The organism is Novosphingobium sp. Gsoil 351, from assembly GCF_009707465.1.
GTDB lineage: Bacteria > Pseudomonadota > Alphaproteobacteria > Sphingomonadales > Sphingomonadaceae > Novosphingobium.
In genome coordinates, this window is sequence record NZ_CP046120.1 from 2,815,548 (window position 1) to 3,041,072 (window position 225,525).

Sequence of the window (225,525 nt, forward strand, 5' to 3'; positions counted from 1 at the left end):
GATCGGGCTGGCGACCGACGCGCACCGCTTCGATGCCGCCACCGACTTGTGGGAGCAGGTCACCGCGGCCCACGGGATGAAGCCACTGGCTTGCGTCCTGGTCGACGAGGCGCAGTTCCTCACGCACGCGCAAGTCTGGCAGCTCGCCCGTTTGGCGGACGAGGCGGGCATTCCGGTGCTCTGCTACGGCTTGCGCACCGATTTCAAGGGCGAGCTGTTTCCCGGATCGGCCACATTGCTTGGGATCGCCGATGCGCTGATCGAGCTCAAGGCGGTCTGTTACTGTGGACGCAAGGCTACAATGAACCTGCGGGTCGACGCGGGGGGAGGCGCGGTCCTTGAAGGCGCGCAGACCGAGATCGGCGGAAACGATCGCTATGTCGCGCTATGTCGGCGACATTTCAGCGAGGCATTGCGCTGAACCGACTGCATTCGCGATGAGCCGGGGAACGCCGGTCCGTTGGCAACTGCTCGCCGAGCTCGGTTATCCGCTTGCCCAAATGCCCCTTGCGTCCCATCTCGACGGAGGTTTCGAGAAGGACGTGGCTTGAGCGATACGATTTATCAGGCGGCGGCGCTGATCCTGCCGCTTATCGTTGCCATCGTCTTCCACGAAGTTGCTCACGGCTGGGTTGCCAACGCGCTCGGCGATCCGACCGCGAAAGAGCGTCGGCGGTTGAGCCTCAATCCTTTTCGTCATGTAGATCCGATCGGGACCGTGGTGCTTCCTGGGTTGCTGGCGCTGGTCAAGGCGCCGGTGTTCGGCTGGGCAAAGCCGGTGCCGGTGATCAAGCAACGGCTGCGCAACCCGCGCTTCGGGATGATGGCAGTGGCCGCCGCCGGGCCGGGCAGCAACCTGTTGCTCGCCGCGATCGGCGCGGTGGTGCTGGGGCTCCTGGTGCGCGGCGTGGGCGATGCGCAACCGGCCGAGCCGCTTCGCTTCATTGCGCTCAACCTTGGCAATTTTCTGACGATCAACATCTTCTTGGCCCTGTTCAACCTTCTGCCGATCCCGCCGTTCGACGGTTCGCACATTGTCGAGGGCCTGCTTCCGCCGCGCGCCGCCGCGACATACGACAAGCTGCGACCGCTGGGGTTTCCGCTGGTGTTCGTGCTTCTGATCGGGTTGCCGTACCTGATCCCAGGGTTCGATCTGGTCAGCCGGATCGTGCTGCCGCCGGTCCAGTGGCTGGGCAACCACTACTATGCACTGGCGCAGGCGGTGGCGGGGCAGTGACGCAGCCCAACGGCTGGCTGATCCTCGACAAGCCGGTGGGCCTCGGCTCGACTCAGGCGGTCGGCGCGGTCAAGCGCAACTTGCGCGAGGCCGGGTACGGCAAGGTCAAGACCGGGCACGGCGGGACACTCGATCCACTGGCCAGCGGCGTGCTGCCGATCGCGCTGGGCGAGGCGACCAAGCTGGCCGGGCGGATGCTCGACGGCGACAAGGTCTATGAGTTCACGGTTCACTTCGGGGCGGAGACCGACACGCTCGACCTCGAGGGGACGGTTGTCGCGCAAAGCGACATTCGCCCGACATTGGCGGCGGTCGACGCGGTGATGGCGCGGTTTACCGGCGCGATCGAACAGGTACCGCCCGCGTTCTCGGCGCTGATGGTCGAGGGGCGGCGGGCATACGATCTGGCGCGGGCAGGGGAGGAAGTGGCGCTTCCGGCCAGAGCCGTCACCATCCATTCCCTCACCGCTGGTGTCGAGCGAAGTCGAGACACCGGCGCCGGCACCTCTACTTCGCTCGACACCAGCGGGTATTTGAGTTGCTTGTCGCTCACCGCTCACGTCTCGAAGGGCACCTACATCCGCAGTCTTGCGCGCGACTTCGCCCGCGCCCTCGGCACGGTGGGTCACGTTACCTATCTGCGCCGCATCAGGGCAGGGCCGTTCGGGCTGGACGCCGCGATTTCGCTGGACATGCTGGAAGAAATCGGCAAGGGCGCGCGCCTTGAGAACTCTCTCTTGCCGCTGGAGGCGGGGCTGGACGGTATCCCGGCTCTCGACCTCGGCCCGGAACAGGCAAGGGCGGTCCACCAGGGCCGCGTTCTGACCGGGCTGGCCTTTCAGGATGGGGTCTGCTGGGCGCGATACGGCGATAGGCCGCTCGCGCTGCTGCAGGTCGCTGGCGGCAACGCCACCGTGCTGCGAGGCTTCAACCTTCCCGATACCGCGGAGTAACGAGTATGTCGGTTTCCGCCGAACAGAAGACGAGCATCATCCAGGACAACGCCCGCAACCCGGGCGATACCGGTTCTCCCGAAGTCCAGGTCGCGATCCTGACAACGCGGATCAACAATCTGCAGGGCCACTTCAAGACCAATCACAAGGACAACCATTCGCGCCGCGGCCTGCTGACGATGGTCAACAAGCGCCGTTCGCTGCTCGACTATCTGAAGAAGAAGGATGTCGCGCGCTACAACGCGCTCATCGCCAAGCTCGGGCTTCGCAAGTAACGAATTCGCGGGCGGCTCCCCTCGGGAGCCGTTTGCTTTTGGGCGATTGCTCCGCAATTCGGCGGGGCCAGCCATTGGGGCCGACAGCGCCCCGCACCGGACCGGGACGGAACTGCCCGGCACAAGAGGCCCCGCGCCGCAATAGGGCGCCCGCGGGATCACAAGGAAAAATCGAATGTTCGACACCAAAACCGTATCCATGGAGTGGGGCGGCAAGACCCTCACGCTGGAAACTGGGCGCATCGCGCGCCAGGCCAATGGCGCCGTGCTGGCGACCTATGGCGAAACCGTGGTGCTGTGCGCCGTGACGGCCGCCAAATCCGTGAAGGAAGGGCAGGATTTCTTCCCGCTCACCGTCCACTACCAGGAAAAGTTCTCCGCCGCCGGGCGCATCCCAGGTGGCTTCTTCAAGCGTGAGCGCGGCGCCACCGAAAAGGAAACGCTGACCAGCCGCCTGATCGACCGTCCCGTCCGTCCGCTGTTCCCTGAAGGGTTCTACAACGAAATCAACGTGATCGCGCAGGTCCTGTCGTATGACGGCGAGACCGAGCCCGATGTCGTGGCGATGATCGCGGCCTCGGCGGCGCTGACCATCTCCGGCCTGCCCTTCATGGGCCCGATCGCCGCCGCGCGCGTCGGATACGAAGACGGCGAATACACCCTCAACCCCAAGCAGGAAACCGCCGCCGCGGGCGCGCTCGACCTCGTCGTCGCCGCCACCGGCAATGCGGTGATGATGGTCGAATCCGAAGCCAAGGAGCTTTCGGAAGAAGTCATGCTCGGCGCGGTGATCTTCGCCCACGACGAGATCAAAAAGGTCGTCAACCTGATTATCGACCTCGCCGAAAAGGCCGCCAAGGAGCCTTGGGACGTCGCGGTCAGCGACAACTCAGGAATCAAGGCGAAGCTCAAGGAGCTGATCGGCGCGGACATCGCAGCGGCCTACAAGCTGACCGACAAGTCGGCCCGCTCGGACGCGCTCAACGCGGCGCGCGACAAGGCCAAGGCGGCATTCGCCGACCAGGACGGCCAGACCCAGATGGCCGCGATCAAGTCGGTCAAGAAGGTCGAGGCGGATATCGTCCGCGGCGCGATCATCAAGGGCGAGAAGCGCATCGATGGCCGCACCAACACTCAGGTCCGTCCGATCGAGGCGATCGTCGGCTTCCTGCCGCGCACCCACGGTTCGGCGCTGTTCACCCGGGGCGAGACCCAGGCGATCTGCACCACCACGCTCGGCACCCGCGAAAGCGAGCAGATGATCGACGGGTTGGAGGGGCTGACCTACTCCAACTTCATGCTCCATTATAACTTCCCGCCGTATTCGGTGGGCGAAGTCGGCCGCTTCGGCGCGCCGAGCCGCCGCGACACCGGCCACGGCAAGCTGGCCTGGCGCGCGCTACGCGCGGTGCTGCCGAGCAAGGAAGACTTCCCCTACACGATCCGCGTGTTGTCGGACATCACCGAGTCCAACGGTTCGTCGTCGATGGCGACGGTCTGCGGCGGTTCGCTGTCGATGATGGACGCGGGCGTGCCGATCACGCGGCCCGTGTCCGGCATCGCGATGGGCCTGATCCTTGAAGGGACCGAGTTCACCGTGCTCAGCGACATCCTCGGCGACGAGGATCACCTCGGCGACATGGACTTCAAGGTCGCCGGCACGTCCGAGGGCATCACCACGATGCAGATGGACATCAAGGTCGCCGGGATCACCCGCGAGATCTTCGAGGCCGCGCTCAACCAGGCCAAGGCCGGGCGCGCGCATATCCTGGGCGAAATGACCAAGGCGCTGGGCTCTGCCCGCACCGAGCTGTCCGACTATGCGCCGCGGATCGAGACGATGCAGATCGACAAGTCGAAGATCCGCGAAGTCATCGGCACCGGCGGCAAGGTGATCCGCGAGATCGTTGCCGAAACCGGCGCCAAGGTCGACATCGACGACGAAGGTCTGATCAAGCTCTCCTCGTCCGATCCGGCGCAGATCGAAGCGGCGCGCAAGTGGATCCTCGGCATCGTCGAGGAAGCCGAAGTCGGCAAGATCTACGACGGAAAGGTCGTCACGATCGTCGATTTCGGGGCGTTCGTGAACTTCATGGGCGGCAAGGACGGCCTCGTCCACGTGTCTGAAATGCGCAACGAGCGGGTCGAAAAGCCCACCGACGTCGTGTCCGAAGGCCAAGCGGTCAAGGTCAAGGTCCTCGAGATCGATCCGCGCGGCAAAGTTCGCCTGTCGATGCGCGTCGTCGATCAGGAAACCGGCGAAGAACTGCCCGACACCCGTCCGCCGCGCGAACCGCGCGGCGATCGTCCGGGCGGTGATCGTCGCCCGGGCGGCGGCGGTCGCGACCGTGACCGGGGGCCGCGCCGTGATGGCGGCGGCGACCGCGGACCGCGCCGTGACGGCGGCGGCGATCGTGACCGGGGGCCGCGTCGCGAGCGCTCGGAAGGCGGCGCCGAAGGCTCCGGGGCGGGAGGCAACGCCGACCACATGCCGGCGTTCCTGAAGCAGGAAGACTGATCCTTCGGTAAACCGAGGTAAGGGGGGCCGCGGGAGCAATCCCGCGGCCCCCTTTGTTTGATAGGACCGGCCCATGATCGCCCGCCAGCATCTCGCGACCGCATTCGTCCCCGGCGGCGAGGAGTTGCGGTTGTATTCGCATGACCGCGACTTCATGATCCTGCTCAAACGCGACGAACTGATGAGCACCCGCATGCGAGGCTCGGAAGAGGCGCTGGCGGTCCAGACGATCGCGCGGCTCGGGGGCAAGCCCGCTCCGCGGCTGCTGATTGGCGGATACGGCATGGGATTCACCCTGCGCGCGGCCCTTGCCGCTCTCGATGACACAGCGCAGGTGACGGTTGCCGAACTGGTTCCCGAAATCGTCGATTGGGCGCGGGGGCCAATGGCCGAGCTGTCCGCGGGCTGCCTTGACGATCCGCGGGTGCGGCTCGAGTTTGGGGATGTCGCCGACGCCATAGGCGCGACCATTGCGAGTTGGGACGCGATCCTGCTCGACGTCGACAACGGACCGGACGGGCTGGTCCGCCCGGCCAACGACCGGATCTATTCGCCGGTCGGACTGGCCGCTGCGAAGCGTGCGTTGCGGCCCGGCGGTGTCCTCGCGGTGTGGTCCGCCGCGCCGGACGCGGGCTTCACCCGGCGGCTTCGCTCGGCCGGATTCCAGGTCGAGGACGTCTCGATCTCGGCCCGCGCCAACGGCAAGGGTCCGCGACATGTGATTTGGTTCGCGCGGCGCCCGTCGTGAATAGCTATTTTTCCCATACCCGCTTGAACGCCTGCCACTTCACCCGCGCGTTGCGCCGTTCATCGGACATCGCTTCAAGGAATTCGGCGAGCCGCTGCGATTTGGCGGCGGTGTAGAAGGTCAGAACCGCGGCAGGGACCAGCACCGCCATCAGATAGCCCGCCTTTTCGAGCAGCGAGACCCGCGTAAGGTCGATGAGGTTCATGCCCAGGAATCCCGTGGCGACGGTGCCGATCAGGCCGAAGAACGTGACCACGGTCAGCCGCACCACGGTGTTGGCCTGGCGGCGCAGCCCGTCGCTGTCGAGGTAGTCCATCATGTCCTGCACTTCCTCGCGGACTTCGGCGAACAAGTGTTCGGTGCCCAAGTGCGCGAGCCACAGCATGAACAACTCCTGCGCGACCGGCTGGGCGGACACCTCCTGGAACCAGTAGCGATGGGTGAAGCGCAGGAAGTTCTCGTGGGTCAGCCGGATTGCGCGCTTGAAGCGTTTCACGGTCTCCGCGGAATAGTCCCGCAGGCCTCCGATCGCTCCGACCAGGCCATCGCGGAAGACCAGCAGTGCGGCCCGGTGGAAATGCGCGATCAGCGCGATCAGGAAATACTGGTGACGGAACTGGGCGAGAATTCCGGTGTCGAGATCGGTGTAGGTCCGGCTCGACGCCTCACCAACCATGACGAAGGTCTGGCCAGTGCAGATGATCCGGGTAACGGTCTGCTGATCGCGGCGCGCACCGCTCCAGAAGCGGTCGTAACAATGCCGTTTCTCGAAATCGTCGAAGAACTCCGATGTGTAGGGCGTATCGGGAGCGGCGGCGAGCCCCAGCCGCACCCAGTCCTCGCGTGCGATGGCGAAGGGATCGTCGACCGCGAGATAGGCGAGAAGCGGAATGCGCTGGTGGTCGAGGAGAATGTATCGGATCCCGCCCGGCTTGGCCCCGTGGTGGGGGATCAGCGGGTCGAGCAGGAATGCCCAGTGTGCCGCAAGCCGTGGCGCGCGGTGGGCGCAGACGTGGGTGAGGTATTCGCCTTTCCGCTCATAATCAGAGCGCGCGAGGATCGAGCCATCGGCCGCCAAGAGGTTCACGGCGGCGCAGCAATGCGCGCCGTCGCCGCCCACGTTCCACCCCTTGGGATAAGCGCGGCCGAAGCGAAACAGCAACTGCTGGGCCTGTGGGAGGGTAAGGTCGCGGCCGACGACTTCGATCGCCAGGATCGCCTCGTCGATGTCGTAGAAGAAATAAAGTTCGGCGCGCGCGACTTCGAGCCGGAGCGGGTTCTCGCCGCGCCGCAGGGTGACCGCTGCGTGGGTGACGTCGCGGCGGCGAAAAACCCGCAATGCGGCCGGTTCGCGGCCGTCCGCCGCGGTCCCCATGCGTTCGCCATACAGGAACCGCTGGACGTCGGGCATGAAGGCCACGAACTCGCAGTAGTGGCGTTCCTGGAAATCTCCCGGATCGTCGGCAAACTCGTTGCGGACTACTTCCCACGGGCTGTCGCTGGCTGCCAGCCGCTCCCAGTGCGTGGGTGGCCCGGGGGTGCCGTAAAGCGGCGCCAACTGCAGCGGCCAAATCAGAATCTGGCGAAATTCGCGAACCGTCGCCGCCGCGCCAGCGACGGCCTGGCCGGCCCCCATCATGGTGGTTTCGTTCTGCCCCATGGCGTCCCCCAAGACTGCCGCGCCTGGGGCGAAAGGTCGGTCAATTGCGCGCGCGGCGCAAGCGGCGAACGTCGCCGCGCCCGCATTGCGATCAGCCGACGATCCAGCGCAGAATCAACGCGACGATTGCCAGCACGGCGACGCCGCCCGCCCAATAGACCGCCAGCCAGCACAGCCGCCGCCACAGCGGCTCGGGCGTTGCAGGCGTCTCCAGCCGCGGTTCAATGATAGCCATCGGTGCCGACCTTGCCGCGGAACACCCAATAGGCCCAGCCCGTATAACCCAGGATCAGAGGCAGGATCAGCGCGACACCGACGATCATGAATTCCTGGCTGCGGCGCGGGGCGGCCGCGTCCCAGATCGTGAGCGAGGGAGGGACGATGTGCGGGTACATCGAGACGCCCAACCCGATCATCCCCAACGCGAAGATCCCCAGCGCGCACAGGAATGCGCGCCACGGGCGCTGCGCGGCGAGCGCGTTGAGGAGGGTGAGGAAGGCGATCCCGGTCAGCACCGGAACCGGCGCGACGAACCAGATCAGCGGCGAGGCGAACCAGCGCTGATAATATTCGGGAAACAGGAACGGGGTCGCCGCGCTCACCCCCACCATCAGCGCGCCGGTGGCGAAGGTGGCGAGGCGGGCAAAGCGATAGCCGTGCACCTCGGCCTTGCCCTCGGTTTTGATCGCCAGCCAGCAGGCGCCGAGCAGGACGTAGCCGACCACCGTTCCCAGCCCGGTCAGCAGCGAATACGGGCTCAGCCAGTCGGTCCAGCCCCCGGCATAGGCGCGCCCGGAGACTTTCACTCCCTGGATCAGCGCGCCCAGGATGATCCCCTGCGAAAGCGCCGCGACGAGCGACCCCGCGGTGATCGCGAAGTCCCAGAACCGGCGGTGCGCGGGATCGCGCCAGCGGAATTCGAACCCGGTGCCGCGAAACACCAGCCCCAGCAGCATCGCGATGATCAACGGATAAGTCGCAGGCATGACGATTGCGTAGGCCAGCGGAAAGGCGGCGAACAACCCGCCTCCGCCCAGGACCAGCCAGGTCTCATTACCGTCCCAAACCGGCGCGACCGAATTGAGCGCCTGGTCGCGCTCTTCGCCATTGTCGAGCACGGGCAGGAGCATGCCGATGCCCAGGTCGAACCCGTCCATTACCACGTACATGAATACAGCGAAGGCGATCACCGCAGCCCACAGCGTGGTCAGGTCGAAGACGATGTTCATCCGCTCAGGCCCCCTGCCTAGCTGGCTTCTGAGCGGGGCCCGGCGTGATTCCGGCGGTGCGCATCGGGGCATCGGCCTCGACGTTGACGAGATCGGGCTCGTGCGGATGGGGCGCCGCCGACATCAGGCGCAGGATGTACCAGATGCCGATGCCGAATACCGCGAAGTACACCACCGCGAACGCGGCGAGCGAGGCCGCTACCGCAGGCGCCCCCAGCGGGCTGACGCTGTCGGCGGTACGCAGCAGCCCGGTGACGGTCCATGGCTGGCGCCCGACTTCGGTCGTCACCCACCCTGCGATCACCGCCACGAACCCTGCCGGACCGAGCAAAAGGCCTGCCCAATGCAGCGCGCGCCAGTCGTAGAGCCGACCCGCGCGCGCGCGAACAGACTCCACAACCCCAGCCCGAAGATCGCGAAACCCAGCCCGACCATGATCCGGAACGACCAGAAGACGATTCCCACCGGCGGCTGGTCCCGGCGCGGCACGGTGTCCAGACCGCTAAGCGGCGCATCGGGATCGTGCTTGAGGATCAGCGATGAGGCCTTGGGAACCTCGATCGCATAGCGAACTTCCTGCGCATCCTGATCGGGCCAGCCGAACAGGATCAACGGCGCGCCCGCGGGATGGCTCTGGAAGTGGCCCTCCATCGCCATGATCTTGACCGGCTGGTGCTGCAACGTGTTGAGCCCGTGCATGTCGCCGATAAAGATCTGCACTGGCGCGACCAGCGCGGCCATCCACATCGCCATCGAGAACATCCGCCGCACCTGCGGGGTATCGTTGCGCTTGAGCAGGTGCCACGCGCCGACCCCTCCCACTACCAGCGCAGTGGTCAGATAGGCAGCGGTCACGGTGTGGGCGAAGCGGAACGGGAAGCTGGGGTTGAAGATGATCGCCAGCCAGCTCGGCCCGGGCAGGAACTGGCCGCCGGGGCCGACCACGTATCCGGTCGGCGTCTGCATCCAGCTGTTGGCGCTCAGAATCCAGAACGCCGAAATCGCGGTGCCCACCGAAACCATGCAAGTAGCGGCGAAGTGCAGGCCCTTGCCCACGCGCTTCATCCCGAACAGCATCACCCCCAGGAACCCGGCCTCGAGGAAGAACGCGGTCAGCACCTCGTAGGCCATCAACGGCCCGATCACCCCGCCCGCCTTGTCCGAGAACACCGCCCAGTTTGCCCCGAACTCGTAGCTCATCACCACGCCCGAAACGACGCCCATCGCGAACGCGACCGCGAAGATCCGCAGCCAGTAGCGATAGAGATCGAGGTACAACTCCTTGCCGGTCCTGAGCCAGAGTCCCTCGAGCACCGCGAGGAAGCTGGCGAGACCGATCGAGAACGCCGGGAAGATGAAGTGGAAGCTCACCGTAAAGGCGAACTGGGCGCGGGCCAGCAGCAGCGCGGTGGGATCGGTCATCGGCATAACCCCGGACAACGGACAAGCCGTCAGCCAAGACGATTAAGCTATATCCCTGCGCTTGGCCCGTGAATTGTACGCAACCCGGGTTGCACGAGGCGTCAGTGTCAGCGCACCCGCGGGCCGCCGAACGGCAACGGCGGCGGAGGGCGGCGATGACCGCGCGGCAGCTGCGCCTGATAGGCCCGCCCGCAATGCTCCACGCAATAGGGAAAGCCGGGGTTCACCTTCACGCCGCAGAAATGGAAGTCCGGCTCGCCAGGATGGCCCATCGGCCAGCGGCAGATGCGCTCGTTGAGATCGAGCAGGCCCGTTTTGGTAGCCATTTCCGCGCTCGGCTTGGCGGGGACCAGGCGGCGGGGCGGGGCCGGAGGGATCGGTGCCTGCTGGTCGCCCGGACCCTGGCGGAGGAACCCGCCCGGCCCCACCGAGACTACCCGCTGGCCGCTGGGCGGGGGCACGGGGACCGAAGGCGTCGCGTATGTCGGGGTCGGCCCGGCCGGAGTCGAAAGCGCCGGATCGGACGAGAAATTGACCGTGGAGGTCGATGACCGCGGTGCCCCGGCGGGCGCAGCCGCGGGCTTGGTCGCCGGTTTGGGCGCGGTGGGCGTAGGTTTGGCGACGGGGGCATCGCTCTTGTCGTTGGGCTTGACCGGGGACGGGCGCGCCTTCAGCCCCAGGCGGTGTGCCTTGCCGATCACGGCGTTGCGGCTGACTCCCCCCAGATCGTCGGCGATCTGGCTGGCGGTCGCGCCGCCTTCCCACATCTTGGTCAGCTTGGCGATGCGTTCGTCGGTCCAGCTCATAACGTTTCCAGAAATCCTATGCGCGCGAGAGGGTGCATGCCGCCACCTTGTCAGCAGCCGATCCCCTCGATAGGCGATCAGCCATGGACGAACCTGCAACCGCTCCGCAAGAACAAAGCCTCGTTCCGATGGCTTCCCAGCGGCGAAGTTTCCCCCCGCAAGGCGTTCCCCGGATCGGCGGCATCAACCGCCTTGGGCTGTGGACCCTCTATATGAAAGAGGTCAGGCGGTTCTTCAAGGTCCAGACCCAGACGATCTGGGCTCCGGCGATGACGACGTTGCTCTATCTGATGATTTTCACCGTCGCGCTCGGCCGCGGTGGCCGTGAAGTGCTTGGTGTGCCGTTCGCCAGCTTCATCGCCCCGGGGCTGATCATCATGGGGATGATCAACAACGCGTTCGCCAACGCCAGCTTCTCGCTGCTGGTGGGCAAGATCCAGGGCACGATCGTCGACTACCTTATGCCGCCGCTGTCGACCGGCGAACTGATGCTGGCGATGATCGGCGCGGCGGTGACCCGCGCGGTCCTGGTTGGCTTGGCGGTGACGCTGGCGATGCTGCTGTGGCCGGGCGTGCATCTGACCGCCGCGCACCCCTGGGCGATCGTATGGTTCGGGCTGATGGGCTCCACCCTGCTCGCGCTGATCGGGCTGGCCAGCTCGATCTGGGCCGAGAAATTCGATCACAACGCCGCGGTGACCAATTTCGTGATCACTCCGCTGACGATGCTGTCGGGCACGTTCTACGTGATCGACAACCTCGCTCCGTCGTTTCGCGCCGTCAGCTATGCAAACCCGTTCTTCTACGTGATCTCGGGTTTCCGCTTCGGCTTCCTGGGGCAGAGCGACATCGGTAGCACCAACCAAGCGGTGTGGCACGCCGCGGTGGGGCTGGGGGCGCTCAATCTGACGCTGGCCGCCATCACCTACGCACTGCTGCGTTCGGGTTGGCGGATCAGGAGTTAGGTTTTTCGGGCCAGGCGCAGGCCGGAAACAGATCACCCGCCTCGTGTGATGTCGTCGTAGGCCTTGCGGAATTCCTTCGCGAACATGTCCATGAAGGCCTCGTCGGAATCGAATGCGACCCCGCTGAATTCGCGCTCATAGGCCTTCCACAGCGCCGCATCGCGCGCGCCGGGGAGGATTTTCTCGAGCATCCCGCGGGTTTCGGCGCGGCTGCGGATCGATTTGGGGCTGAACCGCTCGAGCGTCGAGCGCAGCGCGCCCTGCATTGCCTTGAGCGTCGCGAGCTGGTGGGCCTGCAGATCGCGCCAGCCATCCTCGACCGCCAGATCCGCGCCCATGAACCCGCGCTCGGCCGGGTTGAGAATGTGACGCAACGCCTGATCCGGGTTGCGCGCGAATTTGAGCGGGTTGTTGCCGGAAATCTCCAGCCCGGTGCCCTGCGCGCCCATCTGGCTTTTGGCGCGGGCACGCGCTTCGAGCATCATAACCATCCCGGCGACAAGTCCGCGTAGCAGCATTCCGGCCTGATGGAGGGCCGCGGCCGGGTCTTGTTGCACGGTATCGGGCGGGACCCCCGCGCCGGCGAGAAAGGCTTCCAGCGCAAGCTCTGCGGCCGGCGCTTGTGCCATTGCGGCAGGAGCTTCGGATTGCGCCAGCGGAGCGGGAGCCGGAGCGGGAGCCGGTGACGGCGGGGCGGGTGACGGCTGCGAAGCCGCCACTGGGGACGCGGCAACCGGGTCCGGCCAGGCGGCCGGTGGCGGTGCGGGCGCCGCCGCACCGAAGCCGCCGCGTTTCCAGTCGATCGAGTTGCTGGCCGCGAACTTGTTCCAGATGTCGTCGTCGCCGGGCGGCATCGGCGGTGCCTGGACCGGCGTTGGTGGGATTACAGCCACCGGCGGCGTGGTTGGATCGCGCGGCACGGCGCCGGGCGGCGGACCCAGCCTGGCGACGACCTCGTACTTGCCGATCCGGATAAGATCGCCGTCACGCAGCGGATGTGGCCCGCTCAGCCGCCGCTTGTCGTCGTTGACAAACGTCCCGTTGGTCGAGTTATCGACCAGTTCGTAGCCGCCGTTGCGGAACAGGATGTCGCAGTGGCGTCCGGAAATGTGCAGCTCGGGATCGGGGAGCGACCAGTCGGTGCTGCCTGCACGCCCGATCGTCGCACTACGGCGATCGAGCACCACGCTCAGCGGGCCGCCGTTGGCAAGCTGGGTCATGTTGCGCACCTGAAGGGTCAACGCGAGGGGGCGATCGACGCTCATTCGCCGCGAGCCATCCCGCACCGAAGTTGCTTTTGCCCGGTATCATTCTGAATTCGCTTCAAAATGGCCCCATCCCCAAAAGCACCCGCATCGTTATTGATCATTGAAGCAATCGTGCCAATACGAAACCGGCATTTTTTCGACGCTGTGACGCGCGGCATTGCGGGAATCGACGATTGCCCGCAAGGCGCTAATCGCGTATAAAACATTAGAAGCGGGGTCGCTCCAGGCTGTTGTTATCGAAGTTCAGGAGTTTGTCATGACCGTTAAGTTGTTGCTCGCAGCGAGCGCACTTTTTGCATCCACTTCGGCCTGGGCGCAGTCCGGACCTGCGGTGGAACAGTCGGCAGATGACCTGGTTTGCCAGCTTTCGGGCGATTGTGGTGGGTTGGATCAGCTTGAGGCTACCCAGGACAAGCCCGAATCGCGCGGCTTCAAGCTGGCGCGCAAGGCGACCGCGACCGATCCTTCGCAGGCTTCGTCACCCTCGATCAACGCGCGCACCCGGGTCAAGGTTTCCGCCGAAGCGACTAGCCCCGCGGCGATCTCCGGCAAGCCTGGCCGCAATCGCACGATTACCGCAACCGCCCCGCGCCCCGCGGCCGGTCGCGCCGATCTACGGGTCACTTTCGTGACCGGGTCGGCCGAACTGACCGATGCCGGCCGTCGGGAAGCCGAAAAGTTCATGACCGCGCTCGCGGCACCGTCGCTGGCGGCCAAGAAGTTCCGCATCGAAGGCCACACCGACTCGGTCGGATCGCGGGAATTCAACCTCGACCTATCCAAGCGCCGGGCGCAAGCGGTAGTCGAATACCTCGCCGCCAAGGGTGCCGATCGCACGCGGTTCAGCGTCGTCGGCTATGGCTTCGACAAGCCGATTGCTGGGCTCGCCAAGGATGCCGGAGCCAACCGCCGGGTCGAGGTGGTCCTGGTTAAGTAAGCCCCGGTCGCTGCTCCTCGCGGGAGCGGCGCTGGCGACAACGAAGGGGCTCGGAGCGATCCGGGCCGCTTCGTTTTTTGGTGCCGAGTTAAGGTTTAATTCGGCGAAGATGTGATGGAATTCATTGCGCGGCGGACAAACCTTAGCGATTCGGTTACCTGTTGCGGCGCCAAATGGCGCTTGCGGCGATTCCGCGTAGAAGCGGAGTGCTGCGCGAAGGGTGACAGGAGAGACCGAATGACCGTCAGGATAATCATCGCCGCAGGCGCCTTACTGGCCTCGACTTCGGCGTGGGCCCAGGCTGCTCCGGGAGCCGACCAGACGACCGAAGACCTCGTCTGCCAGCTTTCCGACAAGTGCGCGGATGCCGTGCCGAGCCCGGCCGATCAGGCCGATCCCGCCGCCGCCGGCCCCGCCGATCGCGCCGCGCCTCGCATATCCGCCACTCGCGGCTTCAAGATCGCCCGCAAGGTAGAGGCGCCTGCCGCGTCGAGTTCCTCCGGTTACACCGCCGTCCGCCCCGCGACCCCGGGCAAGGCTCCCTCGCGGATAGCCTATGATTCAGGCAAGAAGGTCAGCGCGCCCGCCGCGGGCAAGTCCCGGCCTATGATCGCCGCCAACAACAAAGTCATTCCCAAGGGCCGCGCCGACTTGCGCGTCACGTTCGTCACTGGCTCTGCCGAGTTGACCGAAGCCGGTCAACGCGAGGCGCAGAAGTTCGCCGCGGCGCTGTCGTCGCCGCTGCTCCAGGGTATGCGCTTCACCATCGAAGGCCACACCGATTCGGTCGGATCGCGCGCGGCGAACCAGGAGCTGTCGCGCCGCCGCGCCGCAGCAGTGGTCGATTATCTGGTCGGCAAGGGCGCCGATCGCGCGCGGTTCGATGCCGTCGGCTACGGCGCGGATCGCCCGCTCGACGGCATCAGTCCCACCGCTGCGCTCAATCGGCGGGTCGAGGTCGTCAGGAACAAATAGCCAGGCCCGCCGACGATCGCGGTCGGCTCGTCGCAAACCGCTAGTTTGGTTAGCGGCCGCAGCTTGACAGCGCGCGGACGATGGGCAGTGTCGCAGGCAACCGGCAAGTGACGGTCGGCCTTTTCCTGACACGGGCCCTTCGGGTCGCAAGTCTCGGCAGGAAATAGGGGGCGGGAGCGGTTTGGCCTCGAGCGTTACGCTCTTGGCCCAGGCGCTCCCGTCAACTCCACGATCCCGGCCGCTATCCTTTGCGCGCGGTCGCTTCGAGCAGCGCAGGGGTCAGCACCTGCGGCAGGATCGTCGCCTCCGCCGATCCCGGCGTATACCACAAGTACAGCGGCACCCCGGCCGCGCCATGCGTTTCGAGGACCCGGGTGATCACCGGGTCGCGCGTGGTCCAATCGCCGCGTAGGACTTGCACGTTCGCTTTGGCGAAAGCATCGCGCGTGCTCTCGCGGTCGATCGCGGCGGCCTCGTTGACTTTGCAGGTAAGGCACCAGTCGGCGGTGAAATAGACGAACACCGGCCTGCCCGAGGCTCGCGCGGCGGTTAGCGCGGCTAGCGAGAACGGCTTGGCGCCAAGCAGGTCGGCGGCCGCGGCGGCGGGTGGTGCACCGGCCACTTGTGGGAGGAGGACGGCCCCCACCAATGCGAGACCGGCCAAGGCCGGCGCGGCGCGCGAAGTGGCCGAGACGCCGCCGTGCTGGGCACGTCCGATCATCGCGAGCACCGCGACGAGGCCCATGGCGATAGCGCCGCAAGCGATCGCGAACCCCGCCCCGCCCAGCCGCCACGCCAGCCACAACAACGCCAGTGCGGTCAGCGCCATCGGCAACGCCATCGCCTTGCGGAATCGCTCCATCCATGGCCCGGGCCGGGGCAGCAGGCGGCGCAGCGCAGGGCTGAACCCCAGCGCGAGGAACGGCAGCGCCAGCCCCAGCCCGAGCGCGGCAAACACCGTCAGCGCCAGCAGCGGCGGCAGGATCAATGCCGCGCCCATCGCAGCGGCCATGAACGGCCCGGTGCACGGCGTGGCGACGAACGCGGCGAGCAGCCCGGTGCCGAACGCGCCGCGCTCGCCGATCCGGCCTGCACTGCCCCCGTTTCCGCCAAGCGAGGGCAGTTCGAAAAGCCCGGCGAAGTTCGCGGTGATTGCCACCGCCAAGGCGAGCAGCGCCGCGATCACCAGCGGCTCCTGCAACTGGAAGGCCCAGCCGATCTCGTTGCCCGCGGCGCGCAAGGCAAGCATCGTTCCGCCCAGGGCGAGACACGCGAGTATGACCCCCGCGGTATAGGCGAGGCCGTCGGCGCGCGCCTTGCCCGGCGCGGCGTTGGCTTGGGCGAGCGACAGCGCCTTGAGGCTGAGGATGGGAAACACACAGGGCATGATGTTGAGGATCAGCCCACCCAGCAGCGCTCCCCCGAGCACGCCGAGGAAGGCGGCGAGGTCGAACGCGAGCGCTGTACCCACCAAGGGCGTCCCACCCGACGCCACTGCGCCCGGCGTCGCCTTGATTTGCAGCCCTTCGCCAGAGCCATAGCGCAGGACGGCGTCGATCCGGCCCGGCCCGTCGCCCGGCGCGCCCGCGGGGCGCCCCAGTTCGGCCAGCAGCAAGTCGCCCTTGCGCCAGAAACGCTGCGGCGCGGCATAGGCGGTGACGCCGTCGGTGCGGACGAACAGGTGCGGTGCGCCGAGATCGAGCGCGGCGGGGATCGGGATCGCCAGGCGCAGCGTCTTGGCTTGCGTTGCGAAATGCACCGTTTCGGGGAGCGGGGCGGGCAGCTTGGCCAGCCAACCATCGAACCGAGCGTCGCGCGGCGCAGGCGGGCCGACGCGCACCGTTGTCGCCAGCCGCCCGTGCTCCGGCACGCAAATCTCTTCGGTGCAGACCAGCCAGTCCGCCTCGGCGGAAATCGCCAGCGTATCGCCTTCGTGCGCGCTCGCGGGCAACGTGAACGCAACCAGCAGTGCGTAGTCGTGCTCGTAAACGTGGTTCATCAAGCCGTTGATCAGGAGCGTTTGCGGCACCGGATAGCGCGGCTCGGCTACTTTGGCCCCGGCTGGGAGCGCCCACTTGAACTGCATCGCGAATCCGGCGTCGCCGCCGTTCAACCAATAGCCGTGCCATCCCTTGTCGGGCTTCATCGACACCGCCAGCTGAATTGTCTGACCCGGCGCGGCAACGGCGCGCTCGGCGATCAGTTCGGTCGCCATGTGCGTCGGAGCGATTTGCGCCAGCGCGGGCTGGGCGGCGGTCACCGTCACCAAGCCGCACAGCACCGCGATGGCCAGTACAAGGGTGGCTAAGACGCGCACATTCGCTCCCGTCGAGCCCGCCGGGCATTGCCGCGAACCGCCCACGGCCTTATGCCGTCTGGCGTCGCGCTGTCCAGCCGCGCGGCGCTTCACGCTCCCTCGGAAAGCTCGCCAGCATGCCATTACGACCGTTGCCGTTGTTCGCCCTCGGCCTGCTGATCGCAAGCGCGGCGTCGGCCCAGAACGCCCCGCCTCCGCCGCCCAAACTGATCGTGGCGATTGCGGTCGACCAGTTCTCCGCCGATCTTTTCGCCGAATACCGCAACCGCTACGCCTATGGGCTCAAGCGGCTGCAGCAAGGCGCAGTGTTTCCGGCCGGTTACCAGGGCCACGCCGCGACCGAGACCTGTCCTGGCCACTCGACGATCCTGACCGGCGTCCATCCGGCGCGCACCGGGATCGTCGCCAACAACTGGTTCGATCTGGGCGCCAAGCGCGAGAAGAAGCTGATCTACTGCGCCGAAGACGAGACCCAGGCGACCGCCGATTCCAAGGACTATGTCGCCTCGGCGGTGCACCTGCTCGTACCCACGCTCGGCGACCGGCTCAAGGCGGCCAATTCCGCCACCCGCAACGTCGCGGTATCCGCCAAGGACCGCGGCGCGCTGATGATGGGCGGGCACGCCATCGACCAGGTATACTGGTGGAAGAGCGCGGGCTTCGCCACGCTGGCCGGACGCCAGTTGGGACCTTCGGCGGTGGCCGAGAACGCCGCCGTCGCCGCAGCGCTGGCCACGGACCGTGCCGCGCTCGACCTGCCCGCCGACTGCGCGCGAGCCGACCGTGCGATCCAGGCGGGCAGCCAGACCGTCGGCACCGGGCGGTTCGAACGCGCCAAGGGCGATGCCACCCGTTTCCGTATCTCGCCGGAAATGGACGCCGCCACCGCCGACCTCGCCGAAAAGCTGGTCGCCGAAATGGACCTCGGCCAGGGCCCCGCCACCGATGTGCTCTCGGTGAGCTTTTCCGCCACCGACTACGTCGGCCATGCGTTCGGCACGGAGGGTGCCGAGATGTGCCTCCAGATGCACGCGCTGGACAAGACCATCGGTGGCCTGCTCGATTTCCTCGACGCGCGCGGGATCGACTATGCGGTGGTGCTGACCGCCGATCACGGCGGGTTCGACGTCCCCGAGCGACTGGCCCAGCAGGGCTTGCCCCAAGCCGCGCGAGTCGATCCGGCGCTGGCGCCAGAACCGCTCGGCAAGGCGATCGCCGCCAGGCTCAAGATCGAGCGCATCGAGCCGCTGCTTTATGCCGACGGCCCGTTCGGCGACTTCTGGCTCAACCGCGCGCTCAAGCCCAAGCAGCGCAAGGCGGTGTTGGGCGAGCTCAAGGCGCTGGTGACACATCCCCAGGTCGCCGCGGTGTTCACCGCCGAGGAGTTGGTCAAGGCCCCCGCACCTGCCGGATCGCCCGAAACCTGGACCCTGCTCGACCGCGCCCGCGCCTCGTTCAACCCGCGGCGTTCGGGCGATGTCGTGGTGCTGCTCGATCGCGCGATCGTTCCGATACCCAAGCCCGCGCCGGGCTATACCGCCACCCACGGCTCGCCCTGGGACTACGACCGCCGCGTGCCAATGCTGTTCTGGCGCAAGGGGATGACGGGGTTCGAGCAGCCCAGCCCGGTCGAAACCGTAGACATCGCGCCGACCCTGGCGGCGCTGGTCGGACTGGCGGTGCCGGAAGCGGAATTCGACGGCAGGTGCCTCGATCTTGATGCCGGGCCGGGCAATACGTGCGGGGAACGTACTCGCTAACCAACCCCGCTCGTGTCGAGCGAAGTCGAGACACCTCGCGCTCCGGTGGCCTGTTGCGCGGCATCCCTCGACTTCGCTCGACATGAGCGGGTAAGGAGCCACGATGGCCGATCTTTCCCAAACCCGCGACGTCCTGATCCTCGGCGGTGGACTGGTCGGGATGACCCTGGCGATCGGACTGGCGCGCGCGGGGGCGACTGTCCATGTCGCCGATCGCGACGATCCCGCGACGCAGACCGCCGCCGGCTTCGACGGCCGCGCCTCGGCGATCTCGACCGCAAGCTGGAACCTGTTCACGCATCTGGGCCTGGCGCCCACGCTGGAGCCCAAGGGCAGTCCGATCGAAGCGATCGCGGTCAACGATGCGCTGCGTCCGGGCAAGATCGATTTCCGTCCCGAGCCTGCCGAAGGCTCGCTCGGACGGATGTTCGCCAACCGCGAACTTCGCCTCGCGCTGTTCGAAGCCGCGGCCAAGGAACCCAATATCGCGTGGCATCCGTCGAGCACCGTGGTCGCGCGCGAGCGCGGCCAGCATGGCGTCTCGGCCACTCTCGCCGACGGCGCCGTGCTCAAGGCGCGGCTGCTGGTCGGGGCGGAGGGGCGCCAGTCGCCGACTCGCGAAGAGGCGGGGATTGCCGTGGCCAAGTGGGACTATCGCCACCGCGCGATCATCGCCGGGCTGGCGCATGCGAAACCCCACGGCGGCGTCGCGTGGGAGATCTTCTATCCCGCCGGTCCGTTCGCGTTGCTGCCGATGCTCGACGACGAGACCGGACGCCACCGCAGTGCGCTGGTCTGGACCGTGGCCGAGGACGATGCCGCGGGCGTGCTGCGGATGTCCGACACCGCATTCCTCGCCGAAGTCCGCAAGAACATGGGCGGGGTGCTGGGGGACATCGAACTCGCCTCGCCGCGCTCCAGCTATCCGCTGGGCTTCCACCACACCGCGCGGATCGTGGCCGATCGGCTGGCGCTGGTCGGCGATGCCGCGCACGGCATCCACCCCATCGCCGGGCAGGGGCTCAACTTGGGCCTGCGCGACGCCGCCGCGCTGATCGAGTGCGTCAGCGAAGGCATGCGCCTGGGGCTGGACCCCGGGGACGCCCAGATTCTCGCGCGCTACGAGCGCTGGCGGGCGAGCGACGCGCTGATGGTCGCGCTGGCGACCGATGGGCTCACCCGGCTGTTCGGCGTGCCCGGACGCGCCGCTTCGTTGGTCCGCCGGATTGGCATGTCCGGGGTCCAGCGGATGGCCCCGCTCAAACGCTGGTTCATGGACGAGGCGCGCGGGGTTTCTGGACAGCTGCCGAAGCTGCTGGAGCCGGTTTAGGGCGAGGCGCAAATTTTCTGAGTAGTGCAGCTTCAAAATTAAAATGCTTCAGCCCGCGCGCCGCGCCCTTTGGCGGATCAGCCGCAGATAGGTGTCGGCCACCACCTTGTTGATTGCATCCCAGCTGAACTCCGCCGCGCGCGCCTCGCCTGCCGCGCCGTGACGGGCCCGCAGCGCCGGATCGGCGATGTATCCACGCAGCGCCTCGGCGAAGGCGTGGATCGCGCCAGGCGCGATCAGACGGCCGTTGCCGTGATCGTCGACCAAGCTTTGGCTCCCGGTCGCCGCTGCGGCGACCACCGGCACTCCGCAGGCCATGGCTTCCAGGGTGACGTTGCCGAAGGTCTCGGTGACGCTGGGGTTGAACAGCAGGTCCATGCTCGCCACCGCGCGGGCGAGATCGGGACCCGTCTGGAAGCCCGCGAAGACGGCGTTCGGTAGCCGCGCTTCGAACCATTCGCGCGCCGGGCCTTCGCCGACGACCAGCACCTTGTGGGCGATGCCGCGGCGGGCCAGGTCGTCGATCGAATCGGCGAAAACGTCGAGGCCCTTTTCCATCACAAGCCGCCCGAGAAAGCCGATCGCGACCGCGTCGTCGGCGATTCCCAGCCCGCGCCGCCATTCCAGATCGCGCCGCCCCGGGTTGAACACCGCGCGATCGACCCCGCGTGACCAGATGCCGATGTCGTAGTTCATCCGCTGCGCGCGCAGCACCTGGGCCATCGACTCGCTCGGTGCGACCAGCGCGTCGCAGCGGCGGTAGAAGCGCCGCAGGATGGCTTCGAGCAGCGGCTCGGCCCAGGCCATGTTGTAATAGCGCGGGTAGGTCTCGAACCGGGTGTGGACCGAGGCGAGCACCGGTGTTCCCCCCTCCGGGTCCTCGCCGCCTCCGTGCCCAGCTTACCGCACGGTGGCCGACGAGGTCGGGCGACGAGACGTGGACCACTTGCGGATCGAAGTCGCGCAAGTCGCGGCGGATGCGCGGGGATAGCGCCAGCGGGAAACGATACTCGCCGCGGCCGGGGAAGGGAATCGAGGGGACCCCGACCAGCTTGCCCATCGAGGCGAAGGCCGGGTTGGCGACCTTGGGTGCGTAGACCCGAACCGTCGCGCCCTCGCGCTGGAGATAGCCGACCAGCCGGTTGAGCGCCTGGTTGGCGCCATCGCGGACGTAGTTGTAGTTGCCGCTGAACAGCGCGACCCTAAGGCCGTCGAGGTTTTGCGCTTCGCCCATGGACGCCGCGCCTTACGCGGTGCGCGGCGCGTGGTCCATGGGCGGGCGCCGATCAGCCCTGGAAAGGGTCAGTCGTCCCAGCGATCGTGGTTGCGATGCCAGCGGCGGTGCTTGCGCTCGTAGCGATAGTAATCGCGATAGCGACGGTCGTAATTATCGTAATTGTTGTAATAGTACCCGTTATACCTTGGATAGCTGTTGTAGTAATAGCTATCGCGATAGCGTGGGTAGTAGTAGCTGTCGCGGTAATAGCGGTTGTTGTAACGCCCGCCATTGTCCGAGATCGCGGCACCGATCGCGAGGCCCGCGATACCCGCGGCGATCGCGATTGCGGCATCGTCGCCGCTGTGGTGACGGCCCCAGCGGTCGCGCGCCTCGGCGGGCGATGCCGCCATCGTCGCAGTCGCGGCGAGCGCGAGGCCCAGCGCGGCCTTGCGAATCAGGTTGGTCATTCCAATGTCCCTTCATCCAGCCCCACGCGACGGCAGCCGCGCAGGAGTTCACCCGTGCCCGGCGAGTGGAGCAAAGCCCCCGTGAACGGATACTTAATGCCGCTGAAAGGAACGGGTTGCGGCTGGAGAAGTGAGCTTTGCGGTGCTGGAGTCCGCCTTGGGTTTCAAGCCGCTTCCTTCTTGCGCCCCGCCTTCTTGCGCTCATGCGGGTCGAGCAGGGCCTTCCTGAGGCGGATGCTCTTGGGCGTCACCTCGACCATTTCGTCATCGTCGATATAGGCGATCGCCTGTTCCAGGGTCATGATCCGCGGCGGGGTCAGGCGGATGGCGTCGTCCTTGCCGGTGCTACGGAAGTTGGTCAGCTGCTTGGACTTCATCGGGTTGACTTCGAGGTCGTCGGGCTTGGCGTTCTCGCCGATGACCATCCCCTCGTAGACCTTGTCCTGCGGGCGCACGAACAGGCTGCCGCGCTCTTCCAGCATGTTGAGTGCGTAGCCGACCGCCTCGCCGGTGCCGTTGGAGATCAGCACTCCGTTCTGGCGGCCTTCGATCGGGCCGCGATAGGGGCCGTACTTTTCGAACAGGCGGTTCATGATCCCGGTGCCGCGGGTGTCGCTCAGGAACTCGCCGTGATAGCCGATCAGGCCGCGGCTGGGGGCGCTGAAGGTGATCCGGGTCTTCCCGCCGCCGCTGGGGCGCATGTCGGTCATCTCGCCCTTGCGGCCGGCCATCTTCTCGACGACCGTCCCGGCGTATTCGTCGTCCACGTCGATCACGACGGTCTCGTACGGCTCGGTGCGCTTGCCGTCCTCCTCGCCGAACAGCACGCGCGGGCGGCTGATGCCCAGCTCGAAGCCTTCGCGACGCATCGTCTCGATCAGCACGCCGAGCTGGAGTTCGCCGCGCCCCGCAACCTCGAAGCTGTCTCGGTCGGCGGATTCGCTGACGCGGATGGCGACGTTGCTTTCGGCCTCGCGCAGCAGGCGGTCGCGGATCATGCGGCTGGTGACCTTGGTGCCCTCGCGCCCGGCGAACGGGCTGTCGTTGACCGCAAAACGCATCGACAGCGTCGGCGGATCGATCGGCTGGGCGTGAAGCGGTTCGCTGACCGAAGGGTCGGCGATGGTGTTGGCGACGGTCGCGGTGGTCAGGCCGGCGATGCTGATGATGTCGCCCGCGCGCGCCTCGTCCACCGGCACGCGCTCGAGGCCACGGAACGCCATGAGCTTGGAGGCGCGGCCGGTCTCGATCACTTTGCCGTCGTTGTCGAGCGCGTGGATCGGGCTGTTGACCTTGATCGTTCCCGACTGGACCTTGCCGGTCAGGATGCGGCCGAGGAAGTTGTCGCGATCGAGCAGAGTGACGAGGAACTTGAACGGCCCGTCGAAATCGGCGGCGGGCGGCGGGACGTGCTCGACGATCTTGGCGAACAGCGGGGTCAGGTCGCCCTCGCGCGCGTCCATGTCCTCGCTGGCGTAGCCGTTGCGGCCGCTGGCGTAGAGCACGGGGAAATCGAGCTGCTCGTCGTTGGCGTCGAGGCTGACGAACAGGTCGAACACCTCGTCGAGAACTTCGGCGGCGCGGCCGTCGGCGCGGTCGATCTTGTTGACCACGACGATCGGCCTCAGCCCCAGCGCCAGCGCTTTGCCGGTGACGAACTTGGTCTGAGGCATCGCCCCTTCGGAACTGTCGACCAGCAGGATCACCCCGTCGACCATCGACAGGATACGCTCGACCTCGCCGCCGAAATCGGCGTGGCCGGGGGTGTCGACGATGTTGATGTGGGTGGTGGTGCCGTGGTGGTCGTCCCACTCGACGCTGGTGCACTTGGCGAGGATGGTGATCCCGCGCTCTTTTTCGAGGTCGTTCGAATCCATCGCCCGCTCTTCCACGCGCTGGTTGTCGCGGAAGGTGCCGGACTGGCGGAACAGCTGGTCGACCAGCGTGGTCTTGCCATGGTCGACGTGGGCGATGATCGCGATATTGCGCAGCGGCGCGGACATAGAACGTTCCAATAATGCGGGAGCAGGGCGAGGCGCACCCCGCGATTGCCGCGCGCCCCTAGCCGCTATCGCATCAAGTCGCAAGGTTGCGGGAGCACGGAGGCTCGCTTAGTGGGCGCGCCATGAGGCACACCATCACCGCGACGCTGTTCGCTTCCGCCACCCTCCTCGTCTCGCCCGCCCGCGCTCAGGACGCGGCGCCCGCTGCCGAAGCCGCCGAGGAGGAGGTCGCCACCCCCGCCACCGATCCGGTCGAGAGCGGCGACCAGGGCAACGACATCATCGTCACCGCGACCAAGCGCGAGCAGACGCTCCAGGAAATCCCGGTCGCGGTCAGCGTCACCACCGCCGAGACGATCGAACGCGCCCAGATCCGCGATCTCAAGGACCTGTCGAGCGTGGTCCCATCGCTGCGGGTCAACCAGCAGGCGTCGGCGACCAACACCAACTTCATCATCCGCGGCTTCGGCAACGGCGCCAACAATCCGGGGATCGAGCCCAGCGTCGGCGTGTTCGTCGACGGGGTCTATCGCAGCCGCTCGGCCGCGCAGATCGGCGACCTGCCCGACATCCAGCGGGTCGAAGTGCTGCGCGGGCCGCAATCGACGCTGTTCGGCAAGAACGCATCGGCCGGCGTGATCTCGATCGTCACCCGCGAGCCCAAGTTCACCTTTGGCGGCAATGTCGAGGCGAGCTATGGCAACTACAATGCGATCGTGGTCAAGGGCGTGGTCACCGGGCCGCTGAGCGACACCATCGCGGCGAGCATCGCCGGCGGCTACAACAAGCGCGACGGCTATGTCCGCGATCTCGGCCCCGCGGGCGGCCGGGTCAACGCGCGGGATCGCTGGTTCGCGCGCGGCCAGGTGCTGTTCCAGCCCGACGACGCGTTCACGTTCCGGGTGATCGCCGACTATTCCAAGATCGACGAAGTGTGCTGCGCCGCGGTCAACCTCCAGCGTTCGGCGGCGACCACGCTGCTCGAAGCGCTGGGCGGCAAGGTCAACGACTTCCGCACGCCGTTCGCCGATGTCGTCTACAACAACGCGCCCTCGACCAACGACATCGCCAACTACGGCATCTCGGGCCAGGCCGACTACGCCTATGGCCCGTTCAAGCTGACCTCGATCACCGCCTATCGCCGGGTCAAGGCGCTCAATGGGCAGGATTCGGACTTTTCCAGCGCCGACCTGATCGGCAACAACTTCCAGAACGTCAGGCTCGATACCTTCACCCAGGAACTGCGTCTGGCGACCGACCTCAACGGCCCGGTCAACGCGCTGATCGGGGCGTTCTATTTCAAGGAAAAGGTCAAGCAGTTCAACGCCATCCCCTATGGCACGCAGTTCCGGCCCTATGCCAACCTGCTGATCCAGGGCGCGAGCGGCGGGGCGCTGAGCGTACCGGTGCTCGAGCAGACCTTCGGCGCGCTCGAGGGCAACCCGGCCAAGTACCTCGGCCAGTTCTTCGCCGCGGGGCAGGGCTTCACCGAAAACTACCGCCTCAACAACGACGCGTTCTCAATCTTCGGCCAGATCGATTTCGAGATCGCCGACGGGCTGACGCTGACCGGCGGGCTCAACTACACCCACGACAAGAAGCGCTACCGCACCAACGTCGTCTCGACCGACGTGTTCTCGGGGCTCGATCTCGACGATCCGCGCTACGCCCCGTTCCGCAACCAGTTGCTGCTGGGCGGCGCGCTGGCGCAAGGCGTGCCGTTCGCCGCGGCGCAGGCCTTCGCCAACGCCAACCAGAACAACCCCGCCGCCAACCCGCTGGCGGGTTTCCGCGGCTTCCAGTTCCTCCCGCCGTTCCAGAACGTGCCCAACGCGGTCGAGCCGGGCAAGACCAACGACAGCGACTTCAGCTACACCGCGCGGCTCGCCTATGACGTCAACGCTCACGTCAACGTCTATGCGAGCTACGCCACCGGCTTCAAGGCGAGCTCGATCAACCTTTCGCGCGACAGCCGCCCGACGCCTGCGGATTTCGCGGCGATCAAGGCAGGGGGGTTCGCGGTGACCAACCTGACCTCGGGGACGCGCTCGGCCGGGCCGGAGAACTCGACCGTCTACGAGCTGGGGCTCAAGGCCAACTGGGGCGTGGTCTCGCTCAATTTCGCGGCGTTCAAGGAGATCATCAGCGGCTTCCAGTCGAACGTCTTCACCGGCACCGGCTTCGTTCTCGCCAACGCGGGCAAGGAATCGGTCAAGGGCTTCGAATTCGAAAGCCAGGTGCGGCCGATCGATCCGCTGACCCTGACCTTCGCGCTGACCTACCTCGACCCTACGTACGACAGCTTCAAGCAGTCCGCGCTGGGCGACATCAGCGGGTCCACGCCCGCCAGCATCCCGCCGCTTTCGGTGACTTTCGGGGCGAGCTACGACCACGAGTTTGCGGGCGGCGATCATTTGATCCTGCGCGGCGACTTCCACCACGAAAGCGACGTCGCGATCGCCGAGGGCCTGCCCGGCTTCCGTTCGCTAGGCACCGCCGCCGCGGTCGCCGCCGCGCGTCCGTTCCGCCGCCAGGTCGACGATCTCAACGCCTCGCTGACGTACGCGATGGACAACGGGCTGGAGCTTTCGGTCTGGGGCCGCAACCTGCTCGACGACCGCACCATCGGCACGATCTTCGATTCGGTCGGCCAGCAGTTCTCGATCTCCGGCTACCCCAACCAGCCGCGCACCTACGGCGTGAGCGCGCGCTACCGGTTCTGACGTTTTGATCCTCCCCGTCGCTGCGCGACAGGGAGGATCGGCACCCTCCGCGCTATGCGCAAAAGCACTTGTCGTTTGAAATCGCCGGGATAGCTTCGCCCCGCTCGCGAGAGCTTTGAAGGGGGACTATCGATGGAATGGATGCTGATGCCGCTGCGGCGCTATGCCGAATTCACCGGCCGTTCGCGGCGCATGGAATTCTGGATGTTCGCGTTGCTGATGGTCATCGTCGAACTCGTCTGCTTCGCGCTGATGCTAGGGGGAGGGTTCTCGCTCGCCTCGATCGAGGATCCGACCGCGACGCCAGCCATGCCGGGTCCGGTGTTCTGGCTGGGCGCCGGGATGCTCGGAATATTCGCGCTGGCGATCATCGTCCCGGCGATCGCGGTCACGGTTCGCCGTCTCCATGATCGCGACATGTCGGGCTGGTGGTACCTGGGGTTCGTGGTTCTCTCGATGGTCCCGGTCGTAGGTTTTATCGCGAGCATCGCGTTCTTGGTGATCATGTGCCTGCCCGGCACCCCCGGTCCCAACCGCTTCGGTCCCGACCCGCTCGACCCGACCAGCGCCGAGGTCTTCGCGTAACCTCACTTGCCCCGCTCATGTCGAGCGAAGTCGAAATCCGCAGCGCTAGGCTGGGCGTAGCGCGTCATCCCTCGACTTCGCTCGGAATGAGCGGAACCTGGGTTACAATTCCCGCAGCGCCTGCGCCGGTTTCGCGCGCAGCAGCGGCAGCGAGCCGGCCAGCGCGAAGATCAGGATCGTGGCGATGCCGATGCCGAGCACGCCCAGCACGCGCGGCCAGTCGGGCAGCCACTCGAATTCGAACAACTGGACGATCACCAGCCACGCGCCGAAGCTGCCCAACCCCAGCGCGATAGCGGCGAGCAGCAGCGTCAGCAGCCCGTATTCGGCCAGTTGCAGCCCGAGCAACTGGCCCCGGCTCGCACCCAGCACGCGCAGGATCACGTTGTCGTAGAGGCGGCTGGCGCGGACCGCGGCGATGGCCCCGACCAGCACCGCCAGCCCGGCGAGGATCGCGACGCTCGCGGCCGCGAGGATCGCGGTCGACATCTGGCTGAGGATGTCGCGCGCGCGGCTGACCACCGGGCCGATCTCGATCACCGAACTGGCGGGCAGGGCGCGGACAAGGTTGGACAGCAGCGCGCGGCTGTCCGCCCGGCCGCCCAGCTCGACCGTGGCGGCCAGGTTGTGCGGGGCGTCCTGAATCGCGTTGGGGCTGAACACGAGGACGTAGTTGAACCCCAGCGAATCCCAGTCGATCCGCCGGAAGCTGGCGATGGTCGCGGTGCGCTCGACCCCGAGCAGGCCGATGGTCAGCTTGTCGCCGAGCTTGAGACCGATGGCATCGGCGAGATCGGCGTCGACCGAAACCAGCGGTTCGCCGGAGTAGCCCTTCGGCCACCACTTGCCCGCGGTCAGGACGTTGCCGGGGGGCAGCGCATCGGCATAAGTCAGCCCGCGCTCGCCCCTCAGCGGCCAGGCGCCGTCGGGGATGGTGGCGAGATCGGCGACGCGCGTCATCGCGTTCGCCGGGCCATAGGCGAGGATCGCGCCGCGCAGCGCGGGCACCGTGCGGATCGTCGCTTGCGGGGCGGCGGCGCGTACGATCCGAGCGAATTCGCCCGCCTTGGCCGGGGGCAGGTCGAGCACGAAATAATCGGGCGCGCGCGCCGGGACGCGGCTGGCGATGTTGGCGTCGAGGCTGGTCTCGACCCCGGCGAGCAGCACGAACGCGCTCAGCCCGAAGCCCAGCGCGGTGACCAGCGCCCCAGTCTGCGCGCCGGGGCGGTGAAGGTTGGCCAGCGCGATCCGCAGCAGCGGCGCGCGCGGGCGGGGCAGCGCGGCGGCGAGGCGACGCAGGCCCCAGCCGAGCGCGGCGAGCGCGCCGAACAGCACCGCGGCTCCGCCGAGGAACCCGGCGCTCAGCAGCGGTTGGTCGGCGCGCAGCAGGATCAGCGCGGCGAGCAGCGCGAGGCCTCCGCCGACCGGCAGCGCCAGCGCGCGCCAGTTCGGGTTCGGCGGCGAGACCCGCGCGCGCATCAGCGCCATCGCCGGAAACTCGCGCGCGCGGATCAGCGGCGCGGCCGCAAAAATGGCGGCGATCAGCAGCCCCGCGGTGGCGGCGAAGGCCAACGAGGGCACATCGATCACCAGCCCCGGCGCGACCGGCAGCAGGCTGCCCAGCGCCGCGCCGAGCAGCGGCGTCACCGCCACCCCCGCAACCAGCCCCGCGCCGATCCCGACCAGCGCCGCGACCCCGATCTCCAGCGCGTGGATCCGCGCGATGTCGCCGCTGGTCGCGCCCAGCACCTTGAGCGTGGCGATCCCGGGCCGCCGCGCCTCGAGCCAGCTTCCGACGCCGTTGGCGATGCCGATCCCGGCGATCGCCAGCGCGGCGAGCGCGACCAGCGCCAGAAACTGACCCATCCGGCCGACGAAGCGATCCAGCCCCGGACTGGCGCGGCTGCGGTCGCGCAGCTCCCACCCGGCGTCGGGGAAGTCCTGCTTGAGCCGCGCGGCGGCGGCTAACGGGTCGGCGGTCGCGGCCATCTTCACGCGGGTCTTCGAGCGGTACATGCTGCCCGGCTGGATCAGGCCGCTGGCCGTCAGCGCGGTGTCGCTGGCGATCACCACTGGGCCCAGGGTGAAGCCTTCGCCCAGCCGATCGGGCTCGTCGGCGATGATCCCGCCCACGGTCAGCGCGACCGCGCCGATCTTGAAGCGGTCGCCGATCTTCAGGCCCATGCGGTCGGCGACGCCGGGCGCGATCCATGCGGTGAGGCCAGACGGCGCGCCGACCCTGCGTCCGCCAACCAGTTTGAGCGTTCCGTAGAGCGGCCAGGCGGCATCGACCGCCTTGAATTCGACCGGTACGGCGGTGGTGGCATCGGCCGCCGGAACCGCCATCGCCTGAAGCCGCGCTCCGGTCGAAACGGTGCCGAGCGCCTCGAGCCCGGCCATCTCGTCGGGCGAGGGCGACCGCTGCCACAGCGCCACCTCGATGTCCCCGCCGAGCAGGGCCTGTCCGCGCCCCGCCAACTCGCGTTCGATCGCCCCGGTCAGGCTGCCGATCGCCGCCAGCGCCATCGTCCCCAGGAACAGGCAGGCGAGCAGCAGCCGCAGCCCGCGCAGCGAATGCGCCAGATCGCGCCGCGCGATGCGCCACGCCGCGCGGAAGGAGAGGCTTTCAGCCACGAGTGTCGCTGGCGATCCGCCCGTCGGCCATCGTCACCACCCGGCCGCAGCGGGCGGCGAGCGCGGGGTCGTGGGTGATCACCAGCAGCGTCGCCGCGTTCTCCGCCGCCCGCGCGAAGAGCTGGTCCATGATCGCCGATCCGGTGGCGGTATCGAGGTTGCCGGTCGGCTCGTCGGCGAACAGCAGCGGCGGGCGGGCGACGGTGGCGCGGGCGATGGCGACGCGCTGCTGCTCGCCGCCCGAAAGCTGGGCGGGATAGTGGTTAAGCCGGTGGCCCAGCCCCACCGCCTCCAGCTCGGCGCGCGCGCGCGCGGTCGCATCGGCTTCGTCGCCCGCCAGTTCGAGCGGTACCGCGACGTTCTCCAGCGCGGTCATCGTCGGCAGCAGGTGGAAGGCCTGGAGCACGATCCCGATCCGGCCGCGGCGGGCGCGAGCCAGCGCATCCTCGTCCAATGTCGAGAACGCGGCCCCGGCGACCTCGACCGTGCCCGAGCTCGCCCGCTCCAGACCCGAGAGCACCGCCATCAACGAACTCTTGCCCGACCCCGACGGACCGAGGAGCGCGACGGTCTCGCCGGGCATGATCGTCAGGTCGATGCCCCGCAGCACCTCGACCGCGGCGTCGCCCACGCCGAAGCGAAGGGTCAGGCCACTCGCGGCGATGACCGGGCCGGAGACGATCGGGGAAGGGGGAGACGCCGTTGCGGCGGTCTGGCTTGTCACGCGCACCGGATGGCATAGATTGGTTGCATGCCGCAACCCAAACACCTTCCGTCCGTGTCGCAACTTGCCGCGATTTTCGCCGCTTTTGCACTGTCCTGCTGCAACAAACCAGCAACTGGGGGACCATGGCCCACGACGGCAACAGCAACCGCGCAAGCGCCGCGGCCGCCCGCCGGTCCCAAGCGGCTGATCGTCGCGTTCGGCGACAGTCTCTACGCGGGATACGGTCTGAAGCCGGGCGAAAGCTGGCCGGCCAAGCTCGAAAAAGCGTTGTGGGCCAAGGGGATTAACGCGAAAGTCGTCAACGCCGGGGTTTCGGGCGACACCACCGCCGCCGCCCGCGCTCGCCTGGCGTTCGTGCTCGACGCCCAGCCGCGAGCACCAGATCTGGTAGCCGTCGGGCTGGGCGGCAACGACATGCTGCGCGGCCTCGCCCCGGCCGAGGCCCGCGCCAATATCGACGCGATCCTGACCGAGCTCGACCGCCGCAAGATCCCCGCGCTCCTCACCGGGATGCTCGCCGCGCCCAATCTGGGGGCGGATTATGCCAAGGATTTCAACCCGATATTCCCGGCATTGGCCAACAAGCACAAGGCCGCGCTCGTTCCGTTCCTGCTCCAGCCGGTGGTCGGCAGGCCCGAACTGATTCAGCCCGATCACGTCCACCCGACCGCCAAGGGCATCGACCTGATCGTCGCCGACACGGTGGACGACGTCGCAAAGGCGCTGCCCGCTAAACCCGGCTGACCGCCCCCTCGCGCACCTCCCAAACCGCAGCTTCGCCCAGTATTTCCGCGAACGGCGCGGTCTCGGTGCCGGTCAGCCAGTACTGCCCAGGTACCGCGCGCAGCCGCTCGAACAGCGCGGCGCGGCGGACCGGATCGAGGTGCGCGGCGACCTCGTCGAGCAGCAGCACCCGCGGGCGCGCGGGATCGAGCAGTGCCGCGTGGGCCAGCACGATCGCGATCAGCATCGCCTTCTGCTCGCCGGTCGAGCAGTCCGCAGCGGCGCGGCGCTTGGCGGCGAGGGTGACCGCCAGGTCATCGCGATGCGGCCCGCTCAGCGTGCGTCCCGCGGCGCGGTCGCGGCGGCGCCCGGTGTGGAGCGCGGCGGCGAGATCGGCGCCGGTCTCCGAGGCATATGACAGCGAGGGCCGGGCGAAGGGTTGGGCAGGGGTCGCCGTCAGCGCCTGGTCCAAGGCGATCACCACCCGCAACCGCGCCGCCACCAGCGCCTCGCCGCTCTCCGCCAATTGCGCTTCGATGCCATCCAGCCATAGCGGATCAGGGTCGGCTTCGCCCGCCAGCAGCCGGTTGCGTTCACGCAAGGCCGCGTCATAGCGCGCGGCGAGCGCCGCATGGCCGGGCTCGAGAGCCAGCACCAGCCGGTCGAGAAACCGCCGCCGCGCGCCTGCGCTATCGGCGAACAGGCGGTCCATCGCCGGGGTCAGCCAGGCGACGCTCAGCCACTCGCCCAGCCGCACCGCGGGGATGTCCGCGCCGTTGCCGTGGACCACGCGGCGGCCCGGTTGGGTCGAGCGCATCGCGGTGCCCAGCGCGGTGTCGTCACCAAGCCGCGCGCTGACCGCGAAACCCCCGGTGCCATCGCCGCGGGCCATCTCGCCCAGCGCTGCCCGGCGCAGGCCTCGCCCGGGGGCGAGCAGCGACAGAGCCTCGAGCACGTTGGTCTTGCCCGCGCCGTTGTCCCCCACCAGCAGGTTGAACCGCGCGGTACCCTCGATCGCGGTGGTCGCGTGGTTGCGGAAATCTTCGAGGAGGATGCGATCGAGCATGGGCTGGCGTTAGCGGGACGCGCCGGGCGAAGCGAAATCTTTCGTTCGCGCCAAAGTTCCGATCCCAACTCTCGGTGAATTTTCCCAAACCGTGGTATTCACCGTGTGTTCACGCTCGCAGACTCGCGCCGTCGGACCCGATGAACCCGCAGAAATACGTCATTTCCGCAAATTGGCACGCCCTCTGCAATACCTGTTTCATCCGGCGGATAGCCCGCCCGGCACCAGACAAAGGACCAAGAAAATGACTGCCATTCGTTCGTTCGCCAGCCACGCCATCGCCGCCACGACCGCCCTCGCGCTGTCGCTGGTGCTGATCAGCGGCACCGTCACCACCCCCGCCGCCAAGACCTCGGCGACCTCGGTTCAGGAGATCCTGGCATGAGCGACCTGCGCTTCGAAGACACCGCCATCCGCGATGTCACCTCCGCCCGCCGCGGCTTCCACCTCGACAAGGTCAACGCCAAGTTCATGGGTGTGTGCAGCGGAATCGCCGACAGCTTCGGCTGGGACGTTACCCTGGTTCGCGTCGGCTTCGTCGCCGGCACCCTCATCGGGTTCGGCTCTCTGATCGTTGTCTACCTCGCCATCGGCCTCCTGGCCGATTGAGCGAGCCGGGAGGCCCCGCTCCGAAGGGTGGCGGGGCCTACCCACCCTAGTGCTCCCAAGTGCCCTGAGCTTGCCGGAGGGCGGTCCCATCGTCCCGGCCCCACCCCCCGCCGCTTCCTGCGAGGAACGGTCCTTCGGCAAGCTCAGCGCATTTTCAATCGGCGAGTGTCAGCTCTTGGCGAACGGCGAGAAGTCGGTCGCAGTGTCGAACACTTCGACCCCCTCGCGCCGCTTGAGCCAGCCGACCACCGCATAAGTCACGGGGGTCAGCAAGGCTTCCCACGCCACCTTCAGGCCCCAGTTGGTCACCATTACCGTCAGTACGTCGCTCGTTTCCCATACCCCGAGGAAGGCGAGGGGATAAAAGATCGCGCTGTCGACCGCCTGGCCGAACACCGTGGAACCGATCGTCCGGCTCCACAGATGCTTGCCCGCGGTCAGCACCTTCATCTTGGCCAGGACGAACGAGTTGACGAATTCGCCCGCCCAGAACGCGACGAGCGAGGCGAGCACGATCCGCCAGGTGCTGCCGAACACCGATTCGTAGGTGGTTTGGCAAACCGCCCCGCTCGACGTCCGCGCGACCACTTCGGCGAACAGCGGATCGCTGCTCGAGGCGCAACCCCAGCCCGGCGAAGGCGGCATCGCCACAACGACGAAGCTCATGAACGCCATGAACAGCAGCGCGAAGAAGCCTACCCATACACAGCGCCGGGCATGCGCATACCCGTACACCTCGGTCATCACGTCGCCGATCACGTAGGATATCGGGAAGAACAGGATGCCCGCGCCGAAGGTCACGCCTTGGACGGTCGCCAGCTTGGCCGCACCGATCAGATTCGATAGCAGCAGGATGGTGACGAACGCCGCCATCACGTAGTCGAAGTAGCGGAACTGCCGCGGCCCGGCGGCTGCTCCCTCGATGCGTTGCAGACCCTGATTCATGGCTTGCGTGCTATCGCGGTTTGCACGCCGCGCAAAGCGCCCTTATCGCACACGCGGCGCGCGCCCGTAGCTCATCTGGATAGAGCGCGAGACTTCTAATCTTGAGGTAGCAGGTTCGAGTCCTGCCGGGCGCACCACCTAGTCAAGTCTCTGGCGTCATTGAGGAAATCTGGATTCAACGGCTGGCATTTTGGCCCGGAATTGGCGGATTTCCGCCATGCGTCAGAGTCCCTCCTGTATTGAGAGACGGGGCATGATTCGGAACCGGGGAGGCAAATCGCCCGCCGGTCTCTGCCGCGGAAGCTGCTGATACAGATGGAGTTTCAGGCGAACCCGAGAAGAACGCGCTGCTCGGCCCAATCGAGCGGGAGATCGGTGCGCATGAGTAAAGTGCTCGAAAGCCCGATCGGTTGACGCCCTTCTAGGATGGCGGTGACGATGTCCGGGGCCAGGCATGCCAGCGCCAGCACGCGATTGAGCCGGACGCGGTCGCACCGGGCGTCGCGGGCGATGGCCGAGATGGACTTGCCGGCGTTGGCGATGACCAGTTCGCGTGCAGCATGCACTTCGGCCACCAGGCGAACGAGGTTGGGATCGCGGTGCCGAAAGCCGGTTGCGGCGAGGGGCCCCGGGATCACCAACCGCAACTGTCGCCCATGCCAGACTTTGGTTGCTGCGCAGGTGAGGGTGATGGGTGCGGCATCCGCATCTGGGATGGCATCGAAGCCCAGCGCCGTGAGCAACCGAGCGGCGCTGGTGTGAATGGCAATGCAGTCCGACCGCAGTTCGACACGTTCGATCAGCTTGGCCAGAAGCGGAACGCGGCTCGAGGGATACCCGCCGCGCAGGACGCTGGCGATGCGACCGGAAGCGAGGATCACCACCGAGGTCTCACGAGCCGAGAACGCATGGCTCTCGATGTGCGTGCCGAGCGCGAGCTGATCTTCGAACAGCCGCGCCAATCGCTCACAGACCATGGCCTCAAGGTCGTGCGCGGATACGCGCCAGGCTGGGCTGCCATCGATCAGATCGGGACGGGTGCTGTAGTAGCGGTAGCGCACCTTGTTCTTGAGCGTGTGACTGGGAGCCATGGCACGACCTTCGCCGTCACTAAGCAGGCCAACCAGCAAGCTCGGATTCTTGGCATTCAACCGACGTGAGTGACCTTGGGTACGGCCGGTCATAGTTGCTTGGACTTGGGTCCACAGCTCCTCATCGACGATCGCTTCGTGCTCGCCGAAATAGACCTTGTCCTTGTGAACGATCATCCCGCGGTAGACCGGGTTGGTCAGCAGCCGGAACAGCATGCCCCGGCTATAGAGGGCCCCGCCGCTGGTGCTGCCGTTGACGCTGGTCTTGATCTCGGTGCGGTAGCCCTCACGGTTCAGCTCGTCGACCAGCTCGACCACCGAGCCAACCGCAAGGTAGCGCAGCATGATGTGGCGGACTATCTCGGCCTGCGGTTCGTTGATCAGCAGCTTGCGGTTGTGGACGCGGTACCCGACCGGCACCGAACCACCCATCCAGATTCCGCGGCGCTTCGACGCCGCAATCTTGTCGCGGATGCGTTCTCCGGTGACCTCGCGCTCGAACTGGGCGAAGCTGAGCAACATGTTGAGGGTGAGCCGACCCATCGAGGTCGTGGTGTTGAAGCTTTGGGTGATGCTGACGAAGCTGGCACCAGCCTTGTCGAGGACCTCGACGATTTTGGCGAAGTCGGCGAGGGAGCGGGTCAACCGGTCGATCTTATAAAGCAAGATGATATCGACCCTGCCCGCCGCGACCTCGGCGAGCAGCCGCTTCAGGCCAGGCCGCTCCATGTTGCCGCCCGAAAATCCGCCGTCGTCGTAGCGCTCGGGTGAGAGCACCCATCCTTCATGGCGCTGGCTGACCGCGTAGGCAGCGCAGGCTTCATATTGCGCATCGAGACTATTGAACTCCTGCTCGAGCCCATCCTCGGTCGATTTGCGGGTGTAGACCGCGCAGCGCAGCGTCTTCTTCTTCTCAGCCACGTTGGATCAACCCGAAGAAGCGCGGGCCCGACCAGTGGGTGCCGGTGACCTCGCCGGCGATCTCGCTGAGCGAACGCCAGGTCTGTTCTCGCCACCAGAACCCGTCGACGCGGACCTCAACGCTGATGGTCTGGCCGTTCCATTCGCGGACCAACCGCGCCCCTGGCGTCAGGGGTACGGATCGGCGCGACGATGGTTGAGGGTTACCCTGAGCGGCACGCTCAAGTTCGCGCACGACGGTTGCCGACAAACTGCCGAACTTCCGCTCCTGCAGGCGGTAGGCGAGCAGGCGGCAGACGAGCGGCGCGGGCAGGGCCGGGACGACCGGACCCACTACCTCGACCCAACGCTCCTTGAGCTGCGCCGGCGTCATCGTCGTCAGCGCAGCCAGGTCCTTGGCGATGCGACTCACGGTTGCACCGCCGCCTCGATCGCGTAGCGGGTCACCCGATCGAGCTTGTCCTTGACGATGGTGTGGCCTTTCTTGCGCAGGCCGGTCAGGGCCGCACGAATGGTGTGCGGCTGCCAGCCGGTGGCCTCGACAAGCTGCGCCAGCGTGGCGCCATGCTCGCTGCGCAACATCGCCAGGACCAGCGCTTGCTTGGTCTGGCGGCTGGGCTCATTCGGCGGTTCGGGCACTTCAGGGGTATCGACCAGCTTTGTGATGGTGAAGCCGCCGGCCTCGGTCGTCGTGGTCCGAGGGCGCGCGAAGCGGCGGGCGGGCTTGAGGGATTTGTCGGTCATGGTGGGTCTCCGGTGGGAGCAGCGCCATTGCTGCTCCCACCACCCACACCCCCGCCGTTCGACCGGTCGGAGGTACCTGGCCGCCATCCGCGGCCGTGATCGCCCCAACACCAATGCTCAGCGTTCGCGCACAGTCCAGTGGATTGTGGCGCTCAGCTCAAAAGCTGGGGATGGACTTCGCAACACCGTCGCGGCTTCGTGTCGGCGCAAGAGGTGGCCGATGGATGACGAGCAGCGACAAGAGCGAGCCGAGCTAATTTCACGAATGTTTGCGCTGCTGACAGCCAAGCTCGAAGACGGGGCGGGAATTGGAGGCGAGGCTCAGGAACGGGACCTGCAATCAGAGCAGGTTCAAGACGCAGCCAGCCGACTCATCGACCTGGGCCAGGAAATCACCGCCGTCGCCCAAGCCATCGAACAGCTCAACCTGGGTCGCGAGTCCAACTAGACCACTTCATCGAGCAGCTCTCCCGGCCGTATGCCCAAGGCCGGAGCGGTCGCTCAAAAACGTGCTTGGTCGCGCGCGGGCCATCGATCCGACCTGGTCGATCAGGGCCGGAAGGACGGTCGGCACAGAATATCGAACGTACCAGAAAGACCGCTAAGCGCTCTCATCCCGGTCATTCACGTTTCATCCCAGTCACCCAAAACTGGTCGCTTAGCTAGCATTCGCATCGGTCTGGCTTGGGGAGCGACTGCATGGTGCAATTCGCGGTCATTGGACGATCCCCAGTTCGCGGCCGACCCGCGTGAACGCATCAACGGCGGTGTCGATGTGATGGTGTTCGAGCGCAGCGCTCATCTGCGTGCGAATCCGCGCCTTGCCGCGTGGGACGACCGGGAACGAGAAAGAGGTGACGTAAACGCCTTCCTCGAGCAGGCGCGCTGCGAAGCGCTGGGCAAGCGCGGCGTCCCGTAGCATGACCGGAACGATCGGGTGCGCACCGGGCAGAAGTTCGAAACCGGCAGCTGTCATCGCCTCGCGGAACCGTTTGGCGTTGTCGGCGAGCTTGGCTCGCAAGCGGTCGCCCTCATCGCTAGCCGCAATCTCGATCGCCGCGAGAGATGCACCGCAGACTGCGGGAGCCAATGCGTTCGAGAACAAATACGGACGTGCCTTCTGGCGCAGCAGGTCGACCACGGGCTTCTTCGCCGCCACGAAGCCGCCCATTGCTCCGCCCAGTGCTTTGCCGAATGTGCCCGTGAGGATGTCGATCCGCCCTTCGACCTGACACGCCGCGGCGGTGCCCCTACCGCGCGGCCCGACCACGCCGGTCGAATGGCAATCGTCGACCAGTGTCAGGGCGCCGAACCGCTCGGCCAACGACGTCAAATCGGCGAGCGGCGCTAGATAGCCGTCCATCGAGAACACGCCATCGGTCGCGATCAGGACGTGGCGAGCGCCTGCCTCGCGCGCAGCGATCAGCTGACACTCGAGGTCGGCCATGTCGCCGTTTGCGAACCGGTAGCGCCGCGCCTTGCAAAGGCGGATTCCGTCGATGATCGACGCGTGGTTGAGGGAGTCCGACACGATCGCGTCATTTTCGTCGAGTAGCGGCTCGAACACACCGCCATTGGCATCGAACGCCGCCGGAAAGAGGATCGCGTCCGTAAAGCCGGTGTAATCAGCGATCGCGCGCTCGAGGTCCTTATGGATCGTCTGGGTGCCGCAAATGAACCGAACTGAGGCCAGCCCGGTTCCCCATGCGTCGATCGCATCTCGTGCAGCGGCCTTGACGCGAGGGTCGTTCGCCAGACCGAGATAGTTGTTCGCGCACAGGTTGATTGCGGGGCCGGAGCCGGTCGCAATCTGTCCGCCTTGCGCTGTTGTAAGGACGCGCTCAGGCTTCGTCAGGCCTTCTTCGTCAATGGCCCGCAGCTGAGCCTCAACCTGCGCGTAGAATGCTTCCGGTATGATCACCGCCTCCTATAGAACACAGACGACGGCAGAAGTTCTTCCCCTGATCTCAACTTACCAGACCGTCTAAACTGGCTCGTTAAGCCATCGAATGCCTTGGCTAAGAGCCGCAAAAACCGCGGTGCCATGTGTTTCGTTCGGCAGAATCTGGGCCTTCGCGCGAACCCTAGCCGCGCCGGAGAGGATCGAAGCCATATGGAAGGTATCGCCCACGATGTCCGGGAAACCACCCATGATGCGTAGATACTCCTGCCACTCGGTCTTATCGCGATGCGGCTCCCATTCCCTCTTGAGTGCCACCGCACTTTCGAGCTCGCCTGCCGCGAGATAAACCGAGATGTCGCGCGGGGTAGGATCGGCCGTGAACTGCTCGGCACGGTCGAACAGCAGCGGCTTGTGCCACCAGAACGACGAGCCGACCGCGAAATACCGTCGGAACGCCCCGGGCGCCGCGAACAAGCTGTCCACGGCGAACAGTCCGCCGAGCGAATGGCCGCCCAAAGTCCATTCGCTCGGATCGACACCAGCTTCGGCTTCCACCGCTGGTCTCACCTCGTCGATAAGAAATCGGCGGAACACTTTGGAGTGGCCCGACGGGGGGCAATCCAGACCCAGCACCTTGCCGTACGAGGCGTCCCACTCGGGCCAGCTTGTGGGCGTCAGATCTCGGTTGCGCGCGACGATGGAAGGGTACGAATTGTCCTCGGGATAGCCCACGGTGACCACCACGGTGGGCGGAGCGAGCTGTCCCAGTTCGAGGAAGTAAGTCAGCTGCGCTGCCGTGCCCACGACGTGGTTTCCGTCGGTCAACAGCAATCCGTGCGGCTTATCCGTCGGGCTAAGCGGCCTAGTGATTGTCAGCCGATAGACTTGCTCGCTGGATGATGGCCGGACGGTCCATAGCTCGGTCCGCTCGATAGTGTTGCTGGGTTTGCGCGCGAGTATCTCCATGGCCGCGTGTCTCCCGTTACGCCGCCCCGAGGATCATTTGTTCCAGGGCCGCCTGCGGCAGCCAACGGCCGTTGGTCACCACCCCCGTCTGCCGGCGAAGCGCGGTGATGTCGTCCAGCGGGTCGGCCTTGAGGAGAACCAGATCGGCCCGCGCACCCGTTTGGATGCGTCCTTCGCCCGGTTCGCCGAGGAAAGCCGCGGCGTTGACCGTGGCCGTGCGCAGCGCGCGCCACGGCGACAGGCCGGCCTCGACCATCAGCTCGATCTCGCGAACCAGCGACCGTCCGGGGACGAGACGGCAGCCGGGGCAATCGCTTCCAGCGAGGACGCCCGCGCCCACCCGGTCCAGCGCCGCGACCATCGCGCTGCGGGCGGCCCGGCCGTCCTTCAGCACCTGCCGCTGCTCGGAAGAGAACAGCGCGCCCAAGTCAGACAGCTCTATCTCGCTCGCCATCCATTCGGGAAGGAACGCCGGCAGCGGCTCCGCTTCCTCGGCCATTTCATCGTCCGCGCGGATGCTATGCTCGACCACGCTGGTGGGCGCGTTGCACACGCCGGCCTCGGCGGTCTGCTCGGCCAGCTCGTCGATGCGCAGCGGGGTCGCGTAGAGCCACCCCTTGTAGCGTTCCCACGGGACATCACCGGTTCGCGTATCGACCGCGAAGTCGTAGGATCGGAGGTGCTCGATCGAATCCTGCCGCGCCTGCAGCGCCCCGTGGAGACCCTTCTGGAACGCCACGTGGCCGACGACCCGAATGCCGACCTCGCGCGCGGTCGCGATGATGGCGTCGTAGATGTCGGCCTCGATGTCGTTGTAGACCTTGATGAAGTCGAAGCCCGCGGCGGCCTGCTGGCGCACGGCGGCGCGGGCCTCCTCCGCCGTGGTCACCAGTTCGCCGAACTCGGCCATCTCGGGAAAGGTGAAGCGCGTCTCGAGGATCGGGCCGCAGGTGAATATGCGCGGGCCGACGACCCGCCCCGCTTCCACCGCCTCGCGCAATTTCAGGTGCAACGGCGTGCCGGCCATGTTGCGCACCGTCGTCACGCCCGCCGTGAGGAACACCTGGATGTAGGTTGCAGCGCGATCGAGCGCGGCGTGTGCGTCCTCTGCCCCGGCGGGGTTCGCCGGCGAGATGTGCACGTGCATGTCGTAAAGACCTGGGATCAGCGTCTTGCCGGTGCCATCGAGGCGGAGGGCGTCATCCGGAGGAACGACATCCTGTGTCGGTCCCACGCTCTCGATACGCCGATCGCGGATCACCACGGTCTGCGCGGGGACGGTTTTGCCCGCCGCCATATCGACCACCGCGACATTGGTGATCGCAAGGGCGCTCATTGGGAGCCTCCCCGCTGCGCAGGCTTGGCGGCGATCACCTCCACCTCGACGAGGAATTCGGGCGTGGCAAGGTTGCTGACGTAGACCAGAGTGGATGAGGGCGCGACCTCGCCCAGCAGTTCGCGCCGCACCTCTCCGAGCTGCCCCAGTTCGAGCGGCTCCACCGCGTAGGTGTTGATCCGAACGATATCGTCGGGACCGCACCCTTCGCTGGCGAGGATCGTCATGACGTTGCGCAAGGCCCGGACGAACTGCGCGACCGCTCCTTCGGCAACGGTGCCGTCGGCATGCGTCCCCACCTGGCCCGCGAGGAACAGAAGTTCGCGATCCGCCGGCACCCGCGTCAGATGGCTGTAGCGCCCGATCGGGGGCGCCACGCCGGCGGGATTGGAGCGGCTGATCATCGATTGAGTCCTCTTGCGAGCTGGGCCGCCTGCGGCTTCAGCGCCGCGCGATCCACCTTGTGAGTTCCTCCCACGGGGAGGGCATCGAGGAAGGCAATTGCCCTTGGGTGGGCGTAGGCCGGCCCATGGGACAGCGCGAATTGCTTGAGCTCGTGCTCGTCGACTGTTGCATCTTGCGATCGCACCACAAACGCGATCGGGATCTGCCCCTTGATCTCGTCCTCGGCCGAGAGGACCGCGGCTTGGAGTACGCCAGGGTGGCGTTCGAGGAGCTTTTCGACCTCGCCGGGATAGATGTTCTCCCCCCGCAAACGAACATGTCGTCCGCCCGGCCGACGAAGTAGAAGAACCCGTCCTCGTCATACCGCACGATGTCGCCGGTATCGTACCAGCCATCATTGAGCCGTTCAGCGTTAACCTCGGGAAGATTAAGATAGCCCCGCATTACCGCGGGAGTTCGGGTGAGCAGCTTGCCCTGGCTCGGCGTGCCGTCCACCAGCCGCCATTCGACCCCCGGGTAAGGGTAACCCAGCGCAAGGGGCGGACGCTCCAGGCCATCGGGGTGCGGTCCGAACATCGCGGGGCCGGATTCGGTCGTGCCGTAGCTGTTGCGTACGGCGGCATTGGGGAAGATCGAGCGCACCCGGTCGATCAGCGCCTGGGTCAATGGGGCCGAGCCGATGGTCACCGCCTCCACCGACCTCAAATCCAGCTCGTCCACCAGGTCGGTCTGGCGAGCCATCATCGCGAACATCGTGGGAATGCCGCTCAACAAGGTGAGGCGTTCGGCGGCCACCAGCTCGAGGAACGCGCGCGGATCAAACGCCGGCATCGAGAACGTGCGCCACCCGAGCGCCAGGGCGACGGTCGTGAAGAACAGGCCGTTCATGTGATAAGCCGGGGCGACGATAACGGTCGACTGGGGGTCGGTGCCGGTGGCCTCAACGAACAGGTTGAGCGCCCACAACTGGCCGGCGTGATCGAGTGGCACTCCTTTGGGCCGCCCGGTCGAGCCGGAGGTGTAGAGGATCTCGCACAGTTCGCCTGGCGCGGCGCGGACGGGGTCGAGCGGCTCGCCGCTCGAGAGTTCGGCGAACTCCGCACCCCCGAAGTCGATCGCCTGTACCGACGCGGGAAGCAACTCAGCGAACGGTGCGTCGATCAGCGCGGCCTCCGACTGGCTGTCCTCCAGAATGTAGCCGATCGTGTCCGCCGGTAGGCGGTGGCTGACCGGCACCGCGACCAGTCCGGCCCGCATGAGCGCGAGATACGACAGGATCAAGGGCGTGCCATTGCGGGCGAGGATGGCGACCCGCGTGCCACGGGAGAATTGCTGAGCGAAGCCGCCCGCCAGGCGCGCGGCGGCGGTGTCCAGCTCGGGCATCGTGAGCGATCGGCCCGTGGCGGTGTCGATGTAGGCGCCGTCCGCCTGCGGCGCGCGCGCGATGATGTCGCCGAGGTTTCCGGTTGGAAAGCGTGTGCTCATGGACGGATCAGCACTTTGCCGACCACTTCACGATTCTCGAGCATGCGTTCGGCCTCAGCCGTCTCCTCCAGCGGTAGGATCTTGTCGATCACCGGATCGAGCCTGCTTTCGGCGATGAGGTCGAGGAGCGCGACCAGATCGGCCCTGCTCCATCCGTTGGAGCCGATCATGCGGTGCTCGAAGGTCCACAGGAACCGCATGTCGATACCCACGTCGTATCCCGCGGTCGCGCCGCAGGTCAGCAGCCGGCCGCCCAGGGTGAGGCAGCGCTGCGATTCCTTCATCGTGTCACCGCCGGTGAAGTTCACGAGGACATCGACCCCGCCACCCCCGTAGACGGCCGGCTTGCCGTACTGGCGTTTGACCCACTCGAGTATGCTCTCGGACGCGTAGTTAATCCCATGATCGGCGCCGAGGGCCTTCAACCGCGCAAGCTTTGCCTCGCTGCTGGCGCATGCAATCACCTCGCACCCGGCCATCTTGGCAAGCTGGACACAGGCCGCGCCCACGCCGCCGCTGGCCCCCATCACCAGCACCTTCTCGGCGGCCTGAATCCGGCCCTGGGTGATCATCATCCGGTGCGCCGTGCCGTAGGCGAGCGGCAGGGAGGCCGCTTGCTCAAGCGTGACGTTGTAGGGCACGCGGATCAGGTGGCCGGTGCCGACGGCTATCCGTTCAGCCCGCCCGCCGTCCGCTGTCTCCCCCAACATGCCGGGCTTGCCGTCGTGCGAGATCGGATCGATCAGCACGCGGTCGCCGACCGCCCAGCCCTCGCCTCCGGCGCCAACCACGCTGATCGTTCCGGCAATGTCCGAGCCGACCACCACCGGCAGCGGGATCTTGATTCCGGGCATACCGCGCCGGGTGAAGATGTCGTGGAAGTTGACCGCGCACGCGGCCACTGAGACCACCACCTGGCCCTCTCCCGCGACCGGCTCCGCCCAGTCGTCTACCAGCCTAATCTGGTCACGATCCCCATGGGCCTGAGTAATAGCTGCGCGCATTTCTATCCTTTCGGCCTCAGGCCGCGCTCACTTCGACGCACCGTCCGGTGGCCACGAGCTTGCCGTCCGATTCCACTTCGACATCTACCAGGGCGAGTGTACGCCCCCTGCGAATGACCCGCGCCTTCGCCACCAGGAGTGTGCCCCCCGCTGGCCGCAGGTAATCGACCCGGATGCTGGAGGTCGGGACGCCGCGGCCCAGCATGGCCGCGCAGGCGAACGTGGCCGCGCTGTCGATCAGTGTGGCGATGGCCCCGCCGTGCGCCTGGCCGGCGCCTTCGTAGCGCGACGAGTTGCCGCCTGCGGGGCAGGTCATCGTCAGCGTGCCCGCCGCCCGATCGACTTCGGTGATCTCGAACCCGAGCCAGCGATGGATCGGCGTAGTGCCCAGGGTGGAGCGTAAGCCTTCCAGACTGGTAAAGTCGCCGTCGCTCATGTCCTCGCCCATTACTGCCGCTCGTCGACGGTCATTCTGCCGCATCAAACCTCTTCCGCAATCACGGCGCTCCGGGTGCATCCGATTGCGCAAGAGTTACTTCGCATCGCATCTGTTTGGGCAAGCGGCAGGCGGATGATATGCAGATCGCCATGACATCGGCGATGCAGTTACCCCACTCGACCATGGACGGCTCGATTGCCGATCTGATGGCGTATATCGATAAGAAGTATCCGGATGGGGGCAAGGCGGACCGCTATTCGGCGCTCATCCCGGTGACACGCGGAGAGGGAACGGGTCATTGGACCCTGTACAAACTTTCGCCGCACTTGCTGATCCTCATCGCCAACATCGAATACCATTCGGACAAGCGCATCCTCGTGCCGAGCGACACCATGGCCAAGGTGCGGGTGCTGTTGGCTGGTGGTTTGCGCTCCTCCAACGGCACCGTCGAGCTCGATGGAACTGGGGCATTCGTCGAATCCTATCCGGGATCGAACGGGTCCAGTTACGTCGTGCGCGGCGGTGATCGTACGCGTCTAGTAATTCTCAATTGCGACCGCGCGTTCTTCGAGGAGGAGCTCGGACTGCCCGAGGGGTACCTGCCTTATCCGATCAGCTACTTGTTCGATCGGCAGGCCGAGGATCCTAAGGGCAGCGTGGTCGCTCTCGGGCCTGACGTGTTGCGCGCGGCGAACGAGATCATGCGGGCAGAGACCCGCTTCGAGCAGCCCGTGATCTTCCCCTACCTGGCGGCCAAGGCCAAGGAATTGGCCTGCGCCATGATCGCCGAGCTCAACGCCGCGCGCGAGCGGCCGGTGACGAACTTGCGCTCATCGGTTCGCGACGTTTCGCGGATCAACGAGGCGCGCGATATCATCCTCGATCAGTTCCAGCGCCCCCCGACCATCCCCCAGCTCGCGCGCAGCGTTGGGGTCAACCAGACCAAACTCAAGGCGCTGTTCAAGAACACGTTCGGCCTCACGATCCACGAGTTCACGCAGAAGTGCCGCATGGACCGCGCGGCAGAGCTTCTGACCACGACCGACGTCGGCATCGCCGAGATCGCCTACGCCGTCGGCTACGATCACGCGGCCAGCTTTACGCATGCGTTCAAGGGTCATTTTGGCCATGCGCCCAGCCAGGTGCGCCGCGCGAACATGAAGGCCGACGGCTCGCCAAGGGCGCCAGAAGCCTCCTCTGTCAGCACGGCCTGAGCGCTATCGCTTTCAGAAGTTATAGTTGCGCGCAAAGACGCAACCCGTTCGCCCATCTATTCTGCGCCGTCGAGGTCTGTCAGCCTTTCGTCCAATGAAAAAATTGGATGAGAGGAACCCGCCCATGCGCCACGCGACAGCACTTGTTGCCACCTCGGCTATGGTCCCGCTTTGCCTGCTAAGCACTCCTGCCCTGGCGCAAGACGGCACGGCCGCTGCGGCTACGGAAGATGGTGCCAATGGCGAGATCGTCGTCACCGCGACGAAGCGCGAGGAATCGATCCTCGACGTTCCGATCGCGGTCTCGGTGGTGGGCGCCGAGGAGCTCGAGCTCAAGAACTCCAGCGGGTTTGCGGACTACCTGCCGAGCATCCCTGGCGTTCAGTTCAATCCAGGCGGCGGCATCTTCCAAAACAACATCGCCATGCGCGGCGTCAGCGATGGAACCGTCAGCTTCCTGACCCAGCAAACGACCGCCCTGTATCTCGACGATACCGCGCTGACCTTGTCGCAGGGCGCGATCAACCTCGATTACTCCGTGTTCGCGGTCGACCAGATCAACGTTATCAAGGGGCCGAACAGCACGCTCTACGGCGCTGCCGCTTTGGGCGGGACCGTCAAGGTGATCACCCGGGCGCCGTCGCTCACCGAAACGCGCGGTTCGGTCAAGGCGACGGTCTCTCAGATCAGGAGGGGCGATCTCGGTTACAGCGCAGCGGCGTCCATCTCGACACCATTGTCCCAGGGCAAGGCGGCGGTCGAAGTGACGGGGTATTACAATCGTCGCGGCGGGTATCTCGACGACGTTACCGTTGGAGGCCTGGGGACGGCCGAGGAAAACGCTAACGGCACTGAAACCTATGGTGCCCGCCTGGCCCTACGGTTCGCTCCGAGCGATGCCATGACTGTCGATCTCAAAGGCTACTATCAGAAGTACACTGCGGACGGGTTCGATTTGTACAATCCCACCGGGGTTGGCGATCTGAAGGGTGGGCCGAAACTCATCGATGAATTTCAAATCGACGAGTTCGCCTTGGGCACCCTGTCGATCAATTATGATCTCGGATTCGCCGACCTGGTCAGCGTGAGTTCCTATTACGATCGCACGGCCGAAACCCAGCAGGACCTGAGCTTCTCGTTCTTGAATTTCTTTCCAGGCCAGCCCCAGGGGACGTTCATCGTCGCCCCGGCCGAAGTATTCTCGCAAGAGGTGCGCCTGGTATCCAGCGGCGATTCGCCGCTGAAGTGGCTGCTTGGCGGTTATTACAGCAAGGAAAACTACAGTGAGACAGGGGGTTTAACCGCCGGCCCACCCGGACTGTTCGATAGCGACTCGAAATATAAGTACACGACCTACGCAGCGTTCGCCGAACTGGGCTACGATATTACGCCCGAGCTGAATTTCACTGTCGGCGGGCGTTATACGAGTTACAAGACGCGCGCCGACCTGGATAGCAGCATCTTCTTCATTCCCGGAGTCCTCGTCCGCGAGGATAAGGAGAATGACTTCAGCCCGCGGATCGCGCTCAATTATAACTACGGCAATGGTTCCCTCTATGCCCAGGCGAGCCGCGGCTTCCGCCTCGGTCAGATAAATATTCCGATCCCCACTCTGCCGGGCGAATCCTACCCGCCGTTCTTCGGCGCCGACAGCCTGTGGAACTACGAGGTCGGCGCGAAGACCCGGTGGCTGGACGACGCGCTGTCGGCCAATCTGGCGATCTATCAGATCGACTGGAAAGACATCCAGGTGACCCGCACCGGCGGGCTCGGCTTCACCTTCATCGACAACGCAGGCAAGGCCCGCATCCGTGGGTTCGAGCTGGAAACGGTTGCGAGGCTGTCGCCGACGACAACGTGGACCGGCAACGTGGGGCACATCGACGCGCAGATCGTCGAGCCAGTTCCGGGTGTAGCGCTTCTTGGTGCGCAGCTGCCGGGGTCGCCGCGCTGGACCGTCAGCACCAGCATGCAGCAAGACTTCGACCTTGGTGGCAACGACGCCTACGTCCGCGGTGATCTACTCTACTATGGTGAATACGACGACGCCTTTGCCCTCGTCGGCCGCCCGGCCGAGAACGGCGATTACGTCAAGATCGATCTGCGCGCCGGGGTTACCCTTGGAAAGGTGGACGTAGGCGTCTTCGCGACAAACCTGACGGACACGCGCCCGATCATCACTCGAAACGGCTTCTTGCCAGGTTACGTTTCCACGATTCAGCCGCGCACCATCGGCGCGAGCCTCGGCTTCACCTTCTAAGGGGGCGCCGGTCTGCGGGCGCTCGTCCTCGGCGCCCGCGGACCGAGTGCCGGCACGTCACGATGAAAGCCCTCACCTCCCCCGCCGGCGCGCTGATACGGATCGACGGACGCGAAATCCTCAGCTTTGCTGGGTGCAGCTACCTAGGGCTGGGCGGCCGCCCCGAACTGCTCCAGGCCGGCGGCGCAGCGCTGCTCGAGCAAGGGGCGACGGCGCAAATCGCGCGCCATTACGGCGTCCAGTCGCCGGCCAACATCGACGCCGAGGCCGAGGCCCGGCGGTTCTTCGGCACCACCGGCGCGATGTATTTCGGCGCCGGTTACATGTTTGCCCTCATCGCCCTCGCCGGGCTTGCAGCTGATTACGACGTCGCGCTGCTCGACGAGACCGCTCACTTCTGTTTGTTCGACGGCGCGAAGGCGGCCGGGAAAGAAATCCGCACGTTCCGTCACTGCGATCCGCAATCGCTCGCGCAGGCTTGCGACGCGCTGGCGGCTGAGGGGCGCCGCTTCCTCGTCGCGACCGACGGGATGTTCCCCACCTTCGGGCGGGTCGCTCTGCTGGCCGAATACGCGCAAATACTCGCGCCCCATAATGCTTGGCTGGTGGTCGATGAGTCCCACAGCTTCGGCGCGGTCGGCGCCACGGGACGCGGTTCGGCCGAACTATACGGCGTTCTCAACACGAAGATCGTGATCGGAGGATCGCTGAGCAAGGGCTATGGTGCCTTTGGCGGGATCGCCGTTGGCGAGGCTGAGACCATCGAGCGGTTGTGGAAATCGCCGGTCGCGCGTGGCGCGGCCGCCGGCATGTCGTCCGGCGCGGCAATGACCGCCGAAGCCCTGCGCTATCTGCGGGCGCACCCCGAAGTGCTCGACCGCCGCGATGCCAACCGGCAACGGCTTCACGACACCTTGCAAGCCATGGGTGTCGCGTTCGAGTCCACGCCTAGTCCTGTCGTGGCATTTGCGCATGGAAGCGCGGATCGTATGCGCTGCGCGCAGCAGGCGCTGCTCGAGGACGGCATCTACATCCTCTACTCGAACTACGTCGGCGCGGGTGCGGACGGTGTCCTCCGCATCGCCGCCTTCGCCGACCACGAGCCCGAGCATTTCGCGCGGCTGGCCGAAGGGCTCGAACGCCATCTCCTCTCCCACACCTAGCAGGATGCCTGATCCCATGACCGCCAAGACGACCCGTTCGCTCGACCACTTTGTGATCAGCGTGGGCGACATCGAGATCGCCTCCGAGATGTATCGCCGACTCGGCTTCCGCGTGATGCCGACTATGGAGCACATGCACATCGGGACCTCGAACTCGATCGTCCAGTTTCACGACACCTATCTCGAGCTGATCGGCGAGTTCGAACTCGCCAATAGCGAACTGCTGTCGAAGGGCATGGAGCCATGGACCTCGCAGGGCGACGTCTTCTGGCAGACCTCGTTCACCTCGAGCCGGCTCGACGACGAGATCGAGCGGTGGGCCGCGGCTGGCCTCAAGATGGAGGCGATCACCAGCGCCGCGCGGCGGGTGCGCCTGCCCAACCGCGGCTACATCAACACCGCCAGCCGCTCTTCGTACATTTGGAACCCCCAGGACAAGCTCGCCTCGCTGTTCATCTCAGACCACCCGGTGCCCGAAGCGATCTGGATCCCCGAGTACCAGTGCCATCCCAACAGCTGCATCCGCGTCGCGGGTTTCCGTTACCTGATGGCAGACCCCGCCAAGCACGTGGATTACTTCTCGAAAGTCACCGGCGGGGAGCCGGCCAAGCGCTCCAATGAAGGCGTACGGTTCGAGACGCCGCGCGGGGAGTTTGTCGAGCTGCTGACACCCAGCGCGCTCCACGCGCGGTACCCCGAGGCGCCCCAGCTGTCGCCCGGCACCGAAACGCGCGGCGCGGTCTTTACGATCGTAGTGGAGTCGCTCGAGCGGTGCCGCTGGGCCTTGCGCGACGGGGGCGTTCCGCATCGCATAACCGATGGCGCTATCGTCACCGGCGCGGCCTACGGCTGCGGCGTCGCCTACGAATTCGTCGAAGGGAAATAGGCGATGGCCGTCACACTTGAAGTCTCGCCGTCGGAGGCGCTGTTCACGACGCGGATAAGGATCTTCGTCTCGGGTCTCGAGGCGGGCCAAAAGGTGGTGCTTGCCTCGTCCCTAGTGGACGATGCCGGCCTCCGCTGGTCGGCCCAGGGGCACTATCGCGCCGATGCTTCTGGGCGGATCGACGTTGCCGAGGCGCCGAGCACGGCGGGTTCCTACAGCGGTATCGACGAAGCCGGATTGTTCTGGTCGATGGCCCCCGAAGGGATCGAGGACCTCGCCAAGTTTCAGCTGGAGGCGACCGACAAGCCGCACAAGCACGGTCAGCCCCTGCAGGACCCGCTGGCGCCCCGCGTGGTCCAAATCTCGGTCTTGAGCGGAAGCGACACGATCGCCGAAGCGACCGTAGCCCTGGTCCGGCTGGCCGAGGGCATCGAGACGATCGAGGTGCGCGACGGCAACTTGCGCGGCATGGCGTTCCGTTGGCGGGACCGCACCCGGACGCGCGGGGCCATCATGAGCCTGACCGGCTCGGGCGGCGGGATCGAACTGAACTACGCGCCGCTGCTCGCCTCGCTCGGCTACGACGTGTTCAGCCTGGCCTATTTCGCTTACGAGGATTTGCCCCCGGCGATCATCAACATCCCGCTCGAATACTTCGCCGAAGGGTTCGAGTGGATGAAGCGCAATTTCGCTTGCGACAAAATCGCCATCCAGGGCGCCTCGCGCGGGGGCGAACTGTCGACGCTGCTGGCGGCGACCTTCCCGGATTACGTGAAGGGGGCGATGCCGATCGTGCCGATGTATGCCTGCAGCCCGGGTTGGAACCCCAGCGAGGGCGTCGAGGGGCCGAGCTGGACATATCGCGGCGAGGAAATCCCATACCCGCCCTCGATGCCGGGCAACACCAGCGAGGAGATGATCGAGATCGGCCAGCGCGAGCCCAACGGATACGAGCTGACACCGTGGTACCGCGCGCTGATGGAGCAGCCCGAGGCGCGCGCCAACTGCACCATTCCAATCGAGAACGCGGGCGGGCCGATCCTGCTGGTGTCCGGGGTGGAGGACGCGATGTGGCCGAGCGACTGGGGCGCCGACATGATTGTCGACCGCTTGCGCGCGAAAGGGTTCCAGCACCCTTATCGCCACCTGGCATTGCGCGAGACCGGGCACCTGACCCCGCTGCCCAACCAGATCACCACGTTCGACAGGGCGATCGTCCACTCGCTGGCCCCGATGCGGCTCGCGTGCGGCGGCAATCCCCAAGGCTCGGCGAAGCGCAGCCGCCTGTTCTGGGATGCGCTGGTCGACCACTACCGCGCCGTGTTCGGCCATTGAGCGGCGCGATGAGCACACCCGCCTATCGGAAGCGCTCGATCGGGAGTCACGCCCTCCAGCCCTCCACGCTGATGATGGGATACGGTTACGATCCGGCGTTGTCGGAAGGGGCAATCAAGCCCCCGCTGTTCCAAACCTCGACCTTTCTCTTTTCCTCGGCCGAAGAGGGCAAGGCGTTCTTCGAGATCGCCTATGGCCTGCGCGAGAAGCGCGAAGGCGAAGAGCTGGGGCTGATTTACAGCCGCATCAACAATCCCAATCTCGAGGTGCTGGAGGACCGCCTGGCGGTGCTCGACCGCGCTGAGGCTTCGGCAAGTTTCGCCTCGGGCATGGCGGCGATCTCGACCGCGCTTTGGGCGTTCAATCGGCCGGGCGATGTCATCCTTTATTCGGAGCCCGTCTATGGCGGGACCGAGTATCTGCTGAAGCACATCCTGCCCCAGTTCGGCATCCGCACCGTGGGGTTCGCTGCCGAAGGCGGGTGCGAGGCAATGCACGCCGTCGCGCGCGAAGCCGCTGCGCTGGGGCCGGTCACCAGCATCTACATCGAAACCCCCGCCAACCCGACGGGCGGGCTGGTCGACATTGCCGAAGCGCGCAAGCTGTCGGAGTCGCTCGCGAAGGGTGACAAGCGGCCGCCGGTTCTGGTCGACAACACTATGCTCGGGCCGCTGTGCCAGTTTCCGCTCGACCTCGGCGCCGACCTCAGCATCATGTCGCTGACCAAGTATGTCGGCGGGCATTCGGACGTGATCGGCGGCTCGGTCTCGGCCAGCGGCGAATGGCTCGCGCCGGTCAAGGTCATGCGCACGATCCTGGGCACCATGCCGGATCCGCACACCTGTTGGCTGATCATGCGGTCGCTCGAAACGCTTCACCTGCGGATGCGCGAGTGTGTCAGCAACGCTCGCCGCGTGGCTGCCTTCCTCGCCGAGCACCCGATGGTCGCCAGCGTGTGGTATTTGGAGCATCTGCCGGCGGACCATCCCGACCGCGCCGTGTACGAGAAGCAGTGCCTGTCCGCGGGGTCTACTTTCGCGTTCGAAGTCGTCGGCGGCGAAGCGGAGGCCTTCCGCGTGCTGAACGCGCTCCAGCACATCAAGCTGGCCGTCTCGCTGGGCGGGACGGAGACGCTGGCCAGCCACCCGAGTTCGATGACCCACTCGGATTTCGCGTCAGAGGACAAACGCCGGCTCAGTATCTCGGACGCACTTATTCGTGTCGCGGTTGGGGTCGAGGACGCCGACGACCTCATCGCCGATCTGGCGCAAGCGCTGGCCGGGTTGTCGAGCCTTTGAAGGAGTGAACGCAATGCGACGCAAGGTAGCCGCCTGCTTCTGCCCCGCGCATGTCGCCGCGATGTGGCCCGGCGGCTTCGCGGCCGGAGCGCCGGCGGGCGAGCTCGGCGCGGCGCCTTCGTTCTCCGACAGCACGCCCAAGGAGCGCAGCCGGTTCTGCACCGCCGATCGCTCGGCCACCGAGGGGCTCTACGAGATGCTGTGCCCTGGGCAGGCTCTGGTTTTCCGCGGCTGCGACGCACTGACCATGCATGGACCGGCGCTCGAGCAACGCCGCGACGTGGTCGTGCGGGATGGCGTGATCGAGGCCGTACGGCCCACCGGGCTGCCGCTCCCCTCCGACGCCGTGGTCGTCGCGGCCGAGGGCAAAGTGCTCATCCCCGGTCTTTCCGATATTCACGCCCACCCGTTTCTCGCGACCTGGGCCAAGGCCTACGCCCCGATGCTGGCGGGGACCGAGGACGGCAGCGAATTTCTGGTTCCTTACGACCTGCAGATGTTCCAGCTGCTCGCGGCCGGCATCACCCGGATCGAAGTCCTGGCCGGCTGCCCTGACGCGCTGTGGCTGCGTGACACGGTGCGTGATGGGAGCATGGTGGGTCCGCGCATGCGGGTGGGCAGTCCGCTGATCGATGGCGCCCCGGCCATGCACTCGGTGCTGGTCAGCTACCTCGTGGGCGATCACGCGGGCGGAGAGAGCGCGCTCGACGTGATCGCCGAGCAGGGCTTCGACTTCGCCAAGACCTACAGCCGGCTTCCCGCCGAAGGCTTCGAAGGGGTGATGCGCGGCTGCGAGAAGCATGGCATCGAGGTCATGGGCCACATCCCCGCCGCGGTGGACGTCGAAGCGGCGCTCGCGCGCGGCCAGCACGGCGTCGCCCATGCGTCCGAACTGTTTTACAACCTCGAAGAACCGGACCGCACCGATCTTGTCCGGACCGAGCGGATCGCTCGTCAGATGGCAGACGCCGGTACCTGGCTGCAGGCGACGCTGATCGTCACCGAGCGGACCGGTTGGACCAGCGGCGAGCGCCCGCTCAACGCGCCCGACATCGCCTGGATGCACCCCCTGCATCGCACGCTGTGGCGCGAGGACGGCGCCTTCGTCGCGATGATCCGCCAGCGTGAAGACCTGCGGCAAATGTTCCACCAGTCCTTCGATCTGTCGGCTCGGGCCACGGCGCTGGTCCACCAGGCCGGGGGCCGCGTTCTGACCGGGACCGACTATCCCAACCCCTATGTCGTCGAGGGACTCTCTCTCCATGAGGAACTTGAACATCTCGTCGGCCAGAGCGGGTTGACGCCCTACGAGGCGATCTTCGCCAGCACCCGACGCGCAGCGGAGTACCACCGGGACGGGCCCGCCGACGGAACGATCCGAGAGGGGGCGATCGCCGACCTGGTGCTGCTCGATGCTGACCCGCTCGAAGACATCGCCAACACCCGCGCCATCGATACGGTGCTGTGTGGATCAGCGATCGTTCGGAAAGACAGCATCCATGAGGGGATGGCCCGCATCCGCCGCCGCTTCGAGGCGATGCCGGTGCCACGCGTCGATCTCAGCAATGGCTCCGACTACGCCCCCGATCGATGAGGACCGCGATGAATCATTATCACCACGCCGCCTGCACCAATCCCCGCCTCTGCTGCCCTCAGCACGCTATGCTGGCCTTCGGCGCGCGCATGGCCATCGGCGAAACCCAGCCGGCCCCGGAGGGACCGCAGCCGAGCTTCCGTGAAGGGCCCGATCCAAACCTGTCCTCCTTCGCGGCCGGCGACGACCGCAACACCCGCGATCTGTTCGAGGTGGCGGAGAAAGAGCGACCGGTGGTCGTGACCGGCGGCACGGTTCTGCCCATGACCAGCGCGGAGACCCTGCCGGGTCATGACGTTCTCATTCGCGATGGGCGGATCGAGGGGGTTCAGGCAACTGGGGGCGCGCTCCCCGACGGGGCGCTGAGCATCAATGCGAGCGGGCGCTTCGTTATCCCCGGCCTCACCAACATACACCAGCACCCGCCGCTGCGGCACATCGTTGGCGTTTACGCCAACATGCTCGGAGAAGGGGTCTCGGGCGAGGAGGTGACCCTGCCGTACGACCTGATGATGTTCCAGTATCTGGCCGCTGGGATTACACGCATCCAGGTCATGGCGGGCTCGCCGGAGGACCTAGCCAACCGTGAAAACGTGCGCAGTGGTCGCTACCGCGGACCACATATGCGCGTAGGCTCGCCGGTGATCGATAGCCCAGAAGCAATATGGGCGAGCGCCATCACTTGGTACGTCAACGACGCTGACGGCGGCCGCAGGGCGGCGCGTGCGATCTTCGAACAGGGGTACGACTTCGCCAAACCCTACACCATGCTCGGGCGCGACGGTTATTTCGGGCTGGTGGAGGAGTGCAGGGCGCTGGGCATCGAGATCATGGGGCATATCCCTCAGTCGGTTAGGCCGGAAGAGGCGTTCGAGGCGGGCCAGACGGGTGTGGCGCACTGCTTCGAGTACTTTCTGCACGGGCGCGGTGCGGATCGGTTTGATCCGGATACGATTGCCAAGCGGGTGAAGCTGAGCGTCAACAACGGCGTCACCTTGCAGACCACGCTCGAGATTGCCCGCGTTTACGAATACGACTGTGGGTTCATCCCGGCGAGCGAGATGCGCTTCGAGGACACGCTTGATCCCGTGATCCGCTGGTTAATGCGCGAGGATTCGCCGTTCTTGCAGGGCTGGCGCGCAAACCCGGTGCTGATGGCGGGCGGTGAGAACGTGCTCGATTACTCCACCCGTATTTGCCAGGCGCTCTATGCCGAGGGCGTTCGCTTGCTGCCCGGGACTGACATGTCGGCAAGCTCCATTACTGGCGAGATGAGCTCGCATCACGAGATCCGGAGCATGGTTGAACGAATCGGTATGAGCCCCTTCGAGGCTTTGCGCGCGGCGACGGTGCAATCGGCTGAATACCAGGGCGAGGGTCGTGTCGCGGGCACGATCGAGCGCGGCAAGCGAGCTGACCTGGTGATCCTAGACGCCAACCCGCTCGAAGCTATCGGCAACACGACGGCGATTGACACCGTGGTGATGGGCGACGCAATCCTCCGCAGGGGCGCCCGCGAGCGCGGATTGGCCCGGCTCAAGGCGCGGTACGACGCGATGCCCGTCCCCGCCTAGTCAGGCTTCCGGAATGGGCAGTTCGTTCGTTGACTTAATCTCGGACAGCGCGACGGTCGAGTTGATCTCCTGGATGCCAGGAAGCTTGCTGAGCTGATCAAAGAAGAACCGTTCGTAGGCTTGGATGTCCTTGGCGACGATGCGCAGCATGAAGTCGGTGGTCCCCATCAGCACGTACGCATCGAGCACCTCGGGAAAGCCGCGGATCGCCTTGCTGAACTCGTCGAGGTTGGCGCGGCCGTGCGCGTTCAGCTTCACTTGAGCGAAGATATGGGCCGTGAGGCCCACCGCCTTGCGGTCGATGACGGCCACGCGGCCGCGGATCACCCCCGAGCGCTCGAGCCGGTCGATACGCCGCCAGCATGGCGAGACCGACAGGCCAACCCGATCCGCGATCTGCGCGGTCGTCTGGCTGGCGTCACGCTGCAGTTCGCGAACGATCTTCCGCTCATATGGATCGAGTGAGGTCATATTTTCCTGTTAATATCGAAAGTCGGAAATAGACAACCGTTCTTTTCAATCCCGATGCCAAATGAGACCAATTCTGCCCCCACGAGAATGGGTATCTTTCGCGTCACAACAGGAGGAACCGATGCAATTTGATGATGCGGGTGCCACTGTGGAACTGGTGGTGCTGCGCGAGCCGGAGGCGCAGCTCGAAGGGGTCATCGCGATCCACTCGACCGCGCTCGGCCCGGCCGCCGGGGGATGCCGCTTCACTACGTACCCGGATTTCTCGCGGTGCGTAGAAGACGCGCACCGCCTCGCCCGCGGCATGACTTTCAAGAACGCCATGGCCGGCCTGCCCCTGGGCGGCGGAAAGGCCGTAATCCGGCGCCCTGAGGGGCCGTTCGACCGCGCGGCACTGTTTGAGGCGTTCGGCCATGCCGTCGGACGGCTCAAGGGCCGCTACCTGACTGCCGAGGATGTCGGGACCACCGTGGCAGACATGGAAGCCGTAGCGCGCTCCACCCGGCATGTCGCCGGCCTGCCGCGCGCTTCGGGCCATCCCGGTGGCGATCCATCCCCTTGGACTGCCCGTGGGGTGTTCGTCTCGATGCAGCATGCAGCGTCACGCGTGCTGGGCAAGCCGCTATCCGAGGTCAGCGTCGCCATTCAGGGGGTCGGCAACGTCGGTGAGGCCCTGGCGCGCCAATTGCATGACGCCGGCGCTCGGCTGGTGATCGCTGATGTCGATTCCGAGCGGGTGGCCAAAGTCGCTGCCTCGACGGGCGCGTTCGTCGCTTCGACGGCTGATGTGCTCAAGGCCGATGTAGATGTGATTGCTCCATGCGCGCTCGGCGGGGCGATCGATCATCGGCTACTGGGGAGCGTGCGGGCACGCATAATTTGCGGCGGAGCCAACAACCAACTGGCCGAGCGAGGCTTGGGCCCAAGGCTGGCAGCGGCTGGGATCACTTACTGTCCAGACTACATCGCCAACGCCGGCGGCATCATCAGCGTCGCCGGAGAGCACTTGGGATGGAGCGCCGCCGACGTTGCCCAGAGGGTCGAGAACACCGCAGACCGACTGGCCGGCGTCCTGGATGTCGCGGTATCTCTCGGCCTGTCGCCCGCTGATGCAGCCGATCGGCTGGCGATTGAGAAGCTGAAGAAGGTTGGACGCCGGCCCATTGCCGCCTAATGCGATGGGCAGCTTCGTTCTATCGATCACGGGCCCCGCGTCCCTGCAGATGGTCCTGCGCGTCCTCGACATGGTGGCGCTGTTCGGGATCGATCCTGAAGGCATCGAGCTCGAACGCGACGAGGACTGCTACATCTTGACCATCGCTGGCACAACTTCGTCATCGGAGCGGTTGTCGGCATTGACCGCCAAGCTGATGTCGATCGTCGTTGTCACCGACGTCGTCCAGCGTGGTGCGCAGCTGCAGCCTTGCGGTTAGGCCGCGTCATTCATGCGGATGCTATCACCACTCGACAACGTTGGCGGCGAGACCGCCCTGCGCCGTCAACCCAAGATCGCCTTCGATAAGGTCGGCTACGGCACCCCGGTGATGGTGCTCGTCCGGTTGGAGGCCCGAAGCAAACAGTCTTTTGTCACCTTTGAAAGCGCCGTGGCCGAGTGCCCTTCGGTGGTGAGCTGCCACCTTCTGTCGGGTGGTGAGGACTATCTGATCACTTTGCGGGCCCGCGATCTCAGTGATTTCGAACGGATCCACTGCGAAGAATTGGCTGAGCTCCCTGGTGTCACCCGGATGCAATCTCTCTTTGCGCTGCGCGAGGTCATCTCACGCGCATTCCCTCCCTCGCTACGTCATCGAGGAATTAATCAGCGCCCGTCCCTCCTGCTCTATGAAGGGATTTCGACACCGGGATACGACCACTCCCGATGTTTCCTGTCGATTCAACGATAGAAACCGGGGCTCGGTAGAGTCCGCTGTTCAGGGGTTGATCCTAAGAAGCCGTCGGTCAGCTATCGGCCCCGTTTCGGACGCTTCTAAGTTGTCAGCTATTGACGACACGGAGAGCATGCGTACCCAATCCGCTTAACATAACGCCTGTTCCCAGCGCAGCGATGCGGCCGACGGCCCTTTTTACCCTCAAGCATTCCTAGCTCGCGCTTATGATCGCTGGCTGTGTTGCGGTTTTGTGGAGCGCTCAGCGACAAGCGGCGCGTCGGAGACCCGCTGTGATACAGTCAGGCAGGCCGGTAAGGACGGGCTCCACTTAGACCCGAAGTCCCGCCCGCCATTGCTGGCTCGCTGAGTGTGCGCGTGCTTCCGACAATTGCCAATGAGAATGTACGCAAAGAAGACCCGCCGAAGCGGCGGCGGTATGCCATGGATAGTTGTGGCCAATTGCGACGAGGCAATTGCCTCCGCAGTGACTCACCTGAGGCTGTGACCGGGCGAGGAGTTGCGAGCAATATCGCCAAGCGGTCGGACTTGCTTAGGCCGAAGCAGTAGGGACGCGGCTCGTGGATGGCGTGTACGTGTCGCGGCGTGCCAAATCGACCCCGGTGTTAGGACGTTGAGCGGCTGAGCTTGGAAGTAGCTCGGCGCGCAGCTCTTCTGCCTGAAGCCTGTTTCGATACATCTTCACGAGCGATCGATGAACGTGACGAACGCTGGGGTCAGTTTCGGATGCAGCACGTCGAGACTCTTCTTCGATGCGCTTGCGGTAATATTCAATGTTGCTGATCGACATCGGAGTAACTCCCGATCGCGCGCGGAAGCGACTCGAAGCTTGGGTGGGAAGCATTCGCGACTCGCCTCCGCGTGATAAGAAACTATCGCTAAAACGTCCTTTTCTCGTCAATATCATTTGAAACTAACGGCCCTTGGAGCAGGCCATCCATCGCCACGCGGGATCGAGACCCAACGAAAGCAGCTCCAACAAGCCTCAAACCAATTTCTGCTCGACTCAGAGGGGCGACTTTTGGCAAAATGCGGTTGCGACCCAAGGGCTTGAAAGCCCGACTCAGCCACCGCCTCGGCGGTGGCTTTCTTTTGCGATTGCCCGTTCAGCAAATTGGGGACTTTCGTAACCACACGAGCAGCCGAATTTGCTGCCGTACTCGCCTTGCAGCTGCCGTGACGAACAAGCTAAAGGTGTAGCACTGTGGCGGGCCCTGCTGCGGCACTATGGTTACGCGGATCATCGGCAATGAGCCGAGGGGGCGAATGCTGCTAGACCCGTTTGGGACGAGCAGGGCGTATCGCTCGCAAGGGCGAGCTCAGCCGAGCACTCGTCTCAACCAACAGCGTTCACCCGGAATCGGTGGCGTTTGTCCAGCGATCTGGAACAAGTAATTTCCAAGGACAGCCGCTTGGTTTTTGGTCAGCATGATCGTCGTGCGGTCAATGTCGTCGGGCGTCCCTACCTGCTTTATCGTCTGGAGATTCAGGACGAGTTTCTGCCCCAATTCCTGGTGAGTCCATCCGACCAGGACACCATGGTTATCCATCGCCTTCTCCCCCCGGTGGCCCGAGCTACGTGTTGACGGCCTGTGAGCTTGTCCGCTTCACCCATGGCACCGAGGTCTGCTCCTTCACCATCAAGTCGGGGTAGGGGCGGCAGAGCATCGCGGCATCGTCGGGCGCGCCGTCTAGCCAGTCTCTCCAGTCTTGCGGACGGAGGATCACGGGCATGCGGTCGTGAACGTCGGCGACGTGGATGCACGCCTCGGTCATCACCATGCTGTAGGCCGGGCCCCACTCCGGCGTGTCGCGCCAAATGCCGGCGACGGCGAACACGTCTTGGTCGGGTAGCCGAAACCAGGTCCGGGTCTTGGCCCCCTTTTCGCCTTCCGCCTCGGCAAACTCACTGACCGGGATCAGGCACCGCCGCTCGAGAAAGCTGAAGCGCCACATAAAGCTGTCGAGCTTGTCGGCGCGCGCGTTGTTGACCGGCTTGGGCTTGGAGCCAGGTCGGGCGCCCTTGAGCTTGAGCGGGAAGCCCCAGGTCATCGAGCGCAGTGCGCGTGCTCCGTTCTCCTGGGTGACCACCATCCCGGGATAGCCGGGAAAGACTTCACCCGGGCCAGCGTTGAAGGCGGCCGGCTTGTGTGCGCGGAACGCGTCGGCGATCTCGTCGGCGCTCGCCTTGGTGGTGTAGAGGTTGCAGATGGCTAGCCTCGCGCGAAAAGGTCTCCCACAGCCGCCTTAGCCTGTGGCCCGCGCACGGTGAAGCTTCCTTCCGGAAACGACGTCAGGATGTCCTCCTTCGGCTTGGTCGCCATCAACCAGTCGTACCACTGCTCGGGGCGCACGACCGCCACATGGCGATCCTTGTAAGGCGCCAGGTCTGGATAGGCCTCCACCGTGAACACCGCGAACGACCCAGGCCAGTATTCGGTCTTGGGGCGCCATAGGCCCGCAAGGCAGAAGAACGCCTCGCTGGTGCGAAGGGACGCGCGGTAGCTGACCGCGCCATCGACCTTGAGCCCGAATTCGTTGGCGATCACCAGACAAGGGTTGCGCACCGCCCAGCGCTCCGACTGGAGCAGGCTCACCACCCGGCCGCCCGGCTCTAGCGGCTCGAACCCCCACTTGAGTTGGATCTGCTCGGAAGCGCCGTTGCGCCAGATCATGACCTTGGCCAGCTTGCCGGGCCCATCGACAGCAGGATCAAACGACATCGCCAGGCTCCCGTTTACCGGAAGCGCGACAGCGCGCGCTTCCATGCCCGCGGCTCCGGCTCGGGCAACACAATCTCGCCCGGTCCTTCGCGCACCACTTCGATCCGTTGCGGCCTGATCCGATGGCCCGCCCTTTCACTACAGCTCCGGCACCGGAAGCGCGCGAGCGCCTGGCCGAACTCATCGTTCCAGCCGCATCGATGAAACCTCCACCACAGGCCGGGAGCCCAGTAGCGCGCGCGGCGTCCGCAGCCGCAGGTGACGAGCACCGCGCGGGACTGGATCGCCGCCTCGAGGATCGTCGTTGCCTCGAGCATCCCGGAGGCCGACCAGCGCGCCACATTACACGGCCAGCCCGAGTTGCGCCGGATTGGGCGCGGCGCGATCGTCGCCAATCTCATCGATGATCACGCGGGCGAGTTCCTGCGCCGCCTGGTGCCGCATCCCTGGATCGGGAGCGGTCAGGCCGACGCGAGCCCAGCCCGGCGACTTGAGAAGAAGGGTGTCGGCGAGAATGTCAGGATCGATTCGCATGCCATGATGAGAACATAAACAGAACATCGAGGCAAGGCGTTACATAGGCAACTTTGGTGTCGAGTCCGCCCAGAAGCTGCGGGATCGCGCTAGCTAGCTGGGCCGATCGCGTCCTCGCGCTCTGTCGAACGCAGAGTGGCGTGGATGGGCTGGTTGAGCCACTCCCACCATAGCTGGCGCAGATCGTCGCGATATCGTTCCACACCCGGCTTGTTCCTGAGCCGCAAGGCCCATTCCAGTCGCAACAGCTTCACGGGAATCCTTTCGGCGATGTCGGCTCGATCGGGCGGGCCGCCTGCGCAACGCAAGTGAGACAGTTCGCCGTGGATGGCGCCAAGCGCACCAGGCGGCAGGGCGTCGCCCACCCCAACAGCGCACAACGCTTGATATATCCGCGCCTGAGCCTGCCCCTCGATCATGCCAGGTCCGTTAGCTGAACATGGTTAATGAACGGCAAATTGCCCCTCTGGGCGGACAGGAATTGCAGCTACGCGGCCGGTTGAGGAATTTCGGTTCTGGTGACCAATTCCGGGAATGCGAACATTCACAGGCATCGCAGCCATAAATCGCTGCGAGGCGTTATCCTCCTATGACCATGCACCACACGCGCTCGGGCCGCGGTAAACCCCTCCTGCTCATTCACGGTCTGGGAGGAAGCCACCGCTCTTGGGACACAATCATGACGGCTCTTGCGAAAGAGCGGGACGTGATTGCCCTTGACCTGCCCGGCCACGGGCAAACCCCTGCAGAGGCCGACAGCGGCACGTTTAACGGGTTGGCGCGCAGCGTGGAGGACTGGTTGGTGAGCGAGAATCTCGAAGCCATTGATATGGTCGGCAGCTCCATGGGTGCTCGCCTCGTGCTCGAGATGGCACGCCGCGGTCGCGCCGGTGCGGTCGTCGCCCTCGATCCGGGTGGGTTCTGGCAAGGGTGGGAACGCACGTTCTTCAAGACCACCATCACGGCGTCGCTTGCAGCGGTAAGGGCGATGCAACCAGCGCTTCCCGCCATCACCAAGAATGTCGCCGGTCGCAGCGCCCTCATGCTTCAGCTTTCTGCAAAGCCGTGGGCGCTGGATCCCTCTCTGGTTCTGAACGAACTGCGGTCGTTCGCTGGTACGTCTACCTTCAACTCGCTGGTGACGGACCTCGCTACGGGGCCGATGCAGGACGGCCCTGCGGCCACCGATGCATCGGTCGTCATCGGTTGGGGCCGCAAGGATCGACTATGTCTTCCAAGGCAAGCGAACAGAGCGATGGCCGCCTTTCCAAAGGCAAAAATGCACTGGTTCGCGGAGAGCGGTCATTTCCCGATGTGGGATCAACCAATCGATACAATCCAAGTGATCCTCGACGCCACGGGTCGGTCGGCATCCGCATGATGCTCCAGCAGGTCGTCGGATGCCTGATAGCAAAGAGCAAGCTTACCGAGGCGTCGGCATTTGGGGCGTATCCCGCCTGACCGGTCTTGCGCCCAAATTGGCGCCAAGATGCCATTCTGCGGCCCGGACTGCCGATAGCAGCACCGCAAACTCGGCGCCTAACATCAACCCGAGGCGAGGTCAGTACTCCGAGAATCCGCGCCCCGATCGGCACCAAATACTCTGACGGCAGACCGGCTCCCTAAAATCATCATTAAAAGATTTTATCTGGATTCATTATCCCCATCGGATCAAGCTGAGACTTTATCTGCAGCATTGTTTGGACCGCTGTCGCATGTTCCTCGCGAAGTAAAGTCTTGCGGCATGACCCAACTCCGTGCTCTCCACTCGCAGTGCCACCACGCCTGATCGCAACGCGGGCGATGTCGCAGCCCAGTCTATCGGCCGCTTCCCTGCTCTGCGCGTCGTGCAGAATCATTACATGAAAGTTGCCATCTCCCACATGCCCGACGATCGGGCACACGAAGCCGCTATGCGCAGCGAGCGTCTTTACTTCGGCAATGGTATCAGCAAGGTCCGAAATGGGAACGCAGGCATCTGTAGTGACCGCGTCGTATCCAGGACACAGTGACTTTGCCGCCCAATAAGCATTGTGGCGAGCGGTCCATAACCGCGAGCGATCCTCGGTGCGCAAAGCCCATTGGATATTTGCGCAATCCGAGCTGGCGAAAACGTCTCGTATCTGGTCCTGCTGATCCGCCACCGAAACGGCGCTGCCGTGTAATTCCACGAACAGGGTGGGCTTTGCTAATAGCTCCGTCAACTTCGACCAACGAATGCAGGCGCCCATTTGCACTTCGTCAAGAAACTCAAGCCGAGCGACTGGCACACCCATTTGCAGCACGGCGATCACCGCGAGGATTGCCTCCCCTGCGCTCTGAAACTGAGCGACGCCTGCGGCAATCACTTCTGGAATGCCAAAAAGCCGAAGGTGAAGCGAAGTAATGACTCCGAGCGTCCCTTCGGAGCCGACATAGAGACGGGTGAGATCATACCCCATGCTCGATTTCCGAGCGCGGCCACCGGTCTCGATGACAACGCCCTGCGGCGTGACGACGGTCAGCCCGAGTGTGACATCCTTCATCGTCCCATAGCGAACCGCATTGGTCCCGCTGGCTCGTGTGGCCGCCATCCCGCCAAGCGTGGCATTGGCGCCAGGGTCCAACGGAAAGAACAGGCCGGAATCACGCAGGTGTCCGTTGAGCGCCTCGCGAGTGACGCCAGCTTCGACGTGAACATCGAGATCGGAGGCGTTGACGGCGAGGATGCGGTCCATAAGCGACATGTCGAAGGTCACACCGCCCCTCAAGGCGTGGACGTGACCTTCGAGCGAGGTGCCGGCACCATAGGGGATGATCGCCACTCGATGCGCTGCGCATATTTGAACCCCATCGGAAACATCGCGCACGCTGGTCGGGAACAAAACCGCGTCGGGCGGTCGCGAGGCTGCAGGCCCCTCACCGGAGGCGTGCTGGTTGCAGATGGCGTGTCCGGTCCGAAGCGCCTCACCAAACCGCTCAGCAAGAGCCTCGAGACAAGCTCCCAATTCCGGCAACAAACCGTCCGCCATTGCGCTAGTCCAACGCCCGGATCAGCTCGTCGGGCGCATAGCGGGTCCCTGACTTGAACGTATAGCGAACCCGACGGATATCCGAGATGTTGCGAATGGGATCGCCGTCAACGAGAACCAGGTCGGCGTCTTTGCCCAATTCAATCAAACCCGTTGTGGCGTCGCGCCGCATGATGCGCGCCGCGCCAAAGGTAGCGATCCGCAGGACCTCAGCCGGGGGCAACCCCGCAGCTGCCATGAGTTCCAGCTCACGAGGTAAAGTGAGGCCGCCAAGCGCCGGCGTGTCGGTCCCCGCCACTAGGGGAACGCCACGCTCATAGAGAACGCGCATCAGCGCCTGCACCTTGGCCATAGTGCCCTGGAACTGAGCGAGCGTCAGGTCGGGTGGAGTCGGCAGCGCGCCGCCGGTCATTTGGCGCCGAGCAGCATCGGGCAACGCGGCTGAAAGCAGCTCGCTGCCGGGCGGCGGCTTGCCCGCCTGAGCGAGGAGCAGCGGCTCGTAGACCGACAAGGTAAAGTCGAGCGCGACCTGGTGGCGGTGCAGGAGATGGGCGAACGCGGCAACCCGGGCACTTGCCGGGTCGATCGTCTGGGCGGCGCGCGCGGCGTTAAAGGTAAGCGGCGTCTTCGCCGGCTGGCCGGCCAGGCTGAGGAGCGGGTAGATAAGGTGCTGGACCTCGTCGTAACCCGACGCGACCATCTGTTGTACCGTGGCCCCAAACGGAACGTGTCCGCTTAATCGCATTCCGCGAGCGTGGGCGCGGATTGCAATTGCGGGCACCCATTCGGGCTTCACCTGGTTGTACAGCTTGATCTGGGAGTAACCAGCATCGGCGTAGGCATCTACCGCCGCCAGCGCCTCGCCCTCGCTCGAGACGAGCGTACCGTTGTAGGTGGCAGCCGGGCCGGCCGCGTCGATGAATCCTGCCTTGACGATCGCCGGCCCGGGAAGCCGACGCTCGCGCAGCCGCCGCTCCAACCGCACCATCGCTGCTGTAATGTTGCCCATATCGCGCACGGTTGTGACGCCGCTCGCCAGGAAGCGGAGCGGATCGCGCGGGCGCAGGTGCACGTGCATGTCCCATAGCCCGGGAAGCAGCGTCGCGCCGCGGCCGTCTATCACGGTAACGCCCTTGGCCACTGCGAGCCGCGAACTAGGCGCGATCCGGACGATCTTGCCTCCCCGAAGCAGAACCGAACGATGCGTAAGAATCTTCGCGCGCCGGGCATCGAAGAGGGCGACATCCCGGATCAGCGTCGGAACCGGCGGCCGTCTGAGCCCGACCACGGCAGCGGACTTTTCGACGGCGCTCTCATCGGCCTCTGCCACAGCGGCAGTCAACGCGGTTTCAAGGCCGCGCCATCCGCGACGGATCACCCCGTCGCCGGCAAAGAAGCGGTCGCGCTCGTCGAGCCAGAGATAGATGGGATCGAGCGACGTACCCTTGATCGCAACGAGGCGCAGAAGCATTGTCTCGCCGTGATCGGAGTAGCTTTCCTCGCGCACGACGCGGGCAAAGGCGTGACCGACGGGCAGCAGGTCGAGGCCGCTTTCGCCGGCTCTGAGCAGTGCTGAGGCGAGCAGGCCAAGTTCGTAGGCAGCGCCATCGCGTGCCAGTCCGCCACCGTAGGTTAGCCCAAACGGCACATAGTAGCGCCCGGCTGCGTCGGCCGATCCGCGCTCGATGCGATTGCGCCATGTTGCGCGGCCGCCGGCGACTTCGAAGGCCTCATCGATTGGCTGGAACGCAAAAGCCTCCCCGGCGCGCGTCATGGCCGTCGGCAATCCGGCTCGGTCAATGACGACGTCAGCGGCAAAGGCACGCACCTTGTCCTGCTGCTGATAGCGGTTCTCGATATGGACGCGTCCGCCCGCGCGGATGTCGGCGGTCATTTCGCCATTTACCACGCCGTTGGTGACGATGTCGTAGGCGAGCGTCTCGGCCCTCGCCGGTGCGGCGAGCCCGAGACCCAGCGACGCCGCCAGCACGATCCGGCGCAAAAAAGGACGCATCATCGGTTCATCCCCAAAGATCCGGAAGGTGTGGACGCGCGACGGTGCCGCGCTGGAAGGTGAAGCCGGGCTGGTTGTCCGCCAGCTGGAACAGCGGGGCGTCGAGATCGACCCAGCGACAGCGCTGGGCGAGCACCATCCCGGGCGCCATGACCAGCGATGGACCACCCATGCATCCGATCATCAAGTCGAAGCCACGCGCTTGCGCGGCGTCGGCCAGGCGCAGCGCCGCCGTCAAGCCGCCGGCTTTATCGAGCTTGATATTGATCGCCGCGAACCGCCCGGCGGCTTTGTCGAGGTCGGCAATGTCGTCGACCAGTTCGTCGGCACATAGCGGGATCGGCGAGACCCACCCATCGAGCTCGCCTTCCGCACCGACCGGGATCGGCTGCTCGATCAGTTCCACGCCGAGATCGGATAACTGCGGGGCAAGCTGCTTGAGCTGCGCGGGCGACCAACTTTGGTTCGGATCGACAATCAGACTCGCCTCGGGCGCGCCACGCCGCGCGCCGGCGATCATCGCCAGCGGATCATCCGCTCCCACCTTCAGCTTGAGCGCGTGTGCGCGTTCGGCTCGGGCGGACTGCTCGAATTGGTCGGGTGAGCGAATCCCCAGCGTGCGGGCGCTCATGACAGGGTTCGCCGCAACGCCGTTGCGCGCAAACGGATCGCCCTCGCCGCGTTTAGCCTCGAGGTCCCACAGCGCCGCGTCGATTGCGGAGCGGGCTCCGCCCGCAGGCATGAGGATCAAAAGATCCTCGCGTGTCGCGCCGGCTTCCACCGCTTCTCGCGCGGCCTCGACATCGCGGCTCATCGTCGCCAACGTCTCGCCGGCATAGGGGACGCCGTGGGCACCGCCGCGGCCGGTGAGTCCGCTAGTGTCGCTCACCGCGACCTCGATCGTGTCGCACGTGGTTATCGTCGCCCGCGAGATCACGAATGGTTCACGGAATTCCCAGCGCGCGGTGGCGAGCGACAGCCGCAGCGGACCGCCCGCCCCCATTGTCAGCGCGTGTACGGGCGGGGCTTCAGCCCGGTCTGCACGGCGGCGAACGACCACAGATCGGTAAACTCGTCGACCAGCTGCCCTACCGCCTTGCCCTCGCCGTGACCGGCGTCCTGCTCGATGCGCAGCAGCCTGGGTCGCGGACCGAGGTCGGCGGCCTGCAGCGCCGCAACGTACTTGAAGCTGTGCATGGGCACGACCCGGTCATCGCCAAGCGCCGTGTTGACCAGGACCGCGGGATAGCGCCGGCCCGCCGCGATGTTGTGCAGGGGCGACCAGCGCAGCAGCCCGGTGAGTTCTCGGGCATCGGCGGGGTCGCCCATTTCCGGAATCCACGTGCGGCCCGAGGTGAACTGCGTAAAGCGTACAAGGTCGGTCACTGGCACGCGGGGGATAGCTGCGCCGAACAGCTCGGGATAGGAGTTGATCGTGGCGGCGGCCATCATCCCACCGTTCGATGAGCCGTAGGCGATTGTCTGGGCAGGCGTCGTCACACCAGTCGCCTGGAGCAAACGTGCGGCAGCGGCGTAGTCCTCGATGCCCTTGAGGTGGCCCTCCTTGATCGCGGCGCGATGCCATTCCTCGCCCAACTCACCGCCACCGCGGATATGCGCGATCGCGAAAGTGCCGCCGAGCTGCATCCACGCGAACCGGGTCTCGGTGAAGGCGACGTCGACGCTGAGCCCCCAGCCGCCATAGACCATCAGCATTGTCGGGGCCGGGCGCTTCCCGGCGTCCTTGCGATAAGCAAGCGTGACCGGGATCATCGTGCCATCGGACGACTTGGCCTGGACTTGCCGCAAGACGAAGTTGCCCGGGTTCCAGTCTGCCTTGGGCCGCGCCACGACAGTCGAAGCCTTGCTCGCCAAATCAAAGCGATAGAGCGTGGGCGGCATGATAAGCGACGATAGGCTGTAGAAGATGGCCGGTTGGCCGGCGCGGCCTTCGAGCGCCGAGACCACAGTCAACGGCGGCAACGCGATCTCGCCGCGGTCGCTAACGTCGAGCCCGTAGCGATGGAGGTGAGAGCGGAGTCCTTCAAGCGAGCGGACAATGACCTCCTCGCTGGCCAGCACGGCTTGCTGGATGCTGCCAGGGCCGCTTGGCGCGACGGTGACAGGAACCTGCTTGGAGCCGCCGGCGGGATCGAGCGCGACGACACGCCCTCGGGGCGCACCTTCGCTGGTCACGAAGTACACGCGTCCGTTCCGCGAGCCAATGTAGCGCCAGCTCGCCTTCAGGCCGGTGACGAGCGGGACCGGTCGGGCACCGCGATCGTCGAGATCGATCGCAGAAACGTCGCTACGCGATCCATCGGTTGTGCCGAATTCGATGATTAGCCATCGGCCGTCAGTCGGCCGAGGCCAGAGAATGAGTTCGCCGCCACTTGGGTCGTCGAACAGGCGCGCGTCCTCGCTCTGCGGTGTTCCAAGGCGATGCGCGTAAATCGAAGAGTTAGCTGGGGCAGCCATGTCGCCGGCCGTCGTTGGATAACGCGTGTAGAAGATCGTTCTACCATCAGCTGACCAGTCGAAGGCGGGGGTGCGGATGCCGTCGAGCGGCAGCTCGCTGTCGAGGCCGCTGGCTATGTCGATTACATGGAGGCGACGTCGGTCCCCGCCGTTCGCCTGTACGGCGAAGAGCAGTTTGGTGCCGTCGGGTGATGGTTTCCAGTCGTGGACAACCGCGCTGCCGTTGGCCGAGAGCGCGTTCGGATCGACCAGCACACGCTCGCCGCGCCCATCGCGCATAACAATCACGTTTTGGTTCTGGAGGCCGCTATTGCGCTCGTAGAAGCTGCGGTTCCCTCGCACCCGCGATGGTGACCGCTTCTCGAAATCCCATGCTCGAACAATTGCGCGACGCACGATATCGCGGTTGGGCAATCCGTCCAAATAGCGCCGCGTAAACGCATTTTGCTCGGCGACCCACGCCGCGACTGAAGCGTCCTTGCGGGGGTCGGCCTCGAGCCAGCGGTACGGGTCGGCGACCTTGCGCTCGAAATGGTCGTCAACCACCGCCACGCGGCGCGTAAGCGGGTACCCAAACGTTTGCGCGGCCAGCGGCGCGGCGGCGAGCGCCGCCCCCAGAACCAGAAGCGCTCGCCTAACCCCCATCGCTGCGGGACCTCAAAAGTTGCCGGTAAACTTGATGCCGATCTCACGCGGGCGGATCAGCCCGGTTTGGGCGGGGATGGTTCCGCCCAGCGCCGACTGGCCGGCATAGTAGAAGGTGATGCCGCGCTTGTCGGTAAGGTTCTTACCGTACAGCATAACTCCGAACGGCCCGCTCTTTACGCCGATCTGTGCGGCAAAGGTGTCGTAGCCCGGAAACGGCAGATGGCTGATCGTTGGCGTCAGGGCGTAGCTGTTAAACTGGCTGCTGACATGACTCCAGCTGCCGTTGACGCTAGCCGTCATGTCGTCCGAAAGATCGAATTCGTAAGTGGCCGAGACCGTGGTGTTGAGCTTGGGCACGTAGGGCAGCCGGTCACCGTCCGCGGCGCCGATGCCTGGCGCGTCGCGGGAGAACTTGGCGTCGGTATAGCTACCCAGTGCCGTCAGATTGAGCCCGCGCACTGGCCGCAGCGAGAAGGTCCATTCGAGACCCTTACTGACGGCACGACCGACATTGCCGGTGACGTTGTAAGCGACGCCCCCGCTCGGAAAAGCGACCGTGATCTGAACGTCGCGCCAGTCGATGTAGAACGCAGCGATATCGACCGACAGGAGTCGGTCGAGGAATGTCCCCTTGAGGCCCAGCTCGTAGCTGATGGTCTTGTCGGAGTCGAACTGGCTAGGAAGACCTGCTGGTGCGTTGGGAATGAACGACTGCGGGCCGCCGGGGCGGTAACCTGAGGCGACACGTCCATAGATCATCGCGTCCTGGCTGAAGTGGAAGCGTGGCGCGACCGAGAAAGTCCAACTGGTCTCGCCCGACTTCAGGCGAGGGACGATCTGGCCGAGGGGAACACCGAGGAACGGCCCGCCTTGAATTCCGTCCTGGTGCTGTTTGTTTTCGAACACACGGGCGCCAGCTTCTATGTCGAAGCGCGGCGAGAAGAAATAGGTCAGGTCGGCATAGCCGGCGATCTCGCGATACCGCGAGAATTGGTTGGCCTGGAGCACCAGCGCACCGCTGGCGCCGCCGAAGGGTGTCGCTACATTCGCGCCGGTGACCGCGTCCTTGGTGTAATAGTTGGTGAGCGCATCGGTTTTCTCGCGGGTGTAGAAGCCACCCAGTTGCCACTGCAGGCCGCCCTCTTCCTTGGCGTTCCTGGTGGAGTAGAGCCGGAATTCCTGGCTGATCTTGCTCAGGTCGGTATCGATTATGTAAAACAGCGTGGTATTTGGCCGTCCAAACAGCAGCCCGCCGAACACCTGGCCGTAGAGCGGCACGTCATTGGTGCGGAAGTTGTCGAGCTTGCCGTAGCTGGTGATCGACTGAATCCCGACACCGCCGAAGTCGTATGTCAGGTTGCCGATGTAGAGCTGCGCTTTGACCCGCCCGGGCTGGGGTAGGAAGGTGTCGAGGTTGTAGCCCTTGAGCGGCGCGAACTGATTGCTGGGCTGCGTCAGGCCATTGACCTCGATCGCGTCGAAGCCATCGGTCTTGAGGTCCTGGTAAATCGCGGTCAGGCGGATGCTGAGATTGTCGGCAGGCGTTACCAGCAGCGAGGCACGGCCGCCATAACGGGTGAAGCCGTTAGCGTCCTGGCGGCGGCCGAGCTGGTTGTCGATCCAGCCAGGGGCGTACTGATAGTAGCCCGAAACGCGCAGCGCCGCGACGTCGGAGGCAACGGGCACGTTGACATAGCCGCGTCCCACCGCGCCCATATCGCCGTGGGCGATGTCGAACATACCAAAATCGAACCCGGCGGCGAGACGCGCGGGGTTCGGCGCTTGGGTCACATACTTGATCAAGCCGCCCTGCGCGGTCGCCCCGTAAAGCGAACCCTGCGGTCCGCGCAGCACTTCCACCCGATCGAGGTCCCACGGCTCGAAATCGGTGGCGAAGCTTGCGTTGCCGACCGAGAAGCTGAGCGGCGCCTCATCCACCACGCTGGCGACGGTCGCCGCGCCGCTGCCGGTGTTGAGGCCGCGGATGATGATCTGGTTGCCGGCGCCGGCGATGCTCCCGGCCCGGATGAAGCTGATCCCGGGAACGGTACGGGCAAGATCCTGGATGTCCTGCACCTGTTGGCGCTCGAGCTCGTCGCCTGCGACCGCGGAGATGCTCAGCGCGACGTCCTGGATGCGCTCTTCGTACTTGTTGGCGGTGACGATTATCTCGCCCGGTTGCGCATCGTCATCGCCGGCGGGCTGTTCGGCTTGGGCCAGCGCCATGGTGGGCAAGCCCGCACACAGAGCTGCTCCGGTCAACAGAAGTATCTTCGCGCCACGCATGCTCGGCCTCCCACACTGCGCCACGCCGGTCGCGACGGCCCGCTGGCGTTTCGGCACAGCTTAGTCATGTTTTTCGTTATAACAAGTGGCAAAGTGCTTGTGCGGCTCCGGATGGGGTGGCAGCGTTGCAGCAAGAGTGGGAGAGGTACGTGCGCAAAAACATCTGGATGGGGGTCATCGTGGCTTGCTTGGTCTGCGCATCGGCACAAGCGCAGGTCGTCGAACCGAACGCGCCGCCATCACTTCCTCCGCCGCAAGCCATCGTCGAATGGCTCGCAGCCAACGCCGCGCCAATTGACGTGAAGCAGCATTTGCCCGCAGGCCCCGAGGCGGCGGCAATCGATAGCATCACCTCCGGTGCGCGAGTGATCGGCCTGGGCGAAAGCAACCATGGCAACCGCGAGCCGCTGGCCTACCGCAATCGCCTGATCCGCTACCTCGTCGAGCGCCGCGAACTGACCGCTGTCGCGCTCGAGAGCGGCTTCGCCGAGTCGCGCCAGCTCTATGACTACGTGCTCGGCGGGCCAGGTGATCCGGCGGCGCTGCTCGACACCGGGCTTACGCACGGCTTTGGCAACTTGCGCGAAAACCTCGAGCTGATCACATGGCTGCGGGCGTGGAACGCACAGCACTCCGGGCGTCCGGTGCGGCTCTATGGGATCGACCGCTCGACGATCCAGTCGGCACCGCCCGGAGTCAGGCGGCGCTCGGTGGTGCTCGACCACGTCGCACGCTATCTCGAGCGCACAATCCCGCGAGCCTCGGCCCCCGCTCGCATCGAGCTCATGCGTTTTGCCGACCGCTTCACAGAGAACGATTATCAAGGCTATGCGGCCGAAGACCGGACCTTGCTCGACCGCACGCTGGCTACCATCCAAGCGATGTTCGTGACGCACCGTTCGGAGATGATCCGGCGAAGCGGCGCCGACGACTTTGCCTGGGCGCAGCGCGAGGCCTACGATGCGGCGCGTTTGCCCGAGCTGTTCCGCATCTGGAACGTCGATGGCAGTGATCTCGGCAAGCTGATCCAGGTCATCGAAGTCAGGGACCAGGCGATGGCCGATCACGTCTTGTGGGCGCTGCGACGCGAGGGGCCGCGCGGGCGCGTGCTCCTGTTTCAAGCCAACGGTCATGTCACCAAGGCTCCGATGATCGGCAGCGTGATGCGCAACTTCGCGCGCCAGCCGATCCTTACCGGGATCGCCTTGCGCCGTGCGCTGGGCGGCAAATATCGGACCATCGCCACGGTCTCGAGCCGCGGCCGCGAGGCAAGCGACGATGCATCGGGCAGCCTCGATCGCGCCTTCGCCGCTGCCCGTCGCTCGCCGAGTCTGCTCAGCCTCCGCCAGGGTCGGCCATCTGGTTGGTGGCGCAAGGTACAATCGGCCTCGCAGGGTGACACCCGGCTCGACGACTTTGCCCCGGCGCGGGCCTTCGACGGGCTGCTGTATTTTGACCGTTTGACGCCGGTGACCCCGCTGCGTCCACGGACCACGCCATGATCGCCGCCTCGGCCACGGCGCTCATCGGTCGGACTCCGCTGGTCGCGCTCGATCGCATTCACCGCGGGTCCGGCCGCATCGTGGCCAAGGCCGAGTTCATGCAGCCTGGTGGCAGCGTCAAGGATCGCGCGGCGCTTGCGATCGTGGAGGCGGCGCGCAGCGATGGCCGCCTGCCGCCGGGCCGGACCGTGGTCGAGATGACCAGCGGCAACATGGGGGCTGGGCTGGCGGTGGCCTGCGCCGCGCTCGGTCATCCGCTGGTGGTCACGATGTCGGCCGGCAACAGCGAAGCGCGCGCGCGGATGCTTGAAGGACTGGGGGCCGAGGTCGTGCTCATAAGCCAGGTCGATGGTGTTCCGGGCCGCGTAACGGGTGCCGACATCGCGGCTGCCGCTGCGGCTGCGCGGCGGATAGCGGCCGAGCGGGGCGCGTTCTATGTCGACCAGTTCAACGCGGCCGAGCCCATTCATGCGCACCAGTTCGGCACCGGTCGCGAGATCCTCGATCAGGCCGGATGCCCGATTGACGGCTGGGCGGCGGCGGTGGGCACCGGGGCCACCTTCATGGGGGTGGCGCGGGCGCTGAAAGCGGCGTCGGCCGCCACCTGGTGCGTTGCGGTGGAGCCGCAGGGCTCGGCGCCGCTCGGGGGAGGCCGGGTCAGTAAACCCGGCCACATCCTCCAGGGCACCGGCTATGGGGCTGTGCCCCCGCACTGGGATGCACCGCTGATGGACGAAAGCATGGAGGTTAGCGACACCGAGGCGAGCGACTGGCGCCATCGCCTGGCCGCCGAGGAAGGGTTCTACGTTGGCTTCTCGGCGGCGGCGAACGTTTGCGCGGCTGTTCGTCTGCTCGAATCCGGCCGCCTCCGTCGCGATGCGGTGGTGGCAACGGTGTTGTGCGACACTGGTCTCAAGTATTGAAGCGGCCTGGACCGAATTGCGGAAGGTCAAGCGACGAAAGTTCGCCAATCGAGAGCGCGGCGGCGGCCTCGCCGACCGCCGCGGCGTGCTTGAACCCATGGCCCGAGCAGGCCGAGACCACCGTCGCGCCCTCCTCGCTGCTGATCAGGAAATCGGTATCGGGGGTGACCGCGTAAGGACATACCGCGGACTTGGATGGCAGGGCTGCGAGGCCCGCAAGATGCCGGGTTACGTGGCGCGCCGCCATCGCCGGACCCTCGTCGAAATCCGCCTCGCGCGATGCCTGCTCGATGTCGAAGTCGCCAGCGTCATCCTCGCGCGCCACTTTCACGAGGCCGTCGATTGGCGGGAAGCCATAAAACTGCTCCGCGCTGTCGAGACCGTGGGTCCAGATGAAACTCGGCGTGAGCCCGGCCCGGTAGGCCGAAATGTCGTGCACCGGAAACCAGTGGAGAACCTGACGACGGATCGCGACATGGCGTCCGATTTCCGGCTTGGCGAGTTGCGGCAGCCACGGTCCGGTCGCGACGATCGCATGACGCGCGACGACCTCCTCGCGCTCGGTGCGTATGCGCACCTGGTCCGCGCCGCGCTCGATCGCACAGACCCGCATTCCGGTTACAATCCTCGCGCCTGCTCGTCGCGCTTCGGACAACGACGCCGCGATGCAGCGTTCTGGGCGGAGGTACCCGCCACCCGGCTCGTAATAACCGGTCTCGTCTCCCGCGAGGCCGATGAACTGGGGGAAGCGCGCCCCGATCTCCGCCGCGTCGAGGACCTCATGGTCAATCTTGAAGCGCTCGGCGGCATCGCGGGTCCGCCGCAGGAAACCGGCGTGGCCATGATGGCTGGTGCCGGCATCGTCGCGGGTCATGAACAGGAAGCCGCAGCGCTCGAGCAACCTTTCGCCGGTGACGCTCTCGAGCTCCTCCCAAATCGCGTTCGAGCGCAGGACCAGCGGCACATACGCTTCGCCTTCGCCGATCGCCTGGCGCGTGATCCGGCTTTCCCCGTGGCTCGAGCCACGATCGTGCGGCGGCGCGAACCGGTCGATACCGACGGCCTCGATTCCACGCTTGGCCAACTGGTAAAGCGCCGAGGATCCCACCGCGCCAAGCCCGATCACCGCGACATCGCAGACCCGACCCATAGCGTTCAGCCGTGGACGGCGACGTCGCCGTCGCGATAAGGCCGGTAGACGTCGGTCGAGTCCTCGAGATCGGCGGCGAGAGCGGCGCGCGCACCGTCGGCGTCGCGGGCTTTCAACGCGCGGACCAGCTCTTGATGATGCGCAAGGTCCACGATCTCCGACAAGTCCGACTCGCGCATCGAATCGACCAGCGCGCCAAGATGGGGACCCACCTGCAGCCACAATTTCTCGATGATCGACTGGAGTAGATCGCTGTGCGCAGCGGCATAGACTGCGAAATGGAACTCTTGGTTGGCGACGAGGAAGCGCTCGATCTTGTTGCTTCGATAAGCCTTTTCGGCGCGCGCGGAGGCCTGCTCGATCGCCAGCAGATCGTCGTCGCTGGCGCGCGCGGCGGCCAGCGCCGCCGCTTCGCTTTCAAGGAGTATGCGGTAGCGCTCGACATCGCGCAGCTCTTCGAGTGCGAGCAGCGGGACGCGCACGCTGCGGCGGTGATTTTCCAAAGCGCGTTCAGTCACCAGACGCAGCACTGCATCGCGCGCGGGGATGACGCTGGTGCCAAGCGCCGCCGCCAGCGGCCGCAGGGTCAGCGTCTCGCCGGGACGGAACTTGCCCGACATGATGGCCTGGCGCATCTGCATGTAGACGCGCTGGTGGACGTTGTCGGTGTTGACCGGGGCCAGCTGAGCGATGCCCCCCTTATTGGATGCCATGCCGACTGCTCTTTCGCGTGATGTCGTCACTGTTATAACGAGTGAACGAAGTCGCGCTAGGCCGCGCGGATCATTTCCACACCGCTCGCGCGATCCGCATGTAGTTGCCGCCAAGAATGCCGGCGATCGCGGCATCGCCATACCCCGCGCTCGTCATCTTTTCGACCACGTCCCAGACGTCCTCGGGTGGCAGGTAGGCAATTGTGTCGTAACCGCCAGTGGCGGCCGGGGGCCACTCGTCGGGGCGCTCGGCGAAAATCCGCAAGACCTTCTCGGAGTCGGCGACATAGTCGGTGCCAAGACCGACATGATCGGGGCCGATCGCCTGCACGAAGTGATCAATGTGCGCGAACACGCCCGCGGCAAGATCATCCCAATCGCCAAGGTAGGCGGTGGAACCGGAAATCCCGACCAACCCGCCCGAGGCCGCGCAGGCGCGCGCCTGTTGGTCAGAAACGTTGCGATAGTGGTCGTAGAGTGCCCGCGCGTTGGAATGGGTGAAGACGACGGGCTGCCCGATCCGCTCGATCGCCTCGAGCGACGACCGCTCGCCGGTATGGCTACCGTCGAGCAGCATGCCAAGGTCGCCCATGCGATCGACGACGCGGCGCCCGAACCGGCTGAGTCCGGGGTCGACGAGATCGGCGCACCCCCCAGCGGCCGAATTGTTCTGGTTGAAGGCGAGGATCGCATGACGAACACCCAGCGCATACATCGCGTCGAGCACGTCCAGATCACGCTCGAGGCATTCAGTTCCTTCCAGATGCAATCCCACCGCAAGTCGATCCTCGGCTCGCGCCGCTTCGATCTCGCTGAGCGATGTCGCAAGGCGCAAGCTGTCGCTTCGCTCGGCGATTGCCCTCCGCGCCTGGGCGAGACGGTGAATGGCTTCTCCCAGCCCGCAATCGTCACCGGCAATGGTGAGCGAGACGAAGCTGTGACCGGCGCGGCGGAACCGCTCGACAAGCGCCCAGTCGTTGCCCACCGCGGGAGCTAGCGGCAGCACCATGTCCCAGAGCAACGGCGCGCCGTTCGACTTCACGCGGTCGGCTCCAACTCGAGTTCGATGGCGGGCGCGATCGCAAGCGAGGTAACCACTGGCGATGCGCCTGCGGCTTGGTCTACAAGCTTGCCGAGAACGTTTGCGGGTTCCGACGAACGCATCCGCAAACCGATACGCAGATCCCGAATGCCGCCCCGCGCCTCTCCGCCGAATTCAAAAAATGCGGCTGGGTCCATCCACGCCGAGATCCGCATGTCCAGACCTTCGATACGCAACCCGCGCAGCGCCGCATGGGCGGTGATCGTGACCGAGAGGCTCGCGCCCACCGCCGCGAGCAGCAGCTCTGCCGGGTCGGCCGCATCGCCCTCGCCTCCGAAGTCCGCCGGCTCGTCGATACGCACGAGATGCCCGCTGCCCGTACGGCCATGATTAACGAACCCGCGCTCGCGCGAAAGCTCGACGAAAACCCGTTCGGGCGGGGCTTCGCCAGCAGCGACGCGGACTTGATAGTCCGCCACTGCCCGCGCGAGGTGCTTCGGCGTGGAATGCGCAGCAGGCGAAGAGACCATTCGCCTAGTGTAGTTTTGTTATAACAGATGGCAAGTGGGTTGTGCGACTAGAGGTCAAATCGGGCGAACATCCGCCGTCCAAGCAACAGCGCGCCCCCGGCCAGCGAGGTGGCCAGCGCGATCATTCCCATGACCGACGCCTTGTCGCCTTCGAACGCGACTGCGCCCAGCTGACCGCTCAGCCATGCGCCGAGCCCGATCGCCGCGCCTTGCGAGCCGATCGCCAGCGTCGCGTAGCGCGCCGGCGCGAGGCGGGTCGATGCGGCCATTCCGGCGGGCGAATAAAGCAGCTCGCTCGCCGCGATCGCCATGATGCTCGCCGCTACCCATAGCGGGCTGGCAAGACCCTTCTCCGCAGTGGTTCGAGCGGCGGCAACCAGCGGGAGGAAGCCTATGGCCATGAGCAGCAACGCTGCGGCGATATGCTGAACGGTCGACCAGCTGCTTCCCGGTCCGCCCCGCTTCCACCAGCGCAGCAGCAGCGGCGTCAGGATCATGATCGTAATCGGGTTGAGCGCCGTGAACCAGGCGGGCGGTATTACAAAACCCGATACGTCGCGCGCCACGAACCGAGCGGTGAACAGGCTGACAAAGCCATAGGACTGGAAGGAGAAGGTCGAGCAGAGCACGAGCAGCGCCAGTAGCAGCGCGACCGAGATCACGAACGGTTTGTCATCAGCGCTAGGATCTCGCGTGTCGTCGTGAGCCATGCCGCCGCGCTCGGTAAAGGGGCTGATATACCTGTCATTTAGAGCCAATGCGGTGACGATGGCGATGGCCATTCCCATGGCCGACCCGGCAAAGGCCCAAGCCCAACCATAGTTCTGCGCCAGCCAGCCCCCGAGCAGAACCGAAAGCAGCCCACCGATGTTGATGTAGAGAAAGAAGGTCGTGAAGGCAGCGGTTCGCGCAGCCGCGTCGGGGTGGGGCAGACGCCCGACGATGACCGTCAGGATCGGCTTGAACAGACCATTGCCGAGCGCGATGGCGGCGACCCCGAGGTAGAAGCACATCGACAGCAGGAGATAGCGCGTCGCAGCCGCGCCCTTAAGCCCCGCCGGATCAAACGTCGCCATCGTCAACCCGGCGCCAGCTACGTGATCGAGCAGCCGGAAGCCGTCGCCCAGCACAAGCCAGGGCAGCGTTGCCGCGACCGCCAGCAGGCTATGGCCGGCCACCAACGCCGCGGCGCCAAGACGCAACGACCGCCCCATGCCGATCACCCGATCCGCCGCCCAACCCCCGACGATCGGGGTCACCTGCACGGCGAGTAGGTAGACGCCAAAGAAGCGCAGCGACTGTGGCGCGCTCCACCCTAACCCGCCGCTTGCGACCGGCGCGGAGGCGAACAGCGCGAGCAGCGTGAAGGTGGTGTAGTAGCTGTAGCGCTCCCAGAATTCGATCGCCGACAGCCGCACCACTGCGGTGCGGGCGAAGGTGGCCGCATCGCTCACGCAGCGCACGCCGGCAGGATCAGGGCCGATGCGCAGGCGCCGCCGAGATGGACCGCATTTCTCGCGGTGCGCCATTCGGTGCCCGTAAAGTTGTCGCCGCCGGTGTTGAGGTTGCGGTCAAACACCGGAAAATAGCTCGAACTCAGCGACAGCCGAAGCGCATTGCCTGCCGGAACCTCGATCGCGGCATGCCACAGATCGATCGTCACGCGGTAAATTTCGCCCGGTTTCATCATCTCCGGGCAATCCAGCCCGGTACGGTAGCGCATTCGAGCGACCCCGTGAGTCACATTGATCGAGCAGCCTTTGCTGTCGACCTCGCTCAGAACGGCGACGAAGTCCGTGTCCGGCGCCGAGGACGAAACATAGAGCTCGAGCTCGATTGCTCCGGCCAGTGCCAACGATGCCTCGAGCGGGGGCATGGTGAAGGAGATGACATCGTCGCGGACCTCGATCGCGGAACGATCGGCGTAGCCCCCGCCGAGGAGATCGACCGGGGTCTCGGGGGGCTCGGACGGGGTCGGATCGTCGGGATCGTAAAGGTATTCGACGGACGCCTCGGCGACTGGCTTGTCCCAAACAAGCGCTCCCTCTCCGGCCAAGTAAAGCCGGCGAGCAACTACCCCGTGCGGTGGCCAGGATTGCGCCTCCTGCCAGACGTTTCGGCCGGCGAGGAAATAGCGCACTCGCGGCCAGGCTTCGATCTCGGCTCCGTGGTCCAGCAGCCAGTGCGTAAACCAGCCCACCAGATCGCGATAGTATGGGTGCCGGGTGTCCCCGAAGTGCCGCGCACCGAAACGCGTATCCGCTTCGCACTCGGCGTAGCCGCTGTGCGCGGCAGGTGTGAACCAGAGATACTGGTGTCTGGCGACCTCGGCGCTGTCGGCGTTGGCCTGAAACAGCCGGAAGTTGTCGAAGCTGCTGCCGCCCCGCTCGAGCGGACCGGTAACAAAGAGGTGCGGTGCGGCGAAACGATCCGCTTCGGTGAGGAAACCTTGGTCGGCGAAGTACTGAGAACACGGCTCAGCCGAGGCGCGCATCTGCGCCGCGAACTCGCTCGGCGCCGCCCCGCTGCGGTCGAGCAGGGTATCGACCGGCAGGGTCTTCAGGTGACTGTCGTAATCGACCGGCGGTTGGCGGACCGGTTGCGTCTCGTAGGCGTCAGCCCAACGCGCCTGGTACCAGGCCTCGCGATCGATCCCGGCCGGCGGCGCAAACGAGACTTTGGGTACGAAGTCGCGGTACCATCCAAACATCATCCGCAGCAGCGAGACGCCGCCCTGCAGATAGGCGCCGTTGCGCGTCTGGCCGCCGCCATAGCTGCCGTCGAACATGATCACGCCGCAGCGATGCGCGGGATGGCGCATTGCCGCGATCTTGGCGGCGGTTTCGCCGGTATAGGACGAGCCGAGTGTCCCGACACGGCCGTTGCACCATGTCTGACTTGCGATCCATTCCACCGTATCTAAGCCGTCGAGCCGGTCGATGCCCGAACAGGCGACGAATTCGCCTTCGGATTCGTGACGCCCGCGCACGTCCTGGATCGCGTAGACGATGCCTTGCTCGGGCAACAGCGCGGGCATCGCGGTGGGAGCGTTGTTCTTGTTGTACGGGGTGCGGACAAGCACGACCGGCAACGGCAGGTCCGCGCCCAGCGGAATGTGGAAGTCGGTCGAGAGGCGCACGCCGTCGCGCATCGGGATGAACACGCTGCGCACACGGCGCGTCGCAAAGCGCGGCGCGAGGCCCTCGAATAGGAACGGCCGCTCAGGATCGAAGCGCGCGCTGCGCGGCTGTAGCGCATCCTCGGCACCAGCCACGAAACTCTCCGCTCGAAGACTCATCAGTTGCGTATCAATCTCACGGATCGATCTTGCCGTGTTATTACATATGACGCAAGATGGGGTATGCGACGAGCTAAAGGCGCCTCTGGCAAGGTACAAAAACAGGGCACGAGCGGCACGCTCGAGATACCAACTGTCACTTTGCCGGAGCTTGAGCGCGCCGCACGGTTGATGCGCAATCACCCCGACACCGCGATCCGCAACGCGCGGGTAGTCCCCCGCTGGACTCGGGACGGCGCGAGTTTCTGGTACGTCCGCGAGACCGACCGGGGCCACGATCATGTGCGGGTCGATGCGCGCACCGGAAGCAAGACGATCGCCTTCGATCACCGCGCGCTGGCGGAGGCCCTAGGGCGCGCCGGAGTGCCGGACGCTTCGCCCGACACGCTTGCCATTGCCGTGATCGAAAACAAAACAGTGCTCGTCGTCGCGGACGAGCGAACCTATCGATGGACGCCGGGCGAGCCTTGCGTGGTCGAGCCGGATCCTCCCGTCGGTGAGATCCCCTCCCCTGACGGCAGGTTGGTGGTGTTCCGGCACACCGGGAACCTCTGGCTGCGCGACCTCGGCACCGGTATCGAACGCCCGCTGACTTGCGACGGACAGCTCCACTTCGGCTATGGCTTGCCGTCCGATCGCTATGGCCAGGATAAGCTGGTCCGCGAGCGTGAGGGAATGCCAATTCCTCCAGTTCAGACCTGGTGGTCTCCTGATGGCAGCCACATCGTCAGCGCACGACTGGATCAGCGTCACCTCGCGCCATACTACTTTCTCGAAAACGCACCGCGCGACGGAAGCTTTCGCCCCAAGCTCCACGAGGTTCGGCTGCCGCTGATGGGGGAGCCGGGCGGCAGGCTCGACTGGTGGGTGATTGACGTCGCCACCGGTGCAAAGCGCCCGATCCCCTTCCCGACCGAGCGGATGATCGCCGCCAACAACGGGATCGACGATCTCAAGATCGCCTGGGGCGACGACGGGCGGACGCTACTCGCCATATCCGGCCTGACCGGCCTTGTCGGTGCCGAAGCGTTCGCTGTCGATCTCGCCAGTGGCGAAGTCCGCACCATCCTGACGGATCGCTCCACGCCCGGGCACCCCCTAGTGGCCGGCGGCTATGGAGACCCGGTAGCGCGCTTCATCCGCGGAGGGAGTGAACTATTGTGGTATGCCGAGCATGACGGTTGGGGTCACATTGACCGCTACGACGTCGCCAGCGGTGATCTGCTCAATCGGATAACCCAGGGCGCGTGGCTTGTTCGCGACATAGTCGCCGTCGATGAGGCGCGAGGGCTGATGTGGTTCACCGCGATGGGCCGCGAACCCGGCAGCCCGTACGACCGCTACCTCTATCGCACCCGACTCGATGGTGCCGGGCTCGAACTTATGTCTCCCGAGCCAGGCGATCACTTAATCATCGATCCTACCGGCAGCGCGCTGGTCTTCGACGGTGCAGGTCCGACCGAGACCGTCGCGCCCGACTTCGCGAGCTATGCTTACGACATCTCAAGCGTATCGATCCCGACGCGTTCAGTCCTCCGACGCTCGTCCGATGGAGCCGTGATCGCGGAGTTCGAGCATGCCGACGACTCGGGGCTACGCGCCGCCGGTTACCGCCCGCCCGAGGAAATGGTGGTGCCCAGCGCCGACGGTCGTCATGACCTGTGGGGCCTGGTTTACCGCCCGTCCAACTTTGATCCGGCGCGCACGTATCCGGTCGTCGATGTCCAGTATGCCAACCCCGCGGTCGCGCGCACTCCGCGAAACCATGCTATGGCGGCGACCTACGTGGGCACCGCGGCCACCCCCGCCGCACTGGCAGAACTGGGTTTTATCGTCGTGTGCGTGGACGGGTGCGGCACGCCCTATCGCTCCGCGGCGTTCTCACGCGCGCCCGAGGGCTTCCTTGCCACCATGGGACTTGAGGATCACATCGCGTTCATCCACGGCGTCGCCGCTCGCGACGCCTCGCTCGATCTGTCGCGGGTCGGCATCGCCGGCCAGTCCTACGGGGGCTATGCTGTGCTGCGAGCGCTGATAGAATTTCCCGACTTTTTCAAGGTTGGCGTTGCCGGAGCGCCGCAGACCGGCTTCCACAATATGGCAGCCGAAGCCGTTCTTCACGCTTACGAGGGCCCACCCGACTACGGGGGCGGCGCGACGCTTCGGCCTTTCCCCGCCGCAATGCCAACCAACTTCATGGCATTCGATTGCGCAGCACAGCTCGACCGGATCCAGGCACCGCTGCTGATCTTTGCTGGCGAGCAGGACGAGAATGTGTATCCCGGCAGCATCGTGCAGTTCATGGACGCAGCTATTCGCCAAAACCGCAACATTGAGTGGGTGTGGATGCCCAACAACGCGCATGACGGGCTGTATACGCCCTACGCCCTGCGGCGCAGCCTCGAATTTCTGACGCGGCACCTCCAGGGTCGGCTTCTGCCCGACCGCCTCCCTCCGTTTCCTCCGCCCGCACGATGAGCGCGCGCAGCCTTTATCGGGTCGAGCCCTATGCTTGCGGAATGCTCGCGGTTGGACAGGGGCACGAGCTCTATTGGGAGCGCTGCGGAACGCCGGGAGGCAAGCCGGCGGTGTTCCTTCACGGGGGCCCCGGTTCCGGTTCCTCGATTGAGTCACGCGGACTCTTCGATCCGGATCGCTACGATCTCCTGCTGTTCGATCAACGCGGCGCGGGCCGGTCGACCCCCCATGCCAACCTGGTCGCCAACACCACCTGGGACCTGGTCGAGGACATCGAGCGCCTGCGCCGCCACGCGGGTGTCGAAGAGTGGCTCGTGTTCGGCGGCTCCTGGGGCTCGACCCTTGCGCTCGCCTACGCCGAAGCACATCCGGCGCGCGTGACCGAGCTGGTCTTGCGTGGCGTTTTCACCGGGCGCCAAGCCGAACTCGACTGGATCTATCGCGGCGGCGCGGACCGGCTCTTTCCCGAAGCTTGGCGTAATTTCATCGAAATCCTCACCCCGGAGGAGCGCGCTGACCCGTGCGCTGGCTACTACGGACGGCTGACAGCCGCCGATCAGACAATACAGCTGGCTGCGGCACGCCGCTGGAGCGAGTGGGAAGCGCGCATCGTGCAACTCGAACCCGACGCGGCCCTCGTCGAAAGCTATACCGAAGAAGAGTTCGCTGTAGCCCTGGCGCGGATCGAGGCCCACTACATGGTCAATCGGCTGTGGCTTACGGAAGGCCAACTGCTGCGTGAAGCTGGCAGGCTCTGCGAAATCTCCGGCATTGTCGTCCAAGGCCGCTACGATGCCTGCACTCCCCCGCGCACAGCATACGATCTGTGCCAGGTCTGGCCCCGGGCGCGTCTGGAAATTGTTACCGCAGGCCATCGCTTCGACGAGCCCCCAATTCTCAACGCTTTGATTTCGGCGACCGATGAATTTGCTGAGTAGCGACGGAATTTCGCGAAAGGTGCGCGCGCGTCTGGCCTCGCGACGACTCAAAGATTGGCTGTCGAGGGGCTGTAAGCTGCCCGGCTGCTTTTCGACTGGAAATCTAACAAAGCGGACGCAGCAGTCCGGCAAGCTTCAGCCCGACGAGTTATCGAGCATTTGTCCGAGAACCTGACTCCATCCGCTCGAGTTGAACGCCGAGCGTGTTCAGCACCATCGACATCATCGTGTAGTGACCCACCGCGAAGATCAGGTCCATCAGTTGCTGGATGGTGAAGCGCTCAGCCAGGCGACCCCACAGCGGGTCTGAGATGAAAGCGTTGGCAACGAGGTCATCGACTGCCCTCAGCAGGTCAGAGTCCTCGGGCGAGAGGCCGGGGGTTTCCGGTCCGGTCTTGATCGCCGCGATGTCAGCATCGCTCAGCCCAGCCTGCTCGAGCGCGATCTCCACGTGATGCGCGAACTCGTACTCGGCTCGCGCGAGCCACCCGGCGCGCAGGATGACCATCTCGCGCTCGCGCGGCGGCAGCGACGACTTGAACAGCACGTGGTTGCCCCAGGGCGCCAGCCGCCGCATCGCCGCCGGGTAGTGCGCCAGCGTCTTGAAGACGTTGAACACCGGCTGGTCGCCATCCCCGAACTCTGGAGGGCGGCCCCGCGTCAACAGCTCGCCGACCGCCGGGTCCCACTGGTGGGGCTCGAGCGGTGGGACACGGGGCTGCGCGAGGCGGGGCGTCAGTTTGTCCTGGGCCCGATTGGCTCCCGTGGCCATCAGAAGCGGTACCGGATCTCAGCACCGTAGGTCCGCGGCGGCCCGTACAGCACAATGGTCCCGTTATTGATCCCGGAGACGGTGATCGTCTGCTCGTAGGTCTCATTGGTCAGGTTGCGGCCGAAAATCGCGGCCTCCCACCGATCGCCCGGCGCACTGTAGGAGAGCCGCGCGTTGATCAGGTCGAACTGACCGCCGCGCGCGTAGTCGGTGTTGAACGGAGTGAAATAGAGCTTCGAGCGGTGCGAGTACTCGCCGCGAAGCCCGATCTCGGCGCCGCTCGCCAGTGGGATGTCGTACTGCGCGGCGACGCTGCCCGTGAACTTCGGCGAGCGCGGCAGCTGGTTGCCGCTGAGGTCGATGTCGCCCAGCGCGGGGCGGAAGCTGTCGCGCGTGACGAAGTCCTTGAAGGTCGCGTCGAGGTAGGCGAGCGAGGCGTTGATCGTGAAGTTGTCGATCGGGCGGGCGGTGATCTCGGCCTCGATGCCCTTGCCCTTGGCCGAGGCGGCGTTGGCGATGAAGGTCTGGCCAACGGCGAACTGGTTCACCTGCAGATCAGTGTAGGTATAGTAGAACGCTGCGATGTTGGTCTGCAGCCGGTCATCGAGGAAGCGGCTCTTCAAGCCGAGCTCGTAGTTCCAGACGTATTCCGGATCGTAGGCGTTGGCTTGGAGGCTGGCGGTGTTGAGCCCGCCCGCCTTGAAGCCGCGCGCGGCCGAGGCATAGATCATCGTGTTGGGGTTGGCTTGGTATTCCAGGACGAAGCGCGGGGTCAGCGCCGACCAGCTATCGCGCACCCGCACCGAACGGGCGCCGAAGAGGTTCTGGATCGTCGAACCCCGCTTGTTGTCGACCGAATAGCGCAGGCCCACCGTCGCCTTGAGCTGATCGGTGATCTGGTAGGCCGCCTGTCCGAACGCCGCCATGGCGCGGGTCTTCTGGACGGCGTCAAAGCTGATCGTGGTCTTGAGAATGGGGATCGGGAATGCGTAATTGAGCGTGCCATTCTCCTGGAAATAATAGAGGCCGCCGATCCACTGCAGCGGGCTATCGTAGGCCGAGCTGAACTGAAGCTCTTGGCTGAACTGCTTGCCGGTCTCGCGCAGGTCCTGGTTGATCAGGAAAAAGTCGGTTCCGTCCAGGTCACTCTGCAGCCGAAAGTGGTTGTTGCGGTACCCGGTCAGCGACATCACCTTGATGGCGTCCCCGTCGATCTCGAGGCGCGCGCTGGTGCCCCAGGCGCGGATCTTCTGGTCGAAGGGACCGTCCGCGTAGAAGCGGCGCGGGCTGGGGTCCAGCCGGCCGCCGAGCGCCGCCGCGGTCCCCGGGATCGAGCCGGGCTGAAACGCCGGGCCATCGTCGCTCTCGCGCATATAGTCGCCGCTGAGCGTAAGCGTCGCTTTGTCGGTGAAGTCATAGGCTAGCTGGGCGCGGGCCGAGCGGGTCTTACTGTCGTCGACCCGGTCGCTGTTGACGAGGTTCTTCAGGAACCCATCGCGTTGGTCGGCGACCGCGCTCAAACGGCCGCGCAGGCGCCCCTCGCCGTCGAGCGGTCCGCTGATCACGAACTGCCCGCGCTTGCGATCGTAGTTGCCATAGGTGAAGGCGACCTGCCCTTCGAGGCTGCGCGTGGGCTGGTTGGCGATCAGGTTGACCGAGCCGCCGGTGGCGTTGCGGCCATAGAGCGTCCCTTGGGGGCCGCGGAGGACCTCGACGCGGGCAAGGTCGGAGAAGATCGCGTCCCCGACAAATGGCCTCGCGACGTAAACGCCGTCGATGTGGAGCGCGACGCCCGGCTCGCCGCCGAGGTTGATCTGTTCGAGCCCGATCCCGCGGATGTTGAGCTGAACGAAGTTCGACACCTTGTTGTAGCTGAGGCCAGGGGCATACTGGGCAACATCCTGGACGTCGCGGATGTTGCTCTTCTCCAGGAACTCCTCGCCGAACGCCGAGATCGCGAGCGGAGTGCGCTGGAGCGACGATTCGCGCCGCTCCGCGGTGACGATGATGTCGCCGATCTTGCCGTCGTCCGGCTGTGAGGTGTCGTCCGCCGCGTCCGCGGGCTCGGTATTGGGGGCGGGTGCCTGCGCAAAGGCAGGACCGCTGATCGGGGCCAGCGCGGAGGCCGCGGCCAGCCAATAGCTCGATTTCATGTCTCTCTCCTCCAGGTGCGGCCAAGCCGCGCTGTCGATGGCACCCTCTCGTGGAGTGCTCGCTGGGCAGATTTCAGTAGGCGGCCTCGCCCTGGCGCTTGGCGGGCTCTCCCGCCTCGAGCCGGCGCTTCAGCTCGGTCGCACCCACGCTGGCGGCCAGGTGCTCGTCGGGCTGGCCAAGGAACTTGCCGAACGGGTCGGTGTCGATCTCCTCGAGCTCGATTTCGCGGGCCAGCACCTTGGCCTTCCACTCGGCGTGTTCGGGCTCGCGCTCGTGGAACTCCGGCATGACGTCGCGGGCGAACAGCTCGAGACTGGCGCAGATGTCCTCGTGGGTGGTCTTCCCCGCCTGGTTGAGCAGGATGACCTGGTCGACACCGGTCTTCTCGTAGGCCCGCAGCTTGTCGCGGATGGTCGCGGGTGAGCCGATGAGCCCGGTACCCAGCGCCTCGACGGCCTTCGGCGTCTTGCGCCACTCCTGGTACTCGTCCCACATGTTGAGCTTGCCCGGCTCCGAGTAGCCGTGTTTGGACAGGTACTGCAGGCAGAAGATGAAGAACGTCCAGCCGGCCGCCTTCTCCATCGCCTCCTCGTCGGTCTCGGCGCACATGAACCCGCAGACCATCGCGATGTTGGGGTTCGGCTGATAATCCGCGAGCCGTTCCGGGCGCTTGATGAAGTTGTTGTAATAGCAGTTTACCCAAGCCGTCGCCGCCTCGGGCGAGACGAACTGGAAGCCGAGCGCGCCCATGCCGCGGCGACCCGCCATCTCGATCGTCTTGAGGTTCGAGCAGGCGACCCACAGCGGCGGGTGCGGCTTCTGGTACGGCTTGGGCAGCACGTTGCGCAGCGGGAATTTGATGTACTCGCCGTCGAACTCGCAACCTTGCTGTGTGAACATCGGGATCAGCGCCTTGATCGCCTCTTCCCAGATCTCGCGCTTGTCGCGGTAGCGGATGTGGAAGGGATGGATCTCGGTAGTGGTCGATCCCTCTCCGGTGCCGAGCTCGACGCGGCCGTGGCTCAGCAGGTCGAGGGTCGAAACGCGTTCGGCGACGCGGCTGATGTGGTTGGTGGGGAGCTGGATGACGCCGTGACCCAGCCGGATGCGCTTGGTGCGCTGGCTGGCGGCCGCCAGGAACACTTCGGGCGCAGAGGAGTGGGAATACTCCTCGGTGAAATGGTGCTCGACTTCCCAGGCGTAATCGTACCCGAGCTGGTCGGCCATTTCGAGCTGCGCCAGCGAGTTCTGCAAGAGGTCGTACTCGCTGCGCTCGTGCCAGGGCCGCGGCAGCTGGTGCTCGTAGAACAAGCCGAACTTCATGGCGGCATCTCCCTTCCCGGTCCGTCGTGCGGTATTTTGCTGTTTGTATAAGTTGCAAACTTGGAGTCAAGTGCTTTAGAGCAGAGGCCTGAAGGTGTAAGGGGTCGCGGCCGACGTCCTGCCGTGGAAGTAAGGAACAGCATGCCAAGAGCACCGCTTGCCGCGAAGAAGCCGAAGCTGCGGGAGGTGCAGCAGGGGGATCGGAGGACGACGATCCTGCGAGCGCTTTACAAATGTATCAAGCAGCAGGGGTACTCCAAGACCTCCCTGACGGACATCTCGATGGCCGCGGGAATGTCGCCAAGTCACATTCGCTACTATTTCGGCGGGAAGGAAGCCGTGCTCGAAGAGTACTTCAGGCAAGCTTGCGAGGCGATTCTCGAAGGCATCCGGCGGATTCCTGAGGACGATCCGGAGCGGTGGTTCCAGGAGTTCGTCGACTACTTCATCTCCAACCCCTGGATCACCCGCCAGCGGCTGAGCGTCATGGTCGAAATCTTCGGGATCGCGGTGCACGACCCGGTGTTGCGCGAGATCAAGGCGCGCTACGATCGCGAGATCCGGACTATCCTCCAGCGTTATTTCGAGCGGGTCGGCTGCGCCGAGGGCGTATCGCCCTCGGTTGCTGCGGAGGTGGCGCAAAGCCTCGAAGCCGGCATGAAATATAGCGCGATCTTCCAGGACGAATACAGCGGCGAGCGCGCGCGCGAGGTCTTCCAAGGCGGGATCGCACACCTGATCGCCGGCAACGCTTAGTTCCGCGCGTAGAGCTGAAAGGTATGGCCGGCCGGGTCGCGCAGCGCCGCGGTCCGGCCGTGCGATCCCATGTCACGAGTCGAAAGCAGCACCGCGCCCGCCTCTTCGAGGAGCGCGATCGCCGGCTCGAGGGTCGCGATGTCGAAGACCAGCGCCACCCGGGTATCCGGAGTCGCGGCCTCTTCAACAGAGCTCAAGGCAAGGCGGCACCCGCCCGTACGGAACTCGGCCCAGCGGCCCCCATCACGCAGCGAAGGCTCAGCTCCAAGCAGCGTCGTGTAAAACGCGACCGCGGCGTCCATGTCCTCGACGACGAGGTAAGCGGTCCGGAGCTCACCGGTCATGCGAGAGTCAGCGTCAGGAAGGCGCCGATGCGCTCAATCGCGGCATCGGCTTCGGCAAGCCGGGGCGCGAAGGCTTGATAGACGTGGAACAGCCCCGCCGCGACCTCCAGGTCCACGGCGCAGCCGGCGGCGCGCAGTTTGCTCGCCAGCCGCTCCGAGTCCTCCAGCAGCACCTCGTCGGACCCGACCTGGATCAAAGTCGGGGGAAATCCGGCGAACGCATGCTCGAGAGGAGCGAAGCGCGATGCCGCCGCTTCGCTCTGCATCCGCTCGCCAAGCCAGCGCAGCAAGGGAATCGTGATCGTCGGATCGCGCGCCTCGAGCTCCTTCGCGCGCCGGCCCGATACTGAGACGTCGAGCCAGGGGCTCAGGAGGACAAGCGCGGCAGGCGTGGCCTCGTTGCGCTCGAGCAGGCGCTGAACCAGCGCGACCGCCAGCCCCCCACCCGCCGAGTCGCCGATCACGGCCATTTTCCGAGGCGAAGTGCCCTGATCGATCAGGAAGGCCCAAGCGGCCGCAGCGTCCTCGAGCGACGCGGGGTAGCGCACCTCAGGGGCCAGCCGGTAGTCGGGGAGCAGCAAGAGACGCCCGCTCTGCGCAGCGATGCGGCTGGCCAGCGGCCGGTGCGATGTGGGGCAGCCCGCAACAAAGCCGCCACCGTGCAAATACAGCAAGGCCCCCGTCCCCGCGCTGTCGTCAGCGGGCTCGTGCAGTTCCGCGGAGACTCCATTCGCGTCGATCGCACGGAACGCCACGCCGGCGGCCGTCGGCGCCGCGCCGGCAGCGTCGAGCCCGCGGCGCATCGCGGTGAGGTCTGGGGGGAAGCTGCCCCGCCGCTCCTGTAGCCAAGCGCTCGCCTGCTCGACGGTGAGCATGGTCAGGCGGCCACGCGGCAGTCGCCGATACCTGCATCGCAAGTCCAGGGAGCGATTTCAATGCAGTCGAGGCCCAGCCGCGCCGCGAGGCCGCAGCACTCAGCCGCGGAGGCAACGTCTCCGGCGTCGTTGAGCACGTCGCACCACAAAAGCGTGTTGAAGCGGCCCTCCCTCAATAATGCGCTGAGGGCCACTTCCGGCAGCGTCGCCCCCGCGCGATCGGGGTTGCGGACAAGCAGCGGGATCATGTGCCCCGGCGTGACGATCGCCTCGGCAGACGCCTCGCCTGCGCTCGCCACCTTTGCAGTCAGCGCCCGCTCCGCGGCGGATATGCCGGTTTCCGTGCAGGCCTTGGCCTCGAACGAGCTCAGGTATTCGCAGGCGTCCCCGGAAATGAGGCTACGGGCCATCGGCCGCAGACCCAGGCGTATGGCTTTGTCCGGCAGCATCGCAAGGCTGATCAGCCCACGGGCGTGGCGGGCCATCAGGCTGATAGCCGCCGCAGTCGAGTGTTCGCCGGCGACCGCGATGATTCCGCGGCCCGGATGGTAGCCGTCACGGAGATCGACCATCATCGCGAGCGAATTAGGGTGCGCCGGCATTCTGTCCTCCTCAGGCGGCGATGAGCTGAATGAACATCTTCTCGTAGTCGCCGGGCTCAACCGGGCGCAGGTTGGTCCGGTGGCAGAGGTCAATCATCGAGTACGACACCAGTTCGGGAATGGCGGCCTCGGTGATGCCCAGCGGCGCCAGGCTGTCGGGTATGCCGATGCGGCTATTGAGCGCCTCGATCGCCTCGGCGACGTCGGCGCCGGCCGGCAATCCCATGGCCGCCCGCAAACGCACGAACTTGTCCTCAGCCGCCGGCGCGCAGAACCGCAACACCGGCGGCAGGAAGATCGCGTTGAGCAGCCCGTGATTGAGGCTGAGGCCGGGCAAGCGGCTCGCCGCATGGCTCATCGCATGGGCCGAGCCGAGCGGCTTGGTGAAGGCGATCGCGCCCTCTTGCGCGGCCATCATCATCTGCCACCGCGCGTCTGGGTTCGTACCATCCGCGACCGCGCGTTCCAGCCATCCGTCGCCGATCGCTCGCTTCACGCCGTCGAGCGCAACCGCATCGGCGGGCGGATTGACGACGGACGACAGGAACCCCTCGATGCAGTGGGTCACGGCGTCCATGCCGGTGGCCGCAGTGTAAGTGGAGGGCAGACCCAGCGTGAGATCGGGGTCGCAGATCGCCGCCGATGGGATCAGCTTGGCCGACGCGAGCACCGACTTGCGCCCGTCGCGGGTCATCAGCGGGCAGCCCATCGACGATTCCGCGCCCGTGCCCGCGGTGGTCGGGATTGCGATGTGAGGCGGCAACTCGCCGATGCGCCGGGGCTTCGCGACCGACCAGGAATACTCGACCAGCGGGCCTTCGTGGCGCAGGCGAACGCCGACACCCTTGGCAAGGTCGATCGCCGAGCCTCCGCCGACGCTGATCAGCCCGTCGCAGCCTTGCTCCCGGAACTGTGCCGCCGCCTCGTCGACCGCCACTTCGGTGGGATTGGGCGGTGTGGCGTCGAACACGGGGTAGTCGCCGCCGCCCTTCGGCAGGACAGCGCGCACCGTGTCAAGGATGCCTGCATTTACCACGCCGCGGTCCGTGCAGATCAACGGCCGCTCGATCCGGTTCTGCCCCATCAGCTTGGCGAGTCGCTGGATCGCTCCGTGTCCGAAAGTCACCGGATTGACGAAGTTTTGCGTGTGGATCGACATGCGGCATCCCTTGCTGGCGATGGCGACATCCTAGTTGACATTTGTCTTTTATACAAACTACAAAACAGCGCATGGGAAGTGGTATGCAAGAGAGCCTTCAAGACCGGTCCGGGAACTCCTCCGCAATCGGGCTGGTGGCGATCAAGGGGATTTGCGAGCCAGCCTTTGCCCGCGTTCGCGAGGCATTCGCGGCCAATTTCGATCCTTCGCTCGCCACGCCCGAAGTGGGGGCCAGCTTCACCCTGATGCGCGGCGAGGATGTCGTAGTCGATTTGTGGGGCGGATACAGCGATTCGGCGCGCACTCGGCCGTGGACCGCCGATACGATCGTCAACACCTACTCGACCACCAAGGGTATTGCCGCTGCCTGCCTCGCCGTGGCGGAGAGCCGCGGTCTTATCGAATACGGTGCGCCCGTTGCGCGCTATTGGCCCGAGTTCGGGGCGAACGGCAAATCATTGGTCACGGTCGAGACCCTGCTGTCGCACCAAGCCGGTCTTTCCGGTCTGCGCGAGCCGCTGACCATTGAGGACCTGTTCGACTGGGACGCCATGGTCGCGCGGCTGGCCGCGGCTGAGCCGCTGTGGGAACCCGGCACAAAGGCGGGCTATCACGCGCTCACTTGGGGATTTCTCGCGGGCGAACTGATCCACCGTACCGACGGGCGCAGCCTCGGCCGCTTCCTCGCCGAAGAGGTCGCCGGCCCACTCGGAGCCGAGTTCTACATCGGCGTTCCCGAGGCGGTGGACCCGCGCGTCGCCGAGATGATCGCCCCTCTGGGGGAGCCGACGCAGTCGCTCGCCGAGATGAGTGAAGTCCTCAAGCTCACTCTCCTCAACCCTTACGTCGATCCGTGCGTTCCCAACCGCCGGGACTTCCGCGCGGCGGAGCTCCCGGCGCTGAACGGCACCGGAAACGCCAACGGCATCGCGCGGATCTACGCCCCGTTCGCCAACGGGGGATCGTTCCAGGGCGTCCAGGTGCTCTCACGGGACGCGATCCAGCGAGCCACGCGGCTTCGGTTCCAAGGCACCGACATCAACACCGGCGTCGAGGCCCGTTGGAGCGCCGGCTTCTTCGGCAACAACGCCAAGCAGTGGTACGGGCCGAACCCGGATGCGTTCGGCCACAGCGGCTGGGGCGGGTCGATGGGTTACGCCGACCCCGTTGCAGGGATCAGTCTCGGCTATGCACCCAACCAGATGGACGCCAATCTCAACGGCGATCCCCGCGGGCTGCGGCTGGTCGAGGCAGTCTACGCCTGCCTGGCGGACAGCTGAGCCATGCCATTCGCAACCGTTGAAGGCGGCGCCCTTTACTATGAGGACATGGGGGAGGGCACGCCCATCCTCGCGATCCACGGGTTTTCGGAGACCGCGGAATACTGGCTAGCGGGCGGCGTCGGCCAGGCGCTGGCGGAGCGGTTCCGCTTCGTGCCCATGGACATGCGAGGCCATGGCCGCAGCACGATCGTGGACGGCTTCGACGTGGTCGCGGTCGCGGCAGACATCGACCGGCTCGCCGATCACCTGAATCTCTCTCGCTTTCACTTGCTCGGCCATGCCACCGGCAGCGTCGCGGCGTTGCGCTACGCGATGCAGCGGCCCCCGCGGCTCGCGTCTCTCGCGGTCACCAGCGCGGCCTCTGCGACGGCGATGATCCCCCCCGGCGACGAGGGCGCGGGCGACTTCTTCGCCAACATGGCGCGGTTCTACGCTATGCGCGCTTGGGACGAGATCCTTCCCCGCATCCGCCTCAAGCCGTGGCCGTTCCTGCACCAACTCGACCGCCACCCTGAGCGCGAGGCGCTGTGGAGCCGGATCGAAACGGTGTTCACCGCTAACGATCCGCGCCGGCTCAGCCGCTTCGTCGAGCAGTTCTACACCGATCCCGACCCGCGGGTCAAAGGCCTGCGATCGATTGCCTGCCCGGTGCTCGTCGTCAGTGCCGAACACGACGATCTGATGCGCGAACCTGAGGCCCTGGTCGTCCGGGAGACCCCGGGCGCCCGCTTCGCCGATTTCGCCGGTGTCGGCCACATGACCGCGCTGGAGGCGCCCGACCGCCTCTCCGAAATGCTGCTCGACTTCTTCGCTGCGGTCGAACCCGACCGACAGCCCACCCCACCGCAAAAGGCACAGGCATGATCGTTCGCGAGGCGCACTACATCGACGGAGAATGGCGCCGGGCCGAGCGAGCGGTCGGGATCGAGGTCGTCGATCCGTTCACCGAAGAGATCATCGGCAAAGTACCGCAAGCGACTGAGGCCGAGATCGATGGGGCGGTCCAGGCCGCGGCCCGGGCTCTTCCGGTCTGGCAGGAGACGCCGGTGGCCGAGCGCGCCGCTGCGCTACGCGCCATTGCCGCCGGGTTGAAATCGCGTCGCGATGAGATCGCCAAGGTCATCCGCGCCGAGCTCGGCATGCCGATCAAGCAGTGCCGCGACATCCAGCTCGGCATGCCGATCGCCATCCTCACGACCACCGCCGACGCGCTCGAAGGTTACGCGTTCGAGGAAACGGTCGGCAATGCCAAGGTGGTGCGCGAGCCGGTAGGCGTCGTCGGCTGCATCGCGCCGTGGAACTATCCGCTCCACCAGATCGCCGCCAAGATCGCCCCGGCGCTCGCCGCCGGCTGCACGGTCGTGGTGAAGCCCAGCGAAGTGACGCCGCTGAGCGGCCTGCTGCTGGCGGAGGTGATCGATGCGTGCGGGCTTCCTGCGGGCGTCTTCAACCTTGTGAGCGGCGATGGCCCGACCACCGGTGAAGCGATCGTCCGGCACCCGCAGGTAGACATGGTAAGTTTCACCGGCTCCACCGCCGCCGGCAAGCGCGTCGCCGCGCTCGCGGCGGAGTCGGTCAAGCGGGCCGCACTTGAGCTGGGCGGCAAGTCGGCGACGATCGTCCTCGACGATGCTGATCTCGACAAGGCGATCAAAGTCAGCCTTGGCGCCGCCTTCCTGAACTCGGGCCAGACTTGCGCCGCCCAGACACGCCTCCTCGTTCCTGAGCACCGCTACGACGAGGTCAAGGCGATCGCCGCGGCCGCCATCCAGCGCTGGACAGTCGGCGATCCGCGCGAAGAGACCACCCGCCTCGGCCCGCTGGTATCGCGGCGCCAGCAGGAGCGGGTGCGACGCTACATCGAGGAAGGCCTGGCCAGCGGCGCGGACGTGATCCGCGGCGACAACGACGACAGCGGGCAAATGGGATGTTCGGTGCCGCCGGTTATCTTCGGCCGGGTCGACCCAGCCTCTCGCCTTGCGCAGGAGGAGGTGTTCGGCCCGGTGCTTGCGATCCTGACCTACCGCGACGAGGACGATGCGGTGCGCATCGCCAACGACAGTGTCTACGGATTGTCGGGCGGGGTGTGGAGCGGCGATCCGGAGAGGGCGGAACGCGTCGCCCGCCGCATTCGCACAGGGCAGGTCGCGATCAACGGCGGCGCTTTCAACATCGCGGCGCCGTTCGGCGGGTATAAGCAATCCGGCATCGGCCGGGAGAACGGCCGCTTCGGGCTCGAGGAGTTCCTCGAGACCAAGGCGCTGCTCCTTTGACCCGCGAGCCAATCTGAGGGAACATTCCATGACCTTCGACGATTCGAGCACCGCCGCCCAAGTCGTCGCCGGGCACGATCTCTCTGGCAAGAAGGCGATCGTCACCGGTGCCGGCTCAGGCCTTGGCATCGAGACCGCGAAGGCGCTGGCACTCGCCGGAGCCCACATTGTCCTGGCGGTGCGCGACCGCGCCGCCGGGGAGCGCGTGGCCGCGGCCATCCGCGAGCAGCGGCCGGATGCGCGGGTGGAGGTCGGTATCCTCGACTTGTCCCGCTCGGCTTCAATCCGCGCCTTCGCTGCCGCTCATGCGAGCGAACCGCTCGCGATCCTAATCAACAACGCCGGGGTCATGGTGACCCCTCTCGGGTGGACCGAGGATGGCCTCGAAACCCAGATCGGCATCAATCACTTCGGCCACTTCCTGCTCGCGCGCGAGCTCGCGGGCGCGCTCGAGCGCGCTGCGCCGGCCCGCGTGGTCTCGCTGAGCTCCATCGGCCACGTGCAGTCGCCGGTTGTCTTCGAAGACATCCACTACCGCCACCGCCCTTACGAGAAATGGCAGGCCTACGCTCAGTCGAAAACCGCCAACGTCCTGTTCGCGGTCGAGCTGACCCGCCGCTGGGGCGGCCGCGGGGTCACCGCCAACGCGGTGATGCCGGGCGGCATCATGACCAATCTCCAGCGTGAGATGAGCCGCAAGGAGATGATCGCGATGCAATTCATCGACGAGAATGACACACCCCACCCGATGTTCAAGACCCCCGAACAGGGCGCCGCGACGTCGGTCTGGGCGGCCACCGCGCCCGAACTCGACAGAGTGGGAGGTCTCTACCTGGAAGACTGCGCCATTGCCGCGCCGTGGAGCGAGGACCAGCCATATCGCGGCTTTGCGCCGCACGCAGTCGACAGTGACGCCTCAGCTCGGCTCTGGGAAATTTCCGAGGACTTCGCCGCCCGCGGAGATCAGCCGTGATCCAGCTCCGCGGGATCGATGCTGGGTTCCTCTAATCGGAGAGTCCGACGGTCTACGGCCACATCGGATCGGTCTACTTCCTCGGGTGATCGCCGACCGGCTCAGCCGACGCACGAGCGACTGGAACCGCTTCGAACCGCCGGCGGTCACGCATTGGTCCTTCCCGTCCAGCTATCAACCCCGAGCCAGGAACGCGGGCATGAGCGACACCCACAACGACGTCATCGAAACCCTTCGGCAACAGCAGGTCGACGCCATCGAAGGCCAAAGCAAAGCGGCCATGAGCGCCCTCGCGGAATGGCAGAAAGGCGTCGCAGCGTTCGTTGCCAGCGCGGCGCCGGCAGGAAAGACCCCCGAGGGACTGCCGGAACCGCAGTCGATGCTCACCGACTACTTCCGGTTCGCCGAGCAGGTGCTTGCCAGCCAGTACGAGTTCGCGCTGGCGCTGCTGAAACCCCAAAGCGCCGGCTCCGGGGCGGGAAGATCCTAGCCGCGGGGGGCCACCGAGGGCGGTCCGGCTGCGAACGTCGGCCCGACCTCTTTCCCTTCAACGGATCGGTATGGCTGGCCATGGGCTTGTTCCTGGTCGCCGTTCTCCCGGCGTTTGTAGACCGTCAAATCGTCGTCCTGGTCGTCGAGCCGCTGCGCGGGGACCTGCCGCTCAGCGACACCCAGATCGGTACAGGGACAGCGTTCGCGGCTTGTATGCTCTGGCAGCAATGCCGCTGGGCGTGCTGGTCGATCGTCACAACCCCCGCAACATCGTCTTCATCCGGGGCGGCTGGTCTCTGCTCCCGCTAGCGGGGTTGGGAATCGCAACCACGGGTTCGCTGGTCCAGGCTGGCCTTGCTTGGCTGCCGGCCATATTGGCGCGGGAGCACGGCGTCCGTGTTGGCAGTGCAGGCGCTTCGCTGGGGCTCGCGTCCGGGCTCGCCAGTTTCGGCGGGTGGGGTTGGCGTAGCCGGACTGCCCAGGCTGACGGGCGTCTGCTTTCGCGAACTTCCGGCCATCCCGTTTGCGGCTATTTTGCCGGCGCTGAGCGGCCGGTCTGTTCTTCTACCCATTGCTATCGCACGTAGTTGGAGCAAGCTGCGCTGATGGAGCAGGCGAGCCCAGACTCGTTGGCATTTCGCGAGCGATTTGTTGCGTGGCTGATCCACGAGGGCGCGCGTGCTCGCACGATCCCGGACCTCCTCGACGGCTGGTGCAGCCTACTCAACCGCGAAGGCTTCGAAATCTATCGCTGCAATCTGGCGACTGAAGCTGTCCATCCTCTAGTCACCAACACCCGGCACGTGTGGTTTCCTCACTCGGCCGACCCGGGGGCGATCAATCCCGCCGTCATCATCGCGCGCCGCCAGTTTCAACTCGGCGAAGCTATGGTCGATGAGATCCTGTTCAACACCGGCTCGCAGCGCAACCCCCAGTACCTGGCGAGCCCGTTCGCCAAAGTGGAGGAGGTTGGTGAGCTCTACGAGCTGGTCCGGCCTGAGGGTGAACCTCAGCCTTATCCCTTGTTCGACGATCTCGCGATGGCTGGCTGCAGCGCGTACTATGGGCGTCGTCTGACGAGCTTTGCTGGTTTGCTGCAAAAGATCGGTCTGTCGACCATGCGTGCCGGCGGGCTAGACCCGGCAAGGCTCGCCGACCTGCGCTGGAGCCTCGACCTCGTCACGCTTCGCCTCGACACTGTGATGGAGAACATCGCCAAGGAGACACTGGCGCGATGCTATGTCGGCGTCGATCCGGGAAGGCGGGTCTGCGACGGGATGATCTCACGCGGTGCCATCGTTTCCGACGAGGCGGTCGTATGGTTTTCGGACCTGCGCGGGTTCACCACCATTGGCGAAACGCTTAATGAAGCGGGTCTGGTGACCTCGCTCAACGACTACTTCGACGCGGTTGTCCCCGCCATCTATGCCCAAGGCGGCGAGGTCCTGAAATACATCGGCGACGCGGTTCTGGCGGTGTTTCCCTATCGAGCCTACCCCGACCCAGGTAGCGCCTGCCGGGCTGCCCTCGAAGCTGCGCGCAATGGTACGCAGATGTTGAAACGGATCAATGCCCGCCGAAGCGATGCCGGTCAGCCGCTTCTCCGCCACGGGGTGGGTCTGGCGAGCGGAACCTTCTCCTATGGCAATATCGGTGCGCGCGAGCGGCTCGATTTCACGGCGATCGGCCCGACGGTAAATCTTGCGTCGCGGATCGAGGGGCTGACCAAGGACGCTGGCCGGACCGTCCTATGCACTCGCGAAATCGGCCGGCAATCAGGCCTCGAAATGACTTCAGTGGGCAGCTTTGCGCTTAAGGGCATCGCCCAGCCTGTCGAGCTGTTCACACCTGCATGAGCCCTCGGCACAGGCGGCGAACGCCGGCAAAAACTGACGCGAAGATTGGTGCAGGAATCACTTGAATTCCGCCACACCGCGACCATAGTCATTGGTGTGAGTGGATAGTGTCGCATCGACATGACCGCAGATCCCGACATCGCTGATCAATAGGTCGCCGCAGGCGCTCGCGTGCTGGTGGCCGCCGGTCGGGTGCTGGCGCTGCCCACGTTGCCAAAGCAGAAAGGAGCGCCATGCGCGCGTTTTACGTCGACCTCGTTCGAGGGGCATGGCTGGACTTTATTGCAGGACCGTTCGGGAGCGAGGAGATCGCACGAAAGTACCAGCAAGCCGCGGTCGGCAAGCAAGTCGAGCTCGACCCATGGGCCCCGTTCGATGATTTTGGGGTCAGCGCCGTCAGCGGCGGATTTTGCCAGCCAGGACGATTGAACGACCAGATCGAGATCGACCCGGGGGACCTGTTGAACTGACAGCGTCTGCGTGGTCGAGTCGTCCAGAAGCTAAAAAAGGCGGAGTGGAGCGGGGTCAAGGCTCTGGAAACGCAGTGATTTCCAAGCCCCGAGTCGTCTGCACGGTTCGGGCGACGCCAATCGACCAATTTATGCCGCCAGACGACTCGGCCCGCGCTTGAACCGCCGACAAAGTCCGACCCCTGATGAGCGAGCGATAGCGCTTATAGAGATTGCGAAACGCAGGAGCCCGGGGGTTAGGACTAACATCGGTCAGGGCTATGGCGTGACAGCGGGAGCATTTTCGCACAGCAAGCGCGCGCCCCTGGCTGATTTGCGATGAAGGTGAGGGGCCGGCGGACACGGCAGTGCCCATTGCCAACGCTGCGGTGAGCCCCAGGGAAACGGCTAGCTTAGAGGCAAGCATCTTGGGCCTTCGAAACATGGTGGTCTGAATTGGCGTGCGGCAAACGGGGCGCCGCCTTCCTTCAAACGTTTAGCTGGACCGCATGAGATGCGAGGTTTCCCCGAGGCCGCGACCAATCAGGCGCTGAACTGCCTCGGCGCGAAGAACACCCCAGACGCTCGCCCAGTGATCGATACCGGCAAGTTGGGACGGCAGGAGTTCCAAAGCGATGGTGGGCCGCTCGGACAGCGTAGGAGTCGATGGGCGGACCTTCTGTGCGACACCCCGGTTCCGAAACACATATCCAGATATTTGGTCGTCGAGCGGCGCAAATGGGTTGCTATAGCCATCCACCTCGCGTCCGGGCTTCGCCCCGGCAGCGCGGATCATGGTGACTTGTTCGTCGTGCAATAGCTGGTTCAACGGCATGAACGTTCCCCTTGGTGCGGGGGCTCGTCGTATCCCTCAGTCAACGCCGGCAGGTTGGCGGATGATGATTGGCCATAACACGGATAGCGGTTCTAGCGGCCATCAATTCGCCCGGTGGGCTCTCAGAGGACGACCAGCCGCCGATCTGCACGGGCGCGCTCTGGCTTATTGCAGGTGAAGGGGAACAACCCTGCCTGCCAACCATATCTTCCATGTGCCGGACATGACTGGCTCAATCCGACAGCAAAGCGAAAGCGCATGACCTCACAGCAGCAAGGCACATCGCCGGGCTCAATCCTACCGTGGGCGACGACGCCTTGAACGTAGCGGATATCTATCGTTCGAAGCTGACAACGCCCACGCAGGCGGTTGAAGCCATCTTGTCCGGGTCCTGCCTAGCGATGGGCATGGCGACGGCAGAGCCCCCCGCGCTGCTCACTGCGCTTGCCGATCGAGTGGAAGGCGGCCTGCTTTCGGACCTAAGGCTCTGGTATTTCCATTCAATGGACCATGCGGCGAAGACGATCCTGCGCAAGGATCTCTTGGACCGGGTCCGGCCTCACTGCATGTTTTTGAGCAGCGTCGAGCGAGATCTGCTCAGGCAGCTTGATGGGCGAGAAAGTATTCCCATCGAGTTCGTGCCGACGGCCTTCAGCGAGTCCTCGCGCCTTCTTTCAGAGCGGGTGAAGCCGAACACGTTTATCACCACAGTCTCGCCGATGGACCGCCACGGCTATTTCACATTTGGGACCAGCAACGACTACGGTTCCACTGTCGCTCGCTCGGCCCAGCATCTTATCGTCGAGGTGAACCGGTACATGCCGCGGGTGTTCGGCGACTCGCTGCTCCACGTCTCGGAAGTTGATGCCATCGTCGAGTACAATACACCCTTGCCCGAGGTTGCTTTCAAGAGGCCCGCTGCCGAGGACGAGACCATCGCGCGAACGATTGCCGCAATGATCGATGACGGCGCATGTCTGCAAATGGGTATTGGTTCGCTTCCAAACGCGGTCTGCGCAATGCTCAGCGGCCACCGCGATCTGGGCATCCATACCGAGCTGATGACACCCGGCCTTGCCAACCTCATCAAGTGCGGTGCCGTCACCAATCGCCTCAAAAAGACCTATGCCGGCCGGAGCGTCTTCACGTTCGCCATGGGCGATCGCGGCTTCTACGACTTCCTCGATGACAATCCTTCGATGCACAGCTTGCCTGTGCAGATCGTCAACGACCCCCGCCTGATCGCCAAGAACGACGATGTCGTCTCGGTGAATGCGACGCTCCAGGTGGACCTCGGCGGAGCCTGCAACTCCGAGCACATGCTCGGCAAGCAGTACAGCGGAGCCGGGGGCCAACTCGATTTTGTCCGCGGCGCGGCAGCTTCGCTTCGAGGTAAGTCGATCATCGCCTGTCATTCAACCGCCAAAGGTGGGACGGTTTCGCGCATCGTCACCGCCCTCGACGGCCCGGTTACGACGCCCCGAAACGACAGCGACATTATCGTGACCGAATTTGGAGCGGTCGAGTTGAAGGGCAAGTCGCTCTCCGAACGCGCGCAAGCGTTAATCAGAATCGCCCATCCAAAGTTTCACGAACAGCTGGAAGCGAGCTGCCACTAAGTCCCAGCTCGGATCCAGCCTTCATACAGACTGCGCCGCTTTCACTAGGAAATCAGGTCGCGCGCAAAATTTCCCCTCCGCACGAGCGCTGGGCAACCCGTATCGGAGATCAGCATGTCACTCATGAAAGCAGCCATATTCGTGGAGCCAGGCAGGATCGTTCTGGACGATAAGCGGATACCCGAAGTCGGTCCGACCGACGCGTTGATGAAGATCACCACGACCACGATCTGCGGCACCGACGTTCATATCCTTAAAGGCGAGTATCCGGTCGCCAAGGGGCTCACTATCGGCCACGAGCCGGTCGGGATTATCGAGAAGCTCGGCTCCGGCGTAACCGGCTATGCCGAAGGCCAACGCGTGATCGCCGGCGCTATTACCCCAAGCGGCCACAGCTACGCTTCGCTGTGCGGCTGTCATTCCCAGGATGGACCGGGCACGGCTTCGGGCTTCAAGGCAGCGGGCGGCTGGCGCTTCGGCAATACCATCGACGGATGCCAGGCGGAATATGTACTCGTTCCCGACGCCATGGCCAATCTTAGCCCAGTACCCGCCAACTTGACTGACGAGCAGGTGCTGATGTGCCCCGACATCATGTCGACCGGCTTTGCCGGGGCCGAAAAGGGCAAGGTCAGGATCGGCGATATCGTGGCGGTGTTTGCTTTAGGTCCGATCGGACTTTGTGCTGTGGCGGGCGCAAGCCTGATGGGCGCGACGACAATCATCGGCGTCGATACGGTGCCGACGCGCCTTGAAGCTGCGCGCAAGCTCGGCGCGGATCGCGTGATCGATTTCGCGGCGGGCGATCCGGTCGCTGAGATCATGCGGCTGACCGGAGGCCGAGGCGTAGATGTGGCGATCGAGGCGCTCGGCACCCAAGCCACCTTTGCATCCGCGTTGCGTGTTCTACGCCCCGGCGGGACGCTTTCGAGCCTGGGCGTCTACTCGGGCGACCTCACCATTCCGGCCGATGCGTTCTCCGCAGGGCTTGGCGATAACAGCATCGTCACCTCGCTCTGCCCGGGCGGCAAGGACCGAATGAGGAGGCTGATGGAGGTTATCGCTTCCAACCGCGTCGATCTCAGTTCGATGGTGACCCACAGCTTCTCTCTGGACCGTATCGAGGACGCATATGAGCTGTTCGCCAATCAACGCGACGGGGTCCTCAAGGTGGCAATCAAGCCATGACTGAGAGATTGGTTATGCCGCGCGGATGGGAGAAGCGGAAATCCATACCAAAGCGGACCGCGTGCGAGTCTCTCTCGTGATTCCGGCCGACGACGAGAAACGCCCAGGCGAGATAGCTTCAGAGCGAGGTGGCCGGGTGCGGCTGGCGGGACGACGCTACGTCACCATCGCCATCGTGCTGATTGCGCTGTGGATCATCCAAAGTTTCCTAGTCCCATTGGCTTGGGCCGCGGTCCTCGCGGTCACCTTCTGGCCGCTTTATTCGCGCGCGTCGGCACGGGTGAAACAGCACTGGGCGGTGCCGCTGCTTTTTACTGCTGCCACCGCGGTAGTCTTGATGATCCCGCTGTTCGTCGCTGGAATCGAGGCCGCACGGGACAGCAAGGCTGCACTGGCGTGGTTGGCGCGATCCCAGCAGACCGGCATCGCTCCTCCCACCTGGCTTCACAGCCTTCCTGTTGTCGGCCGCAACCTTGCCCACTTCTGGCTCGACCAGGTCGGCACACCCGAAGCCGCTCGAGACTTTCTGGGTAACCTGAACGCAAGTGCCGTGTTTAGCTTCACTGGTGTGGTCGGCGCGCAGCTGGCCCGTGCATCGATGTTGGTGTTGGTAACGCTCCTCACACTTTATGCCCTGCTCCGCCACGGTGAACGCCTCGGCTCACATTCCCGAGCCATCGCGACGCGGCTCCTGGGAGACTTTGGCTCACGATTTACGGACCGTCTCGTCACCGCGATCAGGGGGGACGGTGGCAGGAACGGTGTTAGTGGCACTCGGAGAGGGGACCTTGATCGGCATTGGCTATGCGCTTGCGGGCGTGCCACGAGCCTTCCTGTTCGCGGTCCTCACCGTCGGATTTGCCATGTTGCCGTTCGGCGCGTGGGCCATCTTCACCGTCGCAACCGTCGTTTTGCTGTTGCAAGGCGCCGTAGCCGCCGGGGCCATCCTGTTCGCCGCGGCCGTAGGAATCATGCTGATTGGGGACAACTTCGTCCAGCCGGCACTTATCGGAAACTCGGTTCGGCTGCCATTCCTTCTCGCGTTCGTGGGGACCTTCGGGGGGCTTGAAACACTTGGGCTTGTCGGCCTTTTCCTGGGCCCGGTGGTGATGGCGATCCTCATTCTGGTCTGGCAGGAAGCCATGGCTCCAGGCGCCGCGGAACCGTTGTTACCGCCCGACCGCGTGAACTGAAACCGGTGGGTCTGCCCAACCCAATGGCGCCGGCCACGACTCCAGAATTCACCTTACTATCGCAAGCCAGACCTGCTAAGCAGTTGTCATCACCTGCACTTTTCGCAAGCATCCTGTGACAGAGAGCCTTGGTCGTGCTCCCGCTTGCAGCGAAATCAGGTGTTCCCCATGCCGAAGCTGCCTCATACAATGCCCGGGAGCGGTCGGGCTATCCGGTCTCCGCACACGCCGAGCTCCGAGCGGCCGCGCAGTCCGCTGGATAGGGCTCGAATCGAAGTGCAGACGGCCCCTGCCGGCCTGGGGCGACGTCCAAAGTTGGAAGACGCGGGCGAGCAAACCGAGATCCACGAAACGGACTTGGCAGCGCTGGTCCCGCGCTTCTACGAGCAAGTTCGTCGCGATGCGCTGATCGGTCCGGTCTTTGATGGCGCAATCGACGATTGGGATACCCATCTCGAGAAACTGATGGCGTTCTGGTCGTCGGTGATGCTGACCAGTGGCCGCTACAAAGGCAACCCAGTCGCTGCCCACGCGAAACACCTGGCAACCATTACGCCAGCAATGTTCGACCGCTGGCTCGATATCTGGGCCGAAGTCACCGACCAAATTCTGCCGCCAGCCGCCGCGCAGGCGTTGCAGACGAAGGCCGGGCGGATCGCCGAAAGCCTCAAGCTCGCCTTGTATTTTCGCCTACCCCCAGCGACCGGGATGCCCATCTCGATGCGCGACAGTAGTCAGACTGGACAGCATAGTGACTAATTCGATCCTCGCTCCTGACGAACTTGCCCTCCACGAAGAGCGTTTCGGCGAACCCGACGTTCACCATCCGCCGTCGGGGTTCTCAGATCGCTTCGCGCTGGGCTTTACCAAGCTGCTCCGGGTCACCGCCGATACCTTTTTTGCCAAGCGCTACGGCCATCGCGCCATCGTTCTCGAAACGGTTGCTGCGGTGCCAGGTATGGTGGGAGCCATGGTCACGCATCTTGGATGTCTGCGGCGGATGCGCGACGACAAAGGCTGGATCCGGACCTTGATGGAGGAGGCCGAGAACGAGCGAATGCATCTCATGACCTTCATCGAGATTGCCAAGCCAACGCTGTTCGAGCGCTTGGTCATCCTGCTTGTGCAGGGCGTGTTTCTCGCTGGCTTTACCTTGCTGTATCTGATCTCCTCGCGGACCGCGCATCGGGTCGTGGGCTATTTCGAGGAAGAGGCGGTGGTCAGTTACACGCTGTATTTAAAGGAGATTGACGAGGGCCGATCGGCCAACGTCCCCGCTCCGGCGATCGCCAAGCACTATTGGAAGATGCGCGACGATGCCACTCTTCGCGATGTCGTGCTCCTCGTGCGCGCAGACGAAGCGCATCACCGCGACATCAATCACGGCTTTGCGAGCCAGCTGGCCGGTAAGACAGTCGATCGATCGCTTGCGGCTCCCTATCCCGCGCACGCGACCGAGATACGGCTTGGATGATTGATATGAAGCTGAGCCCCTCGCCCGAGCCCTACCGCACGACGCCCATATTCGACGAGGTGACGTTGCCTGCGGCGCTGCGGCGTGAGCATCGCACCAAACCGGGTGTCTGGGGAGTGGTTCGCATATTCGAGGGGCAACTGAAGCTATCGGTCATTGAACCGCCACAGGAGCTCATGCTTTCGCCAGGTTCGCCTGGATTGCTGCTGCCAGACCAACCGCATTTGGTGGAGCCGATTGGATCGATGCGGATGCAGGTTGAGTTTTACAATCAGCCACCGGAACTTTGATGAGATACCCTCGCCAGGCAACTTGACAGTAGAGGAGGGTCTGGATTTTAGTGCCGGCCACTACTGCAGCTGGGCGGCATCTCCCCAAGCTGGCATCGACTCACTTGGCAAGTGACCCTCGCTTTCCGCGGCCATCCCGGCCGTGGGAGAATGGTCATGGCACATACCCAGTATGAGCCGAAGTTTGCTGCTCGCCGGCCGTGGAACGATGGTCGCATGGTTGGAGCAAAGAAGCCGCTCAAGCCGAAGGAAGTTTGGGCAATCCGCTTCTTCCTCGAGCACGAAGGCAGGGTTCGTGACCGGGCGCTGTTCGATCTCGCCATCAACAGCAAGCTTCGAGGCTGTGAACGAATGGACTTCTGCAATCGGTCTTCCGCAACGTGACCACGGCACGCACTCACTCCGACGCGCCAAGGCAGCTCTGGTCTACAAGCGGACCGGCAATCTGCGCGCGGTGCAAATTCTGCTCGGCCATACTAAGATCGAGACGACGGTTCGCTATCTTGGCGTCGACGTCGAAGACGCGCTGATCCTGTCGGAACACACCGAAATCTGAACTCTTGGGGCGCGTCGCTCTTGCGGACGCGCCCTGCATTTCGCAACCAGATCTCGTCCGTTGTGGGGTGGTTTTGCGACGTCCTGGGCGTCTGGCATACCGCATTGGTCTGCGCGTTTCAGTGCGATCTGTTGGCCGCAATCAACTGATTGCGGGTAGCACTACTAGAGGGGAAAAGACCCTCTCGTCGCCGTCGACCAATCTGGCCCTTAGCGACGACCTTCAAGCCACAGGAGCGCGGCCAGTCCACCGGCAACCAGCACCGCGACCCAGCTAACACCCTGGCTCACCGTGTGGTCGCCGAACGTGACGGGAAACGGCTTCACTACGCGATAGAGGTGGACTAGCGCGATTGCCGCGAAAATTACTGATGCGAGTGAGGTGAACGGCTTACGAGCGATCATAATCGCCTCCCATTCTGTCCGCCCGACAATACGTCTCATCTGCCCTTAGTGGTAGCTGGAAATCGCTCAGCCTGCGGCAGTCTCTCGGGCATGCGCGGTTTTGTCCGCGTCGATCGCCATGTGGGCCTTGGCTCGTAGCTCGACGCGACCCTCACCCGGCTCTGCATCGATCGTAACCGCCAATGGGACCTCGCTATTGGGCGGAGCAATGATCGCGCGCCGGTCCCCTTGGTATGAGATGCGATAGTCTCGATACTCATCGTGCCAAATCGGCATCGGACCCACTCCTTGATTGGAGACCCTGCGCAATCATACCCCTCCGCGGAGCGAGAGCATCATGAAAACGCCCGCCTGCTCGCCGTTGCTCTGCTAAAGAAAACCCTGCCGAAGCGGCGCAGGATCGACAAGACGCGGGTCTCGGCGGGGCCATTGCCGCGGATCAATTTCCCCAGTCGTTGCTCTCACCGGCGAGATGGGCACTCCTCACAGCCATATACTGCTGCCCGCGGTGAAGCAGCGATCGGGGAGATTCACCTGCGCTCCACATCCACACGGCGGCGACAATGACCAGGAAGGAGATGAAGCGGATCATCACGCATTAGCAGGGCGACGGTTGCCAGTCTGCTTCGCTCAGGCTGTCGGCCAACTTCGACCGGATCGAGCGAAGCCTCTCGCGCGCGATTTCGGTGGCCTCGGCATCGCGCTTGCGGAGAGCCCATTCCAAACGTAACAGCGCGACGGAGAGGTCTTCGGTAGCCCTCAAGGTTTCGTCCGCAGCGCGCTCGTCGCGAAGTGTAGTGGACGCCCCATGAATCAGACCGAAAGCCCCGGCGGGTATGCGTCCATCGTCGGCTGCAAGATCGATCATCTCGCACACGCTCGAAAGGATGTTTTCTGCGAGCATTGTTGGTCCCCTTGTCCAGCTTCCTTTAATTTATGATGGTTAACGCATCGTAAAGTCGGCGGGGCTGATCCACGCTGGCTCGCGGTGATTGGCCGGTTCGTGAAAACGCCACTCGGTTAAAAAACCCCCGCCGAAGCGAGGGTCAGGAGGGTCGCCGGGTGAAGCTCTACCCGGCGGTGAGTCGAGGCAATATCGATTCTCGAAGGCCCAGGCGACGCCCTGAACGACCATTGCCTTGACCATGGCGCGCATTAGCACGCGTATTGGTACAGGCTCATTATCGCTGACCCGTCCTGAGTTCTGCGCCCGGCGCTGGCCATAGCAGCCGATCCAATCTCGACCGCTTATTCGTCAAGCGCGGTGGAGCGGGGCGACCGGAAAAAGGTAACTCGCCGCACGGCGGGCTTATGCGTGCTTTCAGCGGCGGCCATCGCATAGGCTGAAGGTTGAATACCCTGACTTCAGGCGGGTTAGCGTGGTGAGCGAAGCGACATAATATAAGCTGCCGCGATCTCTGCTTCGTCCTCGTCGAGTTTGATAGACATCGCATCCGGTGTCTCGTGCCCATCGCGAAAGAACGCGCGTAGAGTACTTTGATTGAACTCCATGTCGTTCGCGACTGCCACGAAACTCGGTGCTTGCGGATTGGGCGGCTCGATTCCTGGGCGCACCGAGTGGCATCCGCTACATTGCGCTTCAACGAACGAAAGCCCGCGCGTCACCTGCATTTGATTGAGGTTGCCCAAGTCGGCAGTCGACGTTGAACCGGGGCGACTGTCCCCGGCGTGTCCGCACGCGCCCAACAAGGTCGCGGACATCGCGAATAACGGACGGAAAAATGACATGGTCAGCCTTTCGGGAGGGCGGGTCCCCGCCAATCGCGTCGGTGTAACAGCCGATGTTGTCAGGGCAAGCGAGACAGCCAGAATATCGGGCCAATCGTTGGTGCGGACCTCTTCGTCGGCCGTATAGGTCCATCCGCACCCGAGGGTCAGGACGCGATCGATGCCGCCGCGCTGCGCTCAACCATCATCGCTCACCGAAGCCGCGCTCAAGAGCGTCGGGAAGGCAATCGAGTAGAGGTCTAGCCACCACGGCGCGTCGGCAAATTGTACAGGTTTGAGACCTTAACAGGCTTGCACGCGGCGCAAGTGTTGCCAAAATACGCTGCGGGCCGGGACTTGAATCACCCCTTCCCAAACAACCTAGACCCTCGCTTCGGCGGGGGTTTTCTTTGATAATAATGCCGTACATCGTCATCGACATCGAAGGTAAACCGCTCTGCAACGATGCTGGCGCTCCGATCGTGCTGGATACGCAAGAAGAGGCGGTGCGTTGGATTAAGCCTGGGGAACAGGTCGTGCCCTACCTGGATCGTCGGCGCGAAAGGACACCTCAAGGTCGCTGACACTGCAGGCTGGACCTACGTCACCGTTCGACAAACTTTGGTGCAGGTTCCGGCCCAAGGATGCCTTGACCGCCCGACATTCTTGCGACTTACCGCGGCGTTTTGGTAAATCCTACCCGCGGACAACGGCTTGCGCAGCGCTGAGGGCCAAGCCGCCGCAATTGCCGCGAAAATCACTGATGCGAGTGAGGTGAACGGCCTACCAGCGATCATGATCGCCTCCCATTCTGTCTCGCCGACATTACGCCTCATCTGCCCTCAATGGTAGCTGGAAATCGCTCAGCCTGCGGCAGTCTCTCGGGCAAGCGCGACTTTGTCCGCACGCTCGTCGTCAAGGTTTCCCGCAGGCTAAGACTCCCTGTTAGGCCTGTATCGAAAGCATACTCGGTAGTCCGGGACAGAGCACAGGCTTTGGAACGGGATTAGGCAAGGATCGCTATAGTCACCTCGGCAAACGCAGGCCAGGAGATGGGCGGAGCAGTGGGACAGGTAGCTTCCCGCAAAGTCGATGAGCAGAGGTGCGCGCTAGTCTCCCGACTGCGTTCACGGACCGGTTTCGTGAACGCGGTGGACGTGGTCGAGTTGACCATGGCCGGTTGCATGATCGACAAGTGCACCCTTTCCGTTCGCGATGGCGACCGAATCCTGCTCAGAATGCCTGGACTGCGCTATCTACCAGCACGCGTGCTGTGGATCGACGAGGGACGTGCTGGGCTCGCATTCGAGGAGCATCTGTACGAACCCGTTCTCGAGCACATGCTCAAGTCATTCAAGGTTCGATGCCTCTGCTGATCGGCAAGGGCCCGCAGCAATCAGCACATTGACACAAGCACTGCCGTTGCACGACCGCCCAACGCAAAACCCCTGCCGTTTCGGGCAGGGGTTCCGGACGAATCGGTCGGGTCGCAATCGCCAACTCGCATCGGCATTGTGTCCCATTTCGCCGCGCAGGCAACGCTATCAATAGACCAGTGTGAGCCACTTGCTGCGAAGGCGGCTGAGGTGTTTCACGTACCTCAACCGCCCACGCGTGCCCCGGCAGTGTTGCGACCCAAGGGCCGGGCGTTCAACCGAAGTGACACTGGCAACGGTCGGACCTCATGATGACTCACTGACTGCGGCCCGGTTCCCATGCCAAGAAGAGGCCCCAGCCCTTTCGGGCCGGGGCCTAGAAGCGGGGGAAGAACCGCTACGACGACTAATCAAGTTGGGGGGTGGGTCGTCGCCAACTGGCGATGCACCCTTTGGAAGCGATTGTCCTTGATCCAGGTAAAGCCGCCGTCGATTTCATGCGGGCTTGGGCGCTGGCGCGACCGGTGCCTGGAGTCGCGGTTGAGGCGGTGCTGGGGCGGCTGCCCTCGATCCTACCCACTGTGCGCGCTCCGACAATTTCAGCAAGCCTGCGTCGCCTATTTTGCCAACCCCCGCCCACCAATTCCGGCCTGCGGCTGCTCGGCCAGCTCAAGGTTCAGGTTCGACCAATACTGGCGAAGCTCGTCGAGGTGCGTGGGACACATCTGCCTTGCGCTTGGCGCATACAGGCAACGAACAAGGGATCTGGCAGGTGCCCTGAACATCTGGATCAACGCGTGCTCCTCGGACTGACGCGACGGGCCCTTAACGAAGGTTAGTTAATGGCGCATAAAGGCGGCGACCCGGCGGGTTGTCTCCTTTCCCGTCGGACCACTGCCTTGGCTCCATAAGTCCGCCTCTGCCAAGCCTACCGCGATCAGGTCCAGGCTATCCGCAGCCTCGGCGTCTTGATCAAATCCGGCAGCTTGGCGACATTGCTGGCGGTCTCGACATAGATCACCGTTCCGCGATCGCCTTCGCCCGTTTCCGCATTCCATCAAGCATGACACCGCCGTGGGATTGGCGGCAGCTCCTCTGCGCATAGACGCCCTCGTGCCCAAGCATCCTCCATAGGCTGGACGCTTGCGGCGGAGCAGTAACCCCGGCCACCAGCAAGTAGGCCAGCGCCAGCTTGTGCAAGACGGTTCGTTCCACAGGCCCCGCGTTTGCTTCACGCAACGCCCCATCAAGTGTGTCGATCGCCAGAAGCGCAAGCCGGGAAACGGTTGCGCGCGTGGGGCGGGTAGGGACCATCCGCTCTTGAGAACGTAGCAGGAACGATTCGTTAAGCGGCTTGCGATGGACCAAGCTCGGCGACGGGCGCGTTCGCCTCAGGCAGGCGTCGAATTTGGCATAGACCAACGCTTCACAAGCTGCGCAGCCAGGGCGGGGCGCCGGGCGCAAGCGGCTCCCATGCCCGCGTCGGAACTGAACAGCAGAGCACCGCTATCCGCACGGACTTCAACGTGTGTCGCGCCCCAACGGAGTTTGAGTGCCATCAACTTCGAGCGGGCAATGTCACGTGCCGCGGCAAGACTGCCGACCTGCTCAGAGCTGATCGCGTCATCGCCTGCGAACCAAGTCGTAGTGAATATCATTGCTGCGATCCTCTCGGTAACGATCCCGGAAAGGCCCCCGGCCTCCTTGGGGGAAGGGCCGGGGGTTAGTCCTACTCAGGGTCGCACTGGCAAGTTGGAGTTCGCGCGCTAAGCGAGGGTGAAAGGACAGGGTTAGGATTTAAAGATTTCAGGTCGCTCGGGCATCCGAGCCACATCCAAATTAAGCCGCAATCCAGTTTGGCGCGTAGGCGCAGTTACAGGGTGGCACCCGCGCAAATCGACGCAGACCGAGGGCCACGCACTGGCGCTGTATCGCGAATTGCTGGGCACCGTCGACGGCCGCTCAGTAATGCTCGAGGAGCACAGTCGGCAGCTGATTTATGCCGACGAGATGCACGCCGCCGAGGTCGACAAGATGCTACGCAAGCCAGTTGAAGTTGCGACATTCGCCAGGGAAGCTTTTGCGATCGATCGTTGAGCCAATTCGAACTTGGAATGTTGACCCAAGTTGTCGGCGCGGAATGCTAAAAGCTGAAAGGCCCCCGCGCTGCGAGGGCCCTTCGTCATTCTCTGTGATCAATAACCGCGACGATAGCCACGATCATTGCGGTCGCTGCCGTTGAGCGCTCCGGTGATGATTAGCCCGATCACGCCGCTTGCAATCGCCGCCATGACCACGTCCCCGTTGTTGTCACGGTAATAGCGGTAGCCGTGGCGCGGCGCGGGCAGTCCGTAGCGACCGTAGTCGTTGAGCACATAGCCGCCCTGGTTGTAGTAGGGATAGCGTTGGCCTGTGCGCCACCGGCCATTGTAGCCGTTGTAGCCATAGTTTCCGCCGTAATAGCGCCATTGCTGACCACGCTGATTCCGCCCCTGGTAGCGGTCGTCATAGCCATCGCGATTACGATCGTATCGGTCGTCGTAGCCGTCGCGGTTGCGATCATACCGATCGTCGTAGCCGTTGCGGTCCCGGTCGTACCGATCATCGTAGCCGTTGTGATCGCGGTCGTAGGCTGTGGTATAGCCACTGCGATTGTCGTCATAGCGCGACTGCGCGGCAGCCGGCATTGCGGCGAACGCGCCGCTTATCGTGGCAAGCGCTGCAACCGCGCCAAGGAATTTAGATTTCAACATATCTATCCTGAACTAACTGTCCATGCGACCATCGTACTCAGGTTAACTCACCGCCGCGGCCTCAAGTTCCGCCGCCCTTCGGATTGGGGGAAGCCGAGACAAGGCGAAGAAACTCCTGAACGGCAGAACACAGGGCTTTCGGGAGTGAAAATTAAATTTTGTATCAAGTGGCCGGGCGGAGGCGAACTCAGCTGGACGAGAGACGGATTCTCCGAATTGATGGCCGCCTATTTCGTAGAAAGTAGTAGCAACCGACCAGGGTTCATTTCTCTTCTGGCGGATCATTTAACGCCAGTATCACTGTCCTCTGCTCGGCGATCGAAAGCTCGCAGGTACGCATGCCATCGCCGGACTCGCAGTTGCGAAGCGGCTTGCCGGGATCGCGCTCCATCGCATACTTGGCCACGGCGAATGACGCGTCGGCCAGTACCGAAAGCCCAAGCCCACCCCCACGAAACATTGACCGCCCTCATTTTCGTTCAATACCGGCGACCCCTAGGCCCGCACGGTGGTCAGGGTCTATCGTCCCGAACCTTGCCCACAAGCTGCCTGATCCGGGCAAATCAGCTGATGGGGAGTGCCTGAGTTGTGGCTTTTCTATTGGCCGATCTGATCGTCATTGTCAGCTTCGCCATCGTGAACCGGGGGCACATTCTGATGCTCAAAGCCAGCCTCGGTCATCGCGATAGCCATGATCTCAAATGCCCGATCCTTTTCGGCGAGGTCAATCTCAACCTCCATGCCATCCAGCTTGGTATGCAACCAAAGGCGGCCATACTGATCGACCGTCAGCGAGAAGGGGTCTTCCCGGGCATCCATGCTCTGCTCTGAGCGGGCCATTGGTCGGTATCCTATTCTCTCGTCTTACCGCCGCCGGGTACGCTTAGGTGCTTTTCTTGGGCCTTCCACGCCGCGCTGGCTTCTCGACGGGCGCTGGCGCAGCTGGCTTGGCCTTGGTTCCCGCCTTGGTAGGCGGCTTGCGCCCGAGCCCGATCTTTTTCGCCATGTCGCGTCGGACCTGAGAATAGCTCTCGGACACCATCGGGTAGTCGGGTTTGAGCCCATAACGAGCGCGGTATTCGTCGGGTGTCAGCCCTTGACCCGAGAGATGCCGACGCAGCGTCTTGTAGGGTTTGCCATCGATCAGCGAGATAATGTGGTCCTTCGACGCAAGTGATTTGCGCACCGAAACCGCCGGGGTGAATTCTGGGGCCTCTGGCAAAGCATCGGTTAGTGGTTCCAACAGGCTCTTCACCGCGTCGTGCATCTGACGCAGTACACCAGCGACCTCGCCTGCATCGACCTTGGTGTTGGGATTGGAGAGCCAGGCCATGGTGAGCTCGGCGGCAAGTTCGGTTGAACTGGTCGCGGTGCTGGTTTCGTCCATCTCATATTCCTCCAATTGCTTGCGCGATCTGTAGGTCGATAAAGCAGATCGTCAACACGCTCACCGCTGGCAAATATGCTGGCCGCAAGTTTAGCGAATTCTTCACGACGCAATCGAGCGACAAATCAGCCTTCATGGGGCGAGTATCGGCGAAGATTGCTGTAAGGATAAACCGGGTCGAGAGGCTGCGAAAAAGGAGCGGGACATGGAACAGCACGTCTACAAGGTCGTCGAGATCGTTGGCACTTCCACTTCCAGCATCGAGGATGCGATCCAGCGAGGGATCACCAGAGCCTCGCACAGTTTGCGCAACATCGGATGGTTTCAGGTCGTTGAAACCCGCGGGCATGTCGCAGATGGCAAGATTGATCACTTTCAAGTAGCCATGAAAATCGGATTTACTTTGGAGGGCTCGGCCAGACAGGGATAGTCCAACGATTGATATGGGAATTGCGAACGCTGAGACCGGTTCGCTGGGGACTTTGTGGCGCGCCATGTAGTCCTAAGTCTCTTATGCGCATCGAGGCGGATTTGCGGCTCAGGCGATCCCCCACTCGCCCTATTGATGCTGCCAATCTCGGCAAGTTATCCGCTGCCAGGCCTCGTGCACCACTCATATCAGGCTAACGAGTGCGGGCAAACGCGAGCGCAGGCCGGTCACTACCGTTTGCCTGCCATGGCTGCGAAGGATAGCAGGGTGCATCCGCAGGAGTTTGAACATGAAATACCGCACGCTGGGTCAGGACCTCACGGTTTCGGCAATCGGTATTGGCTGCATGCCGATGATCCGCGACGGCAACATCAACTACGGTAGCGCGGACGATGACGTGTCGACACGCACGATCCACGAAGCGATCGAGCTTGGCATCACCTTCTTCGACACTGCGGAGATGTACGGCCCCTTCAGCAACGAGGAGCTTGTTGGAGCAGCGATCAAAGGCAAGCGTGAGGGGCTGGTGATCGCCACCAAGTTCGCGATGCGTTGGGATGGAACCACGCCGACTGGCCTCGATGGCAGTCCCGAAAACGCACGTCGCGCTTGCGAGGGTTCTCTCAAACGCCTCGGCATCGAAACGATTGACCTGTTCTACCAACACCGGGTCGATCCCAATGTGCCGATTGAGGAGACGCTCGGGGGCATGGCGGAACTGGTCAAGGAAGGTAAGGTCCGATTCCTGGGCCTGTCCGAAGCTGCCGCGGATACGGTGCGCCGTGCGGCCAAGGTGCACCCGATCGCTGCGCTGCAGAGCGAGTACTCGATCTGGGAGCGCGACGTAGAGGGCGACATCCTCGCCGCGTGCCGCGAAAACGGCATCGGATTCGTGCCATACAGCCCGCTGGGGCGAGGTTTTCTCGCGGGCGGCATCCGCAGCTTGGACGACCTTCCGACCGATGACTGGCGTCGCAACGATCCTCGCTATTCGCCGGAGAACATGCCCAGGAACCTTGCCATCGTCGATGCCATTGCCGCGGTGGCCGACCGTCATGGCGTGTCGAACGCCCAGATCGCGCTGGCCTGGCTGCTTGCTCAGGGCGACGACATCGTCCCCATACCGGGCGTCAAGCGCTCCGAGACATTAAGAGACAGTGCCGCTGCACCCGACGTAAGGCTCGGCAGTGATGACCTGGCGGCAATCGAAGCCGCAGCACCGAGCGGAGGAACGGCCGGCCCGCGCTATTCCAAAGGCGGCATGGCGCGGGTGAAACTCTGACGAGAATGTTCGCCGGGAAGGATGGCGCTCTCGCCGCTTCGCACGGCTATCTCCGCCTCGGATGCAAGCGGCGTGATCCCACCGTCATCGCTTAGACCCCGACAGCTTCGCCTGCGCGAGAGCGGATGCCAAGGTCCGACGATATCGCAACCCCAATCCGGTCGCCCAAAGGCTAATCCTGGTACCAGCCCTTGCGTCAGTTGCGCCCCTGCAGCTTGCCCCGCGCGATCACCTGCGCCTGGATTTCCGCCGCGCCTTCGAAGATGTTGAGGATGCGCGCGTCGCACAGCACTCGGCTGATCTCGTATTCGAGCGCGTAGCCGTTTCCACCGTGAATCTGGAGGGCTGCGTCTGCGGCTGTCCAGGCGGCGCGTGTCGCGAGAAGCTTGGCCATTCCCGCTTCGATGTCGCAACGGCGACCCATGTCCTTGGTCCGCGCCGCGGCATAAGTCAGCTCGCGGGCCATGATGAGATCGACCTGCATCATCGCCAGCTTATCGGCGACGCGCGGAAATTCGAGGATGGGGCGACCGAACTGCGTGCGGTCGCAAGCGTAGCGAAAGGCCAGTTCAAACGCCCGGCGACCGACCCCGACCGCGCGCGCCGCGGTCTGGATCCGTGCGCCTTCGAAGGTCTGCATAAGCTGCTTGAACCCGGCACCCTCGCGGCCGCCGAGCAGCGCGTCGGAGGGGGCTGCGAAGCCATCGAACTGGAGCGCGTATTCGCGCATCCCGCGATAGCCCAGTACTTCGATCTCGCTACCGCTCAGGCCCGCGTCCGGAAAGGCATCGGCCGCGTTGCCGCGCTGTTTGGGCACCAGCAGTAGCGAAAGCCCGGCATAGCCCTTGTCGGACGTGGTCCGCGCCATCAGCGTCATCAGATCGGCGCGCGCGGCGTGGGTGATCCAGGTCTTGGCGCCGTCGATCCGCCAGCCGCCGTCGGCCGTGCGGGTGGCGCGGGTGGTCAGGCTGGCCATGTCCGATCCGGTGTCGGGCTCGGTGAACACCGCCGTCGGCAGGGTCTCTCCGCTGGCGATTCGCGGCAGCCAATGCGCCTTTTGCTCAGGCGTGCCGCCCAGCATGATCAGCTCACCGGCGATCTCCGAGCGGGTGCCGAGCGAGCCGGTGCCGATCCACCCGCGCGACAGCTCTTCGGTGACGATGCACATCACCAGCTTGCCCAGGCCAAGCCCGCCGAATTCCTCGGGAATGCACACCCCGAACGTCCCCATCTCGGCCATCGCCGCGACCAGATCGTCGGGAATCAGAGCGTTGGCGAGGTGCCAGCGGTGCGCGTGGGGGACGATCCGCTCTTCGGTGAAGCGATGGTACTGATCGCGGATCGTATCGAGTATCGGGTCGCCGAAGGATGCGGAGACCGTGGCGCCGCTGCGGAGGAGCGAAACCAGCCGCGCGCGAGCCGGTGCCGCGTTCCCCTCGACGATCAGGGTCCGAACCTCGGGGTTGGTCGCGAGCTCGTTGGCGCAGTCTTCCAGTCCCAGAGCGATGGGCCGGACGATCTCGTTCTGGCCCATCGCGATCCCGCCGGCCAGTTGCGCGAGCGTCTCGCCGAAACCGATCGTGAGGACCAGGTCGTCGACCTCGGACGGAGCCTCCACCCCCTCGTGCCACGCGGCCAGCGCCTCGAGCGACGCAGCGGCGGTTGCGATCCAGGCATAGCCGTGCGCGGCATGCTGCTCGGCATCGAGACTGGAACCGGCGAGCCGCTCGCGCAAGGCCTCCAGGGCCGCCTGAGCATAACGCGTCGCCGCCACGACCGCAGACCCGACTGTATTCATGCGCTTCCCTTCGCGAGCAATTTCGACGGGATGCCAAGCAGGACCGATTGGTTCATAGCAATCGTGATTTTGGATGAGACTGCCGGAGCTGCCCGATGAGCGACTATCCGCTTCCCTACTACTCGACCGACCTGGCTGGACGCGTCGCCCTGGTCACCGGGGCGTCGTCGGGCTTTGGCGAGCGCTTCGCGCGAGTGCTCGCCGCCAAGGGCGCCAAGGTCGTGCTATGCGCTCGGCGCAAGGACCGGCTCGATGCTCTTGCCGCCGAGATCGGCCCGAATGCGCTGGCGGTGGAAATGGACGCCACCGACGCCGCCAGCCTGACCCGCGCCGTGGATGCCGCCGAGGCGGCGTTCGGCACGGTCGACATCCTGGTCAACAACGCCGGCATCCCCGACGCCCAGCGCGCCCACAAGATGAGCCTGGAGCTGGTCGATCGGGTGATCGGGGTTAATTTGCGCGCGCCGTGGCTGCTCGCCACCGATGTCGCGCGCCGGTTGATCGCCGCGAAGAGGCCGGGGCGGATCGTCAACATCAGCTCGACCGCGCACTATGGCTACAGCGGCGGCGGCGCGGCGCTCTATGCGGTGACCAAGACCGCGATCGCGCGGATGACCGAGACGCTCAGCGTCGAGTGGGCGGGCTACGACATCAACGTAAACGCCATCGCGCCGGGCATGTTCGTCACCGAAATGACCGACGGGATGTTCGAGCGGATCGGAAATCAGGCTGACAATGTGATGCGCAAGCGGATTCCCGATCCGGCGCTGCTCGATTCGACGCTGCTCTATCTGGTCGGCCCAGCGTCAGAGGCCGTCACCGGGGCGGTGATCCGCGTCGACGATGGGCAGAGCGCGCGGGTGACGCTGCGCTGAGCGGACAGCACAGCGCCGACGGTCAGATCGCGCCCTTGCACGCCGCCTTGGTCCGGTTGCCCGCGAGGTGGCAATCGTAGGTGACCTTCTTGCCGTTGGCGAGGCGGGTGGTGACCATTCCCGACTTGCCGCGCGGCTTGGCGGCGCTCGCCGTGCGCGCGGCGGGCTTGGCGGGTACCGCGCGCGTGGCGGGCTTGGCGGGGGTGGCGGGAACCGCGCGGGCGGCGGCGTGGGTCGGAGTGGTGGTCGCGGCCATGGCCGGGGAGGCGGCGAGCGCCAGCGCGGCGCCCGCGAGCAGGATGGAGCGGATCATGTCGAATTCCTATTGGTCCGGGGGAGATCTCCGGCCGCGGCGGCGGGGCCGTGCAGCAATCACCTGCGGGGCCGAAGGGACTTTGCCCCGTGGCCCACCTGCCGCGACCGGAGAACGGAAGCGACCTCAGCCGGCTGGCTTGGCCGCGGTCTTTGTCGCCTTGGCCTGGGCCTTGCAGTCCTTCAGCTTCGCGCCCTTCAGGCCCTTGCAGGCGTTGGTCGGGGCCATCTTGTGCGCGGTGGCGGAGGCGATCGTGGGCGAGGCGAGCAGGGTCGCGGCGGCGAGGCCGGCAAAAACGGTGCGAATGATCATCGAATGGTTCCTCTGGTTTCGTGCCGCGCCCCGTGTGGCCGGCACGACCTCGTCTAGAGGCCCCGCGCTATCGGCAGCGTGGCGGACGTCTGAAGAAAAGTTCACGAAACCAGTCGGGTCAGGCGGATCGTGGCGCTGAGGCCGGGATGGTTGTCGGCCAGTTCGAGCGAGCCACCGTGAAGCCGGGCGACCGCCTCGACCAGCGCCAGCCCCAGCCCCGAGCCCGGCAGGTGCCGCGCCGGATCGAGCCGGTGGAAGCGGGCGCGGGCTTCGTCGCGGCGCTCGGCCGGAATGCCGATGCCGTCGTCGGTGACGATCAGGCGCAGCTCGGTCGGCGCGCTCTCCGCCGACAGGACGATGGCGCTGCCGCCGTCGGCGTACTTCATCGCGTTTTCGACGAGATTGCCAATCGCCTGACTCACCAACTGGCGATGGAGCATGAACGCTCCTTCCGGCACCGCGCCGACCGACAGGGCGAACCCGCTGTCCTCCGCGACGGGCCCATAGATCTCGGCGGCATCGCGCAGCAATGCGGTGACGTCGGTGGGCGCGAACAGATCGCGCCCGATGCCCGCTTCGGCGCGGCTGATGGTCAGCGCGGTGGTCAGCATCGCGAGAACGATGTCCGCCTCTTCGGCGACTTGGCCGAGCGCCAGGCGGTTGGCAGGGTCGTCCGCATCGCGCAGCGCGGCCTCGATCACCGACTTCATCCGCGTCACCGGCGAACGCAAGTCGTGGGCCAGCGCGTCGGTCACCGTGCGCAGTTCGCCGACCAGCATCTCGATCCGTGCCAGCATCGCGTTGACGCCCAGGGCCAGCCGGTCGAACGCGTCGGCGCTGCCGTCGGCGGGGACGCGGCGCGACAGGTCGCCCGCGCTGACCGCGTCGACGGTGGTGGCGAGCGTCGAGATCCGGCGGTCGATCAGCCGTCCCACGAACACCGCGATCAGCAGCGCCAGCGGCACCGCTAGCAGCATCGCCCCGATCAGCGCCGAGCGGCCCACATCGTTGAGTATGAGCGTGCCCTCGACGACGTGCCCTGCGAGGAGCCGTGAACCATCGGGCAGCGTAACCGCGGTCAGCCCGATGCGTTCCGCGGTGACGCTCGACGTGCGATACAGTGTGAGGACCCGCCAAGGCGTATCGTTCGCCGTACCGCGCGGCCACCGCGCGAGGTTCCCGGCAAGCCGCGTGCCGTCCGGCGCGACCAGCAGCAGCACTGCGGTATGTCCGAAGGTGAACGACAGCCGCTCGTTCATCTCCTCGATCAGCCTAGGCTGGCCGCCCGCCGCATAGGCGCTCACGAGCTCGTCCTTCAACTCGCCCACGGTCGCCTGTTCCTGGCGCGTCAACGCCGTTTCGCTGGCCGACCCTACGTACCACAACACCGCAGCGGTCGTTGCGACCTGGCAGGCGAACACCAGCACCACCAGGCGTACCGTGGTGGACCGCGCCAGTCCCTGCCACGACACGCGCATCAGCGACCTTGCCTCAATCGCCGATGCCGAGCCGATAGCCGGCCCCGCGGACAGTGTGCAGCAGCACATTGCCCTCGCCCTCGTCGATCTTGCGGCGCAAACGGCTGACATGGACGTCGATCACGTTGGTGCCGGGATCGAAATGATAGTCCCACACGCCCTCGAGCAGCATCGTTCGAGTAACCACCTGGCCGGCGTGGCGCAGCAGGTATTCGAGCAGGCGGAACTCGCGCGGCTGGAGATCGACCGTGCGCCCCCCGCGCTTCACCTTCCGGCTGAGCAGGTCCATTTCGAGATCGCCGCAGTGCAGCCGGGTTTCGACCGGAGTGCTGCGGCCGCGGCGCAGCAGCGCGCGCAGCCGGGCGAGCAGTTCACCGAACGCGAACGGCTTGACCAGGTAGTCGTCGGATCCCGCGGTCAGCCCGGCGACGCGGTCCTCGGCCGTGGCGAGCGCCGACAGGATCAGGACCGGAGTATCGAGCGCCGCGGCGCGTAAGGCGCCCAGCACGCCCATGCCGTCCATCCCCGGCAGCATCCGGTCGAGAACGATCGCATCGTAGCTGCCGTCGCTGGCATGAAAGAAACCGTCGCGGCCATTGTCGGCTCGGTCGACGATAAAGCCTTCCTCGGCCAGCCCCTTGACGATGTACGCGGCGGTGGCGTCGTCGTCGTCGATCAGCAGTATCTTGTGACCCATCGTCGCTCGCCAGGTTGCGTCAGGAGGGCATAGCACGGTGCCGGAAGGCGGCAAGCCGACGGGGCGGAAGCGCGCTTCCGCCCCGCTCCCGAAAGGGTTCGCAGGTTCAGCCCTTGGGCTTGACCGCGGGGGCGGAGTGGTGCGCGACGTGGGCCGCTTGACGCCTGGCCTTCGCGTGCCTGACCGCGCGGTGGTGGTGGCGCTTCATCGCGCCCTTGCCCGCGTGGTGGTGGCGCATGGCCGCATGATGGTGCGCCGCCGGAGCGGCGCGCATCGCTTCGCCGCGCTGGATGCAGTGATCGGTAACGGTGCGGCTGCACGAGGGCACGTCGCTATCGCCCGTTGCTGCCGGGGTCTGCGCCTGCGCTGCGCCGCCCGCGAACAGGGCGGCAATGGCGGCGGCCAATACGATTTTCATCTCAGAATCCTTTCGCCAGGGTTGCAGTGACCAAGCGGAAATCCGCTCGGCACCTGACCCGATATTCGGGCCGGCGGGGGCGCAGGTCACGTTAAGCTTTGGTCATTAGACGGCCATCGGCCCCGACCGGGCGGTTATCCGCGCGCCACGCTGTCCATGGCCTCGGCCGTGACCGGATAGCCGGCATCGGCGGGGATCGTCAGCCACGCGGCGCCGTCGCGCTGTTCGACCGAGGGCGTAATCGTCCGCGCCGGGATCGCCTCGGCGTGGGCGCGAGCTTCGGCGAAACTCGCGAAACGGGCAAGGCGCTCGAGATTGCGGCGGGTCGGGAAGATGATCATGATCTTGCCGCTGTCCGCCAGCTCCAGCGCACCGGCGGCGCTCGCCCAGAATAGGTGCGTGTTCTCGGTCTCGTCGACCAGAAGATCGACCGACCCGGTGCCCAGGTCGGCAAGGTAGAAGCGCGTGTCGAATATGCGCATGTGGCGATGCTTGGGGCGCCAGCGCGCGAAGTAAGTGAGGTCGTCGAGTTTCAGCGTCCATCCGTGCCGTTCCAGCACCGGGCCGAGCGCGCCCTGCTCGCAAAGATAGGCCCGCGCGGCGAGCGCCTCGGCGTGATCCACCGTGGCGTCGATCCCGACCACCAACCCGGTTTCCTCAATCGTCTCGCGCACCGCGGCGATGCGCCCGGCCAGATCGGCGAGCGTATCCTCGTCGGCGCCCGGCGTGGCCAGGGTAGCTGCCAGGTCGTAATCAGCGGCGTCGACGCGGCCGCCGGGGAAGACCGCGGCGCCCCCGGCAAATCGCATGCTGGCCGATCGTTCGACCATCAACAGTTGCGGCGGGCCGCCGGCTGGATCGTTGCGGAAGATGACCACGGTGGCGGCGGGGGTGGCGGGCGGAGCCTCGTCAAGTTCGGCGTATTCATCTTGTGGCGTCATGCCGACGGCATGGGGCGAGGGCGTGAGCTTGCCAAGAGGAAATGCGCAAAAAAGCGGTGCCCGCATGCCTGTCGGCGGAGTTTACACCTTGCCGCGCATTCAATCTTCAGGGAGCATTGAAAGCGACCAGAATCAGCGGTTTGCCAAAACTGGCACGGCTTCTGCATAGACGCCTGTACCCAAGAAGTCTTCCTTCGAGGCGGAGCCATCCCCCCGGTCTCCAACGGCTCCGCCTCCCCGGAAACTCTTCCCGAAAAGCAGATCCTCGGTCCTTCGGCTTCCGCCGACCGCCACCCGACGGCGCATCTACTGCATCAGCAGGCGCACGCCCGAAACGACCAGCACCGCGGCCAACGCCGGGCGCAGCACCGCGTCGGGGGCGCGGCTCGACAGCAGGCTGCCGACGATGACCCCGGGGATCGAGCCGACCAGCAGGTTGAGCAGCAGCGCGAAATCGACGCTGCCCAGCAACCAGTGCCCGGCCCCCGCGACCAGCGTCAGCGGAATGGCGTGGGCGATGTCGGTACCGACGATTCGCGCCACCGGCAGGCGGCGATAGAGCATCAGCAGCACGGTCACCCCGATCGCCCCGGCGCCGACCGACGAGATCGTCACCGACACTCCCAGCAGCGCGCCCAGCGCGATGGTCGGGATCAGCGCCTTGTCCGGCCCGACCGGATGGTGGGTCGCGCCGTAGGCCAGCAGCTTGCGCTGGAACAGGATGCCCACCGCGGTGACCAGCAACAGTGCGCCCAGCACCGACAGGATGATCGCGCTCGTCGGCTTGCCGATATGGACGAAGGTGTTGAGCGCGATCAGGGTCAGCACCGCGGCAGGCAGACTGCCCATCGCCAGGCGGCGCATGATCTTCCAGTCGACGGTGTCTCGCCAGCCGTGGATTCCCGCGCCGATCGACTTGGTAGCCGCCGCGAACAGGAGATCGGTGCCGACCGCGGTCTGCGGACTGACCCCGAACATCAACACTAGTAGCGGGGTCATCAGCGAGCCCCCCGCCGACCCCGGTCATCCCGACGAGGAAGCCCACCAGCAGCCCGGCGACGGCATGGGGCAGGTCCATTTGGGCGAGGATGTCCATCGGCCGCGCAATCCTCTCCCGGCCGGCCGGAGTGGCCGCGTGCCGAAGTGGCGCTTTGGCGTGGCCCAAGTCAATCCGCGAGACAGAGAATGTGCGCCCGTGGGAAGTTGGGCTATTGGCCGCTCACACCAGCCCCAGCTTGGCCAGCTCACCCGCCAGCTTGCCGGGCATGACTTCGCCCGGGTCCTCGCCTTCGCTCAGATCGCGCGGAGCGTCGTCATCGGCGAGATAGCGCCAGCCCTGGTGAGCGCGGCGGAGGCGGGGATAGACGTCGATCAGCCGGGTCGAGATCAGGATGTTGGTGCGGCCATCCTCGGTGGCCTCGAACCCCAGAATCGGCGAGCGCGCGACGAGCTGGTGCTTGTATATCCAGAACAGCGATCCGCCGACCAGCTCGGCGTGGCGCTTGGGCAGATAGCGCGTGGTGAGGCGGGCAATCTCGCCGCGACTGGCGAACCAGCCATGCATCTCCTCGAGCGACTGCGCCTGATAGGCGACCTTGGTCAGATGCAGCGGCATCAGGCGAGGCCCACGACGACCGCCAGGCCCAGGAACGAGAAGAAGCCCATAACGTCGGTCGCGGTCGTCACGAAAACCGCCGACGACACCGCCGGATCGATCTTTAGCCGATCGAGCACCACCGGCACTGCGATCCCGGCAAGTCCTGCGGTCAGGTTGTTGATGATCATCGCGCTGCCGATAACCGCGCCCAGCAGCGGGTTGCCGAACAGCAGCCCGACCGCGCCGCCGATCAGCAGGGCGAGCGACAGACCGTTGGCCAAGGCGATGCGAAACTCGCGCCAGACCATCCGCCAGGTGTTCGATTCGGTCAGCTGGTTCATCGCCAGCGCGCGCACGATCACCGCCAGAGTTTGGGTTCCGGCGTTTCCGCCCATACCGGAGACGATCGGCATCAGCACCGCCAGCAGCGCGAACTTGGCGATCGCCCCCTGGAAGAGGCCGACCACGCTGGCGGCGAGCACCGCCGTTCCCAGATTCACAACCAGCCAGGTCAAGCGGGTGCGGATTGTCAGGTGGATCGGCTCGTTGATGTCGCCGTCGCCCGCGCCGGACAAGCGCAGGATGTCCTCGCCGGCTTCTTCCTGAATGACGTGGACGATGTCGTCGACTGTAATCTGGCCGACCAGCCGCCCAGCATCGTCGACCACCGCGGCGCTGATCAGCGCGTATTTCTGGAAACGTAGCGCGACCTCCTCTTGGTCCATTTCGACCGGGATCAGCGTCTGGTCGCGCTTCATCACGTCGGTCAGCGCGATCCCGCGTGGGGTGCGTAGGATCCAGCTCAGCTTGCACGTGCCCAGCGGGCGGTGCAGCGGATCGACAATGAACACTTCCCAGAACTCGGCGGTCAGCGCCGCGTTTTCGCGCAGATAGTCAATCAGGTCGCCCACGGTCAGATGCTCGGGCACCGCGATCAGGTCGCGGCTCATCAGGCGCCCGGCGGTCTCCTCGGGATAGGCCAGCGCGCTTTCGATCGCCGCGCGGTCTTCCGGCTCCATCTCCGCGAGCACCGCCTGCTGATCGTCCTCGTCGAGATCCTCGATCAGCGCGACCGCGTCGTCGGTCTCCATCTGCTCGGCGAAATCGGCGACGGTCTCGGCGGGCAGCGCCTCGACCAGCAGCTCGCGGACGTGGTCGTTGAGTTCCGCCAGCACCTCGCCGCCCATCAGGTCGGAGATGAGCATCGCGAGCTGTGGGCGGTCGTCCTCGTCGATCAGCTCGAAAAGATCGGCGATATCGGCAGGATGGAGCGGCTCGACCAACGCATAGACGGCGTCGCGATCGCCCGCCTCGACCGCTTCGGCGACCCGCCGGATGAACGATGGCCGAAGCGTGTTTTCGTCGGCGTCGAGGCTTTCGGCGAGGCGCGCGGCATCGCTGGCGGGCAGCGGCTCGCCCGCGTGCGGATCAAGCTGTTCGCCCTCGCGCTCCATCGCGGCGGTGGTCTAGGCGGGCGGGGCGATAAAGCAACCCGGATTGCCCACAGGTGACAAGCGGGCGCGAGCGCCTATATCGACCCCCGCAAACCGATAGAGGATTCCCCCACCATGGCCGACGACACGCTCACCTTCACTCTCGACACCGGCAACGGCAGCGGCGGCGACGTGGTCATCCGCCTGCGCCCTGATCTGGCCCCCGGCCATGTCGCCCGGATCACCGAACTGGCGGGCGAAGGCTTCTACGACGGGGTGGTGTTCCACCGCGTGATCGACGGCTTCATGGCCCAGGGCGGCGACCCCACGGGCACCGGGATGAGCGGTTCGAAAAAGCCCAACCTCGCCCAGGAGTTCAGCGCCGAGCCGCATGTGCGTGGCGTGTGCTCGATGGCCCGCACCCAGGATCCCAACAGCGCCAACAGCCAGTTCTTCATCTGCCTCGACGATGCCCGCTTCCTCGACAAGCAGTACACCGTGTGGGGCCAGGTCGAGAGCGGGATGGAGCATGTCGACGCCCTCCCCAAGGGCGAACCCCCGCGCAACCCCGGCAAGATCGCCAAAGCCACCGTCGGCTGACGACGAGGGCGCGGAACCGGGCCCCGGCCAAGGGGGTTCGATCCTCATGACCGAGTTGCAGAAGCTGCGCGGATCTGAACCCGCGTCGGTCGGGCTTGCGCTGCCGACGACTCCCCGGATGCGCTACTGGAAGCCCGCCCCGGCGCTGCGCGGACTGGTGAGCGGGTACCACCTCTATGCCGTAACCACGCCACCAGGAAGACCGCACCGCGATGTGTTTCAGCCCGCCTGGGCCAATATTCGCGTGCTCCTCACTGCCGCAACCGACTGGCGCGTTCGGGTGGGCGAGGGGGCGTGGAAACCGGTCGGCGAGTGCGCGCTCTTCGGGCCCAGCAGCCAGGTCACGTGGTCCGAAAGCGGATCGGGCATCGTCGTTGGGGCGGGGCTGACGCCACTAGGCTGGGCGCGGCTCAGCAAGTTCCCAGCGGCGAGCTGGGCGAACCGGGTGGAGGATTGCGACGCGGCCTTTGGCGACGTGATCGCTGCGCTGCGCCCGCTGCTGCGAGGCGCGGCGGACGACGATGCTTTGCCGGTGCTGTTCGACGCCTTTCTGATCGGCGCGATGGCGCGCGCCACCCGGCTCGATTCGGCAATCGCCCGGCTCGATTCGGCGCTTCTCGATCCCGCCAACACGACCGTCGGCGCCTTGGCCAAGCGCATCGGGATCACCCCCCGCTCTCTCGAACGCATTGCCGCACGCGCTTTCGGATTTCCGCCTAAGTTGCTGCTGCGTCGGGCCCGGTTTCTGCGCTCGCTCCACGCGATCCGCCGAGCCGAGCCCTCCGAACGCGCCGCGGCAATCGATCCAGGCTACACCGACTATCCCCACTTCATCCGCGATGCGCAGGATTTCCTCGGGATGCCGCCTAGGGCGTTCCTCAAGCTGGACATGCCTCTGTTCGCGCAGTCGGCGAAGTTGCGCGACCAGGTGCTTGGCGCTCCGGCGCAGGCACTGGGAAGCGGCTGACTACAAACTCGCTTTGACGAGCCAGTCATGAAACAAGCGCACCGGCCGCGTCTCCAGCGCCCGGGGGCGGCAGACGAACCAGTAGCTGTAGGGGCTGGGGACCTCGATGTCGTAAAGCCGGGCGAGGCGGTCGTCGTGGGAGCGTACATAGTGATCATCGTGCATGATCGCCACGCCGAGGCCTTGCGCGGCGGCCTCGAGGATCAACTGGCCCGAATCGTAGTGGTCGATCGCCGCCGGCTCCAGCCCGTCGAGCCCCATCGCCTCCTTCCACGCATCGAAGCTGAGCGGCAGGTCGTTGTGGATCAGGAAGGTCTGCCTGGCGAGCCTGGCGACGTCGGGTTCCGCGCCGATCTCGCTTGCCAACTCGCGCGAGGTGATCGCGTAGACCCGGTTGTGATCGAGCCGGACCGAATGCAGCGCGGCGTCGGGCTGCTCGCTCAGCACGATCGCGGCGTCGATCGTGTCGCCCAGCTTGGCTTCGGCATTGGGCATGGAATCGATGTCGATATGGAGCAGCGGATACATCCGGCGCAGCTCGGGCAGGCGCGGGAACAGGCGCTGGCTGCCGAACAGCGGCGGCAGGCCCAGCCGCATCCGCAAGATCCGGCTGTCGTCCATCTGCGCGCCGATCTTGTCGGCCAGGTCCTCGAGCACCGGGGCGACGGTATCGTAGAACGCCTCCCCCGCATCGTTGAGCTTCATCTGCTGGTGCGAGCGCACGAACAGCTTCTTGCCGACGAATATTTCGAGCTGGCCGATCCGCCGCGACAGCGCCGACGGGGTCAGCCCCAGCTCGCCCGCCGCGGCCTTGGCCGAGCCGAGCCGGACGACGCGGACAAAGGCTTCGAGCGAGCGCAAGGGCGGCAGGCGTCGCATCGGCATCGCTCAGGCGTTTAATTCGGGGTCGGCGGGCGCATGGAGGCGCAGCCGGTCGACCCGGCGTTCGTCGCCCGCGGTGACTTCCAGCCGCCAGCCGCTCGGGTGATCGAGCATCGTGCCCACCGGCGGAACCTGCCCCGCCAGCACCACCGCCAGCCCGCCGATGGTGTCGATGTCCTCCTCGACTTCGGCCAGCCGCGCGTCGACTTCGGCGCCGACATCGTCGAGCTCGGCCCGCGCGTCGGCATCCCATTCGATCTCCGACAGGCGGACCAGCAGCGCCTGGGGCGCGTCGTCGTGCTCGTCCTCGATGTCGCCGACGATCTCCTCGACGAGGTCCTCGATCGTGACGATGCCGTCGGTCCCGGAATATTCGTCGATCACGATCGCCAGGTGGGTGCGGCTCGCGCGCATGTCGGCGAGCACATCGAGCGCGCCGCGCGCCTGCGGCACGAACAGCGGCTGGCGCATCAGCGCGGACCAATCCTTCGGCGGGGCTTTTCCTTCCAGGTGCATCCCGGCGATGATCGAGAAGACGTCCTTGATGTGGATCATGCCGACGATCTCATCGAGCGAATCGCCGTAAACCGGCATCCGGCTGTGGCCGTGCTCGGCGAAAGTGGCGACCAGCTCGTCGAAGCTGGCGGAAGCGCGCACGGCAACGATCTCGCCGCGCGGAATCGCCACGTCGTCGGCGTCATGCTCGCTGAAATGGAGCAGGTTGCGGACCATCTGGCGTTCGAGCGGGGTCAGGTCGCCCTTGGTGTCGCCGCCGTCTTCCTCATGCTCGTCGATCGCTTCCTCAAGCTGCGCGCGCAGCGACTGGTCGCCGTCGCCACGGCCGAACAGCGCGGCCTTGAGGGTGCGCCATAACGCGCTGCTACTGTCGCTCTCTCCCGAACGGCCTTCGCCGCCCGGGTCGGCCGCAGAGGCCATGGTTCGGAAACTCCCCGTTATGCTGCGTCGCGATATGGGTCAGCGATGCCCATCAGCGCAAGGGCCTTCGTTTCCAGCGCCTCCATATCGTGCGCCGCGGCCTCGCCGGTCTCGTGATCGTGGCCGGCGAGGTGGAGCAAGCCGTGGACGATCAGGTGCGCGGCGTGGTCGGCCACCGCGATGCCCTTGTCCGCCGCCTCGCGAGCGCACACGCCGTGGGCGAGGATCAGATCGCCGAGCATGCCCTCGTTGGCGTCGTCCCCCGCCGCGTGGAGCACTTCCTCGCGGCTGAGCATGGGGAACGACAGAACGTTGGTCGGCTTGTCCTTGGCCCGCCACTGCCGGTTGAGCGTCTGGACCTCGGCGTCGTCGCCCAGCACCAGGCTGACCAACAGGTTGTCGTGCGCAAGTTCGGGGGCGACTTTGGCCGCGGCCCGCGCCGCGCGCGACGCGAGCGCTTCCCAGTCGGTCTCCTGGCCCCAGACGGGATCGACATCGAGCTGGATTTGCGGCGAGTCGTCCAAGTTACGCTCCGTCGTCCCGGCGGAGGCCGGGACCTATGATCTCGCCTCACAATGCAGCGGGGACGATAATGTGCCCGGCTGGATAGACCCCGGCCCGCGCCGGGGCGACGGCTAATTTAGCCGGCGAACCATAACCCCTCCGGACCCGCTCATGTCGAGCGAAGTCGAGACATCTTGCGTAACGGGCGAGTCTGGCGCGCGATCCCTCGACTTCGCTGGGGTTGAGCGGGTGGGTCGATGCTGTTTCTTGCTCACCGCTCTAGCTGCCCGGCCCCTCGTACGCTTCCACGATCCGCCCGACGATCGGATGGCGGACCACGTCGGCGCGGGTGAAGCGGATGGTGGCGAGACCTTCGACCCCCTCGAGCCGTTCGACCGCGTCCTTGAGCCCGCTCATCGCATCGCCGCCTGGAATATCGACCTGGCGCGGATCGCCGCAGACCACCATCCGGCTGTTCTGGCCGAAGCGGGTGAGGAACATCTTCATCTGCGCGGGCGTGGTGTTCTGCGCCTCATCCAGGATCACGAAGGCATCGGCGAGCGTGCGCCCGCGCATAAACGCGATGGGCGCGATCTCGATCTCGCCGCTGGCGATGCGCCGCTCGACCTGTTCGGGAGGCATGCAATCGTACAAGGCGTCGTAGAGCGGGCGGAGATAAGGATCGACCTTCTCCTTCATGTCGCCGGGCAGGAACCCGAGGCGTTCGCCTGCCTCGACCGCGGGGCGGCTGAGGATCAGCCGCTGGACGCTGCCGGTCATCAACTGGCTGACCGCCTGGGCCACCGCGAGATAGGTCTTGCCGGTGCCCGCCGGGCCCAGCGCGAAGATGATGTCATGGCTGGCCAGCGCGCGCATGTAGTCGATCTGCATCGCGCTGCGCGGCACGATGGTCTTGCGCCGGGTGCGGATCATGATCGGCGGGTTGCCGAGCATGTCGACTCCGGTGCCGTCGACGATCCCTTCCAGCGTGGGTTCGGACGACATCGCGATCAGCGCCTCGACCGCTCCCGCGTCGATCTCCAGCCCCGAGAGCAGGCGCTGATGCAACCCGCGCAGAACGTCGCGAGCGCGCGCGACCGCATCCTCGGTGCCTTCGATCTGCACATGGTTGCCGCGCGCCCCGATATAGACGCCGAGCCGGTTTTCGAGCTGGACCAGGTTGGCGTCAAACTGGCCGAACAAGGCGCCGAGCACGCCGGGTTCGTCGAAGTCCAGCTCGGCCCGGGCGCGGCGGCTGGCGCCGCGCAGGTCTTCCGGGCGGAGATGCGCCGATTCATAGGCGCGAGCGGGTTTGCGGGCCATGCGCTCCTTTCGCTGCCGGGGCGGATCGCCCGCGGGATAGGTTCAAGATAACCTTCGGCGATCCGCTAGCAAGGGGCGCGAGACGCTATCCCCAGCTACGGCAGCGACTTAGGGATACTTCATCCGGATGTGCGTGGTCAGCCCGGCCTTGGGCACGTTCAGGCGGACCGAGCGGAACGCGGGCAGGCCGGCCAGGGTCGCCGGGTTGTTGGAAAAGCCATAGCCTTCGGTCGGCAGTCCCAGGCCCGACCGGTTCAGTTTCCGGCTCGCATCCTGATCGTGGTAGACCGCGATGGCATAGACCCCGGGCTTGGGCACGAACACGCAGGCGCGCGTCACCGGCGCGGAGGCGTTGAAGCGGTTGTTCTTGATCGTTCCGCCCTTGACCAGGAACTGGCGCGGATCGTCGGGATAGACCGCCACGTTGACCAGCCCTTCGCCGTTGCGCAGGCCTTCGATCGAAACATTGAGCCAGGTGTCGCTGGGCGTGCCCAGGCAGCCGGCGGGCGCAGCCGCGGCAGGTGCGGCGAACGCGGTGGCGGCGGTTAGAACCAGGGCCGCGGCGCTAAGACGTCTCGGCTGAAGCATGATGACATTCCCGATTGCTGAGTTGGGCGCGCGCCCAAATGGGGCGGTATTCGGCGCGGTTCAAGCGCAAGGTTCGTCCCCGCGCCGTCCGGGCCAATGCGGTTGGGGCGCTGAATGCGTGGTGAATTCGTCGTTCAGGCCCGGACGCGCGAGATCGCTTCGGGGGCGAAAGCCCGCGGGCCAAACTCCGGCCCCGCCGATCGCGCGCCGGTTGTACCGTCCCGTTATGCAACCAGCGACATCTAGTGTGGAAAAGCGCCGGTTCGCCGCTTGTCGCCCCAAGGGGTGGTGGCTAACCCCGCCGCAGCCATGGCCACCCCGCTCATCGCCCCCTCGATCCTCTCGGCCGATTTCGCGCGGCTGGGCGAGGAAGTGCGCGCGATCGACGCCGCCGGGTGCGACTGGATCCACATCGACGTGATGGACGGGCACTTCGTCCCCAACCTCACCATCGGTCCGGGCGTGGTCAAGGCGTTGCGCCCGCATACCGCCAAGCCGTTCGACGTCCACCTGATGATCTCGCCGGTCGACGGCTTCCTTCAGGCATTCGCCGACGCCGGGGCTGACGTCATCACCGTCCATCCCGAGGCCGGGCCGCACACCCACCGCACCGTCCAGGCGATCCATGCGTTGGGCAAGAAGGCGGGGGTCTCGCTCAACCCCGCGACCCCGGCCAAGATGCTCGACTACCTGATCGACGACGTCGATCTGGTCCTGATCATGAGCGTCAACCCCGGGTTCGGCGGGCAAAGCTTCATCGCCAGCCAGCTCCGCAAGATCGAGGCGGTGCGCAAGATGATCGACAAGACCGGGCGCGATATCCGGCTCGAGGTCGATGGTGGGATCGATACCGTCACCGCCCCCCAGGCCGTCGCCGCGGGGGCCGACGTGCTGGTCGCCGGAACCGCGACCTTCCGCGGCGGGCCGGATTGCTACGCCGCCAATATCGCCGCGCTCAAGACGGGCGCCTGAGGAATGGCGGAGCGCGGCGAACTCGGTCTGCTGCCCCGCCAGGCCGGTGACGAAAAGCCCGATACGCCCGCACCAGCACTGCCCTTGACCGCATCGGGCAGCGGCGACGCGGCGTACATCACCAATGCTACGGCGGCGGATCGCGTGATCGAGCCGGGCCGCGCACTGGCGCTGGCCGATTTCGCCCCGCCCTCGCTGGGCGCGGGCGAGCGGCTGGTGCGTCTCGCCTATCGCCTGGGCGTTCCGGGCGGGGTCTTGCGCTCGCCGTTCCGCAAGGCGCCCCGGGCGCGGCTGCTGGCGACGGTCGAGAACCCGCTTCCCGGCCAGCGCGCCGCGGGAACCGCGCTGCGCGCCGGGTGGCTGGCGGTGTGCGGCGGACGGCTGGCGCTGGGCGATCTCGACTACGCCAGCAAGACCATCACCCCCCCGTTCGAGCGCGCGCTCCACGGGTTCCGCTGGCTCGATGATCTGGCCGCCAGCGGTCCACGCGAAACCGGCACGGCGATCGCCGAACGGCTGCTGGCGGACTGGCTCGAAGCCCATCCCCGCCCGGGCAAGGGCGTTGCGTGGAGCGTGGGCAACACCGGGCAGCGCCTGCTCGCCTGGCTGATCCACGCCCCGCTGATCCTGTCGGGCCACGACAAGGCGTTTCGCGGACAGGTGCTCGCCGCGCTCGACGGGACGGCGCGCTGGCTCGATCGCCATGTCGGCAAGGCGGAGGACCGCCTGGGCGAGGTAGCCGGATGGTGCGCCATCGTCGCCGCCGGGTTGCTCCTGCCCGAAGGCAAGCCGCGGCGGCTCTATGGCGAGGCCGGACTGCTGCGCGCGATGGGGGAGCTGATCGGCGACGACGGCGGGGTCCTGTCGCGCAGCCCGCTCGCCCAGATCGAGGCGATCGAGCTTCTGGTGCGCCTGTCGGCCTGCTATCGGGCGACCCGCCGCGATCCGCCCGAGGCGATCCCGGCAATGCTGGCGCTGCTGGTTCCGCCGCTGCTCGGCCTGCTCCACGGCGACGGCGGCTTGAGCAACTGGCAGGGCGCCGGCGGCATCGAGGCGGCGCGGATCGACGCGTTGGTCGCCGCCAGCGGGGTCCGCGCCCGCCCGCTGCGCGAGGCGCGGCAATGGGGCTATCAGCGCGCGAGCGCCGGCCCGCCGCGCACCGCCACGGTGCTGGTGTTCGACGCCGCTCCGCCGCCGCTCGCGCGCCATGCCCGCCACGGTTGCGCCTCGACCCTGGCGTTCGAGCTGTCGGCGGGCAAGCAGCGGCTGGTGGTCAACTGCGGCGGCGCGGCGTTCGCCGGGGGCGCGATCCCGGTGCGGCTGGCGCAAGGCCTGCGCGCCACCGCCGCGCACTCGACGCTGGCGCTGGACGACACCAATTCCACCGCGGTGCTGATCAACGGGCGCCTGGGCGCGGGGGTCGACGAGGTCGAGGTCGAGCGCCGCCAGGTCGTGGCCGACGCCGGCCGCCGCGGCGCCACCCGGATCGAGGCCGCACACGACGGTTACGCCCCGCGCTTCGGGCTGACGCATCGCCGCATCCTGCTGTTGCGCGACGACGGCGGCGAACTGGTCGGCGAGGACCAGCTCGTGCCCAGCGGCCGCCGGGGCAAGCGCGGCAAGGTGGGCTTCGCGATCCGCTTCCACCTCGCCCCGGGGGTCGAGCCGTATCTGTCGGAGGACGGCCGCGGGGTGGCGCTCGCGCTGCCCGACGGCAGCCACTGGCAGTTCCGCAGCGGTGCCAGGGACGACGGCGTCGGCGTCGCACTCGACGACAGCCTGTGGGTCGATGGCCAGGGCCGCCCGCAGGCGACCAAGCAGCTCGTGATCTCGGGCATGGTGTCGCGCGGCGGCGGCAGTTTCCCGTGGGTGTTCAAGCGGATGAGGGACGTTTGAGGTGACTGAGGTAACCGTTCGCCGGGCATTGCTTTCGGTCTCGGACAAGACCGGGCTGGCCGAACTGGGCCAGGCCCTGGCGGCGCGCGGGGTGGAGCTCGTGTCCACCGGCGGGACGGCCAGGGCGCTGCGCGACGCCGGCCTGAGCGTGCGCGACATCTCCGATCTGACCGGGTTTCCCGAGATGATGGACGGGCGGGTCAAGACGCTCCACCCGATGGTCCACGGCGGGCTGCTGGCGGTGCGCGACGATCCCGCGCACGCCGCGGCGATGGCCGACCACGCGATCGGCGCGATCGACCTGGTGGTGGTCAACCTCTATCCGTTCGAGGCGACCGTGATGCGCGGCGCGGATCGCGACACGATCATCGAGAACATCGACATCGGCGGGCCCAGTATGGTTCGTTCGGCGGCGAAAAATCACCGGTATGTCACTATTCTGACCGACGCCGCCGACTATCCCGCGCTGCTCGCCGAACTCGACGCGACCGGAGGCGCGACCACGCTCGCGTTCCGCAAGCGAATGGCCGCGCGGGCGTTTTCGGCGACCGCCGCCTACGACGCGATGATCAGCCAATGGTTCGCCTTCGCCGATCAGCAGCAGCTGTTCCCCGAGATGCTCGCCGTCAACGGCAAGCGGGTGAGCGAACTGCGCTATGGCGAAAACCCCCACCAGCGCGCCGCGCTCTACACGCCCGTGGGCCCGCACGGCAAAGGCATCGCCCAGGCCGAACAGGTCCAGGGCAAGGAGCTCAGCTACAACAACTACGCCGACGCCGACGCCGCCCTCGAACTCGCCGCCGAATTTCGCGGGCAGGACCCGGCGGTGGTCATCGTCAAGCACGCCAACCCGTGCGGCGTGGCGCAAGGCGCGTCGCTGATCGAGGCATGGCAGGCGGCGCTGGCCTGCGACGACGTCTCCGCGTTCGGCGGGATCGTCGCGGTCAACCGCCCGCTCGACGGCGCAACGGCGGAAGCGATCTGCGCGATCTTCACCGAGGTGGTGGTCGCGCCCGCCGCCGACGAGGCCGCGCGCGCGATCTTCGCGAGGAAGAAGAACCTGCGCCTGCTGCTGACCGGCGACCTGCCCGATCCGCGCCGCGGCGGGCTGACGATCAAGCCGATCACCGGCGGGCTGCTCGTCCAGAGCCGTGACAACGGCGCGATTTCGGCGAGCGACCTCAAGATCGTGACCAGGCGCGCGCCGACCGAGCAGGAACTAAAAGACTGCCTGTTCGCCTGGACCGTCGCCCGCCACGTCAAGTCGAACGCGATCGTCTATGCCAAGGACGGCGTCACCGCCGGGATCGGCGCGGGCCAGATGAACCGCCGCGACAGTTCGCGGATCGCGGCGATGAAGGCTGCGGAGGCCGCGGAGAAATTCGGCTGGGCGCAATCGCGCACGGTCGGCTCGGCGGTCGCCAGCGACGCCTTCTTTCCCTTCGCCGACGGCCTGCTCGCCGCTGCCGAAGCGGGCGCGACCGCGGTGATCCAGCCCGGCGGCTCGATCCGCGACGAGGAAGTCGTCGCGGCGGCGGACGAAGCGGGTCTGGCGATGGTCTTCACCGGAATGCGCCACTTCCGGCATTAGGTGATCAACCAAACCCCGCTCATGTCGAGCGAAGTCGAGACATCCCGCGAAATGTCTCGACTTCGCTCGACATGAGCGGACTCGGCAAAGTCTACCTCGCGGCCGCCTTCGCCCCGAACCGGCCGTGCTTGCGATAGCGCACCATCCACCGGTCGAGGAACAGGCTGAGCGGGCGCGGGGTCACCCCCAGCGCGGCCAGCCCGTTCTCACCGTGGAGCACGTTGCCGGCCTTGAGCAGCGCCCACTGGTCGCTCGACAGCGGCGCGCCCGGCAGCCATTCGGTCGCCGCCGCGAACGCGCCCGAAACCACGTCGGGCAGCGCGATGAGCAGCGGGTCGCGGCGCTGCGCCGCGGCGATCCGGCGGTTCAGGTCGAGCATCGCGATCGGCTCGGGTCCGGCGATGTCATAGGCCTTGCCGCCGTGGCGCGCGGGATCGGCGAGCGCGTTGGCGATTCCCTCGGCGGCGTCGTCGACATTGAGCGGCTGGAGCTGTGCTTTCGGCCCGAACACCGGCAGCGCCGGCAGCTTCGCGATCAGTCCGGCGAACAGGTTCAAGAACGCGTCGTCTTCGCCGAACAGCACCGATGGCCGCACGATCGTCACGCCGGGGAACGCTGCCCGGACCGCCGCTTCGCCTTCGGCCTTGGTCCGGTTGTAGTCGACCGGCGACGCCGCGTCGGATCCAAGCGCCGAAACGTGGACGAATGCCTGCACCCCGGCCTCGCTGGCGAGCGCCGCGATCCGCCCCGCGCCTTGCCCCTGCAGAGCATCGAGATTGCCTGCGAACGCGCCGACCAGATTGACCACCCCGTGCGCGCCGTCCAGCGCCGCCGCCAGGCTTGCAGGCCGGGTCACGTCGCCGCGCACGAACTGGACCTGGCCCAGGTTGGCGAGCGCGCGCAGGCGGAACGCGCGCTCGGGATGACGGCTGAGGATCCGCAGGCGGCATCCCCGCTTGAGCAGCGCCTGCGCCAGGTGCGCGCCGACGAAGCCGCTTCCGCCGATCAGGACGACGAGCTTGCCGTCGAGGTTTCCGTCCGTCCCAGCCATCTGCCGCGTTACCCTTTTGCCGCCGTGTGTTTGCGGTCGTGTCCGCCCCGCGCCCATGCCGCAAGCCGTGCGATGCCGCAATGCCGTGTCGGAGTCAGGCGACCTGCCGTCGGCCCTGTGGCCGGACATAGACCCGCGCCACGATCGGAAAGCTCTCAGCCACCTGACGCTCGATGTCGGCAACGATCGCTTCGACCGCGCCCGCGCTGATCCCGTCGTCGAAATCGGCGCTGATGATCACCGTGACCATATCGGGCGAGGAGTGCAGGGTCAGCACCTCGTGGACCGCAACGATGCCGTCGTGGGCCCCCGCGCAGCGGCCGATCGCGGCGACGACTTGCGGGTCCGCCGCCTCGCCGATCAACAGCCCCTTGGCTTCGTAGAGGAGGAGCACCGCCAGCACGCCCAGGACCAGCCCGATCAGCACCGAGGCGAGCCCGTCCCAGAAGGGATTGCCGGTGACCAGGCTCAGCCCCAATCCCACCGCGGCGAGAACCAGGCCGATCAGTGCGCCCGAATTCTCGAGCAGCAGGACCAGCGTCGGCGCATCCTTGGTCGAGCGGATTTCCTGCCAGATGGTGCCTTGGCGCAAGGCGTTGAAATCGGCCAGCGCGGCCACCGTCGACCAACCTTCCAGCGCGGCGGCGATGGCCAGCACGGCGAACGCGATCACCGGGCTGGTCGCAGGTTCGGGATCGAGGATGTGGAGCACGCCTTCGTAAACCGAAACCCCCGCGCCCAGCGCGAACACCAGGATCGCGACGACGAAGCTCCAGAAATACAGCTCGCGGCCATAGCCGAACGGATGCTCGGCATCGGCGGGGCGGCCGGCGCGGCGGCGGCCGTACAGGAGCAGCACCTGGTTGGTCGAATCAACCAGGCTGTGGACGCCCTCGGTCAGCATCGCCGACGATCCGGTCAGCCCCGCGGCGGTGAACTTGGCCACCGCGATCGCGACGTTGGCGCCCAGCGCGATGAAGATCGTTCGCGGCGATCCGGATGCCATTGGTGGGCCTGCTTTCAGATCATCCTGGCGAAGAGGAATTCTTCGTCGCGCTGCTTGCCCACCCAGAAATGGATGTCGGCGGCCTTCGCGAAGCCATAACGCTCGTAGAAGCGTTGCGCTCCGGTATTTCCGCTCCACACCGATAGCTGGACCTCGTCGGCCCCGAACCCCCGGGCCTCGGCCAGCGCCCAGTCCATCAGCGCCGCGCCGATTCCGCCGCCGGTCGCGCCGGGTGCGGTGTAGAGTTGCTTGAGCTCGATCGCGCGGGCGCCGCGGGCATGCTCGGGCCAGCCGCAGGCCAGCACCAGCTTGCAATAGCCCGCAAGCGCGCCGTCGCGGGTTGCGAGCATCACGCGATAGAGCGGGTCGACGAGTTGTCCGGCGACGACCTCGGTCGAGTGCTGCTCGGACAGGAATGCCGCTGAATCCTCGGGCCGATACATGTGCCCGAATTTCGCGTCGAAGCTGTCGCGGCCCAGCTTGGCGAGCGCGACGGCATCGTCCACCGTGCCTGCGCGGAGGATCAAAGCGTGCGGGTCATGCATAGGCTGAATCCATCGTCGAGATAGGCGCCGAACGGCGGACATGGCGAGAAGCCGTGTTTGGCATAGAGCGCTCGCGCGGCCTGGAATTCAATCGGCTTGCCCGTCTCCAGGCTGAGGCGGGAATAACCGCGCCTGCGCGCCTCTTCGATCAAATGCAGCAGGATCGCCTGCCCGACGCCCTGGCGCAGGAACGCGGGATCAACCCGCATCGATTTGAGTTCGCCATGATCGGGTTCGAGCTGTTTGAGCGCGCCGCATCCGGCCAGCGCGTCGCCGCGCCAAGCCGAGAAAAAGGATATGTCTGGCCGAGCCAGGCGTTCACGCGGCATCGCATGGACGCTTTCGGGCGGTGACCAGCGGCGCATGTCATTCAGATGGAACGCGATCAGGCGGCCGATCGCTTCGCCCGAAAGGTCGTCCGCAACGATCCGCAGCCCTGCCATCGTGCGAGCCTTAGGTCGCCGCCAGGTGGGCCGCAAGCAGGCTCAGGCGTCTCCGACTTCGAGCGAGTCGGGGGGCAGACTCAGGCCGGCTTCCTCTGCGCGGCGCCAGACGACCCTGGCCATCATCGTGTCGAAGCCATCGAACGTCACCGCTACTTTCGTGCCGACATCGGCCTTGAGAGTCGCGGCGACCTTCAGCCCACTGGCCGAGACGTTGCGGATTTGCGCCGGGGTTTCGGCGACGGTCAGCCGCATTGGCCCGGTACGCAGGGTATCAGCGAAACGCTCTTCGCAGCGATGCTCCACATGGCGGACCACCGAACGGCGGATGACGCCCGCCAGACCCCCGCCGATCGCCTTCTTGAGATGCCGCTGGGGGCCCTCCTGCATCGCGCCGAAACCGCGGACGATCTGTTCGCGGCGGGGCAGCTTGGCGATCTCGGCGGGCATCGTGAGCGGTACCTCGGGCGCGGCGACCAGCGTCACGCGGCTTTCGGCAGGAAGGAACCGGGCGAACACTGCGGTGTGCAGTGGCTGGGCGAAGGCAACCCCGGTGGTCCCGCCTTCGGACCACACCACGCGAACGGTCTGGCTCTCGATCCCGGGCATCCTCAGCCACATTTCGGTGTCGGGCTCGAACGGCCCGGCGCCCGCCAGCCGTGCGCCGTAAGGGGTAAGATCGGCGGTGGCCGCGGCGACGGCGAAGCGTCCTCGCTGACGCACGGTGACGTCGATCGGGCAGGCCGCGCGGCGCATCGACCGGCGTTCGACGAACCGCGCAGCTGGAGCCTTTGCTTCGGGGAGCGGGTGGTCGATCAAGTCCATGGCGGCTACCCCTGCAACGGCACGGAGTTGAGCAGCGCGATGAGGCCGAAAAACAGGATACGCATCGAATCTTCCCTTCCGTCGCATTTGGTTGAGCGACGAAACGGAACGGCGATCAACCGCTGCGGGGGCGGTGTCCCGAAAGGGGGTTAACGCGGCGGGGCGGGTTAACGGGGACTTAGAGCATCGCGCATGAAGGCAGCTCAACCCCGCTCGACACGAGCGGATCAGATCGTCTGCACTGTGCTTTAGATTCCGCCCGAAATGGGGTCCCGACCCAGCGCGCGGAGGCCGTCGCCAACCGCCTTCGCGCAGGCCGCGATCGCGTATGCATCGGTCGATCGGATGACGAAATTGGCGCCGACCTTGCCCTCACGGAAGAATGGATAGCTGCCGATCTGGCATTGCGCGTGGGCGCGCTCGCTTTCGCGCAGCAAAGTCGCGACTTCGCTCTCGGCGACCCAGCAGCCGATCGTCTCGGATAGCAACGGCGCTCCGCCTTCGAGCACGCCGTCGAGCGAGGCGAGCATCTGCGCGGTAATGTGTGGCACCCCCGCCATCAGGAACAGGTTGCCCAGGCGGATGCCGGGGGCGCCGGACATCTTGTTTTCGATCAGGTCGGCCCCCGCCGGCACGCGCGCCATCCGCAGGCGGCCTTCGTTAAGCCCGCCGCGGGTGGCGTAATAGCCCTCAAGGATCGCGCGCGCGGCGGGGTGAACCACCACCTCGACCCCCAGCGCGGCGGCGACCGCATCGACCGTGATGTCGTCATGGGTCGGGCCGATACCGCCGGTGGTGAACAGATAGTCGTTGCGCGCGCGCAGGGTGTTGACCGCCTCGACGATCGCGTCCTCGACATCGGGGACCACGCGGACCTCGCGCAGGCGGATGCCCTGAACGCCCAGCCAGCTCGCCACCTGGGCGATGTTCTTGTCGTGGGTGCGGCCCGACAGGATCTCGTCACCGATGACAACGAGCGCGGCGGTCCAGATGCGGTCGGGGGGGTGGGCATGATTCAGGCCGTTACCCACAAACCTCCGCTCGTGTCGAGCGGGCGAGGTCCATAATCATCCGCTCGGGATGAGCGGAATTGGAGACTTACTCGGCGGCTTCGAGCACCTCATCTGCGCGGGCCACGACCTGCGGCCTGTCGAACCGAAGAATCCCGTCATCGATCGGGGCAGACCGCATGTCCTTGCGGTCGCGGACGTATTCCTGGTTGAGCCGCCACGGCAGGGTCTTCGCGCTCTTGGGCATCAGGTGCATGCCGCGCTGGATATAGCCCGACGAGAAATCGAAGATGTTGTCCTCTTCGAGCTTCGCATCGGCCGCCAGCACCGGCGTCGCGATCGGGCGCCCGACCGCGTCCATCTGGTTGAGCAGCCGGGTGATGTAGTTGGCGACGATGTCCACCCGCAGCGTCCATGAGGCGTTGAGATAGCCGAAGATGCCGGCCAGATTGGGCACGTTCGAAAACATGCAGTTGCGATAGTAGAACCGCTGATTGAAATGGACGGGCTCACCGTCGACGCTGACCGCGATCTTGCCCGCGACGCTCATCGACAGCCCGGTGGCGGTGACGATGATGTCGGCATCGAGATGCCTGCCGGACTTGAGCACGATCCCGCCCGCATCGAACCGCTCGATATGGTCGGTGACGATCGAGGCCTTATCGGCCTTCATCGCCTCGAACAGGTCGGCATCGGGGATCAGGCACAGGCGCTGCTCCCACGGGTTGTAGGGCGGAGTGAAGGTGGCGGCGTCGTACTTGTCGCCCAGGTGGTCCATCGCCGCCTTGGTCAGCGCGGCCTTGACCTTGTCGGGCTTGTTGCGCGCCATCTTGAACACCCAGTCCTGCATCCGGATGTTCTTGAAGCGGGTGATCGCATAGGCCCAGGTTTCGGGCAGGAACTTGCGCAAGGTGTTGGCGAACTTGTCCTTGGCGGGACGGCTCGCGAACCACGTCGGGGTGCGCTGGAGCATCGTCACGTGCGCCGCGCCGCTGGTGGCTATGGCCGGGACGATCGTCGCCGCGGTGGCGCCCGATCCGATCACGACGACGTTCTTGCCGGTGTAGTCCAGGTCTTCCGGCCAGAACTGGGGGTGGATGATCGTTCCGCCGAAGTCCTCGCGGCCCACGAACTGCGCGTCGTAGGGCTGGTCGTAGTCGTAATAGCCCGCGCCGAGGAACAGGAAGTTGCCCGACACCGTTCGCCGGGTTCCGCCATTATCCTCGACCGTCACGTTCCACCGCGCCGCACCGTGATCGAAGTCGGCGGCGAGCACCTTGGTGCCGAACTGGATGTGCGAGCGGATATCGCGCTCGTCGACGATGCGATTGAGATATTCGAGGATCGCGGGGCCGTCGGCGATCGACTTTTCGTGGGTCCACGGCTCGAACTCGAAGCCCAGCGTGTGCATGTCCGAATCCGAACGGATGCCGGGATAGCGGAACAGGTCCCAGGTGCCGCCCAGGTCGTCGCGCCGCTCGAGGATCGCGTAAGTCTTGCCGGGGCACTTCTCGCGCAAGTGAACGGCCATGCCGATACCCGAGATGCCCGCGCCGACGATCAGCACGTCGAAATCGGAAACCGCGAATTCCGCCTGCGGGCTGACTGCATTCACCGGCTGATCTCCCAAAATTATTGACACCGATGTAAGCTAAACCGGAGCCAATTGCCAGCATGATCGCGCTTTGGCAGTTGATGGCAATGACCATTATCGCCGCGCGCCGCTATCACAAGGGCTGTCCCGACTCGCTCGGCGTGGCGATCGACGGGAAACCGCGGGCGCCCCTGCCGCCGCACAGCTTCGACTGGATCGGACTCGCCGAACCCTCGGCCGACGAGATGGAGCAGGTCCGGACCCAGTTCGGCCTGCACCCGCTGGCGGTCGAGGATTCGCTCAATCCCAACCAGCTTCCCAAAGTCGAAAGCTATGGCAAGCAGTTGTTCATCGTCGCGCGGACCGCGGCGATCGATGCCGAAGACCGCATTTCCTACGGCCAGACCGCGTTGTTCCTGGGGCCCGACTTCCTCGTCTCGGTGCGCTTCGGCTCGACCCGCGCGCACAATGCCTTGCGCGAACGGCTTGAATGCGCTGCCGATCGGCTGGCTGAAGGCGCGGACTTCGTCGCCCACGCGATCCTCGATTTCATCGTCGATGGGTACCAGCCGATCATGGACGAGCTGGAAGAACGGGTGCAGCGGCTCGAGGAAGGCGCGATCAACGTCTTCCCCGAACAAATTACGATCCGCCGCATCTTCCGCCTGCGCCGTCAGCTCCGCAAGTTCGAGCGAATCGTCGGACCGATGCAGGAAGTCGGCGAGCGGCTGGCCACCACCCCGCTGCCGGCGGTCGACGAATCGGCTAGGGTCTTCTTCCGCGACGTGCTCGACCACGTCCGCCGGACTTTGGCGCGCAGCCATGGGCTCAAGGGAAACGCTGGCCTCGATCGTCGAGACCGCCGCGCTCCTCGAAGCGCATCGCCAGGGCGAAATGACCCGCGCGCTGGCGGCATGGGCGGCGATCCTCGCGGTCCCGACCGCGATCGCCGGGATCTATGGGATGAACTTCGATTTCATGCCCGAGCTTAGATGGCACTACGGCTATTTTGCCGTGCTGGCGGTCATCGCAGCGATTTGCGGTGCGCTGTTCTTGCGGTTCCGGCGGATCGGCTGGTTGTGACGACTCTTCCCCTCTCCCCTCGCGGGAAAGGGGAAGTTAGTCCGCTAGGAACCCCTGCAACCATTCCGTCAGCGCAACGAGCTCGGCGCCCTCCAGCGCCACCGCGTGGCCCAGGTCGGGCACCTTGGGCCAACCGACATCGACGAACTCGCGTGCGCCCTGCACCCCCTTGGGCCACTCGCGCGCGCCCTCGTAGCGGGGGATGACGTGGAAATGGACGTGGGGATCGACCATCATCAGCATCAGGTAGTTGAGCTTGGCGTAGCCGACCGCCGCGGACAACGCCGCCTCGATCGCCGCGGTCACCTGCTTGAGCTCGGCGTGCGCCGCTGCGGGCAGATCGCCGAACGCGGTCGCCTCGGACTTGGCGGCGAGCACCAGGCTTGCCCAGCGTCGGTTGGGCCGGACGAGCGAGGACGACCCAATGATCGAACTCGCGCACCAACGTCGCGGGCCAGCCGAACTTGCGGATAGTCTCGTTCACGTCATGCCTCCGACAACCATGAGGTGATCGTACCCCCGCGCGCGCGGACAATCCACGCCTGGACCAGGCGGACGGCGTGCACCGCGCAACTGATCACGGTCCACCATGCCACCGCGATCAGCCCGAGGTCGGGCCGGGCGAAGAGCGTGGCGACGAACAGGATCACCATGTTGGGGTTGCGCCGGGCGGTGATCAGCCGGAAGCGGCTGTCGAAGCGCCGCCAGACGTGGATGTGCATCAGCCCGTGCTGCTGCATGAACGCGCCCTCGATCAGCCGCTGGACGATATAGCCGCCCTGGATGGCGCCCTGGACCCACCAAAAGGTCGCGCTGTCGTAGGCCAGGCCCCAAGTGGCGAGGCCAGTTGCCCAGAACCACCACCAGAATGGCGGGTGGATCAGGTCGATCCCATGATCGGCGATATTGCCCCAGGTCGACGAGGTTATCGTGCACCGCGCCAGCTTGCCGTCGACGGTATCGAGCACCATGAACCCCAGCCCCAGCGCCATCCCCAGCCAGTAGTGGCCCCAGGCGAAGGCGAACGTCGCGGCGACGCACCCCACCGCGCCGATCGCGGTGATCTGGTTGGGGGTGATTCCCAATCTTGCCGCTATGCGGGTCAGGACCAGCGCCCATTCGGGCCACAGGTACCTGGTCAGCACGTCGGTGACGCCCTTGTAGGCACCGAAATAGCTCGCCCGCTCGACGTCCTTTACAGTTTCGCGGGTAAGCGCCTTCACGAATGGCGTTTCGCGCTTGCGCAGCGCCTTGTTCTCGATCGTCGGACCGTCCTCATAGGCGATGGCGGGGAGCGAGACGGCGCGGCCCTCGACCATGGCGGCGCGCAATTGAGCGGCCTCGTCCGCATCGCGTGCGTGCGCCAGCGCCGGTATGCCGCCCACGGTCAGCACATAGCCCGGCTGCGCCGCAACGTGATCGAGCCACGGCGGGTCGAAGGCGAACGCGGCGTTGGCGAGCACGCGCGGTCCCGCGGTGGCGGTGGCCCGGGCCAGCGGCATCCCGGCGGCGCGGGCGATCCGGGCTATTCGCTCTGTCATCGGCAGGCCCCACAAGCGCACGCGATTGTCTCCGGCGACCTCGACGAGCGGTGCGGGGGGGCGGGGGAAACGGCAGGTTCGGACATTGGCGGCCGACCTATCCATGGCCTCGCAAGCTGGCAAGCGCCGCGCGCGGCGCGCATCCCTGACGGGATCGAATCGCGCGTTGTGCGATTGTTCACCGCCGCGAGTGTAAGAAAAATGTAGTAAATTCGGCGGCCAACGCGATATGGAATAAGGCTATGTACGGTTCGATCGGAGACTTGGGGCATCTTGCGCGGGTGGCGGCGACGCCCGTCGATGCGCCTCTGCGCCGTCAGCGCCGGGCTTCGGCGCGGGGCGCTCCGCTGGTCGGAATCGTCCGCAACCCCCGCAGCCATCGCAACAAGGGCAAGACGCCCGAATTGGCCGATTGCGCCAACATCCTTGTCGAAACCCCGCGCAGCCACACCGCGCTGCGCGCGACGCTCGCCGGGTTCGCCGAACGCGGAATCGATTATCTCGCGGTCGATGGCGGCGACGGAACGGTGCGCGATGTGCTGACCTGCGGCGCGGGGATCTTCGGCGACGACTGGCCCCCCCTGGTGATCCTGCCCAAGGGCAAGACCAACGCGCTGGTGGTCGATCTGGGCCTGCCCAACGCCTGGACCCTGGCCCAGGCGATGGAGGCGATCGGCCGCGGCAAGACCATCGTTCGCCGCCCGTTGGCGATCGACCTGCCGCGCACCGGCGAACTGGTGCACGGCTTCATCTTGGGAACCGGCGCCTTTACCCGTGGCACCCAAACCGGCCAGCAGGCGCACCGCTGGGGCATGTTCAACAGCTTCGCGGTGGGCCTGATCATCGTGTGGTGCCTGATCCAGACGATGTTCGCGCGATCGACCAACATGTGGCGCAAGGGCACCGCGATGCGCTTGCGTAGCGATGGCGCCGAACTTCCGCGCAGCCGTTTCGGCGACCCCTCCGAACGGTTCGTGATGGTGGCCTCGACGCTGGAACGTTTTCCGCTCGGCATCCGCCCCTTCGGCAAGCAGCGGCCCGGCCTCAAGCTGGCGGTGATCGACACTCCGCTGCGCTGGATCGTGGCGCTGATGCCGCTGCTGCTGACAGGGTTCGACGCAGCGTTCCTGCGCCGCAACGGCGTGCACCGGATCGACCTCGATACGCTCGATATCGAACTCGGCGATCGCTTCACCCTTGACGGGGAGTATTTTCCCGCTGGGCAATACCGCTTGCGCCAGGGACCGGAATTGCGCTTCGTGGTTCCGTGACCACGCCTCCTGACGCCCCGAGCCTCTTCAACCGCATTCAAGCCAGCCTGAACGCCCCCGTCGATCCGGCGGTCCGCGATTTCGCGGCTCAGCTGGGCGCAGCAGCGGGCGCGCTTGCGGTACTGTTTTACGGATCGAACTTGCGCACCGGATCGCTCGACGGGGTGCTCGATTTCTACGTCCTGCTCCCTGGCGCGGTCGAGAAGGGCCTCTGGCCTCGCGTGAGCTATCACGAGCGCGAAGACGGTGGCCGCACGCTGCGCGCCAAGGTCGCGACTATGACGCTGGCGACATTCGCCGCCGCCGTGGCCGGCGAGACGCTCGACACCACGATCTGGGCGCGCTTCGTCCAGCCTAGCGGGCTGGTCTGGGTGCGCGATCAGGTGCAGGCTGGGGCTGTCCACGATGCCGTGGCCAGGGCGGCCATCACCGCGGCGCGCTATGCTGTCGCGCTGGGGCCTGCGGCCGGGACCGTAGAGGATTATTGGCGCGCCCTGTTTCGCGCCACCTATCGCGCCGAGTTCCGTATCGAGAAGCCGGGGCGCGAGAACGACATCCTGGGCGTCAACGCCGCGCACTTTGCCGGTCTCCTTCCGGCTGCGCTGGATGCGGGCGGAATCGCCTGGTCCCGCACCGGCGACACTCTTCATCCCCGGCTCGGCCCGGCTCAGGCCAATGCCTTGCGCCGCGCCTGGGCGCGCCGGGCGCGGTTGGGCAAGCCCTATAACCTCGTCCGCCTGCTCCGCGCCTCGACCACCTTCGATGGTGCGGCGAAGTACGCCGCGTGGAAGATCGAACGCCACACCGGGGTGCCGGTGACGCTGACCCCGTGGCGGGAACGTCACCCGGTGCTAGCCGCGCCGGGGGTGCTGTGGCGGGTGTGGCGGGCGCGGCGGATCGCGGGCCGGGCGTGATGCCGCATGCGCTGGTGCTGGCCGGGTCGCGCCCCGGTGCGGTCGACCCGGTCGCCGCGGCCGAGGGCGTATCGCACAAGGCGCTGGTCGACGTCGGCGGGATGCCGATGCTCGCGCGCGTGCTCCACGCCTTGCGCGCAGCAGGGATCGAACACATCGCGGTTTCCGCCGACGCGCCCGAAGTGCTCTCGCTTGCCTATGCACTCAGCGCGATTCCAGTGCAGCCCGGCTCGGGCCCCAGCGCGAGCGTCGCGACCGGCTTCGCCACGATGGGGCCGCCGCTGCTGGTCACCACCGCCGATCACGCGTTGCTGCGGCCCGAGTGGATCACCGATTTCGTCGCTGACACTCCACCCGATGCCGACGTCGCGGTGCTTCTCGCGCGGCGCGCGCTGGTCGAGGCTGCGCTGCCCGGTACACGGCGGACCTGGCTGCGTTTCGCCGATGGCGCCTGGTCGGGATGCAACCTGTTCCTGCTCAACACCTCGAAGGCGGAAGCCGCGATCGAAACCTGGAAGGCGGTGGAGGCCGAGCGCAAGCAGCCGTGGAAGATCGCCGCGCGGCTCGGTGCAGGCACGTTGCTGTCGTATCTTGGCGGACGGCTGACCCTGGCCGAGGCCATCGCGCGGCTCGGGCGCAAGGTGGGGGTCGAAGCCGCGGTGGTCGCCGCGCGCGACGGACTGGCGGCTGTCGATGTCGATAAGCCGGGCGATCTCGTTCAGGTGAGGCAAATCCTGGGTGGCGGAGTCTAGGCTACGCACCCCGCCGGGAAACGGGTTGCTTTTGGCGCGCCTTCTGCCAAACGCACGCTTTCGTTACAGACGGGTTACACCCTCGCAAAACCGCAGGAATTTCATGGCTCCGATCAAAACCGCCATCATCGGTGTAGGCAATTGCGCCAGTTCGCTGGTGCAAGGCGTCGCCTATTACCGCGAATCCAATACCCCCCAGGGTCTGATTCACGACCGCATCGGCGGTTATGGCGCGGGCGACGTCGAATGGGTCCTGGGCGTCGATGTCGATGCGCGCAAGGTCGGCAAGGACATTGCCGAGGCGATTTTCGCCGCGCCCAACAACACCGCGGTGTTCATGCCCAAAGTGCCCGACACCGGGGTCAAGGTGATCATGGGCAAGGTGCTCGACGGTGTCGCCGATCACATGACCGGGATGGGCGAAAAGGGCTTCGTCGTCGCCCAGGATCACGAGGCCGACAAGGCCGCGATGGTTCAGGCACTCAAGGATTCGGGCGCCGAGGTGCTGCTCAACTTCCTACCCGTCGGCTCGCAGGAAGCGACCGAGTTCTACATGGAATGCGCGCTGGAAGCCAGGGTCGCGGTGGTCAACTGCATGCCGGTGTTCATCGCCAGCAAACCCGAGTGGGAGAAGCGCTTCCGCGACAAGCGCATCCCCATCGTCGGCGACGACGTCAAGGCACAGCTCGGCGCGACGATCGTCCACCGCGTGCTGTCCAGCCTGTTCGGTGCGCGCGGCGTCAACGTCGAGCGGACCTATCAGCTCAACACCGGCGGCAACACCGACTTCATGAACATGCTCGACCGCCAGCGGCTGGGCAGCAAGAAGGAATCCAAGACGGAAGCCGTGCAGGCGATGCTCGCCCAGCGCCTGGCCGACGAGAACATCCATGTCGGCCCCTCGGACTACGTGCCGTGGCAGAAGGACAACAAGCTGTGCTTCCTGCGCATGGAAGGCCAGCTCTTCGGCGGCGTGCCGATGAACCTGGAGATGCGGCTGTCGGTGGAGGACAGCCCGAATTCGGCGGCGGTGGTGATCGACGCAATCCGCTGCTGCAAGCTCGCGCTCGATCGCGGCGAGGGCGGGGCGCTGATCGGCCCCAGCGCCTATTACTGCAAGCACCCGCTGCGGCAGTTCAACGACGATACCGCCGCGCAGATGGTCGAGGAATACATCGCCGACGCGGCAATTGCCGCGGAATAGCGGCCCGATGCCCGCGGAGTAGCCGATGGACGCGCTGATCATCGCCGCGGGGTATGGCAGCCGGTTGCGGGAAATTTCGGATTCCAAGCCGCTGACCCCGGTCGCGGGCGTTCCGCTGCTCGAACTGGGCGTGCGCCAGGCGCGCGACGCGGGTGTTGAGCGCGTGGTCGTGGTGACCGGGCACCAGGCGATCGAGATCGAGAAGTTCCTGCCCGCGCTCTCTGCCCGGGTGGGCATCCCGGTCATCTCCGAACGCGTGCTCCACTGGTCAACGCCCAACGGCTATTCGGTGATGGCGGGCGCGGCCAAGATCGAGGGCGACTATCTGCTGATGATGGCCGATCACATCTTCGAGGCCGGAATCCTCGATCGGCTGGCGCGCCAGGGAACCAAAAGCCGTGGGGTCACGCTGGCCATCGACCGCCGCCTGGACAATCCCCTGATCGATCCCGACGACGCCACCTGGGTCAAGACCGATGCCGACGGCCGGATCGAGGCGATCGGCAAGACCATACCCGAGTACGACGCGGTCGATTGCGGCGCGTTCCTGGCGACGCCCGAGCTCGCGCGCGCCATCCAGGCGGCGATCGCCGACGGCAAGAGCGGCAGCCTCTCCGACGGCATGCAGCGCCTCGCCGATGCGGGCCGCGCGGCGACGATGGACATCGGCGATGCCTGGTGGATCGACGTCGACGATCCGCGCGCGCATGCGATCGCGGAAGCGGAACTCGCCAAGTAACGCATAGCCATTTGCGCTCACGTCGAGCGAAGTCGAGACACAGGGTGCGAAGTCTCGACTTCGCTCGACATGTGCCGGGCTTGACTAGGCGGGGGTGTGCTCCACCAACCGTCCGGCCAGCGAATTGGCCCCGGCCTCGAGCAGTTCGACCTCGACCAGATCGCCGATCGCTGCGTCGCCCAGGAAATGGACCGATTGCAGCCACGGCGATTTGCCCAGCCATTGCCCCGGCAGCTTGCCGCGACGCTCGACCAGCACCGCGCAGCGCCGCCCGACGCTCGCCTGGTTGAACGCCACTTGGCCGCGATTGATCGCCGCTTGCAGGCGCTGAAGCCGCTCGTCCATCACCTCGGGCACGATCTGGCCGGGCATCGTCGCGGCCGGAGTTCCGGGGCGGGGGCTGTACTTGAAGCTGTAGGCCTGCGCGTAGCCCACCGCCTCGACCAGCGCGAGCGTGGCGGCGAAGTCGGCCTCGCTCTCGCCGGGGAAGCCAACAATGAAATCGCCCGATAGCGCGATGTCCGGACGCGCTTCGCGGAACCGTTCGAGCAGGCGCAAGTAGCCGGCGACCGTGTGGCTGCGGTTCATCGCCCTGAGGATGCGGTCGCTGCCCGATTGCACTGGCAGATGGAGGAACGGCATCAGCTTGGCCACCTCGCCATGCGCGGCGATCAGCGCGTCGTCCATGTCGGCGGGGTGGCTTGTGGTGTAGCGGATCCGGGCGAGGCCTGGCAGGTCGGCCAGCGTCCGGATCAGGTCCGCCAGCCGTTTTTCGCCGTCGCGCCAGGCGTTGACGTTCTGGCCGAGCAGCGTGATCTCGCGCGCCCCGCCCGCAACCAACGCCTCCGCCTCGGCCACCAGATCGGCGAACGGGCGCGAGATTTCGGCGCCGCGCGTATAGGGCACCACGCAATATGTGCAGAACTTGTCGCAGCCTTCCTGCACCGTCAGGAACGCGCCCGGCGCGCTGCGGCGGCCCCTCATTCCCCTGGGGGGAGCGCGGCGAACTTGGCGTCGGCGGGCATGTCGGTATCGGTCGAACTGCGCCCGGCGGCGGCCTCGGCGATCATCGCGGGCAGACGGTGATAGGCCTGCGGGCCGACCACCATGCGCACGCTGGGCGCGCGGCGCATGATTTCCGCACCCTCGGCCTGCGCCACGCACCCAGCCACCGCGATCAGCGGCGCGCTGCCATCGTCGCGGCGCAAGCGGCCGATGTCGGAGTAGACCTTGTCCACCGCCCGCTCGCGAATGTGGCAGGTGTTGAGCACTACGAGGTCCGCCTCGTCGCGCTCGCCCACCGCGCGCATGCCTTGTGCGGTCAGCAACTCGCCCATCCGCTCGCCGTCATAGACGTTCATCTGGCAGCCGAACGACCTGACCTTGAAGGTCTTGGGGAGGGTCTCGGGAGGGGCGGGGCCGGTCATGGGAGCCGCCCGATAGGCCAACGGCGTGGATTATTCAAACGGCGTGGCTGCGCTGCAACTCCGCCAGCATTACGCCTCGCGCCGCCGCGGCCATCGTCTTGCGATCGCGCAGCGCCTCGCCTTCCAGCGGCGGCAGGAAGCGCACGGTGAGGTGGATTGGCCGCCCGCGCGCAAGGATGCGCTTGAAGTTGTCGAGGCCGTGCTCCTCGCCGACCCAGGCGATCTCTGGCGCGTCGGCGCCATAGTCGAGCACCACCGGCTGAACCGCGATTCCCGCCGGCACCGGATCGAGCGCCGAGAGCAGCGACGATTTGAACGGCAGCAGCCCGGTCCCGTCGCTGGTGGTGCCCTCGGGAAACACCGCGAGCGCGGCGGTCTGCGCGATTGCGGCGCGGACCAGCGCGATCTGTCGGGCAACCGAGGCCCGATCATGTCGCGCGACGAACACCGTGTCGTTCATCTCGCACAACCACTTGAGCACGGGGAACGCCGCCAGTCCGTCGTGCGCGACGAACGCTGCTCCGCTCGCCCCGGCCAGCGCGGGCACGTCTAGCCAGCTAACATGGTTGGACAGGAAGAACGCCCCGCGCCGCACCCGCTCGCCGGCGATCCGCACTTTGACCCCGGCAATCGTGGCGATCGCACCAAGAAACCACCTGGGCCAGGGATTAGGCAACCGGAGCACCCGGAACGCGTAGTATCCCGGCACGCATATCAGCAGCAGCCCGGCCATCGCCGACAGCCGCACCGCCATCCGCACTTTACCCAACCCGGTGATCGGTGCGGGAGCGGCAAGCGTCAAAGCCATAGCAATGCCGTATCAGTGATCGCGGTCGAGCCGCACACCGTAAAGCTCCATCCGGTGATCCACCAGGCGGAAGCCGAGCCGCTCGGCAATCTGGCGCTGCAGCGCTTCGAGCTCGGGATCGACGAATTCGATCACGTTGCCGGTCTCGACGTCGATCAGGTGATCGTGATGCGCCTCGGGCGCGGCCTCGTAGCGAGCGCGACCGTCGCCGAAGTCGTGACGATCGAGGATACCCGCCTCCTCGAACAGGCGGACGGTGCGATAGACCGTGGCGATCGAAATCCGCGGATCCTCGATCATTGCGCGTTCGTGCAGCTTCTCGACGTCGGGGTGGTCTTCGCTTTCCGACAGCACCCGCGCGATCACCCGGCGCTGCTCGGTGATGCGCAGCCCTCGTTCGGCGCACAGAGCTTCAAGATCGATCCGTTGATGCACTGTTTCCGCCCTTGGGTTCCGCCAAATCAATCGCCCCGCCGATCATAGACCGGCGGGGCGATTGTTCAACCGGTCCGCTTGGTGCGCGAGCCGGACCGCGCTTCAGGCGGCCGAGGCATCCTTGCGCGGGCGGCCGCGCTTGCCCGGAACTTTGGCGGGCGCCGCCGCCTTCGGAGTCATCTTCGTACCCGGCTTGCGCCCAAGCCCGATCTTCTTGGCCAGTTCGCGGCGCTTTTCCGCATAGGCGGGAGCGACCATCGGATAGTCGGCGGAAAGACCCCAGCGGGTGCGATACTGATCGGGCGTCATGCTATAGTGCGTCATCAGATGCCGCTTGAGCATCTTCAGCTTCTTGCCGTCCTCAAGACAGACGATGTAATCGTTCTTGATCGAAGAGCGCACCGAAACGGCGGGTTCGGGCGGTGCTTCGGCAACGGGCGCGGACGCACCCAGTCCGGAAAGGGCAGCATAGACGTTGGTAATCAACTGCGGCAATTCTCCCACGCCGACGTTGTTGGAACCGACATGAGCGGCGACGATGTCCGAGGTAAGCGTAATCAGCGTCTCGTGCATTTCGTTGTTTGTTTCGGCCATTTTGCGAACTTCCCGAAGTTATTGGTTTAGCAATGAACAGTGCGCATTCGAGATCGTCTAATACCCCATTTCACCCCTGTCCACCACACCACCTGCTGCAAATCGCAGCTCCAGGCAAGTCACAAAAGTAATTGGGTGCAGTGCGGACAAACGATCAACTTGCGCGCAGTAACCGCTGGTAAGTCAAAGCATCGCGGTTGGTGCCGTCGGCTCCGCGATAATAAGCCGGTCGTTTGCCAACCAATTGAAAACCCCGGCTTTCATAAAGTCGCGCGGCCGGGTTGCCAGCCCGCATCTCTAGAAAAATGCGGCTCACGCCGTTGTCCGCGGACGAGCGGCAGAAATGATCGAGCAGCTTTCCCCCGAGGCCGCGGCGGCGGTGGTCCCGTTCGACGGCGAACAGCAACAGCTCCTCGTCATCGAGGACATGACGGGCGAGGAAGAATCCGAACGCGGGGGCAACCGGAGCTTCGCCATCTTCGACGATCGCGCCATCGGCTCCGATCAAGGCGTAGCGGCATGTCCCCAGGATCAGCGCGTCCGCGACCTGGCGGCGGTTCCATGCTTCGCCGAATTGGGGATCGAAAGCGCGGCTCATCACCCCCATGATCGCGTCGACGGGATCGTCGGGGAAGAGCGGCAGCGCGGCCATCGCTCAGGCCGCCACGCCAGACAGCATCGGGCTTGCGGGCAGCCGCGCGTCGGGGCCGCGGCCATAGGCGGGATGGGGATCGGCGATCAGTGCGGAAGTATCGAGCAGCGCGAATTGGCGCGCGTCGGGCAGCAGCGCCAGCGCCTCGCCGTTTGCGCCGCGCAAGCCCTGCAGCGCCTCGGCCTGGCTTCCGCAGACGATCGCGGCGGCACTCTGCGCCGCGGCTTGTTCGGGGCTGAGCGACGCTGGATACGTCAGCGCCGCCCCATCGGCGGCGAACCGCTGGACGAACCATTCGCCGTGGCCGCCCGTCATCGCGACTTCGATCGAGCCCACCCCGGCCCTGGCCCTGGCCATCGCCGCGACGAGCGCCAGCGCGCCATAGCCGACGACCTCGGCGTTCCACGCCAAGGCCAGCGCCTTGGCTGCGGCTAGTCCTACTCGAATGCCGGTAAAGCTGCCGGGCCCGATGTCCACCGCGATCCGGCTCGCCCGCCCGCGCTCGGGTAGGCTCGCGATCATCGGCACCAGTTGCTCTGCGTGGCCGCGCCCGATCGCCCGCCAATTGCCCGCGATCAGGTTGCCCTCATCGAACAGCGCGACCGAACACGCCTCGGTCGCGCAATCGATGGCGAGCGTACGGGTCACACGCCCGAATTCACACGACCGCGTTGAAGCGATCGAACTCCGGCCGCGGGCTGCGCGCGAAGATCGTCGCCGGATCGCCGTAGCCCAGCGTCGAGATAAAGTTCGAGCGGACCCGGGGCTGGTCGGCGAAGAACGCCCTGTCGACCGCCTCGTTGGAAAAGCCCGACATCGGCCCCGTGTCCAGCCCCAGCGCGCGCGCCGCGACAATGAAGTACGCGCCCTGCAGCGACGAATTGCGCAGCGCGTGGATTTCACGCTGGGCGGGATCTGGAAACCAGTGCTGCGCGGTCTGATCGTGGGGGAACAGTTCGGGCAGCTTCTCGTGGAAATCGAGGTCCATGCCCAGCACCACGCTGACCGGCGCGGCGCGGATCTTCTCCCCGTTTTTGGGCAGTGCGCAGGCCGCCAGCTTCGCCTTGGCCTCATCCGAAACGCACCACACCAGCCGCGCAGGGAGCATGTTGGCGCTGGTCGGGCCCAGCTTCATCAGCTCCCAGATTTCATGGAGTTGGGCGGTCGATACCGGCTTGTCGAGATAACCGTTGGAAGTCCGCGCGGTGCGGAAGAGCTGGTCGAGCGCGGCATCGGACAACGGTTCGGGCATGCGGGCTCCTAAGGTTTTAGATAATCCAATCAGCTCGTCACGAACGAACAAGACGACGCGTGCTAAGCCGCCCGCACCTCGTTCACTTCCGGCACGTAGTGTTTTAGCAGGCTTTCGATCCCGTGCTTGAGCGTGGCGGTGGATGAGGGGCAGCCCGAGCACGCGCCCTGCATCTTGAGGAACACCACGCCGTCGCGGAAACCGCGGTAGGTGATGTCCCCGCCGTCGTTGGCGACTGCGGGGCGGATGCGGGTTTCGAGCAGGTCCTTGATCTGCTCGACGATCTCGGCGTGTTCGGGATCGTCGGGGATCATCGCCTCGTCGTCCTCGCCCGGGACCACGAAATCGGCGTTGCCGCCCTGGAAAAGCGGCGCTCCGCTGACGAAATGATCGAGCAGCACGCCCACGACTTGCGGCTTGAGGCGTGCCCCAGTCCGCCCCGTGCCCCGCCGTAACCGCGACGAAATCGCGGCCGAACAGCACGTTGGTCACCTCGCCGGTATCGAACAGCGCCTCGGCCAGCGGGGATGCTCCCGCTGCCTCGGGCGAAGCGAACTCGCGCGTCCCGCTCGCCATCACCTGCTCGCCGGGCAGGAACTTTAGCGTCGCGGGGTTCGGGGTGGTTTCGGTTTCGATGAACATGGGCAACATGTAGGCGCGGGGCGGGAAAGGGGCAAGGTGGGGGCGGGGGCATTCACTGCCGCACTTCACACGCTGGCGCAGACCGATCCCTCCGGCTATCGCGCCTGGATGCAAAGCAAGCTCCGCACCCGCACCGTCCTGCTCGGCGCCCTCGCCTTGGTTCTCGTCGCCGCCGCCGCTCCCAAGCTCGTCAAGACGCTGATCCCGCTGCCGCTCAAGCAGATCATTCCCGCGGGGCAGCGGCAGTGTAATGCCAGGACCGCCTCGGGCCTCGGCACTCTGCAGCTGCGTCCCGGCGCCGCGGTGCGTCCGGCCGCCGGCGATGGGGTGCGGGTCAACTACATCGGCTATCTCGCCGCCACCGGCGAGGTGTTCGATCAGGGGATGGGGGTCGAGTTTCCGGTCCAGGGCGTGATCCCCGGGTTCTCCGAAGGCCTTCAGACGATGGGCAAGGGCGGCGTGTCGCGGCTCTGCATCCCCGCCGCGCTGGGCTATGGCGCCAAGCCGACCGGCCCGATCCCGGCCAACGCCGATCTGGTTTTCCAGGTCGAGCTGGTGGACATTTTGGCTCCGTGAGGTTTCAATCGATCGCGACGGGGCTTGTCGCGAAGCCGAATCTCCCCATTCCTATTCACTAGTCCTTCACCTTTCCGCCGGTTAAGCTTCGCCCATGCGATCGACGACCCGCGCCGCCCGGCGCTTCGCCTTCCTCCTTCCCCTTTTGCTGCTGGGCACCGCGCCCGGCCCGGTGCTCGCCGCGAGCGGCAACAATGTCGCGTGGATCTACAAGGGCAGCGACGTGCCGCAGGATCCGGCGTGGACGTTCGGGACGCTGTCCAACGGGGTGCGCTATGCGGTGCGGCATAACGGTGTGCCGCCCGACCAGGTCTCGATCCGCATCCGCATCGACGCGGGCTCGCTCTATGAGACCGAGCAGGAGCGCGGCTTCGCCCACCTGATCGAGCATCTGACCTTTCGCGAGAGCAAGTACCTCAAGGAAGGCGAGGCGATCCCGATCTGGCAGCGGCTGGGGGCAACCTTCGGCAGCGACACCAACGCCGAGACGACCCCGACCCAGACCGTCTACAAGCTCGACCTGCCTGGAGCGACACCCGAGCATCTCGACGAATCGTTCAAGCTGCTGTCGGGGATGATCGCCGCGCCGATCTTCACCGACCATGGCGTCGCCACCGAACTGCCGATCGTGCTTGCCGAAATGCGCGAGCGCGGCGGCGCGGCGCAGCGCGTGTCCGAGGCCACGCGCAGCCTCTATTTCACCGGCCAGCCGCTCGCCGACCGCTCGCCGATCGGGCGTGAGGATACGCTGCGCGCGGCCACCGCGGCCTCGGTCAAGGCGTTCCACGATCGCTGGTACCGGCCCGAGAACACCGTCATCGTGGTCGCGGGCGACGCCGATCCAGCGCAGCTCGAAGCACTGGTCAAGAAGTGGTTTTCCGACTGGAAGGTCAAGGGCAGGCCGCCCAAGGCGCCCAGCTTCGGGGTGCCCGTGCCGCCCAAGGGGACCGATCCGAAGAACCCGGTGGGCGAAGCCAAGGTGCTGGTCGAGCCCGATCTGCCGCGCGCGGTCAACTACGCGATCCTGCGCCCGTGGAAGCAGGTGAACGACACCATCGTCTACAACCGCGGGCTGATGATCGACCAGCTCGCCCAGGCGCTGATCAACCGGCGGCTGGAAACCCGCGCCCGCGCCGGGGGCAGCTTTCTTACCGCACAGGTCAACCAGGAAGACGTCAGCCGCTCGACCGATGCAACCTTCGTGGCGGTGACTCCGCTGGGCGACGACTGGCAGGCCGCGCTCAAGGACGTGCGCGCGGTGATCGCCGACGCGCTCGCCTCGCCCCCCAGCCAGGCCGAGATCGACCGCGAGATCGCCGAGTTCGACGTCGCCTTCCAGGTGCCGGTCGAGACGGTCGATACCCTCGCCGGGTCCAAAGTCGCCGACGATCTCGTGCGTGCGGTCGACATTCGCGAAACCGTCGCCTCGCCGGCCACGGTGCTTCAGGTCTTCAAGGATATGCGCGCCGACTTCACTCCGCAGGCGGTGCTGGCGCACACCCGCGCGCTGTTTTCGGGCACCGTCACCCGCCCGATCCTGATCACCCCCGGCGCTGGCGACGGGACCGAAGCTAGCTTGCGCCAGGCGCTGATCGACAGCGTCGCGCCCGATGGCTCGAGCCGGGTCTCGGCCGAGCCGCTGGGCTTCGCCGGGCTGCCCGCGATCGGCACGCCGGGCGCTGTCATCGACCAGCAGGCCACCGGGCTGCTCCAGATCGAACGGCTGACCCTGTCGAACGGGGTCAAGGTGTTGATGTGGAACAACGATGCCGAACCAGGCCGGGTGATGGTCAAGGCGCGGTTCGGGCGCGGCTACAGCGCGATCGACCCTAAGGACGCCGCGTATGTCGCGCTGGGCAACGCCGCGTTGGTCGGCAGCGGGCTGGGCTCGCTCGGACAGGATGAGCTCGACCGGATCTCGACCGGGCGCAAGATGGGCTTCGACTTCAGCATCGACGACGGCAACTTCGAGTTTTCCGCCGATACCCGCCCCGCAGATCTGGAGGACCAGCTCTATCTGTTCGCGGCCAAGCTGGCGATGCCGCGGTGGGACGCCAACCCGGTGGTGCGGGCCAAGGCCGCCGCGCGGCTCCAGTACGAAAGCTATCAGTCGAGCCCGCAATCGGTGCTCGAGCGCGATCTCGACTGGCTGCTGAAGGGTCGCGACCCGCGGTTCAAGACGCCGAGCCCGGCGGAGATCGCCGCGACCACACCCGAAGGCTTCCGCGCGGTGTGGGAGCCGCTGCTGGCCAGCGGGCCGGTCGAGGTCGATCTGTTCGGCGATTTCGACAAGGCCAAGGCGATCGCAGCGCTGGAGAAGACCTTCGGCGCGCTCAAGCCGCGCCCCGCCGCGCCCATGCCCGCCTACGCGCCGGCGTTTCCCGCGGCGGTGACGCAGCCGATCGTGCTGACTCATCGCGGCGATCCCAACACCGCCTCGGCGATGGTCGCCTGGCCGACCGGGGCGGGCCGCGCCGGGGTGCGCACCTCGCGCCAGCTCGAGATCCTCAGCCAGCTGTTCAACAACCGGCTGTTCGACCGGATGCGCGAAAAGCTGGGGGCGAGCTATGCCCCCAACGTGAACTCCAATTGGCCGCTCGACCGCCAGACCGGCGGCTATATCGCCGCCACCGCGCAGCTCACGCCCGAAGCGGTCCCGGCGTTCTTCTCCGCCGCCGACGAGATCGCCGCCGACCTCGTCGCCAACCCGCCCACCGCCGATGAACTGGCGCGGATCACCGAGCCGCTCAAGCAGTTGATCAGCCGCGCCGCCACCGGCAACGGCTTCTGGCTGTTCCAGCTCGAAGGCGCCGCGACCGAGCCCACGCGGCTCAACGACGTCCGCTCGATTCTCAACGACTATAGCCAGACCACCCCCGCGGCGATGCAGGCGCTGGCCAGGCAGTACCTCGCGCGGGATCGGAGCTGGCGGCTGGAGGTGATCCCGCAGACCTTGGCACAGGCCAAGGGGATTGCCGTGACGGGGGTTCGTTAGGCACGCCCTTCATTTCCGTGGGATCGCTGGTTCGGCAAACCGGTTACAAACGCCACTTTTGCATTGCCGTACCCCGCGGAGTAAGGGCGTCCCCCGCGAAAGGACGCAAATACCCGTGGCAAGCAACTGGACTCCCCAAGGCTGGACCGGCTTCGAAGGCCGCCACCTGCCGACTTATCCCGATCAGGCGGCGCTGGATGCCGTGACGGCCCGCCTGGGCCGCTTCCCCCGCTGGTGTTCGCTGGCGAGGCGCGCGCGCTCCGGGCCGATCTGGCGCAAGTCGCGGCGGGCAAGGGTTTTCTCCTCCAGGGCGGCGATTGCGCTGAAAGCTTCGCCGAGTTCCACCCCAACACCATCCGCGACACCTTCCGCGTGCTGCTCCAGATGGCGGTGGTGCTGACCTTCGCTAGCAAGCAGCCGGTGATCAAGGTCGGGCGGATGGCCGGCCAGTTCTCCAAGCCGCGCAGCGCGGCGACCGAGATCCAGGACGGGGTCGAGCTGCCCAGCTACCTCGGCGACAACATCAACGGGGTCGAGTTCACCCCGGAGGCGCGCATCCCCGATCCGCAGCGGCTGATGGAGGCCTACAGCCAGTCGGCCGCCACGCTCAACCTGCTGCGCGCGTTCGCCAACGGCGGCTATGCCAACTTGCGCCAGGTCCACCAGTGGACGCTCGATTTCATGGGCCGCACCCCGTGGGCCGATCGCTTTGCCGCCACCGCCGACAAGATCGGCGAGGCGCTCGATTTCATGGAGGCCTGCGGGATCGATCCCGCCACCGTCCCCCAACTCCAGGGCACCAGCTTCTACACCAGCCACGAGGCGCTCCACCTCGCCTACGAGCAAGCGATGACCCGCCAGGATTCGCTGACCGGCGACTGGTACGACACCAGCGCGCACATGCTGTGGATCGGCGACCGGACCCGCTTCGACGGCTCGGCCCACGTCGAATTCCTTCGCGGGGTGGGCAATCCGATCGGGATGAAGTGCGGCCCCAGCCTCGCGCCCGACGCGCTGCTGCGTCTGCTCGACACGCTCAACCCCGCGCGCGAGGCGGGGCGGATGACGCTGATCAGCCGCTTCGGCGACGACAAGGTCGAGGCCGGCCTGCCCCCGCTGGTCCGCGCGGTGCAGCGCGAAGGCCACCCGGTGGTATGGAGCTGCGACCCGATGCACGGCAACGTGATCAAGGCCAACAGCGGCTACAAGACCCGGCCGTTCGAACGCATCCTCGCCGAGGTGAAAGGCTTCTTCGCCGTCCACCGCGCCGAAGGCACCCATGCGGGCGGCATCCACATCGAGATGACCGGTCAGGACGTTACCGAATGCGTCGGCGGCGCGGTGGCGATCACAGCGGAGGCGCTGGCGGATCGCTACCACACGCACTGCGACCCAAGGCTGAACGCGGCGCAGAGTCTGGAGCTGGCGTTCTTGCTGGCCGATATGCTCAATTTGGAGCGCGGGCACCGGGCGAGCGCGGAGGCGGCTTGAGGAGGGAAATTGCATCGTGATCGGATGTGCATGTCGGAGTAGGTAACTGCTGCTCCTCGAATCCGTCCGGTTTACGGTCACCCGATTGCCGCCTGCCGGAACGCGAATCCGATTGGCGTCACGGTCCCCGCGGTTTTCACTCAACCACGCAGCCCGCTTTGACTTCGAACGCAGTCTTATCGACGGCAAGCAGGCTTCGATCGACAGCGTTGACCACCGCGAATTGATAGATCCCCGCTTTGTGAAACAGGCGTTCGGGTACGATTTTCTCAGGCCGCAGTGGGTCGAATTGCTTGGTATCGACGTCAAACACGTTTCGCGTCCTGGCCATGTCCCAGTCGATCGTTTTCGACGGAACGATGATCACTTCGGTGCTAACTTCGCCGCTGTAGGCGTACTAAACGATGCGTAAGCTGCCATCTGGCACGATCACGGCGAATGTGCCCTTGCGATCGGCGTAGCGGCTCGGCAGGACGATGCGGAAATTGGCTGCTGTTGGGGTAAGCTGGGCCGGGTTGCACCCGATCCCCGCAGAGTTCTCATGCGGCAAGGCGGGCATCCGCGTCCGCGCACCGTTGACGCCACGCGTCACCCCATCGAAATTCCCTTGCAGATCGGCCAGCAGGGTGGCGGATGCAGCACTGCCGGGCGACGAAGTGCGGCGAAGTTCGACGCGGAGGTGTGGTTGATCTTCGGACCTGGCCCGGTCCGAACACGCTATCAAGCAAGCCATTAGCACAACGCCGATCAGAGCAATCGTCCCAATCCCAAGATTGGGCCTCGATCTAGCGAAACTGTATGTGAATGTGGTCATTCTCTATGCCCACCGAACCAACCGTTGGATGATTGCGCATGACCGCCAACGGGACACGAGAGTCTGTTCGGTGCGTAAGTCGACATTCCACACTCACGCCAGATCGTCCAACCCAACCCCCAGCGCATCCGCCAGCTTGCGCAAGGTCGCGACCGAGCCCGACTTTGCGCCGCTTTCGATATTGGCGATCTGCACCCGGTTGACGCCGGACGTCGCCGCGAGCGCCGCCTGGGTCAGCCCGCGCAGTTCGCGCCAAACGCGCACTGGGCTCTCGCCGGCGATCAAACGCTTGGCAAACGCAGCCGGGACGAGTTCCTCGTCGCCGCGTGCGATCGCCGCCATCGCGCGGTCGTGTGCGCGCAGGTCGGCGAGGTTCGTGGCGGCGCCGAGCAGGGCCTGATATTCCGCCGCCGGGATGGTCACCATTTCACCCATTGTTCGCTCCTCAATCGTAGACGCCGCCGCGCGGGCCGACTTGCAGCACGGCCAGCACCGCACCGTCGTTCATGATCACCCGCCAGTCGCCGACCCTCAGCCGGATGCCATCGCGCCCCTGAAGCGCGGTGACGTTGTTGGCCTGCGACGCCGGATCGGTCGCGTACGCCTCGATCTTGCCCACGATCCGCGCCGAGGTATTGGCGGGCATCCGCCGGAGCACCTTGATCGCCGCGCGGGTGTAGGTGATCGGCTTCACGGCCTTGTGTAGCTGGAGGCTACAATGTAGTCAATGGCTACGTCGTGCACCCTCTGGCCTCCGTCGCCCCGGCGAAAAGCTGTTGGAATCAAATTGCGCGAGCAAGTTCCTTCCCAGAGGGGCAGGATGCTGGAGGTGGTTTAAGAGTCAGGTCCTTGCAATGTAGGAACTCGCCTGCTCGCATCGGACGATGTTGTCACGACGTCCCTTGTCCTCGGCCTTTCCTGTCGATCGTCCCCAGCGCGCTGCGGTTGGCGCGCGCTGGGGTGGTCGGAGGGCTCGTATCCAAAGGTCACACCCCGGCAGCGACGGACCACTCATCACGCGTCGCCCAAATGCTTGAAATCCATAGACCTTCACGCCCGCAGGCGTACCGAAAGTCACAGAGATTCGCGCGCTGTTTCGTGGTCCACGGTTTCTCCCGATCGGCCCCCCGCGGTGGATCGAGCCGGGCTTGTCGGCGCCCAAGCCCAAATTGATTGCCCCTCCGCGCCCCGCATCCTACCTCTCGGCTTATGACCGCACCCGCCGGAGCCCCGCCCTTGGCCCCCACCACGCTCGATCTCATCGGCAACACCCCGCTGGTTCGCCTCGCCGGGCCGAGCGCGGCGGCGGGGTGCGACATTTTTGGCAAGTGCGAGTTCGCCAACCCCGGGGCTTCGGTCAAGGATCGCGCGGCGTTGTGGATCGTGCGCGATGCCGAGGCGCGGGGAAGCTTGCGGCCGGGCGGGACGATCGTCGAGGGGACCGCGGGGAACACCGGCATCGGGCTGGCGCTGGTCGCCAACGCGCTCGGCTACAAGAGCGTGATCGTGATGCCCGAAACCCAATCGCGCGAGAAGATGGACACGCTGCGCGCGCTGGGCGCGGAACTGGTGCTGGTTCCCGCTGCGCCGTTCTCCAACCCCGGCCACTTCGTCCACACCTCTCGCCGGCTGGCCGAGGAGACGCCGGGTGCGGTGTGGGCCAACCAGTTCGACAACGTCGCCAACCGCCGCGCCCACATCGAAAGCACCGCGCCCGAGATCTGGGAGCAGATGGAGCACCGGATCGACGGGTTCACCTGCTCGGTCGGCACCGGCGGGACGCTCGCCGGGGTCGGACTGGGGCTGAAAGCGTTCGACGAGAGCGTCACCATCGCGCTGACCGACCCGCACGGCGCGGCGCTCTATTCGTGGTATGCTGAAGGCGAGCTGCGCTCCGAAGGGACATCGGTGGCCGAGGGGATCGGGCAAGGGCGGGTCACCGCCAATCTCGAAGGCGCGCCGATCGACACGCAGTTCCGGATCTCGGATGAGGAAGGGCTCGAATGGGTCGCCCGGCTGCTTCAGGAAGAGGGGCTGTGCACCGGGCTTTCCACCGGGATCAACGTCGCCGGGGCGGTGGCGCTGGGGCGGCAGTTGGTGGCCCAGGGCAAGGCCGATGCGCGTGTGGCGACGATCCTGTGCGACACCGGCTTCCGCTACCTCTCGTCGCTCTACAATGCCGAGTGGCTGGCGGCCAAGGGCCTGCCGGTGTTCCCTTGGCTGGCGCAATAGGCTAGAATGCGCACGATGCCCCAGTTCGTGCCGACGACCTCGCCGCTTCCAGATCCGTCGCAAAAGGCGCTGCACTTCGTGCCGCCGACCGTGCGCGAGCGCCGCGCGCAGGCGGTCCACCGGCTGCAGGTGGGGCTGTTCGGGCTGGCCGGGATGCTGCTGCTGGTGGGCCTGGCCAACATCATCATGGACCGCGCGAAGATCAGCGACGATGCGACGGCGGCGTCGTCGGCCGCGGCGGTGACCGCGGCCAAGGTTTCGCCCGAAGGCTCGGCCTCGCCCGCCAACGATCCGCTCGCGGACATCGGCGTGGTGCCGGACATGCCGGCGGCGGGTCCGTCCACCGGCGCGAGCGGCGCGGCGCGTCCGCCGGGCTGACGTTCACAAGCACTTGAAAAGGCTGGCGATTGGCGCGCTCGCCGTTCTGGCGCTCGCGGTTGGCGCGGCGTGGTACGGCAAGGACCGGACTCCGGGCGAGCCGCTGCCGCTGTTCACCAGCCTGCCGATCTACTGGTCCGAAACCCCCGACATCGCGACCGCGCTCGGCCGCGAGGAGCCGCCGCACTGGGCGCGCCAGGCGATCGAGGAAGCGCGTCCCTTGCGCCCGCTGGATACGCTCGACGCCGCGCATCTGCGCGGACGGCGCGACCTGCTGATGATCCAGCCGCGCCCGCTCAGCCCCGCCGAGAACGTCGCGCTCGATAGCTGGGTGGGCGAGGGCGGGCACCTGCTGCTGTTCGCCGATCCGGCGCTGACCGGGCCCAGCGCCTTCGCGCTGGGCGACCGCCGCCGCCCGCAGGACACCGTGCTGCTCTCGCCGATCCTCGCCCGCTGGGGGCTGCGGCTAGAGTTCGACGCCGGGCAGGCCTCGGGCGAGCATGTCGCTGAAATCGGCCAGGCAAGGCTGGCGGTGAACCTGCCGGGCCGCTTCGCCGCCCAGTCCGGCGGGAGAGCGGACGGGACCTGCCGGATCGAAGCCGGAGGACTGGCCGCCGGGTGCCGGATCGGCAAGGGCACGGTTCTGGCCATCGCCGACGCCGCGCTGTTCGAACCAGCCGACGACGCGACGCCTCGCGAGACCGCCCTCGCAGTCTTGCTCGAGCGCGCGTTCTAGCCCCGCGCATTTCGGGGAAATCGCGGGACGAAGGCCAGCACTTGCCTCGGTCCCGCTGAGTCGCGCTGTAAACCGTTGATTTCTTGTGAGAACAAAGCAAGAATAGCAAGCTTGCAAGCAAGATCGCGACCGAACGGCCTGCATATTTATCAACAGTTTACCGTGTTATCCCGCAATTTCCCGCATTTTTCCCTTTCCGCCCCGCCCGGGTAGGGTTAAGGAATTCTTCCATCGGAACGACCCGAGCAGCACCCGGCGGGGTGATCCGGCAGCGCATGCGCGTTGCCGGGGGAGGAAGGTCGTTACGCATCGGGGGCGGGGTAATCGGGCGCGTGACGGACAGGCCGTACAGTTTCCACGGTGTCGGGTTCTCGTCGCGCGGCGAGAAAGGCCGCTTCGTTCTGCCGCCCACCTTCCGCAAGGCGGTCAAGGAAGCTTCCGGCAACGCACGCATCCTGTGCCTCAACAAGCACGACCGCTGGCCCTGCCTGACCGGCTTCGGCACGTCGCGCCGTGACTTCATCCCCGACCAGGTCGATAAGGAGGAAGCCGCCGCGGTGGCCCGCGGCGCCGAATTCGACCGCGACCTGCGCTTCGGCCAGCTCAGCGGGTTCATCGACGTTCCGTTCGACGAATCCGGGAGGTTCGTGTTCCCCGACTACCTTGCCACGCTCGCCGGGCTGGATGGCGCTGCGTTCTACAACGGCAACGGACCGTTCTTCACGATCTGGAACCCAGCCGCGCTGGCCAAGATGGGTGCGGGCTTCGAGGCGATGCAGGCGGCGTGCAACGCGCTCGCCGATGAAGCCAGGGGCAAGCGGGCATGACCGCGGCGCCGCACATCCCGGTCCTGCTCGACGAAGTCGTCGCCGCGCTGAACCCGCGGTCGGGGGACGTTCTGGTCGACGCCACCTTCGGCGCGGGCGGCTATACTCGCCGCCTGCTCGACGCCGGGGCCACGGTCCACGCCTTCGACCGCGATCCCGATGCGATCGCAGCCGGGCAAGGTTGGTCCGAAACCGCCGAGCAGCCGCCGCGGCTGGTGCTCCATCCCCGGCGCTTTTCCGAACTGGCGCAGGGCCTGGCCGAAGCCGGCGTCGCGCAAGTTCACGGGGTGGTCTTCGACATCGGGGTCAGCTCGATGCAGCTCGACCAGGCGGCGCGCGGGTTTGCGTTCTCCAGCGACGGCCCGCTCGACATGCGGATGAGCCAGTCCGGCCCGAGCGCGGCGGATTTCCTCAACGAGGCCGATGAGAGCGACATCGCCGACGTGCTTTATCGCTATGCCGAAGAGCGCCAGTCGCGCCGCGTCGCCCGCGCCATCGTCGCCGCGCGGCCGCTGGCGACCACCGGTGAGCTCGCCCGCGTCGTCCGCAAGGCGCTCGGCTATCACGCGGGGGCGCCGAAGGACCCGGCGACGCGCAGCTTCCAGGCGATCCGCATCCATGTGAACGGCGAACTCGACGAGCTGGTCACGGGCCTCGCCGCGGGTGAGCGGGTGCTGGCGCCCGGTGGCCGCCTCGCGGTGGTCGCGTTCCACAGTCTAGAGGACCGCATCGTCAAGCAGTTCCTGCGCGAGGCGAGTGGGGCGCAGGGCGGTGGTTCGCGTCACCTGCCGCAAGTCGCCCCCGCCGCTGCGCCGACGTTCACCCAGGTCAGCCGCGCGATCCGGCCTGGCGCCGCCGAGGAAGCCCGCAACCCGCGCGCCCGCTCGGCCACCCTGCGCCACGCCACCCGCACCGAAGCGCCCGCGCGGAGCCTTGCGGCATGATCGCCTCGCGCACGTCGCTGCGGCGGATCGGCTGGGCGGCGCTTCTCGCGGTGTGCTGCGCGCTGCTGTTCGCGCTGTCGCTGCGGGTCAATGCGCTCAAAAGCGAAGTCCGCCGCGCCGAGAACCGGATCGTCGCGCTGCGGACCGAGACGATGTACCTCGAGACCGAGTACGAGACGCGCTCCAACCAGCAGCAGTTGTCTGCATGGAACGCGGTCGATTTCGGCTACGTGGCGCCCAATGCCGGGCAGTACATGGAGAATGTCCGCCAATTGGCCGCGCTGGGCAAGGCCGCCGCGCCGGACGCGCCCGCGCCGATCCGTGTCGCCAGCGCTCCGACCGAGGCCCCCGGGGTCATGCCCGCGATGGTCTCGCCGCTGACGGGCAAGCCGCTTGGTGCCGAAGACGAAGCCGAGGACGCCGCCCCGGTCGATCACGACACCGCGGCCGCCGCGCTCGACGATCGCCTGGGCAAAGTCGAGCACGACCGACCGGCCACGCCCGGCAGGTCGACGAAAGCCGAGAAAAAGCCGTCCAGCGAAGGCGTCAGGCCATGAACGCGCTGACCTATTCCACCGCGCTCGCCAGCGGCCGGGTCCAGCTCGCCAACGTGCGCCAACGCTCGCTGCTCGTCGCGCAAGTCCGCTTGCTGGTGGTGCTGCTGCTGTTCGCGTTGGCCGCGGTTGCCTGCGTCATGCGCATCGTGATGCTCGGCGTGGTCGAGCCCGCGCCGCGTTCGTCGTCGCTGTATGAGGCGCTGTTGCCCAGCCGCGGCGAGATCGTCGACCGCAACGGCGTGGCGCTTGCCCGCGCGTTTCCGGCCTATGCGCTGTGGTATAACCCGCAGGCGCTCGGCAGTGGCACGCCCTTGGTCAAATCGCCCGGGGAGGTCGCGCACGCCCTCGCGCTGGTCTTTCCCGATGCCGACGAGGCCGACCTGTTGCGGCGTTTGAAGGCGGGCAAACCCGGATATCTCCACCGCCGCGTCCTGCCCGAACAGGCCAATCGCATCCACGCGCTGGGCGAGCCCGCGCTCGAATTTCCGCGCGAGCCCGATCGGTTCTATCCGCAAGGCAGCCTCGCCGCGCACGTCCTTGGCTTCGTCGCCGCCGATGGTCACGGCCGGGTGGGGATGGAACAGGTGTTCGACAAGCAGCTCACCGATCCGGCGCTGCGCGCCCGGCCGGAGATGCTCTCGCTCGACATGCGGGTGCAAGGCGCGCTCGAGGATGAACTGAGCCGGGGCATGCTCGAAACCGACGCGATCGGCGCCGCCGGGGTCGTGCTCGATGTCGATAGCGGAGAAATCCTCGCGCTCGCCTCGCTGCCCTCGTTCAACCCCAACCGGCCGGATCAGGCGGTCAACCGGCTGGTGTTCAACAAGGTCACCAACCAGGTGTACGAGCTTGGCTCGACCTTCAAACCCATCACCGTCGCCGCGGCGATCGATGCCGGGACGATCACCAACCTGGCCAAGCGCTATTCGGCTGCGCCGATCCAGATCGATGGGTTCACGATCAAGGACAGCCACAACATGGGGGCGAGCCTGAATGCCCCCGAGGCACTGATCCATTCGTCCAACATCGTCACCGCCCACATCGCCGACGAGCTCGGCGCCGACCGGCTCAAGGCGACGATGATCGCGCTGGGGATGAACGAGCGGCCTTACCTGGAGCTGCCGGGCCGGGGCTTTCCCCTGTTCCCCCGCGATCCGAAGTGGGCGCGAATCACCAACATGACGGTCAGCTATGGGCATGGTATCGCGGTCACTCCGCTGCACCTCGCCTCGGCCTATGCGGCGCTGGTCAACGGCGGGATCTGGCGCCCCGCGACGCTTCAGATGCTCGAGCCAGGCCAGGCTCCGCGCGGGCGCCGCGTGTTCAAGGCCTCGACCAGCGCGCGGATGCGTCAGTTGCTGCGGATGATCGCGGTCTACGGCACTGGTCGCAAGGCCAACGCAGCGGGTTTCCGGGTCGGCGGCAAGACCGGCTCGGCGGAAAAGCCCGGCGCCAACGGCGGCGCGTACAAGAAGAACGCGGTGGTCGCGACCTTCGCCGCCGCGTTTCCGATGGACCGCCCGCGTTACGTGATTATCGCCATGCTCGATGAGCCCAAGGGCACCGCAGCCGCGTCGGGCCAGCGGACCGCGGCGTGGAACGCGGCGCCGGTGGTCGGGCGGGTCGTGCCCCGGATCGGCCCGCTGCTCGGCGTCGTGCCCGACGACAGCCGCGACATCGACCTGACCGACCTCGCCCCGCTTATCCCCCACGGGGGCGGCGAGTGACGCTCGCGCGGCTTGCCGCCGAAGCGGGGATCCAGCTCGACGGCGACGGCGCGCAGACGGTTACCGGGTTCGCGATCGATCACCGCAAGGTCGCGCCCGGAACGGTGTTCGGCGCGTTCCAGGGCGCGGTCGTCAATGGCGAGGACTACATCGACGCCGCGGTTGCAGGGGGGGCCGTGGCCGTGGTCGCACGTCCCGAAGCGGTCGTGCGCGGCGCGGTCCACATCGCCGACCGCAAACCCCGCCGCGCCTTCGCCCGGCTCGCCGCGCAGTTCTTCGTGCCGGTGCCCGATACCATCGTCGCGGTGACCGGGACCAACGGCAAGACCTCGACGGTCGAGATGACCCGCCAGTTGTGGCGGATGGCCGGCGAACGCGCAGCCTCGATCGGCACGCTTGGCGTGACCACGCCCGACGAGAGCGTCTCCACCGGGCTGACCACGCCTGACATCGTCACCTTCCTCGCCAACCTCTCGGGCCTGGCGCGCGAGGGCGTGACCCATGTCGCGTTCGAGGCGTCGAGCCACGGCCTCTCCCAGTACCGCAACGAGGGCGTGGCGGTGAAGGCGGGGGCGTTCACCAACCTCAGCCGCGATCATCTCGATTACCACGCGACGATGGACGACTATTTCGCGGCCAAGATGCGGCTGTTCCACGAGGTGGTGGAGGATGGCGGGCGCGCGGTGATCTGGGCCGACGACGGCTGGTCCGCCAAGGCTTGTGAGCACGCTGCAAAGAGGGGTCTTGGCGTGTTCACGGTGGGCGAGCGGGGCGATGGCATTCGCCTCCTCGCCCGCCATCCCGGCCAGCTTGGCCAGGTGCTGGAGATCGAGCACGCGGGTGAGCTCCGCACGGTCAAGCTGCCGCTGATCGGGGACTACCAGGCGGCCAACGCGTTGGTCGCGGCGGGGCTGGTGCTGGCCACGGGCGGCGATCCGGCGGCGACCTTCGACGCGCTGGCCCGGCTCCAGCCGGTGCGCGGACGGCTGGAACGCGCGGCGATCAGCCGGGCGGGCGCGCCGGTCTATGTCGATTACGCGCACACCCCCGACGCGCTGGAAGCCGCGATTGCCGCGCTGCGCCCCCATGTGACCGGGAGGCTGATCACCGTGTTCGGCGCCGGCGGGGATCGCGATGCGGGCAAGCGGCCTCAGATGGGCGTAGTCGCGGCGCGCGCCTCGGACGAGGTCATCGTCACCGACGACAATCCGCGCGGCGAAGACCCCGCCGCGATCCGTCGCGCAATTCTGGATGCGGCACCGGGAGCCACCGAAATCGGGGACCGGCGTTCCGCCATCGCCGAGGCCATCCGCCGGGCCGGGGCCAACGACATCGTCCTGATCGCGGGCAAGGGCCACGAGCAGGGCCAGATCGTTGGCGCGGGCGAGGCCATGCGCATCCTGCCGTTCGACGACGTAACCGTGGCGCGCGAGTGCGCCGTACCCCCACCTTCCGGAGTTTGATCCCCATGGCTTCCCACCCCGCGCTGCTCGCCTGGCCTGTCGCCGCTTCGGACGAATACGGCCTCGCCCTGTGGTCGGCCCCCGCGGTGGAGGCCGCAACCGGTGGCCATGCCAGCGCCGATTTCGAGGCTTCGGGCGTCGCGTTCGACAGCCGTGAAGTGGGCGAAGGCGACCTGTTCGTCGCGCTCAAGGGCGAGGCCGCGGACGGCCACGCCTATCTCGACCAGGCGTTCGCCAGGGGGCGCCGCCGCGGCGATCGTCGACCGCCCGATACATCGCCCGCATGTGCGCGTCCGTGACACCTCAAGCGCACTTGAGGGTCTGGGAATCGTCGCGCGCGGCAGGGTCGATGGGCAGGTGATCGGGGTTACCGGATCGGCCGGCAAGACCGGCGTCAAGGAGGCGCTGTTCGCCGCGCTCGATCGGGCCAGCCGGGGCAAGGCGCATCGCAGTCTGAAGAGCTACAACAACCATGTCGGGGTTCCGCTGAGCCTCTCGCGGATGCCCGCGCGAACGAAGTTCGGGGTGTTCGAGATGGGGATGAATCACCCCGGCGAGCTCAGCGCTCTGACCCGGCTGGTACGCCCAAACGTGGCGATCGTGACGACCATTGCCCCAGCCCATATCGGCTTTTTCAAGGACGAGGCGGCGATCGCAGACGCCAAGGGCGAGATTTTCGAAGGTCTGGTGCCAGGTGGCACCGCGATCGTTCCCGCCGACAACCCGCACTTCGCCCGGCTGCGTGACAAGGCGCGCGAGCATGCCGCGCATATCGTCTCGTTCGGGCGCAGCCCCAGGGCCGATGTCCGCCTGCTCGACACGATCCGCGCGCACAACGGCGGCACGCTGATCACCGCCGATCTCGGCGACCGGCGGATCTGCTTCACCGTCGGCATGGCGGGCGAGCACTGGGTGACCAATGCCCTGGCGGTGATTGCCGCGGTGCGTGCGGTCGGCGCCGACCTCGGCGCGGCGGGGCTTGCTCTCGCCGAGATGGAAGGTCTCGCGGGACGCGGCCAGCGCCACACGATTGTGGCCAAGGGCGGCGACGGCAGCGGGGCCGCGCTGCTGATCGACGAAAGCTACAACGCCAACCCCGCGTCGATGCGCGTGACGATCGAGGAACTCGGCCGCACGACAGCGCGGCGGCGGCTCGCGGTGCTGGGCGCGATGAAGGAACTGGGCGACGCGGCGGAGCGCTATCACGCCGAACTCGCCGACCCGCTTGAACTTGCCGGGATCGACCGCGCGGTGCTGGTGGGCGACGAAATGCGCGGATTGGCGGAGGCGCTGGGGAAATCCGGCAGCGGTGCGCTTGGCAAGCGAATCGATGTGGCGCATGTCGCCGATGCCGCCGAGGCGCTGGCGCTGCTCGAGGGCGAGGGCCTGCAGGGCGGCGACGCCGTGCTCGTCAAGGGATCGAATTCGGTGGGACTTGCCGCGATCGTCCGCGCACTGACCGCCCGGGAAGAAAACAACGCCTGATGCTCTATTGGTTTGCCGACATGATGGGGTTCGAGGGAATCACCAACCTCGTGCGCTATCAGTCGTTTCGCTCCGGTGCGGCGCTGCTGACCGCGCTCGCGATCGGACTCCTGATCGGCCCGCGTTTCATCGCGATGCTGCGCGTGCGCCAGGGCAAGGGTCAGCCGATCCGCGAAGACGGGCCCCAGACCCACCTCGCCAAGCGCGGCACCCCCACGATGGGCGGGCTGATGATCCTGACCGCACTGATCTGCGGTCTGCTGGTGTGGATGGATATTTCCAGCCGCTATGTCTGGGCGTGCGTCGCGGTGACCGCGGGGTTCGGGCTGATCGGTTTTCTCGACGATTGGGACAAGGTCCGCAAGGCCAGCCACAAGGGCGTGTCGGGCCGGGTGCGGCTGCTGGCGGAGTTCGTCGTCGCCGGGATCGCGGCGGCGCTGATCGTCACCGATACCAATCTCTACGTCCCGTTCTTCTCCAATCTCTATATCCCGCTGGGTCCGTTCTACTATCTGTTCGCGGCGTTCGTGATCGTCGGCGCGGGAAATGCGGTGAACCTGACCGACGGGCTCGACGGTCTGGCGATCATGCCGGTGATCATCGCGATGGGGACGTTCGCGATCATCGCCTATCTGGCGGGCCGCGCCGACTATGCGCGCTACCTGGGCATCCCGCACGTGCCCGGCGCGGGCGAACTGGCGATCTTCTGCGCCGCGGTGATGGGCGCCGGTCTCGCGTTCCTGTGGTTCAACGCGCCGCCCGCGGCGGTGTTCATGGGCGATACCGGCAGCTTGGCGCTCGGCGGAGCACTCGGTGTTATCGCGGTCGCCGCGCACCATGAGATCGTGCTCGCCATCGTCGGCGGGCTGTTCGTGTTCGAGGCCGCCTCGGTGATCATCCAGGTGTTCTGGTACAAGCGCACCGGCAAACGAGTGTTCCGCATGGCCCCGGTGCACCACCATTTCGAACAGCTCGGCTGGGCCGAATCGACCGTGGTGATCCGCTTCTGGATCGTCTCGATCGTGCTCGCGCTGATCGGGCTGGCGACGCTGAAGGTGCGGTGAGGCGCGCGTGATCGTATCGGGCGCCTTTACCGGAAAGCGGTATGCGGTCCTGGGCCTGGCGCGCTCGGGCCTGTCGACGGTCGAGACCCTGCTCGCCAGCGGCGCGCACGTGTCTGCGTGGGACAACCGCGAGGAAGCGCGGATGCTGGTCGAGGCCAAGGAGCATCCGTTGGCCCAGCTCGCCGACCCGCTGACGATCGATCTGTCCGGTTATGACGGGGTGGTCGTGTCGCCCGGGGTGCCGATCAACCGCCATCCGATCGCCGACGCCGCCCGCGCCGTCGGGGTGCCTCTGATCGGCGATATCGAACTGTTCGCCCAGGCCCGCCCGAGCCTGCCGCCGCATCGCGTCGTCGCGATCACCGGGACGAATGGCAAGTCGACCACCACCGCGCTGGTGCATCATTTGTGCAAGACTGCTGCCATACCGGTGCGAATGGGGGGCAACATCGGCCTGCCGGTGCTGGGTCAGGAGCCGTTGCGAGCGGGCGGGGTCTATGTCCTCGAACTGTCGAGCTACCAGATCGACCTCACGCACAGCCTCTGCGCGGATATCGCGGCGCTGATCAATCTCAGCCCCGATCACCTCGATCGCTACAACGGCTTTGCTGGCTACATGGCGTCGAAGGCCCGGCTCTTCGGCATGCAGAGGGCGACGCAGCATGCGGTGTTTGGCTGCGGCGATGCCCATACCCTGAATGTGGCGCGCGACTGCGCGGCCGAGCGGGGCAGCGAGTTCGTGCACATCGTCGATCCCAGCACTCTGAGCGGCCAGTCCGCTTGGCCTTCGCTGCAAGGCCCGCATAACCTTCAGAACGCGGCAATCGCGGTCCAAATCGCAGAATTGCTTGGGCTTGGCGAAACCCAGTGGCGCCCGGCGCTGGCCAGCTTCAAGGGCCTGTCGCATCGGATGGAACTGGTCGGAACGCACGGCGGCGTGCTTTTCGTCAACGACAGCAAGGCCACCAATCCCGCCTCCACCGCGCCTGCGCTGGCCGCCTATCCCCGGATACACTGGATCGTTGGCGGCCTGCCCAAGGGCGACGACCTCGACGAGTGCCTGCCTTATATCGGCCACGTTGCTGCCGCCTATACCATCGGCGAGGCCGGGCCGCGGTTCGCCCAACTGCTTGAGCCGCTGGTTCCGGTCTCACGCAGCGAAATGCTCTGCGACGCCGTGCGCCAGGCGATGAGCGCGGCCCGGCCAGGCGAAGTGGTGATGCTGTCGCCAGCCTGCGCCAGCTTCGACCAGTTCCGCGATTTCGAGGCGCGCGGTGATGCATTCCGCGACATCGTCGCCGCATTGGTCGCCGAAAACGCGCCGCACTCCGGGAGCATCGACGGATGAACGCCGCCACCGGCAGCAACCCCCCGCGCGGGGTCCCGACGATCGGCCGCGATGGTGCGGTGCGCGTCGTCGGCCCGGGTGAACGCTATCGCCGCACCCGCCGCAACGAGCTGATGGTCTGGTGGCGCGAGATCGACCGCGTGCTGCTGGGGCTGATCGCCACGCTGCTGCTGATCGGGGTGGTCGGTGTCGCCGCGGGATCGCCCGCGAGCGCCCACCGGCTGTCGACCCACGCGGTGAAGCTCGACGATCTCCATTTCCTTTGGATCCACTTGCGCTGGCTGTCGCTCGGGCTGATCGCGCTGGTCGGCTGCTCGCTGATGCCCAAGGAGGCCGCGCGGCGCGTGGCGGTGCTGATGTGTGGAGCGATGCTGGCGGCGCTGTTGCTGGTTCCCATCATCGGTCACGAGGTGAATGGCGCCAAGCGCTGGATCAACCTGGGGTTCTCGTTCCAGCCGTCCGAATTCCTCAAGCCCGCCTTTGCCGTCGGGGTGGCCTGGGTGCTGAGTTGGCGGGTGCGCGATCCCAACCTGCCGGTGATCCCTATCGCCACCGGGCTGATGGGCGTGGTCGCCGCGTTGCTGATGATCCAGCCCGATTTCGGCGCGACGATGCTGTTCGGCGGGGTGTGGTTCGTGCTGGTCCTGCTGTCGGGCCTGCCGCTCCAGCGCGTGGGGATGGCGATGGCCGGGCTGATGGTGTTCGTGGTCTTGGCCTATTTCTTCTACCCCAACGCCACCCACCGGATCGACAGCTTCTTTTCTGGCGGAACCGCGTTCGACCAGGTCGACCTGGCGCAAAAGACGCTGCTGGGCGGAGGCTGGACCGGAACCGGGCTGTGGCTGGGGGTCAAGAAGATGGCGCTGCCCGAGGCGCACACCGACTATATCTTCAGCGTGATCGGAGAGGAATTTGGGCTGATCGCCTGCGCGATCATAGTCCTGCTCTACGCCGTCATCGCTGCGCGCGTGCTGCTGCGGCTGCAGGATGAGGACGATCTGTTCACGATCCTCGCCGCCGCCGGGCTGACAGCGCAATTGGTGGGTCAAGCGTTCATCAACATCATGGTCAACCTCCAGCTTTTCCCCTCGAAGGGGATGACCCTGCCGCTGATCTCTTACGGCGGCAGTTCGATGATCGCGCTGTGCGCGGGCGTCGGTTTCCTGCTGGCGATCACCCGGCGAAATCCGTTCCTGACCCGCGACACGACGCGCCCGCCACTGCCGTTTGCGGAGGCGATCCGGCGATGACCGGCGCATCGCGTCACTATGTTCTGGCCGCGGGTGGCACCGGCGGCCACATTCTGCCCGCGTTCGCGTTGGCGCAGGAACTGGAAGCACGCGGGCATCACGTCGCGCTGATCACCGATGCCCGCGGCGCGGCGATCCCGGGCAAGCCCGAGGCGCTCACCGCGCACATCCTGCCGGCCGGACGGCTCGGCGCCGGAAAACTCAAGGGAGGCCCGCTGGGCTGGCTGCGCGCGGCTCGGGCGATCTGGGAGGGGCGGCGGATGGCGCTGCGCCTGTTCGAGAGCTTTCAGCCGTCGTGCGTGGTCGGGTTCGGCGGCTATCCCGCGCTGCCGGGGCTGCTCGCCGCGCGTTCGGCCAGGATCCCCACGGTGATCCACGAACAGAACGCGGTGCTCGGCCGGGTCAATCGCTTCCTCGCCAAACGGGTGGATGCGATCGCCACCGCCTATAACGAGGTCCAGCGCCTCGACCCCAAGCTTGCCAGCAAGGTCCACCTCGTCGGCAATCCGGTGCGCCCCGAAGTGCTCGCGCTGCGCGACGAGGCCTATCCCGCATTCACCGAGGATGGGCTGTTCCGCGTCCTCGTCACCGGAGGTAGCCAGGGCGCGTCGGTGCTGTCCGAAGTCGTGCCCGACGGACTGGCGATGCTCCCGCCCAACCTGCGGCATCGCCTGCAAGTCACCCAGCAGTGCCGTGCCGAAGACCTCGACGCGGTACGCAGACGCTATGCGGAGCACGGTATCCCTGCGGAGCTGGGCACCTATTTCGAAGACATGGCCGGTCGCCTCGCCGACGCCCACCTGTTTATCGGCCGTGCCGGCGCCTCGACTATCGCCGAGCTCACCGCCGCGGGGCGCCCCGCGATCCTCGTGCCGCTGCCCATCGCCACCGATGATCACCAGGCATGGAATGTGCGAGAGATGGTTGCCGCCGGTGGCGCGCGGGCGATCCGCCAGACCGGGTTCACCGCCAAGGAACTGGCCAAGCAGATCCAAGCGATGGCGCTCAAGCCCGAAACCCTGGCGAACGCCGCGCACGGCGCCTGGAACTGCGGCCTGCCCCGCGCGGTCCGGGATCTCGCCGATCTGGTCGAGAGCTTCGGCGGCGCGCCGCTGATGGATGTGATCCGGGTGGAGCAGGGCGCGGCCGCCCAGACGACCGGTCAGGAGGCGGTGGCGTGAAGGGAGTCGCTACCGACATCGGGACGATCCACTTCGTCGGCATCGGCGGGATCGGCATGTCCGGGATCGCGGAGGTCATGCACAACCTGGGCTACACCGTGCAGGGTTCGGACATTGCCGAGGGCTATGTCGTCGAAGGCCTGCGCAAGCTTGGCATCAAGGTGATGATCGGTCACGCCGCCGCGAACGTCGCGGGCGCGGCGGTGGTCGTCACGTCCACCGCGGTGCGCCGCACCAACCCCGAAGTCGCCGCCGCGCTCGAACACCGCATCCCGGTGGTCCGCCGCGCCGAGATGCTGGCCGAGTTGATGCGGCTGAAGCGCACCGTCGCCGTCGCCGGCACCCACGGCAAGACCACCACCACCAGCATGATCGCGGCGATGCTCGATGCAGGCGGGATCGATCCGACCGTGATCAACGGCGGGATCATCAACTCCTACGGCTCGAACGCCCGGCTCGGCGCGAGCGAATGGATGGTGGTCGAGGCGGACGAGAGCGACGGCAGCTTCCTGCGGCTCGATGGCACGATCGCGGTGGTCACCAACATCGATCCCGAGCATCTCGATCACTACGGCAGCTTCGACCGGATCAAGGAAGCGTTCGTCGAATTCGTCGAGAACGTGCCGTTCTACGGCGTCGCGATCCTCTGCGTCGATCACCCCGAGGTCCAGGGCATCATCCCCCGGATCCGCGACCGGCGGGTGACGACCTATGGCTTTTCGGCCCAGGCCGACGTCCGCGGCGATGCGGTAACTCCGGAGCCGGGCGGCAACCGCTTCGACGTCGTCGTCCGTCAGCGCGATGGGATGACGCGGCGGATCGAGGGGATCGAGTTGCCGATGCCCGGACGGCACAACGTTCAGAATGCGCTCGCCGCGGTCGCGGTGGCGCTGGAGATGGGCTGCAGCGACGCGGTGATCCAGTCGGGTTTCGCCAAGTTCGGGGGGTCAAGCGGCGCTTCACCAAAGTCGGCGAGGTTGGCGGCGCGACGATCATCGACGACTACGCGCATCACCCCGTGGAAATCCGTGCGGTACTGTCGGCAGCGCGCGAAGGCGTGAAGGGCCGGGTCATCGCGGTGGTTCAGCCGCACCGCTTCACCCGCCTGCGCGATCTGATGGACGATTTCCAGGGCGCCTTCAATGATGCCGACGTGGTCTATGCCGCGCCGGTCTATCCGGCGGGCGAGACGCCGATCGAGGGGATCGATTCGGACGCTTTGGTGCGCGGCCTCAAAGCGCGGGGTCATCGCGCGGCTGCGGCGATCTCGGGGCCGGGGGAATTGGCTCAAGCGCTGGCCGAGACGCTCGAGCCGGGCGACACCGTCGTGTGTCTGGGCGCGGGCGATATCACCAAGTGGGCTGCCGGCTTGGCCGACGCGGTGCGCGCGGAAGGGGCGAGGGCGGCGTGATGGCCGATACGCTTCCGCGGGTAGCGGGCAAGCTCACCCCCAAGGCCCCACTCGCCCCGCTGGTTTGGTTCAAGTCGGGTGGCGTCGCCGAATGGCTGTTCGAGCCCAAGGACCTGGCCGATCTGCAAGGCTTCCTGCGCGATCTCGACCCTGCAACCCCCGTCATGGCGCTCGGCCTCGGCTCCAACCTGATCGTCCGCGATGGCGGAGTTCCAGGGGTGGTTGTCCGGTTAGGCAAGGCGTTCGCCAAAGTCACCGCGCGCGACGCCACCACACTCGATTGCGGCGGCGGGGCTTCGGGCATCCTCGTGTCCTCCACCGCGCGCGACAACGGCATCGCCGGGGTGGAATTCCTGCGCTCGATCCCCGGCACCGTCGGCGGGTTCGTGCGGATGAACGGCGGGGCCTATGGCGGCGAGGTCAAGGACATCCTGGTCGACTGCGACGTCGTGCTGCGCTCGGGCGAGTTGGTGACGCTGCCGGCGGCAGAACTCGCCTATACCTACCGCCACTCCGAACTGCCCGATGGTGCGATCGTCACTGCCGCGCGCTTTCGCGGCCGGCCCGGCGAACCCGCGCAAATTCAGGCCGAGATGGACCGCATCGGCGCCAGCCGCGAGGCCAGCCAGCCGCTGCGCAGCAAGACTGGCGGCTCGACGTTCAAGAATCCGGAGGGCCACAAGGCTTGGCGCCTGGTCGACGAGGCCGGTTGCCGCGGGCTGACCCTTGGTGGGGCACAAGTCAGCGAGAAGCACACCAATTTCCTGATCAACACTGGTACCGCGACGAGTTCTGACATCGAGGGACTGGGCGACGAGGTGCGTCGGCGGGTGAAGGACAATTCGGGCGTGGAACTGCAGTGGGAAATTCAGCGGGTGGGTGTGAAATGAACCTGCCCAAACTCCACGTCGCTGTCCTCATGGGCGGCTGGTCCAGCGAACGCCCGGTTTCGCTGATGTCCGGCAACGGCGTCGCCGATGCGCTCGAATCGCGCGGGCATCGGGTGACGCGGATCGATATGGACCGCGACGTCGCTGCGCGGCTGGCCGAGGCCGCGCCCGACGTGGTGTTCAACGCGCTCCACGGCACCCCCGGCGAGGACGGTACGGTGCAGGGGATGATGGACCTGATGGGGCTGAGATACACCCATTCGGGCCTTGCCACCTCGGTCATCGCGATCGACAAGGAGCTGACCAAGCACGCGCTGGTCCCGCATGGCATTCCAATGCCCGGCGGGCGGATCGTCGCCAGCGAAGACCTCTACGAACGCGATCCGCTGGCGCGGCCCTATGTGCTCAAGCCGGTCAACGAGGGCTCGTCTGTCGGGGTCGCGATCGTCACCGCCGAGGGCAACTACGGCAATCCGATCGGCCGCGACGTTGCCGGACCGTGGCAGAAATTCGAACACCTGCTGGCCGAACCGTTCATCCGCGGCAAGGAACTGACCACCGCGGTGATCGCCGATCGCGCTTTGATGGTGACCGAGCTCAAGCCCAAGACCGGGTTCTACGATTTCGACGCCAAATACACCGAGGGGCTGACCGACCACGTCTGCCCCGCCGAGATTCCCGATGCCATCACCGAGGCCTGTAAGGACATTGCCTTGCGCGCGCATCGCCTGCTTGGTTGCAAAGGGACCAGCCGCTCCGACTTTCGCTGGGACGACGAACAGGGGATCGAAGGGCTGTTCCTCCTCGAGGTCAACACCCAGCCGGGGATGACCCCGCTCAGCCTGGTGCCAGAACAGGCGCGGCATTGCGGGATGGAATACGCCGATCTGGTGGAAGCGATCATCGCCGACGCGCTGGGGGGCGCGGGCGAAGATCGAACGGGAGCTGAGGGGGGCTGATGGCGCAGACGATCAGGCGTGGCGGCAAGGGCGTGAGACGCGCTGCGGCTACGCGTACCACCCAGGCCAAGGTGGCCAAGGCCAAGGCGACGACGGGCACCGCGCTCGATCGGGCGCTGGGCGCGCTGCCGGTCAGCGAGACCCGGCTCCACCAGATCTTCCTCGCGATGATCCTCGGCAGCGCGGTGGTCCTGGCTTGGATGGTGGCGAGTTTCGCCGGGGTTCCGGCGATGGCCAGCGCCCAGCTCGCGCTCTTTGCCCGCGACGCCGGGTTCGAGGTGCGCCGGGTCGAAGTCCGCGGGGTGAAGCGGATGAACGAGCTCAAGGTCTACGAAAAGGCGCTGGGCGAGCGCGAGCGGGCGATGCCGCAGGTCGATGTCGCCGCGCTGCGCGCCGAGTTGCTCCAGTTGTCGTGGGTCGAGGACGCGCGGGTCTCGCGCCAGTTGCCCGATACGCTGGTGATCGACATCGTCGAGCGACGCCCTCGCGCGGTGCTGAAGAAACCGGGACGCTACGTTTTGATCGACGCCTCGGGGCACGAATTGGAACCAGTCAGCCCCGACCGCGCCAAGGGCATGCTGACGCTCAACGGCCCCGGGGCGGGCAAGCAGATCGGCCAACTCGATCGCCTGCTTGAGGCGGCGCCCGCGCTCAAGCCGCAAGTGCGCGAGGCCGAGTGGATCGGCAACCGCCGCTGGAACCTGACCTTCAAGACTGGACAGGTACTTGCTCTGCCGCAGGGCGGCGAGGCTTCGGCCTCGGCGCTGGTCAGCTTCGCCAAGCTCGATGGGGTCAACCGTCTGCTCGGCGGCCAGGTCGCCTATTTCGACATGCGCGCCAACGACCGCATCTATCTGCGCGTGCCGGGCCGCGCGGTCGAGGCGGCCAAGAGTGCGGCCGCGGCCAAGACTGCGGCGGCGAAGGAACAGTAATGGCCACCCGCGCCATTCCGCAACGCCACGGCGCACCCAAGATCGTCAAGGTCTTCGGCGCGGTCAACATCGGCAGCTTTCGCGTTTCGGCGATGATCGTCGGGCTGTCCGAAACCGGCGAGATGATCGTGCTCGGCTCGGGCCATCGCGCCAGCCAGGGGGTCAAGCGTGGCTATGTCACCGATATGCAGGCCGCCACCCATGCGGTCCGCGACGCGATCGAGCGAGCCGAAAAGATCGCCGGGGTCTCGCTCCAGTCGGTATGGATCGGCTGCTCCGGGGCGGGGCTCGCCAGCACCCTGGCGCGGGTCGAGGTCGACATCGGCGGGCGGCGGATCGAGGCCGACGACATCGAGCACCTGCTCGTCGCCGGGCGCGAGGTGATCCAGCCCGACGGGCGGATGGTGCTTCACGCCCAGCCCGCGCACTACACGCTCGACGGCGCACACGGCGTGTCCAACCCCAAGGGCCTCCATGCCGAACGGCTCGCGGTCGATATCCACGTGATGCTGGCCGACGGCGCGCCTGTCCGCAACCTCACCGAATGCGTCCAGAACGCGCACTTGGAGGTCGAGGCGGTGGTCGGCTCGCCTGTCGCGGCGGGGCACGCCTGCTTGACGCCGGAGGAGCGCGAATTGGGGGTGGCGCTGGTCGAGTTCGGGGGCGAGGTCACCAACGTCTCGGTCTACATGGGTGGGATGCTGCTGGGGATGACCGCGATCCCCTACGGTTCGGGCGACGTTACCGATGCCATCGCCAGCGCCTTCGGTATTCGCCGTTATCAGGCCGAACGGCTCAAATGCGTTCACGGGTCGGCGATCGCCAGCCCGACCGACCATCGCGAGATGGTTCCCGTCAACGCCCCCAATGATCCCGAACCCGGCGCGGTCGGCGCCGGGCCGGTGGCGCGCCACGCTGACGACAAGAACCGGATTCCGCGCGCCGAACTGGTCAGTGTGATGACCGTCCAGCTCGGTCAGTGGATGGAGGAAGTCGGGCGGGCATTGAAGGCGCTCGGGTTCACCGGCCAGCGCGGCCAGCAGATCGTGCTGACCGGCGGCGGCGCCGAACTTCCCGGCCTTGCCGATTTCGCGCAAGGGGCGCTGGGCAAGCCGACCCGCATCGGCAAGCCGCCGCAGATGACCGGGCTGCCCGAAGCCCACGCCACGCCCGGTTTCGCCACGCTGGCCGGGCTGGTGCTCTATGCCGCGGCCGACCCGGTGGACATCCGCAGCGTGGGACCGAGTTATACGCCGACCACCAAGTACACCGGTGTTGCGCTAGCGAGCCGGGTGGTCCGTGCGCTGAAGGAGTATTTCTAGCGGTGGAAGACGCGCCGAAGCCCGTCGCGCCTGTGGAAAAGGTTAATTTGCCTTTGCGTCGCCGATTCGTTCCGTGCCAAGCTGAAATCAACGTTTTACGCGGTCGTGCGCCGCCTCCGGGGAGACCCTCATGAGCATAAATATCGGCCCACCCAAAGTGGATGAGCTGCGCCCCCGGATCACCGTGATTGGGGTCGGCGGTGCGGGCGGCAACGCCATCGCCAACATGATCAACGCCGATATCGAAGGTGTCGACTTCATCGTCGCCAACACCGACGCCCAGGCGCTGAACAATTCGATCAGCGAGCACCGTATCCAGCTTGGACCGGACATCACCCAGGGCCTTGGCGCAGGGTCGCGCCCCGAAGTGGGCCGCGCCGCCGCTGAGGAAACCCTCGACGAGGTCGAGCGCGCGCTGGAAGGCGCGCACATGTGTTTCATCGCTGCGGGTATGGGTGGGGGCACCGGTACCGGCGCGGCGCCGGTCATCGCCAAGGCCGCACGAGACAGGGGCGTGCTGACTGTGGGGGTGGTGACCAAGCCGTTCCTGTTCGAAGGCACCCGCCGGATGCGCGCCGCCGACGCGGGGATCGAGGAGCTGCAGAAGCACGTCGATACCCTGATCGTCATCCCCAACCAGAACCTGTTTCTGGTCGCCAAGGCCGAGACCACCTTCAAGGAGGCGTTCAGCCTGGCCGACGAGGTGCTCCAGCAGGGGGTGCGCTCGATCACCGACCTGATGGTGATGCCGGGCCTGATCAACCTCGACTTCGCAGACGTCCGCTCGGTGATGGGCGAGATGGGCAAGGCGATGATGGGCACCGGCGAGGGCAGCGGCGAGAACCGCGCGCTCGAGGCTGCCGAGCGCGCGATCTCCAACCCGCTTCTCGACGGCGTCTCGATGCAGGGCGCCAAGGGGGTGATCATCTCGATCATCGGCGGCGAAGACATGAAGCTGCTCGAAGTCGATGAAGCCGCCAACCACATCCGCGAGCTGGTCGATCCCAATGCCAACATCATCTGGGGTTCGGCCTTCAACCCCGATCTCCAGGGCAAGATCCGCGTCTCGGTCGTCGCCACTGGCATCGAGCAGAGCGCCGAGATGGCGCAGGAAGCCTCGCGTCCTTACGCTCTGCCCGGCACAGCGCGCGGGCCGGCGGTACCGACGTCCGTCGTGCCGCAGACCCTTGCCGCGCCCGAACCGGCTCCCGCGACAACATCGTGGAACCAGGCCGCCGATACAGGGCTGGCGGCTCCGACGGAATCGAGCGGGCACGAATTGCCCGGCGCCGAGGGCGGGTTCACGGGTACTCCGGACGCCGGCGATGCTGATAGCGACCAAAGCGCTGCGCACGCGGGCGGTGCGGCGGCCGAGGACGCGCTCGATCTCGAGCTCGAAATCGACGAGGGCCGCGCCGAGGAAGACCCGGTCCAAGATGTCAAGGAACCGACCAGCGGCTACGCTTCGCTTGAGAGGCTCTCTAGCTTTGGGCGCAAGTCGGTCGATGATGGCCTGCTGGGCACCGCCGATCGGTTAGTCGAGGAGGACGAAAACCTTGCGCCCAAGGTTTCGCGCGGGATTTCCCCGCTGGGCAAACCCGACGGCGGGTCTGGCGGCGGGGCGACGCTGTTCGAGCGAATGGCCAATCTTTCGCGCGGTGGACGCCAAGCCGGCCCCGACGCGGAAGAGGCGGAAGCGGACGAAGATACTGCGGAGAGCGGCGGATCGCTGAGCATCCCGCGCTTCCTGGGACGGCAGAACAATCAGTAACGGGCAGGCTGCACACCTGTTCATCGGGGCGACGGGAAGGCCCTGCTAGGCGGCGCTGAATCGGACGGCGGCGCGGCGGAGCGCGGCTTTCACCGCGCCGCCGGGAGTGAGCGCATGATCGCGGTTTCGCGGAAATTACGGATCCTCTGGACCGCGTCGCTGGCGCTTGCCGCGGTGCTCGCCGGGTTCGGTCCTGCGCGCGCGCAGCAGGATGATGCCGACGAACTGGATCCGGTCGCCCGCGCGCCATATTCGAACGCGGTTGTGCAGCCGCTGCCGAGCCAGCAAAGCTACCAGCTCAACGCTGCGCTTACCCGGCTGGCCGCCAACCCCCGCGATATCGCGGCATTGATCGACGCGGGCAACGCCGCGCTGGCCCTGGGCGACAACGACGCGGCGCTTGGCTTCCTCGGGCGCGCCGATCAGCTTTCGCCGGGCGATCCCAGGGTCAAGACCGCACTGGCGAGCGCGCTGGTCAAGAACGAGGACCCGTTCGCGGCGATTCCGTTGTTCGATGCGGCGGAACGCGCCGGAGCGCGCGACGGCACCCTCGCTGGGGATCGCGGGCTGGCGTATGATCTAGTCGGCGACAATTTCAGCGCCCAGCGCTATTATCGCCAGGCGCTGGCTACCGCCCCGGCCAGCGACGAGATCGTCCGCCGCCTCGCGCTCAGCCAGGCGATCGCCGGTGACCGCAAGGGTGCCGAAGCAACGCTCCTTACCCAATTGCGCCGCAACGATCCCGCCGCCTGGCGGACCCGCGCCTTCATGCTCGCGATTCTGGGCGATACCGAAGAGGCGGTAAAAATCGCCACCGGCACGATGCCGCGCGACCTCTCCGCCGCGATGATCCCTTATCTTCGCTACATGGGTCGCCTGACCCCCGCGCAGCAGGCCGCAGCGGCCAACTTCGGCCATTTTCCCCGCGCCGCCCAGATCGGCCGTGATGACCCGCGAGTGGCGCGCTACGCCGCTCTCAATCCTCGCAAGCCCCCGGTCCCGGTGGCTGCCGTGGCCGCCAAGAGCGATGCCAAAACCCGGAAATCCAAGAGCGATCGCCTGGACCGCCGCCGCGAGCGCGTGGCCGAGCGCGATCCCGGCACCAGGGGCATCATAAGTTCACCCCCGGTTGAAACCCGCAGGGTCGCGGCGGTTGCGGCCGGGCCAGCTCCGGCACCGGCTTCAGTTCCGCGCCAGCCCGTGTCGACGGTGCGGGTGGCCGCGGCGACTTTACCTCCGCCCAGATTCGTCCAGCCACCAGCCTACCGTCCGGCCCCGGTTCCAGCCTCAGCTCCGGCTCCGGCCTTAACTCCCAGCCCCGCGCAAGTGTCTGGACCGGCGATGGCGGGGCCTTCGCTCAGTCCGGCTGGCCCCCCGTCCAGCTTCGCGCTTTCTCCAGCGGCGGGCGCCGCGTTGCCGATCGCTGCCCCGACCTCGGGGCCTTCCGTCAATCCTCCGGTGACCGCTGCACAAGCGGCCGCGAGCAATCTCGATCTGGCGCGGCGCGCACAACTGGCGGCGGTCGAGCAAGCGCCGACTCCATTGCCTCCGCCGGTTGCTGTTCCGGCGATCTCTGCCCCGACCGTAGTTCCGCCCCCACAAGTTCCGCCCGCGCCGGTGCCCGAGCCGCGCCGTGACCTGGCCGCCGTGTTCAGCGATTTCCGCCCCCCCGCCGAAGAGCAGCGGGCGGTCGAGGCGGTCGACCTCAGCAAGCTCCCGGCTCGGACCAGAAAGCCGACTTTGGCGGACGAGCGAGGGCCGATTCCCGACGCTCCGACTGGGACCCGGCGGATTGCCGCCGCCGATCCCGCGCTCTCGACGGCGGCCAAGAAGGGCATCGATCCGAAGACCGGCAAGCCGCTCAAGCTGGCGGAGAAGCCGACGAAACCGGTGGTACCGAGCCATCCCAGTCGGATCTGGGTCCAACTCGGGGTCGGGCGTGATAAGAGCGCGCTGGGCTTCGATTGGCGCAAGCTTGGCAAGGCGCAGGCCGACGTTTTCAAGGGTAAAAAGCCCTGGACCACGCCGTGGGGTCAGACCAACCGTCTGCTGGCGGGGCCATTCGAAACTCAGGCGGCGGCTCAGGCGTTCCTCAAGGATGTCCGCAAGAAAGACAGCGACGCGTTCGTCTGGACCAGCCCGGCCGGGCAGGCGGTCGACGCGCTGGCGGCGAAGTAGCTGCGTGGTGCGGGGTATCGTCCCCCGCGTGTCCACAGCTTTTGCACAGGCTTGTCGGGTTATGCCCAACCTGAGCAACGGCCCCGATTGCCCCGTGGCCGTCGGTGACGCCAAGCCGTCAATACCGGCCGCGCGGCGTCGCGAGACCGGATCAGGAGACCGCAAGGCGTGCCGATGAGTGACCAGCGCGAGATCGAAGATGGCGACGGTGCCCCCGTCGACGTGCTCGCTTCGCTGTTCGATGCGCGTGGATGGGATTACGAATTCATCTCCGACGAGGAAATCCTCGGCGAAATCCAGGGCAGTTGGGCCAGCTATCAGCTCCGCGCGATCTGGCGGACCGAGGACAACGTCCTGCAATTGCTGTGTCTTCCCGACATCCGCGTGCCCGACGACAAGCGTGGCGGGGTCTACGAGGTGCTCAGCCTGATCAACGAGCAGGTTTGGCTCGGCCACTTCGATTTGTGGTCGAACGGTGGCGTCTTGCTGTATCGGCACGGCCTCATGCTGGGTGAGGACGGCCTTTTGACCATCGCGCAGGCGCAAACCGTGATCGAGGCGGCGATCGACGAATGCGACCGCTTCTACCCTGCGTTCCAGTTCATCCTGTGGGGCGACAAGACCCCCGCCGAGGCCTTGGCGAGCGCGATGGTCGATGCGCAGGGCGAGGCGTGATCCGCCCGTGAGAACCCTCCTCGTCGGCTGCGGCAACATGGGCCGGGCGCTGCTCGACGGATGGCTGGCGGCCAGGGTGCTGGCACCGGCAGAGGTCACCGTGCTCGATCCCCTGGCCACACCGCCCGAAGGCGTGGCGATCGTGCGCGAACCGCCCGCCGCGCGGTTCGATCTGGTCGTGTTGGCGATCAAGCCGCAGCAGTTCGGCGAACTTGCGCCGGATCTGGCGCCGCTGGCCGATGGAGCGCTGGTCCTCTCGATCCTCGCGGGGACGAGCTGTGCGCAACTGGCTGCCGGTCTTCCAGGTGCGCGAGTGGCGCGGATCATGGCCAACCTGGCCGCGGCGTTCGGCCAATCACCTGTCGCGCTGTTCGCCTCGCCGGGGATCCTGAGCGAACCCGACCGGGTGCTGCTCGACCGGCTCGGCGGCGCACTCGGCGAGCTGCAATGGCTGACGAACGAAGAGCAGTTCCATGCCTTTATCGCGCTGGGCGGATCGGGTCCCGGGTTCGTCTATCGCCTGCTCGAGGCATTCGCCAAGGGCGGAGCCGAACTCGGCATCGAACCGGGCGCATCGGCCGCGATGGCGCTGGCGATGGTCCGCGGCGCCGGCGAACTCGCCGCTCGGTCGGGAGCGGATTTCGGCGAACTTGCGGCGCGGGTCGCCTCGCCCGGCGGCACCACCCGGGCGGGATTGGACGAACTCGAGCGCGATGGCGCGGCGGACAGGCTCGTCGCCGCCACTTTGCGCGCAGCCCGCGATCGCAGCGCGGAGATGGCCCGCAGCGGCTGATACAAATTGCGACAAGGGCGGATATACCGGATTCTCTTGAATTGGGCGGGCCAACTCGCGATATTGACTGCACCGGCTTGTCGTTGCTCGGCGCCGGAAGGGAGTTTGAAATGGCTAACTGGAACGATCCTCAGCCCACCAAAGTGGGCTTCGGCGGGTCTCCGACTTTGAACGGCGATGTGATCGGGCGTGCTGGCGCGATCGATCAGGGCCTGCGCAGTCATATGCTTTCGATTTACAACTACATGGCCTCGGGCGTGCTGCTCTCGGGCGCGGTCGCGTTGCTTTTCCAAGGCGTCGCGGCGCAGATGATGCTCGATCGCAATCCTTTGATGTGGCTGATCATGCTGGCGCCGCTCGGTTTCGTGTTCGCGATCAGCCTGGGCGCCAACCGTTTCTCGACCGCCACCCTTCAGGCGCTGTTCTGGGGCTTCGCGACGGTCATGGGCCTGTCGTTGTCGACGATCTTCGTGGTCTATACCGGGGCCTCGATCGCGACGACGTTCTTCGCCGCCGCCGCCGCCTTCGCAGGGCTCAGCCTGGTTGGCTATACCACCAAAAAGGACCTGTCCGGCATGGGCAGCTTCCTGATCATGGGCGTTGTCGGGCTGTTGGTGGCCTCGATCATCAACATCTTTCTGAAATCGCCTGGGCTCTACTGGGCGATCAGCTTCCTCGGTGTACTGATCTTCGCGGGCCTGACCGCCTACGACACGCAGAAGCTCAAGCAGCAGTACGACTATGTCCGCGGGACCGAATTCGCGGGCAAGGCAGTGGTGCTGGGCGCGCTGACGCTTTACCTCGACTTCATCAACATGTTCCAATTCCTGCTCAGCTTCATGGGCGACCGCCGCTAGGCGCAGCTTTCGGCCGAGCACGGCACATCGTGCCCGGCGCGCCACCTGGCGCGCCGGGCATTTTCTTTGCGTGCTCAAGCAGCTAGGGCTAAGGCTTAAGCTTAGAGACAGGCAGGCTGGTCCAGCCCTGCTGCGCCCTCGGGTGAGGATATTGGGGTTTCAATGATCAGCTTCGAGTTTCGCCAGGCGCGCGCTGCCGCCACGATCCTGGGTGTAGTGCTGCTTTCGGCCTGCGCGACCAAGGCACCCCCGCCGCCTCCGCCTCCGCCGCCGCCGCCCGTCGAAGTCATCCCCTATCGTCCGCTGCCGCCGTCCGGCGCGACCTACATCATGGTGATGCCGCCGCTCGGTCCGGACGGGAAGCATCTGACCGTCATTCGCGGGCTCAGCGACGACCAGCGCCTGTGGTATTTCCGCTCGGCCTGGAACGTTGCCGCGCTCAATTGCATCGGACCCGAATTTCAGCCGATCCTCGACGGCTACGGCACTTTCCTGAAAGGCAACGCGAAAGCGCTCAAGGCGGTCAACGCGCGCATCGACAAGGGTTTCCGCGCCGACTATCCGGCGGGCCGCGACGCGATCAAGGCGCGCGAGAAGCAGATGACCATCGTCTACAACTTCTTCGCGCTGCCGCCTGCGCGCGCCGGGTTCTGCCAGGCGGCGCTGCAGGTTGCGGCCTTGGCGGCGGCGATGCCCAAGCCTGATGCGATGGCACTTTCGGCGAACTTTCCGCTGTTCGAAGCGCCATTCGAAGCGTTCTTCAACGCTTACGACCAATACCAGCGCGATGCCGCGGCTTGGGATGCCCAGTACGGCGCCCGCTATGGCGCCTCGCAGCCGGGCTATGTGGCGGTTCAGGCAGCTCGCCTGAAGGGCATCCCGCAGGTCGGCCAAAGCAATCCGCTGACGACGACGACCATCACGCTCCCGCAGAGCGGGGTCGTGACCGATCAGGAAACCGGCGCACAGATCCCGGTGATCCCGGTTCCCAAGGAGCCGGCGGGCATACCTGTGGTTCAGCCAGTCCCGCAGGCCACTCCCAAGCCCGCCGCCAAACCCTGATCGCCAGCCAAGACCCGCGCCACAAAGAGCTTTTCTTGCCGGGCGGGGTTCGCTAAGGCGCGCGCTCTTCGCGGGGTCCGCCTCGCCTGGGACACTGGAACGGGGCCGTAGCTCAGCTGGGAGAGCGCGTCGTTCGCAATGACGAGGTCAGGGGTTCGATCCCCCTCGGCTCCACCAGTGTACCGATAGTTGCTCCATCGCGGACTGCGAACGGTGCCGTTCTGCGCTTCCGGTACTCACGGCCTATAGGGCCGCTGCGCGCTGGTTCTCGAACGGCGCCATTCTCGGCTCGCGTTGAAGCAATTCTCGGCACACGGGCACACCCCGACTGTCGCTCGGCCTGAGCTTGTCGAAGGCGTTGCGCGACATTTCCCTCGATTCAAGCTAGCGACATTCCATGCACTTCCTCGACCAGGCCAAGATCTTCATCCGCTCCGGCGCGGGTGGCCCGGGTGCGGTGGCGTTCCGGCGCGAGAAGTATGTCGAGTACGGCGGACCCGACGGCGGCGACGGGGGCAAGGGCGGGGACATCGTCTTCGTCGCCGTGCCCGGTCTCAACACGTTGATCGACTTCCGCTACTCGCAGCACTTCAAGGCCAGGCGGGGCGGCGGAGGCGCGGGCAAGAACCGCACCGGCGCCGGCGCGGACGACATGATCATCGAAGTGCCCGTCGGCACCCAGATACTGGCCGACGACGAGGACCGCACGCTCATCGCCGATATGGCCGTGGAGGGCCAACGTCTGGTCCTGTTGCGCGGGGGTGACGGCGGGCGCGGCAACGCCAGCTACAAGAGCTCGACCAACCGCGCCCCGCGCCAGCACGGTACCGGCTGGCCCGGTGCCGAGATGTACGTCTGGCTGCGGCTAAAGCTGCTCGCCGACGCCGGCCTCGTCGGTCTGCCCAACGCGGGCAAATCGACCTTCATCAACCAGGTGACCAATGCCGAGGCCAAAGTCGGCGCCTATCCCTTCACCACCGTCCGCCCGCAGTTGGGCGTGGTCCGGCACAAGGCACGCGAGTTCGTGCTCGCCGACATTCCCGGACTGATCGAAGGCGCTGCCGACGGCGCGGGGATCGGCGACCGCTTCCTCGGCCACATCGAACGCTGCCGCGTGCTGATCCACCTCGTCGATATTTCGGGCGACGATCCGGCCGAGGCGATGCGGATCGTCGCCGGGGAACTCGCCGCCTATGGCGCCGGGCTCGACGAGAAACCGACGCTGGTCGCGCTCAACAAGGTCGATCTCGCCGATCCTGAACTGGTCGCGGGCTTCTCCGCCGAATTGCGCGCGGCGGGTGCGGAGGAAGTCTTCGCGATCTCCGGCGCGACCGGTGAAGGCGTGCCCGCGCTGCTCGACGCGGTGCTCGGCTACCTGCCGCAGCGCTCCTCCCTTGAGCGGGCCACCGGCGGCGAAGTGGGCGAGGAGTGGTCGCCGGTTTGACGGCGATGCCGTAGCCTTGTCCGTTCGGACAATGCTGCACTGCGGTTGACTCGCGCGGGACCGCTGCCTAAGGGCGGCGGCGAAGCTGGCCGGGTCGCTCCTTGGCCGCCTCTCGCTTTGCCAACCCCTCCGCATGAGGATCCGTTTTCGCCGTGGCCGACGACCGCAACGACGCACCTGCCGTTCGGGAAGACCCGGCAATCGATTCGCTCGAGGATCGGATTGCGGCGGCGCGCTCCGCAGAGGACAAGCGGCTGGGCAAGACGGACGCCCCGGCCGCCGACGCGCGTGGCCAGGGCATGCAGATCGCCCAGACGATGGTCGGCTATCCGCTGGGTGGGATCGTCGTCGGATGGGTGCTGGACGGCATCTTCGGCACGCGTCCGTGGATCATGATCGGCCTGATGTTTCTCGCCTTTTTCGGCGCGTGCCTTCAGGTCGTGCGCTTCAACAAAGCCGACTGATGCGCGGCGAGTATTCGAGGGACGAGCAACGACGTGGCCGCTGAAGGCAAGATGGACCCGATGCACCAGTTCGCGATCTCCCCCATCGGGGGAGGCGAGCTCACCGCGTCGCCGTTCCAGTTCACCAATTCCTCGCTGTGGATGATGATCGTGCTCGTCGCGATCATCGCCTTCATGTGGGGCGGCACCAGGCGCCAGCTCGTGCCCGGCCGCTGGCAGGCCGCGGTCGAGGGGCTGACCGGGTTCGTCGGGGGAATTGCGACACAGAGCATCGGGGCCGAAGGTCGTCGTTATCTTCCGTGGATTTTCACCGCCTTCGTGTTCATTCTGTTTTCGAACTGGATCGGCGCGATGCCGCTGGCGATCACCGGCGCGCATCCGTTCACGGTGACGAGCCAGTTCACGATCACCGGCTTCATGAGCATCCTGAGCTTCGCGATCGTTCTCGGCGTCGGCTTCTGGAAGCACGGGCTACACTTTTTCTCGTTGTTCGTGCCGCATGGCGCGCCGCTGCCGGTCAAGCTGTTCGTGGCGCCGATCGAATTCGTCAGCTTCCTCGTCCGCCCGTTCAGCCTCGGTCTCCGGCCGTTCGTGGCGATGTTCGCCGGTCACGTCCTGCTGGAAGTGTTCGGCAACTTCGTGGTCCAGGGCCTCAACGCGGGCAGTGCTCTGGGTTGGTTCATTTCGGCGTTGTGCTTTGTCTTCCTGATTTTCGTCAACGCATTGGAGCTGCTGGTCGGCGGTATCCAAGCCTACGTCTTCGCGTTGCTGACCTCGCTGTACATCAAGGACGCGGTGCACCTGCACTGAGTTTTTTAAAAGATATTTCAATCGCCTATCAACGAAGGGTAAGAAAATGGATCTCGCTTCCGCACAAGTCATCGGCGCCGGTCTCGCGGCAATCGGCGCGGGCGCCGCGGCTGCCGGCGTCGGCACCGTCTTCGGTAACTTCCTCCAGGGCGCGCTGCGCAATCCGGCGGCAGCCGCCGGGCAGACCACCGTGCTCTACATCGGCTTCGCTGCGGCGGAACTGCTCGGGCTGATGGCCTTCGCCGTCGCCATGATCATCCTCTACGCGCGTTGAATTCGGGATCCGGCGGGCAAGTCCCGCCGGTCCTGCCAGGCGTAAAGAGAGACCGATGCCCCAGATTTCCCAACTTGCGCTCGTCTACCAGTCCCAGTGGTTCTGGCTGGTGGTGACGTTGCTCGCGATCTTCTTCCTCGTCGGCCGTGGGATCGTCCCCAAGGTCGAGGCGACGGTCGACGCGCGCGACGCCAAGATCGCGACCGACCTCGCCGAAGCCGAGCGCCTGCGCGCCGCGGCCGAGGCCGAGGAAGAAGCCTGGCGCAAGAAGATGAACGACGCACACGCCGAGGCGGTGACAGCTGCCGCTGCGGCCAAGTCGGCGTCGGCGCTGGAGGCGGAAACGCGGGTCAAGGCGGCGGATGCCGAGATCGCCAAGACGATCGATGCCGCAGCGGCGGCGCTCGCCACCGCACGGGGCAGCGCGCTGACCGAGATCGAGGTGGTCGCCGCCGAGGCCGCGCGCGACATCGTCGCCAAGCTGACCGGGGCCACCGTTTCGCCAGACGCTGCCCGTGCCGCCGTTGCCGGAGCCTTCAGCCGTGCTTGACCTGCTTGCCGTCGCCGCCCACGGGGCCGCCGAGGAACACGCCGAGGCGACCGCGTTCGGGATCGCTCCGGGCGGCTATGTCGCGCTGGCGATGCTCGTCGTCTTCGGGATCATGCTCTACGCCAAGGTGCCCGCGCTGGTCGCCAGGATGCTTGACGCGAAGATTGCCGACATTCGCGGACAGCTCGATGAAGCGGCACGGCTGCGTGATGAAGCCGCCGCGCTCAAGGCCGAATACGAAGCCAAGGCGCGCGAGGCTGATGCCGAGATCGCCGCGCTCAAGGCCGGGGCCGAGCGCCAGGCCGCGGAAATCGTGGCCAAGGCCAAGACCGACGCCGCCGCGCTGATCGAGCGTCACCACGCGATGGCCGAGGCCAAGATCGCGGGCGCCGAACGCGCCGCGGTTGCCGAAATCCGCGAGCGCGCGGCGACCGCCGCGAGTGTGGCTGCCGAGACTCTGATCGCCGCCAGACACGACGCCAAGGCCGACAAGGCGCTGGTCGACGGCGCGATCGCGGGTATCTAAGTCCCCGGCACGAACACCACTTTGCCCACCACCTCGCGGTTGGCCATCGCCGCGAACCCCTCGCGCCAGCGCGATAGCGGCAACACGCGGTCGATCCGCGGCCTGATCCGGCCCTCGCTCAGCAACCGCAGCGTCTCGTCGCGCACCGCCGCGCCGCGTGCCGGAAAGCGTCTCGAATACTCGCCTGCGCGTACACCGACGATGGAAAAACCCTTGATCAGCGGGATGTTGACCGAGATGTTGGGGATCCGGCCCGAAGTGAAGCCGACCACCAGCAGCTTGCCGCCGAACGCCACGCAGCGGGTGCTCTCGTCGAACACCGCGCCGCCGACCGGATCGTAGACCAGATCGGCAAGGGCGCCGCCGGTATTCTCGGCGACCTTCTCGCGGAACCGCCCTTGGGCGAGGATCGCAGCCGCGGGGGCGTATTCGCGTTCGACCACCGCCAGCTTGGTTGGCGATGCGGAAGCGGCGATCACTCGCGCCCCCAGCGCCTGCGCCAGATCAACCGCGGCCAGACCGACTCCGCCGGCCCCGCCATGGACCAGCACCCACTGGCCGGGCGTGAGCTTGCCGAGTTCGACCAGCGCCACCCACGCGGTCAGATAGGCGCTGCCGAACGCCGCGGCGGGCTCGAACGATATTCCTTCGGGCAAGGCGCGCAGGTTGGGCAGCGGCACCGCAGCGAATTCGGCGAACCCGCCCAGGCGAGTTCCCGCGACCACCCGGTCGCCAGCCGCGAAGCCTGATCCCGTGGGCGCGGAAACTACCTCGCCCGCCGCCTCCATTCCAGGCACGAACGGCAGCGCCGGCTTGAGTTGGTATTCGCCGCGCGTCATCAGCAAGTCAGGAAAATTGAGCGCGGCGGCGCGCACTCTGATCAGCGCCTCATCAGCGCCGGGTTGGGGGACTGGCAGATCGCCGATCACGCAACCGGCGTAGTCGGGCGCGAGCGACTGGACCTGCAGCGCCTGCATCGCGCTCAGAAGGTGTCCTTGGCTGCCCGCAGCGCGGCAAACGTGGTCACCGCGTCGCCTCCGCCCCAGCGCGCCTGTACGGCCGGATCGTCGGCGCGCAGGAAGGGGTTGGCGGCAAGCTCGCGCTCGAGGGTGGTCGGCACCGTCCATTCGCCCCGTTCGCGTCGGGCGCTGACCTCGTCGGCATAGGCGCGCAGCGACTGGTTCCCTGGATCGGCATGTAACGCGAAGCGCGCGTTGGATGCGGTGTATTCGTGCGCGCAATAGAGCGTGGTGGCGGGCGGCAGCGCCTTGAGCCGCGTCAGGCTCGCCCAGAACTGCGGTGCGGTGCCTTCGAACATCCTTCCGCAACCCAGCGCGAACAGCGCGTCGCCGACGAAGGCGATGCCGTCGTCGGCGAGGTGGTAGGCGATGTGGCCGTTGGTGTGCCCGCCGACGTCGATGACGAGCGCCTCGTGCGAACCCAGCGCGACGCGATCACCGTGCGCGATCACCCGGTCGGGCGCGGTCCCCAGGCGCTCGACTTCCGCCGGGCCGGTTATCCTGCACCCGGTGGCGGCCTTGATCGCGGCGTTGCCGCCGGCGTGGTCGGGATGCCAATGGGTGTTCCAGATCTGCGTGATCCGCCAGCCTTGGGCGTCCGCCTCGCGCAGATAGGCCTCGGCATCGGGCGTATCGATGCAGGTCGTTTCGCCACTCACGTCGTCGTGGACGAGAAAGCCGTAGTTGTCGGACAGGCAGGGGAACTGGTGGATTTGGAGCATGCGCCGATCCTGCCACAGCCTCCACCATGTAGGAAAGCAAAAGCCCGCCCGGATCGCTCCGGACGGGCTTCTGTTTGGCTAAAGGCGGTTGGCCTCAGTCGTTCTTGGCCTTGAGCGCGGCGCCGAGGATGTCGCCCAGCGATGCACCCGAATCGGAAGAGCCGTACTGCTCGACCGCTTCCTTCTCTTCGTGGAGCTGGCGCGCCTTGACCGAGAAGTTGGGCTTCTTGGACCGGTCGAAGCCGGTGACCATGGCGTCGAGCTTCTGACCCGCCTGGAAACGGTCGGGGCGCTGCTCGTCGCGGTCGCGGCCGAGATCCGAACGCTTGATGAAGCCGGTCGCGCCGTCCTCGCCGGCCTGGACTTCCAGCCCGCCATCGCGGACTTCGAGCACGGTGACGGTGACGACTTCGCCCTTGCGCAGGCCGCCCGCACCGCCGGCCGCGCCGGAGCTGCTGGCCGAGGCCGAACCGACCGCCGGAGCACCCTTTTCGAGCTGCTTCATGCCCAGGCTGATGCGCTCCTTGTCGACGTCGACGTCGAGCACCACGGCCTTGACCGGCTCACCCTTGCGGTGGAGCGCCAGCGCGTCCTCGCCCGAGATGCCCCAGGCGATGTCGGACATGTGGACCATGCCGTCGACGTCGCCATCCAGCCCGATGAATAGGCCGAACTCGGTGGCGTTCTTGACTTCGCCCTCGACGATCGAACCGATCGGGTGCTTCTCGGCGAAGTCGTCCCACGGGTTCGAATGCGCCTGCTTGAGGCCGAGGCTGATCCGGCGCTTGTCGCTGTCGACCTCCAGCACCATCACGTCGACTTCCTGGCTTGTGCTGACGATCTTGCCGGGGTGGACGTTTTTCTTGGTCCAGCTCATCTCGGAAACGTGGACGAGGCCCTCGATCCCGGCTTCGAGCTCGACGAAAGCGCCGTATTCGGTGATGTTGGTGACCACGCCCTTGAGCTTGGCGCCGACCGGATACTTGGCCGCGACGCCATCCCACGGATCGCTTTCAAGCTGCTTCATGCCCAGCGAGATGCGCTGCGTCTCGGGATTGATGCGGATGATCTGAACCTTGACGACGTCACCGATGTTGATGACCTCGCTCGGGTGGTTGACCCGCTTGTAGCTCATGTCGGTGACGTGGAGCAGGCCGTCGATGCCGCCAAGGTCGACGAACGCGCCGTAGTCGGTGATGTTCTTGACCACGCCGTCGATCACCTGGCCCTCGGCCAGCTTCTCGATCAGGCCCGAACGTTGTTCGGCGCGGGTTTCTTCGAGGACCGCGCGGCGCGAGACCACGATGTTGCCGCGGCGGCGATCCATCTTGAGGATCTGGAACGGCTGCTTCTGGTCCATCAGCGGGCCGACGTCGCGAACCGGGCGGATGTCGACCTGGCTGCCCGGCAGGAACGCCACGGCGCCGTCGAGGTCGACGGTGAAGCCGCCCTTGACCCGGCCGAAGATCGTGCCTTCGACGCGCTTGCCTTCGCCGAATTCGTTTTCGAGCTTGTCCCACGCGGCTTCGCGGCGGGCGCGGTCGCGGCTGAGCATCGCTTCGCCGTCTGCGTTCTCGACGCGGTCGACGTAGACTTCGACTTCATCGCCGACCGAAAGGCCGTGCGGCTGGCCGGGGGCGGCGAATTCGCGCAGGGCGACGCGGCCCTCGCTCTTCAGGCCGACGTCGATGACGGCCTTGTCGTTTTCGATCGCGGTAATCGTACCCTTGACGACGCGTCCCTCGAAGCCGCCGTCGGCACTGCCGCCCAGCGATTCATCGAGCATCGCGGCGAAATCGTCGCGGGTGGGGTTGGCGAGTGATGCCATGTTCAGTTGTATTCCCGTACTGTCGTTGCCGGCCGGGCGGTTGGTTCCGCCGGTCTTTTCTCCGCGAACGGCGGGATTGCCGCGCGCGGGCCAAAAAGGGCCGCTCTCCCCGCCGGGCCGGATGCCATAGCGAGGGTTCGAAGGGTCTGACGATCCGTTGAACTCGGCGCGCCTAGTCGCGGAAGCACCAAAAGGCAAGCGAAAGCGGCGCTTGCATGGACCGCGGGACGCCGTTTGAAACTCTGTGACCTTAGGCGCCACACCCGCGGATTTCCTGGCGCGGCGGGAAAGGCGGTGTGACCTTTCGTAGACGCGCCGGCACCGCCGCGGGGGTTGAGGAACGAGGCGCGCATCGCGCCGGGGTGGCACGAGGCACCCCGTGTAGGAAAATCAAAAGTTCTAGCGCCGGCCGTTCTCGGCCAGGCGGATCGCTTCGGCGACCGACTGTTCGGCACTAAGGTGCGAGTTGTCGAGCGTCAGCGCGTCGTCCGCGGCGCGCAGCGGCGCATCGGCGCGGCCGCTGTCGCGCTGGTCGCGGCGGTGCAGGTCGTCCTCGATCGCCGCCAGCGACACCGCCTCGCCGCGCTTGCGCATTTCGGCGAAGCGGCGTTGGGCACGGGCTTCGACGGATGCGGTGACATACAGCTTCACCTCGGCCTCGGGTGCGATGACGGTGCCGATGTCGCGTCCGTCGAGCACTGCGCCGCCGGGCTGGGTGGCGAAGGCACGCTGGCGATCGTACAGCGCGCGGCGGACCGCGGGATGGATCGAGACCCGGCTCGCCAGCCCGCCCACGATCTCGCTGCGGAGCGCCGGATCGGTCAGCAGGCTTTCAGCGAAATCGCACGCCGCCAGCGCCACCGCCGGATCGTCCGGGTCGCCTCCAGCCAGCTCGACCTGGCGACCCACGGCGCGATAGAGCAGCCCGGTATCGAGATGCGGCAACCCGAAATGCGCGGCAAGGGCCCTGGCGATGGTGCCCTTGCCCGAGGCGGTCGGGCCATCGACCGCGATGATCATCCGGTGCTCCCGCGCCGCCGCTCGCGCAAAGCCTTGACCAGGCCCCACGCTGCAATCACCGCCCATGCCGCTTCAAGCACGAACGCGGCGAGGTTGAAGTGGACCCATAGCGATGCGAGCAGCAAGACCGCGCCGATCAGGTTGGCGACATTGAACATCACCTTGTCGAGCCTTGCGGCGGCGTTGGCATAGGCGAACGCCGCAATGAAGATCGCGCTGCCCATCAGACCGATGATATTGGCCCAGTCGGCGTTGACCCAGGCGGCGCTCATCGGCCGCTCACCGATGCCAGCAGCGCCTCGAAAGCCGGAAAGCTGGTGGCGATCGGGCTGGTATCGTCGACTTCGACGCCGTCGCGACTGACGAGGCCGGCCACGGCCATGCTCATCGCGATGCGGTGGTCGAGGCGCGTGGCGATCGGGCCGCCGCCGTGCAAGGGCTCGCCTCCGCTACCCTGGATGACCAGCCCGTCCTGACGTTCGACCACCCGCGCGCCGATCGCCGCCAGCGCGACGGCCATCGTCGCCAGGCGATCGGATTCCTTGACCCGCAACTCTTCGAGGTGACGCGTGCTTGTCTGGCCTTCGGCCAGCGCGGCGGCGACGAAGAACACCGGGAACTCGTCGATCATGCTGGCGACAACGCGCAGGTCTACTTCGATGCCCTTGAGCGGCGCGTGGCGGACGATCAGGTCGGCGACGGGTTCGCCGCCAACTACGCGCGGGTTGGTCTCGGCAATGTCGGCACCCATGTCGCGCAGAACGTGGACCAGGCCGCAGCGGGTGGGGTTGAGGCCGACGTTCGCGATCGTCAGCTCGCTGCCCGGCACGATGGTGGCGGCGACAATGAAGAACGCGGCGGAGCTGGGGTCGCCGGGAACTTCGATGTCCTGAGGCTTGAGATCGGCCTCGCCGGTCAGGCGGATGATCCGCTCGCCGTCGGCCTCTTCGACGGTCAATTCGGCGCCGAACCCGCGCAGCATCCGCTCGGAATGGTCGCGGGTCGGCACCGGCTCGATCACCGTGGTGACACCGGGCGTGTTGAGCCCGGCGAGCAGCACCGCGCTTTTCACTTGCGCGCTAGCGACGGGCAGACGGTATTCGATCGGCACCGCCGGGTACAGGCCGCGGACCGTCAGCGGCAGCGTGCCGCCCCCGACATCCGGACTGCTGGCGGTGAACTCTGCGCCCATCCGCGACAACGGCTCGATCACGCGGCCCATCGGCCGCTGCGACAGGCTGGCGTCGCCAGTGAAGGTCGCGGTGATCGGGTGGCTGGCGACGAGACCCATCAATAGCCGGGTCGACGTGCCCGAATTGCCCATGTCGAGCGCTTCGCGCGGCTGCATCAGCCCGCCGACGCCGACGCCGTGGACGCGCCATTCGCCCTGGCTGCCCTTGCTGATCGTCGCGCCCATCTGGGTCAGCGCCCGGCCTGTGGCCAATACATCCTCGCCTTCGAGCAATCCGCGGATCGTGGTTTTGCCGATCGCCAGCGCGCCGAGCATCAGCGCGCGGTGGCTGATCGACTTGTCGCCGGGCACGCGGATGGTGCCGCGCAACGGTCCGGCGGGGAGGAAACGGCGAGGGGGTGGGGGGGAAGGGTCGGGCATCGGGGTCCTTGGGGCGCGCGGCTTTTGACAGCGGGGGTGCGCTATGGCAAGGCGCGCCGCCCGGTGTGCCCGGGGGATCAAGAATCTTGAACCCACCGCGCACCGCCCCCATCAACCGTTCGTTCGAGCGAGCTACCCGCCCGTTCGCCAATCTCGAGGATTTTCATGGTCAAGCCAGAATGGGGCGCCAAGCACGGCTGCCCGAAATGCGGCACCCGCTTCTACGACCTGGGCAAGGACGATCCGGTCACTTGCGTCGAGTGCGGCTATGCCTGGCAGCCCGAGCCGGTGCTCAAGTCGAAGCAGCCGGTTCCGTATGAGCAGGTCAAGGAGAAGGTCGAGCCCGCCGACGACGCCGACCTGGGCGACGAGGATCTCGAAGGTGTCGACGACGACGAGGATTCGCCGGACAACGACGTCGATCTCGGCGGTGACGATGATCTCGGCGTGGCCGGGGTCGAGACCGACGAAGAACATTGACTGAAAAAACCCTCACCCCTTCAGGGGAGAGGATAGCAAAGCTTGCTTCGGCAAGAAGCTAGCGCAGCTTGGAGAGGGGCGAGGCCGGGCGCTGTACTGCCTCCCCCTCTCCAACTTCGCCTAGCGAGCAAGCTCGCAAGGCTTCGTATGCTCTCCCCTAAAGGGGGAGGGCAAGTAGCCGCCATTTCCATCTTGCCAGCACCGCCCCCCGGCAATAAGAGGCCGCTTCCGCGCGCCACCCCAGGGCGCGGACATGATGGTTACGGGGCCTTAGCTCAGCTGGGAGAGCGCCTGCATGGCATGCAGGAGGTCAGCGGTTCGATCCCGCTAGGCTCCACCATCGCTTTAACAACGCGCAATTGACCTGGATCACAGCGGGGCGTATTTTTCCCGCTTAGGCAAGGGGCGCGGGCGCTGCCGGCCCGCTGACCAGCATCGGGGGCACAACCGTGAACGCACTTCACCAATTCATTCGCACTGCGAGCCTGGGCGTCGCGGCGGTGGCGTTTGCCGCCGCGCCTGCCGCGCAGGCGCAGTTCGGGGGCTTGAGCCTGGGCTCGCTGGGCAAGAAGAGTTCGACCGCCGACACCTCCAGCAGCGGCTGCCCCGAGGGAAAGAAGAAGAGCGTCGGCGCCTCGATCATGGGCAGCATGGCCGGATCGATGGCCAATCGCGTCGGCGGGCGCTTTGCCAGCTTCGTTCCGCTTCCGGAGTTCGCCACGATCCTGACCAACGCGATCGCCTGCAAGCTCGACCAGAAAGAGCAGAAGCAGGCCGCCGACGCCACGCTGGCGGTGACCCGCGGCGACGATAGCGGCCAGGTCATGGTCGGCCAGACCGCCGAATGGACCTCGGCCAGCCGCAAGGACGTAAAAGGCAAGTCGACCATCGTCGCGGTCGAGCAGGCTCCCGCGGCGCCTGCCGGAAACCCCGGCAAAGGCAAGGGCAAGGACAAGCAGCTCGCCATGGCCTCGCAATGCATCACCGTTTCCGACGTGGTCATCGTCAACGGCGAAGAGACCACCGCCAACAAGCGGATGTGCAAGGCCCCCGGCCAGGCGCGCTATTCGCTGATGGCCTGATCCGTGATCGCAGTGGGCCGCACTCTGCTGACGCTGGCCGCGCTGGCCACCGTTGCCGCCGCTCCCGCCAAACAGGCGGCGGGCGCGTCCGGTCCCGATCCGGACAACCCAAGCTGCCCGGGCCAGCCCGATTGGGGTCCGCTCAAGATCATGACGATCACCCCGGCGGTGAAGGACGGCAAGCACGTGCTGATCCTCGACGGCGTGGTCGAGGATACGCTTCCCGCGCGGCTCAAGGCGGCGATCGACAAGGACGACAAGATCGAGGAAATCTGGCTCAAGTCGCGCGGCGGCGATGCCGAGGCGGGCAATGCCGCGGGCCGCGTGATCCGCAGCTTTCCGGGAATGGCGACGCGGATTCCCGCGGGTTGGACCTGCTTTTCCAGTTGCAACTTCATTTTCATGGGCGGTGACCGGCGCTATGTGGAGCCGGGTGGGGTGTTCATGGTCCACATGTTCACCCACACCCAGGACCGCGACGTCATCGACCTGTCGGTCGGCGAAGGCACCGAGGAAACGATCAAGCTGATCGGCGAGATCGAGCAATCGAGCGCGATGCTGGCCAGCGAGGACAACGATTTCCTCATCCGTATGGGAATCAGCCGCAAGCTGCTGACCGACGTGATGTACAAGCAGCAGGCCGTCGCCAGCGGGGCGAACAAGTCGACGCGCTATTGCCTGAGCCAGGCCGAGGTGCGGAAATACAACGTGATGCCGGTGGAAAGCGCCGGGTAGCGGCGTTTGTTTGCCAGCGGGGCTGGCCCGTGCGACAGACATTTGTGACCGAAACCCCCGAAGACCAACCCAAGAGCTTCCGCGCCTTCCTCAAGGCGCTCGGCCCGGGGCTGATCACCGGCGCAGCGGACGACGATCCCAGCGGAATCGGCACGCACAGCCAGGTCGGGGCCGAGTTCGGCTATGGGCTGGCCTGGACCTTCGTGCTCAGCTTTCCGCTGATGGTCGCGATCCAACAGATCGCGGCGGAGATCGGGCGGATCACGGGCGCGGGTATCGCTCGCAATCTGCGGCGCCATTATCCGCCGTCGCTGCTCTACGCGATGGTGTCGCTGCTGCTCGTGGCCAATATCGTCAACCTGGGTGCCGATTTGAGCGCGATGGGCGCGGCGCTGAGCCTGCTGATCGGGGGGAGCACGGCGCTCTACACGCTGCTTTTCGGAATCGTCTGCATCGTGCTGGAGGTGGGGCTGAGCTACCCGCGCTATGCCGCGATCCTCAAGTGGACCACGCTTTCCTTGTTCACCTACGTCGCCGTCGTGCTCGTCGCCGGGGTGCCGTGGGGCCATGCCTTGCGCTCGCTGGTGGTGCCCGAGCTTCAGTTCAACGCCGCCTACGCGACTGCGTTCGTCGCAATTCTGGGCACCACGATCAGTCCCTACCTGTTCTTCTGGCAGGCCGGCCAAGAAATCGAAGAGCAGCACCGACACCACGCCAAGCCCTTGTGCCTGACGCCGAAGTCCGCGGGTCCGGAGCTCAAGCGAATCCGCCTCGATACGCTGACGGGAATGGCGTTCAGCACGCTAATTTCGCTGGCAATCGTGTTTGCCACCGCGGCGACGCTTCACGCCAGCGGGGTGCGCGACATCGCGACCTCGTCGCAGGCGGCGGAGGCGTTGCGACCGATTGCCGGCCAGTTCGCTTTCGCGATGTTCGCGGTGGGGATCATCGGCACCGGGCTCCTGGCGGTCCCGGTGCTTGCGGGATCGGCGGCCTATGCGGTGACCGAGATGGCGGGCATCGCCGGGAGTCTTGACGCCAAGCCGCTGTCGGCTCGCCTGTTTTACGGAACCATTGCCGCCACCACGCTGGCGGGCGCGGCGCTCAACGGAGTAGGAATCGATCCGGCGCGCGCGCTGTACTGGGCGGCTGTGGTGAACGGCGTTCTGGCGGGCCCGCTGATGGTCATCATGATGCTGATCGTGCGCAATCCGCGGGCGATGGGGCGGTTGACCGTCTCGTCCGCGCAGACCGCGTTCGGCTGGGCTGCGACGCTGGTGATGATCGCGGCGTCGGCGCTGTTCCTGGGTTTCGTTGCGACTGGCGCCGCCTGATACCGTTCATCGACCGCGATCGACATCGCGCGGTATCTCCCAATAGTGGTCCTGCCCGACGCGGGTACTGACCGCCTTGCCCGAGCGGTCACGGGCGGGGCGGAAGAGGAAGCGCTCCTCGATCAACTGGCAGGCGAGGCGGTCGAACCGCGGATAGCCGCTGGTTCGGTCGACCCGGCAGTTGGAAACGTGGCCGTCGGGGTTGACGATGTAGACGACCCCCAACGAGACAGTTTCACCCGGCTCGCCGACATCGTCGGGGATGTACTTGTAAGCCAGCCGGTCACGGATCGGGCGCGGCGGTGTTTCCCGGTTGATCCCGTCGCCATCACCGCCGTCGCCCCCCCGCCCAGGCCGCTGCCATATCCGCCCGCGCCCTGGCCCGGTCCGGCGCGATCGGAAGCGCCGCTCTGGGTGGCGTTGCCGGTGTTCGCGGGGGTCGTCGCGACGACCACTGGAGGTGGCTTGAGGATGATCACAGGCGGTTTGACCGCGACGATCTGGGTCGCCTCGTTCTTCAGATTGCGCTGCCCGGGATCGCCTTTGGGCGCAGATTTCTGAGTAACCTTTGGCGGCGGGGTGGGGGTAGGGGCCGGCGTTGGCCGCGGTGGCAGAAGATCGATCGCAACCAACGCATCGGCCGCCTGTTTGACGACGCCGGCCTGCAGCCCGAACATCAGCATCGCGCCGATCCCCGCGACGATAGCCGTCGAAGCGAGCGCCGAGGCGGTCCTGTTCTGCTGCGCTGCGTACATCTAGCGGCCCGAACTACTCCTGCCGCCCCAACGCGCGGCGGCTGCACTTTATCCCTTGCTTGATTACTGCGAACAGAACGTCGCACACACTTGCCGCTCAAGCCGAGCGAGGTCGAGAGGTCTCGCGCAACGCGCGATCCCTTGACCTCGCTCGACTTGGTCGGGGTTTAGGTTGACGATCTCGCTGGGCCCTTCCAGCCTTGCGTCATGACCGCATTCGATGCCTGGCGCGCCCGCTGTCCCTATTACGACGAAACCCACGAGGCGCTGGCGATGAGCGTCCGGCGCTTCGTGGCGCGCGAGATCGCCCCGCACATCGATCGCTGGGAGGCCGAGGGCGAGCTGCCGCGCGAACTCCACCGCAAGGCGGCCGAGGCCGGCATCCTGGGGCTGCGGTATCCCGAGGAGTACGGCGGGCACAGCCAAGGCTTCGACAACTTCCATTCGCTGGTGGTGACCGAGGAACTCGCAGCGGTCGGTGCGGGCGGGCTGGGGGCTTCACTGATGACCCACGGGATCGGGCTGCCGCCGATCCTTGCGCTGGGTTCGGACGAACTGAAGCGCCGCGTCGCCCCGCGGGTGCTGGCTGGGGAGAAGATCATAGCGCTTGGGATTACCGAGGCTGGGGGCGGGTCGGACGTCGCCAATCTCAAGACCACAGCGCGTCGGTCCAGCGGCCCTGGCGGCGATCACTACGTCGTCGATGGCGGCAAGATGTTCATCACCAGCGGGATGCGCGCCGATTGGCTGACGGCGGCGGTGCGGACCGGCGGGCCGGGGGCGGGCGGAATCTCGCTGCTGCTCATCGCGATGGACTCGCCCGGCGTCAGCCGGACCCGGCTCGACAAGATGGGCTGGCGCTGCTCGGACACCGCCGCGATCCATTTCGACGGTGTGCGCGTCCCCGCCAGCAATCTCATCGGCCCCGAGAACGGCGGCTTCATCGGGATCGTTCGCAATTTCAATGCCGAACGGCTTGGCATGGCGATGGGCTGCTGCGCCTATGCCCGGGTGGCGATGGCCGAGGCAGTGGCGTGGGCGCAAACCCGCCAGACCTTCGGCAAGCCTCTCGTCGGGCATCAATCGATCCGGATCAAGCTTGCCGACATGGAGCGCCAGATCGAGGCGACTCAGGCATGGGTCGACCTGTGCGCGTGGCAGGTTCGCGAGGGCAAGGATCGCCCGGCCGACTTCGCGATGCTGAAAGTTCAGGCGACGCGGATGCTGGAGGCGGTCGCCCGCGAAGCCGCGCAGGTGCTCGGCGGGGCGAGCTATATCACCGGCAGCAAGGTCGAACGGATCTACCGCGAGGTTCGGGTCAACGCGATTGGCGGGGGGAGCGAGGAGATCATGCTCGACCTGGCGGGAAGGCAGCTGTTCGGGGGACGGTAAGGGTTCGCTCTACGCTCCAGGCCCCCCACGCCCACCGATGTCGAGCAGACTCGCAGGGCGGGGTCGAGACACGCGCGCCTGGTCGGCGTTGGGGACGATGTCTCGACGGATGCGCCTCCGCTCCCGCTCGACAAGAGCGGGGGTGGAGACTGCCGGAAACTTCCTACCGCTTTTTGCGGGCCTTCCTTGCTGCATAGCGGGCGTCGCGTTCAGCCTTCTTCTGTTCTTCGGTCAATTCGGGCTTCTTGGCTGCTTCGGCTGCGGCGGCAGCTTCGGCCGCACGCTGGGCGGCTTCGGCCTTGGCCGCTTCGCGCTCGGCGATTTTCGCGAGCCGTTTCTCCTCGGCGGCCGCTGCCTTGCGCTCGGCTGCGGCCTTGCGTTCGGCGACCAGTTCAGGGTCGAGCGGGGGCTTGGCCTTGAGCTTGGCCAGCGCCTTGTCGCGCGCGCGGCGGCGGCGGCCTGGCGGTCGGCGAAGCTGGGGGCTTTGTATGCGGTCATGAAATCAGGGTCTCGATTGGTGGTGCGGCCCGGCCCTTACACGCCTGGGCGCGGTTTGGACAATATCATTGCTCGGCCACCAGCTAGGCTTCCGGAAACACCAGCCGGACCGTTGTTCCCGCACCGGGACTGGACTCGATGTGGATCGACCCGTTCGATTGCAGGACCAGACTGTGGACCTGGGCGAGCCCCAGTCCAGTGCCCTTGCCCACTGCCTTGGTGGTGAAGAACGGATCGAGGGCGCGCGTGGCAACATCCTCGGGCATGCCCGTTCCGGTGTCGCAGATTTCCAGATCGACGCAGCCGGTCTTGTCCGAGTTGCGTCCCGCGATCCGCAGTTTGCCGCCATCAGGCATCGCATCGCGGGCGTTGCCGGCGAGGTTGAGTAGGGCCATCTCCAGCGCCGCGCGATTGGTACGGATCGCCAGGCCGGGCGCAGCCAGGCTGGTTTCCAGCGCGATATCATTGCCCAGCACGCGCACGATCAGCCCCTCGATGTCGGACAACAGCGGCGCCAGTTCGACCCGCTCGAGATCGATCGGCTTGTCGCGGGCGAATTGGAGCAGTTCGGCGGTCAGCCCCGCGCCCTTTTCAGCGGCCTGCCGGATCAGAGACGCCTTGCGCAAGGTCGCCGGATCGGTCGAAGTGCGCTCGATCCCCGGCAAGCTGTTCAGGATCACCTGGAGCACGTTGTTGAAATCATGCGCCACTCCACTCGCGAACCGCCCCAGCGCCTCCATCTTCTGGCTTTGCACAAGCCGTTGCTGGTCGCCGCGCCACCGCACCTGTTCCAACCAGGCAAAGCGCATGGCGATCATCGCGACGAGCAGCGCCAGCGCCACTGCAGCCAAAGTCAGGCCCAGCGATCCGGCGCCCAGGCGGCTGAAGCGTGCCGATGGCATCGCGATGTGCGTGGAGAAACCGCTGAACGAAGATGTGGCGAAGGCCGACCGGTTTCGCAAACCTTCGAGGGTCACCCCTTCGTAAGTGCCGTCCGAAGCGCGGGCGATGGACTGGCGCAGCGAGGCGGAGCCGGGGGTACCGGCGCGATTTCGAAAGTCGAGGGAGCGAGCAAGGAAGCGGCCCTGGCGATCGACGATCGCCGACACGCTTTCGGACCGCAGATCGGCCGCGGCGATCTCGCGCATTAGAATAGCCTGGAACTTGTCCAGACCGATGCTGGCCTCGATCACATAGGGAAGCGTGCCATCCTCTCCGGCGCGGCGATCGATCGCGATACATGGGCAGCCATGGCCCGCGCCCGCGACATTGCCGATCGTGCTTCGGTCTGGCCACGTTTGGGGAACAAGCCCGGCGCCCTGTGCGTCCGGGGCCACGACCCCGTCACGAACCGAAAAGATCGGCCGCCCCGTCGAGCGATCGATGAGCCGGATATCCCGCCAGCCCGGCCGATGGCGCATCACTCGGTCGAAGCGCAGCCGCGCGCCCTCCCAATCCTTCTTCTGGATTAGGGTCGCGCCCGCGAGAACCTGAAGCGCCGCGTCGTCGGCCATCAACTCCCCATCGACCCTGGCATTGACGGCACGCGCGGCGGTCAGCGCGCGGCTTACCGCTTCGGCGCTTTGCTTGCGCAGTTGCCCCGCGGTAACCGTCGCGGCAAGAATCGCCAGTGGCGCGAGCGCGGTAAAGCCTAGGATCAGGCTTGTGCGACGCATTTTTTTCCCAGCCCCCTGCCGCGATGTTTAGCCGAAATTCCCCGACAAGATGGCTGACCGATGAAATTGCGAGATTGATCTAGGTCAACGGTCCAATCTAGCTAATTCTTAAGGCCGATCTCGCGCAGACGCTCCTGCAGATAGTCGTCGGCGGTGATCGGTGCTTGTCCATTTATCGGATACCGATCCGGATTTCGCTCGGTCACGCACTGCGGCAGCGTGACGAACGGGAAGTCGCTGCGCAAGTGCAGGAAGAACGGCATCGAATACCGGCTGTGCGCTGCCCTCGGGCCATCCGGATTGCGCACGCGGTGGGTGGTGCTGGGCAGCACGTGGTTGGTCAGCCGCTGAAGCATGTCGCCAATGTTGACCACCAGCGCGCCTTCGGGCGGGTCGACCGCCAGCCACTTGCCGTCTTTGGTCAGCAGTTCGAGCCCAGCTTCCTCCGCCCCCAACAGCAGAGTGATCAGATTGATGTCCTCGTGCGCTCCGGCGCGGATCGCTCCGCCTTCGACGCTCGGCACCGGCGGGTAATGGAGCAGTCGCAGCACCGAGTTGCCGTCTTTTATGGCCGGGTCGAACCATTGCTCGTCGAGGCCCAGCCACACCGCGATTCGGCTCAGGATCGTCGCGCCGACCCTGTCGAGTTCGGCGTATAGCCTCTCAAACGTCTCGCGAAAGCCGGCGGGTCGCGCCGGCCAGACGTTGGGCGGCATCGAATCCGCCAGCGCATGGCCCGGCGGCAGATCGCGTCCGACATGCCAGAATTCCTTGAGATCGTGAGCCTTGGCGCCCTTGGCGATCTCGGTGCCGAACGCTGTGTAGCCGCGCGCGCCGCCCTGTCCGGGGATCAGGTAGCTGCGCTTCTCCGCCTCGGGCAGCGCGAAGAATTGCGCGGTCAGATCCCGGGCGCGGCGCACCAGCGCCGGATCGAGGCCGTGGTCCCTGACCATGGCGAAACCAAAGGTACGGAAGCTGTCGCCCAGATCGCGCGCAAGGAGGTCGGGCGCGTCGGCGAGCGACAGCACCGGGAGGGTATCGAGGTCCATGGAATCGTCCAATAAGGATGTCTATGGCCATCCCCTAGCGTTAGCGGAGAGCAAATTCATGACCAAAAGCTATTGGCTGATGAAGTCGGAACCCGACGTCTATGGCTGGGACGACCTTGTTGCCGAGGGGGAGGGCACGTGGGACGGTGTGCGCAACCACGCCGCCAAGCTCCATCTCCAGGCGATGAACAAGGGCGACGAGGCGTTCTTCTACCACTCCAACATCGGGCTGGAGATCGTCGGAATCATGAAGATCAGCGTGCCCGGCTTGAAGGATCCCAAGGACGAAACGGGCAAGTGGGCGGCGGTCAAGGTCAAACCCGTCAGGAAGCTGAAACGCGGCGTCTCGCTCAAGGAAATCAAGGCCACTCCCGAACTTGCGGCGATGGAAATGCTGCGTCAGTCGCGCCTGTCGGTCGCGCCGGTGCGGCCCGAGGAGTGGGAGCGGATCGTCGCGATGAGCAAAGGGCCCGCGCCGGGATCGGCTTGACCCGCACAATCGTGGTAAACGCACTGTTAGGATTTTCGCACAGGGCATAGCATTGCCGGCATGAGTCGTTCTCTCGCCCTGATGCGCCCCGCCCAGCCCAACGCGTTCCGCACCCGGCTCCGCTTTCTCGCGCTCAAGCGCCAGATCCGCCAGAGCACCGGCCTGACGATGCAGGACGCGCGCGATTTCGGTATGGCCTATTGCGCCTGCTTCCTCGCAGTGAGCGCGTTTATCGCGTGAGCGTGGAAGGGCAGCCGCGCTTCTCTGCCTGGAACAGCTTTTGTGCCAACCAGGCCGAGATCAGGCACATCCCCGCGCTGAGCAGCAATTGATCGACGATCGAGACCCCCGCGGCGGACAGCCCCACCGCCAGCAGGGACCCGACCACCATCGCGCCTGAATTGACGATGTTGTTCGCCGCGATCGTCCGCGCGGTCTGCGATTTGTCGACGAAGGTGGTCAGGAAGGCGTAGAGCGGGACGACGAACATGCCCCCGGTCACCGCGATCCCCAGCAGCGCGACCAGCAGGGGGCCCGCTAGCGGCTGGCGCAGGAATTGGGAGACATTCAGCAGGCCGTCCGCGGGGTGCCCGGCCCACCCGCGGCAGACGATGTAGAAAATCACCACGAACCCGGCCATCAGGATTACCGATCCGGTGGCGAAGCGCGCCGAAACCCGCCCCTTGAGCAGGGCGTTGATCGACATCGAACCGATCGCCACCCCAATCGAGAACACCACCAGGAAGAGGCTGGCGACTTCCTTGCTCGCCTCGAGCACGTTCTTGGCAAGCGGGGGGAACTGGATGAACAGCACCGCACCGATGGTCCAGAAAAAGCTGATCGCCGTGATTGCCAGGAACACCCGGCGATCGTGGAGGGTGTTGCCCACCAACCGCACCGACGAGCGGACGAGGTGGAAATCGAGCGGCTCGCCGGGGCTGAGCGGCGGGGCGTCGGGCACCTCGCGGCTCACCGTGTAGCCGAGCAGCGCGGTCACGATCACCCCTGCCGCAGCCCATTCGACCGGAATCCACCCCGCCAGGATCGTCCCCGCCAGGATCGCGATGTAGGTTCCCGCCTCGACCAGCCCGGTTCCGGCGAGGACTTCGCCGGGTTCGAGATGCTGCGGCAAAATTGCGTACTTGATCGGGCCGAAGAACGTCGAATGGACCCCCATCGCGAACAGCGCGGTCAGCATCAGCGGGATCGCGATGGCGCTCGCGCCCCCGCTGCGCCAGGCGAGCAGCAGCCCAGCCGCGCCGACCAGCATGATCGCGATCTCGCAGGCCTTGACGATGCGGATGATCCGCGCCTTGTCGCGCATGTCGGCCAACTGCCCGGCGAGCGCTGAGAGTACGAAGAACGGCAGGATGAACAGCCCGCTGGCGATCGCGCTGAACTGGGCTTCGGCCTCGGCCGAGTTGTAGATGCTGTAAACCACGTACAGCACCATCGCGTTCTTGAAGAGGTTGTCGTTGAAGGCGCCGAGAAGTTGGGTGACGAACAGGGGCAGGAAACGTCGCGAATGGACGAGATGCGTCGAAGTGGTCATGCGATCCTTGCCAGCATCTTCGTTCGGGGCCACTGTCTAGCGCCATGTCGAGCGCGGACAAGACATTTGGCGGAGACGCAACCTTGGCACCCGGAACGGTTCCGCGCGGGCGGATGCTGACGCTGCCCAACGCGCTCACGCTGAGCCGGATCGTCGCGGTGCCGCTGCTGGCGTTCCTGCTGTGGTGGCCGACCTGGGAACTGGGCTATGGCCTGGCCTTCGCGATGTACTGCCTGATGGGCATCACCGACTATTTCGACGGCTATCTCGCGCGCGCGAGCAAGCAGGTCAGCCGCCTCGGTCAGTTCCTCGATCCGATTGCCGACAAGATCATGATCGCCGCGGTGATCCTGGTGCTCGCCGCGCAAGGGGTGATGCGCGGGCCCTACGTGGGCGACATGCACGTGATCGCGGGTCTGGTGATCCTGATCCGCGAGATCGCCGTCTCGGGCCTGCGCGAGTTCCTCGGCGGCCTGCAGGTCTCGATCCCGGTCAGCCGCCTGGCCAAGTGGAAGACAACCTTCCAGCTCGTCTGCCTGGGCGCGTTGATCCTCGGCAACGCGCTGCCGCGGTGGAACGTGTGGGTGCTCGGAATCGAAGCCAACGTGCCGCACACAGTCGGCCTGACCACGCTGTGGGCCGCAGCGGCGCTAACGGTGATCACCGGCTGGGACTATCTGAGGGTGGGCCTGAAGCACATGGATTGAGTCGGCGCTCACCCCGCCCGCAATTCCCCCGCCAGCATCCTGAACTCGTCGCCGCGGGGTGAGTTCTTGCGCCAGACCAGCGCGATCCGGCGAGAGGCGTTGGCGGAGTCTAGGGGGCGCGCGACGATCTGGGTGTCGCGCAGGATGCCCGCCTCCAACGCCATCGCGGGCAGCATCGTCAGCCCCAGGCCGTTGTCGACCATTTGCACCAGGGTGTGCAGCGAAGTGCCGATCATCGTCGCGCTGGCGCGCATTTCGGGGCGGTTGCAGGCGGCCAGTGCATGATCCCTTGAGGCAGTGGCCGTCCTCGAGCAGCAGCAGTCGCGATTCGTCGATCGTGGCGGGCACGATGCTGGCGGGCGGATCGCGCGGGTCGTCCTTGGGGAAGGCGACGAACAGCGCGTCGTCGAACAATGCCTCGCACTCGACCTCGCCAGTAGCGAAGGGCAGCGCGAGCAAGACGCAGTCGGCGCGGCCGTGGTGGAGCGATTCGATCGCCGCAGCGCTGGGCTCCTCGCGCAGGAACAGCTTGAGCAGCGGCCGCTCCTGGCGCAGGCGCGGCAGAATCTTGGGCAGCAGAAACGGCGCGATCGTGGGGATCACGCTCATCCGCAGTTCGCCGGCCAGCGGCTGGCCGCTCGACTGGACCAGCTCGCTCAACTCCTCCGCCTCGCGCAGCAGGCGGTGCGCCTTGGCCACTACCCGGTTGCCCAGCGGGGTGAAGCGGACCACCCGCCGAGTGCGCTCGACGAGAACCACGCCGAGCAGCGATTCAAGTTCGCGCAGGCCTGCCGAGAGGGTCGATTGCGAAACGAAGCAGCTTTCCGCCGCACGGCCGAAATGGCCGTGCTCGTGCAAGGCGACGAGATATTGGAGCTGCTTGAGGGTAGGATGGTAGGTGGTCACCCGCGGCCATCAGCCCACATGCGCCACCGCATCGGCGCTGCCGCCGCCGATGTCGTCGATGTGCGCCATCTTGAGCTTGCCGCCAACCACGGCGAACGCGGTTTTGCCCTCGACCAACTCCAGCGCGTCCTTGCCGAACACCTCCCAGCGCCAGCCCTCGAGGATCGCCAGCCCCTTGCGCTGGCCCGCCGCAAGCGCCTCCAGGTCGTCGCTGCGCGTCAGAAGGCGGGCGGCGATGTCGGCCTCGCGACAGCGAATCTTGAGCAGCAGCTTGAGCAGGTCGGCGACCAGCGCGCCCTCCTTGCCGAGCGGCGCGCGCGCGCCGCGCGCGCCGGGATCTCGTCTTCGGTCAGCGGCCTGGCGCCATCGAGCGCGGCCATCATCCGCCGCCCGATCTCGTTGTCGCGCCAACCGGCCGAGAGGCCGCGGACCTTGGCGAGATCGGCCTGGTGCTGCGGGGGGTGTCCTGCAATGTCGGCCAGCGTCTCGTCGCGCGCGATCCGTCCGCGCGGGATGTTCTTGTCCATCGCCTCTACCTCGCGCCACGCCGCCAGCGCGCGCAGGCGGCCAAGGACGGCGGGGTTGCGGCTGGGCGCGCGGATGCGCTGCCACATGTTCTCCGGATCGCTCTTGTAGTTGGCCGGGTCGGCGAGCTTGTCCATCTCGGCGTCGAGCCATGCGCCGCGCCCGGTCTTGATCAGCCGTTTGAGCATCCGCGGGAAGATCTTGGCCAGATGTGTGACGTCGCCGATCGCGTATTCGACCTGACGCTCGCTAAGCGGGCGGCGCGACCAGTCGGTGAACCGCGCCCCCTTATCGACGGAGAAGCCCAGCCAAGATTCCACCAGGTTGGAATAGCCGATCTGTTCCGACTGGCTGATCGCCATCGACGCGATCTGGGTGTCGAAGATCGGGTGCGGGGTCTTTTGGGTCAGGTTGAAGATGATCTCCACGTCCTGCCCGGCGGCGTGGAAGACCTTGAGCACGTCCTCGTTGTCGACCAGCAGGTGGAGCAGCGGGGCGAGGTCGATCCCCGGAGCCAGCGGATCGATCGCCGCGGCCTCCTCGCTGTCGGCGATCTGGACCAGGCATAACTCGGGCCAGAAGGTGTTCTCGCGCATGAACTCGGTGTCCACGGTGATGAACTCGGCCTTCGCCAGCCGGCCGCAAAGGTCCTCGAGCGCGGCGGTGGTGGTGATCAGGGGATGGATTTTCATGCCAGTTTCGATGCGGCTTTCGATGCTGTAGGGGCAGGCTTCCGGCTGCTTGACAAAGCGGGCGGCATCCCCTGTTAGCGCGCGCTTCCCCTGCATGATGCGCGGCCGTTTGGAAAGAGTTTCGATGCATCCCTATCGCACCCACACCTGCGCGGCGTTGCGCCGGGCCGACGTCGGCGCCCAGGCGCGGCTTTCGGGCTGGGTCCACCGCAAGCGCGACCATGGCGGGCTGCTGTTCGTGGATCTGCGCGACCATTTCGGGCTGACCCAGATCGTTGTCGATACCGACAGCCCGGCGTTCGTTGCGCTCGAACGACTGAGGGTGGAAAGCGTGGTGACGGTGACCGGCAAGGTCGTCGCGCGCACCGCGGATACCGTGAACAGCAATCTCCCGACCGGCGAGATCGAAATCCGCGCGACCGAAGTCGAAGTGCGCTCGGCGGCGGAGGAACTGCCGATGCCGGTGGCGGGTGAGCAGGATTATCCCGAGGACATCCGCCTCAAGTATCGCTATCTCGACCTGCGCCGCGAGAAGGTTCACGCCAACATGATGCTGCGCTCGGCGGTCATCGCCAGCCTTCGGCGGCGAATGATCGAGCAGGGCTTCACCGAGTTCCAGACCCCGATCCTGACCGCATCCTCGCCCGAAGGCGCGCGCGACTATCTGGTGCCCAGCCGGGTGCATCCAGGCAAGTTCTACGCGCTTCCCCAGGCGCCGCAGATGTTCAAGCAGTTGCTGATGGTCGCCGGGTTCGACAAGTATTTCCAGATCGCCCCATGCTTCCGAGACGAGGACGCCCGGGCCGACCGTAGCCCGGGCGAGTTCTACCAGCTCGATTTCGAGATGAGCTTCGTGACCCAGGACGATGTCTTCGCGGCGATCGAACCGGTGCTGGGTGGGGTATTCGCCGAGTTCGGCAACGGGCGGACGGTCACCGAAGGCGCATTCCCTCGCATCCCTTACCGCGAATCCATGCTCAAATACGGCAGCGACAAACCCGACTTGCGCAACCCGCTGACGATCACCGACGTCACCGAACACTTCAGGGGATCGGGGTTCGGCCTATTCGACCGGATCGTGAGCGAAGGCGGGGTGGTCAGGGCGATCCCGGCGCCCGGAGCGGGTAAACTGAGCCGCAAGTTCTTCGATGAGATGAACGAGTGGGCGCGAGGCGAGGGTCATGCGGGCCTCGGCTACATTAACATCAAGGAAGGCGTCCCCGCTGGCCCGATCGCCAAGAACCACGGCGAGGAAGCCACCGCGGCGCTGGTCGCCGCGCTCGGGCTGGGGTCCGACGACGGCGTGTTCTTCGCCGCGGGCAAGGAGGCGCAGGCGACTAAACTTGCCGGTCTCGCGCGCACACGCACGGCGGAGAGCCTCAAGCTGATCGAGGAAGACGCGTTCCGGTTGTGCTGGATCGTCGATTTCCCCATGTTCGAGTACGACGAGGAGGCCAAAAAGATCGATTTCAGCCACAACCCGTTCTCGATGCCGCAGGGCGAGCTCGAGGCGCTGGAGACGCAGGACCCGCTCACGATCAAGGCTTGGCAGTACGACATCGTCTGCAACGGGGTGGAACTGTCGTCGGGCGCGATACGAAACCATCGCCCGGAGATCATGTACAAGGCGTTCGAGATCGCCGGCTATTCGCGCGATCAGGTCGATGCGGACTTCGCGGGCATGATCAACGCGTTCAAGTTCGGTGCACCCCCACATGGTGGCTCCGCGCCTGGGGTCGACCGGATCGTGATGCTGCTGGCCGACGAACCCAACATTCGCGAGGTAATCGTCTTCCCGATGACCCAGAAGGCCGAAGACCTGATGATGAACGCTCCCGCACCGGTCACGCCCAAACAGCTGCGCGAGCTGCAGCTGCGGGTGGTGGAGCAGGCCAAGGGCTAGCGCCTTGCACCGCAATCATGAAGAAAGACGGTAAAATGGCCGGGTATGGAATTCGGTGCTTCGGTGCGTGCCAGCGTCTGCCCCACTTGCCAGCAACCCTCCCGTTCATTAGGGCGAAAGCTTGAAATCCACCCCCACACTCTCGCGAAGGGCATTTGCATGAGCGACACCGCGGACCGCGTTAAGAAGATCGTCGTCGAGCACCTAGGCGTCGAAGCCGACAAGGTGACCGAGGACGCGAGCTTCATCGACGACCTGGGCGCCGACAGCCTCGACATCGTCGAGCTGGTCATGGCCTTCGAAGAAGAATTCGGCGTCGAGATTCCCGACGACGCGGCCGAGAAGATCGGCACCGTTTCCGACGCGATCAAGTACATCGACGACAACAAGGGCTGAGCTCCCGCCAAATCAACTCCGCACGCCCCGAGCCTGTCTCGGGGCGAACGCGGGCATCGACAGGCTCAGCCCCCGCGGGTTTGAGCCTGTCGCTTTCTGGAGATGCGCATGCGCCGTGTGGTCATAACCGGGCTGGGTCTTGTCACTCCCTTGGGTGGCGATGTTGAGACGACGTGGAAGAATCTGATCGCGGGCAAGAGCGGTGCCGGCCCGATCACGCGGTTCGATACCACCGGCCAGAAGTGTCTGATCGCGTGCGAGGTCAAGCCCAAGGACCACGAATACGGCTTCGATCCGGACAAGCGCGTCGATCATAAGGTCCAGCGCCAGGTCGATCCGTTCATCATTTACGGCATCGACGCCGCAGGGCAGGCGCTCGAGGATGCGGGCCTGACCGAGATGGACCAGGCGACCAAGGAGCGCACTGGCTGCTCGATCGGTTCGGGCATCGGCGGGCTGCCGGGGATCGAGAGCGAATCGCTGGTGCTGGCAGAAAAGGGTCCGGGCCGGGTCTCCCCACACTTCGTCCACGGCCGCCTGATCAACTTGATCAGCGGCCAGGTCTCTATCAAATATGGGCTGATGGGGCCCAACCACGCGGTGGTCACCGCCTGTTCGACCGGAGCGCACTCGATCGGCGACGCGGCGCGGATGATCCGCGACGACGATGCCGACATCATGCTCGCGGGCGGCGCCGAAGGCACGATCAACCCGCTCGGCGTCGCCGGGTTCGCGCAGGCGCGGGCGCTGAATATGAGCTATAATGACCGGCCTCAGCAGGCCAGCCGCCCCTACGACAAAGACCGCGACGGGTTCGTGATGGGCGAGGGCGCCGGGGTGGTGGTGCTCGAGGAGTACGAGCACGCCAAGGCCCGCGGCGCGAAGATCTACGCCGAAGTGGTCGGCTATGGCCTCTCGGGGGACGCCTATCATGTCACCGCGCCGCACCCCGAAGGCCGAGGCGCCGAACTGGCGATGCGGATGGCGCTGAAGAAGGCCGGGATGGGACCAGGCGACATCGACTACGTCAACGCCCATGGCACCTCGACGATGGCCGACACGATCGAGCTCGGCGCGGTCAAGCGCGTGCTCGGCGACGATCTCGACGGCGCCTCGATGAGCAGTACCAAGTCCGCGATCGGCCATCTTCTGGGCGGCGCGGGGGCGGTCGAGACGATCTTCTGCATCCTCGCCATCCGGGATCAGATCGTCCCCCCCACGCTCAATCTCGACAATCCCGACGAAGGCACCGAGGGCGTCGACCTGGTCCCCCATAAGGCCAGGAAGCGCAAGGTCCGCGCCGCGCTCAACAACTCATTCGGTTTCGGCGGGACCAACGCCAGCCTGATCGTCAAGGCGGTCGAGGATTAGGCGCGGCGATTCACCAACTCCGCTCATGTCGAGCGAAGTCGAGACATCTTGAGCGAGGTTCGGCACTGACGCCTATCCCTCGACTTCGCTCGGGATGAGCGGGAACATTTATTGTGACCACGTCCAGAAAATTAATTGGCGCCCTCGCGGTCGTCGCCCTCCTCGCCGCGGGCCTGTGGCTGCGCGGGTGGTACGGCTCCGGACCTCTCGAAAAAGACACCGCATTCATCGTCCCCGATGGCTCGACCCTGACCAGCGTCGCCGCCAAGCTCGAAAAGGAGCGCGCGATCGGCTCGTCCGCCGCCTTTCTCACCCGGGCCAAGATCCTCGGCGGTTCCGCTCCGATCAAGGCGGGCGAATTCCTGCTCCCCGCGCATGCCAGCAACGCGACAATTCTCGACCTACTCCAATCCGGCAAAGCGTTGCGCAGATTGGTCGCGGTGCCCGAAGGGATGCCCTCGATCATGGTGTGGGATCGGCTGATGGCGCAGCCGCTTCTGAGCGGCCAAATCCCGGTGCCGGAGGAAGGCTCGCTGCTGCCCGACAGCTACGATTTCGAACGGGGGAAACGCGCGCGGCGGTGGTCGCACGAATGCAGGCGGCGATGCGCAAGGTGCTCGCCGAAGCCTGGGCGAAACGCGCGCCGAACCTGGTGGTCAAGACCCCGCAGGAAGCGCTGACGCTGGCCTCGATCGTCGAGAAGGAGACCGGCAAGCCATCCGAGCGGCGGATGGTGGCGGGGCTCTACTCGAATCGCCTGCGCACGGGCATGCTGCTCCAGGCCGATCCGACGATCATCTACCCGATCACCCGCGGCAAGCCGCTCGGCCGCCGGATCAGACAGTCAGAGATCGCCGCGATCAACGATTACAACACCTATTCGATGACCGGGCTGCCCAAGGGACCGATCACCAATCCGGGCAAGGCCTCGATTCTGGCGGTGCTCAATCCGGCCAAGACCGAAGCGCTGTACATGGTCGCCGACGGCACCGGCGGCCACGTCTTCGCCAACACCTTGGCCGAACACAACGCCAACGTGGCCAAGTGGTTCGCGCTGAGGCGTGCGCGTGGCGAACTCTAGCGCAGCACGCGCTCCTGCGCCTTGCGCCAGGAGTACCAAAGGCTGAACGCGGCGATGGCGATGATGATCAGCGGGAAGATCGCCGCGCTCGCGCCCTTGTCGGCGATCACGTCGCTGCCGAGGAAGGTCCAGCCGAACTGGACCAGCACCGCCACCAGCGAGACCGCGTAGAGCGGCGCGGCGATCCGGCGACGAAGAAGCAGCGCGATGGCTGCCAGCGTGCTCACCCACACCGCGACGGCATAGGCCGACCACGCCCATTCGGGCATCGCCGCAAAGGCCTTCGCCGTGCTGGGATCGGTAGTCGCCATCTTGGCAAGATCGGCGGTGACTTGGCTGAGATAGGCGGCGTCGCCGATCAGCGACCACACGAGCAGCAAGCCCGCGACGATCCAGAAACTGCGTGTCGGCATGATTGGCTTCCCCTCCGCGCGATCGTGCGCAATTCGCGTTGCCAGATCAAGGCTCGACGATGTTGAACGGCCCCGGCAGGGGATCGAGCGAACCGGCCAGCGCTTCCACCGCCGCCCGGTCGCCCTCGACCTTGAGGCCGACGGCTTCAAGCTGGGCCAGCGGAACCTTGAGGAACAGCAGCCCCAGGATCAGCCGTCGCGGCCCGGTGAGGGTGGCGTCCGGATGTTCGAATCCTACGTTGCGTCCGAACAGCGTAGTTGGGCCCGCTTCCAGGCTGGCGCGCTCCTGGCGCTCCGGAAACACGAGATCGAGCGCCACCCGCGTACGGCCCAGTTTCGCCGGATCGTAGCGCGTCGCCGCCGAATCGAGCAGCAGCCGCGTCGGCACCGCGGCGATGACATCCTCGTTGTGGCTGTTGCGCGGCGGGGCTTTGGCGGGTTCGCGCAAGTCCTTGGCAGCGCTGAGGAACTGGTTGCGCCAGATCGCGCTCTCGGCCTGATAGCCCTGCTGCTCGTAGCTGTCGGCCAATGCCGCGCGCGCCGCCGCGTTGGCTGGTTCGGCGAAGACCAGCTGGTCGAGCAGGTCCGACGACCAGCGGTAATCGCCCGCGGCCATCGCCTTGCGCGCGAGCGCCAGCACTTTGGCCTTCCCGCCCATCGCCGCCACGTATCGCGTGGCGCGGTCGGTCGGGGGCAGGGGGTCGAGGTGCGCAGGGACGCTGTCGTACCAGCCGAGGTAATACTGGTAGATCGCCTTCGCGTTGTGCCTGTACGTTCCATAATAGCCGTGATTGGCCCAGGTCCCGGCCAGTTCGGGCGGCTGGACGACTTGCTCGGCGATCTCGTCCATCGTCTCGCCGCGGTTCATCCGCCGTACCGTCTGGTCGTGGAGATAGCGGTAGTTGTCACGCTGCGCGGCGAGGAATCCGGTCAGTTCACCCTGGCCGAAGCGTGGCCAGCAGTGGCTGGCGATCAGCGTGTCGCTTTTGGGGGCGTAGCGCTGCACCGCCTCGTCGAGCACTTCGGCCCACAAGTGCGCGTCGCGTACCTTGGCGCCGCGCGGGGTCAGGATGTTGTGGAGCGTACAGGTGGCGATCTCGGCGGCGAGGAAGGTGCGCGCGGGCGCGATCCACACGTTCATCTCCGACGGCGCCTCGGTGCCCGAGACGATCTGGAATTCGAGGCTGACGCCGTCGACCGATCGGGTCTCGCCGGTTTTCGCAATCGTGTCGGTCGGCGCGATCAGCGTGGTGGTGCCTGCCGACAGCGCCGGGCCGATCCCGCTGGTCATCTGGCCCTGCGCGCCGGGGCCGAGCCCGGTGGCGAACTGATAGCTCGCGCGGCGGCCCATCGCCGCACCGGCCATGATGTTTTCGGACGCCGCCTCCTCGATGAACCGCGCGGGGGCAATCACCGCGACCTTGCCCGCGGCGACGTCCTTCTCGTCGACCACGCCGCGCACGCCGCCGTAGTGATCGGCGTGGCTGTGGCTGTATATCACGGCGCTGACCGGGCGCTTGCCGAGCTGCGCGTCGACCAGCTCAAGCGCGGCGGCGGCGGCTTCCTTCGAGGTTAGCGGATCGATCAGAATCCAGCCCTTGTCGCCCCGGATCACAGTCATGTTCGAGACGTCGAAACCGCGCACCTGCCACACGCCCTCGGTCACCTTGAACAACCCGTTAGCCGCAAGCAGCGCCGCGTGGCGCCACAGGCTGGGGTTGACCGTGGCTGGGGCGGGGCCGGTCACGAACTTGTAGGCGTCGAGGTTCCACACCGGGCGCCCATCGGCGGCCCGGATCAGTGGATCGCCACGTGTCGCGATGAAACCGCGGTGGGCGAACGCGGCGTCCTGGCCGTCGTCGATGGGAAGCGCCGCGGCGGTCGCGCGCTGCGCGGCGACGGTCGCCGCGCTGGCCGGCTTGGGCGTCTCGGCCGAAAGACCGGCTGCGCTCAGCAGCGCGCTTGCGGCGAGCAGAAGCACCCCGCGATCGATCGACGCTTGCATCCCCGTTCCCCCGCCTGTTTGAAAGGAAACCTGCGCCACTGCGCGCCTCGTGGCAAGGATACGATGACCGCTCTACCCGTCTCCGCTCCACTCGCCTCGACCACCGCCCCGCTGCTCGTCACCGCGCAGCTTCCGCGCGACGTATTCGCGTGGGCCGACGGCCTGCGCCGGGCGCATTTCCCGCCCGAACGCAACAAGATCCGCGCCCACGTAACCCTGTTCTATGCGCTTCCGCCGAGCGTCGAGAACGAAGTCCGGCGCCTACTCGCACGGCTCAGCGCGGCCCCGCCTCCGCCGGCGCGGATCACCGGGCTAATGCCCTTGGGCGGAGGCACCGCCTTTGCGATAGAGAGTCCGGCGTTGTCCGCGATTCACGCGGAACTCGTCGAGAGCCTGCGCGGCGTCCTGACCGCGCAGGACAGTGCGCCGCGCAAGCTTCACGTCACGGTCCAGAACAAGGTCCCCGGCGCGGCGGCCAAGGCGCTGCAAGCCGAGCTGGCGCGCGACTTCCGCCCCCCGCGATTTCGCCTTCGCCGGGCTCGAACTCTACCGCTACCGTGGCGGGCCGTGGGAAGACGCGGGAAGCTGGCGGTTTCGAGGGGCGTGAGGATTTGCGCGTCGCGCATAGCGGGGTTTTCAGGGCGGTTGACCGCCCGAACGCCGCGCCCTAAGAGCCGCGCCTTGCCGAGCCGCCTTCGTCCAGGAAGGCACCGGTGGCCCATGGGGCGGAGTAGCTCAGCTGGTTAGAGCAGCGGAATCATAATCCGCGTGTCGGGGGTTCAAGTCCCTCCTCCGCTACCAAGGCCGATTCCGCGGCCATTCAGCGCGGTCCGCAAAAGTCCAGAAAATCATTTGTTCGCATAGCGTTACGGGTGATTCGTGTCCACCCACTTCCACTCCGCTCCAGGGCCAACCGAATTTGGTTTGGGGGTACTTTGGGGGTACTTTCGCGGGGTAGCGAGAAGGACCGGTACCCCCATGCCCCTGTCAGAGTTGAAAGCCAGGAATGCCAAGCCCAAAGAACGGGCCTACAAGCTTGCCGACGGGGAGGGCCTCTTTCTCCTGGTCCGCCCCAACGGTTCCAAGCTGTGGCGCATGAAATGCCGCGTCGCGGGGCGCGAGAAGCTGCTGTCGTTCGGCGCTTATCCGGCCTTGGGAATTGCCGCCGCCCGGGCCAAGCGCGCTGCGGCGCGCGAGCTGTTGCGTGAGGGCAAGGACCCGGTCGAAAGCCGGGTGAGCGTCGCAGTGGATGGCGACGACACCTTTGCCTCCGTCGCAACCCGCTGGCACGACAATCGCAAGTCGAGCCTCGATCCCGCCCACGCCAATCGGGTGTGGTCGCGTCTTGAACGCGATGTCCTGCCCTTTCTCGGTACGCGGCGAATGGACGAAATAACCCCGCCCGACGTGCTTGCGATGATTCGCAAGATCGAGGCGCGCGGAGCGCTCGACATCAGCCGCCGGGCAAAGCAGGGCGTCGGCCAGATCTTCCAGTTCGCCATCGCCTGCGGGCTCGCCGCCAACGACCCGACCACGCACCTGCGCGGCGCGCTCAAGCCGCGCCCGCGCGTCAAGCACATGAGCAAGCTGCCGCTGCCCGAACTTCCGACGTTTCTCGTCAAGCTCGATGGCTATCGCGAAGGCGAGGTACGCCGATCGGCCATCACCAGGGACGCGCTGCGCTTCGCGCTGCTCACCTGGGTCCGGACCAAGGAGCTGCGCCTCGCGGTGAAGTGCGAGTTCGAGGGGCTCGAGGGTCCGCGGCCGATCTGGCGCATTCCAGCTGCGCGCATGAAGATGGGGCGCGAGCACATCGTCCCGCTGTCGCAGGAAGCAGTGGAAATCGCGAATCGGTTGATTTGCAGCACGCGTGGTGAGTTTCTCTTTCCCGGCAACGCGCCCGGCAAGCCGCTATCCGAGAACACCATGATCTACGCGCTCTATCGGCTGGGCTACCATACCCGCCAGACGGTTCATGGGTTTCGGGGTCTGGCAAGCACCTGGGCGAACGAGCAGCTGGTCGAATTCGGTCAGCCCCCGATCTGGGTCCGCAAATATCACGAGGATTGGGTCGAGCTGCAGCTTGCCCACTCCGAGCGAAACGAAGTGCGCGGCGCCTACAATGCCGCCGAATATATCGAGCCGCGGCGCCGCATGATGCAGGATTGGGGACGGTTCGTCGGGTCAGGTGGCGTCCTAGAGTCATAGCCTGTGCGGGTTGGCAAGATCGCACCCACGCCGGAGCGGCCCGTCTCCCAAAGACCCCAAGTCAGTCGTTCTATGGCATTCCCGTATTCCCAATTGCAGCAGTCGGTAGATGTCGCCAAGATCGAGTATGATTGCCAGTTACGATACCATCGGCCTGAATTATGCTGATCTTCGCAAACCCGACCCACGCATAGCCGCTGCTATTGCCGAGGCACTCGGCCCAGCGGACACAGTGCTGAATGTCGGTGCTGGAACGGGGTCCTACGAGCCTTCCGACAAGCAGGTAACCGCCGTAGAGCCGTCGCTAGAGATGATCCGAAAACGCGGCTCCTCGGCCGCCCCGGCAATCCAAGCATCGGCTGACGACCTGCCGTTTCAAGATGATGCCTTCGATGCCGCCATGGCCATTCTCACCGTGCATCATTGGCCTGACAAGGAAGCCGGCTTGCGCGAAATCAGGCGGGTAACGAGAGGCAAGATTGTCCTCTTGACCTTCGACCCGTCGAGTCGCCCTTGGCTGACCGACTATCTTCCCCAGTTGGCCACGCTGGACGAAACGCAGATGCCAGCGCTGTCGGAGTATGAAAGGTGGCTGGGGCCAGTTTCAATTACTCCGCTTTTGGTGCCACATGATTGCACAGACGGGTTCCTATATGCTTATTGGCGGCGGCCGGAAGCATACCTCGATGCGCGCATCCGGTCCGGCAGTTCGTCCTTCTGGGCTATCGGTGATGTCGCAAGCGAGTTGGAGAAGTTGGCGCAAGATCTTGAAACAGGAGAGTGGTGGCGCCGCTACGCCGAGCTAGTTGCGCTGGAGTCCTTCGACGCAGGCTACCGTATCATCGTCGCGGACCGCTAAGTGGCATTTCGCTTCCCGCCCTAAGGCGACAATAACAGCCATTCCGCACTCGACCCCAAAGCTGACATCGACTCCCAGCGCTTGTCAGGTGTTACAGACATCGCAGAGAGCGAACTCGGATGTCACTACACCTTCCGTGAATGGATTGCTGCAATGACAGCATACCGACGGTGCAGCGGCATTCAGCACCCACTTGGTCGGCTTGCGATTTTGAGCGATTTGCTTCCCTCGATGCTGGTTGCAGTGGAAGCACGCTGCAGCCAGGTTCGACACGGTATCACGCCCGCCGTCACGCCGGGGGTTTTTGTGTTCCAGAGTTGGTCTCGTGGAGTCGGATTCCGTGAAGGGCCGCTTGCAATAGCAGCAGCGCCCCTCCTGTCGCTCCATGAGGCGCGTTCGCAAGCGTCGTGCGTATCTGCTGTTAAGTGACATCGCTCCCGACATCTATCGGCAGGCCCTTAACGTCCGCTTTCCACCCCCGAACCGACGGAGCACGACATTCCGGTCACGACCCCTTTTCAGACATTCAAACGAGCAAGCGAGCAGCTTGATGAGCTGGTATTGCGAGCAGGTTGGCTATCTCCTCAACCGTAATATCTGGTCGCTCGCGGCGCAGGTCCTCCGCAGTATCGACCAATGCCGGACATTGGGGGTCATCAAACCGCCAGGAAATGCCGGTGGCTTTGCCCAACGCCAAGACGCGCTCGTAGGTCAGGAACTCTTCGGGCCAAAGGTCGAACGCTTCGATTTCCTTCACCACCGAGGCAGTGAGGCGACGCAGATAGAAGTTGTCGTAGATGCGTTCGTCCTGCGCCACCATCCAACTCTGACGGCAGGCCAGACACGTGGAGACATAAAGCCACCATTGGTCGCCGCCATGCCTTGCGGTCTGCTTGAACGAGGCGAACACGAGCTCATTGAGTCCGATCCCCATCATCGGTATCACTGCAAAGTCCGCCAGCGCGGCACAGCAGCAGGTGTGAGGGATTGGAGATCGTTCGTCCATTTCGCGGCCTTATCACGATGTTGAGCTAACGACAGGTTTCCAACCCCACTGCGCCGGAACGGCCAAGCCGGTCACGACCCCGTTGCGGACGTTAGCTTTCACTCAACAGCTTAGGCTGTAAGC

214 protein-coding genes, 4 tRNA genes and 16 pseudogenes (1 of these 234 cut by a window edge) are annotated in these 225,525 nt (G+C 66.1%); 121 read left to right on the forward strand and 113 right to left on the reverse strand.

Features of this window, described 5'->3' with window-relative positions; translation table 11 throughout:
* The 6 genes from GKE62_RS13580 to GKE62_RS13605 all read left to right on the forward strand — a co-directional run.
* Positions 1-421 carry the 3' portion of a thymidine kinase gene (locus tag GKE62_RS13580; protein WP_154692703.1) on the forward strand. The gene continues 155 nt to the left of window position 1, outside the view, so only the last 421 of its 576 coding nucleotides appear in the window; its start codon lies off the left edge, out of view; the stop codon is at positions 419-421.
* Positions 422-547: 126 nt separating this feature from the next.
* On the forward strand, positions 548-1,237 hold the full coding sequence (locus GKE62_RS13585) for a site-2 protease family protein (protein ID WP_154692704.1): 690 nt from the start codon (positions 548-550) through the stop codon (positions 1,235-1,237).
* Positions 1,234-2,190 carry a tRNA pseudouridine(55) synthase TruB gene (gene truB, locus GKE62_RS13590; RefSeq protein ID WP_154692705.1) on the forward strand — a complete coding sequence of 319 codons (957 nt, stop codon included), beginning with the start codon at positions 1,234-1,236 and terminating at the stop codon, positions 2,188-2,190. Before GKE62_RS13585 ends, truB begins: the two co-directional genes overlap by 4 nt.
* 5 nt (positions 2,191-2,195) lie before the next feature.
* Positions 2,196-2,465, forward strand: coding sequence for a 30S ribosomal protein S15 (gene rpsO / locus GKE62_RS13595; protein WP_154692706.1), 270 nt, complete (start codon positions 2,196-2,198; stop codon positions 2,463-2,465).
* Positions 2,466-2,640: 175 nt separating this feature from the next.
* Positions 2,641-4,983 (forward strand): polyribonucleotide nucleotidyltransferase, encoded by a 2,343-nt coding sequence (gene pnp / locus GKE62_RS13600; RefSeq protein ID WP_154692707.1) that lies wholly within the window; start codon positions 2,641-2,643, stop codon positions 4,981-4,983.
* Between the two features lie 73 nt (positions 4,984-5,056).
* Positions 5,057-5,731 carry a spermidine synthase gene (locus tag GKE62_RS13605; protein WP_154692708.1) on the forward strand — a complete coding sequence of 225 codons (675 nt, stop codon included), beginning with the start codon at positions 5,057-5,059 and terminating at the stop codon, positions 5,729-5,731.
* 4 nt (positions 5,732-5,735) lie between these two features.
* Here the strand turns inward: GKE62_RS13605 and GKE62_RS13610 are convergent, their stop codons facing one another.
* The 5 genes and pseudogenes from GKE62_RS13610 to GKE62_RS13630 all read right to left on the reverse strand — a co-directional run bounded on the left by GKE62_RS13610 (position 5,736) and on the right by GKE62_RS13630 (position 10,848).
* Positions 5,736-7,391 (reverse strand): hypothetical protein, encoded by a 1,656-nt coding sequence (locus GKE62_RS13610; RefSeq protein ID WP_230206698.1) that lies wholly within the window; start codon positions 7,389-7,391, stop codon positions 5,736-5,738.
* A gap of 91 nt (positions 7,392-7,482) precedes the next feature.
* Positions 7,483-7,626 carry a DUF2474 family protein gene (locus GKE62_RS13615; RefSeq protein ID WP_154692709.1) on the reverse strand — a complete coding sequence of 48 codons (144 nt, stop codon included), beginning with the start codon at positions 7,624-7,626 and terminating at the stop codon, positions 7,483-7,485.
* Entirely contained in the window at positions 7,613-8,620 is a 1,008-nt protein-coding gene (gene cydB, locus GKE62_RS13620; RefSeq protein WP_154692710.1) for a cytochrome d ubiquinol oxidase subunit II, read from the reverse strand. The genes GKE62_RS13615 and cydB overlap by 14 nt, the downstream gene beginning before the upstream one ends.
* Before the next feature lie 4 nt (positions 8,621-8,624).
* Positions 8,625-10,042, reverse strand: a pseudogene (locus tag GKE62_RS13625) (cytochrome ubiquinol oxidase subunit I).
* Between the two features lie 107 nt (positions 10,043-10,149).
* Positions 10,150-10,848 carry a GcrA family cell cycle regulator gene (locus GKE62_RS13630; protein ID WP_154692711.1) on the reverse strand — a complete coding sequence of 233 codons (699 nt, stop codon included), beginning with the start codon at positions 10,846-10,848 and terminating at the stop codon, positions 10,150-10,152.
* 128 nt (positions 10,849-10,976) lie between these two features.
* Between GKE62_RS13630 and GKE62_RS13635 the strand changes: the two genes are divergently transcribed.
* On the forward strand, positions 10,977-11,813 hold the full coding sequence (locus GKE62_RS13635) for an ABC transporter permease (RefSeq protein ID WP_154693732.1): 837 nt from the start codon (positions 10,977-10,979) through the stop codon (positions 11,811-11,813).
* 32 nt (positions 11,814-11,845) lie between these two features.
* On the opposite strand, the gene tagH is transcribed toward GKE62_RS13635, so the two are convergent.
* Positions 11,846-13,078: a type VI secretion system-associated FHA domain protein TagH gene (gene tagH / locus GKE62_RS13640; protein WP_154692712.1), complete on the reverse strand. Its 1,233-nt coding sequence runs from the start codon at positions 13,076-13,078 to the stop codon at positions 11,846-11,848.
* A 160-nt stretch (positions 13,079-13,238) separates the two neighbouring features.
* Between tagH and GKE62_RS13645 the strand changes: the two genes are divergently transcribed.
* Together GKE62_RS13645 and GKE62_RS13650 are read left to right on the forward strand one after the other, a co-directional pair.
* On the forward strand, positions 13,239-14,018 hold the full coding sequence (locus tag GKE62_RS13645) for an OmpA family protein (RefSeq protein ID WP_230206699.1): 780 nt from the start codon (positions 13,239-13,241) through the stop codon (positions 14,016-14,018).
* A gap of 237 nt (positions 14,019-14,255) precedes the next feature.
* Complete coding sequence (locus GKE62_RS13650) at positions 14,256-14,993, forward strand: OmpA family protein (RefSeq protein ID WP_195908391.1); 738 nt, start codon at positions 14,256-14,258, stop codon at positions 14,991-14,993.
* Positions 14,994-15,234: 241 nt separating this feature from the next.
* Here GKE62_RS13650 and GKE62_RS13655 read toward each other — a convergent pair whose 3' ends face one another.
* Positions 15,235-17,310 carry a protein-disulfide reductase DsbD gene (locus GKE62_RS13655; protein ID WP_230206700.1) on the reverse strand — a complete coding sequence of 692 codons (2,076 nt, stop codon included), beginning with the start codon at positions 17,308-17,310 and terminating at the stop codon, positions 15,235-15,237.
* Positions 17,311-17,426: 116 nt separating this feature from the next.
* Between GKE62_RS13655 and GKE62_RS13660 the strand changes: the two genes are divergently transcribed.
* Positions 17,427-19,070, forward strand: a complete 1,644-nt coding sequence (locus GKE62_RS13660; protein WP_154692715.1) for an alkaline phosphatase family protein — start codon at positions 17,427-17,429, stop codon at positions 19,068-19,070.
* Positions 19,071-19,173: 103 nt separating this feature from the next.
* On the forward strand, positions 19,174-20,400 hold the full coding sequence (locus tag GKE62_RS13665) for a UbiH/UbiF/VisC/COQ6 family ubiquinone biosynthesis hydroxylase (protein WP_154692716.1): 1,227 nt from the start codon (positions 19,174-19,176) through the stop codon (positions 20,398-20,400).
* 48 nt (positions 20,401-20,448) lie between these two features.
* Here the strand turns inward: GKE62_RS13665 and GKE62_RS13670 are convergent.
* The 3 genes and pseudogenes from GKE62_RS13670 to typA form a co-directional block, all read right to left on the reverse strand.
* A pseudogene (locus tag GKE62_RS13670) lies at positions 20,449-21,634 on the reverse strand (glycosyltransferase family 4 protein).
* Between the two features lie 68 nt (positions 21,635-21,702).
* A complete protein-coding gene (locus GKE62_RS13675) occupies positions 21,703-22,086 on the reverse strand; it encodes a hypothetical protein (protein WP_154692717.1) in 384 nt (127 codons plus the stop codon).
* A 164-nt stretch (positions 22,087-22,250) separates the two neighbouring features.
* Positions 22,251-24,089: a translational GTPase TypA gene (typA, locus tag GKE62_RS13680; protein WP_154692718.1), complete on the reverse strand. Its 1,839-nt coding sequence runs from the start codon at positions 24,087-24,089 to the stop codon at positions 22,251-22,253.
* A 122-nt stretch (positions 24,090-24,211) separates the two neighbouring features.
* Between typA and GKE62_RS13685 the strand changes: the two genes are divergently transcribed.
* A complete protein-coding gene (locus GKE62_RS13685; protein WP_154692719.1) occupies positions 24,212-26,812 on the forward strand; it encodes a TonB-dependent receptor in 2,601 nt (866 codons plus the stop codon).
* A 132-nt stretch (positions 26,813-26,944) separates the two neighbouring features.
* On the forward strand, positions 26,945-27,397 hold the full coding sequence (locus GKE62_RS13690) for a DUF805 domain-containing protein (RefSeq protein WP_154692720.1): 453 nt from the start codon (positions 26,945-26,947) through the stop codon (positions 27,395-27,397).
* Positions 27,398-27,499: 102 nt separating this feature from the next.
* On the opposite strand, the gene GKE62_RS13695 is transcribed toward GKE62_RS13690, so the two are convergent.
* Both GKE62_RS13695 and GKE62_RS13700 read right to left on the reverse strand, forming a co-directional pair.
* Complete coding sequence (locus tag GKE62_RS13695; RefSeq protein WP_154692721.1) at positions 27,500-30,031, reverse strand: ABC transporter permease; 2,532 nt, start codon at positions 30,029-30,031, stop codon at positions 27,500-27,502.
* Positions 30,024-30,713, reverse strand: a complete 690-nt coding sequence (locus GKE62_RS13700) for an ABC transporter ATP-binding protein (RefSeq protein ID WP_230207082.1) — start codon at positions 30,711-30,713, stop codon at positions 30,024-30,026. Before GKE62_RS13700 ends, GKE62_RS13695 begins: the two co-directional genes overlap by 8 nt.
* Before the next feature lie 96 nt (positions 30,714-30,809).
* On the opposite strand from GKE62_RS13700, the gene GKE62_RS13705 reads away from it, so the two are divergent.
* Positions 30,810-31,502 (forward strand): arylesterase, encoded by a 693-nt coding sequence (locus GKE62_RS13705; protein ID WP_230206701.1) that lies wholly within the window; start codon positions 30,810-30,812, stop codon positions 31,500-31,502.
* On the opposite strand, the gene recF is transcribed toward GKE62_RS13705, so the two are convergent.
* Positions 31,489-32,547 carry a DNA replication/repair protein RecF gene (gene recF / locus GKE62_RS13710; RefSeq protein ID WP_154692724.1) on the reverse strand — a complete coding sequence of 353 codons (1,059 nt, stop codon included), beginning with the start codon at positions 32,545-32,547 and terminating at the stop codon, positions 31,489-31,491. The genes GKE62_RS13705 and recF overlap by 14 nt on opposite strands.
* A 244-nt stretch (positions 32,548-32,791) precedes the next feature.
* Here recF and GKE62_RS13715 point away from each other — a divergent pair, with 244 nt between their 5' ends.
* Positions 32,792-32,932 carry a hypothetical protein gene (locus GKE62_RS13715; protein WP_154692725.1) on the forward strand — a complete coding sequence of 47 codons (141 nt, stop codon included), beginning with the start codon at positions 32,792-32,794 and terminating at the stop codon, positions 32,930-32,932.
* Positions 32,929-33,156 (forward strand): PspC domain-containing protein, encoded by a 228-nt coding sequence (locus GKE62_RS13720; RefSeq protein WP_154692726.1) that lies wholly within the window; start codon positions 32,929-32,931, stop codon positions 33,154-33,156. Before GKE62_RS13715 ends, GKE62_RS13720 begins: the two co-directional genes overlap by 4 nt.
* 168 nt (positions 33,157-33,324) lie before the next feature.
* Here the strand turns inward: GKE62_RS13720 and GKE62_RS13725 are convergent, their stop codons facing one another.
* Positions 33,325-34,101, reverse strand: a complete 777-nt coding sequence (locus GKE62_RS13725) for a queuosine precursor transporter (protein ID WP_154692727.1) — start codon at positions 34,099-34,101, stop codon at positions 33,325-33,327.
* Positions 34,102-34,161: 60 nt separating this feature from the next.
* On the opposite strand from GKE62_RS13725, the gene GKE62_RS13730 reads away from it, so the two are divergent.
* Positions 34,162-34,238, forward strand: a tRNA-Arg gene (locus tag GKE62_RS13730).
* A 186-nt stretch (positions 34,239-34,424) separates the two neighbouring features.
* Here the strand turns inward: GKE62_RS13730 and GKE62_RS13735 are convergent.
* From GKE62_RS13735 to GKE62_RS13745, 3 genes are read right to left on the reverse strand one after another with little or no spacing between them, the layout of a single operon-like run.
* Positions 34,425-36,113: a recombinase family protein gene (locus tag GKE62_RS13735; RefSeq protein WP_154692728.1), complete on the reverse strand. Its 1,689-nt coding sequence runs from the start codon at positions 36,111-36,113 to the stop codon at positions 34,425-34,427.
* Positions 36,106-36,525 (reverse strand): DUF2924 domain-containing protein, encoded by a 420-nt coding sequence (locus GKE62_RS13740; RefSeq protein WP_154692729.1) that lies wholly within the window; start codon positions 36,523-36,525, stop codon positions 36,106-36,108. Before GKE62_RS13740 ends, GKE62_RS13735 begins: the two co-directional genes overlap by 8 nt.
* The gene (locus GKE62_RS13745; protein WP_230206702.1) at positions 36,522-36,857 is read right to left on the reverse strand and encodes a DUF3489 domain-containing protein; all 336 of its coding nucleotides are present in this window, start codon (positions 36,855-36,857) and stop codon (positions 36,522-36,524) included. Before GKE62_RS13745 ends, GKE62_RS13740 begins: the two co-directional genes overlap by 4 nt.
* Before the next feature lie 220 nt (positions 36,858-37,077).
* Here GKE62_RS13745 and GKE62_RS13750 point away from each other — a divergent pair, with 220 nt between their 5' ends.
* Positions 37,078-37,305, forward strand: a complete 228-nt coding sequence (locus GKE62_RS13750) for a hypothetical protein (RefSeq protein ID WP_154692731.1) — start codon at positions 37,078-37,080, stop codon at positions 37,303-37,305.
* Between the two features lie 267 nt (positions 37,306-37,572).
* On the opposite strand, the gene GKE62_RS13755 is transcribed toward GKE62_RS13750, so the two are convergent.
* The 8 genes and pseudogenes from GKE62_RS13755 to GKE62_RS13785 form a co-directional block, all read right to left on the reverse strand.
* Positions 37,573-38,778 carry a glycine C-acetyltransferase gene (locus GKE62_RS13755; protein ID WP_230206703.1) on the reverse strand — a complete coding sequence of 402 codons (1,206 nt, stop codon included), beginning with the start codon at positions 38,776-38,778 and terminating at the stop codon, positions 37,573-37,575.
* Between the two features lie 63 nt (positions 38,779-38,841).
* Complete coding sequence (locus GKE62_RS13760) at positions 38,842-39,585, reverse strand: alpha/beta hydrolase (protein ID WP_230206704.1); 744 nt, start codon at positions 39,583-39,585, stop codon at positions 38,842-38,844.
* A 157-nt stretch (positions 39,586-39,742) separates the two neighbouring features.
* Positions 39,743-41,062, reverse strand: coding sequence for an amidohydrolase family protein (locus GKE62_RS13765; RefSeq protein WP_154692733.1), 1,320 nt, complete (start codon positions 41,060-41,062; stop codon positions 39,743-39,745).
* Positions 41,059-41,466: a RidA family protein gene (locus tag GKE62_RS13770; RefSeq protein WP_154692734.1), complete on the reverse strand. Its 408-nt coding sequence runs from the start codon at positions 41,464-41,466 to the stop codon at positions 41,059-41,061. The genes GKE62_RS13765 and GKE62_RS13770 overlap by 4 nt, the downstream gene beginning before the upstream one ends.
* Positions 41,463-41,777 carry a hypothetical protein gene (locus GKE62_RS19785; protein ID WP_370516100.1) on the reverse strand — a complete coding sequence of 105 codons (315 nt, stop codon included), beginning with the start codon at positions 41,775-41,777 and terminating at the stop codon, positions 41,463-41,465. The genes GKE62_RS13770 and GKE62_RS19785 overlap by 4 nt, the downstream gene beginning before the upstream one ends.
* 131 nt (positions 41,778-41,908) lie before the next feature.
* A pseudogene (locus GKE62_RS13775) lies at positions 41,909-42,952 on the reverse strand (AMP-binding protein); the annotation flags it as partial.
* Entirely contained in the window at positions 42,949-43,956 is a 1,008-nt protein-coding gene (locus GKE62_RS13780; RefSeq protein WP_154692736.1) for a zinc-binding dehydrogenase, read from the reverse strand. The gene GKE62_RS13780 and the pseudogene GKE62_RS13775, both read right to left, overlap by 4 nt.
* Before the next feature lie 16 nt (positions 43,957-43,972).
* Positions 43,973-44,437: a PaaI family thioesterase gene (locus tag GKE62_RS13785; RefSeq protein WP_195908393.1), complete on the reverse strand. Its 465-nt coding sequence runs from the start codon at positions 44,435-44,437 to the stop codon at positions 43,973-43,975.
* A 119-nt stretch (positions 44,438-44,556) separates the two neighbouring features.
* Between GKE62_RS13785 and GKE62_RS13790 the strand changes: the two genes are divergently transcribed.
* From GKE62_RS13790 to GKE62_RS13825, 8 genes are all read left to right on the forward strand, one after another.
* Positions 44,557-45,609: an AraC family transcriptional regulator gene (locus GKE62_RS13790; RefSeq protein WP_195908394.1), complete on the forward strand. Its 1,053-nt coding sequence runs from the start codon at positions 44,557-44,559 to the stop codon at positions 45,607-45,609.
* A 124-nt stretch (positions 45,610-45,733) separates the two neighbouring features.
* The gene (locus GKE62_RS13795) at positions 45,734-47,869 is read left to right on the forward strand and encodes a TonB-dependent receptor (protein ID WP_195908395.1); all 2,136 of its coding nucleotides are present in this window, start codon (positions 45,734-45,736) and stop codon (positions 47,867-47,869) included.
* A 62-nt stretch (positions 47,870-47,931) separates the two neighbouring features.
* Positions 47,932-49,032, forward strand: a complete 1,101-nt coding sequence (locus tag GKE62_RS13800) for a pyridoxal phosphate-dependent aminotransferase family protein (protein ID WP_154692740.1) — start codon at positions 47,932-47,934, stop codon at positions 49,030-49,032.
* A 16-nt stretch (positions 49,033-49,048) separates the two neighbouring features.
* The gene (locus tag GKE62_RS13805) at positions 49,049-49,918 is read left to right on the forward strand and encodes a VOC family protein (protein WP_195908396.1); all 870 of its coding nucleotides are present in this window, start codon (positions 49,049-49,051) and stop codon (positions 49,916-49,918) included.
* A 3-nt stretch (positions 49,919-49,921) separates the two neighbouring features.
* Positions 49,922-51,253 carry an acyl-CoA thioesterase/bile acid-CoA:amino acid N-acyltransferase family protein gene (locus GKE62_RS13810; protein ID WP_154692742.1) on the forward strand — a complete coding sequence of 444 codons (1,332 nt, stop codon included), beginning with the start codon at positions 49,922-49,924 and terminating at the stop codon, positions 51,251-51,253.
* 8 nt (positions 51,254-51,261) lie between these two features.
* Positions 51,262-52,551, forward strand: a complete 1,290-nt coding sequence (locus tag GKE62_RS13815; protein ID WP_154692743.1) for a cystathionine gamma-synthase family protein — start codon at positions 51,262-51,264, stop codon at positions 52,549-52,551.
* Between the two features lie 13 nt (positions 52,552-52,564).
* Complete coding sequence (locus GKE62_RS13820; RefSeq protein ID WP_154692744.1) at positions 52,565-54,145, forward strand: amidohydrolase family protein; 1,581 nt, start codon at positions 52,565-52,567, stop codon at positions 54,143-54,145.
* Positions 54,146-54,153: 8 nt separating this feature from the next.
* Positions 54,154-55,719, forward strand: coding sequence for an amidohydrolase family protein (locus GKE62_RS13825; protein WP_195908397.1), 1,566 nt, complete (start codon positions 54,154-54,156; stop codon positions 55,717-55,719).
* Here GKE62_RS13825 and GKE62_RS13830 read toward each other — a convergent pair whose 3' ends face one another.
* A complete protein-coding gene (locus tag GKE62_RS13830; RefSeq protein ID WP_154692746.1) occupies positions 55,720-56,190 on the reverse strand; it encodes an Lrp/AsnC family transcriptional regulator in 471 nt (156 codons plus the stop codon).
* Between the two features lie 121 nt (positions 56,191-56,311).
* Between GKE62_RS13830 and GKE62_RS13835 the strand changes: the two genes are divergently transcribed.
* Genes GKE62_RS13835 through GKE62_RS13845 form a run of 3 tightly spaced genes read left to right on the forward strand, consistent with a single transcriptional unit; the run spans position 56,312 to position 58,094 of the window.
* Positions 56,312-57,364 carry a Glu/Leu/Phe/Val dehydrogenase gene (locus GKE62_RS13835; protein ID WP_154692747.1) on the forward strand — a complete coding sequence of 351 codons (1,053 nt, stop codon included), beginning with the start codon at positions 56,312-56,314 and terminating at the stop codon, positions 57,362-57,364.
* A gap of 4 nt (positions 57,365-57,368) precedes the next feature.
* Positions 57,369-57,623 (forward strand): hypothetical protein, encoded by a 255-nt coding sequence (locus tag GKE62_RS13840; protein ID WP_154692748.1) that lies wholly within the window; start codon positions 57,369-57,371, stop codon positions 57,621-57,623.
* A gap of 18 nt (positions 57,624-57,641) precedes the next feature.
* Complete coding sequence (locus tag GKE62_RS13845) at positions 57,642-58,094, forward strand: Lrp/AsnC family transcriptional regulator (protein WP_195908398.1); 453 nt, start codon at positions 57,642-57,644, stop codon at positions 58,092-58,094.
* Between the two features lie 535 nt (positions 58,095-58,629).
* On the opposite strand, the gene GKE62_RS13850 is transcribed toward GKE62_RS13845, so the two are convergent.
* From GKE62_RS13850 to GKE62_RS13880, 7 genes are all read right to left on the reverse strand, one after another.
* On the reverse strand, positions 58,630-58,887 hold the full coding sequence (locus GKE62_RS13850) for a hypothetical protein (RefSeq protein WP_154692750.1): 258 nt from the start codon (positions 58,885-58,887) through the stop codon (positions 58,630-58,632).
* Positions 58,888-59,416: 529 nt separating this feature from the next.
* Positions 59,417-59,647, reverse strand: coding sequence for a hypothetical protein (locus GKE62_RS13855; RefSeq protein WP_154692751.1), 231 nt, complete (start codon positions 59,645-59,647; stop codon positions 59,417-59,419).
* A gap of 25 nt (positions 59,648-59,672) precedes the next feature.
* A complete protein-coding gene (locus tag GKE62_RS13860; RefSeq protein ID WP_154692752.1) occupies positions 59,673-60,308 on the reverse strand; it encodes an SOS response-associated peptidase in 636 nt (211 codons plus the stop codon).
* 2 nt (positions 60,309-60,310) lie between these two features.
* Positions 60,311-60,865, reverse strand: coding sequence for an SOS response-associated peptidase family protein (locus tag GKE62_RS13865; RefSeq protein WP_154692753.1), 555 nt, complete (start codon positions 60,863-60,865; stop codon positions 60,311-60,313).
* The gene (locus GKE62_RS13870) at positions 60,835-61,137 is read right to left on the reverse strand and encodes a hypothetical protein (protein ID WP_154692754.1); all 303 of its coding nucleotides are present in this window, start codon (positions 61,135-61,137) and stop codon (positions 60,835-60,837) included. The genes GKE62_RS13865 and GKE62_RS13870 overlap by 31 nt, the downstream gene beginning before the upstream one ends.
* Positions 61,138-61,162: 25 nt before the next feature.
* Positions 61,163-61,354, reverse strand: coding sequence for a DUF6771 family protein (locus tag GKE62_RS13875; RefSeq protein ID WP_154692755.1), 192 nt, complete (start codon positions 61,352-61,354; stop codon positions 61,163-61,165).
* An 89-nt stretch (positions 61,355-61,443) separates the two neighbouring features.
* Positions 61,444-61,773 (reverse strand): hypothetical protein, encoded by a 330-nt coding sequence (locus tag GKE62_RS13880; RefSeq protein WP_154692756.1) that lies wholly within the window; start codon positions 61,771-61,773, stop codon positions 61,444-61,446.
* A gap of 170 nt (positions 61,774-61,943) precedes the next feature.
* On the opposite strand from GKE62_RS13880, the gene GKE62_RS13885 reads away from it, so the two are divergent.
* Positions 61,944-62,735 (forward strand): alpha/beta fold hydrolase, encoded by a 792-nt coding sequence (locus GKE62_RS13885; RefSeq protein ID WP_154692757.1) that lies wholly within the window; start codon positions 61,944-61,946, stop codon positions 62,733-62,735.
* Between the two features lie 253 nt (positions 62,736-62,988).
* Here GKE62_RS13885 and GKE62_RS13890 read toward each other — a convergent pair whose 3' ends face one another.
* From GKE62_RS13890 to GKE62_RS13910, 5 genes are all read right to left on the reverse strand, one after another.
* The gene (locus tag GKE62_RS13890; RefSeq protein ID WP_154692758.1) at positions 62,989-64,365 is read right to left on the reverse strand and encodes an FAD-binding oxidoreductase; all 1,377 of its coding nucleotides are present in this window, start codon (positions 64,363-64,365) and stop codon (positions 62,989-62,991) included.
* A gap of 4 nt (positions 64,366-64,369) precedes the next feature.
* Positions 64,370-66,259: an amidohydrolase family protein gene (locus GKE62_RS13895; RefSeq protein ID WP_230206706.1), complete on the reverse strand. Its 1,890-nt coding sequence runs from the start codon at positions 66,257-66,259 to the stop codon at positions 64,370-64,372.
* A gap of 127 nt (positions 66,260-66,386) precedes the next feature.
* Entirely contained in the window at positions 66,387-67,382 is a 996-nt protein-coding gene (locus GKE62_RS13900) for a dipeptide epimerase (protein WP_154692760.1), read from the reverse strand.
* Between the two features lie 2 nt (positions 67,383-67,384).
* Positions 67,385-69,502, reverse strand: a complete 2,118-nt coding sequence (locus tag GKE62_RS13905) for a prolyl oligopeptidase family protein (protein ID WP_154692761.1) — start codon at positions 69,500-69,502, stop codon at positions 67,385-67,387.
* Between the two features lie 12 nt (positions 69,503-69,514).
* The gene (locus tag GKE62_RS13910; protein ID WP_195908399.1) at positions 69,515-71,731 is read right to left on the reverse strand and encodes a TonB-dependent receptor; all 2,217 of its coding nucleotides are present in this window, start codon (positions 71,729-71,731) and stop codon (positions 69,515-69,517) included.
* A gap of 209 nt (positions 71,732-71,940) precedes the next feature.
* Here GKE62_RS13910 and GKE62_RS13915 point away from each other — a divergent pair, with 209 nt between their 5' ends.
* On the forward strand, positions 71,941-73,293 hold the full coding sequence (locus tag GKE62_RS13915) for an erythromycin esterase family protein (RefSeq protein WP_154692763.1): 1,353 nt from the start codon (positions 71,941-71,943) through the stop codon (positions 73,291-73,293).
* Positions 73,290-74,216, forward strand: coding sequence for a PLP-dependent cysteine synthase family protein (locus tag GKE62_RS13920; RefSeq protein WP_154692764.1), 927 nt, complete (start codon positions 73,290-73,292; stop codon positions 74,214-74,216). The genes GKE62_RS13915 and GKE62_RS13920 overlap by 4 nt, the downstream gene beginning before the upstream one ends.
* Here GKE62_RS13920 and solA read toward each other — a convergent pair.
* The 6 genes from solA to GKE62_RS13950 all read right to left on the reverse strand — a co-directional run bounded on the left by solA (position 74,206) and on the right by GKE62_RS13950 (position 80,925).
* Positions 74,206-75,366: an N-methyl-L-tryptophan oxidase gene (solA, locus tag GKE62_RS13925; RefSeq protein WP_230206707.1), complete on the reverse strand. Its 1,161-nt coding sequence runs from the start codon at positions 75,364-75,366 to the stop codon at positions 74,206-74,208. The genes GKE62_RS13920 and solA overlap by 11 nt on opposite strands.
* A 5-nt stretch (positions 75,367-75,371) precedes the next feature.
* Positions 75,372-76,079 carry a GntR family transcriptional regulator gene (locus GKE62_RS13930; RefSeq protein WP_195908400.1) on the reverse strand — a complete coding sequence of 236 codons (708 nt, stop codon included), beginning with the start codon at positions 76,077-76,079 and terminating at the stop codon, positions 75,372-75,374.
* Between the two features lie 70 nt (positions 76,080-76,149).
* Complete coding sequence (locus tag GKE62_RS13935) at positions 76,150-77,121, reverse strand: dipeptidase (RefSeq protein ID WP_154692766.1); 972 nt, start codon at positions 77,119-77,121, stop codon at positions 76,150-76,152.
* Entirely contained in the window at positions 77,118-77,600 is a 483-nt protein-coding gene (locus GKE62_RS13940) for an OsmC family protein (protein WP_195908401.1), read from the reverse strand. Before GKE62_RS13940 ends, GKE62_RS13935 begins: the two co-directional genes overlap by 4 nt.
* A gap of 98 nt (positions 77,601-77,698) precedes the next feature.
* On the reverse strand, positions 77,699-79,105 hold the full coding sequence (locus tag GKE62_RS13945) for an MFS transporter (protein WP_195908402.1): 1,407 nt from the start codon (positions 79,103-79,105) through the stop codon (positions 77,699-77,701).
* A complete protein-coding gene (locus tag GKE62_RS13950) occupies positions 79,102-80,925 on the reverse strand; it encodes a CocE/NonD family hydrolase (protein ID WP_195908403.1) in 1,824 nt (607 codons plus the stop codon). The genes GKE62_RS13945 and GKE62_RS13950 overlap by 4 nt, the downstream gene beginning before the upstream one ends.
* Positions 80,926-81,120: 195 nt before the next feature.
* Between GKE62_RS13950 and GKE62_RS13955 the strand changes: the two genes are divergently transcribed.
* Entirely contained in the window at positions 81,121-83,427 is a 2,307-nt protein-coding gene (locus GKE62_RS13955) for a DPP IV N-terminal domain-containing protein (RefSeq protein WP_195908404.1), read from the forward strand.
* On the forward strand, positions 83,424-84,365 hold the full coding sequence (pip, locus tag GKE62_RS13960) for a prolyl aminopeptidase (protein ID WP_154692771.1): 942 nt from the start codon (positions 83,424-83,426) through the stop codon (positions 84,363-84,365). Before GKE62_RS13955 ends, pip begins: the two co-directional genes overlap by 4 nt.
* A gap of 148 nt (positions 84,366-84,513) precedes the next feature.
* On the opposite strand, the gene GKE62_RS13965 is transcribed toward pip, so the two are convergent.
* From GKE62_RS13965 to GKE62_RS13975, 3 genes are all read right to left on the reverse strand, one after another.
* On the reverse strand, positions 84,514-85,137 hold the full coding sequence (locus GKE62_RS13965) for a carboxymuconolactone decarboxylase family protein (protein ID WP_154692772.1): 624 nt from the start codon (positions 85,135-85,137) through the stop codon (positions 84,514-84,516).
* Positions 85,137-87,290, reverse strand: a complete 2,154-nt coding sequence (locus GKE62_RS13970; RefSeq protein WP_154692773.1) for a TonB-dependent receptor — start codon at positions 87,288-87,290, stop codon at positions 85,137-85,139. The genes GKE62_RS13965 and GKE62_RS13970 overlap by 1 nt, the downstream gene beginning before the upstream one ends.
* Positions 87,291-87,363: 73 nt before the next feature.
* Positions 87,364-88,614 carry an LLM class flavin-dependent oxidoreductase gene (locus GKE62_RS13975; protein ID WP_154692774.1) on the reverse strand — a complete coding sequence of 417 codons (1,251 nt, stop codon included), beginning with the start codon at positions 88,612-88,614 and terminating at the stop codon, positions 87,364-87,366.
* Between the two features lie 141 nt (positions 88,615-88,755).
* Between GKE62_RS13975 and GKE62_RS13980 the strand changes: the two genes are divergently transcribed.
* Positions 88,756-89,370 (forward strand): TetR/AcrR family transcriptional regulator, encoded by a 615-nt coding sequence (locus GKE62_RS13980; RefSeq protein WP_154692775.1) that lies wholly within the window; start codon positions 88,756-88,758, stop codon positions 89,368-89,370.
* Here the strand turns inward: GKE62_RS13980 and GKE62_RS13985 are convergent.
* From GKE62_RS13985 to GKE62_RS14000, 4 genes are read right to left on the reverse strand one after another with little or no spacing between them, the layout of a single operon-like run.
* Positions 89,367-89,714: a VOC family protein gene (locus GKE62_RS13985; protein WP_154692776.1), complete on the reverse strand. Its 348-nt coding sequence runs from the start codon at positions 89,712-89,714 to the stop codon at positions 89,367-89,369. The two genes, GKE62_RS13980 and GKE62_RS13985, sit on opposite strands and share 4 nt — an antisense overlap.
* A complete protein-coding gene (locus tag GKE62_RS13990; protein ID WP_154692777.1) occupies positions 89,711-90,589 on the reverse strand; it encodes an alpha/beta hydrolase in 879 nt (292 codons plus the stop codon). The genes GKE62_RS13985 and GKE62_RS13990 overlap by 4 nt, the downstream gene beginning before the upstream one ends.
* 2 nt (positions 90,590-90,591) lie before the next feature.
* On the reverse strand, positions 90,592-91,191 hold the full coding sequence (locus GKE62_RS13995; protein ID WP_154692778.1) for a 3,4-dihydroxy-2-butanone-4-phosphate synthase: 600 nt from the start codon (positions 91,189-91,191) through the stop codon (positions 90,592-90,594).
* Between the two features lie 10 nt (positions 91,192-91,201).
* A complete protein-coding gene (locus GKE62_RS14000) occupies positions 91,202-92,350 on the reverse strand; it encodes an iron-containing alcohol dehydrogenase (RefSeq protein WP_154692779.1) in 1,149 nt (382 codons plus the stop codon).
* 83 nt (positions 92,351-92,433) lie between these two features.
* Between GKE62_RS14000 and GKE62_RS14005 the strand changes: the two genes are divergently transcribed.
* The 7 genes from GKE62_RS14005 to GKE62_RS14035 all read left to right on the forward strand — a co-directional run bounded on the left by GKE62_RS14005 (position 92,434) and on the right by GKE62_RS14035 (position 99,697).
* The gene (locus GKE62_RS14005) at positions 92,434-93,630 is read left to right on the forward strand and encodes a serine hydrolase domain-containing protein (RefSeq protein WP_154692780.1); all 1,197 of its coding nucleotides are present in this window, start codon (positions 92,434-92,436) and stop codon (positions 93,628-93,630) included.
* A gap of 3 nt (positions 93,631-93,633) precedes the next feature.
* Entirely contained in the window at positions 93,634-94,497 is an 864-nt protein-coding gene (locus tag GKE62_RS14010; RefSeq protein ID WP_154692781.1) for an alpha/beta fold hydrolase, read from the forward strand.
* Positions 94,494-95,906: an aldehyde dehydrogenase family protein gene (locus tag GKE62_RS14015; RefSeq protein ID WP_154692782.1), complete on the forward strand. Its 1,413-nt coding sequence runs from the start codon at positions 94,494-94,496 to the stop codon at positions 95,904-95,906. Before GKE62_RS14010 ends, GKE62_RS14015 begins: the two co-directional genes overlap by 4 nt.
* Positions 95,907-95,934: 28 nt before the next feature.
* Positions 95,935-96,879, forward strand: coding sequence for an SDR family NAD(P)-dependent oxidoreductase (locus GKE62_RS14020; protein ID WP_154692783.1), 945 nt, complete (start codon positions 95,935-95,937; stop codon positions 96,877-96,879).
* 199 nt (positions 96,880-97,078) lie between these two features.
* Positions 97,079-97,369 carry a hypothetical protein gene (locus GKE62_RS14025; protein WP_154692784.1) on the forward strand — a complete coding sequence of 97 codons (291 nt, stop codon included), beginning with the start codon at positions 97,079-97,081 and terminating at the stop codon, positions 97,367-97,369.
* A 589-nt stretch (positions 97,370-97,958) separates the two neighbouring features.
* On the forward strand, positions 97,959-99,227 hold the full coding sequence (locus GKE62_RS14030) for an adenylate/guanylate cyclase domain-containing protein (RefSeq protein WP_195908405.1): 1,269 nt from the start codon (positions 97,959-97,961) through the stop codon (positions 99,225-99,227).
* A gap of 233 nt (positions 99,228-99,460) precedes the next feature.
* Positions 99,461-99,697 carry a hypothetical protein gene (locus GKE62_RS14035; protein ID WP_154692786.1) on the forward strand — a complete coding sequence of 79 codons (237 nt, stop codon included), beginning with the start codon at positions 99,461-99,463 and terminating at the stop codon, positions 99,695-99,697.
* 475 nt (positions 99,698-100,172) lie between these two features.
* Here GKE62_RS14035 and GKE62_RS14040 read toward each other — a convergent pair whose 3' ends face one another.
* Positions 100,173-100,511, reverse strand: coding sequence for a hypothetical protein (locus tag GKE62_RS14040; protein WP_154692787.1), 339 nt, complete (start codon positions 100,509-100,511; stop codon positions 100,173-100,175).
* 302 nt (positions 100,512-100,813) lie between these two features.
* Between GKE62_RS14040 and GKE62_RS14045 the strand changes: the two genes are divergently transcribed.
* From GKE62_RS14045 to GKE62_RS19800, 9 genes and pseudogenes are all read left to right on the forward strand, one after another.
* Positions 100,814-102,130, forward strand: coding sequence for an acetyl-CoA hydrolase/transferase family protein (locus GKE62_RS14045; protein WP_305080861.1), 1,317 nt, complete (start codon positions 100,814-100,816; stop codon positions 102,128-102,130).
* A 114-nt stretch (positions 102,131-102,244) separates the two neighbouring features.
* Positions 102,245-103,318, forward strand: a complete 1,074-nt coding sequence (locus tag GKE62_RS14050) for an NAD(P)-dependent alcohol dehydrogenase (protein ID WP_154692788.1) — start codon at positions 102,245-102,247, stop codon at positions 103,316-103,318.
* Positions 103,319-103,343: 25 nt separating this feature from the next.
* Positions 103,344-103,982 (forward strand): annotated as a pseudogene (locus tag GKE62_RS19790) (AI-2E family transporter); the annotation flags it as partial.
* Positions 103,948-104,511 (forward strand): AI-2E family transporter, encoded by a 564-nt coding sequence (locus tag GKE62_RS14060; RefSeq protein ID WP_154692789.1) that lies wholly within the window; start codon positions 103,948-103,950, stop codon positions 104,509-104,511. The pseudogene GKE62_RS19790 and the gene GKE62_RS14060, both read left to right, overlap by 35 nt.
* A 315-nt stretch (positions 104,512-104,826) precedes the next feature.
* On the forward strand, positions 104,827-105,270 hold the full coding sequence (locus GKE62_RS14065; RefSeq protein ID WP_230206710.1) for a group III truncated hemoglobin: 444 nt from the start codon (positions 104,827-104,829) through the stop codon (positions 105,268-105,270).
* 4 nt (positions 105,271-105,274) lie between these two features.
* On the forward strand, positions 105,275-105,985 hold the full coding sequence (locus GKE62_RS14070; RefSeq protein WP_230207084.1) for an alternative oxidase: 711 nt from the start codon (positions 105,275-105,277) through the stop codon (positions 105,983-105,985).
* A 5-nt stretch (positions 105,986-105,990) separates the two neighbouring features.
* Positions 105,991-106,275, forward strand: coding sequence for a DUF1971 domain-containing protein (locus GKE62_RS14075; protein ID WP_154692791.1), 285 nt, complete (start codon positions 105,991-105,993; stop codon positions 106,273-106,275).
* A gap of 150 nt (positions 106,276-106,425) precedes the next feature.
* Positions 106,426-106,620 (forward strand): annotated as a pseudogene (locus GKE62_RS19795) (integrase); the annotation flags it as partial.
* A gap of 40 nt (positions 106,621-106,660) precedes the next feature.
* Positions 106,661-106,831, forward strand: a pseudogene (locus tag GKE62_RS19800) (tyrosine-type recombinase/integrase); the annotation flags it as partial.
* A gap of 209 nt (positions 106,832-107,040) precedes the next feature.
* Here GKE62_RS19800 and GKE62_RS14085 read toward each other — a convergent pair.
* The 5 genes from GKE62_RS14085 to GKE62_RS14100 form a co-directional block, all read right to left on the reverse strand.
* Complete coding sequence (locus GKE62_RS14085; RefSeq protein ID WP_154692792.1) at positions 107,041-107,235, reverse strand: hypothetical protein; 195 nt, start codon at positions 107,233-107,235, stop codon at positions 107,041-107,043.
* A 66-nt stretch (positions 107,236-107,301) separates the two neighbouring features.
* Positions 107,302-107,511 carry a hypothetical protein gene (locus GKE62_RS14090; protein WP_154692793.1) on the reverse strand — a complete coding sequence of 70 codons (210 nt, stop codon included), beginning with the start codon at positions 107,509-107,511 and terminating at the stop codon, positions 107,302-107,304.
* A 163-nt stretch (positions 107,512-107,674) separates the two neighbouring features.
* On the reverse strand, positions 107,675-107,827 hold the full coding sequence (locus tag GKE62_RS18555) for a hypothetical protein (RefSeq protein WP_195908407.1): 153 nt from the start codon (positions 107,825-107,827) through the stop codon (positions 107,675-107,677).
* A gap of 6 nt (positions 107,828-107,833) precedes the next feature.
* A complete protein-coding gene (locus tag GKE62_RS14095; RefSeq protein WP_154692794.1) occupies positions 107,834-108,139 on the reverse strand; it encodes a hypothetical protein in 306 nt (101 codons plus the stop codon).
* 470 nt (positions 108,140-108,609) lie between these two features.
* Positions 108,610-109,017, reverse strand: coding sequence for a cytochrome c (locus GKE62_RS14100; protein WP_195908408.1), 408 nt, complete (start codon positions 109,015-109,017; stop codon positions 108,610-108,612).
* Between the two features lie 365 nt (positions 109,018-109,382).
* Between GKE62_RS14100 and GKE62_RS14105 the strand changes: the two genes are divergently transcribed.
* The 3 genes from GKE62_RS14105 (at position 109,383) to GKE62_RS14115 (ending at position 112,436) form a co-directional block, all read left to right on the forward strand.
* A complete protein-coding gene (locus GKE62_RS14105) occupies positions 109,383-109,547 on the forward strand; it encodes a hypothetical protein (RefSeq protein WP_154692796.1) in 165 nt (54 codons plus the stop codon).
* 558 nt (positions 109,548-110,105) lie between these two features.
* Complete coding sequence (locus GKE62_RS14110) at positions 110,106-110,339, forward strand: hypothetical protein (RefSeq protein WP_154692797.1); 234 nt, start codon at positions 110,106-110,108, stop codon at positions 110,337-110,339.
* A 1,938-nt stretch (positions 110,340-112,277) separates the two neighbouring features.
* Positions 112,278-112,436, forward strand: a complete 159-nt coding sequence (locus GKE62_RS14115; protein ID WP_154692798.1) for a hypothetical protein — start codon at positions 112,278-112,280, stop codon at positions 112,434-112,436.
* Positions 112,437-112,534: 98 nt separating this feature from the next.
* Here GKE62_RS14115 and GKE62_RS14120 read toward each other — a convergent pair whose 3' ends face one another.
* Both GKE62_RS14120 and GKE62_RS14125 read right to left on the reverse strand, forming a co-directional pair.
* Positions 112,535-113,026: an RcnB family protein gene (locus tag GKE62_RS14120; protein ID WP_230206711.1), complete on the reverse strand. Its 492-nt coding sequence runs from the start codon at positions 113,024-113,026 to the stop codon at positions 112,535-112,537.
* A gap of 328 nt (positions 113,027-113,354) precedes the next feature.
* Positions 113,355-113,498, reverse strand: coding sequence for a hypothetical protein (locus GKE62_RS14125; RefSeq protein ID WP_195908410.1), 144 nt, complete (start codon positions 113,496-113,498; stop codon positions 113,355-113,357).
* Between the two features lie 194 nt (positions 113,499-113,692).
* On the opposite strand from GKE62_RS14125, the gene GKE62_RS14130 reads away from it, so the two are divergent.
* Positions 113,693-113,923: a hypothetical protein gene (locus tag GKE62_RS14130; protein WP_154692801.1), complete on the forward strand. Its 231-nt coding sequence runs from the start codon at positions 113,693-113,695 to the stop codon at positions 113,921-113,923.
* Positions 113,924-113,975: 52 nt separating this feature from the next.
* On the opposite strand, the gene GKE62_RS14135 is transcribed toward GKE62_RS14130, so the two are convergent.
* Positions 113,976-114,479, reverse strand: a complete 504-nt coding sequence (locus GKE62_RS14135; RefSeq protein ID WP_154692802.1) for a MucR family transcriptional regulator — start codon at positions 114,477-114,479, stop codon at positions 113,976-113,978.
* 205 nt (positions 114,480-114,684) lie between these two features.
* Here GKE62_RS14135 and GKE62_RS14140 point away from each other — a divergent pair, with 205 nt between their 5' ends.
* On the forward strand, positions 114,685-114,909 hold the full coding sequence (locus GKE62_RS14140; protein ID WP_154692803.1) for a dodecin: 225 nt from the start codon (positions 114,685-114,687) through the stop codon (positions 114,907-114,909).
* 289 nt (positions 114,910-115,198) lie between these two features.
* Positions 115,199-116,191, forward strand: a complete 993-nt coding sequence (locus tag GKE62_RS14145) for an aldo/keto reductase (RefSeq protein ID WP_154692804.1) — start codon at positions 115,199-115,201, stop codon at positions 116,189-116,191.
* A gap of 196 nt (positions 116,192-116,387) precedes the next feature.
* Here the strand turns inward: GKE62_RS14145 and GKE62_RS14150 are convergent, their stop codons facing one another.
* Positions 116,388-117,989 carry an acyl-CoA dehydrogenase family protein gene (locus tag GKE62_RS14150; RefSeq protein WP_154692805.1) on the reverse strand — a complete coding sequence of 534 codons (1,602 nt, stop codon included), beginning with the start codon at positions 117,987-117,989 and terminating at the stop codon, positions 116,388-116,390.
* Between the two features lie 95 nt (positions 117,990-118,084).
* On the opposite strand from GKE62_RS14150, the gene GKE62_RS14155 reads away from it, so the two are divergent.
* On the forward strand, positions 118,085-118,864 hold the full coding sequence (locus GKE62_RS14155) for an SDR family NAD(P)-dependent oxidoreductase (RefSeq protein ID WP_154692806.1): 780 nt from the start codon (positions 118,085-118,087) through the stop codon (positions 118,862-118,864).
* 22 nt (positions 118,865-118,886) lie between these two features.
* Here GKE62_RS14155 and GKE62_RS14160 read toward each other — a convergent pair whose 3' ends face one another.
* The 9 genes from GKE62_RS14160 to mgtE all read right to left on the reverse strand — a co-directional run bounded on the left by GKE62_RS14160 (position 118,887) and on the right by mgtE (position 126,074).
* Complete coding sequence (locus GKE62_RS14160; RefSeq protein ID WP_154692807.1) at positions 118,887-119,177, reverse strand: hypothetical protein; 291 nt, start codon at positions 119,175-119,177, stop codon at positions 118,887-118,889.
* Positions 119,178-119,303: 126 nt separating this feature from the next.
* Positions 119,304-119,489 carry a hypothetical protein gene (locus tag GKE62_RS14165; RefSeq protein ID WP_154692808.1) on the reverse strand — a complete coding sequence of 62 codons (186 nt, stop codon included), beginning with the start codon at positions 119,487-119,489 and terminating at the stop codon, positions 119,304-119,306.
* Between the two features lie 101 nt (positions 119,490-119,590).
* Positions 119,591-120,967: a HAMP domain-containing sensor histidine kinase gene (locus GKE62_RS14170; protein WP_230206712.1), complete on the reverse strand. Its 1,377-nt coding sequence runs from the start codon at positions 120,965-120,967 to the stop codon at positions 119,591-119,593.
* 13 nt (positions 120,968-120,980) lie between these two features.
* A complete protein-coding gene (locus GKE62_RS14175) occupies positions 120,981-121,664 on the reverse strand; it encodes a response regulator transcription factor (protein ID WP_154692809.1) in 684 nt (227 codons plus the stop codon).
* Between the two features lie 106 nt (positions 121,665-121,770).
* A complete protein-coding gene (locus GKE62_RS14180; RefSeq protein ID WP_154692810.1) occupies positions 121,771-122,082 on the reverse strand; it encodes a hypothetical protein in 312 nt (103 codons plus the stop codon).
* 134 nt (positions 122,083-122,216) lie between these two features.
* Positions 122,217-123,023 carry an NUDIX domain-containing protein gene (locus GKE62_RS14185; RefSeq protein ID WP_195908411.1) on the reverse strand — a complete coding sequence of 269 codons (807 nt, stop codon included), beginning with the start codon at positions 123,021-123,023 and terminating at the stop codon, positions 122,217-122,219.
* A 306-nt stretch (positions 123,024-123,329) separates the two neighbouring features.
* Positions 123,330-124,022, reverse strand: a complete 693-nt coding sequence (locus tag GKE62_RS14190; protein ID WP_370516008.1) for a sulfite exporter TauE/SafE family protein — start codon at positions 124,020-124,022, stop codon at positions 123,330-123,332.
* 220 nt (positions 124,023-124,242) lie between these two features.
* Positions 124,243-124,638, reverse strand: a complete 396-nt coding sequence (locus tag GKE62_RS14195; protein ID WP_154692811.1) for a DUF1489 family protein — start codon at positions 124,636-124,638, stop codon at positions 124,243-124,245.
* Positions 124,638-126,074, reverse strand: coding sequence for a magnesium transporter (mgtE, locus tag GKE62_RS14200; protein ID WP_154692812.1), 1,437 nt, complete (start codon positions 126,072-126,074; stop codon positions 124,638-124,640). The genes GKE62_RS14195 and mgtE overlap by 1 nt, the downstream gene beginning before the upstream one ends.
* A 114-nt stretch (positions 126,075-126,188) precedes the next feature.
* On the opposite strand from mgtE, the gene GKE62_RS14205 reads away from it, so the two are divergent.
* Together GKE62_RS14205 and GKE62_RS14210 are read left to right on the forward strand one after the other, a co-directional pair.
* Positions 126,189-126,653, forward strand: a complete 465-nt coding sequence (locus GKE62_RS14205) for a peptidylprolyl isomerase (protein ID WP_154692813.1) — start codon at positions 126,189-126,191, stop codon at positions 126,651-126,653.
* Between the two features lie 46 nt (positions 126,654-126,699).
* Entirely contained in the window at positions 126,700-127,620 is a 921-nt protein-coding gene (locus tag GKE62_RS14210) for an AraC family transcriptional regulator (protein ID WP_195908412.1), read from the forward strand.
* Here the strand turns inward: GKE62_RS14210 and GKE62_RS14215 are convergent, their stop codons facing one another.
* From GKE62_RS14215 to GKE62_RS14235, 5 genes are all read right to left on the reverse strand, one after another.
* Positions 127,621-128,505 carry a LysR substrate-binding domain-containing protein gene (locus GKE62_RS14215; RefSeq protein ID WP_154692815.1) on the reverse strand — a complete coding sequence of 295 codons (885 nt, stop codon included), beginning with the start codon at positions 128,503-128,505 and terminating at the stop codon, positions 127,621-127,623.
* Positions 128,506-128,508: 3 nt separating this feature from the next.
* Positions 128,509-129,438 carry a hemolysin family protein gene (locus GKE62_RS14220; RefSeq protein WP_154692816.1) on the reverse strand — a complete coding sequence of 310 codons (930 nt, stop codon included), beginning with the start codon at positions 129,436-129,438 and terminating at the stop codon, positions 128,509-128,511.
* Between the two features lie 17 nt (positions 129,439-129,455).
* A complete protein-coding gene (gene ybeY, locus GKE62_RS14225; RefSeq protein ID WP_230206713.1) occupies positions 129,456-129,962 on the reverse strand; it encodes an rRNA maturation RNase YbeY in 507 nt (168 codons plus the stop codon).
* A gap of 259 nt (positions 129,963-130,221) precedes the next feature.
* Complete coding sequence (locus tag GKE62_RS14230) at positions 130,222-131,265, reverse strand: PhoH family protein (protein ID WP_154692817.1); 1,044 nt, start codon at positions 131,263-131,265, stop codon at positions 130,222-130,224.
* A 108-nt stretch (positions 131,266-131,373) separates the two neighbouring features.
* On the reverse strand, positions 131,374-131,853 hold the full coding sequence (locus tag GKE62_RS14235) for a DUF2141 domain-containing protein (protein WP_154692818.1): 480 nt from the start codon (positions 131,851-131,853) through the stop codon (positions 131,374-131,376).
* A gap of 309 nt (positions 131,854-132,162) precedes the next feature.
* Here GKE62_RS14235 and rpe point away from each other — a divergent pair, with 309 nt between their 5' ends.
* From rpe to purH, 3 genes are read left to right on the forward strand one after another with little or no spacing between them, the layout of a single operon-like run.
* A complete protein-coding gene (gene rpe, locus GKE62_RS14240; protein ID WP_154693741.1) occupies positions 132,163-132,825 on the forward strand; it encodes a ribulose-phosphate 3-epimerase in 663 nt (220 codons plus the stop codon).
* Positions 132,826-132,828: 3 nt separating this feature from the next.
* Positions 132,829-134,721: a heparinase II/III family protein gene (locus GKE62_RS14245; protein ID WP_154692819.1), complete on the forward strand. Its 1,893-nt coding sequence runs from the start codon at positions 132,829-132,831 to the stop codon at positions 134,719-134,721.
* Position 134,722: 1 nt separating this feature from the next.
* Entirely contained in the window at positions 134,723-136,312 is a 1,590-nt protein-coding gene (gene purH, locus GKE62_RS14250) for a bifunctional phosphoribosylaminoimidazolecarboxamide formyltransferase/IMP cyclohydrolase (protein ID WP_154692820.1), read from the forward strand.
* Positions 136,313-136,403: 91 nt separating this feature from the next.
* Here purH and GKE62_RS14255 read toward each other — a convergent pair whose 3' ends face one another.
* The 7 genes from GKE62_RS14255 to GKE62_RS14285 all read right to left on the reverse strand — a co-directional run bounded on the left by GKE62_RS14255 (position 136,404) and on the right by GKE62_RS14285 (position 142,807).
* Complete coding sequence (locus GKE62_RS14255; protein WP_154692821.1) at positions 136,404-137,363, reverse strand: complex I NDUFA9 subunit family protein; 960 nt, start codon at positions 137,361-137,363, stop codon at positions 136,404-136,406.
* 94 nt (positions 137,364-137,457) lie between these two features.
* A complete protein-coding gene (locus GKE62_RS14260; RefSeq protein ID WP_154692822.1) occupies positions 137,458-138,369 on the reverse strand; it encodes a cation diffusion facilitator family transporter in 912 nt (303 codons plus the stop codon).
* Positions 138,370-138,383: 14 nt separating this feature from the next.
* A complete protein-coding gene (locus tag GKE62_RS14265) occupies positions 138,384-138,914 on the reverse strand; it encodes a GNAT family N-acetyltransferase (RefSeq protein WP_195908413.1) in 531 nt (176 codons plus the stop codon).
* The gene (locus tag GKE62_RS14270; protein ID WP_154692823.1) at positions 138,893-139,357 is read right to left on the reverse strand and encodes a GNAT family N-acetyltransferase; all 465 of its coding nucleotides are present in this window, start codon (positions 139,355-139,357) and stop codon (positions 138,893-138,895) included. Before GKE62_RS14270 ends, GKE62_RS14265 begins: the two co-directional genes overlap by 22 nt.
* Positions 139,358-139,399: 42 nt before the next feature.
* Positions 139,400-140,182 (reverse strand): PilZ domain-containing protein, encoded by a 783-nt coding sequence (locus GKE62_RS14275; RefSeq protein ID WP_195908414.1) that lies wholly within the window; start codon positions 140,180-140,182, stop codon positions 139,400-139,402.
* Between the two features lie 248 nt (positions 140,183-140,430).
* Positions 140,431-141,213 (reverse strand): molybdopterin-binding protein, encoded by a 783-nt coding sequence (locus GKE62_RS14280; protein ID WP_230206714.1) that lies wholly within the window; start codon positions 141,211-141,213, stop codon positions 140,431-140,433.
* A gap of 67 nt (positions 141,214-141,280) precedes the next feature.
* On the reverse strand, positions 141,281-142,807 hold the full coding sequence (locus tag GKE62_RS14285; RefSeq protein ID WP_255453327.1) for an NAD(P)/FAD-dependent oxidoreductase: 1,527 nt from the start codon (positions 142,805-142,807) through the stop codon (positions 141,281-141,283).
* Between the two features lie 224 nt (positions 142,808-143,031).
* Between GKE62_RS14285 and GKE62_RS19450 the strand changes: the two are divergent.
* Both GKE62_RS19450 and GKE62_RS19455 read left to right on the forward strand, forming a co-directional pair.
* Positions 143,032-143,544 (forward strand): annotated as a pseudogene (locus tag GKE62_RS19450) (CorA family divalent cation transporter); the annotation flags it as partial.
* A 64-nt stretch (positions 143,545-143,608) separates the two neighbouring features.
* Positions 143,609-143,869, forward strand: a complete 261-nt coding sequence (locus tag GKE62_RS19455) for a CorA family divalent cation transporter (RefSeq protein ID WP_255453328.1) — start codon at positions 143,609-143,611, stop codon at positions 143,867-143,869.
* 36 nt (positions 143,870-143,905) lie between these two features.
* Here the strand turns inward: GKE62_RS19455 and GKE62_RS14295 are convergent.
* Together GKE62_RS14295 and GKE62_RS14300 are read right to left on the reverse strand one after the other, a co-directional pair.
* Positions 143,906-144,353, reverse strand: a pseudogene (locus GKE62_RS14295) (HIT domain-containing protein).
* A gap of 1 nt (position 144,354) precedes the next feature.
* Entirely contained in the window at positions 144,355-145,515 is a 1,161-nt protein-coding gene (locus GKE62_RS14300; protein ID WP_154692825.1) for a CDP-alcohol phosphatidyltransferase family protein, read from the reverse strand.
* A gap of 137 nt (positions 145,516-145,652) precedes the next feature.
* Here GKE62_RS14300 and GKE62_RS14305 point away from each other — a divergent pair, with 137 nt between their 5' ends.
* The 5 genes from GKE62_RS14305 to GKE62_RS14325 all read left to right on the forward strand — a co-directional run bounded on the left by GKE62_RS14305 (position 145,653) and on the right by GKE62_RS14325 (position 150,290).
* The gene (locus GKE62_RS14305; protein WP_154692826.1) at positions 145,653-146,681 is read left to right on the forward strand and encodes a diacylglycerol kinase family protein; all 1,029 of its coding nucleotides are present in this window, start codon (positions 145,653-145,655) and stop codon (positions 146,679-146,681) included.
* On the forward strand, positions 146,678-147,595 hold the full coding sequence (locus tag GKE62_RS14310; protein ID WP_154692827.1) for a hypothetical protein: 918 nt from the start codon (positions 146,678-146,680) through the stop codon (positions 147,593-147,595). The genes GKE62_RS14305 and GKE62_RS14310 overlap by 4 nt, the downstream gene beginning before the upstream one ends.
* Entirely contained in the window at positions 147,595-148,347 is a 753-nt protein-coding gene (locus GKE62_RS14315; protein WP_154692828.1) for a nucleotidyltransferase family protein, read from the forward strand. The genes GKE62_RS14310 and GKE62_RS14315 overlap by 1 nt, the downstream gene beginning before the upstream one ends.
* Before the next feature lie 103 nt (positions 148,348-148,450).
* Positions 148,451-149,551, forward strand: coding sequence for an inositol-3-phosphate synthase (locus GKE62_RS14320; protein WP_154692829.1), 1,101 nt, complete (start codon positions 148,451-148,453; stop codon positions 149,549-149,551).
* A gap of 25 nt (positions 149,552-149,576) precedes the next feature.
* Positions 149,577-150,290 (forward strand): NTP transferase domain-containing protein, encoded by a 714-nt coding sequence (locus GKE62_RS14325; RefSeq protein ID WP_154692830.1) that lies wholly within the window; start codon positions 149,577-149,579, stop codon positions 150,288-150,290.
* A gap of 84 nt (positions 150,291-150,374) precedes the next feature.
* Here the strand turns inward: GKE62_RS14325 and miaB are convergent.
* From miaB to GKE62_RS14365, 8 genes and pseudogenes are all read right to left on the reverse strand, one after another.
* Positions 150,375-151,651, reverse strand: a pseudogene (gene miaB / locus GKE62_RS14330) (tRNA (N6-isopentenyl adenosine(37)-C2)-methylthiotransferase MiaB).
* Positions 151,652-151,751: 100 nt separating this feature from the next.
* Positions 151,752-152,525, reverse strand: a complete 774-nt coding sequence (locus GKE62_RS14335; RefSeq protein WP_154692831.1) for a 1-acyl-sn-glycerol-3-phosphate acyltransferase — start codon at positions 152,523-152,525, stop codon at positions 151,752-151,754.
* 12 nt (positions 152,526-152,537) lie between these two features.
* Positions 152,538-152,960 (reverse strand): Fur family transcriptional regulator, encoded by a 423-nt coding sequence (locus GKE62_RS14340; protein WP_154692832.1) that lies wholly within the window; start codon positions 152,958-152,960, stop codon positions 152,538-152,540.
* Positions 152,961-153,062: 102 nt separating this feature from the next.
* Positions 153,063-153,554: a MucR family transcriptional regulator gene (locus GKE62_RS14345; RefSeq protein ID WP_154692833.1), complete on the reverse strand. Its 492-nt coding sequence runs from the start codon at positions 153,552-153,554 to the stop codon at positions 153,063-153,065.
* Positions 153,555-153,708: 154 nt separating this feature from the next.
* On the reverse strand, positions 153,709-154,206 hold the full coding sequence (locus GKE62_RS14350; RefSeq protein WP_230206715.1) for a GNAT family N-acetyltransferase: 498 nt from the start codon (positions 154,204-154,206) through the stop codon (positions 153,709-153,711).
* A 3-nt stretch (positions 154,207-154,209) separates the two neighbouring features.
* On the reverse strand, positions 154,210-154,854 hold the full coding sequence (gene tsaB / locus GKE62_RS14355) for a tRNA (adenosine(37)-N6)-threonylcarbamoyltransferase complex dimerization subunit type 1 TsaB (protein WP_154692834.1): 645 nt from the start codon (positions 154,852-154,854) through the stop codon (positions 154,210-154,212).
* Positions 154,855-154,864: 10 nt separating this feature from the next.
* Complete coding sequence (locus tag GKE62_RS14360) at positions 154,865-155,458, reverse strand: malonic semialdehyde reductase (protein WP_154692835.1); 594 nt, start codon at positions 155,456-155,458, stop codon at positions 154,865-154,867.
* Positions 155,459-155,520: 62 nt separating this feature from the next.
* A pseudogene (locus GKE62_RS14365) lies at positions 155,521-156,100 on the reverse strand (NifU family protein).
* A gap of 36 nt (positions 156,101-156,136) precedes the next feature.
* On the opposite strand from GKE62_RS14365, the gene GKE62_RS14370 reads away from it, so the two are divergent.
* The 3 genes and pseudogenes from GKE62_RS14370 (at position 156,137) to GKE62_RS14380 (ending at position 161,162) form a co-directional block, all read left to right on the forward strand.
* Positions 156,137-156,676, forward strand: coding sequence for an FKBP-type peptidyl-prolyl cis-trans isomerase (locus tag GKE62_RS14370; RefSeq protein WP_230206716.1), 540 nt, complete (start codon positions 156,137-156,139; stop codon positions 156,674-156,676).
* Between the two features lie 94 nt (positions 156,677-156,770).
* The gene (locus GKE62_RS14375; protein ID WP_154692836.1) at positions 156,771-159,671 is read left to right on the forward strand and encodes a pitrilysin family protein; all 2,901 of its coding nucleotides are present in this window, start codon (positions 156,771-156,773) and stop codon (positions 159,669-159,671) included.
* Between the two features lie 115 nt (positions 159,672-159,786).
* Positions 159,787-161,162 (forward strand): annotated as a pseudogene (locus tag GKE62_RS14380) (class II 3-deoxy-7-phosphoheptulonate synthase).
* Positions 161,163-161,298: 136 nt separating this feature from the next.
* Here the strand turns inward: GKE62_RS14380 and GKE62_RS14385 are convergent.
* The 4 genes from GKE62_RS14385 to GKE62_RS14400 all read right to left on the reverse strand — a co-directional run bounded on the left by GKE62_RS14385 (position 161,299) and on the right by GKE62_RS14400 (position 162,670).
* Complete coding sequence (locus GKE62_RS14385) at positions 161,299-161,529, reverse strand: hypothetical protein (RefSeq protein WP_154692837.1); 231 nt, start codon at positions 161,527-161,529, stop codon at positions 161,299-161,301.
* Positions 161,530-161,559: 30 nt separating this feature from the next.
* A complete protein-coding gene (locus GKE62_RS14390) occupies positions 161,560-161,754 on the reverse strand; it encodes a hypothetical protein (RefSeq protein ID WP_154692838.1) in 195 nt (64 codons plus the stop codon).
* Between the two features lie 315 nt (positions 161,755-162,069).
* Positions 162,070-162,411 (reverse strand): helix-turn-helix transcriptional regulator, encoded by a 342-nt coding sequence (locus GKE62_RS14395; RefSeq protein ID WP_154692839.1) that lies wholly within the window; start codon positions 162,409-162,411, stop codon positions 162,070-162,072.
* A gap of 10 nt (positions 162,412-162,421) precedes the next feature.
* On the reverse strand, positions 162,422-162,670 hold the full coding sequence (locus GKE62_RS14400; RefSeq protein WP_154692840.1) for a type II toxin-antitoxin system RelE/ParE family toxin: 249 nt from the start codon (positions 162,668-162,670) through the stop codon (positions 162,422-162,424).
* Between the two features lie 515 nt (positions 162,671-163,185).
* Here GKE62_RS14400 and GKE62_RS14405 point away from each other — a divergent pair.
* The 31 genes and pseudogenes from GKE62_RS14405 (at position 163,186) to GKE62_RS14555 (ending at position 194,086) form a co-directional block, all read left to right on the forward strand.
* Positions 163,186-164,208 carry a cysteine synthase A gene (locus tag GKE62_RS14405; protein ID WP_154692841.1) on the forward strand — a complete coding sequence of 341 codons (1,023 nt, stop codon included), beginning with the start codon at positions 163,186-163,188 and terminating at the stop codon, positions 164,206-164,208.
* A gap of 15 nt (positions 164,209-164,223) precedes the next feature.
* A complete protein-coding gene (locus tag GKE62_RS14410) occupies positions 164,224-164,586 on the forward strand; it encodes a hypothetical protein (RefSeq protein WP_230206717.1) in 363 nt (120 codons plus the stop codon).
* Positions 164,587-164,599: 13 nt separating this feature from the next.
* Positions 164,600-165,322, forward strand: coding sequence for a DUF4350 domain-containing protein (locus tag GKE62_RS14415; protein ID WP_154692843.1), 723 nt, complete (start codon positions 164,600-164,602; stop codon positions 165,320-165,322).
* Positions 165,323-165,654: 332 nt separating this feature from the next.
* Entirely contained in the window at positions 165,655-166,149 is a 495-nt protein-coding gene (locus GKE62_RS14420; protein ID WP_154692844.1) for a division/cell wall cluster transcriptional repressor MraZ, read from the forward strand.
* Complete coding sequence (rsmH, locus tag GKE62_RS14425; RefSeq protein WP_154692845.1) at positions 166,146-167,093, forward strand: 16S rRNA (cytosine(1402)-N(4))-methyltransferase RsmH; 948 nt, start codon at positions 166,146-166,148, stop codon at positions 167,091-167,093. The genes GKE62_RS14420 and rsmH overlap by 4 nt, the downstream gene beginning before the upstream one ends.
* Complete coding sequence (locus GKE62_RS14430) at positions 167,090-167,650, forward strand: hypothetical protein (RefSeq protein ID WP_154692846.1); 561 nt, start codon at positions 167,090-167,092, stop codon at positions 167,648-167,650. Before rsmH ends, GKE62_RS14430 begins: the two co-directional genes overlap by 4 nt.
* Positions 167,647-169,377, forward strand: a complete 1,731-nt coding sequence (locus GKE62_RS14435) for a penicillin-binding protein 2 (RefSeq protein WP_154692847.1) — start codon at positions 167,647-167,649, stop codon at positions 169,375-169,377. Before GKE62_RS14430 ends, GKE62_RS14435 begins: the two co-directional genes overlap by 4 nt.
* On the forward strand, positions 169,374-170,840 hold the full coding sequence (locus GKE62_RS14440; protein ID WP_154692848.1) for a UDP-N-acetylmuramoyl-L-alanyl-D-glutamate--2,6-diaminopimelate ligase: 1,467 nt from the start codon (positions 169,374-169,376) through the stop codon (positions 170,838-170,840). Before GKE62_RS14435 ends, GKE62_RS14440 begins: the two co-directional genes overlap by 4 nt.
* 5 nt (positions 170,841-170,845) lie before the next feature.
* Positions 170,846-172,325: pseudogene (gene murF, locus GKE62_RS14445) on the forward strand (UDP-N-acetylmuramoyl-tripeptide--D-alanyl-D-alanine ligase).
* On the forward strand, positions 172,325-173,389 hold the full coding sequence (gene mraY / locus GKE62_RS14450) for a phospho-N-acetylmuramoyl-pentapeptide-transferase (RefSeq protein WP_154692849.1): 1,065 nt from the start codon (positions 172,325-172,327) through the stop codon (positions 173,387-173,389). The pseudogene murF and the gene mraY overlap by 1 nt, the downstream one beginning before the upstream one ends.
* Positions 173,390-173,396: 7 nt before the next feature.
* Positions 173,397-174,737 carry a UDP-N-acetylmuramoyl-L-alanine--D-glutamate ligase gene (gene murD, locus GKE62_RS14455; protein WP_154692850.1) on the forward strand — a complete coding sequence of 447 codons (1,341 nt, stop codon included), beginning with the start codon at positions 173,397-173,399 and terminating at the stop codon, positions 174,735-174,737.
* The gene (locus GKE62_RS14460; protein WP_154692851.1) at positions 174,734-175,987 is read left to right on the forward strand and encodes an FtsW/RodA/SpoVE family cell cycle protein; all 1,254 of its coding nucleotides are present in this window, start codon (positions 174,734-174,736) and stop codon (positions 175,985-175,987) included. The genes murD and GKE62_RS14460 overlap by 4 nt, the downstream gene beginning before the upstream one ends.
* Positions 175,984-177,168: an undecaprenyldiphospho-muramoylpentapeptide beta-N-acetylglucosaminyltransferase gene (murG, locus tag GKE62_RS14465; RefSeq protein ID WP_154692852.1), complete on the forward strand. Its 1,185-nt coding sequence runs from the start codon at positions 175,984-175,986 to the stop codon at positions 177,166-177,168. The genes GKE62_RS14460 and murG overlap by 4 nt, the downstream gene beginning before the upstream one ends.
* Positions 177,165-178,579: pseudogene (murC, locus tag GKE62_RS14470) on the forward strand (UDP-N-acetylmuramate--L-alanine ligase). The gene murG and the pseudogene murC overlap by 4 nt, the downstream one beginning before the upstream one ends.
* Positions 178,579-179,469 carry a UDP-N-acetylmuramate dehydrogenase gene (gene murB, locus GKE62_RS14475; protein WP_154692853.1) on the forward strand — a complete coding sequence of 297 codons (891 nt, stop codon included), beginning with the start codon at positions 178,579-178,581 and terminating at the stop codon, positions 179,467-179,469. Before murC ends, murB begins: the two are co-directional and overlap by 1 nt.
* Positions 179,466-180,428, forward strand: coding sequence for a D-alanine--D-alanine ligase (locus GKE62_RS14480; protein WP_154692854.1), 963 nt, complete (start codon positions 179,466-179,468; stop codon positions 180,426-180,428). The genes murB and GKE62_RS14480 overlap by 4 nt, the downstream gene beginning before the upstream one ends.
* Positions 180,428-181,360 (forward strand): cell division protein FtsQ/DivIB, encoded by a 933-nt coding sequence (locus tag GKE62_RS14485; protein ID WP_154692855.1) that lies wholly within the window; start codon positions 180,428-180,430, stop codon positions 181,358-181,360. The genes GKE62_RS14480 and GKE62_RS14485 overlap by 1 nt, the downstream gene beginning before the upstream one ends.
* Complete coding sequence (ftsA, locus tag GKE62_RS14490; protein WP_154692856.1) at positions 181,360-182,682, forward strand: cell division protein FtsA; 1,323 nt, start codon at positions 181,360-181,362, stop codon at positions 182,680-182,682. Before GKE62_RS14485 ends, ftsA begins: the two co-directional genes overlap by 1 nt.
* Before the next feature lie 130 nt (positions 182,683-182,812).
* Complete coding sequence (gene ftsZ / locus GKE62_RS14495; protein ID WP_154692857.1) at positions 182,813-184,453, forward strand: cell division protein FtsZ; 1,641 nt, start codon at positions 182,813-182,815, stop codon at positions 184,451-184,453.
* Between the two features lie 114 nt (positions 184,454-184,567).
* Complete coding sequence (locus GKE62_RS14500; protein WP_154692858.1) at positions 184,568-186,631, forward strand: SPOR domain-containing protein; 2,064 nt, start codon at positions 184,568-184,570, stop codon at positions 186,629-186,631.
* 174 nt (positions 186,632-186,805) lie between these two features.
* Entirely contained in the window at positions 186,806-187,306 is a 501-nt protein-coding gene (locus tag GKE62_RS14505) for a YbjN domain-containing protein (protein ID WP_154692859.1), read from the forward strand.
* Positions 187,307-187,313: 7 nt separating this feature from the next.
* Positions 187,314-188,099: a pyrroline-5-carboxylate reductase gene (locus tag GKE62_RS14510; protein ID WP_154692860.1), complete on the forward strand. Its 786-nt coding sequence runs from the start codon at positions 187,314-187,316 to the stop codon at positions 188,097-188,099.
* Positions 188,100-188,209: 110 nt separating this feature from the next.
* A complete protein-coding gene (locus tag GKE62_RS14515; RefSeq protein ID WP_154692861.1) occupies positions 188,210-188,956 on the forward strand; it encodes a Bax inhibitor-1/YccA family protein in 747 nt (248 codons plus the stop codon).
* 162 nt (positions 188,957-189,118) lie between these two features.
* A complete protein-coding gene (locus GKE62_RS14520; RefSeq protein WP_230206718.1) occupies positions 189,119-190,018 on the forward strand; it encodes a hypothetical protein in 900 nt (299 codons plus the stop codon).
* 101 nt (positions 190,019-190,119) lie between these two features.
* A tRNA-Ala gene (locus GKE62_RS14525) sits at positions 190,120-190,195 on the forward strand.
* A gap of 220 nt (positions 190,196-190,415) precedes the next feature.
* Positions 190,416-191,462 carry a GTPase ObgE gene (obgE, locus tag GKE62_RS14530; RefSeq protein WP_154692862.1) on the forward strand — a complete coding sequence of 349 codons (1,047 nt, stop codon included), beginning with the start codon at positions 190,416-190,418 and terminating at the stop codon, positions 191,460-191,462.
* A gap of 152 nt (positions 191,463-191,614) precedes the next feature.
* The gene (locus tag GKE62_RS14535) at positions 191,615-191,926 is read left to right on the forward strand and encodes an AtpZ/AtpI family protein (RefSeq protein ID WP_154692863.1); all 312 of its coding nucleotides are present in this window, start codon (positions 191,615-191,617) and stop codon (positions 191,924-191,926) included.
* 33 nt (positions 191,927-191,959) lie between these two features.
* Entirely contained in the window at positions 191,960-192,736 is a 777-nt protein-coding gene (locus tag GKE62_RS14540; RefSeq protein ID WP_154692864.1) for a F0F1 ATP synthase subunit A, read from the forward strand.
* A 46-nt stretch (positions 192,737-192,782) separates the two neighbouring features.
* Positions 192,783-193,010 (forward strand): F0F1 ATP synthase subunit C, encoded by a 228-nt coding sequence (locus GKE62_RS14545; RefSeq protein ID WP_154692865.1) that lies wholly within the window; start codon positions 192,783-192,785, stop codon positions 193,008-193,010.
* A 55-nt stretch (positions 193,011-193,065) separates the two neighbouring features.
* Positions 193,066-193,560 carry an ATPase gene (locus GKE62_RS14550; protein ID WP_154692866.1) on the forward strand — a complete coding sequence of 165 codons (495 nt, stop codon included), beginning with the start codon at positions 193,066-193,068 and terminating at the stop codon, positions 193,558-193,560.
* Positions 193,553-194,086, forward strand: coding sequence for a hypothetical protein (locus GKE62_RS14555; RefSeq protein ID WP_230206719.1), 534 nt, complete (start codon positions 193,553-193,555; stop codon positions 194,084-194,086). The genes GKE62_RS14550 and GKE62_RS14555 overlap by 8 nt, the downstream gene beginning before the upstream one ends.
* Here GKE62_RS14555 and GKE62_RS14560 read toward each other — a convergent pair.
* From GKE62_RS14560 to aroA, 6 genes are all read right to left on the reverse strand, one after another.
* A complete protein-coding gene (locus tag GKE62_RS14560) occupies positions 194,083-195,063 on the reverse strand; it encodes an NADPH:quinone oxidoreductase family protein (protein WP_154692867.1) in 981 nt (326 codons plus the stop codon). The genes GKE62_RS14555 and GKE62_RS14560 overlap by 4 nt on opposite strands.
* Positions 195,064-195,068: 5 nt before the next feature.
* Positions 195,069-195,827: a hydroxyacylglutathione hydrolase gene (gloB, locus tag GKE62_RS14565; RefSeq protein WP_154692868.1), complete on the reverse strand. Its 759-nt coding sequence runs from the start codon at positions 195,825-195,827 to the stop codon at positions 195,069-195,071.
* 94 nt (positions 195,828-195,921) lie between these two features.
* On the reverse strand, positions 195,922-197,655 hold the full coding sequence (gene rpsA, locus GKE62_RS14570; RefSeq protein ID WP_154692869.1) for a 30S ribosomal protein S1: 1,734 nt from the start codon (positions 197,653-197,655) through the stop codon (positions 195,922-195,924).
* A 399-nt stretch (positions 197,656-198,054) separates the two neighbouring features.
* Entirely contained in the window at positions 198,055-198,675 is a 621-nt protein-coding gene (locus GKE62_RS14575) for a d(CMP) kinase (RefSeq protein WP_154692870.1), read from the reverse strand.
* Complete coding sequence (locus tag GKE62_RS14580; protein WP_154692871.1) at positions 198,672-198,947, reverse strand: hypothetical protein; 276 nt, start codon at positions 198,945-198,947, stop codon at positions 198,672-198,674. Before GKE62_RS14580 ends, GKE62_RS14575 begins: the two co-directional genes overlap by 4 nt.
* Positions 198,944-200,287, reverse strand: a complete 1,344-nt coding sequence (gene aroA, locus GKE62_RS14585) for a 3-phosphoshikimate 1-carboxyvinyltransferase (RefSeq protein ID WP_154692872.1) — start codon at positions 200,285-200,287, stop codon at positions 198,944-198,946. Before aroA ends, GKE62_RS14580 begins: the two co-directional genes overlap by 4 nt.
* Before the next feature lie 165 nt (positions 200,288-200,452).
* Here aroA and GKE62_RS14590 point away from each other — a divergent pair, with 165 nt between their 5' ends.
* The 5 genes from GKE62_RS14590 (at position 200,453) to GKE62_RS14610 (ending at position 203,918) form a co-directional block, all read left to right on the forward strand.
* Entirely contained in the window at positions 200,453-200,767 is a 315-nt protein-coding gene (locus GKE62_RS14590) for an FYDLN acid domain-containing protein (protein ID WP_154692873.1), read from the forward strand.
* A 264-nt stretch (positions 200,768-201,031) separates the two neighbouring features.
* Positions 201,032-201,107: transfer RNA gene (locus GKE62_RS14595), tRNA-Ala, on the forward strand.
* A 109-nt stretch (positions 201,108-201,216) separates the two neighbouring features.
* On the forward strand, positions 201,217-201,849 hold the full coding sequence (locus GKE62_RS14600; protein ID WP_154692874.1) for a hypothetical protein: 633 nt from the start codon (positions 201,217-201,219) through the stop codon (positions 201,847-201,849).
* A 3-nt stretch (positions 201,850-201,852) separates the two neighbouring features.
* Positions 201,853-202,584, forward strand: coding sequence for a hypothetical protein (locus GKE62_RS14605; RefSeq protein ID WP_230206720.1), 732 nt, complete (start codon positions 201,853-201,855; stop codon positions 202,582-202,584).
* 29 nt (positions 202,585-202,613) lie between these two features.
* Positions 202,614-203,918 (forward strand): NRAMP family divalent metal transporter, encoded by a 1,305-nt coding sequence (locus tag GKE62_RS14610; protein WP_230206721.1) that lies wholly within the window; start codon positions 202,614-202,616, stop codon positions 203,916-203,918.
* Between the two features lie 6 nt (positions 203,919-203,924).
* Here the strand turns inward: GKE62_RS14610 and GKE62_RS18560 are convergent, their stop codons facing one another.
* Positions 203,925-204,143: an energy transducer TonB gene (locus GKE62_RS18560; protein ID WP_195908416.1), complete on the reverse strand. Its 219-nt coding sequence runs from the start codon at positions 204,141-204,143 to the stop codon at positions 203,925-203,927.
* Positions 204,144-204,880: 737 nt separating this feature from the next.
* Between GKE62_RS18560 and GKE62_RS14620 the strand changes: the two genes are divergently transcribed.
* Positions 204,881-206,065, forward strand: a complete 1,185-nt coding sequence (locus tag GKE62_RS14620) for an acyl-CoA dehydrogenase family protein (protein WP_154692876.1) — start codon at positions 204,881-204,883, stop codon at positions 206,063-206,065.
* A 163-nt stretch (positions 206,066-206,228) separates the two neighbouring features.
* Here the strand turns inward: GKE62_RS14620 and GKE62_RS19085 are convergent, their stop codons facing one another.
* From GKE62_RS19085 to GKE62_RS14630, 3 genes are all read right to left on the reverse strand, one after another.
* Positions 206,229-206,555, reverse strand: coding sequence for a DUF6481 family protein (locus GKE62_RS19085; RefSeq protein WP_370516101.1), 327 nt, complete (start codon positions 206,553-206,555; stop codon positions 206,229-206,231).
* 91 nt (positions 206,556-206,646) lie between these two features.
* Positions 206,647-208,239, reverse strand: coding sequence for an ATP-binding protein (locus GKE62_RS14625; protein ID WP_154692877.1), 1,593 nt, complete (start codon positions 208,237-208,239; stop codon positions 206,647-206,649).
* A 101-nt stretch (positions 208,240-208,340) separates the two neighbouring features.
* The gene (locus tag GKE62_RS14630; protein ID WP_154692878.1) at positions 208,341-209,288 is read right to left on the reverse strand and encodes an isopenicillin N synthase family oxygenase; all 948 of its coding nucleotides are present in this window, start codon (positions 209,286-209,288) and stop codon (positions 208,341-208,343) included.
* A gap of 58 nt (positions 209,289-209,346) precedes the next feature.
* Here GKE62_RS14630 and GKE62_RS14635 point away from each other — a divergent pair, with 58 nt between their 5' ends.
* Positions 209,347-209,778: an EVE domain-containing protein gene (locus GKE62_RS14635; protein ID WP_154692879.1), complete on the forward strand. Its 432-nt coding sequence runs from the start codon at positions 209,347-209,349 to the stop codon at positions 209,776-209,778.
* Positions 209,779-209,838: 60 nt separating this feature from the next.
* Entirely contained in the window at positions 209,839-210,018 is a 180-nt protein-coding gene (locus GKE62_RS14640) for a hypothetical protein (RefSeq protein ID WP_154692880.1), read from the forward strand.
* Here GKE62_RS14640 and GKE62_RS14645 read toward each other — a convergent pair.
* Positions 210,008-211,330 (reverse strand): MFS transporter, encoded by a 1,323-nt coding sequence (locus GKE62_RS14645; protein ID WP_154693751.1) that lies wholly within the window; start codon positions 211,328-211,330, stop codon positions 210,008-210,010. The two genes, GKE62_RS14640 and GKE62_RS14645, sit on opposite strands and share 11 nt — an antisense overlap.
* Before the next feature lie 113 nt (positions 211,331-211,443).
* On the opposite strand from GKE62_RS14645, the gene pgsA reads away from it, so the two are divergent.
* A complete protein-coding gene (gene pgsA / locus GKE62_RS14650) occupies positions 211,444-212,037 on the forward strand; it encodes a CDP-diacylglycerol--glycerol-3-phosphate 3-phosphatidyltransferase (protein ID WP_154693752.1) in 594 nt (197 codons plus the stop codon).
* 8 nt (positions 212,038-212,045) lie between these two features.
* On the opposite strand, the pseudogene GKE62_RS14655 reads toward pgsA, so the two are convergent.
* Both GKE62_RS14655 and rnd read right to left on the reverse strand, forming a co-directional pair.
* Positions 212,046-212,943, reverse strand: a pseudogene (locus tag GKE62_RS14655) (hydrogen peroxide-inducible genes activator).
* Positions 212,944-212,952: 9 nt separating this feature from the next.
* A pseudogene (rnd, locus tag GKE62_RS14660) lies at positions 212,953-214,160 on the reverse strand (ribonuclease D).
* 124 nt (positions 214,161-214,284) lie between these two features.
* Between rnd and aspS the strand changes: the two are divergent.
* From aspS to mltG, 4 genes and pseudogenes are all read left to right on the forward strand, one after another.
* Positions 214,285-216,063: an aspartate--tRNA ligase gene (gene aspS / locus GKE62_RS14665; RefSeq protein ID WP_154692881.1), complete on the forward strand. Its 1,779-nt coding sequence runs from the start codon at positions 214,285-214,287 to the stop codon at positions 216,061-216,063.
* A 159-nt stretch (positions 216,064-216,222) separates the two neighbouring features.
* Complete coding sequence (locus GKE62_RS14670) at positions 216,223-216,459, forward strand: acyl carrier protein (protein ID WP_154692882.1); 237 nt, start codon at positions 216,223-216,225, stop codon at positions 216,457-216,459.
* 108 nt (positions 216,460-216,567) lie between these two features.
* On the forward strand, positions 216,568-217,830 hold the full coding sequence (gene fabF / locus GKE62_RS14675; protein WP_154692883.1) for a beta-ketoacyl-ACP synthase II: 1,263 nt from the start codon (positions 216,568-216,570) through the stop codon (positions 217,828-217,830).
* Between the two features lie 134 nt (positions 217,831-217,964).
* Positions 217,965-218,911: pseudogene (mltG, locus tag GKE62_RS14680) on the forward strand (endolytic transglycosylase MltG).
* On the opposite strand, the gene GKE62_RS14685 reads toward mltG, so the two are convergent.
* Complete coding sequence (locus GKE62_RS14685) at positions 218,908-219,324, reverse strand: sugar transporter (protein ID WP_154692884.1); 417 nt, start codon at positions 219,322-219,324, stop codon at positions 218,908-218,910. The pseudogene mltG and the gene GKE62_RS14685 overlap by 4 nt on opposite strands.
* A gap of 46 nt (positions 219,325-219,370) precedes the next feature.
* The gene (locus GKE62_RS14690) at positions 219,371-221,329 is read right to left on the reverse strand and encodes an alkyl/aryl-sulfatase (protein WP_230206722.1); all 1,959 of its coding nucleotides are present in this window, start codon (positions 221,327-221,329) and stop codon (positions 219,371-219,373) included.
* 63 nt (positions 221,330-221,392) lie between these two features.
* Between GKE62_RS14690 and GKE62_RS14695 the strand changes: the two genes are divergently transcribed.
* The 4 genes from GKE62_RS14695 to GKE62_RS14710 all read left to right on the forward strand — a co-directional run bounded on the left by GKE62_RS14695 (position 221,393) and on the right by GKE62_RS14710 (position 224,396).
* Positions 221,393-222,076 (forward strand): 2'-5' RNA ligase family protein, encoded by a 684-nt coding sequence (locus GKE62_RS14695; protein ID WP_370516009.1) that lies wholly within the window; start codon positions 221,393-221,395, stop codon positions 222,074-222,076.
* Positions 222,054-222,130, forward strand: a tRNA-Met gene (locus tag GKE62_RS14700). The genes GKE62_RS14695 and GKE62_RS14700 overlap by 23 nt, the downstream gene beginning before the upstream one ends.
* A 192-nt stretch (positions 222,131-222,322) precedes the next feature.
* Positions 222,323-223,537: an integrase arm-type DNA-binding domain-containing protein gene (locus GKE62_RS14705; RefSeq protein ID WP_230206723.1), complete on the forward strand. Its 1,215-nt coding sequence runs from the start codon at positions 222,323-222,325 to the stop codon at positions 223,535-223,537.
* A 127-nt stretch (positions 223,538-223,664) separates the two neighbouring features.
* On the forward strand, positions 223,665-224,396 hold the full coding sequence (locus GKE62_RS14710; RefSeq protein ID WP_195908417.1) for a class I SAM-dependent methyltransferase: 732 nt from the start codon (positions 223,665-223,667) through the stop codon (positions 224,394-224,396).
* A gap of 84 nt (positions 224,397-224,480) precedes the next feature.
* Here the strand turns inward: GKE62_RS14710 and GKE62_RS19805 are convergent, their stop codons facing one another.
* Together GKE62_RS19805 and GKE62_RS14720 are read right to left on the reverse strand one after the other, a co-directional pair.
* A complete protein-coding gene (locus GKE62_RS19805) occupies positions 224,481-224,840 on the reverse strand; it encodes an HNH endonuclease (RefSeq protein WP_154692886.1) in 360 nt (119 codons plus the stop codon).
* A gap of 82 nt (positions 224,841-224,922) precedes the next feature.
* Positions 224,923-225,330: a hypothetical protein gene (locus GKE62_RS14720; protein ID WP_154692887.1), complete on the reverse strand. Its 408-nt coding sequence runs from the start codon at positions 225,328-225,330 to the stop codon at positions 224,923-224,925.
* Between the last annotated feature and the right edge of the window lie 195 nt (positions 225,331-225,525).

Bases quoted from the DNA above. Each gene is read 5' to 3' on its own strand.
- GKE62_RS13635 (WP_154693732.1), top strand. From the start codon at position 10,977: ATGGCTTCCCAGCGGCGAAGTTTCCCCCCGCAAGGCGTTCCCCGGATC.
- GKE62_RS13830 (WP_154692746.1), bottom strand. From the start codon at position 56,190: ATGACCTCACTCGATCCATATGAGCGGAAGATCGTTCGCGAACTGCAG.
- GKE62_RS13965 (WP_154692772.1), bottom strand. From the start codon at position 85,137: ATGGCCACGGGAGCCAATCGGGCCCAGGACAAACTGACGCCCCGCCTC.
- GKE62_RS13675 (WP_154692717.1), bottom strand. From the start codon at position 22,086: ATGACCAACCTGATTCGCAAGGCCGCGCTGGGCCTCGCGCTCGCCGCG.
- GKE62_RS13610 (WP_230206698.1), bottom strand. From the start codon at position 7,391: ATGGGGCAGAACGAAACCACCATGATGGGGGCCGGCCAGGCCGTCGCT.
- GKE62_RS14430 (WP_154692846.1), top strand. From the start codon at position 167,090: ATGATCGCCTCGCGCACGTCGCTGCGGCGGATCGGCTGGGCGGCGCTT.
- GKE62_RS13770 (WP_154692734.1), bottom strand. From the start codon at position 41,466: ATGATCAGCCGCTCCAATCCCGCCGGCGTGGCGCCCCCGATCGGGCGC.
- GKE62_RS14140 (WP_154692803.1), top strand. From the start codon at position 114,685: ATGGAACAGCACGTCTACAAGGTCGTCGAGATCGTTGGCACTTCCACT.
- GKE62_RS13810 (WP_154692742.1), top strand. From the start codon at position 49,922: ATGGCCGTCACACTTGAAGTCTCGCCGTCGGAGGCGCTGTTCACGACG.
- GKE62_RS13765 (WP_154692733.1), bottom strand. From the start codon at position 41,062: ATGAGCGCCCTTGCGATCACCAATGTCGCGGTGGTCGATATGGCGGCG.
- GKE62_RS13910 (WP_195908399.1), bottom strand. From the start codon at position 71,731: ATGGCGCTGGCCCAAGCCGAACAGCCCGCCGGCGATGACGATGCGCAA.
- GKE62_RS14435 (WP_154692847.1), top strand. From the start codon at position 167,647: ATGAACGCGCTGACCTATTCCACCGCGCTCGCCAGCGGCCGGGTCCAG.
- GKE62_RS14560 (WP_154692867.1), bottom strand. From the start codon at position 195,063: ATGCAGGCGCTGCAGGTCCAGTCGCTCGCGCCCGACTACGCCGGTTGC.
- GKE62_RS13990 (WP_154692777.1), bottom strand. From the start codon at position 90,589: ATGCTCACCGTCGAGCAGGCGAGCGCTTGGCTACAGGAGCGGCGGGGC.
- GKE62_RS13975 (WP_154692774.1), bottom strand. From the start codon at position 88,614: ATGAAGTTCGGCTTGTTCTACGAGCACCAGCTGCCGCGGCCCTGGCAC.
- GKE62_RS14035 (WP_154692786.1), top strand. From the start codon at position 99,461: ATGCGCGCGTTTTACGTCGACCTCGTTCGAGGGGCATGGCTGGACTTT.
- GKE62_RS13980 (WP_154692775.1), top strand. From the start codon at position 88,756: ATGCCAAGAGCACCGCTTGCCGCGAAGAAGCCGAAGCTGCGGGAGGTG.
- GKE62_RS13995 (WP_154692778.1), bottom strand. From the start codon at position 91,191: ATGCCGGCGCACCCTAATTCGCTCGCGATGATGGTCGATCTCCGTGAC.
- GKE62_RS14410 (WP_230206717.1), top strand. From the start codon at position 164,224: ATGCCCCAGTTCGTGCCGACGACCTCGCCGCTTCCAGATCCGTCGCAA.
- fabF (WP_154692883.1), top strand. From the start codon at position 216,568: ATGCGCCGTGTGGTCATAACCGGGCTGGGTCTTGTCACTCCCTTGGGT.
- GKE62_RS13650 (WP_195908391.1), top strand. From the start codon at position 14,256: ATGACCGTCAGGATAATCATCGCCGCAGGCGCCTTACTGGCCTCGACT.
- GKE62_RS14255 (WP_154692821.1), bottom strand. From the start codon at position 137,363: ATGGCTGGGACGGACGGAAACCTCGACGGCAAGCTCGTCGTCCTGATC.
- GKE62_RS14375 (WP_154692836.1), top strand. From the start codon at position 156,771: ATGCGATCGACGACCCGCGCCGCCCGGCGCTTCGCCTTCCTCCTTCCC.
- ftsZ (WP_154692857.1), top strand. From the start codon at position 182,813: ATGAGCATAAATATCGGCCCACCCAAAGTGGATGAGCTGCGCCCCCGG.
- GKE62_RS13725 (WP_154692727.1), bottom strand. From the start codon at position 34,101: ATGAATCAGGGTCTGCAACGCATCGAGGGAGCAGCCGCCGGGCCGCGG.
- GKE62_RS13795 (WP_195908395.1), top strand. From the start codon at position 45,734: ATGCGCCACGCGACAGCACTTGTTGCCACCTCGGCTATGGTCCCGCTT.
- GKE62_RS14165 (WP_154692808.1), bottom strand. From the start codon at position 119,489: ATGATCATTCGCACCGTTTTTGCCGGCCTCGCCGCCGCGACCCTGCTC.
- GKE62_RS13885 (WP_154692757.1), top strand. From the start codon at position 61,944: ATGACCATGCACCACACGCGCTCGGGCCGCGGTAAACCCCTCCTGCTC.
- GKE62_RS14545 (WP_154692865.1), top strand. From the start codon at position 192,783: ATGGATCTCGCTTCCGCACAAGTCATCGGCGCCGGTCTCGCGGCAATC.
- GKE62_RS14640 (WP_154692880.1), top strand. From the start codon at position 209,839: ATGAGTCGTTCTCTCGCCCTGATGCGCCCCGCCCAGCCCAACGCGTTC.
- GKE62_RS14270 (WP_154692823.1), bottom strand. From the start codon at position 139,357: ATGGCAGGGCTGCGGATCGTTGCGGACGACCTTTCGGGCGAAGCGATC.
- murB (WP_154692853.1), top strand. From the start codon at position 178,579: ATGGCCGATACGCTTCCGCGGGTAGCGGGCAAGCTCACCCCCAAGGCC.
- GKE62_RS14635 (WP_154692879.1), top strand. From the start codon at position 209,347: ATGACCAAAAGCTATTGGCTGATGAAGTCGGAACCCGACGTCTATGGC.
- GKE62_RS14015 (WP_154692782.1), top strand. From the start codon at position 94,494: ATGATCGTTCGCGAGGCGCACTACATCGACGGAGAATGGCGCCGGGCC.
- GKE62_RS14670 (WP_154692882.1), top strand. From the start codon at position 216,223: ATGAGCGACACCGCGGACCGCGTTAAGAAGATCGTCGTCGAGCACCTA.
- GKE62_RS13605 (WP_154692708.1), top strand. From the start codon at position 5,057: ATGATCGCCCGCCAGCATCTCGCGACCGCATTCGTCCCCGGCGGCGAG.
- GKE62_RS13750 (WP_154692731.1), top strand. From the start codon at position 37,078: ATGGATGACGAGCAGCGACAAGAGCGAGCCGAGCTAATTTCACGAATG.
- GKE62_RS14405 (WP_154692841.1), top strand. From the start codon at position 163,186: ATGACCGCACCCGCCGGAGCCCCGCCCTTGGCCCCCACCACGCTCGAT.
- GKE62_RS13615 (WP_154692709.1), bottom strand. From the start codon at position 7,626: ATGGCTATCATTGAACCGCGGCTGGAGACGCCTGCAACGCCCGAGCCG.
- GKE62_RS13665 (WP_154692716.1), top strand. From the start codon at position 19,174: ATGGCCGATCTTTCCCAAACCCGCGACGTCCTGATCCTCGGCGGTGGA.
- GKE62_RS14580 (WP_154692871.1), bottom strand. From the start codon at position 198,947: ATGAGCGCCGCCTGGGTCAACGCCGACTGGGCCAATATCATCGGTCTG.
- cydB (WP_154692710.1), bottom strand. From the start codon at position 8,620: ATGAACATCGTCTTCGACCTGACCACGCTGTGGGCTGCGGTGATCGCC.
- solA (WP_230206707.1), bottom strand. From the start codon at position 75,366: ATGGGTCGGGTCTGCGATGTCGCGGTGATCGGGCTTGGCGCGGTGGGA.
- rsmH (WP_154692845.1), top strand. From the start codon at position 166,146: ATGACCGCGGCGCCGCACATCCCGGTCCTGCTCGACGAAGTCGTCGCC.
- GKE62_RS14075 (WP_154692791.1), top strand. From the start codon at position 105,991: ATGAAGCTGAGCCCCTCGCCCGAGCCCTACCGCACGACGCCCATATTC.
- GKE62_RS14620 (WP_154692876.1), top strand. From the start codon at position 204,881: ATGACCGCATTCGATGCCTGGCGCGCCCGCTGTCCCTATTACGACGAA.
- GKE62_RS13850 (WP_154692750.1), bottom strand. From the start codon at position 58,887: ATGTCGATCAGCAACATTGAATATTACCGCAAGCGCATCGAAGAAGAG.
- GKE62_RS13785 (WP_195908393.1), bottom strand. From the start codon at position 44,437: ATGCGGCAGAATGACCGTCGACGAGCGGCAGTAATGGGCGAGGACATG.
- obgE (WP_154692862.1), top strand. From the start codon at position 190,416: ATGCACTTCCTCGACCAGGCCAAGATCTTCATCCGCTCCGGCGCGGGT.
- GKE62_RS13905 (WP_154692761.1), bottom strand. From the start codon at position 69,502: ATGGGGGTTAGGCGAGCGCTTCTGGTTCTGGGGGCGGCGCTCGCCGCC.
- GKE62_RS13970 (WP_154692773.1), bottom strand. From the start codon at position 87,290: ATGAAATCGAGCTATTGGCTGGCCGCGGCCTCCGCGCTGGCCCCGATC.
- GKE62_RS14215 (WP_154692815.1), bottom strand. From the start codon at position 128,505: ATGCCGATGCGACGCCTGCCGCCCTTGCGCTCGCTCGAAGCCTTTGTC.
- GKE62_RS14550 (WP_154692866.1), top strand. From the start codon at position 193,066: ATGCCCCAGATTTCCCAACTTGCGCTCGTCTACCAGTCCCAGTGGTTC.
- GKE62_RS14335 (WP_154692831.1), bottom strand. From the start codon at position 152,525: ATGGCTTTGACGCTTGCCGCTCCCGCACCGATCACCGGGTTGGGTAAA.
- pnp (WP_154692707.1), top strand. From the start codon at position 2,641: ATGTTCGACACCAAAACCGTATCCATGGAGTGGGGCGGCAAGACCCTC.
- GKE62_RS14060 (WP_154692789.1), top strand. From the start codon at position 103,948: ATGCCCTGCTCCGCCACGGTGAACGCCTCGGCTCACATTCCCGAGCCA.
- GKE62_RS14155 (WP_154692806.1), top strand. From the start codon at position 118,085: ATGAGCGACTATCCGCTTCCCTACTACTCGACCGACCTGGCTGGACGC.
- typA (WP_154692718.1), bottom strand. From the start codon at position 24,089: ATGTCCGCGCCGCTGCGCAATATCGCGATCATCGCCCACGTCGACCAT.
- GKE62_RS13890 (WP_154692758.1), bottom strand. From the start codon at position 64,365: ATGGCGGACGGTTTGTTGCCGGAATTGGGAGCTTGTCTCGAGGCTCTT.
- GKE62_RS13930 (WP_195908400.1), bottom strand. From the start codon at position 76,079: ATGGCATCCAATAAGGGGGGCATCGCTCAGCTGGCCCCGGTCAACACC.
- GKE62_RS14205 (WP_154692813.1), top strand. From the start codon at position 126,189: ATGGCCGACGACACGCTCACCTTCACTCTCGACACCGGCAACGGCAGC.
- pip (WP_154692771.1), top strand. From the start codon at position 83,424: ATGAGCGCGCGCAGCCTTTATCGGGTCGAGCCCTATGCTTGCGGAATG.
- GKE62_RS14085 (WP_154692792.1), bottom strand. From the start codon at position 107,235: ATGATCGCTCGTAAGCCGTTCACCTCACTCGCATCAGTAATTTTCGCG.
- GKE62_RS13780 (WP_154692736.1), bottom strand. From the start codon at position 43,956: ATGCGCGCAGCTATTACTCAGGCCCATGGGGATCGTGACCAGATTAGG.
- GKE62_RS13745 (WP_230206702.1), bottom strand. From the start codon at position 36,857: ATGACCGACAAATCCCTCAAGCCCGCCCGCCGCTTCGCGCGCCCTCGG.
- GKE62_RS13685 (WP_154692719.1), top strand. From the start codon at position 24,212: ATGAGGCACACCATCACCGCGACGCTGTTCGCTTCCGCCACCCTCCTC.
- GKE62_RS13900 (WP_154692760.1), bottom strand. From the start codon at position 67,382: ATGGGGGCGGGCGGTCCGCTGCGGCTGTCGCTCGCCACCGCGCGCTGG.
- GKE62_RS14320 (WP_154692829.1), top strand. From the start codon at position 148,451: ATGGCTCCGATCAAAACCGCCATCATCGGTGTAGGCAATTGCGCCAGT.
- GKE62_RS14645 (WP_154693751.1), bottom strand. From the start codon at position 211,330: ATGACCACTTCGACGCATCTCGTCCATTCGCGACGTTTCCTGCCCCTG.
- GKE62_RS19455 (WP_255453328.1), top strand. From the start codon at position 143,609: ATGGGCTCAAGGGAAACGCTGGCCTCGATCGTCGAGACCGCCGCGCTC.
- GKE62_RS14575 (WP_154692870.1), bottom strand. From the start codon at position 198,675: ATGATCATCGCGGTCGATGGCCCGACCGCCTCGGGCAAGGGCACCATC.
- GKE62_RS13955 (WP_195908404.1), top strand. From the start codon at position 81,121: ATGCGCAATCACCCCGACACCGCGATCCGCAACGCGCGGGTAGTCCCC.
- GKE62_RS13920 (WP_154692764.1), top strand. From the start codon at position 73,290: ATGATCGCCGCCTCGGCCACGGCGCTCATCGGTCGGACTCCGCTGGTC.
- GKE62_RS14120 (WP_230206711.1), bottom strand. From the start codon at position 113,026: ATGCCGGCTGCCGCGCAGTCGCGCTATGACGACAATCGCAGTGGCTAT.
- GKE62_RS14350 (WP_230206715.1), bottom strand. From the start codon at position 154,206: ATGGCCGCGCTGCCGCTCTTCCCCGACGATCCCGTCGACGCGATCATG.
- GKE62_RS13630 (WP_154692711.1), bottom strand. From the start codon at position 10,848: ATGAGCTGGACCGACGAACGCATCGCCAAGCTGACCAAGATGTGGGAA.
- GKE62_RS13820 (WP_154692744.1), top strand. From the start codon at position 52,565: ATGCGACGCAAGGTAGCCGCCTGCTTCTGCCCCGCGCATGTCGCCGCG.
- GKE62_RS14230 (WP_154692817.1), bottom strand. From the start codon at position 131,265: ATGGCCCGCAAACCCGCTCGCGCCTATGAATCGGCGCATCTCCGCCCG.
- GKE62_RS14315 (WP_154692828.1), top strand. From the start codon at position 147,595: ATGCCGCATGCGCTGGTGCTGGCCGGGTCGCGCCCCGGTGCGGTCGAC.
- GKE62_RS14025 (WP_154692784.1), top strand. From the start codon at position 97,079: ATGAGCGACACCCACAACGACGTCATCGAAACCCTTCGGCAACAGCAG.
- GKE62_RS13875 (WP_154692755.1), bottom strand. From the start codon at position 61,354: ATGCGAATCGATCCTGACATTCTCGCCGACACCCTTCTTCTCAAGTCG.
- ftsA (WP_154692856.1), top strand. From the start codon at position 181,360: ATGGCCACCCGCGCCATTCCGCAACGCCACGGCGCACCCAAGATCGTC.
- GKE62_RS13790 (WP_195908394.1), top strand. From the start codon at position 44,557: ATGCAGTTACCCCACTCGACCATGGACGGCTCGATTGCCGATCTGATG.
- murG (WP_154692852.1), top strand. From the start codon at position 175,984: ATGACCGGCGCATCGCGTCACTATGTTCTGGCCGCGGGTGGCACCGGC.
- tagH (WP_154692712.1), bottom strand. From the start codon at position 13,078: ATGAGCGTCGATCGCCCCCTCGCGTTGACCCTTCAGGTGCGCAACATG.
- GKE62_RS14245 (WP_154692819.1), top strand. From the start codon at position 132,829: ATGGCGGAGCGCGGCGAACTCGGTCTGCTGCCCCGCCAGGCCGGTGAC.
- GKE62_RS13815 (WP_154692743.1), top strand. From the start codon at position 51,262: ATGAGCACACCCGCCTATCGGAAGCGCTCGATCGGGAGTCACGCCCTC.
- GKE62_RS14000 (WP_154692779.1), bottom strand. From the start codon at position 92,350: ATGTCGATCCACACGCAAAACTTCGTCAATCCGGTGACTTTCGGACAC.
- GKE62_RS14020 (WP_154692783.1), top strand. From the start codon at position 95,935: ATGACCTTCGACGATTCGAGCACCGCCGCCCAAGTCGTCGCCGGGCAC.
- GKE62_RS13800 (WP_154692740.1), top strand. From the start codon at position 47,932: ATGAAAGCCCTCACCTCCCCCGCCGGCGCGCTGATACGGATCGACGGA.
- GKE62_RS14300 (WP_154692825.1), bottom strand. From the start codon at position 145,515: ATGGATAGGTCGGCCGCCAATGTCCGAACCTGCCGTTTCCCCCGCCCC.
- GKE62_RS13660 (WP_154692715.1), top strand. From the start codon at position 17,427: ATGCCATTACGACCGTTGCCGTTGTTCGCCCTCGGCCTGCTGATCGCA.
- GKE62_RS14185 (WP_195908411.1), bottom strand. From the start codon at position 123,023: ATGACGCCACAAGATGAATACGCCGAACTTGACGAGGCTCCGCCCGCC.
- GKE62_RS14090 (WP_154692793.1), bottom strand. From the start codon at position 107,511: ATGCCGATTTGGCACGATGAGTATCGAGACTATCGCATCTCATACCAA.
- recF (WP_154692724.1), bottom strand. From the start codon at position 32,547: ATGCTCGATCGCATCCTCCTCGAAGATTTCCGCAACCACGCGACCACC.
- GKE62_RS14710 (WP_195908417.1), top strand. From the start codon at position 223,665: ATGATTGCCAGTTACGATACCATCGGCCTGAATTATGCTGATCTTCGC.
- GKE62_RS14625 (WP_154692877.1), bottom strand. From the start codon at position 208,239: ATGCGTCGCACAAGCCTGATCCTAGGCTTTACCGCGCTCGCGCCACTG.
- GKE62_RS14220 (WP_154692816.1), bottom strand. From the start codon at position 129,438: ATGGCCTCTGCGGCCGACCCGGGCGGCGAAGGCCGTTCGGGAGAGAGC.
- GKE62_RS13985 (WP_154692776.1), bottom strand. From the start codon at position 89,714: ATGACCGGTGAGCTCCGGACCGCTTACCTCGTCGTCGAGGACATGGAC.
- GKE62_RS14695 (WP_370516009.1), top strand. From the start codon at position 221,393: ATGACCGCTCTACCCGTCTCCGCTCCACTCGCCTCGACCACCGCCCCG.
- rpsA (WP_154692869.1), bottom strand. From the start codon at position 197,655: ATGGCATCACTCGCCAACCCCACCCGCGACGATTTCGCCGCGATGCTC.
- GKE62_RS14325 (WP_154692830.1), top strand. From the start codon at position 149,577: ATGGACGCGCTGATCATCGCCGCGGGGTATGGCAGCCGGTTGCGGGAA.
- rpsO (WP_154692706.1), top strand. From the start codon at position 2,196: ATGTCGGTTTCCGCCGAACAGAAGACGAGCATCATCCAGGACAACGCC.
- mgtE (WP_154692812.1), bottom strand. From the start codon at position 126,074: ATGGAGCGCGAGGGCGAACAGCTTGATCCGCACGCGGGCGAGCCGCTG.
- GKE62_RS14305 (WP_154692826.1), top strand. From the start codon at position 145,653: ATGTACGGTTCGATCGGAGACTTGGGGCATCTTGCGCGGGTGGCGGCG.
- GKE62_RS14360 (WP_154692835.1), bottom strand. From the start codon at position 155,458: ATGCCCGAACCGTTGTCCGATGCCGCGCTCGACCAGCTCTTCCGCACC.
- GKE62_RS14685 (WP_154692884.1), bottom strand. From the start codon at position 219,324: ATGCCGACACGCAGTTTCTGGATCGTCGCGGGCTTGCTGCTCGTGTGG.
- GKE62_RS14260 (WP_154692822.1), bottom strand. From the start codon at position 138,369: ATGGCATCCGGATCGCCGCGAACGATCTTCATCGCGCTGGGCGCCAAC.
- aroA (WP_154692872.1), bottom strand. From the start codon at position 200,287: ATGCCCGACCCTTCCCCCCCACCCCCTCGCCGTTTCCTCCCCGCCGGA.
- pgsA (WP_154693752.1), top strand. From the start codon at position 211,444: ATGCTGACGCTGCCCAACGCGCTCACGCTGAGCCGGATCGTCGCGGTG.
- GKE62_RS14210 (WP_195908412.1), top strand. From the start codon at position 126,700: ATGACCGAGTTGCAGAAGCTGCGCGGATCTGAACCCGCGTCGGTCGGG.
- GKE62_RS14265 (WP_195908413.1), bottom strand. From the start codon at position 138,914: ATGCATGACCCGCACGCTTTGATCCTCCGCGCAGGCACGGTGGACGAT.
- GKE62_RS13720 (WP_154692726.1), top strand. From the start codon at position 32,929: ATGAGCGACCTGCGCTTCGAAGACACCGCCATCCGCGATGTCACCTCC.
- GKE62_RS14150 (WP_154692805.1), bottom strand. From the start codon at position 117,989: ATGAATACAGTCGGGTCTGCGGTCGTGGCGGCGACGCGTTATGCTCAG.
- GKE62_RS14175 (WP_154692809.1), bottom strand. From the start codon at position 121,664: ATGGGTCACAAGATACTGCTGATCGACGACGACGACGCCACCGCCGCG.
- gloB (WP_154692868.1), bottom strand. From the start codon at position 195,827: ATGCTCCAAATCCACCAGTTCCCCTGCCTGTCCGACAACTACGGCTTT.
- GKE62_RS13865 (WP_154692753.1), bottom strand. From the start codon at position 60,865: ATGGAAGCGCGCGCTGTCGCGCTTCCGGTAAACGGGAGCCTGGCGATG.
- GKE62_RS19805 (WP_154692886.1), bottom strand. From the start codon at position 224,840: ATGTCGGGAGCGATGTCACTTAACAGCAGATACGCACGACGCTTGCGA.
- GKE62_RS13880 (WP_154692756.1), bottom strand. From the start codon at position 61,773: ATGATCGAGGGGCAGGCTCAGGCGCGGATATATCAAGCGTTGTGCGCT.
- GKE62_RS14275 (WP_195908414.1), bottom strand. From the start codon at position 140,182: ATGGACTTGATCGACCACCCGCTCCCCGAAGCAAAGGCTCCAGCTGCG.
- GKE62_RS14480 (WP_154692854.1), top strand. From the start codon at position 179,466: ATGAACCTGCCCAAACTCCACGTCGCTGTCCTCATGGGCGGCTGGTCC.
- GKE62_RS14235 (WP_154692818.1), bottom strand. From the start codon at position 131,853: ATGCTTCAGCCGAGACGTCTTAGCGCCGCGGCCCTGGTTCTAACCGCC.
- GKE62_RS14505 (WP_154692859.1), top strand. From the start codon at position 186,806: ATGAGTGACCAGCGCGAGATCGAAGATGGCGACGGTGCCCCCGTCGAC.
- rpe (WP_154693741.1), top strand. From the start codon at position 132,163: ATGGCCACCCCGCTCATCGCCCCCTCGATCCTCTCGGCCGATTTCGCG.
- GKE62_RS14515 (WP_154692861.1), top strand. From the start codon at position 188,210: ATGGCTAACTGGAACGATCCTCAGCCCACCAAAGTGGGCTTCGGCGGG.
- mraY (WP_154692849.1), top strand. From the start codon at position 172,325: ATGCTCTATTGGTTTGCCGACATGATGGGGTTCGAGGGAATCACCAAC.
- GKE62_RS14005 (WP_154692780.1), top strand. From the start codon at position 92,434: ATGCAAGAGAGCCTTCAAGACCGGTCCGGGAACTCCTCCGCAATCGGG.
- GKE62_RS14190 (WP_370516008.1), bottom strand. From the start codon at position 124,022: ATGACCCCGCTACTAGTGTTGATGTTCGGGGTCAGTCCGCAGACCGCG.
- GKE62_RS14630 (WP_154692878.1), bottom strand. From the start codon at position 209,288: ATGGACCTCGATACCCTCCCGGTGCTGTCGCTCGCCGACGCGCCCGAC.
- GKE62_RS14720 (WP_154692887.1), bottom strand. From the start codon at position 225,330: ATGGGGATCGGACTCAATGAGCTCGTGTTCGCCTCGTTCAAGCAGACC.
- GKE62_RS13895 (WP_230206706.1), bottom strand. From the start codon at position 66,259: ATGACCGCCGACATCCGCGCGGGCGGACGCGTCCATATCGAGAACCGC.
- GKE62_RS13845 (WP_195908398.1), top strand. From the start codon at position 57,642: ATGCTATCACCACTCGACAACGTTGGCGGCGAGACCGCCCTGCGCCGT.
- GKE62_RS13855 (WP_154692751.1), bottom strand. From the start codon at position 59,647: ATGGATAACCATGGTGTCCTGGTCGGATGGACTCACCAGGAATTGGGG.
- GKE62_RS14135 (WP_154692802.1), bottom strand. From the start codon at position 114,479: ATGGACGAAACCAGCACCGCGACCAGTTCAACCGAACTTGCCGCCGAG.
- GKE62_RS14095 (WP_154692794.1), bottom strand. From the start codon at position 108,139: ATGCTCGCAGAAAACATCCTTTCGAGCGTGTGCGAGATGATCGATCTT.
- GKE62_RS14170 (WP_230206712.1), bottom strand. From the start codon at position 120,967: ATGCGCGTGTCGTGGCAGGGACTGGCGCGGTCCACCACGGTACGCCTG.
- GKE62_RS14460 (WP_154692851.1), top strand. From the start codon at position 174,734: ATGAACGCCGCCACCGGCAGCAACCCCCCGCGCGGGGTCCCGACGATC.
- GKE62_RS13840 (WP_154692748.1), top strand. From the start codon at position 57,369: ATGGGCAGCTTCGTTCTATCGATCACGGGCCCCGCGTCCCTGCAGATG.
- GKE62_RS18555 (WP_195908407.1), bottom strand. From the start codon at position 107,827: ATGATCCGCTTCATCTCCTTCCTGGTCATTGTCGCCGCCGTGTGGATG.
- GKE62_RS13690 (WP_154692720.1), top strand. From the start codon at position 26,945: ATGGAATGGATGCTGATGCCGCTGCGGCGCTATGCCGAATTCACCGGC.
- GKE62_RS14485 (WP_154692855.1), top strand. From the start codon at position 180,428: ATGGCGCAGACGATCAGGCGTGGCGGCAAGGGCGTGAGACGCGCTGCG.
- GKE62_RS14040 (WP_154692787.1), bottom strand. From the start codon at position 100,511: ATGCCGTTGAACCAGCTATTGCACGACGAACAAGTCACCATGATCCGC.
- GKE62_RS14345 (WP_154692833.1), bottom strand. From the start codon at position 153,554: ATGGCCGAAACAAACAACGAAATGCACGAGACGCTGATTACGCTTACC.
- GKE62_RS14105 (WP_154692796.1), top strand. From the start codon at position 109,383: ATGCCGTACATCGTCATCGACATCGAAGGTAAACCGCTCTGCAACGAT.
- GKE62_RS13805 (WP_195908396.1), top strand. From the start codon at position 49,049: ATGACCGCCAAGACGACCCGTTCGCTCGACCACTTTGTGATCAGCGTG.
- GKE62_RS13870 (WP_154692754.1), bottom strand. From the start codon at position 61,137: ATGCTCGAGGCAACGACGATCCTCGAGGCGGCGATCCAGTCCCGCGCG.
- GKE62_RS14395 (WP_154692839.1), bottom strand. From the start codon at position 162,411: ATGGGTGAAATGGTGACCATCCCGGCGGCGGAATATCAGGCCCTGCTC.
- GKE62_RS14590 (WP_154692873.1), top strand. From the start codon at position 200,453: ATGGTCAAGCCAGAATGGGGCGCCAAGCACGGCTGCCCGAAATGCGGC.
- GKE62_RS14010 (WP_154692781.1), top strand. From the start codon at position 93,634: ATGCCATTCGCAACCGTTGAAGGCGGCGCCCTTTACTATGAGGACATG.
- aspS (WP_154692881.1), top strand. From the start codon at position 214,285: ATGCATCCCTATCGCACCCACACCTGCGCGGCGTTGCGCCGGGCCGAC.
- GKE62_RS14690 (WP_230206722.1), bottom strand. From the start codon at position 221,329: ATGCAAGCGTCGATCGATCGCGGGGTGCTTCTGCTCGCCGCAAGCGCG.
- GKE62_RS13835 (WP_154692747.1), top strand. From the start codon at position 56,312: ATGCAATTTGATGATGCGGGTGCCACTGTGGAACTGGTGGTGCTGCGC.
- GKE62_RS14500 (WP_154692858.1), top strand. From the start codon at position 184,568: ATGATCGCGGTTTCGCGGAAATTACGGATCCTCTGGACCGCGTCGCTG.
- GKE62_RS14050 (WP_154692788.1), top strand. From the start codon at position 102,245: ATGTCACTCATGAAAGCAGCCATATTCGTGGAGCCAGGCAGGATCGTT.
- GKE62_RS13825 (WP_195908397.1), top strand. From the start codon at position 54,154: ATGAATCATTATCACCACGCCGCCTGCACCAATCCCCGCCTCTGCTGC.
- GKE62_RS14195 (WP_154692811.1), bottom strand. From the start codon at position 124,638: ATGCCGCTGCATCTGACCAAGGTCGCCTATCAGGCGCAGTCGCTCGAG.
- GKE62_RS14180 (WP_154692810.1), bottom strand. From the start codon at position 122,082: ATGAAAATCGTATTGGCCGCCGCCATTGCCGCCCTGTTCGCGGGCGGC.
- GKE62_RS14160 (WP_154692807.1), bottom strand. From the start codon at position 119,177: ATGATCCGCTCCATCCTGCTCGCGGGCGCCGCGCTGGCGCTCGCCGCC.
- GKE62_RS13715 (WP_154692725.1), top strand. From the start codon at position 32,792: ATGACTGCCATTCGTTCGTTCGCCAGCCACGCCATCGCCGCCACGACC.
- GKE62_RS14520 (WP_230206718.1), top strand. From the start codon at position 189,119: ATGATCAGCTTCGAGTTTCGCCAGGCGCGCGCTGCCGCCACGATCCTG.
- GKE62_RS14145 (WP_154692804.1), top strand. From the start codon at position 115,199: ATGAAATACCGCACGCTGGGTCAGGACCTCACGGTTTCGGCAATCGGT.